The organism is Shewanella sp. SP2S2-6, assembly GCF_031931965.1.
GTDB classification, from domain to species: Bacteria; Pseudomonadota; Gammaproteobacteria; order Enterobacterales; family Shewanellaceae; genus Shewanella; species Shewanella baltica.
This window is the reverse complement of record NZ_JAUOEQ010000003.1, coordinates 57,672-276,880: the sequence shown is the minus strand read 5'-3', so window position 1 is coordinate 276,880 and position 219,209 is coordinate 57,672. Positions and strand designations below refer to the sequence as shown.

At 46.7% G+C, this 219,209-nt stretch carries 192 protein-coding genes, 10 tRNA genes, 2 pseudogenes and 1 riboswitch (1 of these 205 only partly in view); of the genes and pseudogenes, 82 read left to right on the top strand and 122 right to left on the bottom strand.

The genetic code is table 11. From position 1 onward, the window contains the following. Window positions 1-591 precede the first annotated feature (591 nt). From Q4Q57_RS04540 to Q4Q57_RS04495, 10 genes are all read right to left on the bottom strand, one after another. The gene (locus Q4Q57_RS04540) at window positions 592-951 is read right to left on the bottom strand and encodes a hypothetical protein (RefSeq protein ID WP_311889977.1); all 360 of its coding nucleotides are present in this window, start codon (window positions 949-951) and stop codon (window positions 592-594) included. Continuing rightward, the gene (locus tag Q4Q57_RS04535; protein ID WP_006082023.1) at window positions 941-1,156 is read right to left on the bottom strand and encodes a helix-turn-helix transcriptional regulator; all 216 of its coding nucleotides are present in this window, start codon (window positions 1,154-1,156) and stop codon (window positions 941-943) included. The genes Q4Q57_RS04540 and Q4Q57_RS04535 overlap by 11 nt, the downstream gene beginning before the upstream one ends. Before the next feature lie 54 nt (window positions 1,157-1,210). Next, window positions 1,211-2,470: a tyrosine-type recombinase/integrase gene (locus Q4Q57_RS04530; RefSeq protein WP_311889976.1), complete on the bottom strand. Its 1,260-nt coding sequence runs from the start codon at window positions 2,468-2,470 to the stop codon at window positions 1,211-1,213. Continuing rightward, window positions 2,471-2,695: a hypothetical protein gene (locus Q4Q57_RS04525; RefSeq protein ID WP_006082025.1), complete on the bottom strand. Its 225-nt coding sequence runs from the start codon at window positions 2,693-2,695 to the stop codon at window positions 2,471-2,473. Then, window positions 2,685-3,368, bottom strand: a complete 684-nt coding sequence (locus tag Q4Q57_RS04520; protein WP_311889973.1) for a replication protein P — start codon at window positions 3,366-3,368, stop codon at window positions 2,685-2,687. Before Q4Q57_RS04520 ends, Q4Q57_RS04525 begins: the two co-directional genes overlap by 11 nt. After that, window positions 3,365-4,201 (bottom strand): helix-turn-helix domain-containing protein, encoded by an 837-nt coding sequence (locus Q4Q57_RS04515; RefSeq protein WP_311889972.1) that lies wholly within the window; start codon window positions 4,199-4,201, stop codon window positions 3,365-3,367. Before Q4Q57_RS04515 ends, Q4Q57_RS04520 begins: the two co-directional genes overlap by 4 nt. A 143-nt stretch (window positions 4,202-4,344) precedes the next feature. Next, entirely contained in the window at window positions 4,345-5,052 is a 708-nt protein-coding gene (locus tag Q4Q57_RS04510; protein ID WP_311889971.1) for a hypothetical protein, read from the bottom strand. A gap of 175 nt (window positions 5,053-5,227) precedes the next feature. Continuing rightward, window positions 5,228-5,554 carry a hypothetical protein gene (locus tag Q4Q57_RS04505; protein WP_311889969.1) on the bottom strand — a complete coding sequence of 109 codons (327 nt, stop codon included), beginning with the start codon at window positions 5,552-5,554 and terminating at the stop codon, window positions 5,228-5,230. Window positions 5,555-5,559: 5 nt separating this feature from the next. Further along, window positions 5,560-6,183: a hypothetical protein gene (locus Q4Q57_RS04500; protein WP_311889967.1), complete on the bottom strand. Its 624-nt coding sequence runs from the start codon at window positions 6,181-6,183 to the stop codon at window positions 5,560-5,562. A 43-nt stretch (window positions 6,184-6,226) separates the two neighbouring features. Continuing rightward, complete coding sequence (locus Q4Q57_RS04495; RefSeq protein ID WP_311889966.1) at window positions 6,227-6,421, bottom strand: Cro/CI family transcriptional regulator; 195 nt, start codon at window positions 6,419-6,421, stop codon at window positions 6,227-6,229. Window positions 6,422-6,526: 105 nt separating this feature from the next. Between Q4Q57_RS04495 and Q4Q57_RS04490 the strand changes: the two genes are divergently transcribed. Further along, the gene (locus Q4Q57_RS04490) at window positions 6,527-7,237 is read left to right on the top strand and encodes a helix-turn-helix transcriptional regulator (RefSeq protein ID WP_311889964.1); all 711 of its coding nucleotides are present in this window, start codon (window positions 6,527-6,529) and stop codon (window positions 7,235-7,237) included. 186 nt (window positions 7,238-7,423) lie between these two features. Here Q4Q57_RS04490 and Q4Q57_RS04485 read toward each other — a convergent pair whose 3' ends face one another. The 4 genes from Q4Q57_RS04485 to Q4Q57_RS04470 all read right to left on the bottom strand — a co-directional run bounded on the left by Q4Q57_RS04485 (window position 7,424) and on the right by Q4Q57_RS04470 (window position 9,982). Further along, window positions 7,424-7,855: a hypothetical protein gene (locus Q4Q57_RS04485; protein WP_311889963.1), complete on the bottom strand. Its 432-nt coding sequence runs from the start codon at window positions 7,853-7,855 to the stop codon at window positions 7,424-7,426. A 39-nt stretch (window positions 7,856-7,894) separates the two neighbouring features. Further along, window positions 7,895-8,944, bottom strand: coding sequence for an alpha/beta hydrolase-fold protein (locus Q4Q57_RS04480; RefSeq protein WP_311889962.1), 1,050 nt, complete (start codon window positions 8,942-8,944; stop codon window positions 7,895-7,897). Window positions 8,945-9,045: 101 nt separating this feature from the next. Then, window positions 9,046-9,459 (bottom strand): hypothetical protein, encoded by a 414-nt coding sequence (locus tag Q4Q57_RS04475; protein WP_311889960.1) that lies wholly within the window; start codon window positions 9,457-9,459, stop codon window positions 9,046-9,048. Between the two features lie 100 nt (window positions 9,460-9,559). Further along, window positions 9,560-9,982, bottom strand: a complete 423-nt coding sequence (locus Q4Q57_RS04470; RefSeq protein WP_311889959.1) for a hypothetical protein — start codon at window positions 9,980-9,982, stop codon at window positions 9,560-9,562. A gap of 608 nt (window positions 9,983-10,590) precedes the next feature. On the opposite strand from Q4Q57_RS04470, the gene Q4Q57_RS04465 reads away from it, so the two are divergent. From Q4Q57_RS04465 to Q4Q57_RS04410, 12 genes are all read left to right on the top strand, one after another. Then, on the top strand, window positions 10,591-10,953 hold the full coding sequence (locus Q4Q57_RS04465) for a hypothetical protein (protein WP_311889958.1): 363 nt from the start codon (window positions 10,591-10,593) through the stop codon (window positions 10,951-10,953). Window positions 10,954-11,093: 140 nt separating this feature from the next. Continuing rightward, on the top strand, window positions 11,094-11,441 hold the full coding sequence (locus tag Q4Q57_RS04460) for a hypothetical protein (RefSeq protein WP_310802983.1): 348 nt from the start codon (window positions 11,094-11,096) through the stop codon (window positions 11,439-11,441). 30 nt (window positions 11,442-11,471) lie between these two features. Further along, window positions 11,472-12,101, top strand: coding sequence for a hypothetical protein (locus Q4Q57_RS04455; protein ID WP_311889953.1), 630 nt, complete (start codon window positions 11,472-11,474; stop codon window positions 12,099-12,101). Then, window positions 12,098-12,496: a hypothetical protein gene (locus Q4Q57_RS04450; protein ID WP_311889951.1), complete on the top strand. Its 399-nt coding sequence runs from the start codon at window positions 12,098-12,100 to the stop codon at window positions 12,494-12,496. Before Q4Q57_RS04455 ends, Q4Q57_RS04450 begins: the two co-directional genes overlap by 4 nt. Then, window positions 12,493-12,771, top strand: a complete 279-nt coding sequence (locus Q4Q57_RS04445) for a hypothetical protein (RefSeq protein ID WP_263179680.1) — start codon at window positions 12,493-12,495, stop codon at window positions 12,769-12,771. The genes Q4Q57_RS04450 and Q4Q57_RS04445 overlap by 4 nt, the downstream gene beginning before the upstream one ends. Then, window positions 12,772-13,050 (top strand): hypothetical protein, encoded by a 279-nt coding sequence (locus tag Q4Q57_RS04440; protein WP_311889949.1) that lies wholly within the window; start codon window positions 12,772-12,774, stop codon window positions 13,048-13,050. It abuts the gene before it with no gap. Continuing rightward, complete coding sequence (locus tag Q4Q57_RS04435) at window positions 13,047-13,886, top strand: DNA adenine methylase (RefSeq protein WP_311889948.1); 840 nt, start codon at window positions 13,047-13,049, stop codon at window positions 13,884-13,886. The genes Q4Q57_RS04440 and Q4Q57_RS04435 overlap by 4 nt, the downstream gene beginning before the upstream one ends. Further along, complete coding sequence (locus Q4Q57_RS04430) at window positions 13,883-14,122, top strand: hypothetical protein (RefSeq protein ID WP_012197564.1); 240 nt, start codon at window positions 13,883-13,885, stop codon at window positions 14,120-14,122. Before Q4Q57_RS04435 ends, Q4Q57_RS04430 begins: the two co-directional genes overlap by 4 nt. Next, a complete protein-coding gene (locus tag Q4Q57_RS04425; protein ID WP_311889945.1) occupies window positions 14,110-15,660 on the top strand; it encodes a DNA cytosine methyltransferase in 1,551 nt (516 codons plus the stop codon). Before Q4Q57_RS04430 ends, Q4Q57_RS04425 begins: the two co-directional genes overlap by 13 nt. 8 nt (window positions 15,661-15,668) lie before the next feature. Further along, window positions 15,669-15,989: a hypothetical protein gene (locus tag Q4Q57_RS04420; protein ID WP_311889943.1), complete on the top strand. Its 321-nt coding sequence runs from the start codon at window positions 15,669-15,671 to the stop codon at window positions 15,987-15,989. Next, the gene (locus Q4Q57_RS04415; RefSeq protein ID WP_012089916.1) at window positions 15,986-16,111 is read left to right on the top strand and encodes a hypothetical protein; all 126 of its coding nucleotides are present in this window, start codon (window positions 15,986-15,988) and stop codon (window positions 16,109-16,111) included. Before Q4Q57_RS04420 ends, Q4Q57_RS04415 begins: the two co-directional genes overlap by 4 nt. Then, on the top strand, window positions 16,108-16,338 hold the full coding sequence (locus Q4Q57_RS04410) for a hypothetical protein (protein ID WP_263178965.1): 231 nt from the start codon (window positions 16,108-16,110) through the stop codon (window positions 16,336-16,338). Before Q4Q57_RS04415 ends, Q4Q57_RS04410 begins: the two co-directional genes overlap by 4 nt. A gap of 2 nt (window positions 16,339-16,340) precedes the next feature. Here Q4Q57_RS04410 and Q4Q57_RS04405 read toward each other — a convergent pair whose 3' ends face one another. From Q4Q57_RS04405 to pnp, 3 genes are all read right to left on the bottom strand, one after another. Continuing rightward, complete coding sequence (locus Q4Q57_RS04405; protein ID WP_173243273.1) at window positions 16,341-17,546, bottom strand: site-specific integrase; 1,206 nt, start codon at window positions 17,544-17,546, stop codon at window positions 16,341-16,343. 361 nt (window positions 17,547-17,907) lie between these two features. Beyond that, a complete protein-coding gene (gene nlpI, locus Q4Q57_RS04400) occupies window positions 17,908-18,810 on the bottom strand; it encodes a lipoprotein NlpI (RefSeq protein ID WP_311889940.1) in 903 nt (300 codons plus the stop codon). Between the two features lie 192 nt (window positions 18,811-19,002). Beyond that, window positions 19,003-21,105, bottom strand: a complete 2,103-nt coding sequence (gene pnp, locus Q4Q57_RS04395) for a polyribonucleotide nucleotidyltransferase (RefSeq protein ID WP_220590915.1) — start codon at window positions 21,103-21,105, stop codon at window positions 19,003-19,005. A gap of 195 nt (window positions 21,106-21,300) precedes the next feature. Between pnp and Q4Q57_RS04390 the strand changes: the two genes are divergently transcribed. Continuing rightward, window positions 21,301-23,355 (top strand): EAL domain-containing protein, encoded by a 2,055-nt coding sequence (locus Q4Q57_RS04390; RefSeq protein ID WP_311889939.1) that lies wholly within the window; start codon window positions 21,301-21,303, stop codon window positions 23,353-23,355. Window positions 23,356-23,522: 167 nt separating this feature from the next. Here Q4Q57_RS04390 and rpsO read toward each other — a convergent pair whose 3' ends face one another. The 14 genes from rpsO to rlmE all read right to left on the bottom strand — a co-directional run bounded on the left by rpsO (window position 23,523) and on the right by rlmE (window position 36,915). Beyond that, entirely contained in the window at window positions 23,523-23,792 is a 270-nt protein-coding gene (rpsO, locus tag Q4Q57_RS04385) for a 30S ribosomal protein S15 (protein WP_106651344.1), read from the bottom strand. 149 nt (window positions 23,793-23,941) lie between these two features. Beyond that, window positions 23,942-24,907: a tRNA pseudouridine(55) synthase TruB gene (truB, locus tag Q4Q57_RS04380; RefSeq protein ID WP_311889938.1), complete on the bottom strand. Its 966-nt coding sequence runs from the start codon at window positions 24,905-24,907 to the stop codon at window positions 23,942-23,944. Continuing rightward, complete coding sequence (gene rbfA, locus Q4Q57_RS04375) at window positions 24,907-25,365, bottom strand: 30S ribosome-binding factor RbfA (RefSeq protein ID WP_311889937.1); 459 nt, start codon at window positions 25,363-25,365, stop codon at window positions 24,907-24,909. Before rbfA ends, truB begins: the two co-directional genes overlap by 1 nt. A 61-nt stretch (window positions 25,366-25,426) precedes the next feature. After that, window positions 25,427-28,066 carry a translation initiation factor IF-2 gene (gene infB, locus Q4Q57_RS04370; RefSeq protein WP_311889936.1) on the bottom strand — a complete coding sequence of 880 codons (2,640 nt, stop codon included), beginning with the start codon at window positions 28,064-28,066 and terminating at the stop codon, window positions 25,427-25,429. A gap of 25 nt (window positions 28,067-28,091) precedes the next feature. Further along, on the bottom strand, window positions 28,092-29,591 hold the full coding sequence (nusA, locus tag Q4Q57_RS04365) for a transcription termination factor NusA (protein WP_259582704.1): 1,500 nt from the start codon (window positions 29,589-29,591) through the stop codon (window positions 28,092-28,094). A 29-nt stretch (window positions 29,592-29,620) separates the two neighbouring features. Further along, on the bottom strand, window positions 29,621-30,076 hold the full coding sequence (rimP, locus tag Q4Q57_RS04360) for a ribosome maturation factor RimP (RefSeq protein WP_006082718.1): 456 nt from the start codon (window positions 30,074-30,076) through the stop codon (window positions 29,621-29,623). A 173-nt stretch (window positions 30,077-30,249) separates the two neighbouring features. Continuing rightward, window positions 30,250-30,326: transfer RNA gene (locus Q4Q57_RS04355), tRNA-Met, on the bottom strand. Window positions 30,327-30,408: 82 nt separating this feature from the next. Beyond that, window positions 30,409-30,495: transfer RNA gene (locus Q4Q57_RS04350), tRNA-Leu, on the bottom strand. An 11-nt stretch (window positions 30,496-30,506) separates the two neighbouring features. Then, on the bottom strand, window positions 30,507-30,842 hold the full coding sequence (secG, locus tag Q4Q57_RS04345) for a preprotein translocase subunit SecG (RefSeq protein ID WP_006082719.1): 336 nt from the start codon (window positions 30,840-30,842) through the stop codon (window positions 30,507-30,509). Window position 30,843: 1 nt separating this feature from the next. Continuing rightward, on the bottom strand, window positions 30,844-31,626 hold the full coding sequence (tpiA, locus tag Q4Q57_RS04340; protein ID WP_311889932.1) for a triose-phosphate isomerase: 783 nt from the start codon (window positions 31,624-31,626) through the stop codon (window positions 30,844-30,846). Between the two features lie 194 nt (window positions 31,627-31,820). After that, window positions 31,821-33,158, bottom strand: a complete 1,338-nt coding sequence (glmM, locus tag Q4Q57_RS04335; protein ID WP_259213366.1) for a phosphoglucosamine mutase — start codon at window positions 33,156-33,158, stop codon at window positions 31,821-31,823. Window positions 33,159-33,238: 80 nt separating this feature from the next. Next, window positions 33,239-34,072 (bottom strand): dihydropteroate synthase, encoded by an 834-nt coding sequence (gene folP / locus Q4Q57_RS04330; protein ID WP_259213367.1) that lies wholly within the window; start codon window positions 34,070-34,072, stop codon window positions 33,239-33,241. A gap of 210 nt (window positions 34,073-34,282) precedes the next feature. Next, window positions 34,283-36,256 carry an ATP-dependent zinc metalloprotease FtsH gene (ftsH, locus tag Q4Q57_RS04325; RefSeq protein WP_011847519.1) on the bottom strand — a complete coding sequence of 658 codons (1,974 nt, stop codon included), beginning with the start codon at window positions 36,254-36,256 and terminating at the stop codon, window positions 34,283-34,285. 29 nt (window positions 36,257-36,285) lie between these two features. Then, window positions 36,286-36,915, bottom strand: coding sequence for a 23S rRNA (uridine(2552)-2'-O)-methyltransferase RlmE (gene rlmE, locus Q4Q57_RS04320; protein ID WP_006082724.1), 630 nt, complete (start codon window positions 36,913-36,915; stop codon window positions 36,286-36,288). Between the two features lie 90 nt (window positions 36,916-37,005). Between rlmE and yhbY the strand changes: the two genes are divergently transcribed. After that, window positions 37,006-37,305, top strand: coding sequence for a ribosome assembly RNA-binding protein YhbY (yhbY, locus tag Q4Q57_RS04315; protein WP_006082725.1), 300 nt, complete (start codon window positions 37,006-37,008; stop codon window positions 37,303-37,305). An 83-nt stretch (window positions 37,306-37,388) separates the two neighbouring features. On the opposite strand, the gene secF is transcribed toward yhbY, so the two are convergent. From secF to Q4Q57_RS04280, 7 genes are all read right to left on the bottom strand, one after another. Next, window positions 37,389-38,291 carry a protein translocase subunit SecF gene (gene secF / locus Q4Q57_RS04310; protein WP_311889928.1) on the bottom strand — a complete coding sequence of 301 codons (903 nt, stop codon included), beginning with the start codon at window positions 38,289-38,291 and terminating at the stop codon, window positions 37,389-37,391. Between the two features lie 2 nt (window positions 38,292-38,293). Continuing rightward, on the bottom strand, window positions 38,294-40,108 hold the full coding sequence (secD, locus tag Q4Q57_RS04305) for a protein translocase subunit SecD (RefSeq protein WP_311889927.1): 1,815 nt from the start codon (window positions 40,106-40,108) through the stop codon (window positions 38,294-38,296). 227 nt (window positions 40,109-40,335) lie between these two features. Beyond that, a complete protein-coding gene (locus Q4Q57_RS04300) occupies window positions 40,336-40,959 on the bottom strand; it encodes a hypothetical protein (protein ID WP_311889985.1) in 624 nt (207 codons plus the stop codon). A 417-nt stretch (window positions 40,960-41,376) separates the two neighbouring features. Next, window positions 41,377-41,853 carry a transcription elongation factor GreA gene (greA, locus tag Q4Q57_RS04295; RefSeq protein ID WP_006082729.1) on the bottom strand — a complete coding sequence of 159 codons (477 nt, stop codon included), beginning with the start codon at window positions 41,851-41,853 and terminating at the stop codon, window positions 41,377-41,379. Window positions 41,854-42,224: 371 nt separating this feature from the next. Further along, complete coding sequence (locus Q4Q57_RS04290) at window positions 42,225-43,043, bottom strand: DUF4198 domain-containing protein (protein ID WP_311889926.1); 819 nt, start codon at window positions 43,041-43,043, stop codon at window positions 42,225-42,227. 54 nt (window positions 43,044-43,097) lie between these two features. Continuing rightward, on the bottom strand, window positions 43,098-43,610 hold the full coding sequence (locus Q4Q57_RS04285; protein WP_006086948.1) for a DUF2271 domain-containing protein: 513 nt from the start codon (window positions 43,608-43,610) through the stop codon (window positions 43,098-43,100). A gap of 16 nt (window positions 43,611-43,626) precedes the next feature. After that, window positions 43,627-44,223 carry a PepSY-associated TM helix domain-containing protein gene (locus Q4Q57_RS04280; RefSeq protein ID WP_006086949.1) on the bottom strand — a complete coding sequence of 199 codons (597 nt, stop codon included), beginning with the start codon at window positions 44,221-44,223 and terminating at the stop codon, window positions 43,627-43,629. A 471-nt stretch (window positions 44,224-44,694) separates the two neighbouring features. On the opposite strand from Q4Q57_RS04280, the gene Q4Q57_RS04275 reads away from it, so the two are divergent. Further along, window positions 44,695-45,381: a hypothetical protein gene (locus tag Q4Q57_RS04275; protein ID WP_311889984.1), complete on the top strand. Its 687-nt coding sequence runs from the start codon at window positions 44,695-44,697 to the stop codon at window positions 45,379-45,381. A gap of 22 nt (window positions 45,382-45,403) precedes the next feature. On the opposite strand, the gene Q4Q57_RS04270 is transcribed toward Q4Q57_RS04275, so the two are convergent. The 11 genes from Q4Q57_RS04270 to Q4Q57_RS04220 all read right to left on the bottom strand — a co-directional run bounded on the left by Q4Q57_RS04270 (window position 45,404) and on the right by Q4Q57_RS04220 (window position 50,123). Further along, complete coding sequence (locus Q4Q57_RS04270; protein ID WP_268649666.1) at window positions 45,404-45,535, bottom strand: hypothetical protein; 132 nt, start codon at window positions 45,533-45,535, stop codon at window positions 45,404-45,406. Window positions 45,536-45,863: 328 nt separating this feature from the next. Further along, window positions 45,864-45,938: transfer RNA gene (locus tag Q4Q57_RS04265), tRNA-Gln, on the bottom strand. Between the two features lie 39 nt (window positions 45,939-45,977). Then, a tRNA-Leu gene (locus Q4Q57_RS04260) sits at window positions 45,978-46,062 on the bottom strand. 75 nt (window positions 46,063-46,137) lie between these two features. Beyond that, a tRNA-Met gene (locus Q4Q57_RS04255) sits at window positions 46,138-46,214 on the bottom strand. Between the two features lies 1 nt (window position 46,215). Next, window positions 46,216-46,290: transfer RNA gene (locus tag Q4Q57_RS04250), tRNA-Gln, on the bottom strand. Window positions 46,291-46,314: 24 nt separating this feature from the next. After that, window positions 46,315-46,389: transfer RNA gene (locus Q4Q57_RS04245), tRNA-Gln, on the bottom strand. A gap of 45 nt (window positions 46,390-46,434) precedes the next feature. After that, window positions 46,435-46,519, bottom strand: a tRNA-Leu gene (locus tag Q4Q57_RS04240). Between the two features lie 95 nt (window positions 46,520-46,614). After that, a tRNA-Met gene (locus Q4Q57_RS04235) sits at window positions 46,615-46,691 on the bottom strand. A gap of 208 nt (window positions 46,692-46,899) precedes the next feature. Continuing rightward, window positions 46,900-47,991: a redox-regulated ATPase YchF gene (gene ychF / locus Q4Q57_RS04230; RefSeq protein WP_106651360.1), complete on the bottom strand. Its 1,092-nt coding sequence runs from the start codon at window positions 47,989-47,991 to the stop codon at window positions 46,900-46,902. Window positions 47,992-48,120: 129 nt separating this feature from the next. Beyond that, window positions 48,121-48,708, bottom strand: a complete 588-nt coding sequence (gene pth / locus Q4Q57_RS04225) for an aminoacyl-tRNA hydrolase (RefSeq protein ID WP_006082736.1) — start codon at window positions 48,706-48,708, stop codon at window positions 48,121-48,123. Between the two features lie 152 nt (window positions 48,709-48,860). Continuing rightward, window positions 48,861-50,123, bottom strand: coding sequence for an FAD-dependent monooxygenase (locus tag Q4Q57_RS04220; protein WP_311889923.1), 1,263 nt, complete (start codon window positions 50,121-50,123; stop codon window positions 48,861-48,863). A 431-nt stretch (window positions 50,124-50,554) separates the two neighbouring features. Here Q4Q57_RS04220 and Q4Q57_RS04215 point away from each other — a divergent pair, with 431 nt between their 5' ends. From Q4Q57_RS04215 to Q4Q57_RS04180, 8 genes are all read left to right on the top strand, one after another. Continuing rightward, the gene (locus tag Q4Q57_RS04215) at window positions 50,555-50,962 is read left to right on the top strand and encodes a hypothetical protein (protein ID WP_311889921.1); all 408 of its coding nucleotides are present in this window, start codon (window positions 50,555-50,557) and stop codon (window positions 50,960-50,962) included. Window positions 50,963-51,047: 85 nt separating this feature from the next. Next, a complete protein-coding gene (gene miaB, locus Q4Q57_RS04210) occupies window positions 51,048-52,472 on the top strand; it encodes a tRNA (N6-isopentenyl adenosine(37)-C2)-methylthiotransferase MiaB (protein WP_311889919.1) in 1,425 nt (474 codons plus the stop codon). Between the two features lie 202 nt (window positions 52,473-52,674). Further along, the gene (locus Q4Q57_RS04205; protein WP_006082740.1) at window positions 52,675-53,721 is read left to right on the top strand and encodes a PhoH family protein; all 1,047 of its coding nucleotides are present in this window, start codon (window positions 52,675-52,677) and stop codon (window positions 53,719-53,721) included. Beyond that, entirely contained in the window at window positions 53,711-54,172 is a 462-nt protein-coding gene (gene ybeY / locus Q4Q57_RS04200) for an rRNA maturation RNase YbeY (RefSeq protein WP_311889916.1), read from the top strand. Before Q4Q57_RS04205 ends, ybeY begins: the two co-directional genes overlap by 11 nt. 40 nt (window positions 54,173-54,212) lie before the next feature. After that, entirely contained in the window at window positions 54,213-55,088 is an 876-nt protein-coding gene (gene corC, locus Q4Q57_RS04195; RefSeq protein WP_006082742.1) for a CNNM family magnesium/cobalt transport protein CorC, read from the top strand. Window positions 55,089-55,094: 6 nt separating this feature from the next. Beyond that, on the top strand, window positions 55,095-56,669 hold the full coding sequence (gene lnt / locus Q4Q57_RS04190; RefSeq protein WP_311889914.1) for an apolipoprotein N-acyltransferase: 1,575 nt from the start codon (window positions 55,095-55,097) through the stop codon (window positions 56,667-56,669). A gap of 10 nt (window positions 56,670-56,679) precedes the next feature. Beyond that, entirely contained in the window at window positions 56,680-57,183 is a 504-nt protein-coding gene (locus Q4Q57_RS04185; protein ID WP_071938415.1) for a Tfp pilus assembly protein FimT/FimU, read from the top strand. Window positions 57,184-57,405: 222 nt separating this feature from the next. Continuing rightward, the gene (locus tag Q4Q57_RS04180; protein ID WP_006082745.1) at window positions 57,406-58,065 is read left to right on the top strand and encodes a class I SAM-dependent methyltransferase; all 660 of its coding nucleotides are present in this window, start codon (window positions 57,406-57,408) and stop codon (window positions 58,063-58,065) included. 98 nt (window positions 58,066-58,163) lie between these two features. Here the strand turns inward: Q4Q57_RS04180 and Q4Q57_RS04175 are convergent, their stop codons facing one another. Further along, window positions 58,164-58,664, bottom strand: a complete 501-nt coding sequence (locus Q4Q57_RS04175; RefSeq protein ID WP_006082746.1) for a zinc ribbon-containing protein — start codon at window positions 58,662-58,664, stop codon at window positions 58,164-58,166. 121 nt (window positions 58,665-58,785) lie between these two features. Here Q4Q57_RS04175 and leuS point away from each other — a divergent pair, with 121 nt between their 5' ends. The 14 genes from leuS to lipA all read left to right on the top strand — a co-directional run bounded on the left by leuS (window position 58,786) and on the right by lipA (window position 72,964). Then, window positions 58,786-61,365, top strand: coding sequence for a leucine--tRNA ligase (gene leuS / locus Q4Q57_RS04170; protein WP_311889910.1), 2,580 nt, complete (start codon window positions 58,786-58,788; stop codon window positions 61,363-61,365). Window positions 61,366-61,465: 100 nt separating this feature from the next. Further along, the gene (gene lptE, locus Q4Q57_RS04165; protein ID WP_006086960.1) at window positions 61,466-61,960 is read left to right on the top strand and encodes an LPS assembly lipoprotein LptE; all 495 of its coding nucleotides are present in this window, start codon (window positions 61,466-61,468) and stop codon (window positions 61,958-61,960) included. 53 nt (window positions 61,961-62,013) lie between these two features. Then, window positions 62,014-63,045 carry a DNA polymerase III subunit delta gene (gene holA / locus Q4Q57_RS04160; protein WP_311889908.1) on the top strand — a complete coding sequence of 344 codons (1,032 nt, stop codon included), beginning with the start codon at window positions 62,014-62,016 and terminating at the stop codon, window positions 63,043-63,045. 24 nt (window positions 63,046-63,069) lie between these two features. After that, window positions 63,070-63,720 (top strand): nicotinate-nucleotide adenylyltransferase, encoded by a 651-nt coding sequence (gene nadD, locus Q4Q57_RS04155; protein WP_311889907.1) that lies wholly within the window; start codon window positions 63,070-63,072, stop codon window positions 63,718-63,720. A gap of 107 nt (window positions 63,721-63,827) precedes the next feature. Beyond that, window positions 63,828-64,157 (top strand): ribosome silencing factor, encoded by a 330-nt coding sequence (gene rsfS / locus Q4Q57_RS04150; protein WP_106651371.1) that lies wholly within the window; start codon window positions 63,828-63,830, stop codon window positions 64,155-64,157. Beyond that, a complete protein-coding gene (gene rlmH, locus Q4Q57_RS04145) occupies window positions 64,157-64,627 on the top strand; it encodes a 23S rRNA (pseudouridine(1915)-N(3))-methyltransferase RlmH (protein ID WP_006082752.1) in 471 nt (156 codons plus the stop codon). Before rsfS ends, rlmH begins: the two co-directional genes overlap by 1 nt. Before the next feature lie 61 nt (window positions 64,628-64,688). Further along, the gene (gene mrdA, locus Q4Q57_RS04140; protein WP_106651372.1) at window positions 64,689-66,545 is read left to right on the top strand and encodes a penicillin-binding protein 2; all 1,857 of its coding nucleotides are present in this window, start codon (window positions 64,689-64,691) and stop codon (window positions 66,543-66,545) included. Further along, the gene (gene rodA / locus Q4Q57_RS04135) at window positions 66,542-67,648 is read left to right on the top strand and encodes a rod shape-determining protein RodA (RefSeq protein ID WP_106651373.1); all 1,107 of its coding nucleotides are present in this window, start codon (window positions 66,542-66,544) and stop codon (window positions 67,646-67,648) included. The genes mrdA and rodA overlap by 4 nt, the downstream gene beginning before the upstream one ends. A gap of 16 nt (window positions 67,649-67,664) precedes the next feature. Continuing rightward, window positions 67,665-68,735, top strand: coding sequence for a lytic murein transglycosylase B (gene mltB / locus Q4Q57_RS04130; RefSeq protein WP_311889906.1), 1,071 nt, complete (start codon window positions 67,665-67,667; stop codon window positions 68,733-68,735). Then, the gene (locus Q4Q57_RS04125) at window positions 68,719-69,552 is read left to right on the top strand and encodes a septal ring lytic transglycosylase RlpA family protein (RefSeq protein ID WP_220590935.1); all 834 of its coding nucleotides are present in this window, start codon (window positions 68,719-68,721) and stop codon (window positions 69,550-69,552) included. The genes mltB and Q4Q57_RS04125 overlap by 17 nt, the downstream gene beginning before the upstream one ends. 141 nt (window positions 69,553-69,693) lie before the next feature. Next, on the top strand, window positions 69,694-70,869 hold the full coding sequence (locus Q4Q57_RS04120) for a serine hydrolase (RefSeq protein WP_106651376.1): 1,176 nt from the start codon (window positions 69,694-69,696) through the stop codon (window positions 70,867-70,869). Between the two features lie 119 nt (window positions 70,870-70,988). Continuing rightward, window positions 70,989-71,255 (top strand): DUF493 family protein YbeD, encoded by a 267-nt coding sequence (gene ybeD, locus Q4Q57_RS04115; RefSeq protein WP_063883373.1) that lies wholly within the window; start codon window positions 70,989-70,991, stop codon window positions 71,253-71,255. A 93-nt stretch (window positions 71,256-71,348) separates the two neighbouring features. Further along, window positions 71,349-72,002 carry a lipoyl(octanoyl) transferase LipB gene (gene lipB / locus Q4Q57_RS04110; RefSeq protein ID WP_006082759.1) on the top strand — a complete coding sequence of 218 codons (654 nt, stop codon included), beginning with the start codon at window positions 71,349-71,351 and terminating at the stop codon, window positions 72,000-72,002. Beyond that, the gene (gene lipA, locus Q4Q57_RS04105) at window positions 71,999-72,964 is read left to right on the top strand and encodes a lipoyl synthase (RefSeq protein WP_063883372.1); all 966 of its coding nucleotides are present in this window, start codon (window positions 71,999-72,001) and stop codon (window positions 72,962-72,964) included. The genes lipB and lipA overlap by 4 nt, the downstream gene beginning before the upstream one ends. Window positions 72,965-73,158: 194 nt before the next feature. Here the strand turns inward: lipA and Q4Q57_RS04100 are convergent, their stop codons facing one another. Next, a complete protein-coding gene (locus Q4Q57_RS04100) occupies window positions 73,159-73,722 on the bottom strand; it encodes a GNAT family N-acetyltransferase (protein ID WP_409438184.1) in 564 nt (187 codons plus the stop codon). Window positions 73,723-73,770: 48 nt separating this feature from the next. Beyond that, on the bottom strand, window positions 73,771-74,136 hold the full coding sequence (locus Q4Q57_RS04095; protein ID WP_106651378.1) for a hypothetical protein: 366 nt from the start codon (window positions 74,134-74,136) through the stop codon (window positions 73,771-73,773). Window positions 74,137-74,389: 253 nt separating this feature from the next. Here Q4Q57_RS04095 and dpsA point away from each other — a divergent pair, with 253 nt between their 5' ends. Continuing rightward, window positions 74,390-74,857, top strand: a complete 468-nt coding sequence (gene dpsA / locus Q4Q57_RS04090) for a DNA starvation/stationary phase protection protein DpsA (protein ID WP_006082763.1) — start codon at window positions 74,390-74,392, stop codon at window positions 74,855-74,857. A gap of 154 nt (window positions 74,858-75,011) precedes the next feature. On the opposite strand, the gene Q4Q57_RS04085 is transcribed toward dpsA, so the two are convergent. From Q4Q57_RS04085 to Q4Q57_RS04070, 4 genes and pseudogenes are all read right to left on the bottom strand, one after another. Then, the gene (locus Q4Q57_RS04085) at window positions 75,012-76,283 is read right to left on the bottom strand and encodes a heparan-alpha-glucosaminide N-acetyltransferase domain-containing protein (RefSeq protein WP_311889899.1); all 1,272 of its coding nucleotides are present in this window, start codon (window positions 76,281-76,283) and stop codon (window positions 75,012-75,014) included. Next, window positions 76,273-78,409: pseudogene (locus tag Q4Q57_RS04080) on the bottom strand (TonB-dependent siderophore receptor). Before Q4Q57_RS04080 ends, Q4Q57_RS04085 begins: the two are co-directional and overlap by 11 nt. 85 nt (window positions 78,410-78,494) lie before the next feature. After that, window positions 78,495-78,785, bottom strand: coding sequence for a DUF2946 domain-containing protein (locus Q4Q57_RS04075; protein WP_311889898.1), 291 nt, complete (start codon window positions 78,783-78,785; stop codon window positions 78,495-78,497). 243 nt (window positions 78,786-79,028) lie between these two features. Then, a tRNA-Trp gene (locus Q4Q57_RS04070) sits at window positions 79,029-79,105 on the bottom strand. Between the two features lie 367 nt (window positions 79,106-79,472). Between Q4Q57_RS04070 and Q4Q57_RS04065 the strand changes: the two genes are divergently transcribed. Continuing rightward, entirely contained in the window at window positions 79,473-79,811 is a 339-nt protein-coding gene (locus Q4Q57_RS04065) for a PBPRA1643 family SWIM/SEC-C metal-binding motif protein (protein WP_311889897.1), read from the top strand. Window positions 79,812-79,912: 101 nt separating this feature from the next. On the opposite strand, the gene Q4Q57_RS04060 is transcribed toward Q4Q57_RS04065, so the two are convergent. Genes Q4Q57_RS04060 through Q4Q57_RS04045 form a run of 4 tightly spaced genes read right to left on the bottom strand, consistent with a single transcriptional unit; the run spans window position 79,913 to window position 82,990 of the window. Continuing rightward, window positions 79,913-80,854: a hypothetical protein gene (locus Q4Q57_RS04060; protein WP_311889895.1), complete on the bottom strand. Its 942-nt coding sequence runs from the start codon at window positions 80,852-80,854 to the stop codon at window positions 79,913-79,915. A 46-nt stretch (window positions 80,855-80,900) separates the two neighbouring features. Then, window positions 80,901-81,059: a hypothetical protein gene (locus Q4Q57_RS04055; protein WP_198555528.1), complete on the bottom strand. Its 159-nt coding sequence runs from the start codon at window positions 81,057-81,059 to the stop codon at window positions 80,901-80,903. After that, window positions 81,056-82,006 carry a 3'-5' exonuclease gene (locus Q4Q57_RS04050; protein WP_311889893.1) on the bottom strand — a complete coding sequence of 317 codons (951 nt, stop codon included), beginning with the start codon at window positions 82,004-82,006 and terminating at the stop codon, window positions 81,056-81,058. Before Q4Q57_RS04050 ends, Q4Q57_RS04055 begins: the two co-directional genes overlap by 4 nt. A gap of 48 nt (window positions 82,007-82,054) precedes the next feature. Then, on the bottom strand, window positions 82,055-82,990 hold the full coding sequence (locus Q4Q57_RS04045) for a DUF808 domain-containing protein (protein WP_311889892.1): 936 nt from the start codon (window positions 82,988-82,990) through the stop codon (window positions 82,055-82,057). 251 nt (window positions 82,991-83,241) lie between these two features. Between Q4Q57_RS04045 and rpiA the strand changes: the two genes are divergently transcribed. Continuing rightward, complete coding sequence (gene rpiA / locus Q4Q57_RS04040) at window positions 83,242-83,904, top strand: ribose-5-phosphate isomerase RpiA (protein WP_311889891.1); 663 nt, start codon at window positions 83,242-83,244, stop codon at window positions 83,902-83,904. A 273-nt stretch (window positions 83,905-84,177) separates the two neighbouring features. Here the strand turns inward: rpiA and Q4Q57_RS04035 are convergent, their stop codons facing one another. Next, entirely contained in the window at window positions 84,178-85,368 is a 1,191-nt protein-coding gene (locus Q4Q57_RS04035) for a class I SAM-dependent rRNA methyltransferase (RefSeq protein ID WP_106651397.1), read from the bottom strand. A 497-nt stretch (window positions 85,369-85,865) separates the two neighbouring features. Here Q4Q57_RS04035 and Q4Q57_RS04030 point away from each other — a divergent pair, with 497 nt between their 5' ends. The 3 genes from Q4Q57_RS04030 to Q4Q57_RS04020 all read left to right on the top strand — a co-directional run bounded on the left by Q4Q57_RS04030 (window position 85,866) and on the right by Q4Q57_RS04020 (window position 88,144). Beyond that, window positions 85,866-86,318, top strand: a complete 453-nt coding sequence (locus Q4Q57_RS04030; protein WP_311889890.1) for a hypothetical protein — start codon at window positions 85,866-85,868, stop codon at window positions 86,316-86,318. A gap of 117 nt (window positions 86,319-86,435) precedes the next feature. Then, window positions 86,436-87,335: a DUF692 domain-containing protein gene (locus Q4Q57_RS04025; protein ID WP_311889889.1), complete on the top strand. Its 900-nt coding sequence runs from the start codon at window positions 86,436-86,438 to the stop codon at window positions 87,333-87,335. Then, window positions 87,332-88,144 (top strand): DNA-binding domain-containing protein, encoded by an 813-nt coding sequence (locus Q4Q57_RS04020; RefSeq protein WP_311889887.1) that lies wholly within the window; start codon window positions 87,332-87,334, stop codon window positions 88,142-88,144. The genes Q4Q57_RS04025 and Q4Q57_RS04020 overlap by 4 nt, the downstream gene beginning before the upstream one ends. A 70-nt stretch (window positions 88,145-88,214) precedes the next feature. On the opposite strand, the gene Q4Q57_RS04015 is transcribed toward Q4Q57_RS04020, so the two are convergent. After that, window positions 88,215-89,426, bottom strand: a complete 1,212-nt coding sequence (locus Q4Q57_RS04015; RefSeq protein WP_311889886.1) for an endonuclease/exonuclease/phosphatase family protein — start codon at window positions 89,424-89,426, stop codon at window positions 88,215-88,217. Window positions 89,427-90,184: 758 nt separating this feature from the next. On the opposite strand from Q4Q57_RS04015, the gene Q4Q57_RS04010 reads away from it, so the two are divergent. The 4 genes from Q4Q57_RS04010 to Q4Q57_RS03995 all read left to right on the top strand — a co-directional run bounded on the left by Q4Q57_RS04010 (window position 90,185) and on the right by Q4Q57_RS03995 (window position 94,673). Beyond that, a complete protein-coding gene (locus Q4Q57_RS04010; RefSeq protein WP_311889885.1) occupies window positions 90,185-90,898 on the top strand; it encodes a hypothetical protein in 714 nt (237 codons plus the stop codon). Window positions 90,899-90,917: 19 nt separating this feature from the next. After that, complete coding sequence (gene mgtE / locus Q4Q57_RS04005) at window positions 90,918-92,291, top strand: magnesium transporter (RefSeq protein WP_311889884.1); 1,374 nt, start codon at window positions 90,918-90,920, stop codon at window positions 92,289-92,291. Window positions 92,292-92,595: 304 nt separating this feature from the next. Next, on the top strand, window positions 92,596-93,684 hold the full coding sequence (locus Q4Q57_RS04000) for a methyl-accepting chemotaxis protein (protein WP_311889883.1): 1,089 nt from the start codon (window positions 92,596-92,598) through the stop codon (window positions 93,682-93,684). A gap of 215 nt (window positions 93,685-93,899) precedes the next feature. Beyond that, entirely contained in the window at window positions 93,900-94,673 is a 774-nt protein-coding gene (locus tag Q4Q57_RS03995) for an ABC transporter substrate-binding protein (protein WP_311889882.1), read from the top strand. Between the two features lie 80 nt (window positions 94,674-94,753). On the opposite strand, the gene Q4Q57_RS03990 is transcribed toward Q4Q57_RS03995, so the two are convergent. From Q4Q57_RS03990 to Q4Q57_RS03950, 9 genes are all read right to left on the bottom strand, one after another. Next, window positions 94,754-95,497 (bottom strand): RluA family pseudouridine synthase, encoded by a 744-nt coding sequence (locus Q4Q57_RS03990; protein ID WP_311889982.1) that lies wholly within the window; start codon window positions 95,495-95,497, stop codon window positions 94,754-94,756. Between the two features lie 188 nt (window positions 95,498-95,685). Next, window positions 95,686-98,910 (bottom strand): carbamoyl-phosphate synthase large subunit, encoded by a 3,225-nt coding sequence (carB, locus tag Q4Q57_RS03985; protein ID WP_012197570.1) that lies wholly within the window; start codon window positions 98,908-98,910, stop codon window positions 95,686-95,688. Between the two features lie 27 nt (window positions 98,911-98,937). Next, window positions 98,938-100,098: a glutamine-hydrolyzing carbamoyl-phosphate synthase small subunit gene (gene carA, locus Q4Q57_RS03980; protein ID WP_107403950.1), complete on the bottom strand. Its 1,161-nt coding sequence runs from the start codon at window positions 100,096-100,098 to the stop codon at window positions 98,938-98,940. 168 nt (window positions 100,099-100,266) lie between these two features. Next, window positions 100,267-101,079, bottom strand: a complete 813-nt coding sequence (gene dapB / locus Q4Q57_RS03975) for a 4-hydroxy-tetrahydrodipicolinate reductase (protein WP_006082785.1) — start codon at window positions 101,077-101,079, stop codon at window positions 100,267-100,269. Between the two features lie 71 nt (window positions 101,080-101,150). Then, a complete protein-coding gene (locus tag Q4Q57_RS03970) occupies window positions 101,151-101,768 on the bottom strand; it encodes an FKBP-type peptidyl-prolyl cis-trans isomerase (RefSeq protein ID WP_006083907.1) in 618 nt (205 codons plus the stop codon). Window positions 101,769-101,985: 217 nt separating this feature from the next. Continuing rightward, on the bottom strand, window positions 101,986-102,795 hold the full coding sequence (locus tag Q4Q57_RS03965; protein WP_012197572.1) for a M48 family metallopeptidase: 810 nt from the start codon (window positions 102,793-102,795) through the stop codon (window positions 101,986-101,988). Between the two features lie 575 nt (window positions 102,796-103,370). After that, complete coding sequence (locus Q4Q57_RS03960) at window positions 103,371-103,955, bottom strand: GNAT family protein (RefSeq protein WP_311889880.1); 585 nt, start codon at window positions 103,953-103,955, stop codon at window positions 103,371-103,373. 137 nt (window positions 103,956-104,092) lie between these two features. Further along, window positions 104,093-105,424 (bottom strand): DEAD/DEAH box helicase, encoded by a 1,332-nt coding sequence (locus Q4Q57_RS03955; RefSeq protein WP_311889878.1) that lies wholly within the window; start codon window positions 105,422-105,424, stop codon window positions 104,093-104,095. Window positions 105,425-105,580: 156 nt separating this feature from the next. After that, window positions 105,581-106,144: a DUF4256 domain-containing protein gene (locus Q4Q57_RS03950; RefSeq protein WP_311889876.1), complete on the bottom strand. Its 564-nt coding sequence runs from the start codon at window positions 106,142-106,144 to the stop codon at window positions 105,581-105,583. A 319-nt stretch (window positions 106,145-106,463) separates the two neighbouring features. On the opposite strand from Q4Q57_RS03950, the gene Q4Q57_RS03945 reads away from it, so the two are divergent. From Q4Q57_RS03945 to Q4Q57_RS03930, 4 genes are all read left to right on the top strand, one after another. After that, a complete protein-coding gene (locus Q4Q57_RS03945; RefSeq protein ID WP_311889874.1) occupies window positions 106,464-106,742 on the top strand; it encodes a DNA polymerase III subunit epsilon in 279 nt (92 codons plus the stop codon). Window positions 106,743-107,154: 412 nt separating this feature from the next. Continuing rightward, window positions 107,155-108,165 (top strand): sugar-binding protein, encoded by a 1,011-nt coding sequence (locus Q4Q57_RS03940; protein WP_311889873.1) that lies wholly within the window; start codon window positions 107,155-107,157, stop codon window positions 108,163-108,165. A gap of 237 nt (window positions 108,166-108,402) precedes the next feature. Then, on the top strand, window positions 108,403-109,326 hold the full coding sequence (locus tag Q4Q57_RS03935; RefSeq protein WP_311889871.1) for a RuvA C-terminal domain-containing protein: 924 nt from the start codon (window positions 108,403-108,405) through the stop codon (window positions 109,324-109,326). Between the two features lie 80 nt (window positions 109,327-109,406). Continuing rightward, window positions 109,407-110,075 (top strand): hypothetical protein, encoded by a 669-nt coding sequence (locus Q4Q57_RS03930; protein WP_006083916.1) that lies wholly within the window; start codon window positions 109,407-109,409, stop codon window positions 110,073-110,075. Window positions 110,076-110,476: 401 nt separating this feature from the next. On the opposite strand, the gene dnaJ is transcribed toward Q4Q57_RS03930, so the two are convergent. Continuing rightward, window positions 110,477-111,610: a molecular chaperone DnaJ gene (gene dnaJ / locus Q4Q57_RS03925; RefSeq protein ID WP_006082793.1), complete on the bottom strand. Its 1,134-nt coding sequence runs from the start codon at window positions 111,608-111,610 to the stop codon at window positions 110,477-110,479. A gap of 110 nt (window positions 111,611-111,720) precedes the next feature. Continuing rightward, window positions 111,721-113,640 carry a molecular chaperone DnaK gene (gene dnaK / locus Q4Q57_RS03920; protein ID WP_226060583.1) on the bottom strand — a complete coding sequence of 640 codons (1,920 nt, stop codon included), beginning with the start codon at window positions 113,638-113,640 and terminating at the stop codon, window positions 111,721-111,723. A 288-nt stretch (window positions 113,641-113,928) separates the two neighbouring features. Here dnaK and Q4Q57_RS03915 point away from each other — a divergent pair, with 288 nt between their 5' ends. The 3 genes from Q4Q57_RS03915 to Q4Q57_RS03905 all read left to right on the top strand — a co-directional run bounded on the left by Q4Q57_RS03915 (window position 113,929) and on the right by Q4Q57_RS03905 (window position 115,988). Continuing rightward, window positions 113,929-114,855, top strand: a complete 927-nt coding sequence (locus Q4Q57_RS03915; protein ID WP_259213442.1) for a DMT family transporter — start codon at window positions 113,929-113,931, stop codon at window positions 114,853-114,855. A gap of 142 nt (window positions 114,856-114,997) precedes the next feature. Beyond that, the gene (ybaK, locus tag Q4Q57_RS03910; RefSeq protein ID WP_259213443.1) at window positions 114,998-115,474 is read left to right on the top strand and encodes a Cys-tRNA(Pro) deacylase; all 477 of its coding nucleotides are present in this window, start codon (window positions 114,998-115,000) and stop codon (window positions 115,472-115,474) included. A gap of 211 nt (window positions 115,475-115,685) precedes the next feature. Further along, window positions 115,686-115,988, top strand: coding sequence for a hypothetical protein (locus Q4Q57_RS03905; RefSeq protein WP_006082798.1), 303 nt, complete (start codon window positions 115,686-115,688; stop codon window positions 115,986-115,988). 109 nt (window positions 115,989-116,097) lie between these two features. On the opposite strand, the gene Q4Q57_RS03900 is transcribed toward Q4Q57_RS03905, so the two are convergent. The 4 genes from Q4Q57_RS03900 to Q4Q57_RS03885 all read right to left on the bottom strand — a co-directional run bounded on the left by Q4Q57_RS03900 (window position 116,098) and on the right by Q4Q57_RS03885 (window position 122,790). Further along, complete coding sequence (locus Q4Q57_RS03900; RefSeq protein WP_311889867.1) at window positions 116,098-117,375, bottom strand: glutamate-5-semialdehyde dehydrogenase; 1,278 nt, start codon at window positions 117,373-117,375, stop codon at window positions 116,098-116,100. 12 nt (window positions 117,376-117,387) lie between these two features. Then, on the bottom strand, window positions 117,388-118,506 hold the full coding sequence (gene proB, locus Q4Q57_RS03895) for a glutamate 5-kinase (protein ID WP_311889866.1): 1,119 nt from the start codon (window positions 118,504-118,506) through the stop codon (window positions 117,388-117,390). A gap of 210 nt (window positions 118,507-118,716) precedes the next feature. Beyond that, a complete protein-coding gene (locus Q4Q57_RS03890) occupies window positions 118,717-120,006 on the bottom strand; it encodes an NCS2 family permease (RefSeq protein WP_311889865.1) in 1,290 nt (429 codons plus the stop codon). Window positions 120,007-121,251: 1,245 nt separating this feature from the next. After that, on the bottom strand, window positions 121,252-122,790 hold the full coding sequence (locus Q4Q57_RS03885) for a leucyl aminopeptidase family protein (RefSeq protein ID WP_311889864.1): 1,539 nt from the start codon (window positions 122,788-122,790) through the stop codon (window positions 121,252-121,254). Window positions 122,791-123,009: 219 nt separating this feature from the next. Here Q4Q57_RS03885 and Q4Q57_RS03880 point away from each other — a divergent pair, with 219 nt between their 5' ends. From Q4Q57_RS03880 to Q4Q57_RS03870, 3 genes are all read left to right on the top strand, one after another. Next, window positions 123,010-124,470: an aminoacyl-histidine dipeptidase gene (locus tag Q4Q57_RS03880; RefSeq protein WP_311889863.1), complete on the top strand. Its 1,461-nt coding sequence runs from the start codon at window positions 123,010-123,012 to the stop codon at window positions 124,468-124,470. 262 nt (window positions 124,471-124,732) lie between these two features. Beyond that, complete coding sequence (locus Q4Q57_RS03875) at window positions 124,733-125,287, top strand: cache domain-containing protein (protein ID WP_006080485.1); 555 nt, start codon at window positions 124,733-124,735, stop codon at window positions 125,285-125,287. Between the two features lie 95 nt (window positions 125,288-125,382). Continuing rightward, window positions 125,383-127,029 carry a methyl-accepting chemotaxis protein gene (locus tag Q4Q57_RS03870; protein ID WP_311889862.1) on the top strand — a complete coding sequence of 549 codons (1,647 nt, stop codon included), beginning with the start codon at window positions 125,383-125,385 and terminating at the stop codon, window positions 127,027-127,029. Between the two features lie 136 nt (window positions 127,030-127,165). On the opposite strand, the gene Q4Q57_RS03865 is transcribed toward Q4Q57_RS03870, so the two are convergent. Next, on the bottom strand, window positions 127,166-128,098 hold the full coding sequence (locus tag Q4Q57_RS03865; RefSeq protein WP_311889861.1) for a DMT family transporter: 933 nt from the start codon (window positions 128,096-128,098) through the stop codon (window positions 127,166-127,168). A gap of 92 nt (window positions 128,099-128,190) precedes the next feature. Between Q4Q57_RS03865 and Q4Q57_RS03860 the strand changes: the two genes are divergently transcribed. Then, window positions 128,191-129,090 carry a LysR family transcriptional regulator gene (locus Q4Q57_RS03860; RefSeq protein WP_311889860.1) on the top strand — a complete coding sequence of 300 codons (900 nt, stop codon included), beginning with the start codon at window positions 128,191-128,193 and terminating at the stop codon, window positions 129,088-129,090. A gap of 43 nt (window positions 129,091-129,133) precedes the next feature. Here the strand turns inward: Q4Q57_RS03860 and dinB are convergent, their stop codons facing one another. From dinB to Q4Q57_RS03775, 17 genes and pseudogenes are all read right to left on the bottom strand, one after another. Further along, window positions 129,134-130,210 (bottom strand): DNA polymerase IV, encoded by a 1,077-nt coding sequence (gene dinB / locus Q4Q57_RS03855; protein ID WP_311889859.1) that lies wholly within the window; start codon window positions 130,208-130,210, stop codon window positions 129,134-129,136. A 189-nt stretch (window positions 130,211-130,399) separates the two neighbouring features. Then, window positions 130,400-132,404 (bottom strand): annotated as a pseudogene (locus Q4Q57_RS03850) (methyl-accepting chemotaxis protein). 296 nt (window positions 132,405-132,700) lie between these two features. After that, window positions 132,701-133,168, bottom strand: coding sequence for a bacterioferritin (gene bfr, locus Q4Q57_RS03845; protein ID WP_006080476.1), 468 nt, complete (start codon window positions 133,166-133,168; stop codon window positions 132,701-132,703). Window positions 133,169-133,177: 9 nt separating this feature from the next. Then, complete coding sequence (bfr, locus tag Q4Q57_RS03840) at window positions 133,178-133,651, bottom strand: bacterioferritin (protein WP_106651431.1); 474 nt, start codon at window positions 133,649-133,651, stop codon at window positions 133,178-133,180. A 261-nt stretch (window positions 133,652-133,912) separates the two neighbouring features. Then, window positions 133,913-134,137 (bottom strand): (Na+)-NQR maturation NqrM, encoded by a 225-nt coding sequence (nqrM, locus tag Q4Q57_RS03835; RefSeq protein WP_063884096.1) that lies wholly within the window; start codon window positions 134,135-134,137, stop codon window positions 133,913-133,915. Window positions 134,138-134,148: 11 nt separating this feature from the next. Then, window positions 134,149-135,195: an FAD:protein FMN transferase gene (locus tag Q4Q57_RS03830; protein WP_311889855.1), complete on the bottom strand. Its 1,047-nt coding sequence runs from the start codon at window positions 135,193-135,195 to the stop codon at window positions 134,149-134,151. Between the two features lie 98 nt (window positions 135,196-135,293). Beyond that, complete coding sequence (nqrF, locus tag Q4Q57_RS03825) at window positions 135,294-136,550, bottom strand: NADH:ubiquinone reductase (Na(+)-transporting) subunit F (protein WP_006083934.1); 1,257 nt, start codon at window positions 136,548-136,550, stop codon at window positions 135,294-135,296. 46 nt (window positions 136,551-136,596) lie between these two features. Then, complete coding sequence (gene nqrE / locus Q4Q57_RS03820) at window positions 136,597-137,205, bottom strand: NADH:ubiquinone reductase (Na(+)-transporting) subunit E (RefSeq protein WP_006080469.1); 609 nt, start codon at window positions 137,203-137,205, stop codon at window positions 136,597-136,599. 5 nt (window positions 137,206-137,210) lie between these two features. Next, complete coding sequence (locus Q4Q57_RS03815; RefSeq protein WP_006080467.1) at window positions 137,211-137,843, bottom strand: NADH:ubiquinone reductase (Na(+)-transporting) subunit D; 633 nt, start codon at window positions 137,841-137,843, stop codon at window positions 137,211-137,213. After that, on the bottom strand, window positions 137,843-138,631 hold the full coding sequence (locus tag Q4Q57_RS03810) for a Na(+)-translocating NADH-quinone reductase subunit C (protein WP_220590973.1): 789 nt from the start codon (window positions 138,629-138,631) through the stop codon (window positions 137,843-137,845). The genes Q4Q57_RS03815 and Q4Q57_RS03810 overlap by 1 nt, the downstream gene beginning before the upstream one ends. Next, window positions 138,624-139,823 (bottom strand): NADH:ubiquinone reductase (Na(+)-transporting) subunit B, encoded by a 1,200-nt coding sequence (locus tag Q4Q57_RS03805; RefSeq protein ID WP_311889845.1) that lies wholly within the window; start codon window positions 139,821-139,823, stop codon window positions 138,624-138,626. Before Q4Q57_RS03805 ends, Q4Q57_RS03810 begins: the two co-directional genes overlap by 8 nt. Continuing rightward, window positions 139,823-141,157, bottom strand: a complete 1,335-nt coding sequence (locus tag Q4Q57_RS03800; RefSeq protein ID WP_006083937.1) for a Na(+)-translocating NADH-quinone reductase subunit A — start codon at window positions 141,155-141,157, stop codon at window positions 139,823-139,825. Before Q4Q57_RS03800 ends, Q4Q57_RS03805 begins: the two co-directional genes overlap by 1 nt. 401 nt (window positions 141,158-141,558) lie before the next feature. After that, on the bottom strand, window positions 141,559-143,613 hold the full coding sequence (locus tag Q4Q57_RS03795) for a TonB-dependent receptor domain-containing protein (protein ID WP_311889843.1): 2,055 nt from the start codon (window positions 143,611-143,613) through the stop codon (window positions 141,559-141,561). 166 nt (window positions 143,614-143,779) lie between these two features. After that, window positions 143,780-144,289: an S-ribosylhomocysteine lyase gene (gene luxS, locus Q4Q57_RS03790; RefSeq protein WP_006080460.1), complete on the bottom strand. Its 510-nt coding sequence runs from the start codon at window positions 144,287-144,289 to the stop codon at window positions 143,780-143,782. Between the two features lie 168 nt (window positions 144,290-144,457). Continuing rightward, complete coding sequence (locus Q4Q57_RS03785) at window positions 144,458-145,576, bottom strand: TRAP transporter substrate-binding protein (protein WP_311889840.1); 1,119 nt, start codon at window positions 145,574-145,576, stop codon at window positions 144,458-144,460. A 251-nt stretch (window positions 145,577-145,827) separates the two neighbouring features. Then, window positions 145,828-146,148 carry a BolA family transcriptional regulator gene (locus Q4Q57_RS03780; protein ID WP_106651435.1) on the bottom strand — a complete coding sequence of 107 codons (321 nt, stop codon included), beginning with the start codon at window positions 146,146-146,148 and terminating at the stop codon, window positions 145,828-145,830. A gap of 170 nt (window positions 146,149-146,318) precedes the next feature. Next, window positions 146,319-147,017: an alpha-ketoglutarate-dependent dioxygenase AlkB gene (locus Q4Q57_RS03775; RefSeq protein ID WP_311889836.1), complete on the bottom strand. Its 699-nt coding sequence runs from the start codon at window positions 147,015-147,017 to the stop codon at window positions 146,319-146,321. Between the two features lie 148 nt (window positions 147,018-147,165). Here Q4Q57_RS03775 and Q4Q57_RS03770 point away from each other — a divergent pair, with 148 nt between their 5' ends. Both Q4Q57_RS03770 and Q4Q57_RS03765 read left to right on the top strand, forming a co-directional pair. Beyond that, window positions 147,166-148,302, top strand: coding sequence for a methyltransferase (locus Q4Q57_RS03770; protein ID WP_311889834.1), 1,137 nt, complete (start codon window positions 147,166-147,168; stop codon window positions 148,300-148,302). A 240-nt stretch (window positions 148,303-148,542) separates the two neighbouring features. Then, window positions 148,543-151,755 (top strand): DUF2339 domain-containing protein, encoded by a 3,213-nt coding sequence (locus tag Q4Q57_RS03765; RefSeq protein ID WP_311889833.1) that lies wholly within the window; start codon window positions 148,543-148,545, stop codon window positions 151,753-151,755. A 120-nt stretch (window positions 151,756-151,875) separates the two neighbouring features. Here the strand turns inward: Q4Q57_RS03765 and Q4Q57_RS03760 are convergent, their stop codons facing one another. Both Q4Q57_RS03760 and Q4Q57_RS03755 read right to left on the bottom strand, forming a co-directional pair. Then, window positions 151,876-153,174, bottom strand: coding sequence for an aminotransferase class I/II-fold pyridoxal phosphate-dependent enzyme (locus Q4Q57_RS03760; protein ID WP_311889831.1), 1,299 nt, complete (start codon window positions 153,172-153,174; stop codon window positions 151,876-151,878). 197 nt (window positions 153,175-153,371) lie between these two features. After that, on the bottom strand, window positions 153,372-154,784 hold the full coding sequence (locus Q4Q57_RS03755) for a PLP-dependent aminotransferase family protein (RefSeq protein ID WP_311889829.1): 1,413 nt from the start codon (window positions 154,782-154,784) through the stop codon (window positions 153,372-153,374). A gap of 157 nt (window positions 154,785-154,941) precedes the next feature. Here Q4Q57_RS03755 and Q4Q57_RS03750 point away from each other — a divergent pair, with 157 nt between their 5' ends. From Q4Q57_RS03750 to Q4Q57_RS03735, 4 genes are all read left to right on the top strand, one after another. Beyond that, entirely contained in the window at window positions 154,942-156,276 is a 1,335-nt protein-coding gene (locus tag Q4Q57_RS03750; RefSeq protein WP_311889827.1) for a cytochrome ubiquinol oxidase subunit I, read from the top strand. Window positions 156,277-156,336: 60 nt separating this feature from the next. Next, window positions 156,337-157,344 (top strand): cytochrome d ubiquinol oxidase subunit II, encoded by a 1,008-nt coding sequence (cydB, locus tag Q4Q57_RS03745; protein WP_107403925.1) that lies wholly within the window; start codon window positions 156,337-156,339, stop codon window positions 157,342-157,344. A gap of 101 nt (window positions 157,345-157,445) precedes the next feature. Further along, entirely contained in the window at window positions 157,446-157,580 is a 135-nt protein-coding gene (locus tag Q4Q57_RS03740; RefSeq protein WP_006080444.1) for a DUF2474 domain-containing protein, read from the top strand. A gap of 713 nt (window positions 157,581-158,293) precedes the next feature. Next, a complete protein-coding gene (locus Q4Q57_RS03735) occupies window positions 158,294-158,695 on the top strand; it encodes a GreA/GreB family elongation factor (protein ID WP_311889826.1) in 402 nt (133 codons plus the stop codon). A gap of 776 nt (window positions 158,696-159,471) precedes the next feature. Here the strand turns inward: Q4Q57_RS03735 and Q4Q57_RS03730 are convergent. After that, the gene (locus Q4Q57_RS03730; RefSeq protein WP_115334001.1) at window positions 159,472-160,248 is read right to left on the bottom strand and encodes a helix-turn-helix transcriptional regulator; all 777 of its coding nucleotides are present in this window, start codon (window positions 160,246-160,248) and stop codon (window positions 159,472-159,474) included. A 380-nt stretch (window positions 160,249-160,628) separates the two neighbouring features. On the opposite strand from Q4Q57_RS03730, the gene Q4Q57_RS03725 reads away from it, so the two are divergent. Beyond that, window positions 160,629-161,519 (top strand): DMT family transporter, encoded by an 891-nt coding sequence (locus Q4Q57_RS03725; protein ID WP_115334000.1) that lies wholly within the window; start codon window positions 160,629-160,631, stop codon window positions 161,517-161,519. Window positions 161,520-161,683: 164 nt separating this feature from the next. Further along, the gene (locus Q4Q57_RS03720) at window positions 161,684-163,315 is read left to right on the top strand and encodes a methyl-accepting chemotaxis protein (RefSeq protein ID WP_311889824.1); all 1,632 of its coding nucleotides are present in this window, start codon (window positions 161,684-161,686) and stop codon (window positions 163,313-163,315) included. Between the two features lie 179 nt (window positions 163,316-163,494). Here Q4Q57_RS03720 and Q4Q57_RS03715 read toward each other — a convergent pair whose 3' ends face one another. The 4 genes from Q4Q57_RS03715 to Q4Q57_RS03700 all read right to left on the bottom strand — a co-directional run bounded on the left by Q4Q57_RS03715 (window position 163,495) and on the right by Q4Q57_RS03700 (window position 166,454). After that, window positions 163,495-163,959 (bottom strand): hypothetical protein, encoded by a 465-nt coding sequence (locus tag Q4Q57_RS03715; protein WP_311889823.1) that lies wholly within the window; start codon window positions 163,957-163,959, stop codon window positions 163,495-163,497. A gap of 81 nt (window positions 163,960-164,040) precedes the next feature. Beyond that, window positions 164,041-164,886 carry an FAD:protein FMN transferase gene (locus tag Q4Q57_RS03710; RefSeq protein WP_311889822.1) on the bottom strand — a complete coding sequence of 282 codons (846 nt, stop codon included), beginning with the start codon at window positions 164,884-164,886 and terminating at the stop codon, window positions 164,041-164,043. After that, window positions 164,883-165,437, bottom strand: a complete 555-nt coding sequence (locus tag Q4Q57_RS03705) for an FMN-binding protein (protein ID WP_311889821.1) — start codon at window positions 165,435-165,437, stop codon at window positions 164,883-164,885. Before Q4Q57_RS03705 ends, Q4Q57_RS03710 begins: the two co-directional genes overlap by 4 nt. Before the next feature lie 108 nt (window positions 165,438-165,545). Next, window positions 165,546-166,454: a DUF6662 family protein gene (locus tag Q4Q57_RS03700; RefSeq protein WP_311889820.1), complete on the bottom strand. Its 909-nt coding sequence runs from the start codon at window positions 166,452-166,454 to the stop codon at window positions 165,546-165,548. Window positions 166,455-167,134: 680 nt separating this feature from the next. Between Q4Q57_RS03700 and Q4Q57_RS03695 the strand changes: the two genes are divergently transcribed. Together Q4Q57_RS03695 and Q4Q57_RS03690 are read left to right on the top strand one after the other, a co-directional pair. Next, window positions 167,135-168,469, top strand: coding sequence for a Na+/H+ antiporter NhaC family protein (locus Q4Q57_RS03695; protein ID WP_006080434.1), 1,335 nt, complete (start codon window positions 167,135-167,137; stop codon window positions 168,467-168,469). A gap of 129 nt (window positions 168,470-168,598) precedes the next feature. Beyond that, window positions 168,599-169,309, top strand: coding sequence for a 23S rRNA pseudouridine(2604) synthase RluF (locus Q4Q57_RS03690; protein WP_311889819.1), 711 nt, complete (start codon window positions 168,599-168,601; stop codon window positions 169,307-169,309). 163 nt (window positions 169,310-169,472) lie between these two features. Here Q4Q57_RS03690 and Q4Q57_RS03685 read toward each other — a convergent pair whose 3' ends face one another. After that, window positions 169,473-170,930 (bottom strand): DUF4892 domain-containing protein, encoded by a 1,458-nt coding sequence (locus Q4Q57_RS03685; RefSeq protein WP_311889817.1) that lies wholly within the window; start codon window positions 170,928-170,930, stop codon window positions 169,473-169,475. A 953-nt stretch (window positions 170,931-171,883) separates the two neighbouring features. On the opposite strand from Q4Q57_RS03685, the gene Q4Q57_RS03680 reads away from it, so the two are divergent. Next, window positions 171,884-172,102, top strand: a complete 219-nt coding sequence (locus Q4Q57_RS03680) for a hypothetical protein (RefSeq protein WP_311889816.1) — start codon at window positions 171,884-171,886, stop codon at window positions 172,100-172,102. A 62-nt stretch (window positions 172,103-172,164) separates the two neighbouring features. Next, window positions 172,165-173,028 (top strand): hypothetical protein, encoded by an 864-nt coding sequence (locus Q4Q57_RS03675; RefSeq protein WP_311889815.1) that lies wholly within the window; start codon window positions 172,165-172,167, stop codon window positions 173,026-173,028. 1,002 nt (window positions 173,029-174,030) lie between these two features. Here the strand turns inward: Q4Q57_RS03675 and Q4Q57_RS03670 are convergent. From Q4Q57_RS03670 to gbpA, 3 genes are all read right to left on the bottom strand, one after another. Further along, window positions 174,031-176,187: a S46 family peptidase gene (locus tag Q4Q57_RS03670; protein ID WP_311889814.1), complete on the bottom strand. Its 2,157-nt coding sequence runs from the start codon at window positions 176,185-176,187 to the stop codon at window positions 174,031-174,033. A 295-nt stretch (window positions 176,188-176,482) separates the two neighbouring features. After that, window positions 176,483-177,658 carry an aromatic amino acid transport family protein gene (locus Q4Q57_RS03665; RefSeq protein WP_311889981.1) on the bottom strand — a complete coding sequence of 392 codons (1,176 nt, stop codon included), beginning with the start codon at window positions 177,656-177,658 and terminating at the stop codon, window positions 176,483-176,485. Between the two features lie 566 nt (window positions 177,659-178,224). Then, window positions 178,225-179,670: an N-acetylglucosamine-binding protein GbpA gene (gene gbpA / locus Q4Q57_RS03660; protein WP_311889813.1), complete on the bottom strand. Its 1,446-nt coding sequence runs from the start codon at window positions 179,668-179,670 to the stop codon at window positions 178,225-178,227. 122 nt (window positions 179,671-179,792) lie between these two features. Continuing rightward, window positions 179,793-179,892: riboswitch (cyclic di-GMP riboswitch) on the bottom strand. 411 nt (window positions 179,893-180,303) lie between these two features. Between gbpA and Q4Q57_RS03655 the strand changes: the two genes are divergently transcribed. Then, on the top strand, window positions 180,304-180,858 hold the full coding sequence (locus tag Q4Q57_RS03655; protein WP_006080423.1) for a TMEM165/GDT1 family protein: 555 nt from the start codon (window positions 180,304-180,306) through the stop codon (window positions 180,856-180,858). Between the two features lie 126 nt (window positions 180,859-180,984). Here Q4Q57_RS03655 and katB read toward each other — a convergent pair whose 3' ends face one another. The 6 genes from katB to fkpA form a co-directional block, all read right to left on the bottom strand. Then, window positions 180,985-182,460 (bottom strand): catalase KatB, encoded by a 1,476-nt coding sequence (katB, locus tag Q4Q57_RS03650; RefSeq protein WP_311889812.1) that lies wholly within the window; start codon window positions 182,458-182,460, stop codon window positions 180,985-180,987. A 339-nt stretch (window positions 182,461-182,799) separates the two neighbouring features. Then, window positions 182,800-183,042, bottom strand: coding sequence for a YgjV family protein (locus Q4Q57_RS03645; protein ID WP_006080419.1), 243 nt, complete (start codon window positions 183,040-183,042; stop codon window positions 182,800-182,802). A 103-nt stretch (window positions 183,043-183,145) separates the two neighbouring features. Continuing rightward, entirely contained in the window at window positions 183,146-183,583 is a 438-nt protein-coding gene (locus tag Q4Q57_RS03640; RefSeq protein WP_006080418.1) for a PaaI family thioesterase, read from the bottom strand. Window positions 183,584-183,689: 106 nt separating this feature from the next. Next, the gene (locus Q4Q57_RS03635; RefSeq protein WP_300480986.1) at window positions 183,690-184,145 is read right to left on the bottom strand and encodes a hypothetical protein; all 456 of its coding nucleotides are present in this window, start codon (window positions 184,143-184,145) and stop codon (window positions 183,690-183,692) included. Window positions 184,146-184,255: 110 nt separating this feature from the next. Next, the gene (exeM, locus tag Q4Q57_RS03630) at window positions 184,256-186,868 is read right to left on the bottom strand and encodes an extracellular exonuclease ExeM (protein ID WP_311889811.1); all 2,613 of its coding nucleotides are present in this window, start codon (window positions 186,866-186,868) and stop codon (window positions 184,256-184,258) included. Between the two features lie 619 nt (window positions 186,869-187,487). Next, entirely contained in the window at window positions 187,488-188,261 is a 774-nt protein-coding gene (fkpA, locus tag Q4Q57_RS03625) for an FKBP-type peptidyl-prolyl cis-trans isomerase (protein ID WP_300480982.1), read from the bottom strand. A gap of 154 nt (window positions 188,262-188,415) precedes the next feature. Between fkpA and Q4Q57_RS03620 the strand changes: the two genes are divergently transcribed. From Q4Q57_RS03620 to Q4Q57_RS03590, 7 genes are all read left to right on the top strand, one after another. Continuing rightward, entirely contained in the window at window positions 188,416-189,366 is a 951-nt protein-coding gene (locus tag Q4Q57_RS03620) for a hypothetical protein (RefSeq protein ID WP_311889810.1), read from the top strand. Between the two features lie 9 nt (window positions 189,367-189,375). Further along, window positions 189,376-189,588: a SlyX family protein gene (locus tag Q4Q57_RS03615; protein ID WP_006080410.1), complete on the top strand. Its 213-nt coding sequence runs from the start codon at window positions 189,376-189,378 to the stop codon at window positions 189,586-189,588. Window positions 189,589-189,652: 64 nt separating this feature from the next. Further along, on the top strand, window positions 189,653-190,210 hold the full coding sequence (gene def, locus Q4Q57_RS03610; protein ID WP_311889809.1) for a peptide deformylase: 558 nt from the start codon (window positions 189,653-189,655) through the stop codon (window positions 190,208-190,210). Then, window positions 190,210-191,613 (top strand): hypothetical protein, encoded by a 1,404-nt coding sequence (locus Q4Q57_RS03605; protein ID WP_311889808.1) that lies wholly within the window; start codon window positions 190,210-190,212, stop codon window positions 191,611-191,613. The genes def and Q4Q57_RS03605 overlap by 1 nt, the downstream gene beginning before the upstream one ends. Window positions 191,614-191,682: 69 nt before the next feature. After that, window positions 191,683-192,276 (top strand): penicillin-binding protein activator LpoB, encoded by a 594-nt coding sequence (gene lpoB / locus Q4Q57_RS03600; RefSeq protein WP_006080406.1) that lies wholly within the window; start codon window positions 191,683-191,685, stop codon window positions 192,274-192,276. Between the two features lie 252 nt (window positions 192,277-192,528). Then, a complete protein-coding gene (gene pepN, locus Q4Q57_RS03595; protein WP_311889807.1) occupies window positions 192,529-195,162 on the top strand; it encodes an aminopeptidase N in 2,634 nt (877 codons plus the stop codon). Between the two features lie 489 nt (window positions 195,163-195,651). Beyond that, window positions 195,652-197,544, top strand: coding sequence for a methyl-accepting chemotaxis protein (locus Q4Q57_RS03590; RefSeq protein WP_107948899.1), 1,893 nt, complete (start codon window positions 195,652-195,654; stop codon window positions 197,542-197,544). Between the two features lie 125 nt (window positions 197,545-197,669). Here the strand turns inward: Q4Q57_RS03590 and Q4Q57_RS03585 are convergent, their stop codons facing one another. Next, a complete protein-coding gene (locus Q4Q57_RS03585) occupies window positions 197,670-199,136 on the bottom strand; it encodes a diguanylate cyclase domain-containing protein (RefSeq protein WP_311889805.1) in 1,467 nt (488 codons plus the stop codon). Window positions 199,137-199,430: 294 nt separating this feature from the next. Here Q4Q57_RS03585 and Q4Q57_RS03580 point away from each other — a divergent pair, with 294 nt between their 5' ends. Next, on the top strand, window positions 199,431-200,384 hold the full coding sequence (locus Q4Q57_RS03580) for a DUF72 domain-containing protein (RefSeq protein WP_311889804.1): 954 nt from the start codon (window positions 199,431-199,433) through the stop codon (window positions 200,382-200,384). A 385-nt stretch (window positions 200,385-200,769) separates the two neighbouring features. On the opposite strand, the gene Q4Q57_RS03575 is transcribed toward Q4Q57_RS03580, so the two are convergent. The 3 genes from Q4Q57_RS03575 to Q4Q57_RS03565 all read right to left on the bottom strand — a co-directional run bounded on the left by Q4Q57_RS03575 (window position 200,770) and on the right by Q4Q57_RS03565 (window position 204,286). Beyond that, on the bottom strand, window positions 200,770-201,618 hold the full coding sequence (locus Q4Q57_RS03575) for an isocitrate lyase/phosphoenolpyruvate mutase family protein (RefSeq protein ID WP_311889803.1): 849 nt from the start codon (window positions 201,616-201,618) through the stop codon (window positions 200,770-200,772). 134 nt (window positions 201,619-201,752) lie between these two features. Next, a complete protein-coding gene (locus Q4Q57_RS03570) occupies window positions 201,753-203,222 on the bottom strand; it encodes an inorganic phosphate transporter (RefSeq protein ID WP_311889980.1) in 1,470 nt (489 codons plus the stop codon). Between the two features lie 248 nt (window positions 203,223-203,470). Next, the gene (locus Q4Q57_RS03565) at window positions 203,471-204,286 is read right to left on the bottom strand and encodes a helix-turn-helix transcriptional regulator (protein WP_311889802.1); all 816 of its coding nucleotides are present in this window, start codon (window positions 204,284-204,286) and stop codon (window positions 203,471-203,473) included. 83 nt (window positions 204,287-204,369) lie between these two features. Here Q4Q57_RS03565 and Q4Q57_RS03560 point away from each other — a divergent pair, with 83 nt between their 5' ends. Further along, window positions 204,370-205,086: a type 1 glutamine amidotransferase gene (locus tag Q4Q57_RS03560; protein ID WP_311889801.1), complete on the top strand. Its 717-nt coding sequence runs from the start codon at window positions 204,370-204,372 to the stop codon at window positions 205,084-205,086. A gap of 95 nt (window positions 205,087-205,181) precedes the next feature. Here Q4Q57_RS03560 and Q4Q57_RS03555 read toward each other — a convergent pair whose 3' ends face one another. The 6 genes from Q4Q57_RS03555 to prfB all read right to left on the bottom strand — a co-directional run bounded on the left by Q4Q57_RS03555 (window position 205,182) and on the right by prfB (window position 215,067). After that, the gene (locus Q4Q57_RS03555; protein WP_006083981.1) at window positions 205,182-206,870 is read right to left on the bottom strand and encodes a glucan biosynthesis protein; all 1,689 of its coding nucleotides are present in this window, start codon (window positions 206,868-206,870) and stop codon (window positions 205,182-205,184) included. Window positions 206,871-207,177: 307 nt separating this feature from the next. Beyond that, entirely contained in the window at window positions 207,178-207,612 is a 435-nt protein-coding gene (locus Q4Q57_RS03550) for a PaaI family thioesterase (RefSeq protein WP_106651469.1), read from the bottom strand. A 180-nt stretch (window positions 207,613-207,792) separates the two neighbouring features. Continuing rightward, window positions 207,793-209,958 (bottom strand): catalase/peroxidase HPI, encoded by a 2,166-nt coding sequence (gene katG, locus Q4Q57_RS03545; RefSeq protein ID WP_311889798.1) that lies wholly within the window; start codon window positions 209,956-209,958, stop codon window positions 207,793-207,795. A 312-nt stretch (window positions 209,959-210,270) separates the two neighbouring features. Next, complete coding sequence (locus tag Q4Q57_RS03540) at window positions 210,271-211,743, bottom strand: carbon starvation protein A (protein WP_006083984.1); 1,473 nt, start codon at window positions 211,741-211,743, stop codon at window positions 210,271-210,273. A gap of 694 nt (window positions 211,744-212,437) precedes the next feature. Further along, window positions 212,438-213,940, bottom strand: coding sequence for a lysine--tRNA ligase (lysS, locus tag Q4Q57_RS03535; protein WP_259582186.1), 1,503 nt, complete (start codon window positions 213,938-213,940; stop codon window positions 212,438-212,440). A gap of 28 nt (window positions 213,941-213,968) precedes the next feature. Beyond that, window positions 213,969-215,067, bottom strand: a protein-coding gene (gene prfB, locus Q4Q57_RS03530) for a peptide chain release factor 2 (protein WP_006080387.1) whose coding sequence is annotated in 2 segments (ribosomal slippage) — window positions 213,969-214,991 and window positions 214,993-215,067 — 1,098 coding nt in all. Because the reading frame shifts where the segments join, the coding sequence is not laid out codon by codon here. 540 nt (window positions 215,068-215,607) lie between these two features. On the opposite strand from prfB, the gene fdhF reads away from it, so the two are divergent. Next, on the top strand, window positions 215,608-219,209 hold the 5' portion of the coding sequence (gene fdhF / locus Q4Q57_RS03525; RefSeq protein WP_311889792.1) for a formate dehydrogenase subunit alpha. It continues 664 nt past the right edge of the window; only the first 3,602 of its 4,266 coding nucleotides appear in the window; its start codon is at window positions 215,608-215,610; its stop codon lies beyond the right edge, outside the window.

Genomic DNA, 219,209 nt, shown 5'->3' with positions numbered 1-219,209 from the left:
TATTTATGCGCTGCGCTGTTTGCAGGGCATAAATCGCTTGTTGGACTTGGCCGCTGCCACATCCGTGTAAATGGGTATGAATAATGCTATAGGAATTTGCTTTTTTGCGGTAGCGATTTTTTATACAGTTTGATAGATAATCACTTGATATCGTTTTAGCTTTCTCATTCTTTTACGCTCACTTTCGACTGATTTTTGACCTTGGTTGACAGCATTTTGAACCCAGATTCAGGCTGACACTCACACCCTATCCCCTCATCGGCTTAACCCCATAAGGCTGGCTGCTTTTAGCTATCGGTCATTACGCTACGTCTGAAGGGAATGGTAATCCTGATATGTGAAAGATTGGACGGGGATGACTTCTAGGTTAAAAGTAACCTCATCACATTAGCTTTTCTTTAGACATAGCTTTATTCGCCCTACTTGCATTTTTAACTTTGAAACACGCTTTGGGGCAAATGTGTTTGTATTTGAATAGCGAATTATTTCGCATAGGTATCTGTCTGAACCTTTGATAAAATCCAATCAACGGGTTAGCAGTCTTGGTGGACAACCGTCTAACCCGCCAGCCCTCGCAAGAGGGCGTTCCTTCTAACCCATCCTATCCAGCAGTGCCATTTCGGCTTTTCTTAGCCAGAAGATGTAAGACTTTTTGCTGTCAAATCCCATTAAGGCCCACTGCTCTTTGCAGAGGTAATGGGCGCGAATGGCGCGTTTGCAGTTAAGGGATAACTGCTCAACGAGGTGGTCAAAATGGGCGACATGGGCAGGCACGTTGAGTTCGTGCTTTAAGTTGCCGCCGCCCAAGGCTTCACCTAAACGGTCGCAGGCGCTGCGGTTTGAAAACCCCTTGCCCAACTCTTGGTACACCCAATAACGGCCCCAGCGATACAGCCCTAACCGCAACGCCTTAATGTTCATCCTCTGCTCGGGTTCATCGCTAAAGCCCATTGGCCACCTCATTTATCTTCTCAATCGAAAGCTTAAACACATCAAGGCATATCGATGTCACATCGTCATAGGGCGCAGTAGTACGGCCATTTTCCCAACGTTGGTAAGTGTTGCGGCTAATGCCGTAAATCTCAGCCACTTCGTCTTGGGTCATGCCCCGTAAACGGCGCCCTACTTTCAATACATCTGCGGCGCGATTAGCCATAAATCCTCCTGCGTGAAGTCCATAACCCACTCGTTCTATTTGTTATTGTCATCGTCATAACCACCCTACTAACATTGGCTCGTCCGGCTCAGTGGTCGATTGGCGCATAATCTCGGGCGCCACATCATCAAACCCTAGCGTGATTAAGTGTGCATGGTAGGCATCCAACGCCATCAACATGCCTTTATCTAAGGTGCTGTTAACGTATGTGCGCAGCAGCAATGGCAAGGTGTGATTCAAAATTCGCTCACCCACCATGGTATCTACGCCCATATCCGCGATAATGGTGCGGCATAGTTTGCGAAGCGCATGGGAGGTAAACGCCTTAAACCGAATCGTCTCACTCCAATACTGCGCGGTGCGAATACTCACTGGCCCCACTTCGCCTGGGAACAAAAACGCCCGCTTGCCCACATGCATGTATTGCCACTGGGCGTAATGGGTTATCAGCTTCTTGGCTGTGGGCGTCATGGGCAGTCGGTGCTCTTGGCGGTTCTTGGCATTCTCGGCGGGAATAAACCAGTAATCACCGGCAAAGTGGTCCCATCTGGCTAAACGGGTTTCACCGATGCGGGTACCGAACATCAACATCAGCACAAACAACATCGCCACCGGTCTTGCTGCATTCCGTAGGGCGCTAAATAACGGGCCCACGTCCGACTCGCTTAATTGCGTGCCCACCAAAGGTGGCATCTTCAAACTCATTTGCACCCGATACCCCGCCAAGCTATTGCTGTCTAACACCCGTAAATCTGCCGCAACCGATAACGCCCGCTTTAATACTTTCACCGCCGCTTTGATGTAATTAGCCGAATAGCCTTGCGCCAACATGGGTTTGATTAAATAACTGTCCACTGCGATAAAGTTCAGCTCATTGAGTGGTAACTCACCAAAGCAGCCGCTGAGATGTTTACTCACTAACGATTTACAGTTACTGCGCCAGCTGTTGCTTAAGGTGCGGTTGCATTCCACATGGCTCACAAACCACGCCAACAATTGCGCGACCGTGGCAAACTCGTTGCTGATGACCGTTTGGCCCATGCTGCGTTTGGCGAGCAAACTGGGTAACTCCGCTAAAAAGGTCTTCAAGCACATCACTGGCCACACGCCCTGCTTTTGCCACACGGTTTTGCCCGCTTCGTTCATCACTAAATACACCGAGGCTTGGCGTCTATCGGTCGAGGCCCGTAACCGCACCGCCGGAAACTGCGTGTCCCGAAAGTCCCGCGTTATCCCTGCCCGCAACCAACGGCGCAATACTGCATCGTTTAACTTGCCTTGCTCTACGCCTGTTGCTGTCACAATCTGCGCCATCTAGCCCTCCAACCGATATTCAAAGGTGTGATGGGTACCCGAGCGTATGCGCTTCACTCGCTGGTTCATTGGCATATCCCGAAACCGCGCACTTAACGCTGTCTCGCTGTCGTGAACCCCAAAGCGGTTAAAGCTTTCTTGCTGGATTTCAAACAGGGTCCAAAACCGTTTGCCGGTGATGATGCGCATTAAGCGTTCGCGCTGGGTCAGTGGTTTAGTCGCCATCGTTTGCCCCCTTAAGCCCAAGGTTTGTTCGTAGCGTGGCAATAATCGATTTCGCCTTGGCCGCCTCAGTAGGCCGCGTCACCGTTTCGGGCAGTGCCTTTGGCAATTCAACATCGGTCAACTCGCCACGGCTAAAGCGTCTGCATAACACTGTGTAATTGCGCTCAAACGTCATCAACACGTCCTTTTCGAGCCCAGTCGCAAACATCCAACTGCCTGTCTCACGTACCGCTAAACGCACCACATCATGGCTCCACGTATGCTTATCAGGGTGATGGTAATGGCGGGTTGCCTCCTTGAACGCGGCTTCCAACTTGGGCAGCCCTAAATCACAGGCTGTCGGTTGGCACCAAAGCGCAAACTGGCGCGGTGTCGGCCAAAACTGCCTATCGCCCTGCTCGCGTCTGGCGCGATTCAGCCCCGCTTGCACTTGCTCGCGGCTGGCAATCCCCTGCGCAGCCAAGGTTTTTAGCCACTCGGCTTTGTGAGTCGCTTCATCCTCAGGCCGCGGCGCACTCACGGGGAACAACACCCGCAGCTTGCTAAACACGCTGTCCACAATCGCCATGTCCATTGCCGTGGGCTCAGGTTGGCTAACACGTCCCTGCCCAACCAGCGGCTGGCGGATTAAGGTTTGCAGTGATTTCATGCTCGCATTTTGGTTGGCTGTCATATCAAGGGGTCCTCTGGGTCATATACCGCATAACTCCAATCCACTTGCCCAACCGCGGTACCCATCGGTCTTGGCAACGGCGTTAGCCAATGGCGTTCGCGGATAAACTTGGTAATGCCGAGCACAAACTGGCCGTTCGCACTAAAGCCCCAACTCGCATCCTGCGCCGCAGCGTCCTTCAACCAGCTCACCGCCAGCACGCAATCGGCGTCGGTCAGCTTTTCGGCCTTCCACGCTTTCCACGCAGCCGCATCCGTCCCGCCTTTGCGATGGGCGGGATAGGCTTTGAAAAACGCATTGAAAACCGACTTAGCACTCGTTGCTGGACAAGAGTCTTTTAAAGATTCATTGATAGATTCAAGATTGATAGATTCTGGGTGAACCAGATTCACTAGGGGTGGTGAACCACGTTCACTAGCTGGTGAACCATATTCACTAGGGGGTGAACCTGCTTCACTAGGGGGTAGTGAACCACATTCACTAGGGGGCAAATCTGCGCCATTGGGGGATAGTGAATTTGCTTCACCCCCTAATACAGCGGCGTCTCCCTTGCATTTTGGCGCCATCGGCTCAAAACGAATGTGGAAAATATTGGTTGAGTTACCCTTCTCGCCCTTGCGATATTCGCGCCGTAAAAAGCCGTCGTCCTCCAACGTTTTTACGTGGTTCATTACACTGCGGCGGGTTATCTCACACTGCTCTGCAATGTTCTGGTAACTCGGCCAGCATTCGCCTTGGTCATTGGCGTTATCAGCCAGCTTGATCAACACCAGCTTACGCAGTGGATTACCCACCTTGGCCTTCATCGCTTTTACCATCAATTCCATACTCATAAGTCACCCCCAAACGGAGCAACCCACAAACTCGAATTGACGCAAACTCCATGCTTCAGTAACATGATATTGCCTCTCTTAGGTATTAAGCCCGCATTCGTCGCCAAACTTTAGCGGGCTTTCTTATGTCTACAACAACGGGATCAACTGCAATGCGCCCCGTTGCCCTCCGCTCGCTCGCCTTCACTGCCAAGCAAGTAAACCTCGTGCGCCAAGTTACTGCGCAACTGGCTAAAAAAATCACGCCGTTTAATGTGCGCGTTGCGGCTTTTCGCTATTGCACTCATATCAGCCGCGCCTACATCCACCGCCAATAGCGCAATAGAACGTTCCGCGCGTTGTTCTTCCATCAGTAGATAATTCATAATCCAATCAATGCTCACCGTCGGCAGCAGCAACTGCTTGCCACTGCCCAACAACACCTTATCCACTATGTCAGTCGCGATAACCGCCAAACGCTCGGGGCGACTATGCTGCAATTCATCGCAGCCCCTTAACACCTCAACCATTCGGCCCACCTGCGTTCGCCTAAACAACTCCGCCGTGGTATGCCCATGAAAACAGGCAATGTCTTTGCCCATGTTCACGCCACTTAACGGGGCCCGTTCAGAGGTCCCCGCGCTAAGCTCAGCCACATTAGGCTCAGTGCTATTAGGCATGTTCGACTTAGATTTAAGCGCCATCGCCTTAAGCATTAACTGCCTTGCTTGCATCATGAGTAACGTCACTTGCGCGGTTTCCATCTCGGTAAGCGCGGCCACGGCGGGCCCATCATCACTGCTAACTTGCCCATGCACCGAACACGCGGCGCCGCCCTCCAAACAACAAATTAAACATTCAGGATCAAACATCGTTATGCTCCTCACTTCATCTTAGGTATCAAGCCCGCATCGGTCGCCAAACTGTGGCGGGCAATTTGATAACGGCACTTTTTACGCGCCCAGTTATCACTTAACTGATTTGTGAACATGTCATTCACTCCTTCTTTCATTCCAACAAGTCGCTTCAACAAGTCGTTTCAACAAGTCATTTCAACAACTGCCACTTATGCCCATTGGCACACACAGCGCGTTTTGAGCCCGACTTGGTTTGCTTTAAAGCCAAACCGCACTGGCCACACGGCACATCAGCCACCCGCTTAAGCATCACCGCATTAATCTGTGCGCTGTGATTCGCACGTTTAGGCCGATACCCTAACGCCCGCGCCACTTTTACATACTCTTTCGCAATCCATTTGCCATCGGCTTCTAAGTGCAAACCGTCGCCGATCATGTCACCCAAGCGGATCAACTGCTGGTGCAGCTCAGTTTTAGCACTGGCGATAACATTGATGTTAAGGTTCGATTGCGGCATCGCGGTCACTTCTCGGCCGCGTATTGCGCCGCCTTACCGCCGTGACTCGCTAAATACGGGTACGCCAGCTCTAACGCCGCCATGCTCGCTTGCGTTGTTGCCGCCGACTCTTTTAACTCGCGGTGCGCCGCCACTAACTGCTCGCGCTTCGGCGCCGGACCCAAGTGGATCACCGCCACTTGCGCCTCGGCGTTCTCTTTGGTGAGCGACGCCGCCATATCGGCCACATGCAACACATGGCCATCATTCATGCGATCAGCAATGACCGTCACCCCAGTGCAACCAAACACATCGTTGAGATACTGCACCCGCAAATGCTCGGGCAGTGCCGCCACCAATGCTTGCTCAACATGAAACAAGCGGTCCGCCTGCGGATGTTGGCCCTCGTACTGGCCGAGCCAACGGAACAGCTTTTGCGCATTGATCCGCGCATCGTTGTGCACGTCTTGGCTGCTGGCAAAGCTAATCCCCTCCGCCGCCAAAACCTCGCTTAGCCCAAGGCGCTCAACCGCCTCAACAAAATCAATCGCCAGCGCAAAGCGCGTCATCTTGGGTAACTCCAACACCCGATGAATCGTTTTCATCAACAAATTCAAACGGCTATCTTTTTTACGTGAATTGGTTTTCATGCTAATAAGCCTCTCTCTGTTAACGTGTTAGAACGGTTCAGTATTAAGCGGCATGCTCAGGGCTCATTAACGGCAACTTAGTCGCCTTGAGTTCACCACCAGTTAACCGTTCGATTTGATAAGCGCGGAGTTCGGGAACGTCTACAGGCCACTTCGATATGGCGGCTTGAGACACGCCAATAGCGGCCGCGAGCTTTGCTTGTGAACCAAAGTGATCTATGGCTGCGGCTTTTTTCATAATGACTCCAAAGTGAATGAAACACAGCAACAATATAACTATGGTTAATTCAAGTCAATAACTTTGGTTAGTTGTCATATATAACCTAGGTAATATACTTAGCCAATGAAAACACTTGCCCAAAACATACGTGACAGAATGGAAGCCATAGGCATGACTCAAAAAGAGTTAGCTGAACGAGCAGACATTTCTCAAGTCATGGTACATAAACTAGTCTCCGGTAAAGTTAAAACGACTGGAAAGCTGCTGAACATAGCGGCCGCTTTACGTTGCACCGCCGAAGAACTTCAATATGGCGAAGAAGTTGCCAAAGCTAAGGCAGCTAACAGAATTGAATCCAATGCTGAATGGGCTGGCGGATTTGAGATATGGGACAGTGATACCCCGTTAGGGGAAGATGAAGTTGAAATACCGTTTTACATGGAAGTAGAGCTAGCCGCAGGCGATGGCATTCTCGATTGCCGTGAATTTAAAGGGCCAAAACTGCGCTTTACTAAGAGCACCCTTAAGCGTCAAGGTGTGAATAGTGACTATGCAGCCTGTGTCAAAGTGAACGGCAACAGCATGGAGCCCATATTACCCCACGGCTCAACGGTCGGTGTTGATACCTCGGCCACCGATGTGATCGACGGCAAAATGTACGCAGTTAACCACGATGGCATGCTGCGTATTAAAGTGCTGTATAAATTACCCGGTGGTGGTTTACGTCTGCGCAGCTACAACACGGACGAATATCCTGACGAACGCCTCGATGCCGACCAAATTAAACAGGTCAAAGTGATCGGCAAAGTGTTTTGGTATTCAGTACTGTTATAAAAAATTTAATCCCCAAAATGGCGCTTATAACTTATTTTGGGGCATAACCTTGTTAGACAATTAACTCTCATTAGCCAAATTCGGATTAACTATTCTATTAGCAACTAAAGCATGTAACGCCCGCCACAAACGCGAGCAACTTGTTGCGAGTCGAGCGCCCAACGGGCGCGTTTTTGATGGCGATTGTTATATGACATTCGTAACTCTAAACCAGCTTGCTATTTCATATACTTGGCGACTGCCTTGAGTTAAATTTTTCTCGTGTATTTTCAGCTGTTTCAGCATAGCAATTAAACCCTCTGGCTGTTGAGTTGTCTGCGCAATGCCAGCGAATTGGAGAGCTAAACCACAGCAAGAATCAAATGCATAATCATCAGTTTGCTCAAGTGCTAATGCTAGAACAGGCACGATAGAGTCAAATGCCTCTGCGCTGCCTAACTCTTCAATGGCCTTATCCCGCCAATCTGAAACAGCCCATTCGTTTTGGCACAACTCGTCAAGTGCCTTTTCCAAAGTGAGCCTAGACTCTTCGATTACGAACATACTCTTGCCATATAACGCCGCAATAAGCGGAAATTGATAGTTGGCTATAATTTGAAGCGAAGCGGAAAAAGCCAACTGTTAATTTTCCGTTTAATTGCCTTGTTATATTCCGTTCTAACCACTACACCTTTGATTATTTTTAGCCTGATTACATATTACATTGAGAATATTTTCACCGGCTTCTTTATATCCATTACTAGATAAATAGCCAGATATTTCAAACAGTGAATCTATGCCTTCTGAAGATTGATTAATTGTGAAAGCTATGTGCTTATTAAGTTCTTCAGTCGCATTCCCAGAAATAGCATAATGAGCTACTAACTTTTGCAAGGTTTCGATTGGAACAGAAACCTTAAACCCAAACTTTTTAGATAAATCTGTATAGTGTTTTTTTAAACCGTTTAACCCTGAAGTTTTTACTTCGTAGGTTGGTTCCCAGCCCGCAAATGTTGATTGTAAAGCATATTGCATAGAAGAATGTTTAGTGGTTCTATGAGATTGCTCTGGAAATTTTTTGAATTCAAAAGAGCTTTTAGATAAGTTACTTAACTTCTGAGTTAATTCAGTAAAAGGGTTTTGCATATGCTCACCTTCATTTGCGATGGTGATCGTAAGAGGAGCTTTCTTTTTTAAAGCCTCAATTTTTGATTTGGATACCATATCTAAGATGTAATTATCGTCAAGAGAAGGACTGAAAGCGAAGTATTTAGAAAAACCAGGATTATTACTTAACCAACAATCTAAGACGAAACGGCCTGAATTAGAATGCCCAGATAGAATTGTATAAGGCGCAACTCGGTAATTATCATTAACAAAAGATACGACTTCTGTCGCAAGAAACTCAGCAAAGGGCGTTGTTTTTCCATTTTCAGGGCTAAGTTCTTTTCCTCTACTTTCGATACCTACAACTATAAAGTTTGGAATTTGATCTTCTAATAGATCAATAGTCGATAGGGTTGAAAGCATATCCCATTGACCGTGTAGTACGTATAATACTGGATACGAATTATCTTCATCGTGATATTTCTTTGGGAGTTTTATAAATAAGTTTCTCTCTTCCCCAAGTGTACCGGACTTTAACTTAATTTCCTCAGCTAACATTAAATCTGATGCAAATGAAAACTGTGAACAAAGTAAAACAAAACTAAAAATAAATACTCTCATTTATAACTCTCCATGCTGATGAAACTCTAGGAATATAACGCCGCAAGCAGCGGCGAGCGTTAGCGAGTCCAGCACCGAAGGTGCGATGCTGACTTGCCTTGTTAGGCATTTGCCCGTTTACCGCTGCGAACCAAAAAGTAGAAACACACAGCCAACAACAGATAACGTGGCAGCGTTGTAACGATGTTATTGAGCATTTGAGGTTGTGATTGCGCAACAAAATACAGCTGCAAGAGTACTAAAGGCGCGAGCAGCAACGCATAAAAAGTGAAATCTGGTTTGCTGATTACCAGCTTACTGGCGAAGGCCACTATTAAAAATGCTGCTGCCAACGGTACTGCGATAGTGAACAAGTCGACCAGCGTAAACGCAAGTAAACCTGATACTTGTGCAACAGGTTTTAGAATGTCAGCAGGTATTGCTACCGCAGCACCAATGCCAGCAATGGCAATTGACGCATAAGCCAGCGCAATACCTAAAATGACGGCGATTACTCGATTTTTAATTTGATCCATCTACTTACTCCTTGTTTTGCCTAACGCCGCCAGCACAGGCCGGAGCACGCCGTGCGGAGGTCCAGCCCCGAAGGGGCGATTGTGCCTGGCCTTGTTAGGTTCAAGTATATAATTGAACCTCGGTTTGCTCTTTATCTTGAATTAACGATAAAAGCATACCTAGTTCCTCAAATTTTTCTTGACCGAAACTAGAACCAATACCATCCATGCATTGGCCAATGGTGTATTCAATCAAGCCATCAATCTGCTCTTGGCTTAACTCTTTATTTAAAATATATTCAACTGACGCTTCGAGTCTATTTAATTTATCATTAAATGAAAATTGAAGATAACCACCAGAAATCCCGGAATCTTTTATTATTGAGTCATCGTTTTCATCAATAAGCCAGAAACCAAAACAATTATCTTCCTCATCATCTATGTATGTGTAACCGTCAATTGATTTGAGTTTATCTAAATCATCAATCCTTTCCTCAGTTTCAAGATCGAAAGCGAAACTGGGACTAGAAATACGTAATTTCATATTGCTCCTTAGGACCTAACATTTTATTAGTACGCATGCGCGTTTATCACGTTAGACCAGTGAAAACGCGCACAGTTAACTATCTGTATGCAAAGAACTTATCAGCTTTTTATCAAATACACCATCCGGAAAAACGCGCATGCGTGTTTCCCAAACCTATTATCTAATTTTGGAATAGTATATACGAATGATTTTAAAGGGTTTTGTAAATTTTAGAATGGAAAAACGCGCAAAAAAATGAGTTAAAAAACACTCAAAAGTATCCAAATTTAAATACGACTGCATACCCGTACATTGTTAGTCGCTTCACGATAGGGCCACACATTAGACAAATAGATGAGAATTTGTTGGGCAACAGGTGAGGGAATTTTCGATTGTTCTAACGAGCCAAAACACTTTCGGAGCATAACAACGCAATCAACCTCTCCTTACAAACATGACCTAACCTAGCACCAGCATAACCCTCCTTATATCAATATCTTATTCGGTATTACAAGTCGCTCATCAAATCATATAACTAAAATTAACCAAATTAATTAACCATAGTTATTGACCAAGCAATTAACCAAGGTTATATTTTGCTTGTACCCACTACCGAGGACAAGGAAATGATTCTAGCGAAAGTTCACACAACACCTAAGCAACGCGATGAGTTTCGTCTACTGGTTGCAATACGTTTTGCCTGCTTGATGGCGCTGGCCAAGGGCCACACCGACCCAATGGATTGCCCACGGGTGCAAGTCCGTTGCGCCGAGCTGGTCAAGCATTTTGCCTATCACCACCCTAGCGCCGCCTTTTACCGCCAGTTCATTCGCCACACGGGCGAACTCGGGCTCAACTTCAGCCTGCGCTTCACCGAGCCCCAACAAGGCTTGTACGGCAAGGTGATGGTGTGGCGTAACGACTCAATGGCCGTCACTAATGTGCATCCGCTGCACACAATGACGACAGCCGCGCCCGTCGGCCACTAACGCAGTAGAGCCGCAGAGCCGCCGCGCACATCCGCGATTTAGGCTATCTAGGCAAAGCAGCCAAGACAAAGCAACCAAGGGGTGATGGTCCATATCCCTGTAACGATAACGGCGACAGTTTCACCTTGTTGGAGGCAATTATGTTTTTTGTTTACGGCGTGTCCATGACCTTAGCGAAAAATCAAGCGGCCAAGAAGTGCAGCACCTCAGTTGGCGCGCACCCTAACCGCCGTCAACTGAGCCCCGACGAGTACCAAGCTAAGTTGGATGATATGGCGCAGCACTTGTTTGACACCATGAAGCCACAACGCCTGTCGCATTCGTTATCGACGCCCGCGCTGTGCCAGCAATACATCGTGTTAGCCATGACCCAAGAAGCCCACCGCGATGTGCATATTCGCTATCACAAGCTGTCGGACAAGGTGAACCCAAAAACCAAGAAACCCATCATCAATTTGGTGGTGTTTAACGGCGAAGCCGCAGCTTAGCTCGGCTGATTCAAAAGGAAGGAATAGCGTATGAACCACCCAACGAGAGAGTCATTTTTAAACGATGTGGCCGAACATCAACTCACCATTCTTAAAGATGATGGGGTGTTCCGTCACATGGTACTCAGCCAAGGCAGCTTTGAGCATCGCTTTGAGATCACCACATGGCCGCAGCATTTGTGCATCAGTGGCGATATGGGCTGTTACGTATTTTCTCGGGTTCAGGACATGTTTAGCTTCTTTCGCCAAAGCGATGATGACTGGGGTGTGAATGCGAGTTACTGGGAAGAAAAGGTACTGGCTGAGTGTAAAACCGACGGCACTCGCGAGTTTGATGCCAAAGAAGCCGAACAACGCCTTGAGCAGTTTTTGCAGTGGTTTATCGAAGGGCTCGACCCAACGAATGAAGAAGAGGCAGAGGCGATTAGTAGCGCGATCAATGCCGTTAAGGAGTTTACCCAAAACCGCGAGAACGCCGAGTGGGATGTGGTTTATCGCCTCAATAATTGGGATGAAGAAGATGCGGGTGGCATGACATTAGATGATTTTTGGGATGGCTGGAAAGACCCTTTCACCTATCGCTTTATCTGGTGCTGTTACGCGATTGTGTTTGCCATCCGCCAATACGACGAAGCCACCCAAAGCAAGGAGGCAGCATGAGCAACGAACATGATTTTTATGCCAAACATTACCCTTGGCTCAATGCTGATCAACGTGAGTGTTTTGATTTCCTTTGTGACATTCACAACGGCGGCAATCACATGTTTGGCAAAATCCAAGCCTGTGGTGAGCACGGGTTATCAATCAACAGCACTAGCGCGCATTACATGTCTACTTTCGACTATAGCGCCCTCACGACTGCAGTCGTTCTTGCACATGACCGAATGATCCGCTTTCAAATCGAGCCATCGGGCCCACGCATGTTGAAGCTCGTTGCCCATAAGCGCCATCAGCGCCATCAGCGTGAAGGCCGAATGAATGAGCGTCACCCCACCATGGAAGACGCGATGAGTAATGTAAGGAAGCAATACCCATGTGATGAGGTGGAGGCATGAACCACTTACTCCCAGGCTTTGAATCACAAGAGCGCGTTGCGTTATTGCTGTCACTCACCCGCATTAGTTCGCCCGAGGTGATTGCCGCGTTAACGCTGCATTACACCAGCGCCCTACCCGCCGAACGCGCGGCCGCTCGCCACGGTATTGAACTGTCGAACTTTATGCGCGGGCAAAAGAAGTTAGAGCAAATCGCCGCCACGGTCGAGGCCATTAAAGCCATCGACTGGGCCAAGCTGCAATCAAACCCTTTGCAACCGAAGCAGGTGGCCTAAATGACTCAATCAGCGGCGTTTCGCCATCTGCTAAATCATTATCGCAGCCATAAGTTAAGCCTGTTACTCAAGGCCAAAACGGGCGACAGCATCAAAATCGCGCTGGCGCTCGGCGCGTTAGATTGCCTGTACTGGCAAGCATTGGGCAACGGCTTAACCAACTTAGCCAAGGGCATTAGCCGCACCATAGTGTATTCGTACCGATATCACCCTATGCGTCTGCCCTACCATTCGCCAGTCAACCAAACCAGCGACAACCAAAACAAGGAGGCGGCATGAATAAGCTAACCAACCCTGTGCTGCGTTATCACGGCGGTAAGTACCGTTTAGCGAAATGGATTATGTCTTTCTTTCCTGAGCACCATTGCTATGTGGAGCCGTTCAGCGGTGCCGCCTCGATTTTGCTACAAAAGGCGCGCTCACACGGCGAAGTGTACAACGACCTTGATCAAGACATTTTTAACTTGTTTCAAGTGCTACGAAACCGTGAGTTATCCGCGCAACTGATTGAGCTTTGCCAGTTAACGCCCTATTCGCGTGATGAGTTTTTACTGTCGTACGAGTTTACCGACTGCGTTATCGAACGAGCAAGACGGACTGTGGTTCGTTCAGCCATGGGCTTTGGTTCTGGCGCGGCGACATTTCATCCGACGGGTTTTCGCTCTGAGGCTAAACGGGCACCAAATACTTGCGCGCATATGTGGGCGAAATATCCGCCCCTGCTGGCTTACGTTTGTGAACGCCTGCAAGCGGTCAACATTGAAAACCGCACGGCAACAGAGTGCATTCGCTCGCACGATTCAGTGAACACGCTGTTTTATGTTGATCCACCATACGTCAAAGAAACGCGGTGGCTACGCAATAACAAAACCGTGTATCAGCATGAAATGTCTTTTGAAGAACATCAAGCCTTACTGGCTCAACTGCTGAATGTGAAAGGCATGGTGGTGTTAAGCGGTTACGAAACCGAACTGTATAACGACACCTTAGCGGGTTGGTCGTTACACAAGAAACAAGCACGCTGCTCAGCGGCTAATGGAACAGGGCTGCGTACCGAGTGCATTTGGGTTAATCCGCATGCATGCGAAAAGCTGGCCAGTAAGGAGGTGGCATGAATACCTTTAGCACCAAAGATGGCGTGGTCACGTTATCTAAGCCCTACTCCACCTTGATGTGCGATCAGCAACAAATCGAAGTGAAGTACACCCCCAACAATTACCACGGCTGGGGCATTTGTAAGTCTTTTAACGCCATCGAGTGCAGCGACTTCGGCCAAGCCGACGCCGAAGTATTCGCACTCAACGCAGAATCAAAACTCAGGATAAAAGGAGAAGCTGCATGCGAGGCTTAATCGTCGATAATTTTGCAGGCGGTGGCGGTGCAAGTACGGGCATAGCGTGGGCGATTGGTCGCAGTGTGGATATTGCCATTAACCACGACCCTGACGCCATTGCGATGCATTCAGCAAATCACCCAGAGACGTTGCACTATTGCGAGTCGGTATTTGATATCGACCCCGTGCAAGCTACTGCAGGTAAGCCGGTTGATTTAGCTTGGTTCTCACCCGACTGCAAACACTTCTCAAAAGCCAAAGGCAGCAAGCCCGTGAGTAAAGAGATACGCGGCTTGGCTTGGGTGACGGTTCGCTGGGCGATGATGGTTAGGCCGCGCGTGTTGATGCTTGAGAATGTTGAAGAATTTAAAACGTGGGGGCCTGTTATTGAATGCCCAGTAACGGAGGCGATGCGCCCCTGCCCTGAGCGCAAAGGCGAAACCTTTAACGCCTTTGTCAGTATGTTGAGCACTGGCATAAATGCAGATCACCCAGCATTAGCGGAATGCGTTGAAACCTTAGGCTTACTCGATACCGCTAAACTGATGAAAGGGCTGGGTTATAAGGTGGAGTGGCGCGAGCTACGGGCTTGTGACTACGGCGCCCCAACTATCCGTAAACGCCTATTCATGATCGCCCGTTGTGATGGTCAGCCCATCGTTTGGCCTGAGCCGACCCACGGCGCACCCAATAGCGAAGCGGTTAAATCGGGCAAGCTGCAACCTTGGCGAACGGCGGCTGAATGCATCGACTGGTCACTGCCTTGTCGTTCCATCTTTGGCCGTAAAAAGCCGTTGGCAGAAAACACCATGATGCGCATTGCGAAAGGGATTCAAAAGTTTGTGTTTGATGCCAAGGAGCCGTTTATCGTTCCGCAAAATGTCACGTTAGCCCCTTTTATTACTGAGCACGCGAATGCCAGTAATCAACGCAATATGCCCGTTGATGAACCCTTACGCACTATCTGTGCCGAGGTAAAAGGCGGTCACTTTGCGGTGGTGCAACCGGTGCTGGCGGCGGCCAATATCTGCAAGCATTACGGCGGCAATTACTCGGGACCAGGTGACGACTTAAATAATCCCTTACCGACGGTGACAACGGTTGATCACAACGCGCTGATCACCAGCCACATGATTAAATTGCGTGGTACTAACCTCGGCTTTGCAATGGATGAACCCGCACACACGATCACCGCTGGCGGCTTACACCTCGGCGAAGTACGCGCGTTCTTCATCAAATACTACGGCAACGAGCAAGACGGCGTGGCATGTAACGAACCATTGCACACCATCACCACCAATGACCGCTTTGGCCTAGTGATGATCAAGGGTGAGCCCTATCAAATCATCGATATCGGTATGCGTATGCTCGAACCCCATGAGCTGTTCGCCTGCCAAGGTTTCAACCCTGAATACATTATCAGTAACTACAACGGCAAATCGACTAAGAAACAGCAAGTCGCCCGTGTGGGTAACAGCGTTCCGCCCCCATTTGCCGAAGCACTCACCCGCGCAAATCTCCCCGAGCTTTGCATACACACCGCCGAAGCGGCATAGGAGTTTTTATGAACCCGATACAAGCAGCAACAGTTGAACGTGAAGAAGGTTATTGGACCCATCCAAATATGCCCGAGTGGGATGAAGGTGTGACCCGTGTGGAGTGTGAAGCATGGGCTGCACGCCAAGGCGGCGAGTTTGTGGCGATTTGGTTTGAACTCGATGCCACTGAACATCAGATCGAGCGCTACTTTGACGAGGGTGATAACGATATCAGCGATTGGCACCCCGTTTGCGACAAGGCCGGCTCATTCTTGCTGAGTATTCACGACACCGAAGATGGCCCCGTCGCGCTGTTCTTCGCCCCGAAAGATAAGGAAGCAGCATGAAGCAATCTGCAGTAATCAAAGACGCTTTGCGCCAGTGGTACACCCTGCCCCGCAAACAAGCCGGCAGCTGCCAACAATTTTTAAAACGACTCGCCGAGGAATTGGCAAAGGAAGGTAAATGATGATTAAGTCTACTGCTAAACCCGTAATTAAAGGCTATTGGACCACTAAGGATTTAACTGCGCGCTATAGATGTTCAAGCCGCACAATTGTTCGGTGGATGCAGCGGGAAAAACATCCTTTCCCACTACCCAGAATATTAGCCATTGGGAGTTATAACCGATGGGCAATTGATGATGTAGAGGAATGGGAAGCAGCCGGAATCGATACATCACAGCATGCAGCCTAATGCTAGGCCGTGATTTTACGTAGTCTTTCAACCCATCCACTATATGCGTTAGCTTGTTCTTCTAGATATTCATAGTGGTCATAAACTTGCCATTGCCCTGGCAGTTTATGGCCCAACATGATCTCGGCGACATGCGGCTCGGTTAAAGTTGAAAAGTTTGTCCGAGCCGTTTTACGCAAATCGTGTATTGACCAGTGTTCCATTTCATAGCTCATGTTCTTCTTAAGCCATTGGATAATGTTGTATGGCAGAGAAAGCGATGAAGAACGCCCCATTGGTTGATCTGTGCCTTCATTATTAAATAAAAACTCACCGTCACCACTCAAAAGTACTGCTTCTTCAATCAACTCCTTTGTCTCTGGAATGATTGGCCTTAGCAATGGTTTTTTAGTTACCTTACCTGTTTTATGATTTTCAGGTGGTACAGTCCACACCATAGTGTTGAAGTCAAAATCTGATTTTTTGCTTAGCCTCAATTCACCATTACGGCAGCCATAGATAAGATTGAGTTTGAGAAAGATTTTATTTTTTTGTGCAATTCTGGATCCTTCTATCGCTAACCAAAACAACCGAATTTCATCATTGTTAAGTGAGCGATCACCCACATTCTTAGTTATTTGTAGGTCGCTCTTGGCGCTGATATCAACCAATACGTTTGACTTAAGTAATTGCCGCTTGACGCCCCACTTGAGTAATTGCTTTCCATTTGTGAGTAATCTATCGGCAATTGAAGGTGAGGTTTTTGCTTTGGTCTCGATAACATCAAGCCAAATATGTAGCGAGACTTTATCTGCAGGCAAGTGACCTATCTTTGGCAGAACGTGTAATTTGAAGGACCTTAAAATTTCAGCGTGACTGGTTTTATTAGCCACACAATAACTCTCATACCACTGCATGAACAACTCAGACATTGTTAGTGCTGTAGAAACAGCTTTGTGCTCAAGTTCCTTTACGGTCTTCGGGTTATTGCCTTGCTCAAGCTCTGCACGCAATCTAACGCATTCAGTTCTTGCATCCTTAAGTGACATAAGTGGGTAAGAGCCTAAGTCAACTCGGCAGGCTTTGCCAACATAGCGGTATCTGATTTGGAAAGTAATCTTACCTTTCGGAGACACCCTAACACTCAGGCCATCACGGTCTGCGCGTTCAAAAGACTTGGGGTAACTTTTAGATAAATTAGCCTTTAACCATGTGTCAGATAAGGACATTTTAAACTCACTGTGTACAAAGTTTTTAAACCGAGTGTGTACAGTCTAAATTTGTACGCAAATTTGTACAAGTTTTTGGTGTCTAAAGAGAAGTGAGGACGTCATGAGGTGTCTAGCGTGAAGATGGTTAACTATTGATAATTATAGCTAAATTTAATAAAAATTAACTGTTTGTCATATCGAGTCAGTAGGGGCATCTTTTGGGTGCGATATGATCGCGAAGGTGCGACGTTTATCGACCTCTACTTTATTGCCTGACATGTTAACCTATGCACTAGTATCGCTAAAAAGGCGCAAATTATAGCGCCTCAGTTCGAGCTTGGCTAGGCAAAGCCCGAGAAGAGCTCGGGCAGATGAGGGGTTATTTTGTGGCTTCGAGCAAACCTTTGACTTTAGCGAGCTCAATCCGCGCATATCTATGTTCAACAAAATCATAAATATTGGTCGCCAGTGAGAGGCGGAAATAATTAGCAGCATCTTGATATTGCTTGTTTTCTATTGCCATTTTCGCCAAGTAAAAATAAGCCTCACATAAACGTTCTGCATATTCTTTAGGATGAGTTAAGCCGACTTTGGCGGCAGCAAACACCTCATCATGGCTCTTAGTACCTAAATAATAATCAACGATAACGGTCGCCCATGCATCATTGTCTAAATTCTTACGGTTTTCAGCTAACTGTTTTTTAGCTTCGATAGCATCATTTTTAAAATCAATCAGATACAGCCATAATGCGCGATAACCATCTTTATTATCACCAGCATAAAATGCCTGCATATCTTTAGTGGCTAAATCGTTACGGTCGCCATAGTACAAGGCAATACCGCGATTCAAATAGGCGTAATCGTAGTTAGGAGCGAGTTCTAATACGCCATCGAATGCTTCATAGGCGCTAGCGTATTCGCCTTCTTGGGTGTAATAAATCCCAAGAAAATTATAAGCATCAGCGAGATCGGGTTGCAGCTTCAGCGCTTGCATAAAATCGATGCGCGCGAGCAGTCTTAAGCCCACACTGTCGTAAATCACACCGCGATCGTAATGAAATCTGGCTCTTTGCTCATTGGTTAATTCGACCGTAGCCAAAATCTCGTTGAGCTTCGCTAACGTCACTTCCACTTTATAATCGGGCATGACAGGTGCGATAACCAATTTACCTTCAACATCATTATGGTTATCTAAAGGAGACTGGGTGGTAGCGCATCCGGCTAACAACAGACTGGCGCCCGCCAGCACAGCAACGACAGCGGTTCTAATTTTAAGACTCATCCATTTCTACCTTTTTAGATTCCCAACATACGCAGAAGAATCTTCATGATAGCAATCCCACCACAGGACTGCTATTGGGGAATTAAGATTAATACTGACTTTCTTAATGCCAAAAACAAAAAAGGAGATCATTTGATCTCCTTTTGATGCAATCACTTAGAAAGTGTATGCCTATAATAAGTCAAAGACTCATTATTCAGCAGCTGCAGCTTCTTTAGTTTGTGCTTCTTTGATTGACAGACGTACGCGGCCTTGACGATCCACTTCCATTACTTTAACAGCAACTTCTTGGTTCAGTTCAAGGTGATCAGACACGTTAGCAACACGCTCATCACTGATTTGTGAAATGTGTACTAAACCGTCTTTGCCCGGCAGAATGTTCACGAACGCACCGAAATCAACGATACGGATAACTTTACCGTTGTAGATACGACCCACTTCAACTTCTGAAGTGATTTCTTCGATACGACGGATAGCTTCTTTGGTTGCTTCACCATTTGAAGAAGCAATTTTCACAGTACCATCATCTTCCAGCTCAATCGTAGTGCCGGTTTCTTCGGTCAGAGCACGGATAACTGCGCCGCCTTTACCGATAACGTCACGGATTTTTTCTGGGTTGATCTTGATAACAGTGATACGTGGAGCGTGATCAGAAATATCATCACGGTGTGAACCAATCGCTTGATCCATCACGTTCAGGATATGTACACGCGCGCCATAGGCTTGTTGCAGTGCGATATCCATGATTTCTTTAGTGATACCTTCGATCTTGATATCCATCTGCAATGCAGTAATACCATCACGTGTACCCGCCACTTTAAAGTCCATGTCACCTAAATGATCTTCATCACCTAAGATGTCAGAAAGAACAACGAAATCATCGCCTTCTTTCACTAGACCCATAGCGATACCCGCTACAGAAGTTTTGATAGGCACACCGGCATCCATCAGCGCTAGTGAAGTACCACATACTGACGCCATAGAGCTTGAACCGTTAGATTCAGTGATTTCAGATACAACGCGCACGCTGTATGGGAATTCAGCAGCTGAAGGCATAACAGCATTGATACCGCGCCATGCTAACTTACCATGACCGATTTCGCGGCGCTTAGGTGAACCCACCATGCCTGTTTCACCAACAGAGTATGGAGGGAAGTTATAGTGCAGCATGAAACGGTTAGTGCGCTCGCCCATGATGCTGTCAATCTTCTGTGCATCACGTTCAGTACCTAAAGTACAAGTGACTAACGCTTGAGTTTCACCACGAGTGAACAATGCGCTACCGTGAGTACGTGGCAATACGCCCGCTAACACACTTAAGGCACGGATCATGTCTGGTTCACGACCATCGATACGTGGCTCACCACGGATGATGCGACCACGAACCACTTTCTTCTCTAAGCTACCCAGCAAGTTGTCTACTTCACGTAAATCAATGCTTGGATTGCTGGCTAACAAGGCTTCTTTTGTTGCTGCTTTAACAACAGAAACTTGAGCATAACGATCTTGTTTAACTTGGATTTTATACGCATCACCTAAACCCGCTTCTGCAAGCTCTTTGATTTGGGCAACTAAATCGGCATCTTGCGTTGGTGCAGTCCAATCCCAAGTTGGTTTACCGGCTTCTGCTTTAAATTCAGCAATCGCTTTGATAACCACTTGTTGTTGATCGTGACCGTAAACAACAGAACCTAACATCACTTCTTCTGGTAATGCTTGGGCTTCTGATTCCACCATTAATACTGCGCCAGCAGTACCAGCAACCACTAAGTTCAGTTGGCTGGTTGCAAGTTGCGCAACACTTGGGTTCAACACGTATTCGCCATCAATGTAACCCACACGTGCAGCACCTAAAGGACCGCTGAATGGAATACCAGAAATAGCCAGTGCCGCTGAAGTACCTATCATAGAGATGATATCTGGCTCGATTTGTGGATCGACAGAGACTACAGTAATGATAACTTGAACTTCGTTTTTGAAACCATTAGGGAAAAGAGGGCGAATTGGACGGTCAATCAGACGAGCAATTAAAGTCTCATCTTCTGAAGGACGGCCTTCACGCTTAAAGAAACCACCAGGAATTTTACCTGCTGCGTAGGTTTTTTCTTGATAGTTAACAGTCAGAGGGAAAAAGTCACGACCAGCTTCTGCTTCTTTTTTACCGACAACAGTGACCAACACAGTCGTGTCACCCATGCTCGCTAAAACGGCTGCATCTGCTTGACGCGCTATAACACCTGTTTCCAGGGTGACTGTATGTTGACCATACTCAAAACTCTTTACAATAGGATTCACGTGACCCATTCCTTAATTAATGACCTTGAATTACGCGCGTAAGTATACTGCAAATCGGATCAATAGATAAAGAGCAGATAATGATGACAAATACGTAACTTTTCACTAAAGTGGTTAAATCTACAAAGAGTTGCGGTTTACATTGATACGGAAATTCTCGCAGATGGTGAATAATTATCATAAAGGATGCGCCCGATGACAGGCCGTTTTAAGTCACTGACGTGGAAACAAACTAATCTAGTCGTATTTACTGCCCTCTTTTTTGCCATTGCAATTTTTATTGTTGAAATCGCTTTAGTCGTCGTATCAACCAAACAACAGCTCACAACTACCCAGCAAGAACTCCTTGATTCAGTTGAACAACCAGCAGCAAATGCCGTCTGGGCTTTGGATGATAATTTAGCCCGTCAAACTTTAGAGGGTGCCATCAAAGTCGAACATGTTGGCTCGGCGGTGATTGAGCTGGACGATGGCTCAATGTTTGTTTCTGTCAGTAATAATAAGCAGAATAACTCACAGACTTTTATCAGTTTAAGTAATAAATTATTTGATGATCTCAAAGAAATTTCTCGCCCTTTGTATAGGCCTTTTTATTTTGAAGGCACCCAACAGCAACAACTTATTGGCACATTAACAGTTTTCTACGACACCCAAGAGCTGACAAATACCCTTTTCTCACAGTTAAGATTTAGTTTTTTTGCCACACTTGCCCGCGCTCTCTTGCTCACCTTAGTATTATCTGTCGTCTTCCATCGCTTCTTAACTCAGCCTATCGCACGCATCAGTGAGGCCATAGATAAGATTGAGCCCGACTCTCCGGACGAAAACCTCTTACCTATGTCCAATGCGCACAAGGATGATGAACTCGGTCTAGTGACCTCTAAATTCAACCAAATTCTTATACAATTTAGCCAAACCCAATCCAAACTGCGCAAGATGGCGACCCGAGATCCGCTAACAGGCTTACCCAACCGCACGCTATTGCTTGAAACCATCGCAGTCACAATCCAACGTTCGCGAGTACACAAACGCAGCTTTGCCTTGATGTTTATCGATTTAGACCGTTTTAAGAACATCAACGATTCCCTTGGCCACGCATTAGGCGATCAATTTCTTGCCCGTATTGCCCGCATCCTTGAACGCTTCGTTGGCGATAAAGGCACAGTTTCCCGCTTAGGTGGCGATGAATTTGTTATTCTGGCTGATACAGTTCACACCCCTGATCAAGCGGCAGATTTTGTAGATAAGCTACTGATCCAGCTCAATGTCCCGATTCAATTAAATGAACATGCAATTCATCCTGCGGCATCAATTGGGATTTCTATTTATCCCGAAGACGGTAACAGTGCTGAAGATTTGATCCGTCACGCTGACATTGCCATGTACAGCGCGAAAGCTGCAGGCTCGAATCAATGGGCCTTCTTTAAACAGCAGATGACAGAGCGCGCAGCTGTGCGTTTACGCACCGAAGCATCTTTGCATGATGCGTTAAAAAACAACGAATTTTTACTGTATTTTCAGCCAAAACTCGACCTACAAACGGGCAAAGTGATCGCCTGTGAAGCCCTGATCCGCTGGCAAAAAGACGGCCGACTCATCAGTCCGGTTTCTTTTATTCCCGTCGCGGAAGAAACAGGGATCATCATTCCAATTGGACGCTGGGTAATAGAACAAAGCTGCAAGGTCTTGAGGGAGTGGCAGAAAAAATATAACTATGCCATCCCAATTGCGATTAATGTTGCCTCACAACAATTTGCGGATGCTAGTTTAGTGCCCGATATCAAGCAGATGGCATTACGCTATCAAATCCAACCCGAGTTGTTGGAAATTGAAATCACTGAAACCTCGTTGATGAACGACATTGAACTGGCTATCGCTAAACTTGAGCAACTAAAATCCGCAGGATTTGGTATTGCCGTCGATGACTTCGGCACTGGGTATTCATCACTTTCTTACCTACGCCATTTACCCATCACCACTATGAAAATTGACCGCTGTTTCGTGTCCGATTTACCAGGGGATAGTGCAATCGCATCGACCATTTTGATGTTAGGTAAGCAGCTTAATTTGACCATTGTGGCCGAAGGAATTGAAAACGAGCAGCAATTGGATTGGTTGAAGGAGAATCAGTGCCAAGTTGGCCAAGGTTTCTATTTTAGCCAACCCTTGCCCCAAGCGGAATTTGAAGCCCTGTATATAGCGACACAGACTGCAACGATAAGCACTTTAGATGGACTACGTGGTGCTTAGAGTTCTTTAATCAGACCCAAGATTTAGGCGGCGTTAAGGCCAGCGTAAAGACATAATATCGACATGCTCTGGCCTAAATCCTACACAGCTTGATTTAATCATCTACTGAATTTTAGGCAATAAAAAAGGAGGCTCAAGCCTCCTTTTTCACGTTAGTCAACGCGAGATTAACGACGTAGACCTAACTTTTGGATCAGTGCAGTGTAACGTGCTAAATCAGTACGTTTCAGGTAAGCAGTTAACTTACGACGTGAGCTAACCATACGTAACAGACCACGACGTGAGTGGTGATCGTGAATGTGCTCTTTGAAGTGATCTTGCAAATGGTTGATTTGCGCAGTTAACAAAGCAACTTGAACTTCAGTTGAACCAGTGTCGTTTTCGCCACGGCCAAATTCAGCCAAAATTTTTGCTTTTGCTTCAGTACTTAGTGACATGTATATCTCCAAATAAATAATTATGAATCTCTAGCCGATCACTAACTCAGCCAGAGGGCGCGCTATTCTACCCAGAAACCCACCCTAGCGCAATAAAAGGTGGAGACTAATCCATGAACAAATTAATTAATTTGTTCATGGATAGCAGACTAATGCGATTCTACAGGCTCATCATGGATTACTATGAGTCGTTTCGGCGCAAGTAAGCCGTCTTCGTTCATAGTACCAATCCCCACAAATCGGCGGATGTCACCTAAAGTGATACGCACCAGTTCATCGGTTTTCAAGTCTGCATTAACGGGCACCCGAACAGCCTGACCTTGCATTAAGTAAGGGGCGATTGCATCTGGCACATTCACCTCAGGAAAATCGGCCACGGCCGTGTCCATAGGTAACAAGAGCGGATCGAGTAAAACACTCGGAACTATCTGTTGTTCATGTGCTTGGGCAACAAGCGCTTCAAGTTGTTCTAAGGTAACCATTCTTGCATAGGGATATTGTGCAACTTGAGTGCGACGCAACATGATCACATGGGCGCCACATCCGAGCATTTCGCCGAGATCGTCTATGATAGTGCGAATATAAGTGCCCTTAGAACAATGAATGTCTAAGGTCAGCTCATCGCCTTCAAGACCGATGAAATTAAGCTCAAATACCGTAATAGGGCGAGATTCGCGCGGCACTTCAATGCCTTCACGGGCATATTTATACAGGGGCTGGCCCTGATATTTAAGCGCGGAATACATAGAAGGCACTTGCTGAGTCTCGCCACGGAAGAAATCAAGCGCGGTTAATAACTGCGCCTCAGTAAAATCAATGGCGCGGGTTTGCACCACTTCGCCATCGGAATCACTGGTATCCGTTCGCTCGCCCAGCTTTGCGGTAACTAAATAACGTTTATCAGCATCTAACAGATGCTGGGAAAACTTAGTCCCTTCGCCTAAGCACACAGGTAACATACCTGTTGCTAACGGATCGAGTGCGCCCGTATGCCCTGCTTTGTTCGCATTAAAAAAGCGCTTTACTCTTTGCAAAGCAAAGTTGGAACTCATGCCAGTGGATTTATCCAGCAACACTATTCCATCAATAAAACGACCTTTTGGACGACGAGCCATTAATCTTTACCTTCCGTTTCATCTACATCATCGGCAATATCATCACCTAAGACTTCATCTTCTACCGATGCGTCTTCGCTGCCAAATTGCTGTTGCTTCGCTTTGTCTTGGTTGATCACTTGGCTAACTAAGTTAGACATGCGCATACCTTCGACCAGCGAGCTATCATAGATAAAACGCAGTTCAGGCATCACACGCAGCTTCATACGGCCCGCCACTAAAGTGCGGATATAAGGAGCGGCACTGATCAAAGCATTTAGCTTTTCTTGAACAACGGCTTTGTCTTCTTCAAAAAAAGTCACGAAGACTTTGGCATAGCTAAGGTCACGTGAGACATCGACGTCATTCACGGTTACAAAGCCAATACGAGGATCTTTCATGTCGCGCTGTAGCACTTGAGCCAGTTCTTGCTGAAGCTGCTGAGCAATTCGACGAGTACGACTGAATTCTTTTGCCATAATATTTCTTACCATAGCTTAAATTGATAAGGGCGGCTAAAGCCGCCCTTATTTATTATCGTTACAGAGTACGAGCAATCTCGACGGTTTCGAATACTTCGATTTGGTCGCCTACGCGAACATCGTTGTAGTTCTTAACGCCAATACCACATTCCATACCATTGCGAACTTCAGCAACGTCATCTTTAAAGCGACGTAGAGATTCAAGTTCACCTTCGTAGATAACCACGTTATCACGTAGTACGCGAATTGGTGCGCTACGCTTGATGGTACCTTCGGTAACCATACAGCCAGCAATTGCGCCCAGCTTAGGTGATTTGAACACGTCACGCACTTCAGCCAGACCAATAATTTGTTGTTTGAATTCAGGAGACAGCATACCTGTCATCGCTGCACGAACTTCATCAATCAAATTATAGATTACGCTGTAGTAACGTAAATCAACACTTTCGCTGTCGATTGTCTTACGCGCTTGTGCATCGGCACGCACGTTAAAGCCAACGAGGATAGCGTTAGATGCTGCCGCTAAGGTTGCATCCGTTTCAGTCAGTGCACCCACACCGCGAGCGATGATGTTCACTTTCACTTCGTCGGTAGACAGACCTGTTAACGAGTCAGTAATCGCTTCGAGTGAACCTTGTACGTCTGCTTTAAGAACGATGTTCAGTTCTTTCACTTCGCCGTCTGTCATGTTCGCGAACATGTTTTCTAGCTTAGATTTTTGCTGGCGTGCCAGTTTCACATCACGGAACTTACCTTGACGATACAGGGCAACTTCACGCGCTTTACGCTCGTCACGTACTACTGTTGCCTCATCACCTGCAGACGGAACGCCTGACAGACCCAGAATTTCAACAGGAATAGATGGACCCGCTTCAGTGATTGAACGACCGTTCTCGTCTTTCATTGCACGGATTTTACCGTACTCAAGACCACACAGAACGATATCACCTTGGCGCAAAGTACCTTCTTGAACCAGAATCGTTGCCACTGGGCCGCGACCTTTGTCCAATTGTGATTCAATGACCACACCGGCAGCCATACCATCACGTACCGCTTTCAGTTCGAGAACTTCAGCTTGCAACAAAATGCCTTCTAACAGTTCATCAACGCCTTCACCTGTCTTAGCTGAAACGAAGGCAAACATGTTGTCTCCACCCCAATCTTCAGACATGACGCCGTGTTGTGACAATTCGCTCTTAACGCGATCGATATCCGCTTCCGGCTTATCCATCTTGTTCACAGCCACGATTAATGGCACGTTACCGGCTTTAGCATGTTGAATAGCTTCGATAGTTTGCGGCATTACACCGTCATCGGCAGCAACAACTAATACAACGATATCCGTTGCCTTGGCACCACGGGCACGCATTGCAGTAAACGCGGCGTGACCAGGAGTATCAAGGAAAGTGATCATGCCGTTTTCAGTTTCAACATGGTATGCACCGATATGCTGAGTAATACCACCGGCTTCGCCAGCAGCCACTTTAGCGCGGCGAATATAGTCGAGTAGTGACGTCTTACCGTGGTCAACGTGACCCATGATAGTCACAACTGGTGCACGAGATTCTAGCTTGATGCCATCTTCATCGTCACGGTCTTGCATCACTTGGTGCTCAAGTTCGTTTTCACGGATAAGCACAACTTTGTGGCCCATTTCTTCAGCAACTAACTGGGCGGTCTCTTGATCCAACACTTGGTTGATCGTGACCATAGAACCCATTTTCATCATCTGTTTGATGATTTCAGTCGCTTTAACTGCCATTAAATGCGCAAGTTCAGAAACAGTAACAGTTTCACCGATACGCACATCACGGCTTACCGCTGCAACTGGCTTGTTGAAGCCGTGCGCCATAGACTCAGGTGCTGTACTGCGGTTACGCATGTGCTTTTCACGGCCGTCACGGGCATCTTTGCCGCCACGTTTTTTCGCGTTGCTCTTGTTACGAGCACGACGTCCGCGTTTTTCTTCATCCAGATCAGAAGTATCTTCAGCAGCACGAGCCACTTTAGAAGTCGTGATGTGGTGATCACCGTTTTTCTCGGCTTCTAGACGTTGGCGCTCTTCTTCGGCCCAACGCTTAGAATGTTCTTCAGCCAATAGGCGAGCAGTTTCTGCCGCTTTAGCCGCTTCTTCGTCTTGCTTACGTTTCGTCGCCGCTTCTTGTGCTGCCTTTAAACGTTCTGCTTCTAGACGAGCTGCTTCTGCTTCAGGTGACATATCTTTAACCACTTTTACTTCGGCTGCTGCTTTGGCTTTCGCCTTAGCTTCTGCATCCGCTTTTGCCTTCGCATCAGCTTCTGCTTTCGCTTTTGCCGCAGCAGCATCTGCTTCAGCCTTTGCTTTTGCCAAAGCTTCTGCTTCGGCCTTCGCTTCTTCTTCAGCCTTCAGAGTAGCCTCATTAGCATCACGCTTGACGAAAGTTCGTGTTTTACGAACTTCAACTTTAACATCTTTAGATTGACCACCATTACCAGCCACACTTAGGGTCGATACGGTTTTACGCTGCAGCGTCATTTTCGTTGGCGCATTTTCGCCACCGTGCTGCTTTTTCAGATAATCCAGTAACTGTTGCTTTTCAGCTTCAGTCACGTTATCAGCTTGGCCTTTCTTAATTCCAGCCTGAGAGAATTGCTCAATCAGACGTTCAACACTTTTACCCACTTCCGTGGCCAATTTCTCTACGGTAGTATCTGCCATCAGTTAAATCCCCCTGTTGATCGACTTATGCTTCTTCGCCAAACCAACAGATATTGCGGGCTGCCATGATGAGCTCACCTGCTTTTTCTTCTGTCAATTCTTCAATTTCGATCAAATCATCAATGCCTTGTTCAGCCAAGTCTTCTAGAGTCACAATACCTTTGCTAGCGAAAACATAGGCTAAGTGTCTGTCAACACCTTCAAGTGCTAGCAACTCTTCACTTGGCTCCACACCATCCAGTGCTTCTTCAGTAGCGAGAGCTCGAGTTGAGATCGCCGCTTTTGCACGTTCACGTAAGGCTTCAACGAGATCTTCGTCAAAACCGTCAATCGCCAATAGTTCAGACACAGGCACATAGGCAACTTCTTCGAGCGACGTAAAGCCCTCGTCCGCCAGTACTTGTGCAAAATCTTCATCGACATCCAGTGAGTTAACGAATAAATCAACCACCTTGGCACTTTCTGCCTGGTGTTTCTTATTCATATCGTCCACTGTCATAACGTTCAGAACCCAACCTGTCAGCTGTGTTGCTAAACGTACGTTCTGGCCATTACGTCCAATGGCTTGTGCCAAACTATCTGCTTCAACAGCGATATCCATTGAATGGTTATCTTCGTCAACTATGATAGAGGCCACATCAGCTGGCGCCATGGCATTGATCACGTATTGTGCTGGATTATCATCCCACAACACGATATCAACACGTTCGCCACCCAGTTCATTCGAAACGGCTTGTACACGTGCACCACGCATACCCACACACGCACCGATAGGATCGATACGACGGTCATTTGACTTAACGGCGATTTTAGCGCGCGCGCCTGGATCACGGGCTGCGCCCATGATTTCAATCAGTTCGTCAGCAATTTCAGGTACTTCTACACGGAAAAGCTCGATTAGCATTTCAGGTTTAGTACGGCTTAAAAATAACTGTGCGCCGCGAGCTTCTGGACGTACTGAGTACAGTAATGCACGCACGCGGTCGCCTGGGCGGAAAGATTCACGTGAAATTAAATCTTCACGGAACAACACGCCATCAGCATTATTACCTAAGTCAACCACTACGCTTTCACGAGTTGCTTTTTTGACTATACCAGTGATTAACTCACCTTCTTGGTCTTGGAACTGTTCAACCACTTGAGCACGTTCAGCTTCACGTACTTTCTGTACGATCACTTGCTTAGCGGTTTGAGTGGTAATACGGTCAAACACCACTGACTCGATATCGTCTTCGATAAACTCGCCAGGTTGGATGTCTGGATTTTCGTATCGTGCCGCTTCTAACGTGATTTCGCGGTAAGGATTTTCTAACGCTTCACCGTGATCATCAACCACCATCCAACGACGGAAAGTATCATAACCACCGGTTTTACGGTCGATAGCAACACGAACGTCAATATCACCTTCGTATTTTTTCTTGGTTGCTGTGGCCAGAGCAATCTCTAGCGCTTCAAAAATTTTCTCGCGTGGAACGGCCTTTTCATTTGAAACCGCCTCAGCGACTAGCAGAATCTCTTTATTCATCTCGTCTTGCCTCGTTCACCTTGAAACCATCAAAACTTAGCGATTAAGTTGCCTTTGCGGATATTATCCAATGCGACAACCAACTCTTTACCATTCACTTTCAGTGAGAGCATTTGCCCGTCGACCGCAGTGATGGCGCCTTTTAAATTACGACTGCCGTCAACCGGCATAGTCAATTGAAGCTTTACATCCTCGCCCACATAGCCCGCATACTGCTCAGCAGTAAATAAGGGTCTATCAACGCCTGGCGAAGAAACCTCTAGGGTATATTCTGTAGAAATAGGATCTTCAACATCGAGTACAGCACTGACTTGGCGACTTGCATTGGCACAATCTTCAATATTGATACCATTTTCACCATCAATGAACACTCGCAGTGTGGAATGCTTACCCGCTTGAACATATTCAATGCCCCATAGCTGAAAGCCTAATGCTTCCACAGGTACTTTGAGCATTTCTGCCAGTCTGAATTCTAACGTTGCCAAGATTGACCCCCGAAAAAACAAAAAAGGGCTTAATAGCCCTAGTACAACGCCACATACTAAGCATGCGACAAATTTAAAAGTCCCAGATAACAAAAAACCCCGTAATCACGAGGTCATTAATTTCAAGAACCTGTAAACCATAACGAATTCAAACACTATTCGTTACTAGGAGCTGGTTGCGGGGGCCGGATTTGAACCGACGACCTTCGGGTTATGAGCCCGACGAGCTACCATGCTGCTCCACCCCGCGTCAACTGTGTGCAAGTATATTGACTATCGTCATTTCTTGCAATAACTAAGAGAGAACTTATGTCGTCTATCTTAGTTATATTTGGTGCCGAGAGCGGGACTTGAACCCGCACGACCGTTAGGTCACAGCCACCTCAAGGCTGCGCGTCTACCAATTTCGCCACCTCGGCGACACCTTTTACTAGTCAGGAATTTTCGTTTCTGACTTTTGGGTTCCTTGCTCAACAGGTTGTGTGACCTGTTCAGTGTCTGAACCTAAATTTTTCCATGAATCTTCATTTTTTGCGTGGTTTGCACTTAAGTTGCCAATCAGCAGACTTAAAGTAAAAAACGCAATGGCAAGAATCGCCGTAGTGCGTGTCAGGAAGTTACCTGAACCGCTTGAACCAAACAGAGTACCTGATGCACCGGCGCCAAAAGAGGCCCCCATGTCAGCTCCCTTACCTTGCTGAATTAATACTAGGCCGATCAGACCTAATGCAACCAACAAGTAAATAACTACTAGAACTTCATACATATTATGCGCTCATCGCTATGGTACACAGACTTAAAAACTCGCTAGAGTTTAAGCTAGCACCGCCAATCAGTCCACCATCAACATCAGGTTGGGCAAATAAATCTGCAGCATTACTCGGCGTTACACTACCACCGTAGAGAATCCTGATATTTTCTCCGATAAACGGAGATACTTCAGAGAGGCGTTTGCGAATAAACGCATGAACTTCTTGTGCCTGCTCTGGTGTAGCGCTTTTACCTGTCCCTACAGCCCAAAGTGGCTCGTAGGCGATAATTGCGTTATCAAAAGCCATAGTGCCGTTTTTCTGGATCACTATATCCAACTCTTCCGCAATCACCTCGAAGGTGCGTCTTGCTTCACGTGCCGGACCTGACTCACCCACACATAAAATGGGAGTTAAGCCATGCTTTTGTGCAGCCGCGAATTTCTCCGCTACGATATTACTCGTCTCTCCGTACATACGGCGACGTTCTGAATGTCCGATAATTACATATCGACATCCTGAATCTTTGAGCATCTGACCTGAAACTTCTCCGGTATAGGCGCCAAAGTCGTGTTGACTTAGGTTTTGTGCGCCCATCCTAACAAGTGAACCGTCTAACGCTTCCTTGTTTGCTTCTAGCAGTTGCCTAACGCTCTCTAGATAGATAGAAGGCGGGCATAAAACCACTTCAGCTGAATCATTTTGGAGCTTAGAGGCAAATTTTTTGAACAACTCTTTGGCTAATGCCGCACTGCCGTTCATCTTCCAATTGCCAGCTACCATAGGACGTCTGAGTGCCATCACTGTCTCCTCTGAAAGCGGCGTGAATAATAGCGAACCACTTATTAAGTTACAATAGCTAAATTCGAATTTTTTCAGATATCAGGTTGGAATGCTTATTTTTTACACGCCAAAGCTGATTTCTGTTCATTTGTGCAGCTAACACCTTAATTTTAAATTGGTATCAGCCGCACTCATTACAAAATAGGCAAATATTAGCTTACCGATTTTACTGCATCCGCAATCAAATTTGCGTGTGCCAATACTGCACTATGATCGTCACCTTCTACCATGACGCGGATCAAAGGTTCAGTACCTGACTTACGTAATAGTACTCGACCACGTACGCCAAGTTCAGATTCAACCTGTGCCTGCGCCGCTTTTACTTTATCTGACTTAAGTGGGTCATGCTCGCCCTCAAAGCGCACATTGACTAACACCTGTGGCAACATTTCCATCGCCGAAGTCAGTTCTTCTAGTGTGGCATTTTGGCGACGCATGGCCGCTAACACTAAAATCCCCGCGACAATACCATCACCGGTTGTGCCGTGGTCAAGATTAAGGATATGCCCTGAATTCTCGCCACCGATGCGCCAATCGAGTTCTTTCAGTAATTCCATCACATAGCGGTCGCCCACTTTTGAACGCGCAAAAGGAATATCTAGTGCTTGCAAGGCTAAATCAAGCCCAAGATTCGACATCAAGGTGCCAACCACACCACCGCGCAATACCCCGCGAGATTTCGCATCACAGGCAAGAATATATAAAATCTGATCGCCGTCGATAACTTCGCCTTTGCTGTTGACCATCATAATGCGGTCGCCATCGCCGTCGAGCGCGATACCTAAATCGGCACTTTCGGCCAAAACGGTTTCACAAATCTTGCCCATGGACGTTGCGCCCACTTTATCATTGATGTTCATCCCGTTAGGCTTATCACCAATGGCAATCACCTCGGCGCCTAACTCACGGAACACAGCTGGTGCTATGTGATAAGTTGCGCCATGGGCACAATCGACCACAATTTTTAGTCCAGTTAACGTGTGTTCTGCAGGGAAGTTACCTTTGCAATACTCGATATAACGGCCACGGGCATCTTCAATGCGCGATACCTTGCCTAACAGATGTGATTCAACACAAACGAGGGGCTTTTCAAGCTCAGCTTCGATTTCTAGCTCTAAGTTATCGTCTAACTTACTGCCGTCGGTCGAGAAAAATTTAATGCCGTTATCGTAATAAGGATTGTGTGATGCGCTGATCACCACCCCTGCTTCGGCGCGAAACGTACGCGTCAAATAGGCGACTGCGGGCGTGGGCATAGGCCCCATTAACATCACATTAAGACCTGCGGCAGAAAGACCCGCTTCTAATGCCGACTCAAACATATAACCCGAAATACGGGTATCTTTACCTATGATCACCTTTTTGGTACCACTGCGGGATAATACGCGACCCGCTGCCCAACCTAATTTCAGTGCAAGCTCAGGCGTCATTTGACCTGAACCGACCTTTCCCCGAATACCGTCAGTTCCAAAAAATTTACGTTCTTTCATATCGCCCCACAAACTCAAATGTGTCCCAATGATTTGGGATCATAATATTAATTAAATGCTTAACGAGAGCATAACGATGCTTAAAAATACGCTTGTGTCGCTTGTAACACTTTGAGCATATCCACAGTTTCAGCAACGTCATGTACGCGAATGATATGAGCTCCCTTTTGGGCCGCTATCATAGCGCCAGCAAGGCTCCCAGCAAGACGCTCTGAGGTCGGTTTTGCTAAGAGGTTCCCTATCATGCTCTTACGAGATAATCCTATCAATACGGGTAAATCAAACTTGGCAAAACAATCGAGCTTTGCCAGTAATTCATAGTTATGTTCTAAGCTTTTACCAAAGCCAAATCCCGGATCGAGTATTAATAACTCTCGGGGGATCCCAGCATGTAAGCAAGCGTCAATCCGCTCGGTTAAAAAGCCAGAAACATCTTCAATAACATCATAATAAGTCGGCGAAGACTGCATGTTCTTCGGCTCGCCCTGCATATGCATTAGACATATCGGGACGTGCAACTCTGCGGCAGCTTCGAGCGCACCGGGTTCCATCAAGGCACGCACATCATTAATCAGGTGTGCACCCGCAGCGACAGCTTGACGCATCACTTCAGCTTTACTGGTATCAACCGAAATCCACACATCATGGTGCGTCGCCACATATTTTACTAACGGGATCACCCGCGCAAGTTCATCGGCTAGGCTCACCTCGGCGGCGCCGGGCCTTGTCGACTCTCCACCAATGTCTATCATCCCTGCGCCTTGAGCCACCATGTCATCGGCATGCTGACAGGCAAGTTCATAGGAAGAATATTGACCACCGTCGGAAAAGGAATCGGGAGTGACATTCAAAATGCCCATCACTATGGGCGAAGATAACGCGAGGCGTTTAGTGCCAGCAATCAGTTCAAACACGCATTTACTCCAATAATACGAATACTTACGATTTTGCCTATAGGCATAACTTGCGTCATTAGTTTTAGCCTTCACTTTCTATCCGAGGTGACTGATGTCAGAGGAGAAATATCAGTAATGGCAAAGTGGATGAATGACAGCGCAGTCAAATTGCTAACAAGATAAAACAAGAAAACCCCTTTACGGGGTTTTCTTTTATCTCACAACAAATTACTTAGCAGGTGATTCATCAGGCTCTTTCAAGTCTGGTTCAGCAGATGCTGTAGTTACAGTATCTTCAGCTTTTTCTGCTGGTTCACCATGACCACTGCCTTTGTCGTTAGAACCATGGTCATCCACTTGCCAATCGGCAGGTTGGCGCACTTCACGACGCTTCATTAAATCGTCAATTTGAAGTGAATCAATGGTTTCATACTTCATTAAGGCTTCTTTCATCGAGTGAAGAATATCGAGGTTATCCGTCAATATCTGTCTCGCTCTCGCGTAGTTCTTGTCGATAAAGACTTTCACTTCCGCGTCGATGATAGTTGCAGTTTCATCGGACATGGCTTTGGCTTTACCCATGCTGCGACCTAAGAACACTTCACCGTCTTCTTCGGCATACAATAATGGACCTAGCTTGTCCGAGAAGCCCCACTGAGTCACCATGTTACGCGCAATAGAGGTCGCGTATTTGATGTCCTGTGATGCGCCAGTCGACACTTTTTCTGTACCGTAGATAAGCTCTTCAGCTAAACGACCGCCGTATGCGACTGAAATTTGGCTTTCTAACTTACGACGGCTCTGACTCACTGAGTCCGCTTCGGGTAAGAAGAAAGTGACACCCAGCGCACGGCCGCGAGGAATGATAGTGACCTTGTGCACAGGATCGTGCTCTGGTACTAAACAACCTACAATTGCATGGCCCGCTTCGTGGTATGCAGTCATTTCTTTTTCAGCTTCAGACATCACCATAGAACGGCGCTCAGCACCCATCATGATTTTATCTTTTGCACGCTCAAATTCTTCCATGCCCACTACTCGGCGATTTCCACGAGCCGCAAACAGGGCCGCTTCGTTCACTAAGTTAGCTAAGTCAGCACCAGAGAAACCTGGGGTACCACGGGCAATTACACTCGCCTTCACATCTTCAGAAAGCGGTACTTTACGCATATGCACTTTCAAAATCTGCTCACGACCACGCACGTCTGGTAAGCCAACGACCACTTGACGGTCAAAACGACCTGGACGCAGCAGTGCAGAATCGAGTACGTCTGGACGGTTAGTTGCCGCGATAACGATAACGCCTTCATTACCTTCGAAGCCGTCCATCTCAACCAGCATTTGGTTCAGTGTTTGCTCACGTTCATCATGACCACCGCCTAAACCCGCGCCGCGTTGACGACCGACCGCATCGATTTCATCGATAAAGATGATACAAGGTGCAGACTTTTTCGCCTGTTCGAACATGTCACGCACACGAGATGCACCAACACCAACGAACATTTCAACGAAATCAGAACCCGAGATAGTGAAGAAAGGTACTTTAGATTCTCCCGCAATGGCTTTCGCCAGCAAGGTTTTACCTGTACCTGGAGGACCCACCATCAGCACGCCCGTTGGAATACGGCCGCCCAATTTTTGGAATTTAGTTGGGTCACGCAGATAATCAACTAACTCTTTGACTTCTTCTTTTGCTTCGTCACAACCAGCAACATCGGCAAACGTCGTTTTAATCTGATCTTCGCTCATCAGCTTGGCTTTGCTCTTACCAAAGGACATAGCGCCTTTGCCACCGCCGCCTTGCATCTGGCGCATGAAGAAAATCCATACCCCGATAAGCAATAACATAGGGAACCAAGAGATGAAGATTTGGGTTAGGAACCCAGACTCTTCGGCTTCTTGGCCCTTCATGGTGATGCCCTTACGATCAAGATCATTAATTAAATCTTGGTCATATAACGGCATGATAGTCGTGAACTTTTCACCCGTTCGCTTAGCACCTTCAATAGTACGTTGGTCGCTTTTAACTTCAACAGTTGCGACCTGCCCATCACGGACATTATCTAAGAAGGTAGAATAATCCATCTTCTGCGATGACGAAGAAGAGGGGGAGTAACCCTGAAACACTGACATCAGCACAACGGCGATGACAACCCAGAGTATTAGATTTTTTGCCATGTCACTCAAATTACTAGACCTCATTAAGTCTTGCGATTATTAACGCTAGGTTACTACAACTTGTACCCAGTCGCCACAAGATAGACTTCACGGGAACGCGCTCGTGAAGAGTCTGGTTTACGTGTTTTAACGACTTTAAACACTGCTTTTACCGCTTTCATGTATTCGTCAAAGCCCTCCCCCTGAAAGACTTTTACCGCAAAACAGCCATTAGGAGCCAATACTTGATGGCACATATCTAACGCCAACTCCACTAAATACATGGCACGGGGTTGATCAACACTATCTGAACCACTCATGTTGGGCGCCATATCAGACAACACAACGTCAACCTTAGCATCACCGACGCGAGTAAGTAATGCTTGAAGGACTTTATCTTCACGAAAATCCCCTTGCAGAAAGTCTACCCCGACGATGGGATCCATAGGCAAAATGTCACAGGCGATGACTTTACCTCTATCTCCCGCTAATTTAACTGCCACTTGAGACCAACCTCCCGGAGCAGCACCGAGATCAACCACAGTCATGCCTGGGCGAATCAGTTGATCCTTTTGCTGGATCTCCTCAAGCTTAAACGCAGCGCGAGATCGCAAGCCCATTTTTTGGGCGAGTTTGACATAGTGATCATCAAAGTGTTCTAGCATCCAGCGATTAGAACTGGCCGTACGTTTTATACCTGACATTTAAAATCCGCAACAATTGAGAGTTACACAAAGGCTATATAAGGGTAGAATAGCCGTTTTTCAACAGTAACTCAGCAAAAGTTGGTAGAAATGAACTTAACAACCAAACAAAAACAGCATTTAAAAGGTCTAGCGCATCCGCTAAAGCCAGTGGTGCTGCTTGGTGCCAATGGATTGACTGAAGGTGTACTCGCTGAAATTGAAAGCGCACTCGCTTATCATGAATTGATTAAAGTGAAAGTAGCCTCTGCCGACAGAGAGCTAAAAAATGCCATCGTTGATGCCATAGTACGTGAAACTCAATCCGCAAAAGTGCAACTTATTGGTCATATTCTGGTGATTTATCGTCAATCACCAGAAATGAAGATTGCTTTGCCAAAGGCAAAGTAATTTTTCTTGATTTTTATTGTGTTAACAAAGAGGCCACTCAATTGAGTGGCCTCTTTGTTTTTACTACAAATTAAAATAAAGCACTAAGGCGTATCAGAAATCACTTGTTCCTTATAATGCTCAGGCGTTAAACCTAACAACTCAGGCAATGAGGTGCCAACAGAAATCGATGAGAATGTGCCGGTTAAAATACCGATAAACATCGCAATTGAGAATCCTTCCAGCGGTCCGCCGCCCATGATCCACAGCGCACCGACCGTCATTAAGGTTGTCCCTGACGTCACCATAGTACGGGAGAATGTCGCCACAATCGCTTGGTTATTAATTTCTTGAATCGCAAGCTTTGGCTTAGCAATCAATAATTCACGGATACGGTCAGCAATGATAATCGAGTCATTTAACGAATAGCCTAAAATCGCCAGCACAGCCGCCAGTACCGTTAAATTAAACTCCATCTGCGTCAGCGCAAAAAACGCCAGTACGAACACAACGTCGTGTACCAGCGCAAACAAAGCGCCCGATGCGAGTCGCCACTCGAAGCGATAACTTAAATAGCCTAAAATACACAGCATAGCGACTAACAGCGCTAACCCACCCTGCTCCGCCAGTTCTTGACCAATCTGCGGCCCAACAACGCTGCTGTTAAGGACTTGCACTTCAGAGTTAAGTGGCGCTAATGCCTGCTGAATATCGACATTGCTTTGCTCAGTACCAGCATTCTTTATATCACCATAGCGTAATACCCAACGGCCCGGCTCACTGGCCGAGATCACAGAGACTTCCTGCTGATAGGCAGCGTTAAGCAAAGGTTGTAACTCACTGCTGGTGATTTTTCTATCGAGCTGAATCTCAGTCACCACACCACCGGTAAAGTCTAATCCCCAGTTAAAACCCTTTACACCTATGATGGCTAATGACGTTATCATCAATAAAATTGAGATAGCACTGGAGACATAACGCCATTTTGTTAGATTGATATTTTTCATGGTTATACCCTCACATGACGACTAACATCACGTCCGTAAACTAAGTTAATCAAGGCTCTTGAAGCAAAGATACCGGTAAACATGCTGGTCAACAGACCTAGACCTAAGGTCAAGGCGAAACCTTGAATTGGGCCATTACCGATGGAATACAGCACGACAGCCGTGATCATAGTGGTGAAGTTAGCGTCAAAAATGGTCGAAAACGCACTATCAAACCCCGTATCAATTGCCAGCGCAAAACTGCGACCTTCTTTTAACTTGTCTTTTATTCGCTCAAAAATCAGCACGTTGGTATCAACAGCCATTCCCACGGTTAACACTAGGCCAGCAATACCGGGCAAGGTCAGCACAGCACCAGGGATAAGCGCCAGTAGGCCAAACAAGATCACCATGTTAGAGATCAGCGCGATATTCGCCACCCAACCGAGACGACGATACCAAAGCGCCATGAACAACAAGGTAATGCCCATACCTAGACCAAGCGCAGCAAAACCGTTTTCAATGTTTTCAGCGCCTAACGTCGGGCCAATGGTACGCTCTTCCACAATCGTCACTGGCGCCGTCATAGAACCCGCTCTTAGTAACAGGGCTAATTGCTGCGCTTCTTGATAGGTGCCAGCGCCAGTGATGCGGAAGCGGTCTCCAAGCTGGGATTGAATGGTCGCGACGCTGATAATCTCTTGAGTTTGCTTAGCCTTACCTTGTTCATCACGGCTGTATTCGCTGTAAGACGTCGCCATAGGTTTGCCAATATTGGTACGGGAAAACTCAGACATTTTCTGCCCGCCGATACGGTCGAGGTTAATGTTCACCTCGGCCATGCCCATCTCACCTAAACTCGCTCTGGCATCGACAATGTGATCGCCACCCAGCACAGGCGTGCGGCTCACATAAATAGGCTTACCCGACTTGTCGTTAAGCACCATGGCATTCACAGAACCTGACTCTTTCACCTCAAAGAAAGCCAGACTCGCTGTAGCACCAATAACGTTTTTCGCGGCTGCAGGATCTTGCACGCCAGGCAACTCAATCCGAATTCGATGATCGCCTTGGCGCTGCACTAAGGCTTCCGTGATGCCAAGTTCTTCAATACGACTGCGCATAACTTGCAAGTTTTGCTGCACAGTCAAATTACGCAGTTTAGTTTGTTCCTCTTGGCTCAACTTAATCTGTAAACCCGCGCCATCGGTATTGGATAATTGCCAATTTGGATAGGACTGTTTCATCATCTGACGCACAGCAGCGCGGGCGTCATTATCGGGCAGCGTCAGGTTTAACTGGTTAGTTTGATCCAAATAGACGCTGGTGCCACGGATCTTCTGCTCACGGATGAATTGACGTAGCGAATCAACTAACGCCTCACCCTGAGTTTGATACACAGGGTCAACATCCACATCGAGTAGAAACTGCACCCCACCACGTAAGTCGAGCCCTAGTTTAATCGGCTGAAAACCTAAGTTTTGCAACCAACTCGGCGCGGCACTGGCAAGGGATAAGGTCAACTCTTTTGGCTCTTTCACCATAGACGAAACCAAGGTTTTGACTAAGGTTTGTTGGTTATCCGCATCGAGGACAATCAGGGTTTCACCATTCTTTTGGTCGATGCGTTTTACCGTCACGCCTTCAGCTTGCAGCTTATCTCTAAGGGCTACGGGCGTGAGTGTTAACCCCGCCTTCGCGCCCACTTGCACCGCGGCATTCTCACCATAAAATGTTGGCAAGGCACTGAATAACATCACTATGATGGTGACGATAAGAACTATATATTTCCAAGCTGAATAGTGATTTAGCAGCCGTTTATTGGGTTTTCTTTCCATGGGATTAACTCGCTATTTATCACCTAACTTTTAAGTCAAAAGCTAAGCGAACATATTGATATCAGTCCGAAACCTATCATTGAGCACCAGCAAATCTAGCCAGTTAGACTCAAGTCATCACAGCGAATGTAGCCGCGATAGAGATGGTTTCGGTGAGAACAAAAATACAATGGCATGCAAGTTCTACGGGAGCAGACTCCAGTAGATAGCACACCTAAATAGGTGGGTTAAGCGGCTTGTTGGCTAAATCGATATTGAAGATTTGAGACTTTCCAACCCGAAATTCGGGCGGGGGAAGATACAGCTGAAAGCGTCCAATCTGATGCGATATCCAGATCGGTCGGTTCAACGACATTGGGTGTCGGTTCGGCGGTGAAGTCTAACGCGAGTAGATATACCGGTTTCACCTCACGCACATCGTGCTGGGCAAGACTGATAAAGCGCGGCGAATTTATTGGGGCAAAATTTAAGTCGTCCGAATGACTCACGTAATCGGAGCTTGGACAAGGTGCTGGCTGGGATGCTGAGTCTGAATTGATGCGATTGGCATCATGAGTATGCAATAAGCCGCAACTTTCAACGGTTTGCGCATCAGACTGTATATTAGATTGGGCATTGAGCTGTGCATTGTCTTGGGTGATAGCATCGGCATCGGACAAGCTTTGAGGCTCAGCGCTTGGCTGTGCATCGGGAGTCGAGCTATCAAGTCCCACAGTGTGTATCTGAGCCGTTTGCTTCAGAGCTGTGTGTTTCTGAACATAATGACGAGTGGCATCACTGCGTTGTACTGAGGTTTTTGGCGTATAGCTAGCCGAGTGCGCGATCAACATGATCGCCACGCAAACTAACATCAATCCTGTACGCCAATGTTTTACCAAAGCGTGCCCTCTTATAAAACGAAAGATAAACCCAGTCATACTTAGTTTTTGCTACATAACTGTGGGTTTATAAAGCGAAACTCGCGCTAAATCAATTACACAATACTGAGTTAATTCTGATAAAACTTTCTGATGAAGCTCTAGAGTTGCAGCTTAAGTAAAAGTGCACCAAGAGACAAATTAATCTTTATCCATCTTTCGAGTTCAACCCTGAAGCGCCTTCTCCATCCTTGGCTAAACCTTAAATTCGAAAGCAAAACACAAATCCTAGACACGTATACAAACTCAATGAGCAAATAACAAAAAACCGCCCTAGGGCGGTTTTAGAACGAGTGAGAATCACACTCTCGGTACGATTTAGCAGACTCGATAGCTAAATCGATTCGCTGATTATAAATACTGTACTGAGATGATTTCGTAATCTGTCATGCCACCTGGCGTGGTAATCGACACTTCATCACCTTCATTTTTACCCACTAAGCCACGGGCTATCGGTGAGTTCACTGAAATCAGGTTTTCTTTAATATTCGCTTCATCATCGCCGACTATGCGATAAGTCACTTCAACGTCGGTATCGAGATTTAAAATAGTCACAGTGGCGCCAAAAATAATACGACCGTTGTTCACCATCTTAGTGACGTCGATAATTTGCGCGTTAGATAACTTACCTTCAATATCACGGATACGTGCTTCACAAATACCTTGGTCTTCACGAGCCGCATGGTATTCCGCGTTTTCTTTCAGGTCGCCTAGCTCTCTCGCAGAGGCAATCGCTTCAGTGATCTTAGGGCGACGGTCAAACTTGAGAATATCTAACTCTTTACGCAGCTGTTCTGCACCGACAACTGTCATAGGAACCTTAGTCATAACTTCTTTCGTCTCCTTTAAAACAAAAGCAACCCGTGCCAACGCTAAGGTCAACACAGTCAAATGAGGGTGGAATTGCGCTATTCTAATCGTTATGCGCCTTTGATGCATCAAGAACAATGCATTGACGCAGCTTACCCAACCTTAAGCAGAGTTACCAGCAATGAAATCTAAATCCGCGAGCCAAATAGAATCATAGTGGCTGCATTGATTAATAGCCGTATAGATAAAGGGTTTTGAAGATAAAAATGCCCACTCGCCGTAGAGGTTGTGGGCATTTAACGGTGAACGCTACGTCATTTATAAACGCTAAATCATTTTTAACACTCAGTCACTTATAACGCTTACTCACTTGAGCGGAAGACTGAATCCTATTCAAGCCCAGCTTCAAACGTAAGGAAAATCTCACTGACGGTTTTATCGGCAAGGGATGTGTCTGAGCTTGGACGTTCAATAGATGCATGCAAAAGATAACGTCCCGCCGCAGGCAAGGTCATGGCCACTTTACCGTCTTTATCTGAGGTTAAAGCGATTTCTTCAGGCTTGTTTCGGTATAGGCTGCCGTCTTTCATAATCGCAACACTCACTCCTGCAACGGGTTTACCATCATAAACAAACTGCAGTATTGCAGGTTCGTTTTCAACGATATCAGCAGGATGGGTTACAGGGACTAGTTCCAAGTACTCGCCCTTAGGAGCCAAAACCTTATCCGTTGGCTTATTTCGGGTTACGTAGGTTTCCACCCGCGACACATTTAAAGAACCTTCTAATTCAGAGGCGCCCTTTGGCATGACAGCGGCGGTCGCTTTTTTATCTAAACGACTGCGGACAAAGCCTTCTTTGCCTTTCACTTTATAGCGGGAGAAATAACGCGGCGTGACTTCTTTCTCGAACTTATAGGTGCCATCTTGCATTAACTGCACATCAAATACCGATTTACGGCCGCCGGTATAACTTGAGCTTGGAGAACTTAAGTCGCCATTAGGCAGTAACACACGTATGTCACTGGCGCTGAAAGGTTTATCCATCATAAACACTTGATTGCTGGCAGACACATCAGAGGTGATCCACACAGCTTCTTGGCTTTCGGCCGAAACGTTAAAGTGGCTAGGTAAAATCCATCTATCGTGGCTGCTTGCCAACGGGCTAATACAAAGTGTGCTAAGTAATGCAATAAGACGTAATTTCATGCCTTTTCCTTAAGTTTAACGAGTAATGTACGGGCAATATATTCAGTAGCAGGCTCAGCGAGCCATGCCGCTTAAGCGTATGTCGATAACGCCAGTTTCAGTGGTGGCGGGTAACTGCACTGAGAAGTCCCCCGCAGCTAAATCGATGTTTTGTCGCACGAGATCGCGACCGCCATGCTCACGCACCACTTCTATAAACACAGTGTAACGAGCAGGCTCGAGCGCTTTTCCCGCTTCATCTTTTAAATCCCAATCGATTTTGTAATGACCCGCAGGACGTGTGGCTGATGCAATACCATCAACAAAACTCATATCGTCACGACCCGCTTTACGCCACCAACGACGGATGTCTTTAAGCCATTTATGGCCTTCATCCCAAACCCAAAGGCTTAAGGTTTTTACCGGTTGCCCTTGGGTATTTTCAACCCACACGGCCACATAGGGTCTGTGATATTGGCCTTCGGTAATTTCAGGTAAAGTTAAATCAACAGTCATTTGTGGCGCCGCAAATGCAGCAGAACTCACAAACAAAGCACTCACCGCAATGGTACGAATAAGATGACGCATACTCGGTCTACACTCCTTATGGAACGAAATAAACATACACAAGTCCGCAACTACCGCTGACAAGTACCATGTATAACAATGACTTTTTGAGGCGCTTGGTTTGAGGCAATAATAAGTAAGCCCCAGTAAGCGAAAATAAAATAATCAGCACGGCGCTAAGATCGAGTATCCAAGCCCATGCAGTGCCTGTGTTGCGACCCTTGTGCAAATCATTCACTACGGCTACGACACCGTACTCTAAGGTTTCGACATAGGCTTGGCCGTCGAGCAGGTCCAACGTCAGGCTGCGGTAAGTGCCGGGCCCTTTGCTGACTAAGCTAATTTCGTCTTCATCTATGTCGGCAGTGGCCATATCCATAGCCCATTCACTTTTCAGCCAATGGCCCGTTGCCAAGCGCCACTGGGCATCTTGTGTATCGACGGGTAATAAATAGGCAGGGATGGGCACTTGTTCCCGTTTAGGTTCCTGATCCGCTTGAGAAAACCAATTAGGGTGATTTAACGTTATGCCTGTCACCGCAAAAAACAACATCAGCAACAACAACGCCATAGACACATATACATGGATAATTCGAGCAAAGGACAAAGACGACTTACTGACTCTTAATTTCAATGGTGCACTCTCAAAAGCAACCCGAAGAGAAATGCCTCCAGAATCGGCTTTCCCTATGCAGCCTAAGACTGAAATGAGCTGCATTAAACTAATTTAATGTGCGAGATTAAATGAGATCGATTATCAAATAGAACAAAGTTTACAAACTTTACATATTCAATACTGCAAAAGAAGCTGAAATATAGGATTGAAGAATAAGACTGAAAAATAAACCGCTTAAAGACAAATCTGCATTTAACACTCAAAAGCCATTATCTTTGATTATATTAGCAGCAAGTCATTTACGGTATCATCTGTAAATACTCATTGGATTCATAGGGATAAAATCCAACATTCACGCTAACTTTTTGGCATAAAATTTACTTTACGCCCCCTCTCGTTTACCTCATTACAATCGGCTACAATCCGCCGCCGGCGACTTGCTGGTACTCCCAAGGAAATATCATCTTGAGTACATCTCTGCTCAAAAAAATGCGCTGCCTGCATATTCTGTGGCTCGCGTTAATGCTCAACGCCTGTGTTGCTCCACTCTTATTAATGTCACCCCAAGGTCAACTAATGTGGGCCCTGCTCAAACCCCTTGTCGGTTTAGATCCAAATGATGTCGGCTTATTCGAACAGCCACTCATCAAAAACCGTATGCAGGAATTGCTGGGTAAAAATTACGATACTACTCTGTCGCTGCTTAAAACGGCCGATAAGATCCAGCAGGAAGGTCCACTTATCTATTTAGTGTCAACTTATACTCCTGTACCTGAGATGGCAGAAAAAGCGGGTCTAGTGTGGAACTCAGACACCAACCAAATGGCAGTGATGCTAATGAAGGGCGGCGCGCCCTTAGTGATCTCTGAGCAATTCAGTAATCAGACAGAAAAGCTAGTCCCAAGCTGGCCGAAGGAATTAGCCGACTATACCGATCCACAGAAGTTACAACAAAAAGCCTTAGATGCGGGCGCGAACCAAGTGCAGCAACAGTTAGCTGTGCCTAATGCCGTCAAAGCGGTTGCCACGGGTGAGGTTAACGCGGTTCAAAGTGCTGTCACTGAGCATGCTGTATTGCCAGCAACTATCACTGATGCGGCAGTAAAAGTAGCCACACCAGCAGTTCCAGCGGAAATAAAATCGCTGCCTGTCGTGCCAGAAGTCAAAAAGCAATAACACAGCTCACCACAGTGCCTAATCAACTGGCACTGTGGTATTCACTGTCGTTATATAGCAGTGCAAACTCCCCTTCTTCGATATCCTGATTCAAGCCCTGCTTCTTATGCCTGCTATTATGCTGGTGCTTATGTTGACTCTTATACTCACTCATAGATTAGTTGTGCCTGCTAACTCTAAGCCTCACTCGACGCTCTGCATCCCAGAACTAAACGGATAAGGCTTATTCAGCTTGCTGACGACTTAAAATCCAATACATCATTATTGAGCCGCTCTATAAACGGCTAGATAAAAACAAACGACAGAAATTCAAGCCAGCTATAGCAAGGACATTGATAGAAAAGGGAAATGCTAAACGAAGAAAACGAAAGAAACCAAACTGCGAATAATGCGAAAGAAGATAGAGAGTGAAAACGAATAGTAAGGATATAGTGAAAAGCTAGAAAGCAAAAAGCCTGTCCGAAGACAGGCTTTTTAACTTTTGGCTGGGGTACAAGGATTCGAACCTTGGAATGCTGAGATCAAAACCCAGTGCCTTACCACTTGGCGATACCCCAATAAACTTGTTTAATCTTCTATCGAAGATTGCATTTTGATGGTACGGGAAGAGAGACTTGAACTCTCACACCTCGCGGCACCAGAACCTAAATCTGGCGTGTCTACCAATTTCACCATTCCCGCATCAAAATGTACCAAAATTGTCTATTCAACAGCTTTGGATTTTTCTCTGATAAATCACTTTAACAGAGTTAAATATGGTAGCAATGGCGGGACTTGAACCTGCGACCCCAGCATTATGAGTGCTGTGCTCTAACCAGCTGAGCTACATTGCCATGGCTGGGGTACAAGGATTCGAACCTTGGAATGCCGAGATCAAAACCCGGTGCCTTACCACTTGGCGATACCCCAATCAACTTGGAAACTGAGAAAAAATGGCTGGGGTACAAGGATTCGAACCTTGGAATGCCGAGATCAAAACCCGGTGCCTTACCACTTGGCGATACCCCAACTAACTCTGTTCCAAACATCCGCTATCGCCGATGTTTCTAAAAATGGTACGGGAAGAGAGACTTGAACTCTCACACCTTGCGGCACCAGAACCTAAATCTGGCGTGTCTACCAATTTCACCATTCCCGCACAGCTTCGTGTTTACATCTTGAAGAGATGCTAGCAATCAATGCTAGAGTAAAATCGCCGTCTATTTTATATAAGAATATGCTTCTTAAATAAAATGGTAGCAATGGCGGGACTTGAACCTGCGACCCCAGCATTATGAGTGCTGTGCTCTAACCAGCTGAGCTACATTGCCACTTCGATATTACGCGCCCCTCTCAGCGAGGAACGGGGCGTATTATGCTTATTCGAGGTATCGAGGTCAACAGCTTTTTTTCGCTATTTCCCTTAGGTTAAGCTGTTCGGCTATTACTTCACCAAACTGAGCAACAGATGTGCTAAATAACACACTGTTACTCGTACTTAGCTTAATTTATCAAGGTTTAGGGCTTGTCTAATCCTAGTTATACGTTAAACAAGAAATGCATCACATCGCCATCTTTAACGATATAGGTTTTGCCTTCCACACGTAACTTACCGGCTTCTTTCGCGCCCGCTTCACCTTTGTGAGCGATAAAGTCATCAAATGCCATCACTTGAGCACGGATAAAACCACGTTCAAAATCGGTGTGAATCACGCCTGCCGCTTGCGGGGCACTCGCACCGACTGGCACAGTCCAAGCACGCACTTCTTTCACGCCTGCGGTGAAATAGGTTTGCAAATTCAGTAATTGATAACCAGCACGGATAACGCGATCTAAACCAGGCTCTTCGATACCCAGATCAGCCATAAACTCATCGCGATCTGAGATGTCCATTTCAGCTAATTCAGATTCAATCGCGGCGCACACAGCAACAACGATAGCGTTTTCTGTCGCTGCAATAGCGCGAACAGCGTCTAAGTGTGGGTTATTCTCAAAACCATCTTCCGCCACGTTAGCAATATACATGGTCGGCTTTAAGGTTAAGAAGTTAAGGTAAGCAACGGCTTCCAGTTCTTCTTTAGATAATTCCATTGAACGCAGCATTTTCGCTTCGTCTAAAATTGGACGCATTTTTTCTAATACTTCCACTTCAAACTTAGCGTCTTTATCACCGCCTTTAGCACGTTTTTGCTGGCGTTGAACCGCGCGCTCTAAGCTGTCTAAGTCAGCTAAGGCTAATTCAGTGTTAATCACTTCGATATCGCCAGCGGGATCAACCTTGTTAGCAACGTGAACAATATTGTCATCATCGAAACAGCGTACTACGTGACCAATGGCATCGGTTTCACGGATGTTAGCAAGGAACTTGTTACCTAAACCTTCGCCTTTAGATGCACCAGCCACAAGACCCGCGATATCCACGAATTCCATAGTGGTCGGTAATATACGTTGTGGATTCACAATCGCAGCTAACGCATCCAGACGTGGATCCGGCACAGGTACAACACCCGTGTTAGGTTCAATGGTACAAAACGGGAAGTTAGCCGCTTCGATGCCAGCCTTAGTTAACGCATTAAAAAGCGTTGATTTACCAACGTTAGGAAGACCAACAATGCCGCATTTAAAACCCATATGCTTACCTTTCTCTCGATTATTGGCTAACGAGTCACACTCATCAGCGAGGTTTAGTCGTCCTGCCCTATGGCAGCACATTACTGAATAATTAAATCACTTTATACTTGGGTCTCGCCAAAGCAAAACCTACTCCGCTTTAAAGGAGTGTAATCTGTTCATGGCTTTCACCATGTCTTGCTTAAACAAAATCTCGGTAGAACGCACGGCTTCATCTATCGCCGCATCGATAAGCTCTTGCTCTTTAGCTGGCGCTTTTCCCAGTACGTAACCACTCACTTGGTTTTTATCACCGGGATGACCGATACCTAAGCGTAAACGGTAGAAATTTTTATCGTTAGCCAGTTTAGCAATAATATCTTTCAAACCATTGTGGCCGCCATGGCCCCCACCGAGCTTGAACTTAGCCACGCCTGGCGGCAAATCGAGTTCATCGTGAGCGACCAGAATCTCTTCCGGTGTGATACGAAAAAAGTTCGCCAAAGCACCCACGGCTTTACCACTTAAATTCATATAAGTCGTCGGGATCAATAAGCGGACATCTTTTCCGTGCAATACGGCTCTGGCGGTCAAACCAAAATACTTACTGTCGGCCACTAAAGTTACGCCGCAAATTCGAGCCAACTCTAATACGTACCAAGCCCCCGCATTATGGCGAGTGTGCGCATATTCAGCACCAGGGTTAGCCAGACCAACTATTAATTTTATTTCGCTCATGACACTCAATATCGTTATTTCGTCGATGGCAGCCGCGCAAAGCGCCGACTGAACTGACCATAGCTGCTAAAAACGCGGCATTTTAGCACTCAAAGCCCAAGTCAACAAATGCCACGTCATCGCACTGAGTCAGAACGCAGAACAACTCAGGATTAATTAAGCCCCATTGCATATTTAAGAACGGTCTTTTTGATTGGAGAATCGATGTTTGCCAACTTTAACGCGCCATTACGCAGCAGCTTAAGCGGCAAGATATCGTTGCTAAAACCGGCGTAAAACACATCCATCGCCGTCATCATCAGCTGGTTATCGCGATAACGTTTGTGCTGATATTGGGCCAGCACTTCATTCGACCACCAGGTATTATCTTGGGTTAATGCATCCTTGATGACCGCCAAAAACGCTTCAACATCCTTAAACCCAAGGTTCACCCCTTGGCCAGCGAGCGGATTAATAGTGTGGGCGGCATCCCCTAAAATCACCAAGTTCTGACTATAGTAGCGCTGCGCATGGCGACGAGTTAGACCAAAACTGCCTTTATTCTCAACGGTAAAATCGGCATCTAGGCGCGCAGGGAAATGCAAACGTATCTGCTCTGCGAGCTGTTTATTATTCAGCTGCATTAACTGTTTTATTCGATTGGCATCGTCGTACCACACCAGCGAAGCGTTATTACCGGGCAGAGGTAATAAGGAACGCGGTCCTTTGGGCGTAAACTGCTGCCATGTGACATCTTGCTGGCCCTGTGCGGTGCGGATATTGATCAGCATTGCCGATTGAGCATAATCCCAACCCGATATACCAATCCCCGCCCATTGGCGCACCTGCGAGTGCGCACCGTCGGCACCGACCAATAACTTAGCGTTAAGTTTATGATTCGATTGTAAGTGCACACTTACACTGTCGTTCTCACGGGCAAATGCCGCCACTTTATCGGGACAATATAAAGTGATGCCGGCCAATTGCGCCATCTGTTGCCACAGGGCAAGTTGGATTAAACGGTTTTCAACTATATGGCCTAAATGGCTGGCGCCAATTTGTGAACTGTGGAATTGGGTGATGCAGCCATCAAGCTCCCAAGTTTCTAAGCCAAGATAAGGCACATTGCGCATTTTCAGCAGTGAGTCCAAGGCGCCAAGACGTTCAAGCAGCGTTTCAGAGGCCACACTAATGGCCGAGACTCGCACATCTAACGGCTGCTCGGCTTGATAAGCCTCTGGCGCAAATGATTCAATCACCGCCACTTGCAAGCCCTGCTGGGCTAATCCAATTGCTGTCGCCGCACCGACCATACCGCCGCCGACGAGAATGACATCGAACTCAGCGTCTTTAACATGAGTGCCTTCAACATGAGTGACGTCAGAATGAGTTGTATCAGATGTCATCGGTGCACTTGCTTCATCAATTTGGCTCATCTTACTTACCACCTTAGTTACCACCTTTATTGCCATGTTTATTGCCATGTTTATTGCTGCCCAAGCGACGTCTTTACACTATCTATGCGCAAGTCTATGCGCCAGCTATTTTACCCAGACAGCATTGACCAAACCTGATGCAGGAGAAAGCCACGAACTTTGTATCAACAGTATGTCTCTTAGCACTCAAACGTGAGCAAATGTTGCTATCAGCCCGTCTGCTCACAGTTGCTTACAAAGACAAGACTTACCCGTTTCAACACTGACTAAACTCAAGTGGCACGGGCATCATAGCCAAAATCACTTAATCGCGATTTTGTGATTTGGCTGGCGTTATCCGTGCTGAACACTCTCACTTAACTAGCACCCAGCCCTAAGCCGTATTGGACGAGTTAACAAGTGAATCCACCGTATAAATTAGCGAGGATGTCATGAAAACACTGACTCTTTTACCCATAGCCAGCCGCTTATTAATTTGCAGCGCACTTACACTAGGCACAGCATTTACATTGGGCACAGCACTCACACTAGGTATTACACCGCTAGGCCAAGCCATGGAGGCTAACTCAGCAACTGACTCTGCCGCGAGCCCAAACATTGAAACCATCACAGTGACCTATCGCGACCCGCTCGATTATGCCTTATATCAACATACCACGGAAATGTTGAGCGCATTTCGACTCGAAATTCGTGAAGACATCGGCATTCAAGCACGCAATAGCTTGATGGAAATGGCCAAAGCTCAGCATGTTAACCGTCTTAACCTCGCCCAAGTACAAGCGAGTAATAAAAACCTAGCATTTGTATGGGTATCACCCTCGGCAAAAGCCAACAGGTAAAAGTGAGGACAAAGCTGGTCAGCAGCCATAACAGCAGGTAAAATGTCGCGCTATTTTTATTGGTCATCTTAGGGCGACACAACTGATGAGTAAGAAACTCCATATCAAGACTTGGGGCTGTCAAATGAATGAGTATGACTCATCCAAGATGGCTGATCTGTTAGGCGAATACCAAGGTTATACCTTGACTGAAGAAGCGTCTGAGGCAGACATTCTCCTGCTGAACACTTGTTCAATCCGTGAAAAAGCGCAGGAAAAAGTGTTCCATCAGCTAGGACGCTGGAAGACGCTTAAAGATAAAAATCCCAATTTGATTATTGGCGTGGGCGGCTGCGTTGCTTCACAAGAAGGCAAAGCGATTAAAGACAGAGCCCAATGTGTCGACATTATTTTTGGACCACAGACATTACACCGTCTGCCCGATATGATCGAGCAAGTACGCCGTGGTGACAAAGCGGTTATCGATATCAGCTTCCCTGAAATCGAAAAATTCGATCGCCTGCCAGAGCCACGCGCCGAAGGCCCAACGGCGTTCGTGTCTATCATGGAAGGTTGCAGCAAATACTGTTCATTCTGTGTGGTTCCTTATACGCGCGGCGAAGAAGTCAGCCGTCCATCGGACGACATCATCCTTGAGATCGCCCAATTGGCGGAGCAAGGTGTGCGTGAAGTGAACCTGCTTGGCCAAAACGTCAATGCCTATCGCGGCGCAACCCACGATGACGGCATCTGTACCTTTGCTGAATTACTGCGTTTTGTGGCAGCCATCGACGGTATCGACCGTATTCGCTTCACGACCAGTCACCCGATTGAATTTACACAAGATATTATCGACGTTTACGAAGATACCCCAGAGCTAGTGAGCTTCTTACACTTGCCAGTGCAATCGGGTTCTGACCGTATTCTCACGGCGATGAAGCGCGGCCACATGGCGATTGAATATAAGTCAATTATCCGCCGCCTGCGTAAAGCCCGTGAAGGCATTCAAATCAGCTCAGACTTTATCATTGGCTTCCCAGGCGAAACCAAAGAAGACTTTGCCGATACTATGAAATTAATTGAAGACATAGGTTTCGACCACAGCTTTAGCTTTATCTATAGCGCACGTCCGGGCACGCCAGCGGCGGATTTACCCGATAACGTCGATATGGAAGAGAAAAAGCAACGTCTCGCGATTCTGCAAGACCGCATCACCCAGCAAGCCATGCGCTACAGCCGCCACATGATGGGCACAGTGCAACGTATTCTGGTTGAAGGTCCATCGGTGAAAAACCCAATGGAACTGCGTGGCCGTACTGAGAACAACCGAGTGGTGAACTTCGAAGGTCAGCCAAAACACATTGGTACTTTCGTAGATGTCGAAATCGTCGACGTATACACTAACTCACTGCGCGGTGTCTTTATCCGCGGCGAAGATGAAATGGATCTACGTCGTAGCCTGCGTCCGGCTGAAATTCTGGCCAAGCGCAAACAAGATGATGAACTGGGTGTGACTCAATTTAAGCCATAAGCTTTAAATCGGCTTAAACAGTACCTATATAGAAAAGGGCGACTTAGTCGCCCTTTTTGCTTTCACGCACTTTTGTTTAAGTCTACCGAGGCAATTGTTATTTTCCGTTAGCAATTATCGGCTATGGCTCGTAAACTGAAATTATCTTGCAAGGGTTTAGCGACATCAACCTTGCTTTCTTATTCGCTATTGGGAGTGCTATTTGTCCAGTAAATTAACTACCATGAATCTGTATCTCGAACCCGCAGAAACCCGCCGTTTGGCTTCACTTTGCGGTCCATTCGATGACAATATCAAACAGATTGAGCGTCGCGTTGGCGTTGAAATCGTCCGTAAAAACAATCATTTTCAGATCACCGGACTGCCACGCAATTGTTTAAGCGCCAACAACTTACTCAAAGAGCTCTATATCGAGACCCAAACGGTCAAAGGCAGCACGCCCGATCTTGAGCCTGAGCAAGTCCATATCGCCATTCAAGAAGCCATCGCCCTAGAGCAAGAAGATGCGAGCGATGACAGCAGCATTAATATCAAAACCCGCCGTGGCGTCATTAAGCCACGCAATCCGAATCAAAGCTTATATGTGGCCAATATTGTTCGCCACGACATTACCTTTGGTATTGGTCCTGCAGGAACGGGCAAAACCTACCTTGCCGTAGCAGCGGCAGTAGATGCGTTAGAGCGCCAAGAAGTGCGCCGCATTCTGCTGACTCGCCCTGCAGTGGAAGCGGGTGAAAAACTCGGTTTCTTACCCGGTGACTTAAGTCAAAAGGTCGACCCCTATCTACGCCCCCTCTACGATGCGTTATTCGAAATGCTCGGCTTTGAAAAAGTGGAACGCTTAATTGAGAAAAACGTCATCGAAGTGGCACCGCTTGCCTATATGCGCGGCCGTACCTTGAACGATGCCTTTATTATTCTCGATGAAAGTCAAAACACCACAATCGAGCAGATGAAGATGTTCCTTACCCGTATCGGTTTCAATTCCCGTGCGGTGATCACAGGCGACATCACTCAAACCGACTTACCTAAACATCAAAAGTCAGGACTACGTCACGCGATTGAAGTGTTAAGCCAAGTCGAAGAAATCAGCTTTAACTTTTTCGTCTCACAAGATGTAGTGCGCCATCCTGTGGTTGCTCGTATCGTCGAAGCCTATGAGGCCTTTGATTTAAAAGAGCAAACCTTAAAGGCTAAGAAAGAAAGCCAATACCAGAAACAACAGGAAGCCGCAGCACATGAGTCTTGATTTAGCCTTAGATATTCAACATGCCACCACCTGCGACTGGTTGCCAACGGACGAGCAATTCGCCCTTTGGGTCACGACCGCGATTGGTAATAGCATGGATGAAGCTGAATTAACCATACGTATAGTCGAAAGCCGCGAGAGTCAGATGCTCAATAGCACCTACCGCGGCAAAGACAAACCGACCAATGTGCTGTCATTTCCCTTTGAGGCACCGCCAGAAATTGAACTTCCTTTACTAGGAGATCTTGTCATTTGCGCGGCAGTCGTTGAAAATGAAGCCCGTGAGCAACAAAAAACCTTAGAAGCGCACTGGGCACACATGGTTGTACATGGTTGCTTGCATCTGCTAGGGTATGATCACATCGAAGATGAAGAAGCTGAAGAGATGGAGTCGTTAGAGACCCAACTCATTGAAGGCTTAGGCTTTACTGACCCATATAAGGAACAATAGTTAGCTAAGATAATCCCTATCAAAAGCTAATGAGAAAACTATGAGTGACGATATCCCCCCGAGTACGAACGCCCACAAGAAAGGTTGGTTTGATAGAGTAAGTCAGCTATTTCAGGGCGAACCTCAAAATCGCGAAGATTTAGTCGATGTGATTGATGGTGCAGAACAGCGCGATCTGATCACTCAAGACACCCGCGAGATGATAAAAGGTGTATTAGACGTTTCTGATATGCGTGTTCGGGATATCATGATCCCAAGAGCTCAAATTGTCGCCCTCCAGATAGACAACTCGGTCGAAGAATTACTCGCCACAGTGATTGGTTCAGGTCACTCGCGCTTCCCCGTCGTTAACGAAGATAAAGACCATATCGAAGGCATATTACTTGCCAAAGATTTGATCCCTTACGGTTTCTCCAACAGTGATGAGCCCTTCTCACTGGACCGCGTGATCCGTCCTGCTGTGGTTGTACCCGAAAGCAAACGCGTTGATGTATTGCTAAAAGAATTCCGATCTCAGCGCTATCACATGGCGATTGTGGTTGACGAGTACGGCGGCGTATCGGGACTCGTGACTATCGAAGATATTTTGGAAGAAATTGTCGGTGAGATTGAAGACGAATTCGACCACGATAGCACGGAAGAAACCGAGATCCGCAAAGTCGGCAACACGGTTTATATGGTTAAGGCCTTGACGCCAATCGAAGATTTCAACGAAGAATTCAATACTGAATTCAGCGATGAAGAGTTTGATACCGTCGGTGGCTTAGTCTCACACGCCTTTGGCCATCTGCCAGAACGCAACGAGAGCATCATCATTGAAGGCATCGAATTTAAAGTGATCAATGCTGACACAAGGCGTTTAATCCAACTCAGAGTTAAACTCCCCGATCCTAATACTGGCGAAGACGTAGAATAATCACTCGTGCTAAAACAAATCCGGGCTTTTGCCCAACAAAAGTCCCGACCTAGTGCTTTGAGACTCGTACTGGCATTTGCCCTTGGCGCCAGTACGGCGCTTTCATTTGCGCCCTATTCCATTTGGATAATCTATCCGTTTGCCATGGCGATTGCCCTCTGGCATAGCCGAGCGCTTGACGCTAAGGCGAGCTTTTACTATTGGTTAAGCTTTGGGTTTGGCTGTTTTGCCGTAGGGATCAGCTGGGTACATGTGAGTATGGATACCTTTGGTGGTATGCCGCTCATCGCCTCTGTTGGCTTGATGGCCTTGTTGGCTTTGTACTTAGCCTTATATCCCGCACTAACAGGTTTAGCGCTGGCTTGGTTAACTAAAACGCTCAGTAAAAATGGCGAAACCACGTTTAGCCTTTGGCGTAATCTCGCCCTCTTCCCCGCCCTGTGGACCTTGACCGAATGGGCTCGTGGCTGGGTGATGACAGGTTTCCCCTGGTTATGGGCCGGTTACTCTCAAACCCAAGGGCCGCTAAAACCCCTTGCCAGTATTATAGGCGCACTCGGGTTAAGCTTTGTGCTGGCCATGCTCGCTGGTGCATTAGCCCTTTGTTTTACTAAGCGTTATAAGAGTTTACTGCTTTTACTGCCGCTCAGTATTCTGGCCGTTTGGGCTGCACCTAAGGTTTCCGACATTCATCCTACGGGTGAAAATGTTAAAGTGGCACTGGTGCAAGGCAATATTCCCCAAAGCATGAAGTGGGAACCCGACGCCCTGTGGCCTACCCTATTAAAATACATGGATTTATCCCGCGAACATTTTGATGCCGATATCATTATTTGGCCAGAAGCGGCAGTTCCCGCGCCAGAATCTATGGTGCAGGACTTTTTAGATAACGCCAATAAAGTCGCCAATCTAAACCATACGTCAATCATCACTGGCATTATCAGCCATCAAAATAACGAGTTTTATAATTCATTGATTGTGCTTGGTAATCATAATCAGAAACAACAAGCTGGCCCTGACTATGAGGGCGATGGTAGCAATCAATTTAAGAAACATCATCTGTTGCCGATTGGCGAGTTTGTGCCCTTTGAGGCGCTGCTGCGCCCGATTGCGCCTTTCTTTAATTTGCCTATGTCCTCCTTTGCCAGAGGCGAATATCAACAGCCAAATCTAAGTGCCCTAGGCCATAAAATCGCGCCCGCGATTTGTTATGAAATTGCCTTCCCAGAGCAATTACGCGACAGCGTTAATCAAGGGACAGATATACTGTTAACTGTCTCTAACGATGCTTGGTTTGGTAGTTCAAACGGCCCATTACAACATATGGAAATCGCCCAAATGCGCGCAGTTGAATTGGGGCGCCCTTTATTGCGGGCAACCAACAATGGCGTGACTGCGGTAGTCGATGAGCATGGCAATATCACAGCATCCTTACCCCAGTTTGAAACCGGCGTGCTAAGCGCAACCATTCCCTTGGTAACAGGCCAAACTTGGTTCGCAAAATTAGGTCAACCCCCCCTGCTACTGCTCTGTGGTTTACTGGTATTACTCGGCTTTGGCCGACGTGTAAAAGCGCAATAGGATCAAGACCATGTGTTACCCAATCAATAAACAAGATGCGGCTGGCTTTACCTTGATTGAACTGGTCGTGGTGATTATTGTACTTGGGATCTTGGCAGTGATTGCCGCGCCTAAATTTATCGGTTTGAGTAAAGAGGCTCGGGTACAAACCTTGAGCCAATTACAGGCCAGCGTAAAAACCGCCAACACACTGGCCTACTCTAAAACGCAAATGCCCAGCCTGCGAAGCCAAGCCGTTGCAGGCCGCGACGATATTATTGATATCGACCTCAATGGTGATGGCACGCCCGATACCAGATTGAAATGGGGTTACCTCGATAATACCGATGTGGAAAACTGGATCACCTCAGATGATAAGCTCATCATTCAATATCAAGGCGTTGATATCACTTACATAGGTTACGATCTTAACAACAATACCTTAGTAGATGACGATCAATGCTATTTCCGCTACACCCAAGCCAGCGATGCTAACACCCCGCCGCTATATGATATCAACACCCAAGGTTGTTAGGCTGACACTCAGTTAATCTGTGTTATCCCGCAATTGTCTGCGAATAGATTAGGCTGATTGCGCGTTCCACGTTAAGGTGAACGATTAGACGTGGCCTTATACCAATCATAGTTACTGTTGCTGTTGCTGTTGCTGTTGCTGTTGCTGTTACTGTGTCTGCATAGCCAATAGATTGGTACCATTACCTCGTTCCTTAACTAAGGTACACATCAAGGCAACTCTATGGCACTGCTTCGCGTGCGCTACCAAACCCACGAGTTTGGCGATCTCGATATTCATGTCAGAACCCTAAGAGACAATCAGGAATTTGACGACATCGATGGCGAAGCTGAAAAGCTCGGTATTTCCTCCGCAACTTGGCCGTTATTTGGCATAGTCTGGCCATCGAGCCAAGTGCTCTCACACCACATGGCAGACTACAAAATTGGCAATAAACGTATTCTTGAAGTGGGCTGTGGCATTGGGCTCGCGAGTCTAGTGCTGAACCATAGGCACGCCGATATCACAGCAACCGACTATCACCCAGAATCAGGAAATTTCCTTAAGCAGAATGTCGATTTAAATCATGGTCGGGCGATCCCGTTTGTGCGCACTGGCTGGGCTGATGCAGAAACAAATTTAGGCTTATTTGATCTGATCATTGGTAGCGATCTCTTGTACGAACAAGAACATGCCGATCTGTTGTCACAATTTATTGAGCAGCATGCTAAACCGGTTTGCGATGTGGTCTTGGTTGATCCCGGTCGTGGTAATCATGCCAAATTCAGTAAACGTATGGTCACCTTAGGTTACGAACACACACAACATAAACCCATTCACACTGAATTCTTATTGGCGCCTTTCGGTGGCCAAATCCTCAGTTACTGTCGTACGAACAGCTGATATTGTCTGATTGACCAAGATAGCGGTGATTTCGGTTTAATTGATCAAAAAAAACGACGCAGATGCGTCGTTTTAACGAAATAAGATCGTTAACGCGACTAAGGCGTTAGCGGCTCGCGGGTAAATTCTTCGTGATCACACTCTGGGCAATCTGGGATGGGACTCGGAAATTCAATACTCATTTCATTGCCACAGTTAGTGCATACCATGATGCCCTGACTTACTATGTCGCCACTTTTGTAATAACCATTTTGCTTAAAATCTTGCGTTAATTCATGCCATTCCACTTGGCTGCGATCGGTTATTTCACCCAACCAATGCCAAAGCGTATTCTCCAAAGTAATCACAGTTTGGCTGTGGCTCAGACTATCGGCGTTCTGCTCGCGAAGAAAACTGGTAATATCACGTTTTAAGAATTGTTCTACTAAAGCGAGCTCATCTTCTCCAGCCTGTTGTTTAAGACGTAAAAACTCCTTACCTTGAGTGACAGAGTTAAATAAGTTCTTTACAGTCAGCGTGTTATCTTCTGCAAATTGAGCTTTCACTTCGGTAATTAAGGCTTGATACAGTCCTAGTAACACGTTACTTCTATCATTCATAACCAATACTCCTTCATACGAACCTTTTTAATGCATCGCTTCTAGTTTATTCTATGCAGATCTTACTCGCGCTGATATGGCGTTAGATCAAATAATAGGCGGCACTGCCGGAAATAGAGTGATGCAAGAGCAATATAATCCCTCAGAAATTGAAGCCTTAGTGCAAAAGCACTGGCATGACAACAAAACCTTCGAAGTCACTGAAGACGCAAACAAAGAAAAGTTTTATTGCCTTTCGATGTTTCCGTACCCTTCTGGCAGACTCCACATGGGACACGTACGCAACTATACCATAGGTGACGTAGTTGCACGCTTTCAACGTCTTCAAGGCAAAAACGTGCTCCAGCCTATCGGTTGGGACTCATTTGGTCTGCCCGCAGAAAATGCCGCGATTAACAACAAGACTGCGCCTGCGCCATGGACCTATGAAAACATAGAGTACATGAAGAACCAGCTGAAACTGCTGGGTTTTGGTTACGATTGGAGCCGTGAAATCGCCACTTGTACCCCAGAATATTATCGCTGGGAACAATGGTTCTTCACTAAGTTGTACGAGAAAGGCCTAGTCTATAAAAAGACAGCTTCAGTCAACTGGTGTCCAAATGATGAAACCGTACTGGCGAACGAGCAAGTTCAAGACGGTTGCTGCTGGCGCTGTGATACCCCTGTGGAACAAAAAGAAATTCCACAGTGGTTTATTAAGATCACTGCCTATGCAGAAGAATTATTAAACGATATCGATACCTTAGATGGTTGGCCTGATCAGGTCAAAACCATGCAACGTAACTGGATTGGTCGCAGCGAAGGCGTAGAAATGACCTTCGGCGTCGCAGGCCACGATAAAAGCTTCGATATCTATACCACGCGTCCTGATACCTTAATGGGCGTGACTTATGTGGCGATTGCCGCAGGTCATCCATTGGCTGAAATCGCCGCGCACAATAATCCTGAGCTTGCCGCCTTTATCGATGAGTGCAAAAACAGCACAACATCAGAAGCCGAACTCGCGACCATGGAAAAACGCGGTGTCGCCACAGGGCTTTTCGCCATTCATCCTATCACTGGTAAGCAAGTCCCGATTTGGGCAGCTAACTTTGTGTTGATGAACTATGGCACAGGCGCTGTGATGTCAGTTCCAGGCCACGATCAACGTGACTTCGAATTTGCGAAAAAATACGGTCTGGCGATTGAAGCTGTGATCAAGCCAGTTGATGGCGACGTCGACATTAGCGAAGCCGCTTATACCGAAAAAGGCGTACTGTTTAACTCGGGAGAGTTTGACGGTTTAGACTTTGAAGCGGGCTTTAATGCCATCGCCAACAAGTTAGTCGCCGAAGGTAAAGGCAAGCGCCAAGTCAACTATCGCCTGCGCGATTGGGGTGTTTCACGTCAGCGTTACTGGGGCGCACCAATCCCTATGGTGACCTTAGCCGACGGCACTGTGATCCCAACGCCAGCAGATCAACTGCCAGTATTACTGCCAGAAGATGTGGTGATGGACGGGATTCAAAGCCCAATCAAGGCCGATAAAGAATGGGCGAAAACCCAAGTCAACGGTCAAGATGCGCTGCGCGAAACCGATACCTTCGATACCTTTATGGAATCGTCTTGGTATTACGCCCGTTACTGCAGCCCGCATGCAGACGAAATGTTAGATCCTGCTAAAGCCAACTACTGGCTACCCGTGGATCAATACATTGGCGGTATCGAACACGCGTGTATGCATTTGTTATATTTCCGCTTCTTCCACAAGTTGCTGCGTGATGCAGGTCTGGTTAACTCTAACGAGCCAGCCAAACAACTGCTGACCCAAGGTATGGTGTTGGCAGATGCCTTCTACTACATCAATGAAAAAGGCGCCCGTGTGTGGGTTTCTCCTTTAGATGTAGCGACCACAGAAAAAGACGACAAGGGCCGCATTACTAAGGCTATCGACAAAGACGGCAACGAGCTGGTTTATACCGGCATGAGCAAGATGTCTAAGTCGAAAAACAACGGTATCGATCCACAAGTCATGGTCGAAAAATATGGCGCCGATACAGTTCGCCTATTTATGATGTTCGCCTCACCACCAGAATTAACTCTGGAATGGCAAGAGTCTGGCGTTGAAGGCGCACACCGCTTCATTAAACGTCTGTGGAAACTGGCAAACGAGCATGTGAACCAAGATAACAGCGAAGCCTTAGATGTCAGCACGTTAACAAGCGACCAAAAAGCGCTGCGCCGTGAAGTCCACAAGACTATCGCTAAAGTGACCGACGATATCGGCCGCCGTCAGATGTTCAACACTGCGGTTGCCGCCGTGATGGAACTGATGAACCATCTGCAAAAAGCGCCACAAACCACAGGTCAAGACAACGCCATTATCGGCGAAGCCTTATCAGCCATAGTGCGTTTGCTGTACCCTATCATTCCGCATGTGAGCTTTAACCTGTGGAACGAGTTAGGCAACAGCAGCAACATCGAAGACAGCCAATGGCCAGTCGTTGATGAAGCGGCGCTAGTTGAAGACAGCAAGCTCATCGTTGTGCAAGTTAACGGTAAAGTTCGCGCAAAAATCACAGTGGCTGCCGATGCTGATAAAGAATCAGTAGAAGCCTTAGGCATGAGTGATGAGCACGTGATCAAATACCTAGACGGCCTGACTGTGCGTAAAGTGATCTATGTGCCGGGCAAACTGCTTAGCATAGTGGCTAACTAACGGCTGCTAATAACTCGCTATACTCAAAGCTATTGAAGTTGCAGCATAGCTGCAACTTCAAGTCCGCAGGGTATACAACGAATAGGAAACCGCGAAATCTATGCTAATCAAACGCATATGCTTCGCAATCATGGCGCTAGTGATTATGACCAGCGCCGGTTGCGGTTTTAAGCTTCAACGCAGTTATCAAATCCCCGATGTCCTCAATCATTTGAGTTTGAGCAGCGCGGATGAATACAGCGAACTCACCCGTTTGGTGCGTGAACGCCTGCGCTTGAACAATATCCAAGTTGTCGACGCCGCCGATGACGTTCCAGTATTAAGGCTAATCACCGACTCCCTAGAACGCTCGACCTTATCTTTATACCCCACAGGTAACGTCGCCGAGTATGAGCTGATTTATTTAGTCGAATTTGCTGTGGCACTGCCGGGCAAAGAAGCGCAGCCTTTCAAGGTTGAAATTCGCCGCGACTACTTAGACGATCCACGTACCGCATTGGCAAAGAGTCGTGAAATGGAATTGCTGACGAAGGAAATGCGTATCCAAGCTGCGGATCGTATTCTGCAAGCGATGGCCAGTACTGAGGTGAATTAATGCGGGTCATCAATTAAATGCGGATAATCTACTAAATGCGGATAATCAACTAAATGAGAGTCTATCCCGATCAACTCTCCCGCCACCTTAACCAGTTATTTCCTTGTTATCTGATTTTTGGGGATGATCCTTGGTTGATTGAAACCACCAAAGATCAGATCCGCCAATTCGCCAAGCGTCAGGGATTCGATGAAAAAGTCCAACTCATTCAAGAGACGGGCTTTAATTGGAACGATCTGACTCAGGAATGGCAGGCCATGAGCCTGTTTTCCAGTAAACGCTTGATTGAGCTAACCCTTCCCCAAGCTAAGCCCGGTGCCGAAGGCTCAAGCACACTGCAAGCCCTATTACAGACGCCCAATCCCGATATGCTGTTGATTATCGAAGGGCCAAAGCTCGCCACAGAGCAAACCAACAGTAAATGGTTTAAGACCTTAGATGCCCATGGCATGTATCTGCCCTGCGCCACGCCAGAGGGCGAGCAGTTTATGCGCTGGCTCGATGGCCGCATCAAGCACTTTAAGCTCAATCTACAGCCTGATGCCCGTTCTATGTTGCATTCTCTGTATGAAGGGAATTTACTGGCTGCCGATCAAGCCATGCAGTTGCTGCAACTCCTGAGCCCAGCAAAACCCGTCAGTGCCGACGAACTGGGCCACTATTTTGAAGATCAGTCGCGCTTCACCGTATTCCAACTCACGGATGCATTGCTGAATAATAAACAGGATAGCGCGCAGCACATGCTAGCCCAGCTCAATGGCGAAGGCACTGCCTTACCTATCCTGCTGTGGGCCTTGTTTAAAGAACTCGGTTTGTTATTCAATTTGAAATGCGAGCAAGCCCAAGGCGTTGCGCTCAGTGCACTCTGGGGTAAACATCGAATTTGGGATAAACGTAAGCCACTGTATCAAGCGGCACTGCAACGACTCAGCCTTGAACAACTCGAACACATGCTCGCCCTCGCCTCGAAACTTGAGCTCAACTTAAAGCAACAGGGGAAAGAGGATTGGACCGGTCTGAGCCACCTGTGTCTGTTATTTGATCCTAGAGCCCATCGGCATCTGGCACATATAGCCATAGACTAATCATAGGTTAACCAAAGGCTTGATATGCGTATTGGTATTTTAGGCGGCACTTTCGACCCGATACACTATGGTCATATCCGTCCGGCGATGGAAGTGAAACAAGCATTAGCCTTGGATAAAATCCTGCTGATGCCGAACCATATTCCGCCCCATAAACAGCAGCCGAACTTAACCACAACACAGCGCCTCAAAATGGTAGCCGATGTCTGTCAGCAACTCGACGGATTTGCACTGTGCGACATCGAAGCCAAACGCGACACGCCTTCCTACACAGTTGTCACGCTTGAGCAACTGAAAAGCTTACATCCTGAAGATGAGCTGTTTTTTATCATGGGGATGGACTCTTTCATTCAATTAAAAAGCTGGCATGAGTGGCAACGCCTATTCGACTTTGCCCATCTCGTTGTCTGTCAGCGCCCGGGTTGGCAGCTCGATGCAGAGCATCCTATGCAACAGGTATTGACGGCCCGCAGTCAAGCGCCCCAAGGGACAGTGGAAGGTCGTGCTAGCAGTGTCCATAAAAACTGTGGGCAGATTTTCCCTGTGGCGATTACACCACAGGATATTTCCTCGACGCTCATTCGTGAACAACTGGCAAAAGGCGAAATCCCCGCCGATTTACTCATGCCCGTCACGCTAGATTACATCCAAAATCAACGACTTTACTTACCTTAGCTCGAAACGTAAGCAGATATCGCCCACTCAACTGCCAATGGCAATGTATTCCGGCAAGCAACACTGGTATACTACCGCGCTATTTAAAATTAATGAGGTACGCCAGCGTGCAGAGCGCGGAATTAAAACAGTTTGTTGTCGACAAGATCGACGACTTAAAAGCCAGAGACGTTGTTGTTCTGGATGTCAGCAAGCAATCTAACATCACTGACTACATGGTCATATGTTCAGGTACATCAAAGACTCACGTTAAAGCTATCGCTGAAAACCTTGTGGTTGAAGCGAAGCAAGCCGGTATTCCACCTTTAGGTGTTGAAGGCCGCGAAAGCAGCGAATGGGTTCTTGTGGACATGGGCGATGTGATCCTGCACGTTATGCAAGATCAAACCCGTGATTTCTACCAGCTTGAAAAGCTCTGGTCAGAAAAGCAAGACTGATGAAGTTACAGCTCATCGCAGTAGGAACACGGATGCCCGATTGGGTTACCCGTGGTTTCGAAGAATACCAGCGCCGTTTTCCCCGTGATATGGCGCTGGAGCTTATCGAAATACCCGCTGGAAAGCGGGGGAAAAATGCCGACATTGTCCGGATCCTTCAAAAAGAAGGCGAACAAATGTTGGCGGCCATTCCCAAAGGCAATCATATTGTTAGCTTAGATCTCCCCGGAAAAAACTGGACGACCCCCGAGCTTGCAACCGCGTTGACTAAATGGCAACTCGATGGTCGCGACGTCAGTTTACTGATCGGCGGACCTGAAGGATTAGCGCCAGCTTGCAAAGAAGCGGCAAACCAAAGTTGGTGCCTATCGGCATTAACCTTACCTCATCCCTTAGTTAGGGTTGTAGTCGCCGAAAGTTTGTACCGCGCGTGGAGCGTGAACACGAATCACCCCTACCATAGAGAATAGCGGGATCTTGATGTTAACGAGTGTCAACCACCCGTCATGGGATCAGCCGGAGATAGCATAAGTGTCGCCAAAAAAGCGGATAACAATGCATGATCACGCCGCCGAGGCGTCTCTTTTTAAGCGCCGAGCGCTATTCACTTTTTTTTGCGTTTTCGCCCTATTAAGCGTATTAGTCACCAACCTTTATCATTTACAGGTTGAATCCTATAAGGATTATGCAACTCGCTCGAATGATAATCGCATTCGTGTTGTTCCCATTGCTCCTAGTCGCGGCCTCATTTACGATCGTAACGGCGTGCTGTTAGCCGAAAACTTACCCTTCTATTCCCTCGATCTGGTTCCTGAAAAAATCAGTAACATGTCAGAGACCTTAGATGAGCTCGGCAAGTTAATTGAGATCAGTGAAGATGAACGCGAAACCTTTACCGAAGCGCTGAAATTTCATCGCCGCTTCAAACCACTGACGCTCAAAAACCAGCTCACCGAAGAGCAAGTGGCGATTTTCAGTGTTAACCAACATAAATTTCCAGGCATTTCCGTCGAAGCGGGTCTGAAGCGTAATTATCCCTACGGCGCGCAAATCACCCATGTGCTGGGTTATGTTGGCAAAATTAACACCCGAGACAGAGCCCAGTTAGAGCGCAGCGATCTGTGGAAAAACTATGCGGCCACCAAGGACATTGGTAAGCAAGGCATTGAAAAGTTTTATGAGTCCCTACTGCATGGCAAACCGGGTCACTTAGAAGAAGAAGTGAACAACCGCGGCCGCGCAATTCGTACCTTAAAAATAGTACCGCCAGAGCCGGGACAAGATATTTACCTGACCTTAGATCTCAAGCTGCAACAAAAAGCGGTTGAGCTACTCACAGGTTTGCGTGGTTCTATTGTCGCAATCGATCCCCGTGATGGTGGGGTTTTAGCTATGGTCTCGAGTCCAAGCTATGATCCAAACCAATTTGTGCAAGGGATTAATAACAAAGATTACAGCGCCTTGCTCAATGATAAATCACGACCTTTGATCAACCGTGCAACCCAAGGCCAATATGCGCCAGCATCAACCATCAAGCCACATCTTGGACTTTTAGGGCTTGATGAAAAAGTCATTACCGAGAGCACCCGCGTATGGGACCCAGGTTTTTGGCAGATTCCTGGTGTTGAACGTAAGTACCGCGACTGGAAACGCTGGGGACACGGCTGGGTTAACGTCTACAGTGCCATTACTGAATCCTGTGATACCTTCTTCTACGAACTCGCCTATAAAGTCGGTGTCGACCATATTGCTCGCTTTATGGAACAATTTGGTTTTGGTCAAAATACTGGTATCGATATCTTTGAAGAATCAGCTGGCAACATGCCATCCAAAGAATGGAAACGCTTGAAATACAATCAAGCTTGGTACATAGGTGACACCATTTCCGTCGGCATCGGCCAAGGCTATTGGACGGCAACCCCATTACAATTGGCGAATGCAGTAGGCATTATGGCGAATAAGGGCCGTCGTTTCCCGCCGCATCTGCTGAGATCGATTAAAGACAATACTGCCAAAATTGACTCTCCGATTAATGAGTTACCACCAATCGAACTTAAAAACCCCCGTAACTGGAATATCATTAACGAAGCGATGCGCCAGACGGCACATAAGTCACGTTTCACTGATGCCACTTACACCGCCGCAATGAAAACCGGCACGGCGCAGGTCATTGGCGTGGCCGAAAATACCAAATATGATGCAAATAAAATTGCCGAACATTTCCGCGATAATGCCTTAGTTGTGGCCTATGCGCCCTTCGAAGATCCTAAAATCGTCCTCGCCGTCGTGATGGAAAACGCAGGATGGGGTGGCGCAAATGCTGGCCCTGTCGCCCGCGCCATGCTCGATGAATATATGCTTAGAGATACTTGGAAACCGCAGCCATGAGTAGCCATAGCCAATATCAAAACATCTGGCAACGCTTGCACATAGACTTGCCATTATTGCTCGGCCTATTGGCTGTCATGGGCTTTGGCCTGTTCGTCATCTATTCTGCCAGCGGCGAAGATTTAGAGATGATGGAGCGGCAGCTATTCCGTATGGTGTTATCGCTCGGCATTATGTTCACTATGGCTCAGATCAATCCTGAGGCGCTAAAACGCTGGGCCCTACCCATTTATCTGGCGGGGATTGTCTTGCTGCTCGGGGTACATTTTTTCGGTGAAATTAACAAAGGCGCACAACGCTGGTTGAACTTAGGCTTTATGGAGTTTCAACCCTCAGAACTGATTAAGCTTGCCTTCCCCATCACAATGGCTTGGTATATCAGTAAGTTCCCTCTGCCGCCCAAGAAACGCTATCTTGCTGGTGCTGCTGTAATCTTACTGGTGCCGACTCTGCTTATCGCGAAACAACCCGACCTCGGAACCTCGATTCTGGTGGCCGCATCGGGGATTTTCGTGTTGTTTTTATCGGGCATGAGTTGGATCATTGTCGGCGGTTTTATCGCGGCAGTACTCGCCTTCCTACCTATTCTTTGGTATTTCTTGATGCACGATTACCAAAGAACGCGGGTATTAACCTTACTCGATCCTGAGCAAGATCCATTGGGGGCGGGTTATCACATTATTCAGTCAAAAATCGCGATTGGCTCCGGCGGACTTTGGGGCAAAGGCTGGCTCGACGGTACTCAATCGCAACTTGAATTTATCCCCGAGCGCCATACCGATTTTATCTTTGCGGTGATCGGTGAAGAATTTGGCCTAATTGGCAGTATCTTACTGTTAATTATGTATCTCTATATTATTGGCCGCGGCTTAGTCATCGCTTCACGCGCCCAAACCAGTTTCGCTCGACTACTGGCCGGTAGTATCACGCTAACTTTTTTCGTTTATGTTTTTGTGAATATTGGCATGGTTTCAGGTATCCTGCCCGTGGTAGGTGTACCACTGCCCCTTGTCAGTTATGGTGGAACCTCCATGCTGACATTGATGACAGGGTTTGGCATTCTTATGAGCATTCATACCCATAGACGTTTCGTAGATAGATAATTTTTAGGGACTTTTCATGCCTACTCTCCGAGCTTTTTTAGCTCCACTCGGTTTACTGTGTTTTAGTTCATTGTTAGTCGCCTGTACCACGGCGAACGAACCGACACCCCCGCAGGCACCCGTTCCAAGCACGCCAGTGGCTCCGGCCGCTGAAGTCGCGCCCACAATTCCCGCTGAACTCAAAGAAGAGTTTATCCAAGCTCAAGTAAAACAAGGTTTTACTCGTGCAGAAGTGCTCGCTTTTCTCGACAAGGCAAAATACAACCAAGGGGTTATCGATGCGATGACTCGTCCATGGGAAGCAAAACCTTGGCATGTGTATTATCCCATCTTCTTAACCGAGAAACGCCTCGACGCTGGTCTCGCCTTTTGGAAAAAACACGAGAAAACCATCGCGAAAGCCGCGGCTAAGTACAACGTTGACCCACAGATTATTGTCGCCATTATCGGCATTGAAACCTTCTACGGCCAATACACGGGCAATTATCCTGTGATTGATGCCCTCTATACCTTAGGTTTTCACTATCCGCCGCGCGCCACCTTTTTCCGTAAGGAATTTTGCGAGTTAATGAAGTTAGTGAAAGAAGAACATTTAGATATCGATACCCTCAAGGGCTCCTACGCGGGTGCTATGGGTTATGGGCAGTTTATTCCCTCTAGTTACCGCCATTACGCGGTTGATTTCGATGGCAGCGGCAATCGCGACCTATTACAAAGTCCAGAGGATGCTATCGGCAGTGTGGCCAATTATTTCCATGAACACGGTTGGCAAGCCAATGCGCCGGTCGCTTTACCGTTAGTCAATAACAGCAAAGCAGCACCTAAAGCGAAAGTGTGGGCAGGTGAAAAGCTGAACTATAAAGTTGCAGATATTTTAACGCCGACCTTAGCCCTCGCCGATGCGCGGGACTTAGATGTTTCGCAAAAAGCCTTATTGATTGAGCTAGAACAAGCCGATCACAGTGAATACTGGCTTGGCTTAAATAACTTTTATGTGATCACTCGCTATAATCGTAGCCCTTTGTATTCAATGGCCGTTTATCAATTTAGCCAACAATTAAAAGAACAGCATGCCTCTAAAAAATAATCTTTTACAGCTTGCCGCCTTAGTTATGTGCTTCGCCCTTGCGGCGTGTTCTTCGAGCCCAAACAACGCCAGCAAGAAAAATATGGACCCGAACAAGGGCCGTTATTCGCTGAAGAATGACAAGCTGCCACTGAACCCACCGAATGTGGATAATGTGCCGAACGCGACGCCTAAGTACGAGCCCTATAGCCGCCGTGGCAACAAACCTTATACGGTTTACGGTGAGTCCTATACTGTGATGAACACGGGCCAAGGCTTTAGTGAAACTGGCCGCGCCTCTTGGTATGGTGAAAAATTCCATGGCTACGAGACCTCTAATGGCGAGCCCTATGACATGTATTCTATGTCTGGCGCCCATAAGACACTGCCACTGCCGAGTTACGCTCGGATCACTAACTTAGAGAACAATAAGCAAGTGATCATTCGCATCAACGATCGTGGGCCATTCCACTCAGATCGCATTCTCGATGTCTCCTACGCCGCCGCCTATAAACTCGGCATGCTCGGCAAAGGTACGGCGCGGATCAAACTGGATGTGGTTTATATTGGCAGTGTTGCGGCCACTAATTCGGCCGTAGCCAGCGCTCAAGATACGGGTAATCATTACATTCAGTTAGTGGCCTCCAAAGATAAAGCCAAACTCAATGCCATGGCGAAGAATCTTGAACAGAAATATCAGGTCAAGACCCGTGTACAAGCGGCAAACAATATGTTTAGACTACAGCTCGGCCCCATAGGTCAGCCTGAGTTAGCCGACAAGCTGCTCAATAACGTCAAGCAAAATGGGTTTCCTGAGGGCTATATCGTCCATGAATAATGACCGTTTGCTCTGATCAGAATTGATTTAAAAATAGAGATGAAGGAACCTTCACTAAAACCCACTGTCGGAAAGTGGTACACTGTTGAAGATCTTCTCGAATCCTTTCCATTTCATACAACTAAAAGACGTGCCAAGTTAATGATGAATTTTGTAAAAAGTCCCATTAAAACATTGCTGCTAATTTCCAGTGTCTCTCTCCCCGTTTATGCTGCGCAGCCTATTATTACACCTGATGCACCTTCAGTAGCCGCCAAAGCGTTCGTATTGATGGATTATAATTCGGGCCAGATTATCGCTGAAAGTAACGCTTACGAAAGCCTTAACCCAGCCAGTCTAACTAAGATGATGACCAGTTACGTGATCGGTCAAGAAATCAAAGCGGGCAATGTCTCCGTTGATGATGATGTGACTATCAGTAAAAATGCTTGGTCTAAAAACTTCTCTGACTCTTCTAAGATGTTCATTGAAGTCGGCACTACGGTTAAAGTAGGCGATCTAAACCGCGGTATCATTATTCAATCGGGTAACGATGCATGTGTGGCCATGGCCGAACACATAGCCGGTACTGAAGGCGCCTTCGTTGACATGATGAATTCATGGGCCAAACAACTGGGAATGCGTGATAGCTACTTCGAAAACTCCCACGGTTTAGATGCAGAAAATCACAAATCTACCGCCTATGATATGGCGTTATTAGGCGCCGCGTTAATTCGCGACGTACCAGAAGAATACCGCGTCTACAGCGAGAAATTCTATACCTTCAATGGTATCAAACAATACAACCGTAATGGCTTATTGTGGGATAACAGCATGAACGTGGACGGCATTAAAACCGGCCACACCTCAGGTGCAGGCTACAACTTAGTGGCATCGGCCACCAAAGACGGCATGCGCTTAATTTCAGTGGTAATGGGCACGCAAAGTGAATCAGCCCGTAAAGCTGAAAGTAAGAAATTACTGACCTATGGCTTCCGCTTTTTCGAAACGGTAACCCCCTATAAAGCTGGCGACAGCTTTATTACTCAGCCGATTTGGTACGGTGACAAGAGCACGGTTGATTTAGGCGTAGCAACTGATACCCCTATCACTATTAGCCGTGGCCGTGGTAAAGACTTAAAAGCCAACTTCGAACTGACTAAACCATTAGATGCTCCTTTGAAGAAAGGCGAAACGGTTGGCCGTCTATTCTTCCAACTTGACGGTAAAGATATTGCCCAGTTCCCACTGGTGACATTGCAAGAAGTCAACGAAGGCAGCTGGTTTAGTAAATTAGTTGATTACTTTAAACAACTGTTTTCTGGTTGGTTTAGCTAAGCTAAATCATATAAATAAAGCCACCTCTGGGTGGCTTTATTTTTTTGGCTGCCGCCGCCCTTGAATCGGGTATAATAACCACCATATAGACTTCATTGAAACAGCTAAGAGTACTGATTATGTTAGGCACTAAATTTGATGAACTGATGGATTTCCCCTGCGCATTTCCTTTCAAGGTCGTCGGCGAAGCCCATGAAACGCTAACTGACAAAGTCGTGGCTGTGGTCCAAAAACATGCACCAGGTGATTATTCGCCATCGACCAAAACATCGAGCAAAGGTAGCTATCACTCCATTACTATCCGCGTGACTGTGACCAGCAAAGACCATATCGAAATTTTGTACACAGAACTTGCCGCCATCGAAGGCGTACGCCGCGTACTATAAATATTCCTCAAGGCCATGAAATGTGATCTGTCTTACATTTATGGTCAAGAGGCGTATAATAGCGCCACTCAATTCTAAGGGGAGAGGTTGCCCTTGCAAGACACGACTTTGCACATTCGACATCTTGGAAAACAAGATTACGAATCAGTGTGGCATGCGATGCAGCATTACACTGATACGCGCGACAGCGAAAGCCATGATGAACTGTGGATTGTCGAGCATCCGCCCGTGTTTACCCAAGGCCAAGCCGGCAAAAGCGAGCATATTTTAAATGCTGGCGATATTCCGGTTATCCAAGTGGACCGCGGCGGTCAAGTCACTTACCACGGCCCAGGCCAACTAGTGGTATATCCTCTTCTCGATATAAAACGTAGTAAAGTCGGCGTACGTCAACTCGTCACCCATATAGAGCAAAGCATTGTCGATATGCTCGCCAAGTACGACATTAACGCTTATGCCAAGGCCGATGCGCCAGGCGTATATGTGGATGAACGCAAAATCGCCTCCCTAGGATTACGCATTCGTAAAGGCTGTTCATTCCATGGATTAGCCCTCAATGTCGACATGGATCTGGCGCCATTTCGCCGCATCAACCCTTGTGGTTATGCCGGTCTTGAAATGGTGCAATGCAAAGCGCTTGGCGGACCACAAACCGTGATTGAAGCGGGCGAGCAACTCACCATTACTTTTAGCCAATTACTGGGCTATCAACACCTAGTTCATCATCAAGGATTAGCAGCGTCATGAATAGGCCTGAACGTTTACAACCCGGAGTAAAATTAAGAGATGCCGATAAAGTGTCTCGTATTCCGGTCAAAATCGTCCCCTCAGAGCGCGACACTATGTTGCGTAAACCCGATTGGTTACGGGTTAAACTGCCGGCATCGAATCAACGCATTTTAGATATCAAGCAAGCGCTGCGTAAAAATGGCCTGCACTCGGTCTGTGAAGAGGCTTCTTGCCCTAACCTCGCCGAATGCTTTAACCACGGCACAGCGACCTTTATGATTTTGGGTGCGATTTGTACCCGTCGTTGCCCATTCTGCGACGTAGCCCATGGTCGTCCGCTTAAGCCTGACGCTGAAGAGCCGGTTAAATTGGCGCAAACGATCCGCGATATGAAGCTGAAATACGTGGTTATCACTTCGGTAGATCGTGACGATTTACGTGATGGTGGCGCCCAGCATTTTGCCGATTGTATCCGCGAAATTCGTAAACTGAATCCAGATATCAAGATCGAAACCTTAGTGCCTGATTTCCGTGGTCGTATCGATGCCGCCTTAGATATTTTATCGACAGAGCCGCCTGATGTGTTCAACCACAACTTAGAAACGGCGCCAATGCATTATCGTAAAGCGCGCCCGGGCGCGAATTACCAATGGTCGCTCGATCTGCTCAAACGCTTTAAAGAGCGTCATCCCAATGTGCCCACTAAATCTGGCCTGATGATGGGACTGGGTGAGACCAACGAAGAAATCGCTCAAGTATTACGTGACTTGCGCGCCCACAACGTTGAAATGCTGACCTTAGGCCAATACCTACAACCATCTAAGTTCCACTTACCGGTTGAACGTTATGTGCCACCAGCAGAGTTTGACGAGCTTAAAGCCTTAGCCGATGAGTTAGGGTTTACCCATGCAGCCTGTGGCCCATTAGTGCGCTCAAGCTACCATGCGGATCTGCAAGCCCAAGGTAAAGAAGTGAAATAACCTTCTTGCTCAGATGCAGATAACCTTGATGCAAACTTCAGGTGATGCTGAATTTAAGTGATATAGAGTTCAGGGTTATCCAAATAAAAAACAGCGCTTAAGCGCTGTTTTTTTTTATGAAATGTTTTATGGCTGTTGTTTATAACCACTACTCAACTAGCCATCGTTTTACAGCATGAACGCTAATGCTCAACTTATTCTTGGGTTATCGCTAAATCCATCAAGATAGCGTCTTCTTTACCGCCTGCTATTGGGTAGTAACCTTTGCGACGTCCCGATTCAATAAAGCCAGCCTTTTGATATAAAGCACGGGCGGCAAGATTGGATTCTCGCACTTCTAGCATAAGCACCACGGCGGCTGATGCCTTGGCCGAAGCCACCACAGCATTCAGTAATAACTTGCCGTAGCCTTTACCCTGCTGGCTTGGTAATAGGCAAATATCCAATAAAGTCACTTCATCGACAATTTGCTGCACTATTGCAAAGCCTAAAAGTCCATCGACAGAATCCGGATCTGAAGCCGCGTTAGTATTAGCATCTGATCCTGCACTCAGCTTTAAACCTAAAACACGGTACAAATGCCCGAAACAATCGGCAAGGTTCCCCGCACTCATGGGGTGGCTATGGGCCATAGATTCAAGCTGCGCCATTTGAGGAACATCTTTAAGCGTGAGTGCCACAAGCTCAACAGGCAAACCTGCTGTCAATTGTGCTGCGAAGGGTGTTGTGAATAGACTATCTTCTGGTGGGATGTTCAACGCTGGTATTCCAAAGTATTGGTTATTAATGATATTTACGAGTAAAGATCAAGACTTGCTTGGAGCTTGACCACTCACTTGCTCGCGCCATTGGTAAATCTGCTGCCAGAGCGCGCTTTTAGCCTGCCAACCCACTAATAAATCGGCCAAGGGTTCAGACACTAACCATGCGGTACGTGGCCTAACTTTGTGACGTCGCAGATCCCAAACGATCTGTTTACCCGTATGGGGCTCACAATCAAAATCACATTCATCACGCTTTATGTCGATAAGTGTTAGCACAGCGTCAATCAGTGGCTCAGCCTCGGGTAACTCACCGTGTTCATCCCAAATCACTAAATAAGGTTTCACCTTAGTGTCGCGCACTCGCCAAGTTGTCACATTCATGGCGGTTAAATAGGCTGATTTATTCATTAGGGTCAGTTTTATTCAATTCAAGTATCGACTCACAACATGCCGCTAGGATAGCAGTTCTGCCTAGGCATTGTTACTGCCACGCGGTTAATGGAGCTGATATCAAGCCGATTAATGGCTGCACCATTACGGCGTTTAACGCAGGAATGTTCAATCGAATTTATAGATTTACAAAATCTAATTTACTCATTTTACATTTAATATCAAAAGATTAGACTGAATGCACTCAGTAAGACAATAGCAGGAGAACGCCATGATTAACATAGGTATCAATCAAGCCAACAGAGAAGAAATCGCCGCTGGCCTTAACCAACTATTGGCAGACAGCTACAGTCTTTACCTTAAGACTCACAGCTTTCACTGGAACGTTACCGGCCCCATGTTCACTAGCCTGCATTTGCTATTTGAACAGCAGTATACCGAGCTTGCCCTTGCGGTCGACCTTATCGCAGAGCGAGTACGTGCATTAGGCGCCAGAGCGCTAGGGTCCTATTCGGCTTATGCCGCACTGACTGAAATTAAAGAAGATCAGGGCGTCACCAAAGCCGAAACCATGATCCGCGAATTGTTAAACGATCAAGAGTTAGTGATCCGTAATGCTAGAGCCCTGTATCCACTGGTGAATCAAGCTAATGATGAAGCCACGGCGGACTTGCTTACCCAGCGCATTCAACAGCATGAGAAAAATGCCTGGATGCTACGCAGCTTATTAACGGAATAATTGACTAACCCTATTGCGGCACAAGCCAAACAAAAAGTCGCCAAGCATAACCGCTTGGCGACTTTTTCTTTAAAGCGACATGACTCAGGTTTAAAAGTACTTAGGTTTAGAAGCGCTTAAATTTAGAAGCTCTTTAATTTAGAAGCTTTTTAATTTAGAGGTACTTTATCCAAGCCTGAGTGCAGTGCTTTTTATATTCGCTAAACCACTTAACGGGATAATACAGCGCGATAACTAACACGCACGTGATGAACCAAATCCATCCCATACTATTCACCCCAAAGTACTCACCATGGTTTGCGCCAAAGATGAATTTCGCTAAGCGATAAAGCAGTAACAGAACGTACAAATGTAAGATATAGAAGAACATAGGGACTGAGCCAAACACAGACAACCCGTGGCCGACTCGCGCTAATCTCCCTCCAACTTTGCCACTTGATGCAAAATACCGCTCAAACGCCACTAAGCTAAAGAACATGCCGCCTAAGGTCACCAGTAAAAAGCTTAATGATGGTGGGTATTTGGTTAAGTTGAATACCGACATCAAGGTTTCACCCAAACGTGCCCCCGCCTGCCAAGGCAAGGTTTCGCCATAGAGGTTAAACCCGCGTAGCACAGCAAAAAGTACCCAACAGCTTATCCCTAACTGCAACAGTGTTTGCTGGCGCTGCGATGCTTCAAGCAAGTTGTTATTCGATTTATTGCTGAAAATGGGCCCAGCCACATAGCCGAGTAAAATCACGCCCATCCAAGGCAGCGCGGGATAACTCACTTTGATCTTAAGCGCCCCTTCACTGACAAGATATCCGCGGTCGTGCAATAGGGTCCACAGACTATAAGCCCATTCACTCGGCTGAAAACCAATTGGCGTTAGCAGATTATGGCCAAAAACAATTGCAAAGCCTAAAAGAGCCATCCAAGGTCTAGGCAGATTTATCAGCGCCGCCAGCGTTAACATACTCAGGCCGATCACCCAAATGACCTGCAACCAAAGCGTGTGGTAGTTACCCATCCAAGAGATGTTGATCACTATAATTTCGAGCGCGATTAAAAACAAACCACGTTTAATCAAAAACGCCCGTGCTGAACGCGGCTCGCCATGACTGCGATTGGCATAAAGCCATGCTGAAACACCCGTTAGAAACACAAACACTGGCGCACAAAAATGCGCGGCAAAGCGGCTTAGAAACAGTCCCCAAGAGGTCGAACTCAAATCCATAGGATCGCTCACCTGCATATGCAGGAAAAACCGTTCCCGCACATGGTCGAGCAGCATGATGAGCATCACCAGGCCGCGCATCATATCGATACTATTAATACGGGTTCGGCCAAGCGCTCGGTTCGATACTTGTTCCGATGCGTGGGCCGATGCTTGTTCCGAAAAATGGACTGACAGCGCAGAATTCGAACTGATATTAGAACTCATAGCTAACACTCACTTTAATGCTACGTGGCTCACCCGGCACAGCCCAGAGCGCTGAATAACTGCTGGCGATGTAATCTTCATCCAATAAGTTGTCCAGATTGACGCCAAGGATGAAGTTATCGCTAAGGTGAGTATTCATAAACAGTCCAACTAACTGATAAGAAGGCAATTGAAAGCTAGGATCGGCAGAATCACCCAGACGAGAATCCACATATCGCCAGCTCAGTCCTAAATGTCCATCAATAGAAAGCCTATTCAAATCCTGTTTCAGAATCACACTCGCGGTATGTTTGGGCACATTCACCAATGGACTGCCTGCAGAGATAAGCACGCCCCAGTCGGGGTTCAAGCTATCGTTGGCGGTGCGGGTATTTAAATAGGCGTAGGATAATTTTGCTTGTAAATCCTCCGTCAGCTCGGCGGCTACATCGAGTTCAACCCCGCTACTTTTGGCTTTACCTAAGGTGGCAGAAAAACCAACATTGATAGGATCTGAGGTCAAAATATTGCTCTTTTGCGCATCGAACACGGCTAAACTACCGTTTATAGGAAGATCGTTTAGCCAAGTACCATTAAACTTTATTCCTAGTTCAACCGATTTGCTCTCTTCGGCTTCGAAGGGTTTACCCGCAAAGTCGGTTCCAGAAAGCGGTAAAAAGCCTTCAGAATAAGAACTATAGAAACTTAGGGCATCGGACCATAAATACACCAGACCGACTTTAGGGCTAACCCTACTATCGGTTTGCTCTGATAGGGTATTTTTCGCGACTTCACTGATATCTTGCTGATAACTATCGAACCTTAACCCAAGGTGCAGCTTCCACTTTTCAGTGAGATCCATTTGATCTTGCAGGTATGTGCCCCACGCCTTTTGGGTTTCGTTATTCTCATACAGCAAACTCACCTCTGGCTGAGGCCCGCCGTATTGAGGCGCATAAATATCGATGGCATATTCACCTTTTTTGCCCCGATAACGATACAGTCCCGTCTTCAAATTGTAGTGATAGGCATCGGCACCGAGCAGCAAATTGTGGCGAATAAAACCGGTATCCATATGGCCACTTAACTCTAGGCGTAGTGAATTGTCCTCGGAGGCATAGTCACGATATCTGTGCTGCCTAGTCAGCGTGCGACCATCATCAAATAGCGATTGCCGCCCCTTTACTAACTCAGCATCAGACGAATAACCCTTCAAGCTAGAGTCTCGGTAGTTATAGCCAGCAGTTAATGACCAATCATCATTTAATTCATAGTCATAGGTCAGCTGATGCCCTGTGGCATTCACCTCCGTTGCGCCATCATTAGGCTCACCTAAATAACGCGAGCGGGGTACGGTATTAATATCGTTATTGAGCACAATAATGCCGCGATCGAATAGCTGTTCCTGCTTGAGATATTCCATTTCATACAGCAAGGAAGCTTTTTCGGAAATCTGCCAACGCACAGACGGCGTAACGATTTTTTTATCGCTAAACACATAATCACGAAAACTATCGTGTTCCTGCCAAGCGCCATTAATCCGAAATGCCAAGTTATCGGTTAAACCTGAGGTCACATCACCTTCTAACCGATATTGGTCGAAACTCCCAGCCGATGCTTTTAAATAACCACTGGTTTCATATTGGGGTTTCTTAGTGACGATATTAACTGTGCCACCGGGCTCCGAGCGGCCATAAAGTGCCGAACCAGGGCCTTTTAAAATCTCGACATAGGCAACGTTTGATAAATCTCTATGACCACTAAAACCTCGGCCACCATTAAAGCCATTGATTAAATACCCCGATGGCATGTTTTCGTTGCCCGGAAAGCCACGTAGCGAAAAGCTATCCCATAAACCACCGCCATTGTTTTGCCGCGCCACACTCGCGGAATAGTCCAGTACATCTTGAAACCGCGTCAGCCCCGCGTCTTTGATCAATTGCTCATCTAGCTTGGGGAAGCTCAGTTGCAGACACATTGCCACGGTAAGCTTGGCGATAGTGGATACTTAAACGTTCAATGTCAGTCTCTGCGATAGGATCACCAGATAGAGCATCCTGTGCAGCCAGCAGCATTGAAATAGGATTGAGTGCAACCAAGGCACCCAGCAAAAGCGCAGCGCGCTTGGGCATATAAAAAGAGGTCATTTTCACTCCGAAAATAAACAGCATCTGCGCCTTCGCTAAGCCAAGGCGCTCAAAGTTAATTAAGATAAATTGAATAAACAGTAACTTATGCTGTTATGGGCGGAGCACGACTATTGAAGAAACGACTAAAAGGTCGTTTAAATGAAATGGCGTGGAACTCAACCGAGATATAACTCTGTTGAGTGAGTTGGAAATGAAAGGGTGTACTGGTTATCGCATGTTGCAACTGGTGCTGATGCAAGCACAGCGAACAATGGGACTTAGGGTCTTCATTGGCGTGGAAAATACTGTGAACAGCAATGGCCACAGACAATAGCACCAACATGGCAGCAAGCCATATCGCTAGGGTGCGTCTTGTTTGCATCACACTATTCAAACCCTACTTCCTCACATAATTTGGCAGGCGATTGTATGTTAAGCACAACTAAAGTTGCAAACCGATTTACCTAAGCCGCAGTGCTTAAATGTTACAAGAGGTATACGGCAGTTTTATGAGAAACAGCATTTATGAGAAAAAGCGATAACCGCGAATGAATAGAGAGGGCGCTAAATATATCGAGGCTAAATGGCAGACAAAATAAAACGGCTCGCATATTTCTATGCAAGCCGTTGTTTTATTTGGCAGGGGTGGCAGGACTCGAACCCGCAACCATCGGTTTTGGAGACCGCTGTTCTACCAATTGGAACTACACCCCTGTTGACGTGGGGCATTATGCTAAAAGCACTCTCAAAGGTAAAGTACTTTTTATGACAAAACTCATTAACTGAAGGTTTTTCAAACAAGTTAGCCAGTTACTGTTGAATAAAGTGCCACTGAGATTAAAAAGCCGCCGCATATTGGGCTTAATGTTTTAATGGATACATTATCAAGAGAGTTAGCGCCCCAATGTTCCAAGGCAAATCGCTGCAATAAATTCGACGGATATGGCTGTTTCGGCAAGTTTTGGGCCGCTTAAGGGTAAAAGCCACGCATTTATCGAAAAAAGATCTGAGTTCGATTTATAAAATCGGCGTTTTATAGTATAAGCATCGTCAATTTCATACACAGCTCGACGGACCCAAAATGTCAGACAAATTTTTCTTCAAAGGTCGTAAAACGCCTAAGCCAAAGCATGAGAGCTTTGGCTACAACACTAAGCGTGCCGCTAAACCGGGTACAGAAGCTTTCCCTCTGCAATTAATCGTTGCCGATGAAACGCGTAAACTCGAAGTTGCTGCGATTGTTGCCGAACACCAACTGTTTGCTAATATCGAAATCAATGCCGACGTTGCTGAAGATATCCTTGAGTTAGAAGGTTTATTGAATAAGCCTAAGACCACGACGTTCGAGAAAAAACCAAATCGTAACGAGCCTTGTGCTTGTGGTAGCGGTCAAAAATTCAAGAAGTGCTGCGGCAAGTAAACGCCTTAATCAGCGAAAAATAGATAGGGACTTTTACTAAGACGTTTTTGTGCGTCGGGAATAGCCCCTTTTCTGCTCCATTTTAGTTTCTTCCCCCACAGCTAATCCTCTAGCTTTGAGATAAAAATCCGCTGCAAATCGTTATTCCACAGCTGAATAATTTTGCGGGTCTTTTCTTTATTCCAAAAACATTTGCCAAATAAAATCAAACCCGCACCTTCAAAGCAGCGTTTATCTTCTATCTCAAATTGCGCTAATAATGGCTGTTTTATCCCATCGATAGGAATGCCGATATCTTTACTGTCGGCCGGATTAAGCCAGCTCATGGTCGGGTCAGTGTGGGATATCGTGCCCCAATACATGTGGGGTTTGTTGTCGAGTGGGTCGGCATCGGCAAAGTTGACGAACAGGTTCTTCGCCCGCCAACGGTATTTACGCTCACTGTCTGTGTATACCCAGAGATCAGACTTCGCCAGATCAGTACCGCGCAATAAACTGTGCAGTAACTTTTCGAGCCCTTGGCTTGGTACCCGCTTCTCGGTTGTGCACGCCGCAGTGTTAACTTGGTAGTCTGTTTTCGACTCTTGCACTTGACCGTCCGCTGACGATGCAACAGGTACTGGTGACGACTCAGATATAGAAGACGACTTAGACGTCGGCGCGGTCTTACTTGCGGATGACGCAGTGGATGCTTTATTTGCGGAAGAATAGCGGCGAGGCTTGCGGCTGAAATCGATCATCAATGCATCGGCGTCCACCAGCTGTTGCTGAACTTCGATAGCATCTTGTTCCTCGCGGGATTTTTGCGCCGAGGGTTTAAATTCAATGCAATCAGCTTGGTGATAACGCGAGCCGAAACAGGCGGCTTTGCCATCCTTGGAAGCTTTACGGAAATACGCTTTTCCGCCGCACGCAGGGCAAATTAACCATTGTCGTAAGCGCTCGATATCTTCATCGGGTAATTGCTGAAACTTAAAAACACTGTAAGTGGTTCTCACTGTTAAATGATCCTCTGTTTCGAGTTCACAAATGGCATCTAACATAGCGTTCTCCTTTATTTTTACCTGTTAGCAGATGCTCACAAAATCACTAAGCCCAGGCATTCACCCCTAGGGTAATCATCGCTAGCAGGATCAACATGCCCAGCACGCGGTAAATCAAACCTAAGGTACTGGTGCCCTGCGAACTCATATCCGAGTGTGATGACATGATTTTAACTTTTGGGGCATCTTGGTTTTTGCGCTTCATTCAACCTCCTTGAAATATTTCGCCAAAGGCGCCACTAGACTCAAAGGGATTAACGGCCCGGCTTTTGGATCAGTCGATACACGATAAAAAGGCGTCAGCAGAGTAATTAACGCATTGAAACACTTGAGCGCTGCCAAGGCATCGGCAGCGGCATAATCGATTTGCGCGCCAGATAAAGGCACATGCTGCCAATTCGATAGGGTGATTTTTTTCGGCTTATCAATACGGGTACCCAGCAGAGTCGCCACCAATTGGCGCGTCCCCATCTCCTTATCAGCCCCCAGTTGCGCCAATGCCCAGTTTAAATCCAACTTTGAAGCGACATTGATCCCCCATTGCCGCTTGAGGGCATGCGCATCACTGCGTAATCCAACGCCAACTTTGAGTATGTTTTCATCTTCTAATACGGTTTTTAACTGAGTGAATTGCTCACCTAAAATGGCATGCTGAAAAAGGTAACAAGCGTCCGCTGTCGCGATTTGGATAAGGCTCAGGGGATATTGTACGCCGCGCTCAAAACTCGCACGGGTTTCAGTATCAAAACCTAAGACTGGCTCAGCCTGTAATCGTGCGACAACTGCATCAAACTCCGATGGCTGAACCACTTCAATGTAAACCTGTTGCAATTCAAAAACTGCGAGTGCCGCCATGTCAGCATCATCGATACGTGTCGCTAAGGCAATCCGCTGTTGCAACCACAAATACGCCAACTGACGCCGCGCTTGCCGCTGAGTCTGAGTCTTAGCATTGGTGGACGTGTCAGTCTCGGCCGCCACCTCACCTTCTAACGGCTCCCCCTCAATCCGCTCGGTCGATGCATTGAGCATATCGAGATAAGCCGTGCCCGCAGCATCCATTGCTGCAATCAAGCCGTTGGCATCTTTACCTAATTCTTTGCGTAACCAAGCCAACTTACTCGGGGAGATACAGTACTTCATTAACTTCATCGTCGCCCTTCCTTGTTGAGTTAACCCTCGATTATCGATGCGCGCACCTCACTCGCTACGCAGTTTCTGTATCCCTGTCATCACAGCGAGTGCGACTGCGCCAGCAACAACGCCAAATAGGCCATTGAGCACACTTGGCGTCAGTACGGCAAGCACAGGTCCGACAAAGCCCATAGCCGCGACGGCTTGCTCGGCATGGTGAATTTGCTCGCCAATCATGTGTAAGCCATGGGTTAAAATCCCGCCGCCCACCATAAACATGGCCGCGGTGCCGATAATGGTTAAACTTTTCATCAGCACAGGTGCAGCGCTCAATAAGCCAAAACCCAGTTTACGGTTCATTTGCGTTAAGGCAGACTCACCTTCACGCTGACTCAAGTACAAACCCGCATCGTCCATTTTCACAATCGCGGCCACCAAACCATACACACCAATGGTCATGATGATCCCGATAACGGATAAGGTGAAAAACTGCGTCGACAGGGATTTGTCCGCCACTATGCCTAAAGTAATCGCGATAATCTCCGCCGATAACACAAAATCGGTACGAATCGCCCCTTTGACTTTTTCGGCCTCGTAAGCGGCTAAATTTTTGATGTCTGGTAGCTCATGTTCCTCTTGCGTTTCGCTGTGTGGCTGGCCTTTTCTGTGGCTATAGCTGTGATGCAGTTTTTCAAACCCTTCGTAACATAAAAACAGACCACCAAACATCAATAACGGCGTTACCGCCCAAGGAATAAAGGCGCTGATTAACAGAGCAGCAGGCACTAAAATGCATTTATTACGAAACGATCCCTTAGCTACCGCCCAAACAACGGGTAATTCACGATCGGCACTCACACCTGTGACTTGTTGAGCGTTGAGGGCTAGATCGTCCCCCAGTACACCTGCGGTTTTCTTTGCCGCCACTTTACTCATTACCGCTACGTCATCCAAAATCGATGCGATATCGTCAAGTAAGGTTAATAAACTTGCGCCAGCCATGCTAAATCCCTCTACAAATCATCTATAAACCATTCTGCTTTTGCCATAGTAGCTTAGTTAGATTAGTGACGTATAGCGAAATGCTTTCCAACTTAACTACTTCAGTTGCTTAGGTTATTGGGGCCGCTGACTGATATTGACCAGCCTGCAATCTAGATCACAGCTAAGGCGGAATTGCGCCACATTATTTATCGGAAAAGAGTATACTAAGCGCAGAATTTTTTACTCATTTGCCGTTACAGGATGTCAACATGACTCAAGATGAAATGAAAAAAGCTGCCGGTTGGGCCGCGCTCAAGTACGTTGAAAAAGACAGCATTGTTGGTGTTGGTACGGGTTCGACTGTGAATCACTTTATCGATGCACTGGCGACCATGAAAGCCGATATCGATGGCGCAGTCTCTAGCTCTGAGGCATCAACTCAGAAAATGAAAGCGCTGGGTATTCCCGTTTATGACTTAAACAGCGTCGATCGTTTATCTGTCTATGTGGACGGTGCCGATGAAATCAACGACCGCATGGATATGATTAAAGGTGGCGGCGCGGCATTAACTCGCGAGAAAATTGTCGCGGCTGTGGCTGAAAAGTTTATTTGTATCGTGGATAACACTAAGCAAGTCGACATCCTAGGTGAATTCCCACTGCCAGTTGAAGTCATTCCTATGGCGCGCTCTTATGTGGCACGTCAGTTAGTTAAGCTAGGCGGCGATCCTGTGTACCGTGAAGGCGTTGTTACCGATAACGGCAACGTGATCCTCGATGTGTACAATCTTAAGATCCTTAATCCAAAAGAATTGGAAAGTCAGATCAATGAGATCGTCGGTGTCGTCACTAACGGTCTGTTCGCTAAACGCGGCGCAGATGTGTTGTTAGTCGGCACCCCTGATGGCGTAAAAACCTTTACCGCCAAATAAGTTAAGCGTTAAAGCTTCCATCGCAGTCACAAGGCTGCTGATGTAAAAACACGGTAAAAAATACGCAATAAAAATGCCAGCCACTTTTTCAAAGGGCTGGCATTTTTTATGGTTTTTTAGGGTTCAATGTTATCTGACTCAGCCATCTATTCTCTGACTAAGCCGCCTATTCCCTAACTAAGGCCTATTCTCTAACTAAACCCACATCGCAGGCAGCTTATATCAAACGCTTGGCTTAAGCTCTAGCGACTATCTACCAAGCTCTTGCCGCTCTTACCAAGCTCTGGCGACTAAGCCTTTTAAGTAGAATCCTTCTGGGAAGGCGCTACCGATAGGGTGATCGCTCGCTTGGCTTAAGCGTTCAATAAACTGGATTTCACGTTTCGCATCGAGCGCAGCATCGGCCACGATTTTTTGGAACAGATCCGCAGGCATTAATCCCGAGCAAGAGAAGGTCAATAACACGCCGCCCGGATTCAACAACTGCAATGCAATCATGTTGATGTCTTTATAACCACGGCAAGCCCCGTTTAACTGCGCCTTATTATCAGCAAACTTAGGCGGGTCGAGTACGATCACATCGAAGGTCTTGCCCTCATCACGGTATTGGCGCAGCAACTTAAACACATCGGCTTCATTGTAATGCACATTGTCATCACTCAAACCGTTCACTTGCATGTTTTGGCGCGCCGTCGCTAATGCTAAAGAAGACACATCGACATTTTCTATGCTGGCGGCGCCCGCTTTGGCGGCGTACAAACCGAAGGTGCCCGTGTAGCAAAAACAGTTCAATACCGATTTATCTTTCACAAAACGGGCAGCAATGGCGCGGTTATCCCGTTGATCGAGATAGAAACCTGTCTTATGGCCTTTAATCACATCGACGGCGATCTTGATGCCGTTTTCTTCGATAATCACTGGCATTTCAGGCAGAGTGCCATGCAGCAAACCCGTAACAGGCAGCAGGCCTTCTTTCTTACGCGAATCCACATCGGAACGCTCATAGATAGCGCAATCAGGATATTGCTCGGCCAATAACTCAACTAAGGTGTCGCGCCATAAATCAGCACCTGTGCTCAGTAACTGGCACACCAACACATTGGCGTATCTGTCGATGGTGATCCCAGGTAAACCATCGGACTCGGCGGCCACTAAACGATAGCCCGTTAAGCCTTGCTCGCGGATCAGATCGTTACGGCCGATTTGCGCCCGCTGCAAACGTCTGGCAAAAAACGCGCGATCAATTTCTTCTTCGCGATCAAAAGTCCAAATCCGCACTTGGATTTGCGACTCAGGCGACCAAGCACCACGACCTAACCAATGACCATCATGCGCGACCACATCGACTGTCTCACCCGCTTCAGGTTTTCCCTTAATGTTATGAATAGCATTGGAAAATACCCAAGGATGGCGACGCTCGAGTGACTTCTCGCGGCCGGGTTTAAGTTTGATTCTGATAGCCATAGTTGCCTTTAAAAATAGTGCCGCCACTAAAAAAGGGCTGCAGTCTAAAAAATGGGAAACGGATGATATACCCAATGTCACCTGAGTGCGAGTACTGAACGCGCCGCAGCGCCTATTTACCATCATCCACGGGTTGCCGATCATACCTTATTTACGTCGTAAAACCTGTGTAAGAAACGCCATTTTTTTCCATAAATAGGGCGATTTCCCGACTCTCTCGATCGCGCAGGTCTCGATTATCACAACATCATTTTAACTTAAATTGAAAGATATTGGTCTAAGTGCGGGTCTCATTAGCGCAACAGGAAAAAGCACTGCGCATTCGAAAGGCTCGTTTAGCCAGCGCACAAGATATTCAAACGAATCGCTCGATAACAACTAGGCTTACTCCTGTGTTTATTAGTCATTGCTTTATAAGTCGTCGATTTACAGCAGTCGTTATCAAAGCAACCAAATTAAGATTACTCATTAGCAGTCACACTCAAAAGGATTAGATCATGAATAAGAAAACACAAACTGCACTGACAGGCGCCGCATTAGCGATGGCAATGGCAAGCATGGCGGGTTACGCCAATGCCGCCGAACCTATGGCTGGCGCTGACAGTACCGATCTCGTACATTGTTATGGTGTAAATGCCTGTAAAGGCCATAACGATTGCAAAACCGCCGATAACGCCTGTGCCGGACACGCCAGCTGCAAAGGCAGTGGTTTTGTGGCTATGCCATCAAAAAGCTGTGGTGATGTCGGCGGTAAAGTCGCAGATGACTGGGTGGGCAAAATTGCTAACGCCGAACTCGTTCACTGCTATGGCGTTAACACCTGCAAAGGCCATAACGATTGTAAAACTGCTGACAACGCCTGCGCCGGACACGCCAGCTGTAAAGGCAGTGGTTTTGTTGCAGCACCGGCAAAATCCTGCGGTGATATCGGCGGCAGAGCAGGCGCTTAAACGCCAATATGCCGATTATAAATCGTGACCAGTTTGTGCTGGTCACGTTTATCCCCCTGTTTACCACCCTGTTAACCCATACAACAGCAGCAGAAAACTTAAGGATAAGGAGTCAATGTGGCGCAAGATGTCATTACGCAAGCACCATTAGGTTTTGGCTTAGGTCTGAGGACACAGCATTTTGATGTCGTGCTCAATACTGAGCCCGATATCGATTGGTTTGAAGTGCTCTCGGAAAACTACATGGTCGCTGGCGGTAAACCCCGCTATTACCTCAAGGAAATTGGCGAGCGTTATCCCTTAGTCATGCACGGTGTTTCCCTGTCGATTGGCAGTACCGATCCGCTCAATATGGATTACCTTAAAGCCTTAAAGCAGCTCGCTAACGATGTGCAGCCCCAATGGATTTCCGATCATATCTGCTGGACCTCAATTCACGGGGTGAACAGCCATGATCTCCTGCCACTACCCTATACCGAAGAAACCGTTAAGCATGTGGCGCAGCGGATTAAAACCGTCCAAGATTTTTTAGGCCGCCGCATTCTGATGGAGAACGTTTCTAGCTATTTGTCGTATCAAGATTCCAGCATGGACGAATGGGAGTTCGTTAATGCCGTTGCCGAGGCGGCAGACTGCTTAATCTTGTTAGACATCAATAATATTTACGTCAGTGCCCGCAATCATAATTTCAATCCGTTGGACTACTTGAATAAAATCAATCCCAAACGGGTGCAGCAATTTCACCTCGCCGGACACAGCGACTATGGCGACTATGTGATAGACACGCATGATCATGATGTACCGAGCAGCGTGTGGGACCTCTACCGCGCGGCACTGAAGCGTTTTGGCGGCATCAGCACTATGATAGAGCGCGACGCCAATATCCCCGAGTTTTCCGCCCTCGAAGCTGAACTCACAATTGCCAGAAATATCGCCCGCGATACCTTAGGTGAGGCGCATCCACTCAACGCCGCCAAAGGTAGAAAGAACATGCAGGAAGGAAAGGTTATCGCATGAGCCAACTTCAGCAGCTACAACACGCATTTATGAATTATCTGCTGGCGAGTGCGGCGGTTGATACACCGCCCACACTTGAGCAAACCACGCAAACCTTCAAAGATAAGATTGCCGAGCAAGGCGACATTAATGCCGATATTCGGATGCAGATTTATGCCAATGCCTATCGCATTCGTCTAACCGAAACCCTCGAAACCGACCACGAAATGCTGGGTATCTATCTGGGTGATGAACTCTTTGAACGCATGGCCAAAGGTTATATTGCCAGTCAGCCATCGGCGTTTACCTCACTGCGCAGTTTTGCCGATGCCCTGCCCGACTATTTAACCCAAGATGCGTTTTTCAGTCAGTATCCGATTATTGCCGATATTGCTCGCTTCGAGCGGCGTTTATTGAATGCCTTCGATGCTTTTGATACCGAGCGCGCCACTTTTGCGCGCCTGCAAGCACTGCCTGCCGAGCAATGGCCGAGTTGCCAACTGCGTTTTCACCCCAGCGTGCAGCTATTCCAATGCAACAGTAATGCAGTTGAAACTTGGCAAGCATTAAAACAGCAAGCATCACCGCCCAGTCCCGATTATCAAGGCAAAAGAGCTTGGTTACTTTGGCGCGGCGAAAGCCGATTAACTGAGTTTATTTCCCTATCCGAATATCAACTCGCCCTGCTGCTGGGATTTATTGGTGGTGCCACCTTTGCCGAACAATGCGAAATGATGTTGGCATTTTTTAGTGACGCGCAGGCGCCGATGCAAGTGCTGCAGGCACTGCAAGCTTGGTTTCAAATGGGGCTTATCCGCGATATCGCCTAATGCGCTGGCTTGAGAGTGAACGTTAGCTTGATATTAACTGATTTAAAGTGCGCTGAATTGAAGGATTGGCTTAGCTTCGCAGCGCCAGCTCAACAATCACTGGCGCATGGTCAGTGCTGTAGGCATCGCGTTCATATTCGGGTCTGACTAAATGCCTGTCGCAGGTTTGATAATCCACCACTTGCGCTAAACTGCGGCCATGGCTCGCATCAAACTCACTCGAAAGCAAAATATAATCCAGCACAGAACCTTTGGGGCCATAGTAATGGGTCGCCGCTCTGTGTTCCCTATGGTAAGCGGTATTACCCGTCAAACTGTCCCTCAAGTTCGCTTCAATAAATAACTCATAGGCATCTTTAAGTTGATACTGAGCAAACACCGCCGCTAACGCCGCATCCGATAAATGCCCAAGGCCAGCGGCTTTAATATCATTACTGTGAAGGCTCTCGCCCTGTATCGTTAATGCATCTAAGGCGCCCATTGTCAGGCTGTCATTAAAGTCTCCCATCACTATGACGGGATGTTTAGATTCTTGTCTGCGTACTAATATGCCATTGAATAATAACGCAGCTTCCGCGCCGCGCTGCATGGTGGATGCCCAGCGGCCTAAGGCTTGCTCTGTGAGTAATTGGGTTTCTGAATGCAGTTTCATGCTCGCTGCGGGCGCCGAGTTATCTAAACCAAGTGGCTGATGTTCAAATAGCTTAGGTTCAATTAGCTTAGGCTCAAGCGCTAATCCAGCGCGTTTTGATTTAAAGTGCACCACATAAAAATCACACTTACCAATGTGCGGCACCTCAACGGTTGCGCGCAGCACCTTACGGCTAAAGGCAAATTCACTCGATAATCCCATCGCCGCCACTAAGCGTGCATCAGGTTCGACACTGCTGATTTCCACTATGGGATAACGGGAGGCAAGCGCGACCACAGGGCTGCGATAAATGTAATCACTGATAAGGGTAGGCGCATCAATGACAGCAAAATGCACTAGCCCTTGCTCGCTGGCGATTCGTTTGAGCGGTTCAGGACTAAACACTTCTTGAAATCCGACAATATCGGGCTGACGATGGGCGAGAAACTCACTCAGCCATTGGCACTTTTTCTGCCACTGACCATGGCTATAGATATTTTCAAAATCGTAGTAAGCCAAAGGCGGCTCAATAAAGTTAAACAGATTGATACTGGCTATCTTGATATTGGCGACTCTCATCTGGGCGATGTCATTATGCTCAACAGCCACAGCTATGGAGTCCAACTCATCAACGTCGATATTGTGTGCCACAGCGTAATACCTCCAAATCTGAAAACGGCGACCAGTCTTAACCTGTCTGAACCTGTATGAATGATCACTTTGACTCACAGGTACAGACACTACAAGGGTATACCCGATGCGCATCAATGCCAAATAATCCATTTGAGATAAGGTGTTAGCCAAACTCAATCGACGCATCAATATCCGATACCTGATATCCGATAATAAAGATTAGACACCTCATAGAGTCAGCATCACAGCCAACGCCCATAAAACAAACAAATCAACAACAAGCCGCTGCACACAAATCCATCAAGCAGCCCAATAACCATACACAAACTCAAGCAATACCATAATATTTACATCTGATTAAAATCTAAATTTAAACAAAAACATAGGTAACGATTTGTGCGGTTGACTTTCACTTTTGGCCCATTAGAATGATGTCGACTTTTAATCATTGCGGAGACCCACTGTGGGCACACACATAAGCGACAGTAGACGCCCTGTCCAAAAGACAGGATTTAACGCCTAGCACTAGCCCGCAATTTTTTTGCTGCTACCTGCTAAGCAGGGTAGTAGCGTGAACCATTCTTCACTCCGCCTCCCCCAAATATCAAATACAAACCATAAAGCCTGAGCCTATGGCTGCGCTTTCGCCATTCCAGCATATTCGCTGGGGTTCAGTTATGGGTATTTTTTGCATCTCAAAGCACGTTTTTTGCCTCAGTGGACTTCGTTTTCCCTATGGATTAACACCTAAGGGTTTACATCTGAGGAGCCTAAATATGGCTTACATAAACAACACAGCAATTTTGCGGTCTCTATCCTGTGCAAGTATCAGCTTGTACTACAGCATGAGTGCGGCGGCATCGCACCTCGAAGTGGATGATCCCGCCCTCGCGGATCGCTGTGAATTAGAAATGGGCTGGCAACAACCTAGGTCGGATCATGCTCGGCCACAATTTAACGCAGCCACGACTTGCAGCCGCAATCAATGGGAATGGCATTTAGGTTTAGCGTCCAATGCCAATGACGCTATTCGTGAGGAGCAAGCTGAAGTCGGTATCAAGCTACCGCTCAACTTAAGCTCTCACTCAGGTTCAGATCCAGATCGGCAGCAGGACGATTGGCACAGTGCTATGGTGATCAATCTGCAAAAAAACCTTGATACCAATAACAGATTTGCCACCGAAGCCTTCGGCATTATGGGCAAAACCTTAGGCGACTCCGATGTCAGTCTGTATGCCAACTTAGGTTTCACCCATGAATTTAATCAATCAACCCAATTACTTGCGGGTATCGCGGCGGCCTATGAACTCAATAGTCAGCATCGCCTGATAGCCGAGCTTTATCAAAAAGAGTTGAGTAATCCGGCCTATCAGTTCGCCTATCAACACACGCCGCAACGACAGCTACAGCTGGAATTGAACTTAGGCAATGCCCTTAGTGGCAACGCGCTGCAACTTGGCGCAGACATCACCTTTTACTATGGTCACTAGATCGTTGAGAGAATGAACTATGAACATGAATAACAGCACAAACAACACCAAAAAAATCATCCATAACCTACAGATGATTATCGAGCAACGCAGTGCCAGCGCCATGGCTGAATTAGCCGAAAAGCGCCATCCTGCCGATATCGCTGCCGTTTTTAACGTCTTTAATCAAGCTCAACAAGTCCTATTGTTGCAACTGGCCTCACCTAAGGTGTGCGCCAATCTGTTCCGCTACCTGACCGACGAATTGCAGGCGAGCTTAGTTCAGCAATTAGATAAAACCACGCTATCTGCACTGCTGGTGCACATGGCAGCCGATGAACGTGCCGACCTTTACAATCTGCTCGATAAAACCCAGCAAGCGGCCATTTTACCTGCGCTCGCATTGGCCAAACGGGAAGATATGCGCACCCTCGCCGCCTATGACAAAGCGAAGGTCGGCGCGGTCATGACCTCGGATTACACCTTGCTCAATAGCCGCCATACTGCGGCAGAAGCCATTGATACCCTACGCACTGAGGCCGCCGATAAGGAAACCATTTATCAAACCTATGTGGTGGACATGTTAGGTCGCTTGATTGGTACTGTGTCTTTAAGACAGCTATTGCTGGCGCAGCCGCACGAGCGAGTGGTCGATTTTATGAAACCCGATCCCGTCGCCCTCGATGCCAATGCCTTTCGTGAAGAAGCGGTGCAAATGATCGCCCATTATGACTTGATGGCACTGCCTGTAGTCAACGGCAAAGGCCAGCTCGTCGGTATCGTCACCTATGATGATGCCATGGATATTGCCAGCTCACAGGCGGATCTTGAGTTCACAAAAACCGCGGCCATAGGCAATATCGACCATAACCTCAAGACCGCTAGCATAGGTTTGCTTTACCGCAAGCGCGTGGTTTGGCTGGTAATCTTGGTGTTTGGTAATATCTTCTCAGGAGCGGGTATCGCCTTCTTCGAAGATACCATTGCCAGTTATGTGTCCTTGGTCTTCTTCCTACCGCTACTGATCGATAGCGGCGGTAATGCGGGATCACAATCGGCGACCTTAATGGTACGCGGCCTAGCCACAGGGGAAGTGGTACTCAAGGACTGGCTATCTATGTTAGGCCGTGAGTTATTTGTCGCCGGATTATTAGGTGCCAGTATGGCAGCGGCAGTGTCCTTGCTAGGATTTTGGCGTGGCGGGCCTGAAATCGCACTGGTTGTCGCGCTCACTATGCAAATCGTGGTGATTATAGGCAGCTTGATTGGTATGTCTCTGCCCTTCTTACTGAGCAAATTGAAGATGGATCCTGCGGCCGCTAGTGCGCCACTCATCACCTCCATCGCCGATATCATAGGCGTGCTGGTTTATTTCAGCATTGCGACTATGGTGCTCGACTTACCCATGCCATAGGCATGCAATAAAGCCTTCATAGCGCTAATCAATAGCGATAAAACCTCAAAGTGAACCAGCTAACTTGGCCCAGTTTTAGCCTTAGCTTGGTTCACTTTTCACTCGAAAAATAAGGTTAATTTGCGCCAACGCATAAAAGCGACAATAACCTCCAAAAAATTAAGAATAAAGCCAAAGGATCAGTTAATATTTCAACACCTGAATAGTTTTACTTCTTATTAACATTGCAGTATTTACCGCTGAGCCTAGTCACTGTAAGTCGATAAGCAATAGCCATAGTCCTTGCGACGCTAGAGGTCTTTTTATGTGGTTTAATTCCCAGCTCAAAGCTGAAAATAAGGCGCTTAAAGAGCGGCTTATCCAACTAGAACAACAACGCCAAAATGAAATCGATGAACTGCGTGGCATGATCCGTGAAAATGAGACTATGCAGCAGCAATCGCGGCAAAATGCGGATCACTACACTGAGGTGATAGCCTGCCAAAACCAAGGTGGAGACATGCTCAATGCGGTGCGCGAAGGTTTAGCCAACAGCGCCGAATTACTTACCTCCGAACAGGATTCACTGTCAGAACTTGATAAGATTTTTGATCAAACCCGCATCGCCGTGGCAAGTTTAGGCACACGGGCGACTTATATTAATGAGCAAGCGTCGAGCAGCATGAAAGCCGTTACTGAGCTAGATGCGACGACCTCTTCAATCAACCAGTTTGTTGCCGCGATTCAAGGCATCTCAGAACAGACGAACTTGCTGGCATTGAATGCTGCCATTGAAGCCGCCCGCGCAGGTGAAGCAGGACGCGGTTTTGCAGTAGTTGCCGATGAAGTGCGCCAACTTGCCAGTAAAGCCCACGAAGCCAGCAGCCACATTGAAAAACTGGTAAAGCAAATCGTCATTCAAGCTTCTGAAATTAAAGAAATTGTCCATAACAATCAAAGCAGCGCTATCGATGTTGCCAGCTCTTCTACCCAAATCGGCCAAGTGGTTGAAGATGTACTGCATCGCTCAAAGCAAATGCAGCAGGTTATCCATAACGCTGCTACCGCGTCATTCTTAAATACCACTAAACTTGACCACGCGGTCTGGAAAAGCAGCGTTTATCAATTAATTGAAAAACCACAGCATAACCACAGTGTGAACTCGCACACTGAGTGCCGTCTCGGACAATGGTATTTCAAAGGATTTGGCGCTGAGAATTATCAGCATTTGAGTAACTTCAAAGCCTTAGATGCACCACATAAAGCGGTGCACGAAGCGGGTAAAGCCGCGCTCAATGCCAGGCAAAAAGGTAATCTGCCTGAAATGGTTAAACAACTGCACTCAATGGAGGACGCCAGTATGCGTGTTGTCCACTGCATTGATAATCTGATGCGTGACGTTTATCGAGCCTGATGTTTATCGAACAGGCTTAAGTCAGCATTGATAAAAATACCCACCTAAGAGCGCCATACTCGCGCTCTTTTTTTATCGTTCAAAACGGTATATTAAATTTACTCTTAGAAAATGAACCCCTAGCTATACTTGATTTGAACACAGCGTTCATCTTTAATCGTTTCAAGAGCAAGCAGTGAGACTCAATTATAACATTCTAATTTTTAGGGTTATTAATGAAACTAGTCACAAGCTTTTTGCTATCACTTATCTTCTGCGGCGCTTTTCCCCTGCGCGCACAGCCGCTAAACATCTATACAGAAGAATGGTCACCGATCAGTTTCTCTATCGATGGCAAACCTGCTGGTTTAGCGGTGCAAGTCGTAGAAGAAATTCAAAAACGCATCAAGAACCCAGATCCAATTAAAGTCGTACCTTGGGCTCGCGGCTGGAAAATGCTGACCGAGCAGCCCAATACAGTGTTGTTCACTATGACGCGCACCGCAGAAAGGGAACAGATGTTTACTATGATAGGACCCGTTGCTGTCGGTACGACCAATTTTTATGCCTTAAAAAATAGCGGCATAAAAATTACCTCGATAGCAGATGCTAAAACGGCGAAGGCAATTGGCGTCTATCGTGCCTCAGTGGAGGAGCGCCTGCTTACCGAACACGGCTTTACCAATATCGCCGCCTCATCAACGCCCTTGTTAAGTGCGAAACAATTGATGAAGCACCGCATCGATCTTTGGTGTAATGCCAACCTCACTGCGCCAAGTATTTTGTCGGGTGCGGGCGCGAGTATTGATGATGTAGAGTCCCTCTTCACAATTAGCGCTAATCATCTCTACATTGCCTTCTCACAAGGCACGCCCAATGAGGTGATCGAGCAGTGGAAAAGCGCCCTAGAAGCGATAAAAGCGGATGGCACCTTCGCAACGATTTACCATACTTGGCTCCCCAACGATGCGCCACCAATGCAGACCGAACGTATCGGACTTGGCAACTAAATCGATTGTTCTACGTTTTAAGTGCTAAGCTTTGATTTCTAAGTGCTAAGCACAAAACTCTATAACTCTTTAGCAAGCTCTTAGAAAGGACACTCGCAAATCCAGTCGATACGCTCACCCGTGATAGGATGATCAAACGCTAAGCGGGTCGCATGCAGCATTAATCTGCTGTTACTCGTCATCTTAGTGATGTCTGGTTCAGGTCCATCAGCGTTATAGGCCTTATCTGCCACACTCTCACCCACGCCACCATAGAGATCGCACCCCAGAATCGAGTGACCAAATTGCTGACTGTGGATCCGCAGTTGATGGGTTCGGCCAGAGACAGGGGTAAATTCGACCCGCGTGGCGAAAGGCTCGGTTAACCGCTCGAGCACCCGATATTCGCTGATCGCAGGTTTACCTGTACTGTGGCAAATCTTTTGTAGTGGGAAATGATCGACATCTTTAGCGATCGGCAGATTAATCACCCCGCTGTCAGCGGCGATATGTCCGTGCAACAAGGCGGTATAACGCTTCTCGACCGTGCGTGCCTGAAACTGCTTGGTCAGCAAGCCATTCACGCTTTTATTCAGCGCCACCAGCATGATGCCCGAAGTGCCAAAATCGAGCCTGTGCAGCAAAGTGGCCGTCGGAAAATCCTGCACTAAGCGATAATGCACTGAATCGAGATTGAGCGGATTCTTCCCCGACAGACTCAATAATCCGCTCGGCTTATCAATCAGCAGAATGTCGCTATCTTGATAGAGCACGCGTATTTGCCCGTGGCAAGGCGGCGCAATAAACGTATCAACTTTAGTAGGACTAGCGGCTGGCGCAGGCATAATTTTCTCAGGCAACATAAATAGAAGATCAAAAGAGTTAAGTCATACTCAAAACAAACTCAGTAAAACAAACTAAGTTACTCAATAAAACAAAATCAAAAATGGGGTAAAACAGACACAGGCCTAAATAATAAGGCCGCATAACCTAAGTTATGCGGCCCTCTAATTGACGGCATTAACGCTGTGGCTTATTTAGCCAGTACGCGCAGATGCAGTTCTTGTACTGACGTCACGTTAGTACGATCATCAGCGGCATGGGCCATACAAGTGGCGAATGCAGCGTTCATGGTCGTCGTGTAGTTAACTTTGTAACGCAGTGCACCGCGGCGCAATTGACGAGAATCTTCAATCGCTTGGCGACCTTCGGTAGTGTTCACGATATAAGTGTATTCACCATTCTTGATGCGATCGAGAATGTGTGGACGACCTTCGTGTACCTTGTTCACTAGACGTGGGTTGATACCCGCTTCGCCAAGGATAATCGCAGTACCGTGAGTGGCATCGATTTGGTAACCGAGCTCGATTAACTTAGCCGCTAAATCGGCAACGCGTTTCTTATCGCTGTTACGCACAGACAATAACGCACGACCCGACTTAGGCACTTCAGAAGTGGCCCCTAACTGCGCCTTGGCATAGGCTTCGGCGAACGTATCGCCCACGCCCATGACTTCACCGGTAGAGCGCATTTCTGGGCCTAACAGTGGGTCAACACCCGGGAACTTGTTAAATGGCAATACCACTTCTTTCACTGAGTAGAAAGGTGGGATCACTTCTTTAGTGAAGTTTTGCGACGTTAAGCTTTGACCCGCCATCACACGCGCGGCAATCTTAGCTAAAGGCACACCTGTTGCTTTGGACACAAATGGCACAGTACGGGCAGCACGTGGGTTAACTTCAATCATATAGATTTCGTTATCTTTCACGGCGAACTGTACGTTCATCAGGCCAACAACACCGAGTTCCATCGCCAACTTGCCGACTTGAACGCGCATGCGATCTTGGATTTCTTGGCTTAGCGTGTATGGCGGCAGCGAACAACCTGAGTCACCTGAGTGAACACCCGCTTGTTCGATATGCTCCATAATCGCGCCAATTACCACGATTTCACCGTCACATACTGCATCAATATCCACTTCAATCGCATCATCTAAGAAGCGATCGAGCAGTACTGGCGACGCATTCGATACGCTGACGGCTTCGTTGAAGTAACGCAGCAAATCTTGCTTGTCGTAGACGATTTCCATCGCGCGGCCGCCCAGTACATAGGATGGACGCACAACTAGCGGATAACCGATACGCTCAGCGGCAATCACAGCACCTTCAACCGTAGTCACGGTATCATTTTCAGGCTGCTTCATCTCTAAGCGTTGAATCGCTTGCTGGAAACGCTCACGGTCTTCGGCGCGGTCGATTGCATCTGGGCTAGTACCAATGACAGGTACGCCAGCGGCTTCTAAGGCACGGGCCAATTTCAATGGTGTTTGACCACCGTACTGTACGATAACGCCTTTTGGCTTCTCGATGCGGACGATTTCTAAAACGTCTTCCAGTGTGACGGGTTCGAAGTACAGACGGTCTGAAGTGTCGTAGTCGGTTGAAACGGTTTCAGGGTTACAGTTCACCATGATGGTTTCATAACCGTCTTCACGTAGCGCTAACGCCGCGTGTACACAGCAATAATCGAACTCGATACCTTGACCGATACGGTTTGGCCCGCCACCTAACACCATGATTTTGTCACGGGTCGATGGGTTAGCTTCACATTCTTCTTCGTACGTTGAGTACATGTAAGCTGTGTCTGTTGCAAACTCAGCCGCACAGGTATCCACACGCTTGTAGACTGGGTGCAGGTCAAACTTGTCACGCAGCTTACGCACTTCGGCTTCGTTCACGCCTAATACATCGGCCAAACGCGCATCAGCAAAACCTTTACGTTTCAGTTTGCGCAGTAAGTCGATATCCAGACCCGCCAGACCCGCGTCAGCTACTACGCCTTCAAGCTGAACCAGCTCTTCGATTTGTACCAGGAACCAAGGGTCGATATTGGTCAGCTTAAAGATTTCATCTAAGCTTAGCCCCGCACGCATCGCATCGGCTATGTACCAAATACGGTCGCAACCAGGCTCTTTCAGTTCAAGGCGAATACGCGCCATCGCTTCAGGCTTAGACATGTCAGTGATAGGGTCTAAACCGTTACGGTTAACCTCTAAACCACGTAAGGCTTTTTGCAGTGACTCTTGGAAAGTACGGCCAATCGCCATCACTTCACCCACAGATTTCATCTGTGTGGTTAAGCGATCATTGGCGCCAGCAAACTTTTCAAAGTTAAAACGTGGCACTTTAGTCACAACGTAATCGATAGCAGGCTCGAATGACGCAGGCGTACGACCGCCAGTGATGTCGTTCATCAGCTCATCAAGGGTGAAGCCGACCGCTAACTTAGCGGCGATTTTCGCAATCGGGAAACCCGTTGCCTTTGATGCTAATGCTGAAGAGCGCGATACACGTGGGTTCATCTCGATGATAACCATACGGCCATCTTTCGGGTTGATACCAAACTGTACGTTCGAACCGCCGGTCTCAACACCAATCTCACGCAGTACGGCCATAGAGGCGTTACGCATGATTTGGTATTCTTTGTCTGTCAGGGTTTGTGCTGGCGCAACGGTAATAGAGTCGCCAGTGTGTACACCCATAGGATCGAAGTTTTCGATGGCGCAGACGATAATGCAGTTATCGTTGCGGTCACGGACCACTTCCATCTCGTATTCTTTCCAACCGATCAGTGATTCGTCGATCAGCAGTTCACTCGTTGGCGATAACTCTAAGCCCTGTGAACAGATCTCTTCGAACTCTTCCTTGTTGTAGGCGATACCGCCGCCCGAGCCACCCATAGTAAAGGATGGACGGATAATACAAGGGAAACCCACTTGATCGAGTACGCCGTAAGCTTCTTCCATGTTGTGGGCAATGCCCGCACGTGGACAGTCAAGACCGATACTTTTCATCGCTTTATCAAAGCGGCTACGGTCTTCAGCTTTATCGATGGCATCGGCGGTCGCGCCAATCATCTCGACGTTAAATTCTTTCAGTACGCCTTTAGCTTCGAGTTCTAATGCGCAGTTCAGTGCGGTTTGGCCGCCCATGGTTGGCAGAATCGCATCTGGGCGTTCTTTAGCAATAATGTTACGGACCACTTCCCAGTGAATCGGCTCGATATAAGTGGCATCGGCCATTTCTGGGTCAGTCATAATGGTGGCAGGGTTAGAGTTCACCAGAATGACACGGTAGCCTTCTTCACGCAGCGCTTTACAAGCCTGTGCGCCAGAATAGTCAAATTCACATGCCTGACCAATCACGATTGGGCCGGCGCCTAGGATAAGAATACTCTTTATATCTGTACGTTTTGGCATTGCTTCTCTCTTCTCCTAGCTAGCGTACTACTTGGCGTTCTGACGGTATTGTTCAATAAGCTCGATAAAGTGATCGAACAGCGGGGCGGCATCGTTCGGGCCTGGGCTCGCTTCAGGGTGACCTTGGAAGCTGAACGCAGGTTTGTCCGTAAGATGGATACCTTGCAGTGAACCATCAAACAGCGACTTATGCGTCACCTTAATGTTGGCGGGTAGCGTGGTTTCATCGGCAGCAAAACCGTGATTTTGGCTGGTGATCATCACGTTACCTTTCTCGATGTTGCTCACTGGGTGGTTTGCACCGTGGTGACCAAACTTCATCTTTAAGGTTTTTGCACCTGAGGCCAGAGCCAACAACTGATGACCTAAACAGATACCGAAAATCGGTGTGTCAGTTTTCAGTATCTGTTGAATTGCTTCAATTGCGTAATCGCATGGTTCTGGATCGCCAGGGCCGTTCGAAAGGAACACACCATCAGGATTCATCGCCAGCACGTCGGCGGCAGAGGTTTTAGCTGGCACAACAGTGACGTCGCAACCGCGGTCCACTAACATACGCAGAATGTTTTGCTTAACGCCGTAGTCGTAGGCTACTACTTTGTATTTAAGCTCATTTGCTGGCGTATCTGCAGGTAAACCGCCCACTAAACGCCAGCTACCTTTGCGCCATGGATAAGCCGCTTTAGTTGTGACTTCTTTAGCGAGATCCATGCCTTTTAAACCGGGGAAGGCTTTGGCAGCGGCAAGCGCTTTTGCTTCGTCTAAGTCTGCACCTGCCATAATACAACCGGCTTGTGCACCTTTTTCACGGAGAATACGAGTTAACTTGCGGGTATCGATATCTGCTATGCCAACGACATTGTTCGCTTTGAGATAATCACTTAAGCTTTGTTGATTGCGGAAACTACTTGCGATGAGCGGAAGATCACGAATGATAAGACCACAAGCGTGAACCCCATCGGATTCAACATCTTCATCATTGGTACCAGTGTTGCCTATGTGTGGGTAGGTTAATGTTACAATCTGGCGTGAGTAGGATGGATCAGTTAAAATTTCTTGGTAACCTGTCATGGAAGTGTTAAAAACAACTTCACCAACAGAGAGACCATCGGCACCAATTGCTGTGCCAGAGAATACAGTTCCATCTTCGAGTACGAGTAAGGCAGACTTTGTCAACGCGACCTCCATAAAGAGCCAAGCCACTGAAATATAATGTTTTTATGTTATGTTAAGATACCAATTTCCGCTAATTTACGAAATTTTGACAAATTCCAGCGAGTTTACAGGAAAAACGCGAAACCGTCCACCCATTGGTATCTGGGTGCAAAAAAAAACGCCATATTGGCGTTTTTAATATTAATGCAAACCTAAAACCTGCTGCATATCATACAAGCCCGGTTTTTGCTCCACTAGCCAGTGGGCGGCACGCATAGCGCCGTTAGCAAAGGTCATACGACTCGAGGCTTTATGGGTGATCTCTAAACGCTCACCGATATCGGCAAACATGGCCGTATGTTCACCGACTAAGTCACCGGCACGAATGGTCGCAAAACCTATGGTTTCACGATCACGTTCACCCGTGATCCCTTCGCGGCCATACACGGCACATTTCTCAAGATCGCGACCTAAGGTCTTAGCAATCACTTCACCCATTTTCAGGGCTGTACCCGACGGCGCATCTTTTTTGTGTCTGTGGTGACCTTCGATAATTTCGATATCCGTGTAATCACCCATGACTTCGGCAGCCAGTTCGAGTAATTTCCACATCAAGTTGACACCCACAGACATATTCGGCGCCATCACTACCGGCGTTTGCTCGGCAAAGGCATTGATCTGTTCTTTTTGAGCATGATTGAAACCGGTTGTGCCAATCACCATGGCTTTCTTATGGCGCACACACCAATCTAAATGGACAATACTGGCGTCTGGCGCAGTGAAATCAATCAAGACATCAAAATCATCGGTCGCGTAATCCAGCGAATCCATGATCATGACCTTTAATTTACCCACACCAGCTAGCTCACCCGCATCCACGCCCACTAAACTAGAGCCAGCGCGCTCAATAGCGGCACCCAGCAATATATGGTCGTGATTGTAAGCCGCTTCAATAAGAGTGCGTCCCATACGACCACCGGCACCGACGATTGCCACTCTCACTTGTCCACTCATTTCAATCTCCTCAATCTTTCTTTGTCTTCCATAAGAAAACGCCTAAGACAGGCTTAGGCGTTTTATCAATATTAGATGATATCTAATAATTCAACTTCGAATACCAAAGTTGAATAAGGAGGAATCGATGCCCCCGCGCCACGCTCACCGTAAGCTAAGTGATGTGGAACAAATAATTTCAACTTAGTGCCTACTGGCATCAGTTGCAGTGCTTCAGTCCAGCCAGCGATAACGCCAGATACTGGGAACTCAGCTGGTTGGCCACGAACTACAGAGCTATCGAACACATCACCATTGATGAAAGAACCATGGTAGTGAGTACGCACTGTATCTTCGTAAGTTGGAGTAGCACCGTCACCTTGGACTAATACTTCGAACTGCAGACCAGAGTCAGTCACAGTCACGCCATCACGCTTAGCATTTTCAGCTAAGAACGCATCGCCTTCAGCAGACGCAGCTGCAGCAGCTTGCTCTTGAGCAGCTTGAATACGACCGCTAATTTCAGTGAACGCAACTTGCAGATCTTGCATAGACACAGCACTTTCTAAACCGGCGAATGCATCGGCTAAACCCGCTTGAACGGCTGGAATATCCACACCATCAAAAGAATTGGCGGCCAGTTGCTCACCCATTTGACGGCCTACACCGTAGCTTGCTTGCTGTTCAACAGTACTGAATTTATCAGACATAATTAACGACTCTCAATTTATCAGTGGAATTTTGCGCGCCAGTTTACCATAGTTCCGCGACCTATGCTGATAAACTGACTGCTTATTTAACTAAGGCGGCTTTTTTACACACTTATTGCGTATTTATCCAAAAGCGTAAATAGGCTAAGGACGTATATCGGCCAGAAAACAACCGCTAACACTCAGCTAAGTGGCACTTCGCTATGCAGCGTGCAGCTTATTTCGGCGCCACACATTGATTCTTCACTTGGGTTTTAGCACTGGCATAGAGTGGCTGCATCTGCCCTTGCAGTTGTTGCAACTGAGCGATGCGATTACTGTTCGATGGATGGGTTGATAATAATTCCGGCCCTTGACTGCCGCCTACCTTCGACATGTTCTGCCATAAGGTCACACTTTGCGCCGGATCGAAACCGGCTCGCGCCATCAGCTCTAAGCCCATCACATCGGCCTCGCTCTCTTGAGCGCGGCCAAAGGGCAGAATGACCCCAACCTGAGCACCGAGTCCCAAGGCCGACATATATAAGTCGCGATTCGACACGCCACTCGCCCCCAACGCCGCATCGGCTATTTGCATACCGACGCCCGTTAACTGTCCGCGAGAAACCTGCTCGTTACCATGTTGCGCCAACACGTGCGCCACTTCGTGACCAAGCACAGTCGCAAGCTGATCAGGACCATTGGCAACCTTAAGTAAGCCGCTATACACACCAATATGGCCGCCCGGCAGTGCAAAGGCGTTAACTTGTTCAGAGTCAAACAAGACGACATCCCAGCGCTGGGTTTGATCCGGCAACACTGCAGTCACCCGATTAGCGACACAATTCACGTATTGCGTCAGCTTCTTATCGCTACTCACCTTTTGCTGCTTTTTCATCTCTTCAAAAGAAGCATCACCCATCTGCTGCATCTGCGCCGCTGAAAAGAGCAAGGTCTGCCCCCGCCCCGTTGGCGATTGCGTGGTCGCGCAGGCCGATAATCCGAGCACGACTGCCAAACCCACTAAGCCTAAACGCATTGATTTCATGTGGCACTCCTTAAATCCCATGACGGGCGTGAAGATCCTTGAGCTAACAAAGGCTCAACTAATGAAGAGATTTTACTGAGATAGACAAGATAAGCCAAATGGGATTGGGCATTCTGCTTGGCTTCATACTCTACACCAAGTACAAAACCCGCAGGTCAATGGCTCATGCAAAAGTCGGACTTTAACGACCTAAACCGTTACGGCTAGATTTTTAAGCCTGTATTAGATTAAGTTAGCTATCTGTCTTTATTAAATAAACTCTTTACCATCATGTATTTCATCGCAATCGCGAACCTATGTATAACTATTCTGTTAGTCGTTCAATTTAACAATTTTGCTAAAATCCAGCGTCACGTTGAAAAGTATTATCCAGAAGAATGGCATAAAGCTTCGGCGAATCCGATGAAAACCCGACTCAGAACAGCCAGAAGCGCCTACATTCACGAGTCACTACAACATGGCTTTCTCTCTACACAAGATGATCCAAGGCTTAGTCAATTTACCCGAAATGAAAAACGCATTAGCTACCTTTGTGCTGTTATTCTTTTATGCGGTTTTGTTTTTGCCTTGGTTTATTAATACTCTTCTTTTAACAAGGCGTAGAGATACTCATCGCCCCACGCGCCCTTAAAGAAGATGTTTTTCACATAATGGGCTTCACGCCTAAAATGGAGTTTTTCGAGTAAGCGACAGCAGGCAAGATTTTGTGCATCGGTGATGGCAATAACTCTATGCTTATGCAATTCAATAAAGAGGTAATCCAGCAATGCGCTGACGGCTTCAAAAGCAACATGTTTACCTTGATGTTCAGGCGCAATCGTAAAGCCAATTTCCACCTGCTGCTCATCAATAAAGTGCAGCGCCAGATCGCCTACCAATATGGCAGGTATCGCTCCCGACGCGCCACTGACAATCGCCAGTTGAAACCAAGTATCCGCCGCGCCAAATTGTGCGTAATCCATGTTCTCAAATAACGCGACAGCATCGCTATAAGAGTAATCAGTCCAGCTTTGATATTTGGCGACCTTAGGGTCGGCTCGATAGGCAGTAAAGGCCTCAAGATCCGCTCGCTGGAATGGCCTAAGTACAAAGTGCTCAGTCGTTAAACCGTTATTCACCACTTTATGAAGTGCTTTGCTTAACGCCAATGTCGATGCCATAACTGAAACCCTTAATGTAAATAAGTCACTAAGTTACACCCGGAGCGAAAGTGTTAACAGCAGCCAATGTGTTTTATTCTGTTATCGATTCAGCGATAGTTGCGCGCCGAACTTGGATGCTATGGATAGCTTCAAGCTCAGCGCTTACCTTTAAACGCTTTGGCGCTATGCTTATTGATGCTACGGCGATTCGCCTGTTTATCACGTGGTGGTCGCTTACGCTCAACCTTGCTATCTGCGGTGCCATCACTGGTATTTTCACTCGGCTTATCGGTTACTGGAAAGTCAGCCAATAATGCCAGCGGTAACTCCCGCGCGGTTAAGCTGCGAATTGCCGTTAAAATTGCCATTTCACCGTGGCACACGAGGGAAATCGCTAACCCTTTTTCGCCAGCGCGGGCGGTGCGGCCAATGCGGTGCACGTACACAGGCGCACTCATGGGCAAATCCAAATTGATAACGACTGGCAAAGCATCAACATGAATGCCACGCGCCATTAAGTCTGTCGCCACTAATACTTGAATGCGATTGGCTTTAAAGTCGGCCAAGGTTTGGCTGCGCACGGTTTGATCTTTTTCACCGTGTAGCGCGGCGACTTTCATCCCCGCTTTGGCGAGCCGTTTAGCAACGGCATCGGCATCATCACGGGCGCTGATAAACACCAGCACCTGCGGCCATTGATATTGTTTTAACAGCGCAATCAATACCTGCGCTTTACTGCCCTTATTGACTAAATAGAGCTGTTCTTCGATTTCACCAGCCACTGAATTCACTTTGTGGGCTTCGACCCGCAGCGGCTCATTCACCAGCAGCTTTTCGGTTAATGTATCCAAAGCCTCGGGCAAAGTGGCAGAAAACAACGAGGTTTGCTTAAACTTAGGCATAAATGCCATCAGCTTTTGCACATCAGGCCAAAACCCCATTTCTAGCAGGCGGTCAGCTTCATCCAGTACTAGATGTTTTATCGAATCGAGGCTGATGTGAGATTGTTTACATAAATCCAGTAAACGCCCAGGGGTTGCCACTAACACCTGCGGCTTGGCAGTGAGTTCTACTAATTGGTCTTCCAAGGGGACGCCGCCACACAGAAGCTGAATGTTCAACGAAGCCGATAACTGACTTGCCACCGCTTGCAACGCTTCAGTCACTTGCAGCGCTAATTCCCGCGTAGGCACCAGCACTAACGCCAGCGCATTTAGGGCCTGCACCGACTTGGCACCCTGCAACTGTGTTTGCTGTTGCAACAAAAGTTGTTGTAGAAGTGGCAAACCAAAAGCTAAGGTTTTCCCGCTACCGGTTTGTGCTAAGGCTAACAAATCCCGTCCCGCAAGAATGGCCGGAATCGCCAATTGCTGCACCTTTGTCGGATGTTTAAGACTTGCAGGCAAAGCCTTAAGTAACGCCGAATTTAAGCCAAGCTCAGCAAAAGTTAACGACTCAGGGGAAGAAGAAAGCTCGGGAAAAGTCATCACAGCACCGGATCAAAACATGGGAGCGAAAGTTTACGCAGAGTCGAGTGGGATTACCAATATTGCTTGTATCAATCGAGATCAAAGTTAGCAGTCCCTTTTGACTCACTCATTTCACTGATTCATTTATCTAGCTAAGATTTGCTCGTGCTAGCACTAAACTAATAATCGAGTTCGAAAACCCCGCACGGCATAATAAGAGTCTGCACCATTATGATAAGTAAACACTTTGCCATAACGTCGATCACAGAAAATCGCCCCGCCTTGAGCCCTAATATCTTTTGGCGTGTCTACCCAACTTGAGGTTTTAGTATCAAACTCGCCTAAGGTTTGTAACTCACGATATTGCGCCTCGGTCAGCATTTGTGCCCCCATTTGCACCGCCAGTTCCAGTGCACTGCCGACGGGTTTATTTTTCTTACGCGCCTCGAGCGCTGCTTTGTCATAACAAAGACTTCGCCGTTCCGCAGGGCTTTGCGCCGCGCAATCTACAAAAATAAATTTGCCCGTATTCGCATCAATCCCCACCACATCTGGCTCGCCGCCTGTGTGTTCCATCCAATGCAGCGCATTTTGGATTTGCGTATCACTTTGCAAAATACTGGCCTCAACTTCAGCCCACGAAATCCCTTGATGGTGCAACCTATTTGCCGCAAACCTTGACGCCAGCTTTGCCAGCAATTCGCTTAAGAGTAAATCATTCACCGTTATTTTCCCCATAACTTCCCTGCCCTTGGTTTGTTATCGAAAATCACCACTCAATGGACCATAAACCGTTTTAGCATAACCTAAGATAGTCAAAACATTGTAAAATGCACAGGCCTGATTTGCTCGGGCCATGAGCAAGAATAAAACAAGTTTTAGCATAAAGTGCACTAATAACATTCTGTTTTGGATTGGCGCATTTTACCGCGCAGATTTAATGCCAGCTTATGGTAGAATCCCGCCCAATCAGCTTTATGAATGTGCAACACAACTCATTTGTTTAACTGAACGTAGTGGAACACTACCGTGATTAACTAAATGAGGAGAACAGATTATGAGTAAGTTAAATGCCGAAGAACGTAAAGCCCGTGATAACGCCCGTTTTTCACAACGCGTCGATGAACGCCGCACAAAAGGCGAAGACGTGGTCGCCTACGTGCTAGGCAACAAGCTCGCGTTTAAGTTTCTGACTAAACTAGAAAGACACGAATTTAAACAAAGAGAAGCCGCACTTGAAGAAGAAGCCAAGCTTAAAAAGCAACAAGCGTTTCAGCTTAAAACCGAGCAAGAGTTAGAAAAAGTTGAAGCCGCATTTACTGTTCCAGAAGAATAACCTCTCGAAAGAGCCATTGATCATCATTGGTGGCTCACGCATACCCCATTTCCAAACTTCGTTTTGATTTTCGAATCAAAATCAAAATCAACGTCGTGGGGCTTCACCCCCTGATTTTTTATTAGAGAATCGACCAAGGAGGACTGCTCGTCCTATCAAAAACGTCCATGTTAAATTGCCAGCTCGATATCCCTATCTCGCGCTCAAAACGGCCGTTGGCCTTCGCCCTTGGATGATCCCTTGACGAACAAAGTTCATATCTAACTACCCGTTCGCCATTCTATTGTGGACTACTGATTCTGAACAATAATGTTCAATAACACGGAGGTATCTCATATCTTTAAATCCATTCCTTTGCTACATTCGATTGTAAAGCGTTAAGTTGCTGTCTGATTATTTTTTAGGAGGAAGTGTGGTGAGATTATTTTTGTTGTTCATTGCATTAAGCCAATTACTAATATCATCAGTCTATGGAAAAGAACTGAAATTTGCCGTAGTGCCAAAATTTTATAGTGTTTTTTTTGATCAAAGCAAAACGGGCTGTATAGATGCTGCAGCACAAATTGAAGGCGTGGAATGTATATATCGAGGACCCGAAATAAGCAGTGTTAGATTGCAAGATCAGGTAATAAATCAACTGATTGATGAAGGTATCGATGGTATCGCGGTCGCGGTTACACAATCTAAATACCTCGTTGAAAATAGCCTAAAAAGAGCAAAAGAAGCCGGAATACCAATTGTTACCTATGACTCTGATTTTGATGCTTCTATCAAAGAAGAACCTAAGAATTTACGCCTAGCTTATATAGGCACTGACAATTTTGAACTGGGTAAGTCATTGGGTGAACAGTTAAAAAAGCTACGGCCAAATGGCGGAACGTTGATAATGCATTCTGGGCGGCCAGATTCCCCCAATCTGAATTTAAGACTTATGGGTGTACGTTCCGCCTTATCAGGAAAAAAATACGATGCTCCTCCTGGTGAATTACTTAATGGCGATTTAGGCTGGACAGAAGTTAGAGAACCTTTGTTTAATTTTGATCAACTTAGTCAAGCCGTTAAACAAATGGAGTCAGTAATGAAAGGTAAGCCTGTGAAGGCAGACTCTTTTATCGCAGTGGGTGGTTGGGCACAAAATAATGATGCGCTCTATCGTGAAATGATTGCTCCATACCAAGAAAAAATTAATAACAAAGAAATCGTCATTATTATTACCGATACATCTCCAGAGCAGTTAACTATGCTGAAAGATGGTCTTGCTCATGTCAATGTAGGTCAAAATCCATATGAAATGGGAAGACAGGCAATTTTGACGCTTTATAAAATTGTCACAAAACAAAAGTATGAAGAAACAATATACACACCTGTTACGTTTTGCACTCCTCAAAACGCTGACACCTGCGACAAGCGTACCGGAATGTGACGCAAAAATGATGGATTAGGCCAGTACACCTCTCAAAAAAGCCATTGATCATAATTGATGGCTCACGCTCAATTATCTATCTTTATAAACAGAGTCTATGACTATAAATATTTAAAGCATTTCTGTGTCCGAAATTTATTTTTAAAATTTTTCCTTAATATTCACAACAGGCGTTCTATCTTAGATATACCATTAAGCAGGTTGGCTTTATAAAATCAAAAGCATATAGATTAAAAAATGAATGATATAGATAATTCACGTTATGAAGACTTAGATTGGGCTGAAAGTGAAAATTTAATTGAAGAATCGACAATACTCCAATTGATAAATGATTCAGAAGTTGAGCCTAATTTATTCAATACATTTGATTGGTTAAATAATATGTATGAAAGAATTCAAGAGCCAACTACAGAGTTACTTTCCGAAAAACTAGCTAATTTATCAGCAGTTACTCCAGAATATAGAGGGAAAGATTTTGATACTAGTGATAGAACCATCGAGCTAAATGAAATTGAAACTCTTGAAAAACAATACAATAAAATAGCAGAACGTGAAGAATGGAGAATTCCATATAAAAAACACTTTAGACAAGACAATCCTTTAGAAATATTTCTTCAAGATATTAGCTATGGCAGCTACCCTCCTCCAGAAGTAATGATGATGCTAGCAAAATGCTTTAGCTTATACTTGATAGCTGAGGGAAAATTATCGTTAGAGGAGGTGTTTTTTGGGCGACAGGTTAAAAGAGCGGGTAATTATTCGATGAGAAAAGCCCGTAGCTCAAACTTTAAAGAGTTTCACTATCAAGTAGAGCACAATAAACAGTTCGCAATAAAATCTAGTACCTCATTTAATCTTCAGGATTTTGCTCTGGATTATCTACGAAAATGTGAAAAAAATGAAACTGACTGCCCGATAGTTGATTTTACTGAAGCTAATATAGAAAGCTTTATTACCTCTTATTATAGGTGGAAGAAGCAATACTTAAATGAGTCAAAATCGATAATCGATTTTAAAGAAACTCAAAATGATGCCATTCATGCCCTAATCTCACTTGGATACCCCAGCTCAAAAGCTAAGGAGGTCGTTTTAAAGCAATCTAACCAAAGGCTCACTGCAGAAGAAATCATAAAAAAAGCCATTATTTCTTTATTAGAATAACAAATAAGCCGTTTATTTGTTTTTGAACAAAAAAGCTATATGTGAATAATAAGAGGTCAGTGAACCAAAGAGGAACTGACATGGCTAATAAAAAACACCCAATAACACGCAAAAAAATGCATCCGACATCAATAACCAGATCTGAGTCCACTCTCAAGATAGGAAGAAAAAGTAGGCAGCTTTACTCTCAAAATTCAATTAAGCAGCACACGGATACCTGTGCAGATCGTGAATTTGAATCTGAGTTCCTAAAACAACAAAACGAATCAAACAGCATGTTACTCTGCTCACTCCCTCTCGGTAATAGTATGAATAATTTACTATTTACCGCTCCTGAAGCCGCACTACCAAATACCGGAAGTCCGGTTTATGAATTACTTTTAATTCTATCTGATGGCAACAAGCATGCTAGAGATCATCTTTGTAATTTGCTTGGTGGTGGCTTTAGAGGCTATCTACAAAAACTAACAGGAGAGTGTTACCAGTACTGGTTTATACACTCAGAGCAAAGTGAATATAACGGTAAGAGGCAAGCTTTATATTGGCTTGATGAGAGTCACTTTTCTTGCGATTTGCAACAAGACAAAGATGCTAGGACTATCGCAAAAAAACAATATAAAGACCGCTCGTATTATGGCAGTAAGAGTGCAGTTAAACGTTTACAGCAAGCAGAACAAGATAAAGTGGATGCTGATACAGAGTATCAACAACGAATAGGGAGCAATACCGAAAAAATTAAAAATCTATAACTTTTATGCCTTAATGATTTACCAATAACACCAGAATCTAAGGAATACACCATCCCCTCGGAGTTGCCGCAGGGCGAATAGACAAATTGCGTGAGTCTAGCCATGGATGGCGAGCTAGCTTTCGCAGGTGCAGGGACGCATCCTTCGGAAGCGATAGCAAATTTGGCTATGAGCACAAGGAGCTTTCAACTCCGTTGGGGACGCCGGGGGATATCCAAAAGGGGAACAGGCGTTTTTCCCCTTTTGGTCGGCTGTGGGGTGAAGCCCCACGACTTTGACTTTTCTTTTAAAAAGAATCGAAATCTCAAACTAGATTTGTGACATAAAAAAGCCCTGCAAGGTTAACCTTGCAGGGCTTTTTTCTTCTAGTGCGCAGCTAGCCGCTGCGCCACTCGATCAAGTTAGCTATTCAGATCTTGAAAGAACTTTTTCACGCCATCGAAAAAGCCCTCAGCCTTTGGGCTGTGCTTCTTTGACTCACCGGTTAAGGTGGCTTCAAATTCGCGTAACAGTTCTTTTTGACGATCGTTTAAGTTAACTGGGGTTTCCATAACCACTTTGCAGAGCAAGTCGCCTACCGCATGGCTGCGAACCGACTTGACACCTTTGCCACGTAAACGGAACATACGGCCCGTTTGCGTTTCGGCAGGGATCTTCAGGCTGACTTTACCATCCAGTGTTGGCACTTCAATCTCACCGCCTAGGGCCGCTTTGCTGAAGGATATCGGCACTTCGCAGTAAAGGTTGTTGCCATCACGGACGAAAATCGCATGCTCACGCACACTGACCTGAACGTATAAATCCCCTGCTGGCGCGCCAAACTCACCCGCTTCGCCTTCACCCGCTAAACGAATACGGTCACCCGTATCAACGCCGGCTGGGATCTTAACCGATAAGGTTTTGCTCTTTTCAACACGGCCATCGCCATGACACTTAGTGCAAGGATCTTTGATGATCTTGCCGCGGCCATGACAGGTTGGACAAGGCTGTTGCACCGCAAAGAAACCTTGGCGCATTTGCACTTGGCCTTGACCATGACAGGTGCCACAGGTGGTTGCAGAGGTGCCTTTTTTAGCGCCGCTGCCTTCACACAGATCGCAAGTCGCCAGTGTTGGAATCCGCAGTTCTTTGGTTAAGCCTTTAACGGCTTCTTCCAGTGATAACTCTAGGTTGTAACGTAAATCTGAGCCGCGGGCCGCTTGGCGTTGACCGCCACGACGTCCACCGCCGAAAATATCGCCAAAGACATCACCGAAAATATCGCCGAAATCGCCTTGACCACCACCGTAACCACCGCCACCGCGATTAGGATCCACACCCGCATGACCAAATTGGTCGTAGGCCGCTTTTTTGTCGGCGTCGGTTAGGATCTCATAGGCTTCTTTAATTTCTTTAAAGTTAGCTTCTGCGGTTTTGTCGCCTGGGTTGCGATCTGGGTGAAATTTCATGGCCAGACGTTTGTAGGCCTTTTTAATTTCACGTTCGCTAGTGTCACGACTGACACCTAATACTTCGTAATAATCTCGCTTTGACATAATCTCATGCTTCTCAGCTGGTGTTGAACAAACGGGCGTTAGGGTTGCCCCGTAACGCCCGCCTAGAAATTAACGCTTTGAAATCAATCTATTGGATTGAAAACAAGTCATTATTTCTTGTCGTCTTTCACTTCTTCGAATTCAGCATCGACAACGTCATCGGCAGCAGCGTTAGCCTGTTTGCCCGCGTCGGCATTGTCGCCGCCTTGAGCTTGAGACTTAGCTTGAGCGATTTCCATCAGCTTAGCAGATGCTTCGATCAGTTCTTGAGTTGCCTTTTCAATGGCTTCTTTGTCATTGCCTTTGATAGCAGTGTCAACAGCATCCATCGCAGCTTGGATTTTCTCTTTATCTTCGCTTGGCAGTGCATCGCCCGCTTCTTCAACTTGTTTCTTAGTTGCGTGAACTAAGCCGTCAGCTTGGTTGCGTGATTGCACTAACTCTTCAAACTTCTTGTCTTCATCTGCGTGAGCTTCGGCATCACGTACCATTTGCGCCACTTCTTCTTCGCTTAAGCCAGAAGATGCTTTGATGGTGATGTTTTGTTTCTTGCCGGTTTTCTTGTCTGTAGCAGACACATGCAGAATACCGTCGGCATCGATGTCGAACATCACTTCAATTTGTGGCTGGCCACGTTGTGCTGGCTCAATACCGTCTAAGTTGAACTGACCTAATGACTTGTTCGCGCTCGCTTGCTTACGCTCACCTTGCAGTACGTGAATGGTCACTGCACTTTGGTTGTCATCGGCTGTTGAGAACACTTGCTGCGCCTTAGTAGGAATAGTGGTGTTCTTCTCAATCAACTTAGTCATCACGCTGCCCATGGTTTCGATACCAAGAGACAGTGGTGTTACGTCTAACAGTAATACGTCTTTCACGTCACCTGACAGTACGCCAGCTTGAATTGCAGCACCTACGGCTACCGCTTCGTCTGGGTTCACGTCTTTACGAGGTTCTTTGCCGAAGAAGTTTGTCACTGCTTCTTGAACCTTAGGCATACGTGTTTGACCACCCACTAGAATCACTTCGTTGATGTCTGTTACAGATAAATCTGCATCAGCCAGGGCAACTTTCAGTGGCTCTAATGTACGGAGAATCAAGTCTTCAACCAGCGATTCCAATTTAGCACGAGTGATTTTAATCACTAAATGCTTAGGACCTGTTGCGTCTGCCGTGATGTATGGCAGGTTCACTTCAGTGTGGTTGGTGCTTGAAAGTTCAATTTTCGCTTTTTCAGCTGCTTCTTTCAGACGTTGCATTGCTAATGGATCTTTACGCAGATCTAAGCCTTGCTCTTTCTTGAATTCGTCAGCTAAGTAGTTGATCAAACGGTTGTCAAAGTCTTCACCACCTAAGTGGGTGTCACCGTTGGTTGCCAACACTTCAAATGTTTGGTCGCCATCGTTGCTGTCGATTTCGATGATAGAGATATCGAATGTACCACCACCTAAATCGTATACCGCAACAATGTTGTCGCCTTGTTTCTTATCAATACCGTAGGCTAATGCTGCTGCCGTTGGTTCGTTGATAATACGTTTAACATCAAGACCTGCGATACGACCCGCATCTTTAGTCGCTTGACGTTGTGAATCGTTAAAGTAAGCAGGAACAGTAATAACCGCTTCTGTTACTTCTTCACCTAAAAAGTCTTCTGCGGTTTTCTTCATCTTTTTCAAGATTTCTGCAGAAACTTGTGGTGGAGCCATCTTGTTGCCACGCGATTCAACCCATGCGTCACCGTTGTCGGCTGCAATGATTTTGAATGGCATGATGTTCACGTCACGTTGGACTTCGTCATCTTTAAAGCGACGACCGATCAAACGCTTAATCGCGAAGAATGTGTTAGTCGGGTTAGTCACAGCTTGACGTTTTGCTGGCGAACCGACAATGGTCTCATCATCTGTATAAGCGATGATTGACGGGGTTGTGCGATCGCCTTCAGCGTTTTCTAACACACGTGCTTTGCCACCATCGAGGACAGCTACACAAGAGTTTGTTGTGCCTAAGTCGATACCAATAATTTTACCCATGAGGTCCTCCGAAAAATTTCATTCAATCTAAATTTGTTTAGTTGGTTTTGATATGGGGCTAGATGGTTGAAATATCAAGTCCATCGTTGGCCACCTTCTCTGCCTTGATACCTATATTGGGACAGGGAATTTAATTACAAGGGCGAACAAAAAAATTTTCTGATTTATCTTTCTCACATCTGCCGCGGGATAAAATATCCAAGCACATAAAATAGTCTTGCTTATCAACCCAAGCTGTTATTCAATCTGCCCACATTTGGCGGATGTTTATCCATGTAAGGTAGCAGAGTGAAGTCTTCGAATTTAGCGTACGTGTATGGCATGGCGGCGGTCTTCCTCTGGTCTACAGTGGCCACGGCCTTTAAGATTGCCTTGAGTTACTACACGCCACTGCAACTGGTGTTTGTTGCCGTGCTCACGTCGATTATTGCCCTTGGCGGTATTCTCGCTTGGCAAAAAAAGCTTTCCTTACTCAAGCAACAGTTTTTACGCCGCCCTGCATTTTATTTAGTTACAGGGCTCATCAATCCCTTCCTCTACTATGTGGTGCTGTTTAAGGCGTATTCCTTATTACCAGCGCAGCAAGCTTTGTCACTCAATTACACTTGGGCGGTATTGCTGCCGTTACTGGCTGCGCCTTTGTTAAAGCAACATTTGCGTAAGAGCGACATTACTGCGGCGCTGATTGCCTACACTGGGGTGTTTATCATTGCCACCGGCGGCGATATCAGCGGCTTTAGCTTTGATAGCCCGCTCGGGATCGGCCTTGCGCTGACCAGCACCTTACTCTGGTGCCTATATTGGATCGTCAACACTAAAGATCAAGGCGATCCCGTGGTGAGTTTATTATTGAGTTTTCTTATCGGCTTCCCTTTTATTGCCGTCACTTTAGTGCTGACAGATACCCTGCCCATTTTTAGTCTTAAGGCGATATTTGCAGGTGTGTATGTGGGCTTATTTGAGATGGGCATTACCTTCGTGCTCTGGTTAATGGCGCTGAAAACCGCCACTCGCACCGCGAACATCAGCACTATGGTGTTTTTATCCCCTGTAATGTCGATTGGTTTTATCGCGTGGATTTTGCAGGAAACAATTGCGATGGCGACCTATCTCGGCCTAGCGTTTATTCTGTCAGGGATGATGTTGCAACAACTTTGGCCCCGTTATACCGAGCGCAAAAGTAAGATAAGCCCAAAGCCAAAGCTCGCTAAATGATGACTGAGTCATCACTGAGTCGCCGCCTTAAACAAGCTTGGCTCACTGTAATGAGCCAATTAAAGAACGTAAAAAACGAAGTGGCTAACGTTTTACATCAAAATTAAGCGCTAATATCACCCATTTTGTGAAGGAGTATAGAATGACCCCGGCCGTTCAATTGGCGAAAAAAGCCAAAATTGCGTTTGAAATCCTAGAGTACAGTCATGATCCACACTGCGCCGCCTACGGCGAAGAAGCCGCTAACACCTTAGGACTTGAACCCGCACAAGTGTTTAAAACCCTTTTAGTCGCCATCGACAAAGCCCATGCGCCGATTGCCGTCGCACTCGTGCCCGTCGATCATCAGCTCAATCTAAAAGCCGTGGCAAAATGCTTAGGACAAAAGAAACTGCAAATGGCCGATGCCGAACTCGCACAAAAATCATCGGGCTATCTGGTTGGCGGAATTAGTCCGCTAGCGCAGAAGAAACAGTTACCGACCTTAATTGATGCCAGCGCTCAAGCCTTCGACAGGATTTATGTCAGCGCGGGCCGACGCGGTTTAGAGATAAGCTTAGCGGCCACAGACTTAGCCAAGCTTTGCAAAGGTGAATTTGCCGATATCAAGACGCTTTAAGCCACATCGACCACATTAAGCACAAGTCATTCGACGTTAAGTAATCCACTCCATTAAATAGCACGCGCTCATGTTGGATAACTCGCAAACAAGACCCTAGCAACAACAAAATTGGCTTCAGCGAACTGGGTCTACAGTAGAAAGCGTTTGATAATGCCTAGACTTGCGTCTATAAATTGTACTGAGGTACAAATCGACTAAGGATAGTCAGATGGAAAAATCAACCCAATGGGCCCCAGAAAATAGCATCAGCCCACTAAGCTGGTGCGCCATGCTACTCTGCATCGCCTTATTTATTTATGAGCATTTCTGGGGAAACAGTTTTACCACTATGGTGGTCATGCTCTATTGCAGTTTTATGCTGCCCTCGGTATTACTCACCCGCAGAGTGCAGGAAAAGTACTTTATTTATACCTTGGAATACATCAAAGCCTTTCGTAAGTTCACTACCGTCATGTCAACGCTATTCTTCTGTATCTGGTTACTTGCCACCTATACGCCGTTTCTCCATTGAAGCACTGCCATCAATAAACTCTGCAAATTGGCACTTACAATCAAACACTGCAAACAAAAAAGCCGTCAACACAGTGTGTTAACGGCTTTAATTTTATGGTTTTTAACCGCTAAACACGGCTAGTGTAATCACCCCATGCTAACCACTTGTAAGTGGTTAATGCCTCAAGCCCCATTGGGCCGCGAGCATGGAGTTTTTGCGTGCTCACCGCCACTTCGGCGCCAAGGCCAAACTGACCGCCATCGGTAAAGCGCGTACTGGCATTGACATACACGGCAGCTGAGTTCACTTGGTTCATAAAGTGCGCCGCAGCGTGAATGTCATCGGTCAAAATCGCTTCCGAATGGCCGCTAGAATAAGTACGAATATGGCCAACTGCGGCATCGATATCACTCACCACTTTGATACCTAAGGTTAACGACAACCATTCGATGCCAAAATCCTCAGCCTTAGCGAGCGTCACATCAAACCCTAAACCATCCAGCAGGCTAAAACTTGTGTCACAAACTGAAAAACGCACGCCTAAACGATGCAGATACTCGGCAATTTGCGGCACAAAGGTGCTCGCCACATGCTCATCCACCAGCAAGGTATCAAGCGCATTACACACAGTTGGACGCTGCACTTTGGCGTTAGCGATCACTTCGAGAGCCCGTTCAAGATTGGCATTTTTATCGACATATAAATGGCAAATACCTATGCCGCCCAAAATCACCGGAATGGTCGCCTGCTCGGCACATAAGCGTTGCAGCGCTTGACCGCCACGCGGCACTATCATGTCGACATATTGATCGAGCTTAAGTAAACCTGTCACTAAAGATCTGTCTGAAGAATCAATAAATTGCACCGCATCTATCGGTAAACCTTGGGCAACAATCGCGCCGCGGATCACCTCACTAATGAGTTTATTCGATGCTAGGGTTTCTTTACCGCCACGGAGGATCACCGCATTACCGGTTTTAAGGGCAAGTACCGCGATATCAACAGTCACATTAGGCCGAGCTTCGTAAATCACCCCGATAACCCCAAGTGGTACTCGGCGGCGAGTCAGCCTTAAACCGTTATCTAATAATTGACTGCCAAATTCTTCGCCTACCGGGTCAGCAAGGCGGATCACATCGCTAATATCGCCAATAATGCCCGCCAGACGCGCATCATCGAGCAACAATCTGTCGATCATCGCATCCGTTAATCCATCGGCTTTAGCGGCGGCAACATCTTTAGCATTCGCGGCTAAAATGGCTGCGGCGTTTTCTGTCAGCGCATCGGCGATGGCTTCAAGCAAACAGGCCTTTTGGCTCGCCGTTAAGTTAGCTAAGGCATAACTTGCCTGTTTGGCATTATTACCAAGTTGCTGTAAATACTGATCTTGATTAATTTGACTCAAAACAGACCTCGCTTATAAGACAACCATGTCGTTGCGGTGCACGATTGCGTCACCATAATCGTAACCGAGTAAAGACTCGATCTCATCGGAATGCTTGCCCGCGATCAAACTGAGGGCTTGGCCGCAGTATCGTGTCATCCCTTTAGCAATCACTTTACCCTGTTGATCAACTAATTGCAGCGTTGCGCCGCGCTCAAACTGGCCTTTAACGCCGATGATACCTTTAGACAATAGGCTGCGGCCCTTGTCTGTCACGGCTTTGACCGCGCCCGCATCGAGCACTAAAGAACCTTGAGTCGCAGGTCCCGCTAAAATCCACTGTTTACGGCTTTCTAGCGGGTTTTCAATCGCACTAAAATGCGTGCCAACAGATTCCTTACTCACCACTTTTTTAATCACATCGGGGTGATGGCCAGAGGCGATAACCACTTCGATGCCCGCACGGCGAGCAATATCCGCCGCTTCCAATTTAGTCGACATTCCGCCCGTACCTAAACCAGAAACAGACCCGCCCGCCAACATACGCAGACTGTCGTCAATCTTGACGACTTGGGAGATCAACTTAGCATTCGGGTTAGTGCGCGGATCAGCATCGAATAAGCCCTTTTGATCCGTCAATAAAATCAATAAATCGGCATCACACAGCAGTGCGGCACGGGCCGACAGATTGTCGTTATCACCGACTTTGATTTCATTGGTGGCAACGGCATCATTTTCATTGATGATGGGCACAATATTATTGGCCAGCAAGGCATTAAGCGTGTCACGGGCGTTGAGGTAACGCTCCCTATCCTGCAAATCGGCGCGGGTCAGCAGCAATTGGCCGACATGCAGCCCATAAATACTAAAGAGTTGTGACCAAGCGAGGATCAACTGACTTTGCCCGACAGCGGCTAACAATTGCTTATTGGCCATAGTGTCGGGCAGTATCGGGTATTGTAGATGTTCACGCCCAGCGGCAATGGCCCCTGAGGTGCATAATACGACTTCGACCCCTGACTTCATCAGTGCGGCCATTTGACGGGCAAGCTCAACCATGTGGGCTTTATCTAGCTGTTTACTGCCAGAGGTCAGCACACTCGTCCCTAACTTCACTACTACGCGGCGATACGCAATCTCACTTAAGTTCATTATTCATTTGTAAAAAATAACCGAACAATCCTTATACCTAATCCGCTGAGTAATTGGTAGCAAGGAGTTATTAACTCCGAATAAATTTTCGATTTTGCTTAGAATCGCGCATTAAAAAGGGCCATCAGTTAGATGACCCTCAAAAAATATTGTCTATTGTAGACAATCTAGGTTGCGAGCTTGCACTGCACGAGCCACTAATCGATAGGATTAGCCATAGATAAACTTAGCCACAAACAGCGCGGCCAAGACGACAATGCCCACATTGAGATCGCTAAAACGACCCGTGAGTAATTTGATTGCGGCGTATGAAATCATCCCAAAGGCGATGCCTGTAGCGATAGAAAACGTCAGCGGCATTAAAATACACACAACGACTACCGGTGCGGCTTCAGTCAAATCTTCCCATTCGACATGCACGAGCCCCGACATCATCAGAATCGCCACATAAAACAGTGTGCCCGCCGTCGCATAAGCTGGGATCATGCTCGCCAATGGCGACAGGAATAACGCAGCAATAAAGAGTAATCCCACGACAACTGCCGTTAAACCAGTCCGGCCTCCCGCACTCACACCCGCCGTACTTTCAATATAGCTTGTGGTCGTCGACGTACCAAAAGCCGCGCCCGCAATGGTCGCTAAACTGTCGGCAGTCAAGGCACGGTTTAATCGCGGTAAGCGGCCCTTCTCATCGAGGAAACCACCGCGCTGTGCAACCGCAACTAAGGTGCCAGAGGTATCGAAGAGATCGACAAATAAGAAGGCAAACACCACAGATAACATCGTCACTTCAAAGACTTGAGATAAATCCATCTTCAAAAATGTCGGCATGATCGACGGCGGCATAGATACAATACCCTGATACTGCACATCGCCAAACATTAATCCCAGCGCTGTGATAATCAAGATACTTAGGATGACCGCCGACTTCATTCCACGTTGCACCATAGCAATGATCAGGAAAAAGCCTAACACAGCCATGACCGCCGGAAATGCAGTGATATCGCCTAAGGTCACTAAGGTTGCAGGGCTTGCCACCACAATACCGGCGCTCTTAAGGCCGATCAGCGCAAGAAACAAACCAATACCAGCGGCAATACCAATACGCAGCGACATGGGAATGCTATTTACAATCCACTCTCGAATGCGCACTAAAGATAAGATTAAAAAGCAAATACCCGACAGGAATACTGCGCCAAGTGCAGTCTCCCAGCTGTAACCCATCTCACCCACAACAGTATAAGTAAAGAAGGCGTTCAGTCCCATACCGGGTGCAAGCGCGATAGGATAATTCGCCATCAAGCCCATAACTAAACAGCCGACAGCCGCAGCCAAACAAGTCGCCACGAATACAGCCCCATGGTCCATGCCCGCATCGGCTAACATCATTGGATTCACAAAAATGATGTAGGCCATCGTCATAAATGTTGTCAAACCGGCGACCGCTTCCTGCTTGAGGCTCGTTTGATTTTGTTTCAGTTTGAACAGTTTTTCTAACATGGAACAAGGTTCCTTTTTATTTTAAGTATGTAGGGTAGGTAGATGTAAACACTATGTAACGTGATGACATTTGCAGCCGATTATAGGGAGTTTAGGCTGGTCAGGCCAGAAAATTGGCAAGGGATAAACACAAGTAACCATAAATCATTCGGTAAACGGCCGAGTAATTTATTCTGAACGCAAATGATGGAAACCTCGCCATGACTGTGCGGTTCAATAAAATGATAAATATGCGGAGTCAGTTAGCGCTTAGCAACTTAGTTAAGCTTGTATTTATTAGTATTGGTAATGTTATCACCTGAGCAAACTACTTCATCAGATAGTGTTTACATAGCGCATGAAAGGAGCGCTTGGAATTTTTTAGGATCACCCAGTGCATACCAATAACCCCAGAGTGGCGCAGGCTCAACATACACTTCAACCTCTTCTCCAGTAATCTCAACGCCACATTTATTAAAGAAGCAATCCCTCACCTCTGAGGAGGCGATTAAGCGTGAGGGCTGGTAATAGGTGCTTTACCACTTCTGACACTAACAGTTTATGCTCATTACTATCAGGTAAAACAGTTACAGGCTTAAGCGAAAAAAAGGCAAAAAAAAGCCTGCTCAATGAGCAGGCAAAGACATATTTCAAGCGTCCCTTTCGGGGAAGTACATTACCGCGCTAGCGGGAAAAACCTGGCATACCCATGCAAAAACACCGATATGCTACTTGAGTCTAAACACGCCAAAAAAGGCGATACAAAGGTTGATGGATGATGGAAACTAAACTTTAAGGAGGGTTAGGCCTTAAAGCTCATGGCGAATAAACCGCCACGCAAAACATCAGTGTTAAACCAAGTGTTCTGCCAATAAAAATGGTTGTTGCCTGTATAAGACATAGTCAATACTCCTAAATTAGTTGTGATTAAGTACTCTAGTGAAGCTTGGCTCGGTTCCTTGGAACTAGAGATTCTCATATCCGTTGAGACGACTTGTCACTCAGGTCCTTGGAGAAAAATATCCATCCTGGATAGACTAGAGAGGAAAGGCATTAGTGCCTAATCCACGAAAGCAATTATATGGTTTTGTAGTTTTATTACAACCTTTATTTGTATTTTTTTTGATTAAGGCTTTTTAATGTAATTAAATTACACAATTATAGTAGGGTTAATGGCGATCTGTTTCACAGAAAAACAGAAATAATCCTGTAAGCATCTAATAAGTAAGATATTACAGAATTATTTCTTTTTGTTACCACAAATCGTTAGCGATTGATCAGATATTGATACAAGCCCACCAGCGGACTCGCTGTAGGTTTGCCGTAGAGCGGATCACCTTCTGTCGCACTGCCTGCGATATCTAAGTGCATATAAGCTAAGGGAATTGGGGCTGTTACACCATGGTCAAATAGCCCAGACGCTTTCAGCAAAAACGCCGCAGGATATTGATGCCCGCGCGCAGTGATCGATGACGGGGCATTATTTGAAGATAACATTTCAGCAGCGCCTGACACATCGCGGATCTTCGCGAAGTCTTCAGGTCGCAATGTAGACACTTCAAAGGGTTCGCCCCATTGAGTCGCCTGCTGTTGTAAAGTGACAGCGCATTGCTGCGCACTCGCTACTGAGTTTTCCACCGCCGCAGGATAACTGCCATAACAGCGCACTACGTGACCCGTGAGTGTTGCTACCGAAAACATTTCAGGCTTCACCGCCGACACGGCTTTGATGCGTAAATGGCTCAGTAAATCCGCCAGCACTAAGCGCCCTTCGGCATCCGTATTACCAATCCGCACTCGTACACCCGCATGACTGGTGATGATTTCATCGGTCACGAAGGCTTCGCTGCCTATGCTGTTACGCACTAAACCTAACTCGGCAATCACTCGAATGCCCTTAGGCTTGAGCATTGACAAGGTTTTGAATAGCCCCGCCACGGCAGAAGCGCCGCCTTTATCACGGCTCATGCCCGCCATAGAGCCGCCGACTTTCAGATCGGCGCCGCCGGTATCGTAAATCACGCCCTTACCCGCAAACAGGAAAGTACGAGTCACTTCACCTTCTGGCAGATATTCTAATTTCACCACCCGAGGTTGATGACGACCGACGGCAAAAGAGGAACGCGCTACTGCACTGAGCAGCGGATAGTCACGCTCTAAAATATCTCTGTCTTCCACTACAGCAGTTTTAATCACGCTGCCCGCTAAGGATTGCAGGCAATAATCGGCAAAAGCTTTAGCCGACATGCGCTCGGGTTCAGTACCACATAAATCCCGTGCTAATACGCGACCCGCTTCTAAGGCATTGAGCAAATTGCTGTTATGGGTTGATAAGGATAATAACCCTATGGCCTCAAATGCAGGCGTTAAGCCCGTCGCTTCACGCAGCTCTAAGGTTTGCCACAGCTCTTGACCGCAGGCTAATGCTGCGACTTCAGCGGCAAAACTAAAACGTGAGTCCTTCGATGGCACTACATATAACAGCGGACGTTTGGCGCCCGCCTCTTTGGCGATGGCAATCGCCGCCCTTGCAGCATCGGCATAGACTCGCACGTCCACATACTCATCGTTCACTTGGGTGACAGGCGCAATGATCAAACGCCCTCCTGCAAGCCCTGGGGCGAACAGTAATGTCGGGCTCTTACCCACGCGCTTATCCACGTGGGCACCATGCTTGGCCAATAAACCTATCTCATCAAAACCGATAGCATCCAGATCGGGCGTTACCACCACAACCGCATCCCAGCCTTCGCCATCAAAAATGGCATTTTCTGCTTTTACATCAACGAAGTTAACTTGAAACATGACCCATCCTTTTTCATTATTGTGCCTGCATTATTCCCGCTCTATCGCCTAATTACCAATCTAAAAGTGGTATTGAGCCCCCCTGAAAAGTCCGAACTGGAAACTTTGGCTGCCAGCGTAACAAAAGCCTGAGATCCTGAGATTAATTGGTTGCACAGAATGTGCTAGAATGGCCGCAAATTTGCCCTATACCCACAAGACCTTATGAGGGACACTCTAGTGACAGCGTTAAGTCAGTTATACCCGCAGCCATTATGGCAATGGTTTGAACAAATCTGCGCGATTCCCCACCCATCTAAACATGAGCAAGCCTTAAGCCAGCACATTCAAGCATGGGCTAAAAGCAAACAACTTGCCGTCGTTGAGGATGCCGTTGGCAACTTGATCATCCGTAAACCAGCAACGCCCGGAATGGAAGATCGTAAAATCGTGGTCATTCAAGCCCATATCGATATGGTGCCGCAGAAGAATGCCGACAAAGTGCATGATTTTACTAAAGATCCTATCGAAGCCTATGTTGATGGCGATTGGGTTAAAGCCAAAGGCACGACCTTAGGTTCTGATAACGGTATCGGCATGGCATCGGCGCTGGCCATTTTGGGCTCAGATGATATCAAGCACGGTCCATTAGAAGTGCTACTGACGATCGATGAAGAAGCCGGCATGACGGGTGCTTTTGGTTTACAAGCGGGCATGTTAGATGCAGAGATCCTGATCAACACAGATTCTGAGCAAGAGGGTGAAATTTACATGGGCTGCGCCGGTGGCGTCGATGCTCAAATCACCCTGCCTATGGTGTGGCAAGCGTCTGAGCAAAGTTACTCGGCCTTTAGCCTGCATTTATCTGGCTTAAAAGGCGGCCACTCTGGGGTGAACATTCACTTAGGTCGCGGCAACGCCAACAAGTTACTGGCGCGTTTCCTATTTGAAAATGCCGATGATTTAGCGTTAGAGCTGACCCAATTTAGCGGCGGTTCATTGCGTAATGCGATCCCACGTGAAGCCAACATCAGCTTTATGTTGCCAGAAGAAAACGTCAGTGCCTTAAACGAAAAAGTCGCTGAGTTTGAAGCGCTTATCCGCACTGAACTCGCCATTGCCGATCCTGATATGCGTTTAGTGTTAAACACTATCCCAACGCCGAAACGTGTGATGAGCGAAAACAGCCAAAATACCCTGATCGATTTGCTGCATGTGTGCCCGAACGGCGTGATCCGCATGAGCGATGAAGTCGAAGGTGTGACTGAAACCTCACTCAACGTAGGCGTTATCAGCACTGACGATGAACAAGTCACTATCCTGTGCCTTATTCGCTCACTGATTGATTCTGGTAGAACTCAAGTCGAAGGCATGTTAACTGCGCTGACCAACTTAGCCGGAGCCGATATCGATTTAAGCGGCGCTTACCCAGGTTGGAAGCCAGATAACAGCTCACCTGTTATGGCGATAGTACGCGAAACCTATCAGGACATTTACCACAAAGAGCCAGTGATCATGGTGATCCATGCGGGTCTTGAGTGTGGTTTATTCAAAAAGCCTTATCCAGATATGGATATGGTCTCGATTGGTCCCACGATTCGGTATCCACACGGACCAGATGAGATGGTGAACATCACCACAGTCGGCCAATACTGGACCTTATTATTAGCCGTACTCGAGCGTATTCCAGTTAAGGCGTAACGCCCTAGTCTAAAGTTAGCCTAGCTCACTCAATTGGCACTTAATTCAAGGCCACATCTGCTCAAGTCAGATGTGGCCTTATTTTTTATCGCGCCTTCTATTTGTGTGTAGAAATGCCATTGATAAAATTTTTATGAAAGAACTGAATAACTTGAATTTTCTACTATAGTTGTTTTGTCTAACCCGAACGTATTTTTGCTTGTCGCGCTTTTAGAGATAGCCGCTTTCCCCTTCAATACAGTGACCTTAAGGAATAGAGATCATGAAATTTGGTAAAATCTTGTCAGCCGCCGCACTACTGCTCAGCAGTAACCTCAGTTTCGCCGAAGAAGTCCCCCAAGCCGTTATCGATCTAGCCGATTCACTGATGCCATTAGGTAAAGAAGTGGTGCTGGTGAATGCCGTTAAAGCGCAAAATGCTCAAGGCAAAAGTTTAGATTCGATCAAAACATTAGATGAAAAATGGATCGCCACCGCTGGGATTGATGATTTTATGTCGTCCTTGATGAACAACGAAGCGGCCAAGTTTCTCACCACCTTCGAAGCCAGCCAACCTTACTACCAAGAAATTTTCCTCATGGATAATCAAGGTGCTAACGTCGCCATGACCAGTAAAACCTCGGACTACTGGCAGGGTGATGAGGATAAATGGCAAAAATCCTTCGCCAATGGCAAAGGCGATAAGCACATAGGTCCGGTCAAATTTGACACTAGCTCCCAAGCTTATCTGGTACAAATATCGATACCCGTCATGGATGGCGATGCCGCAATTGGTGCTATCACCATAGGGATCAACCTAGATCAATTCGGACTCTAATAGCCAGAGAACGCCAGTGATGGGCCGCATCCGCTTTTATTTCGTGGTTATCGCGGCCCTCACCTTTCAGTGTATCAATCAAGGAGGGCGTGGCTATGGAATGGTATAAAGATCTTTCCGTTAACCAGAAACTGACTTACCCGAGTCTGCTACTCGCTGGCGTAGTCATCTTCGCCTCTTCAACTGGCATCTTAGGGCTTAAAGCATTAAATAACAGCGCAAATACGCTCGCACTCGAATACTTACCGAGCCAATCTGAACTGCTGCAAGCGGATAAAGAGCTTTACCAAGCGCAAGTTGCCGAACGTAGCCTGATGTTCGTTAACGTGGGCACGGACTCCTATAATAGCCTTCTAAAACAGCACACTAATAGTATATCTTTGGTCAAAGAACACCTTAATCAGTTTTCCGAGGTGACCACTAGTCCCCTCGCAAAAGAAAAACTCAATGAATTAAATCGCAGTTTCGAGGCGTGGAGTACCACCACTTCTGAAATCAGCAATCAGCGCACCCAAAATGGCCGTAACGGTCGCACGACCGCCATTGATCTGAGTTTTGGCCAAGCAGCGACGCAATTCGAGCAGTTGCATCAAAATATTAATCAGCTGATCGATGACTTAAACAGCAACACGGCAGCAGCCGTCACCCAAGTGGATGATGACGCCTATCGTGGACAGCAGATGCAGTTAATTGCTTTAACGATTAGTATCCTGATCTGCATTCTATTCATCGTTGCCTTGCCTAAACTCATCAGTAAGCCGCTCGCAGTTTTGCTCGCGAAAATCCACGACATTACCGATGGTGATGGCGATTTGACCGAGCGAATCCAGCTAACCTCTAAGGACGAACTGGGCGACCTTGCCAATGCCTTCAATCACTTCCTCGATAATTTACACGGCATTATCTCGCAGTTTAAACAATCTACTTCGGAGCTGAATGTCGCCGCCGAAGGGCTAGCCAAAACCAGTGCCACGGCAAAACATACCTTGATGGATCAACAGGCAGCCACCCACAGAATCGCCGATGCCAGTGATCACATTGCTGCCTCAGTGCAAGAAGTGTCTGTCAGTGCCAGTCATGCCGCCGATGCCGCGAAACAAGCTGATGTCTTTACCGCCGATGGCCAAGAGAGAGTGAAAAAAACCATCAATGTAATTCGTGAACTCGCAGGAGATGTGGGCACAGCAGAAATGCAAATCAATAAACTCGAGCAAGAAGGCCAACATATCGGCCGTGTGCTTGAGGTGATCCAAGCCATTGCCGAACAAACTAATCTATTAGCCCTTAATGCAGCAATTGAAGCGGCGCGGGCGGGCGAACAAGGACGCGGCTTTGCAGTGGTTGCCGATGAAGTGCGATCCCTCGCCTCAAAGACTCACCAATCCACCGAAGAAATTAAATTGATGATCGCCAATGTGCAAAATGGCACCCAAAGCGCTGTGGCGGCGATTAATATCGGTAATGAAAAGGCGATTTCAAGCGTCGAAGCCGCCAGTAATGCCGGTGAAGCTTTAGCGCATATTGCACAAATGGTGAGTCAGATAAGCGAAATGAATAATCAAATCGCCCTCGCTGCCAAAGCGCAAACCACTATGGCCAATGAGAGTCATCAAAATATTCAACACATTGCCGAACAGTCGGAGGACAGTTTACGCAACACTGATGAAATCTACGCCGCAAGCGTACAACTCTCGTCAATGGCGGGTAACCTCACGGCGCTGGTCAGTCGTTTTAAACTGTAATTTGTTGAAAGTGGAAGCTTGCAAATATGTGATGTCTTAAGAAGTGCCATCCACCGAATAAGGGAGCATAAACCTGTCGCAATGATGGTCTGAATTCAGGTGCGCCCTTATATTTAAACAGCAAAGCTAGCATAGATTAGCAGCGCTTAACCACTAAGCCTCTTGAGGCGCGCAGGTTGACTAACATAGGTAACATCAACGCAAGGATTACTATCAGCATCCCTACCAATTGAATTTCCGTCACCGCCTGCCCCATGGCTAACGCCGTTAATGCTGCAAAAACGGGCACGAGATTAAAAAAGATCGATGCCTTAGCGGGGCCAAGCGCTTTAACGCCGTTAATCCAAAACAGATAACCGAGCACAGTAGCGAACAAACCTATGTAGAGCACGCTAGAAAAAGCCGTTGTCGACAGTCCCATCAACTCCTGCCAAGGTTGAAACTCACCACGGCCTAGCCCTACTACAGACATAGACACACTGGCTGCTATCATACTCAGCAAGGTAAAGGGCAACACAGGCAACCAATGGCCGACCCGTTGCGAACAAATGGTATAACCACTCCACGCCAACATACCGGCGGCAATCATCACATCACCTTGGTTAAAACTAAAATTGAGCAACTGCTGCACACTGCCGTTAGTGATCACTAGCAATACGCCCGCCAAACCGCCCACTAAGCTGAACACTTGTTGTCTGCTGAGCCATTCACGCTGTAATAACGCGTTGACGATTGAAGTCACCAGCGGACTGAGCGCCATAATCAAGGCGCCATTAGCTGCAGAGGTATGCTGCAGGCCATTAAATAACGCCAGATTTAAACCGCCCACACCAATCACGCCTACTAGCGCTATGACAATGTATTGCGCCAAACTCAATTTGGGCCAAGCCTGACGAGTAAAAACGATATATAACGCCAGAGTCACCGCCGCAATGGTAAAACGCCAGAATACGAGGGATTCCCCTGACATCTCCTCCAGCACTCGCTTAGCAATGGGAAACACGCTGCCCCAGCTAAAAACGCAAATCAGTAGACAAACAATTGTCATGTAAGGTGTATGGGATTTCATATCGGACTCTAGGGAGGTAATTGGGATTGAGCTTAGTTTATAAGTTTCATATATTATTAAAACAAACAAGATTGAGAGCTTAAATTCCAAATATGAAACTTAATTATTCCTTAGACGATATGCGTTTATTTTGGGTGGTGGCACAACAAGGGAGTTTTAAGCTCGCGGCGCAGCACTTAAGCATTCCACCTTCGACCTTAAGCCGTCGAATCAATCTGTTAGAACAATCATTAGGCCTGCGTTTACTGCACAGAGACGCCCATAGAGTCAACCTTACCGCCACAGGTCAGCGTTATCTCGAACGCTGCGGCCCGCTGTTTATCGAGTTAAACCAGGTATCCGGTGAGTTGCATGCGGATAAACATCAAGCGGTTGGCAAACTGCGGATCTCGGCGCCCATCAATACAACCTATCGCTGGCTAGGTGAATCACTCAACGCCTTCCAACGGCATTATCCCAATATCGACATCGATTTAAGCCTGTCGAACATGAATATCGATGTCAGTGAAAACGCCATCGATATCGCCTTTCGAGTGGGTGAACCTAAAGATCCCGATTGGATTGCAAGGCCACTCACCACGATTAGCTTTGTGCTTTGCGCCAGCACATCGGCAACCCAGTGGCATGCGCTGCAATTCATAGAAGAACTGGATCTGCATCCGGTTATCATCGCTAAGCCCACAAAAACGTGGCGTTTACAGCACAATATCACTGGGCAAGATTTCGAGTTTGAGCCGAGGGGTAACATCAAACTAGCCGTCGATGATATGGCGATCGCCAGTCAGGCTGTCGTGGCGGGACTCGGTATTGGACTATTACCCATCAGCATGGCGAGTGAACAGATACAAAGCGGCAAGCTCGTTCAAATACTGCCAGAATGGCAAGGTATTCCGCGCACCGCCTACTTGATGTATCGCGATCGGGACAATTTACCCTTGCGGGTCAGACTGTTAATTGATTTTATGTTGGCGAATCCACCCGAGGCTTATTGAGCCATTCAGGCATGAGTCTGCGGCGTATCGACTCAGTAAACGCCTAGAGCGCTAAATCAAGCTGAGTCTGGGCATTTGGGATTTCGGGCACTGCGAGGATAGAATCGGCGAGGCCGATCGAAATACCCAATAGTCGAATGCCGCGGCCCTCTTGCCTTTCCATTGCCTGTGCGAGTAGATCATAAAACATCACAATCGAGACTTCATCGCTGCGATGCTCAATAGTGGTTTGCTTGAAATCATTAAACTTGAGTTTGACTACTTGCTTGTGAATTTTGCGCTCTTTAGCGCTGCGGCTCAAACGTAGGGCTAATTCTTGGATCAACCCCGGCATCACTTGCTGGCACTGCTCTAGACTATAAATATCCTTCGCCAGCGTAGTTTCAACACCGACTGATTTACGCTCCCTATCGGCGGAAATGCCCCGCTCATCAATTCCTTGGGAACGCTCAATCAAGACACCACCAAACTTGCCGAATCGCGCCAATAACTCAGGTTTAGAATAGGCTTGCACATCACCACAGGTATTGAGACCAAGCGAGGAGAGCTTTTCGGCGGTGACTTTGCCGACACCGGGAATTTTACGCAGCGATAAGGTTTTAACAAAATCAGGGAGTGTCTCTGGGGTAATCACATATTGGCCGTTTGGCTTATTCAAATCCGAGGCAACTTTAGCCAAAAACTTCACCGGTGCTATGCCTGCCGAAGCGGTTAACCCAGTTTCGGCTAAGATATCGCGGCGAATGGCCTGCGCAATCAAGGTCGCCGAGCCCTTATATTGTTGGCACTCACTCACGTCTAAATAGGCTTCATCTAAAGAAAGCGGCTCAATCAATGGGGTATAGCGGGAGAAAATTTCACGAATTTGCAGCGACACCTCTTTATAAACCTGCATCCGCCCAGGAACCAAAATGAGATCGGGACACAACTTAAAGGCATAAGCGGTCGCCATCGCCGAACGCACACCGAATTTACGTGCCTCGTAACTGCAAGTGCTGATAACACCACGACGATCGCTGCTACCGCCCACAGCTAAAGGCTTGCCACGGTATTCGGGAAAGTCGCGCATTTCCACTGCCGCAAAATAGCAGTCCATATCGATGTGAATAATTTTTCGCACGTTGAATTCCTCCAACGCCAAAATACTGTATATAAAAACAGTAATCAAGTGTTCATCATCAATTTAGCGGGGATCTGGCGGGAAACCTAAAATTAAAAGGAGCCTAAGCTCCTTTTGTGAGTGCACTATGAGTAATGCCGTGATTGAGCTGATGGTCAGTGAGCGAATAGTTCACTGACCAACTCAGGCTTAAATCTTAAATTGGCCGATATTACGAGTAAGTGCGCGGGTCATATCCTCAAAGCCTTGCAAGCTTTGCGACAAGTCCTGACTCGAAAGCAAAGACTGATCCGACAACCCCCGCACATTATCGACATTGAGCGCCACTTCCTCGGCCGCCACGGCTTGCTGATCGATTGCTACGGTTATTTCAACCGTTTGCTGTTGGATTGACATAATCGCCGTCGCAATATCATTCAGTGCCGCTTCGACCTGAGTCGTTAGCTCTTGCCCCGCTTTCGCTTGCTCAACGCCCGATTCCATCACTTGCTCAGCCTGCAATGCGCTTTGTTGCAAGGTTTGGATAATGCCTTGAATGTTGGCGGTAGAATCTTGGGTACGCGATGCCAACGTGCGCACTTCGTCTGCCACCACAGCAAAGCCACGGCCTTGCTCACCCGCACGCGCCGCTTCAATCGCCGCATTCAATGCCAATAGATTAGTTTGCTCAGCAATGTTACGGATCACGCTCAAGACTTCACCGATTTGCTCTGAGCTATTGCGTAAGTGTTTAATCACTTTCGCCGCGGCGATCACTTGCTGTGACAGCGCTTTCATCCCTTCGGTCGCACGGGAAACAATCTGTGTACCATCGTGGGCTTGAGTTTGCGCCTTCTGGGCAAAAATCATTCGCCCGTTGTGCACTGACAGCCATTTCTTGACTGGTTTGCGCCATTTGCGTTGCGGCGGTAGCCACCGAATCTATCTGCTGCTTTTGCGATGAGACCGACGACACGGCTAAGTCGCAGATCTGCCGCGCATCAATAACGCCCGTGCCAACCTCTTGGGTTAAGCTGCGCGTATCCAACAACATATGCTGCACTTTCTCGGCGAAGCGATTAAAGGCATCGCCAAGTTTGCCTAACTCGTCTTCTCGATCCATCAGAATACGTTTTGATAAATCACTGTCACCTTCGGCGATATCTTCCATCGCATCCAATAACTTAGCTAACTGGCGTCTAAAGGGCAGCAACATCAACCATACCGTCACGCCCATTAGCAGCATGATACCTATGGCGACCATACTGGCATTCCAGAACGCGGCGGTCACTGGTGCTTCAATCACTTCGTGGGGCAACATAAAGGCTAAGTGCCACTTTTGTTTGGGATAATCGCCGCCCACAGTCACAAAGCTCACCCGTTGGGGCACGCCATTAAAAGTAACATTAGCAAACCCTTGCGCTTCCCTTTGCATCTGTTGTCGTAATGCAGAAAATCCTGATGTGTCCTTAAACTGAGTATCCACTTGATTCGCCAAAGAACCCGGCGGGAAACGTTCTGAAAAACCAGGGAAATACACCAACTTGCCTTCGTCTGTCATCAGGAAAGCTTGGCCAAAATCACGGTATTTAATCGGTGCCAGCAGGGATTTACCAATGGTATCAATCAAGATATCCATGCCGCCAATGCCAATCAGCTCACCATTCGCCGCATAAACGGGGGTTTTAACCGTGGCAGAAATTGAACCATCGTTCGCATCGACCGCAGGATCGCCAACAAACAAGCCACGCTGGTCAATCGCCTCCTGCCACCAAGGTCGTTTGTTGGTGTAGTAATCTGGGTCGCCATCGAAGCGGCCATTAAGGTCAAAGTACTCGAAGGTATTGGCCGAGCCAAAAAACACCGACTTAACATCGCTATCGCGATCGGAGAAAGACTTAAAGTAACCAATAATGTCTTGATACTGGCGATCAGCCGCGAGATGACTGCCACGGGCGTGATACTGAGTAAACCATTTGACTAAACCCGGCTCGGCAAATACTGAATGGATCACTTGGCCCTTAGCAATAAAGTAGCCGCTGATCTCATTGGCTTTTAAGGCAACTAACGCCGAAATATCCGCATCGACTTGCTTTCGCGTGTTATCACTTTCTTTTGTCACCAACAAAGCGGCGACTAAGGTAAGCAGTAGAGCAAGCGCACCAACGATAGTAACCACTAACTGCAAACTTAGAGAACGTTTCATATATCCCATCAATCTTCCCGTCTGGCTGGCCAACAAGTTAACAATATGGCTCGCAAAAATAGTTTTACACGGTAACAATTTTTACCTGTTAACAATAGATGAAATCGCCATAAAAAACGTAAATAAGTATTTGTAAAGAAAGGACATTAGCTTTATAACAGGATTCGCTAAATTTAAGATATTTTGCAGAGGATGAGTTTGTAGAGGCAAAGTTTTACAGTCAGATAGACTATATAGGGATTCAAAAAATAGGAAGCGGTAGAAATAGGATCAGCGAGACACTCCCGCTGATCTCGATTTAGTGATTACATCTTAGTTTGTAGGTAGTTTTGTAGCCCAACACGGTCGATCAGCCCGAGTTGTTTTTCGAGCCAATACATGTGGTCAGACTCAGTATCATCGAGTAACACTTCGAGGATCTCGCGGGTTTGGTAATCTTGCTTCTGCTCGCACAGGGCAATCACTTGGCGCAAATCATCTGCGACCTTGTACTCGTAGGCGAGATCATTACGCAGCATCTCTTCCACATCTTTACCTATGTTCAACGCCTCACGGGCGGCAACATTAGGCGTTCCTTCGAGGAATAAAATACGCTGTACTAATTTGGCTGCATGGGCTTTTTCATCATCAGACTCATGGGCGATGCGCTCATAGAGTTCATTCAAGCCCCAATCTTCGTACATATGGGCATGGACAAAATATTGATCCATTGCCGAGAGTTCTCCCGTTAGGAGTCGATTTAACGCATCGATGACGTCTTTATCGCCTTTCATATCTTGCTCCTATTGGTCGCTAATTTGCGATTGTAGATAATTTTGAATCCCGGTTAGCGTAATGAGCTCTTGCTGCGACTCGAGCCAATCTAAATGCTCTTCCTCGTCTTCAAGGATGTCTTCCAGCAGATCGCGGCTCACATAGTCTTGCTCGGCTTCACACAGGTTAATGGCATCACGCAGCAATGTCAGTTGCTCTTGCACCATGGCCAGATCGCAGTCGAGCATTTCTTGGCTATGTTCACCAATGCGAAGTTTCTCGAGTTGCTGCAAATTTGGCAGACCTTCCAAAAACAGCACGCGCTCGATGAGCTTATCGGCGTGCTTCATATCTTGGATGGATTTTTTGTATTCGACGTGATTGAGTTTCTCTAAGCCCCAATGTTTAAACATGCGGGCATGGAGGAAATATTGATTGATGGCGGTCAACTCACAGGTAAGCACCCGATTCAGTTGCCCAACCACTTTAGGATGACCTTTCATAAGTTACTATCCTTGGTAAGCGTGAAAAAGATTGATCTAAATCAAGCTTCTAGCCTAGTACAATTTACCCATCAACTCAAATTATCTTTATATTTCACAAACTTAATGATGAAAAGCATTCTCATTCCTGCTTAGATTAACGCGCTATCTCCCTCATAACCCAAGGATAAATTTAATTGGATGGTATAGCTTGATAAGTTTCATGCAAAAAAATAGCCTCCAGATAGGAGGCTATTGTCGAAACAGACGATTGAGAGAATATTAAATAATACGGTCTTTGGTTAACTTCTCACGGCGCGCTTCTTCAGCGGCCATACGACGTTTACGTTTGTCACAAGGGTCATCACAATCACACGCTTTTTCAATCCCTAGAACACCTAAACCGCCACAGCTTCCCTCGACGGCTTTGCGCTTGATGAGATAACCTATCGACATCAGCAAAAAGAACAGTAATAAAACTACAAATGCCGCGATAAAAGTGCTCATGTTAACTCCAACTACTTAAGGAAAGGCTTGAAGGCGTCACTGTAATAGACTTTAAATCCTTCGCCTTGCTTTTCAATTAGCATTATCGCCAAGTGTTCCTTCTTGGCAAGCTCCAATGATGCTTCTGTACCTAAAACCATCATAGCCGTCGCAAAACCATCGGCAGTCATGCAATTCTGATGCAATACGGTCACAGATGCTAGCTTATGATTGATTGGCAAACCAGTACGTGGATCAATTATATGGGTAAAACGTTGGCCGTCTTCCTCATAATAATTACGATAATCGCCCGAGGTCGCCATCGCCATAGTCCCTGGTGAGATAACCTGCTGTACGGCTTCAGAACCGTCATCGGTTGGTTGCTCTATGGCTACGCGCCAAGAGCTACCATCGCCTTTAGCACCTTTAATGCTGAGCTCACCACCAATTTCAACTAAATACCCAGTCGCGTGGTATTTATCAAGAATAGAAGCCACTTTATCAACCCCAAACCCTTTGGCAATCGACGATAGGTCTACGTATAAATGCGCGTTATGCTTACTTAAACGATGACCTTCTATCGAAAGTTCACTAATACCGGTTTTGGCTTTCGCCGCATCGATATCGGCCTGAGTCGGAACTTTCGTTGGGCGCTTATCAGGACCAAATCCCCACAGGTTAACTAAAGGACCTAAGGTAATATCAAGTGCCTTATCCGTCACTTGATATAAGCGTATTCCCTCTTGCACCACTTTGATGGTATCCGCTGAAACTTCAACGCTTTGCTCCAATGGCAATTGGTTGAAACGGGATAATTCTGAATTTGGGCGATACGTCGACATCTGGTCATTGACTAGCTCAAGGGCTAAATCAATTTCCGCTTGAAGTAATTGCGCCGTCGGCATCTGCTCATTCGGCACGACTTTAATGTGATAAGTCGTCCCCATAGTGCTGCCCGCTAATGAAATGACCTCGTTCTGCTTTGAGCAGGCTGAAACAAAAAAGGCCAGCCCTACGAGGACTAGCCAGTTAAATGAATGCTTTAATACTGAGATATTGATCTTTAAGGTCTGAAACATAGTGACCTACTACTCTTATTTGGGCCCTTAAATGCAAAAGTTGCAGATGAGAGATTATCCTCAACATCTGCAACTTTTCTATCTAGGACTAATGAACATTAGCCGCCGAAGTCATCCAACAAGATGTTTTCGTCTTCGACACCAAGATTTTTCAACATGCCAATTACGGCAGCGTTCATCATTGGAGGTCCACACATGTAGAACTCACAATCTTCTGGTGCATCATGGTTTTTCAGATAGTTTTCATACAATACGTTATGAATAAAACCTGTGTAACCATCCCAGTTATCCTCTGGTTGAGGATCTGAAAGTGCCACATGCCATACGAAGTTATCATTCTCAGCCGCAAGGCCGTCGAAATCTTCTACGTAGAACATTTCACGTTTAGAACGTGCACCGTACCAGAAGCTCATCTTACGTTTAGAGTGAAGACGCTTCAGTTGGTCGAAGATATGTGAACGCATTGGCGCCATACCCGCACCACCGCCAATAAACACCATTTCTGCATCGGTATCTTTCGCGAAGAATTCACCGAATGGGCCAGAAATTGTCACTTTATCGCCAGCTTTTAAGCTCCAAATATAAGATGACATCTTACCGCAAGGCAGAGTCAGGTTACGTGGTGGAGGCGTAGCAATACGCACGTTCAGCATGATAATACCGAACTCTTCTGGGTAGTTAGCCATTGAGTATGCACGGATAGTTTCTTCATCAACCTTAGATTCAAGATTGAAGAAACCGAAGTGTTCCCAGTCGCCACGGTATTGTGCAGGTACATCGAAATCTGCATATTTAACATGGTGAGCAGGTGCTTCGATTTGAATATAACCGCCAGCACGGAATGGTACAGATTCGCCATCAGGGATTTGCAGCTTCAGTTCTTTAATGAAAGTGGCTTTGTTATCGTTAGAGATAACTTCACATTCCCATTTCTTGATACCGAAGATTTCTTCGTCAAGCTCGATTTCCATATCGTTCTTAACGTTAACCTGACAAGAAAGACGACAACCTTTACGGGCATCACCTTTGCTGATGTGGTCAAGTTCCGTGGGCAGAATATCGCCGCCGCCAGACTTAATCACCACGCGGCATTGGCCACATGAGCCACCGCCACCACACGCACTCGATACGAAGATACCGCTGTTAGCCAAAACGCCTAACAACTTACCGCCCGCACCGGTTGTAATCGCTTTTTCAGGATCGTCATTAATGCCGATCGTGATGTCACCACTAGCCACTAACTTAGACTTAGCGAATAAAATCACTAATACCAAGATGAGGACAATAGCAGTAAACATACTCACACCGAGGTAAACCTCGAGCGGAGTAGATTTAAAAATACCAAGAATATCCATTAACTTATCCTTAGAAGGTCCAATTCAAGAAGCCGTTATGTGTCTCTTACAGAGACACACCAGAAAACGACATGAAACCTAAGGCCATCAAACCAGCGGTGATAAAGGTAATCCCTAAACCACGTAGGCCGTTAGGCACGTCGGCATACTTCAGCTTCTCACGGATACCGGCCATCAATACGATAGCTAATGCCCAACCCACTCCTGAGCCGAAACCAAACACCACACTCTCGCCTAACTTGTAGTCACGCTCAACCATGAATGATACCGCACCAAAAATCGCGCAGTTCACTGTGATCAAAGGTAAGAAAATACCTAATGCGTTGTACAAAGGTGGAAAGTACTTGTCCAGTGCCATTTCCAGAATTTGAACCAAAGCCGCAATCACACCGATAAAGGTAATGAATTTCAAGAAGCTTAAGTCAGCTTCAGGTGCGCCAGCCCAAGCAAGTGCACCAGGAGCTAGCAGCCCTTGATATATAACTTGGTTTGCTGGGACAGAGATAGTTAACACTACAACTACCGCAATCCCTAGGCCCATGGCTGTAGTGACTTTCTTAGACACAGCCAAGAAAGTACACATACCTAGGAAGAAGGCCAGTGCCATGTTTTCAATGAAAACAGAGCGAATTAACAGGCTAATATAATGTTCCATCGCACTTACCCTTTTGCTTCAACTTGCTCTGGCTTATAGGTACGAATAATCCAAATCAAAACACCGATCAGGAAGAACGCACTCGGAGGCAGTAGTAGCAGACCGTTTGGTTGGTACCAGCCGCCATCAGAGATCTTGTGCAGGATTTCAACACCGAACAGAGAACCGTTACCAAACAGTTCACGTACGAAGCCAACAGCTAACAGAATTGCACCGTAACCTAAACCGTTACCGATACCATCCATAAAGCTCATCATTGGCGGTGTTTTCATCGCGTAAGCTTCGGCACGACCCATTACGATACAGTTCGTAATAATCAGACCGACGAATACCGACAGCTGCTTAGAGATCTGATAAGCATAAGCCTGCAGCAATTGGTCAACCACGATTACCAAAGAGGCAATAATGGTCATCTGTACGATAATACGCACACTGCTTGGAATATGATTACGGATCATTGAGATAAACAGGTTCGAAAACGCGGTTACCGCAGTTAACGCCAACGCCATTACCAGTGCAGTTTCGAGCTTGCTCGTTACCGCTAATGCACTACATACACCAAGTACTTGTAAAGCAATCGGGTTGTTGTTGACTATAGGTCCGGTCAGAACCTGTTTCAGTTCTTTAGCGTCAGACATTAGTTGAGACCTCCATTGCGTGCTTTTTCAATGAAACTCGCAAAACCTTCTTTCCCTAACCAGAATGTCAGTGAATGTTGCACACCATTACTCGTTAAGGTTGCGCCAGATAATGCGTCTACACCGTATTCAGTGCTAGCAACAGCTGGGTTTTTAGTTACGCTGATAGCAATGTTACCTTGCTCATCAAATAACTTTTTGCCATGCCATTTCGCTTTCCACTGAGCATTTTGCACTTCGCCACCTAAGCCCGGCGTTTCGCCTTGCTCATAGTAGACTAAGCTTTGCACTGTGTTTAGATCAGCATCCATAGCAAGGAAGGCATACATAGTAGACCAAAGGCCATAACCATGGATTGGCAGGATCACACTCGTTAATTTGCCTTGTTCATCACGAACAAGATAAACCACAGCGTTATCCGCTACACGTTTCACTGAAGCAATGTCGTTCTCAGGTACAAATGAGGTTTTCACATCACGAGACGCTTTACGTTGATCAAAAGTGTCAGCATTAACACCATCAACCCAAGCACCCGTTTTTAAATCGACCAATTTAGCTTCGATGTGTTTGCCGTAAGTATCCAGAATTTGCGCTTTGGTGACCTTGCCAGCTTTAGTATCGATAAGACCAGCGGCTTCCAGAATGTACTTTTGCTTATCGAGCAGTTTATTTTCTGCTTGAGTCGGTCTCAGTAACACTGCTGCAGTAGACACAAATATCGCACAAATCAGACATAGGCCAACGACGATAAATAAGGTTCTGCCGAACGAATCTTTATTACTAGCCACGGGCAATCCTCCGCTTGATATTTGCCTGAACCACGAAGTGGTCGAACAATGGCGCGAACAAGTTAGCAAACAGAATTGCCAACATCATGCCTTCAGGGAATGCAGGGTTAATCACGCGGATAAACACAGCCATTGCACCGATCAAGATACCGTATGCCCATTTAGCTTGGTTAGTGAATGACGCTGACACAGGGTCTGTCGCCATAAACATCATGCCAAACGCAAAACCACCTAACACTAAGTGCCAGTACCAAGGCATTGCAAACATTGGGTTAGTGTCGCTACCGACAAAGTTAAGCAGAGTAGAAATGGCAATCATACCGACCATTACACCGCCAACAATGCGCCATGAAGCGATACGGGTGTAGATGATGACCAAACCACCTAACAGAATCGCTAATGTAGACACTTCACCAACAGAACCAGGAATGAATCCGAAGAACGAATCCCACCAGTTTTGGTTAATTGCATAATCTAATGTGCCCGCTGCTGCTTGGCTCAGTGCAGTCGCACCTGAGTAGCCGTCAGCCACAACCCATGAGGTATCACCCGACATGTTCAACGGATAAGCGAAGAACAGGAAGGCACGACCCGCTAGCGCTGGGTTTAAGAAGTTACGCCCTGTACCACCGAACACTTCTTTCGCCACGACCACACCGAAGGTGATACCCAGCGCCACCATCCATAATGGGATAGTTGCTGGCAGCGTTAAAGCGAACAGGATAGAGGTAACGAAGAAACCTTCGTTGACTTCATGACCGCGGATAGAGGCAAACAGCACTTCCCAGATACCACCGACGGCAAAGGTCACCGCGTAGATAGGTAGGAAGAAACAGGCGCCATACCACATTAGCGCAGGCCAGCCAGAGTTTGCCGTCAGTTCGGTACCGAACATGCTGAACAAGCTCATTTGCCATACGTCAGGGGTAGCAAAACCAGCCACTAAAGCTAATTGAGCTTGTAAACCTACGTTATACATACCCACGAACATCGCTGGGAAAGCACAAGCCCAAACCGTAATCATCATACGTTTTAGGTCGAGGTTATCGCGAACGTGGGTTTTGCCCTTGTTCACTTTACCTGGGGTATAAAAAATCGTGTATGCCGCTTCGAATAGGGCATAAAACTTTTCGTATTTACCGCCTTTTTCAAAGTCGGGTTCAATACGTTCGAAAAAATCTTTCAAGCTCATTAGCCTTCCCTCTCGATCGTATCTAAACAGTCACGCAGATATGAACCGTAGTCATACTTGCCTGGACATACGAACGTACACAGTGCGAGATCTTCTTCATCTAACTCTAACGCGCCTAAAGTGGCAGCACCGTCAAAGTCACCTGAAATCAAGTCACGCAACAACATAGTAGGAAGAATGTCCAATGGCATTACACGCTCATAGTTACCAATTGGCACCATAGCACGGTCTGAACCACCTGTACTGGTCGTCATACTGAACAGACGAGAAGGAGCAAGATGTCCTAAGAATGCACGAGTGATAGAATATTTGTCTGAGCCTGGTAATACCCAGCCTAAAAATTCTTTCTCTGTACCTTCTTCTAACAGACTTACTTGAACATGGTAACGACCTAAATACCCTTGTGGGCCAACGGCTGTACGACCATTCAGAACAGAGCCTGAAATCAGACGAACATTACCATCTAAGGCTTCACCTGCGGTTAATTCAGTCATACTCGCGCCCACAACAGTGCGTACGAGTCTTGGCTTAGCCGCTTTAGGGCCTGCGATCGCAATAACACGTTCGGTATTGAGTTCACCCGTCGTAAATAGCTGACCAATTGCTATTACATCTTGGTAACCAATATGCCAAACGGTACGTTTTGCAGAGGCAGACAATAAGAAGTGAATATGAGTACCGACTAATCCTGCAGGGTGCACACCAGCAAATTCTTCAACTTGGGCGTTTGCGGCAGGAATATCAGCGCCAGGCGCTTTACAAAGGTAAACTTTACCGTCAGTAAGTCTTGCTAAGACCTTAAGACCATTAGCAAAATCTTCTTTATGCTCACGGATCACCACAACGGGATCAGCGGCAAGAGGTTGAGTATCTATTGCGGTTACAAAAATACCAGCAGCAGAAGAGTCTACAGCAGGAACTTTGCTAAAAGGACGAGTACGCAATGCAGTCCATAAACCTGATTCGATCAGATTGTCACGGACTAACTGCGAGTCGAGCGTATCGAGTGCAGTGGCATCATATTTAGCAAAGGCAACGCTTTCGTTTCCTTCCACTGCAATGACAACAGACTGCAGAACACGCTGGGCGCCCCGGTTAATGTCTAATATAGTACCACTGGCTAAAGCCGTATATTTAACGCCTAAATTCTTCTTATCTTCAAAAAGAACCTGGCCTTTTTGTACTTTATCGCCCACTTTGATTTTCATCGTTGGACGTAAGCCAATATACTCTTCACCCAAAGTAGCTACATGTTTAATGGCTGGGCCATTATGGATAACTTGCTCTGGTCCGCCTGCTATAGGCAGTTCCAATCCTTTCTTAATTGTAATCATATCCACAAGCACTACGTTTGAAGGAAAGACAATGCGCCGCGTTCCTGCTAAATACTTAGGTTTTAAACAAAACCTACTGCATTGAGCTAGCGCAGATTTATCACAGAAATGCGATCGCAATCACGCTGGTCGCGCGCATTTTACCCCAATTGACTTGGCATCGCCACGAAAATTATAGGTGATTTCAAACCTAAAAAATGGATTGAAAAGAATCATGCGCTACAGCGTTCGCCTTCCGACCTAGTGACGGATCAGAAAGAGAGAATATTACGGCCACTGGGTACTATAGCATTAATAATTAAAGATTTAATTTAGCAAAAAGTCGAAACATCCACTAAACACGGCTTAAATCGATCTTATTTGTTTCAATTGATTTAAATTCAAACGAAATAAAGTTCAACTTAAAAGCGCCATTGATAACCTAAATAGCTAATACGTCCATTTTCCGATCGAATTCCGCTATTTGATGCTGTCGTGACTAATGTCTCATCTAAGAGGTTTTCTATCCGAAAATAAATCTCATGGTGACGGTTAAAATGATAATTCGCCGCTAAATCTACCCGCCATTGTGCAGCGACAGGCTGTAATTCGGCGCCAAATTGGCCCATTTCCCGCTCCGATTGATAAAAGACATTCGCGTTCAGTTCATATTCGGCATATTTCATCCCTGCACTCAACTGCAGTTGCTGCTCAGGTAACCAGGCCACCCTATCGCCAGCCACGACGCAGCCTTGGATTTCGTTGCAGCTATTGGTTTGATACTCAGCATTCGAATACTGATAATTCACAGCTAAAGGCAACTGCACACTGCCCAGATCCCACTGATAGCCAAGATTCAGCTCAACCCCTTTGGTCTGCACATCCACGACATTACCTTGAACCCACAAACGGCTGTCGGCGCATTGGGTATAAGCATCGCAATTGACATGTAGGTTATCAAAATCTTGAACGTAGGTTTTAATATCAGCACTAAAATGCTCGCTAGCATATTGGGCGCTGACTTGATATTGCAGCGACACTTGCGCTTCTTGCTCAAGATTCCCCGCACTCGCGGCGGTCCAGGAGCGTCGAATATCTGCACTCAAGCGCCAATCTCCAGCATGATATAAAACGCCAAGCTGTGGCATCCAATCGCTATCAGAAAAATCCACAGCTTCGAGTCCGGCGTAGGCTAGATTGACCTCGCGATTGACGTCCACTTTTTCATAGGCAAGCGCGAGTTTGAGCTGCAATCCGTCCCAATTAAACAAGGAATCAATGGCCGAGGTGAATGCGGTCGCATCATCGGTATAAGCCAACAGCGCATCGGGCGCATCACTCATTAGACTCAAGTCCTGCTGCCATAGACTTTGCTGTTCACCAAGGTGCATCTCAGCTTTATCCGTATGGTAACGGGCACTCAAACTAATTTGATGGGCGCCATATTGATTCACGGACTCAGTTTGTACCCCAAAGGAGCTAAAATCGTTGTCTTGTTGTAACGAAGCGACCGCGACGCCATCGACTGTCGGCTGCCGTTCAAATGCGGCCAGCGCTGCTAAACTCTGGGTATCGAGCATTTGCCCATCAAATTGATTGAGTTGATTTAATTGCTGCGAATAGGATTGATAGTAAAAGTCAGTGATAACCTTATGCCCACCACTAAGCGCAACTTGGTGCGATAGTTGATACTTATGGTGTCGCCCTTGATGCTTATCTGCCGCCGTGGCCGAATACAAACTCATCGGGTCTTGTTGCCAATCGGCCTGCGTTAAGCCGAGTTGGGAGCGATAGCTATCATCATCGAGGAACTGGTAGGTAAACTCAGTCACCTGTGGACTTCTGGCGCCGAGTAAACTCGCAGCGTTGATTTTAAATAAGATATCAGTGGTTTGACGGTCAGTATCTTGGCCATTGAGCAAGTGCTCGGCGCCGCTACCATCGCTGTAGTTAACCGCGAGTATCATGCCGTATTCTTTTTGCTTCACGCCCCAATTCACATCGACACTGTAGTCAGCATCCGTATTGCCTTCGAGCGTTACCTTACTGTTTTCCGCTTGCTCGGCTACAGGTAAGGTTTGATAACTCACCACCCCAAACGCCCCTTGCCCACCGACAGCCATATTCGCCATTGGCGTGACAGTGACACTCTGTTGTTGCAGCAGATTGGGTAATAGTTGTAATTGCGGTGCAGAATAAGGCGCAGGTGAGAAATACACTCTATCTTGCAATACGGCCACGCCTTGACTCGCGCTGCGCATACTAATGCTTGCTGGATTTCCGTTAAGATCCGCAGGTAAAACCGTCAAAGCCGTTAACTGGCCTAAGGCTAAACTGTCAGCAGTGGAGTGGAATGTGTCATTGAGCTGATTCAGTTCAAGCATTTGACTGTGGAAATCATCGGCGAACGTTGTGTTAGAACAGGCAAGAGATACAGAAATTGCACAGAGTGATACTGTGAAGTAACGACTAGGCATACCAAGCTCCCAAAAATTTTGTTAGCGTACGGTGTTTTTTGTTATTAACTTGTAAAATAGCTGAATTTGTTTGAAAAAAAAAGCGACTCTCGTCGCTTTCTCTCATTAACTTCAGGAAACTGAATTTACTGGCTAAGCACTCTTATACAAGTAAGAGTGCAAACCGTTACAGATTACCTAGAATTTCGTCGCTTAATTTCAAATCATCATTGCGATTCACACTCACGCCAGCCGCAATAATATTACGGGCGATATCTTGTGCCTGCTCTAACGAATGCATCTCATACGTACCGCATTGGTATTCGTTCAGCTCAGGGATTTCAGACTGCTCAACCACTTTCAGCACATCTTCCATCGCAGCTAACCACGCATCGGCCACTTGGCGTTCAGTCGGCTCTCCAATCAAACTCATATAAAAGCCGGTACGACATCCCATTGGCGAAATATCGATGATCTCAACATTGCTACCATTTAAATGGTCACGCATAAAGCCAGCGAATAAATGCTCCAGAGTGTGAATACCACGCTCACTGAGAATATCTTTATTCGGTGCGCAAAAACGTAGATCGAATACCGTAATCGCATCGCCCTTTGGCGTGCTCATATGCTTAGCAACACGAACCGCTGGGGCATTCATTCGAGTATGATCGACGGTAAAACTATCAAGTAATGGCATAGGGATCTCCAAATTCTCAGGGCGACATCAACGCCACTGTAACTGTCTATTTATGGCTTGCAAGCATAACACCAAATGAATTACGCCGATAACAAGATAATTTAAGATGAAATCATCTCATATAAATCAGCGATTAATGTGACAGTCAGTGCTAAAAACACCCCGCATTTAGTGTTGACGCTGCTGGCTGTAAGCATCCTCAGATATTTTATGATACTGGCGTACACCTTGCTCGTAGGCGTGATAGGCGGCGTACACTTTGCGCATCAAAGGATCTTGATTGGCTTGTTCTTCAATCACTTGCTTAGAGATTTTCTCAAGTTCCAACAACACTTTCGGTGGAAATGCTTTAAGCACTACCCCTTCATCATTCACTAAGGTTTCAAGGGCCGTCACATTGCGGGTAGTGTATTCATCGAGCATATCTTGGTTAATCGCTCTCGCCGCGACTCTGACTATGGCTTGTAAATCTTGAGGTAAACTCTCGAAGGCAGTTTTATTAATCAAAAATTCCATATTGGAACCCGGCTCATGCCAACCTGGGTAATAGTAATACTTCGCCACTTTATGTAGACCAAAAGCAAGGTCGTTCAATGGCCCCACCCACTCTGCCGCATCAATCGAGCCCGTTTGCAGGGCACCATAGAGTTCACGCCCCGCCATATTCACAGGTATAGCGCCAACACGCTTTAAGACTTCGCCGCCCAAGCCCGGCATGCGGATCTTCAATCCCTTAAAGTCAGCAATGGTATTGATGGGTTTATTGAACCAGCCGCCCATTTGCATGCCCGTATTGCCACCCGCGAGGGGAATGATGCCAAAGGGGCGATACACTTCTTCCCACAATGCCATGCCACCGCCGTAGTGAAGCCAGCCGTTCATTTCTTGCGCTGTCATACCAAAGGGAATCGATGAAAAAAACTGCGCAGCGGGCGCCTTACCTTTCCAGTAATAAGAAGCGGCATGGGCCATTTGAATTTTTCCCTGACTCACGCCATCAAAGATGGCAAACGCTGGCATCAATTCCCCCGCGCCAAAAACCTGAATTTTTAACCGACCGTTAGACATGTCATCGACTAAATGCGCAAAACGCTCAGGTGCCATACCTAAACCGGGGAAGTTTTTGGGCCAAGAGGTTGCAAGGCGCCATTCAATTGCGGGGATAGCTTGAGGATCATCCGTTGCGGCATGGGAAACGGCTACGTTTTGCGCATCACTGGCTACGGGGTTACAACCGCTCAGCCCCATCAGCAGCATTAAGACGAGCACACTCCCAAACTTACGCATTTTAATACTCTCCCTGAAATAAAACGAACCCATAGTGCCAATAGACGTGAACATGCACTCAGGACAGAGCTCCGCAATCGCACCACTCAACCCCTTAAAATAAAACATATTGTTAACACAGAAACACAGTGAGGGAAACCAGAAACTCGAGGGGTAAAACCAGAAAATGGCCTTAGTTTGACCTAAAACAAAAAACCACTCTATGGAGAGTGGCTTTGAAATCCAAGCTAAAAGTATTAGAAAGCGATGAATTAACCGCGACAATTTGGCGTATTAGGCACTTGTACATTCGCATCCCATTCACTTTGAGTGAATGTGTGAATCGACAAGGCATGCACGCCATTCGCTAGCTCATGGGCTAAGTGAGTATTAACCAATCGATGCCGTGCCAAGAGACGTAAACCATCAAACTGCTCACTCACGAGCACAACTTTGAAATGGGTTTCCGAATTCGGTGGCACATGGTGACGATTACTTTCGTTGATCACTTCTAAGTGAGTTGGCGAGAAGCCTTCAGTTAACTTCTGCGTGATAGTGTTAGCCACTGTGCCCTGCGCATGAGTATTGGACATATTCGAGTCTCAGAATGGTGAAATCCAGTGGCCGCAGAGTACTGCTTCAGGTGGAAAAGATCAAATTCACTTATTCGGTTTGCTGCTCTGCGACCACATGATATCTCACCTTATTTGGCAGGCAGTTCGCAACCACAAGCAGTTAACAGTAGGCATTTAACAACGGGCATTTAGCCATGGAAATTAACGATGAGTTGTCTAAAGGTATAGTTCCAACGGGGCTCTTTTACTTTCAAACGTTTAGGTAAGCTGTGCAGCCAATCGTTTTGCATAGGCCAGTGCATGATTAGCAGATCACCGCTGTGCAAACTGATGCAGTGCTTGGTTTGGCTATGTTTATGCTTAAGCACAAAATCCCGCGTGGCGCCTAAGCTAATAGAAGCAATATGGCTGCCACGGGCAATTTCCGGTTCATCATCGCTATGGGCGCCCATACAATCTTTACCATCGGCGTAGCGATTGACTAATACACCATTGCTGGCCAAGCCATAATCCCGCGCTAACTTATCCCTCAACTTCTGGGCATATTTAGGCCAAGATAAGGCGCGGATAAACAGTCCTGAATATAAATAGTCACAGCCCAAATCGCCAAACCACACTTGCTGGCGAGGAATTGCGTGAAACTGACCAAATACTTGGATTTCAGGGCGGCTTAAGGGATAAGTCTGCGCTTCTGTCATCAACGCAAGTTGCTGCTCAGCATTAAGATAACCCCGCACTAAGGTGATGGGCGGTATGGGTTGTCCAGTCTTGTTCAAACCGTGATCGGTAAGGTTCAAACTTAGCTGTAAATCAAGACCCGCGTCATCATCAAGCTCAGAAAACAAATCGTAACCTTGGTTGTCACGCCGCTCATTATCTTTAGCCATCAACCTACTTGTCCCCCGCAACTATCGATCCGTTTGCTTGCCGCTTCGTCCATGGCAGGGCTAACATTCGCTCTTGATGCTGAGCCGTCGCACTGCGCCATGAAATCTGCGATAATCTGCGCCTTAATTTATTGGCGCAGTGTGGCACATGACAACACAATTTTCAGTAGCGGGTGTTGAACTCGAACTTTTACGGTATCCAGCTCAGCAGGAATCTAATCTTCAAGCTTGGGATGCCGCCGATGAACACTTACTCAAAAGCCTTATTGAGTCAGAGCAAGCCGCCGTGCCAACCGCCATTATCAACGACAGTTTCGGCGCCTTAAGCTGTGGTGTATCGAAACTGAATCCAAGTTGGCCACTGTGTGTTGAAACCGATGCCAGAACCAGCTTTTTAGGCACAGAACAAAACCATGGCCGCAATCAGTTGCCGCTGGATAATCTGCAATGGTTTACCAGCCGCGATACCTTGCCAGAAAACTTAGCCTTAGTATTGATGAAGTTGCCTAAGAACTTAAGCTACTTTGCCCACCAGCTAACACGCTTATCGCAAGTGTTACCCACTGGCACTCGCATATTAGTGGCAGCCAAAGCCAAATCGATTAATGGCGCCTTGCTCGATGTCTTTGCTAAGCATTTAGGCCCAGCAAGCGCTAGTTTAGCGTGGAAAAACACCCGAGTAATTACCTGTGTCAGTGATGGTAAATCCAGACCATTAGCCAAAGAAGTGACTTGGACCGTACCTGAATATCAACTTGAGATCAGCAACTTAAGTAATGTGTTTGCCGCCAATAAACTCGATATTGGCGCACGCATCATGCTAGAAAATCTGCCGAAAGGGGATTTTAAGTCGATTGTCGATCTCGGCTGTGGCAATGGCGTGCTGGGACTGCGAACCGCTCAGTTATTCCCAGAAGCTGATATCCACTTTATCGACGATTCTGAAATGGCGGTCGCATCAGCCAAGGCAAACTGGGCACGTAATCAATTGCCTGCAGATAAAGGCCACTTCTATTGGGACGACTGCATGACGCATCTGCCAGAAGAAGTGCAACCGGATCTGGTGCTATGTAATCCGCCCTTCCATCAAGGCGAAGCCATTACCGATCATATCGCGTGGCAGATGTTTTTAGATGCTCGCCGCCGCTTAAAAGACGGAGGTATTTTACATATCGTCGGCAACCGCCATCTGGCTTACCATGTGAAATTACAGCGCTTATTTAAAAACTGCACCACAGTCGCCTCCAACGGTAAATTTGTGATCCTGCAGGCGCAAAAGAAATAATTCTGCCGCTAATTCCTGCCACTAATGAGTACTTTAATCAGGGCCAGCAATGTCTGGCTCTTTGTTAAACTGCACCCGCTAACATTTTGATCTACTCCACTATCAGCACTTTGTGACACTCGCTATGGCTAGCCGAAATCCCCTGCCGCAAGTACAATCCAATTGCAAAGGTGCTTAAGCCCTTAAATTCTTAAGCGCTGAATGTTTTTAAGCTATTAGGCACTTAACTAGGATTGAGATATGCCGTTAAAGGATGACGTCGCACAACTAAAAGCTGAGCTGGCACAATTACAGTCGCTGCATTTATCGCAGCAATCTTCGCTCAGCCGTCAGTTGGCAGAATTTTCAACTAAGCTCGATACCTTAAGTCAGCAAATTGCGACTGAAGACGCCTCTGACACCAGTCTTAGTATGGCGGCAGATAGTATGACAGCGGGTGCTGCATCGATTGCGGCAGTGGTCCCCGCCGCCGATAACGCGCCTACATTAACCTATGCGGCACACACACCAATCCTTGAGTCCGCTCCCGTAGAGCCAGTTACTGCAGAACCCAACCCATGGCAGCAAAACGCTGTGCAAGGAGACCCTTGGCAAAGAAACACAAAAAATACCTCAGCAGAACAAGTCGCTAAAACCGAATACCAGGCGCAGGGCCAACAACTGAGTGATGAAGTCAAATTACAGGCAAGCGTGCAAGTGGCGAGTCAATTTGATGATCTGCTATCCCAAGGATTAGCGGCCATCATGGCGCCCTTTGGCGCAATTACCGAACAAATCAAATCCTTCTACCATCATTATCAAGCTAAGGGATTAGGGCCAGTCTTCTTGATGACAGTTGCAGGGATCATCACCCTGACCTTAGGCTTTGGTTATTTACTGCAATATTCCATCAACCATTGGTTCTCTGAACTGGGCAAAGCCCTACTCGGGTTTGCCAGTGCGAACGCTATCATAGCCGGCGGGATTTTTATTCGCCAAAAACGCGCGGGCATGGCGGACTTTGGCTCAGGGATAGTCGGATTAGGCCTTATCCTAAACTTTCTCTGCGCTTACTTTATTGGGCCATATTTTGAAATCATCCCCAATAGCGCGAGTTTTATCTTACTGTTATTGATCACTTTGGCAGGTTATGGCCTGTCAATGCGCTTAGATGCCAAAGTCATTGCCGTCATTGCCTTAGTCGGCGGCTCGACCGCGCCTATGATGCTGTTATCCCAAAGCTATGCGCCGCTACTGTATCCTCCTTATTTACTGCTTATTGGTGCCGGCGCCCTTGCCCAGAGTCGTAAGTTAAAGTGGCCGCTATTAGTGGAAATCACCGCCCTGCTGCACATTGGCTGCATCGAAGCCTTTAGTTATTTTGTGCCATTGCCACTCACCGACTTTGGCGGCGGCAGTCTGCTGGCGCTTATCAGTATTAATGCGACCTTTTATCTCTACGGCATCACCGGCCTAATATTTCCCCATCAATTTACCCATCAAGATAAACAACCAAGCAATACGCTGAGCCATCGAATACTCGCCCTTCCGATAGCATTGCTCGCCTTTGTGCTATTCGAATTAACGCAATTTACTGAGTTAGCAGGGGAAATTTTTGCAGCCAACGCTCTGATTTGTGCAGCCCTCTATTGGCAGCTAAAAAGCCGCTTAGAAAAAGCCCGCAGCGGCTTATTGTTAGTCTTTGCTGGAAGTTTTGCCGGATTCGCGGCGCTGTATTTACTCAGCCATGATTTCCTCGGCTTAGTCTTACTGCTCGAAGCCTTATTACTGCTATGGATTGGCACCAAGGAAGAGCTGGTTTCAGTGCGCGCCGAAGCCTATGTATTACTGCTGATGGGTTTAGGATTGAATGCGTTTAGCGTGCTAGATAGTATGGCACTGTTAGAATCCAGCATGTTAGATGCCTTAGCGATTTCACCTTTGTCGGCCTTTGGCTTTTCGCTGATAGCGCTGGCCTTAAGTTGCGCCGCCTTAGTCTTTGCCATTCGACTATTAACATTCACCCATGCGCCACTTTCTGCGTTAGAACATCAGCTTTGCAGAATACTAAAAGAACTATTAAGCGGTTTTTATGTGGCGACAATTATCCTCGCGGCTTACCTTTTGAGCAGCGATTACTACCTCGCCATTTTGCCACTGGTCAGCCTATTACTGCTGTATTTAAGCGCAAAGGACAAACTCGTTATCAGCGAATTTGCCGCTTGGATCTTGCTATTACCGCTGCTCTTTAAGGTCGTTGAAGGCATAACACTCGCGGACAGTTTTAGCTTTAGCGCCCAGCCGCTCATGGCAAAACTGGCACGGATTGAGTTATTTACCGCCTTACTTTTGGCCCATTATTGGTATCGCCGCCACTATAAAGATGCCCTATTTGCTAAAGCCGCTTACAGCGTGCAAATCTGCTGTTACTTGCTGCTGCCGCTTATTTTACTGCCCAAAGTTATCCGCAACTATTGGGAATATACCGCTATCGCCCTTTGGCTGAGCACCTTTATGAGCCTAGGTTTAGCCTATTTTGTTAAGCATAAGAGTTTGAACATAGAGGCCAAAATCCTCACTTGGCTAGCGGTTATGATGACCGCCTCGCTATGTCTTATTCACGTTTGGCAAGGACTCGCGGCGCTGACCGTTGGCGCCCTGTTTATGGGCTTCACCCTGCTTAGTTATCGCCAATTACCCGAGACATGGCGCCCCTTGCTGCAGCTACAATGGCAACTGAGCCCTTATTACTTTGCACTGGTATTGGCCGTGATCGTTTATGGCTTTAATCATTCAGAGCTAGTAGGAATAGCGATGACAGCGCTAGCCTTAAGTGGTTATTTTGCCTTGCTTATCCAAAGAGGTGTAAGCCAAAGGCCTGTAAGCCAAGCCTCACATAGCATGAAATTAATCCTAGTCGCCGAAATTCAAGCCGCAATAAAGGAAAGCTACCATCTCGCCTACGGCCTAACGTTAGGCTTAGCCCTGTTGCCCATCATGTTGCATTTTGAGATCACGCTTGGGCTTAATCGTGATAATGCCTCGTTTGTGTTAATCGAGTTTTTATCGCTGGCACTCCTAGCAAGGCTTATCTTGCAGCACGGCGCAGCAATACGCTTGCATAGACGTATCATGCCATTACAAGGACTTAAGTGGGGTTGGCATCTGTTACTTGCCTTGAGTTACTTCATGTGGAGTTATAGTTTCGATAACATGATTGCCGCCCCACTCAGCGCGATTTTATTAGTTATCCATGGCAGTGTGTTGATGTTTATCAGCTTAAAACCACAAAATGCCGATATGATCCGCCTCGCCGCAGGGCTATTTATCCTATCGACCCTCAAGGTGCTATTACTGGATATGGCGTCCTTCGAGCTAGTGCAAAAGGTCATTGCTTTTATGCTGATCGGGGTTATTTTGCTGACAGTGTCTTACTTCTATCAGAAGGCGAGAAATCGATTGCAGCAAGATTAACATCGTTTTTAAAGCACTAAAAAAACCGCCATCGAATTGAATCGATGGCGGCTTTTTACTGTTAATGATTTAATAAATTGATGAGGTATCTGCTATTCGATATGGGCTACTTAATAAGAACTACTTGCTCACCAGTGCCTTATCGAGCGCCTGCGCCACATCATTAATGATGTCGTCAATATGCTCAATCCCAACCGAGATACGGATAAGATCTTCTGACACGCCCGCCCGTGCCAGTTCATCGGCATCGAGCTGCCTGTGCGTGGTACTCGCAGGGTGACAGGCCAAGGATTTCGCATCGCCGATGTTCACTAAACGCAGGATCATCTGCAGCGCATCGATAAAACGTCCGCCGGCAATTTTACCCTCTTCAGGCGTGGCCGCTTTAATCCCAAAGCTAATGATCCCAGAGGCTTTTCCGCCAGTGATCTTGTGGCAATTATCCTGATAAGGGCTGCTCGGCAACGCGCCGTAGTTCACCCAACTCACCGCCGGATGTAACACCAAATATTCGGCTAATGCTAGCGCGTTCGAGCAATGGCGCTCCATTCTAAGGCTTAAGGTTTCAAGGCCTTGCAACAGTAAAAATGCACTGTGCGGTGACAGTGCGGCGCCGGTATTACGCAGCGGTACCACACGGCAACGACCAATAAATGCCGCAGGACCAAAGGCTTCGGTATAAACCACGCCGTGATAAGAAGGATCGGCTTGGTTGAGTAAGGCAAATCTTTCCTTATTGGCGACCCAATCAAACTTGCCTGAATCGATAATCACCCCGCCAATCGTCGTGCCATGGCCACCAATGTATTTGGTTAAAGAGTGGATCACGATATCGGCGCCATGCTCAAACGGGCGACATAACACTGGGGTTGCGACCGTATTATCGACAATTAAAGGCACGCCATGCTTATGGGCAATCTCGGCTAAACGTTGTAAATTAACAATATTGCCCGCCGGATTACCAATTGATTCGCAGAACAAGGCCTTAGTTTTGTCGTCGATCAGCTCATCGAGGCCTTCAAAATCATCGAAGGCCGCCATACGCACTTCTACGCCTTGGCGCGGCAGCGTATGGGCAAACAAATTGTAAGTGCCGCCATAGAGCTGACTGGTGCTGACAATATTATCGCCAACTTGAGTCAGGGCTTGAATCGCATAGGTAATCGCCGCCATACCCGATGCCACGGCCAGCGCACCTATGCCGCCTTCAATGGCTGCCAGACGTTGCTCTAGCACGCTAGTAGTAGGATTCATGATCCGCGTATAAATGTTACCTGCGACTTTCAAGTCAAATAAATCAGCACCATGCTGGGTATCATCGAAGGTATAAGAGGTGGTTTGATAGATAGGTACCGCGGCCGCTTTCGTGGTCGCTTCTGACTCATAACCGTAGTGTAATGCCAGTGATTCAAGCTTCATTTTACCTTCCTTCAACAGAGTGCTGTCCTTGATCCAACCCAAAGGATTGCACAAGATTTGTGCATACTCAACAAGCCAACAGATAGACATCTGGAAGTCTAAAACTTTTTTACCTCAGCATTTAACTTCTGACCGAAAACCCCAAACAACAAAGCGAGCTAACATAACAGGCTCATATAAAAAGCGAACCTAACGAGTTAGCGCGAATAGTTGCGGATAAGTTCGGCCAGCACCACGACCGCAGAGACTATCTCTGGCGAGCACTCGTATGAGGCATTCAAGCGCATAAAATGGCGGAACTCGACCTGATTACTAAAGAGATTTCCGGGAGCGATACTGATCCCGCGCTCAATCGCCTCAGAATAAATTTGTGTGGCATCCATGTGTGCAGGCAACGCTAACCAAAGAAAATAGCCGCCTTGTGCAAAGTTAACTCCCACAGACTCGGGCAGATGCGCGCGCAATAGCTGATACATGGCCAATTTGCGATCGGCTAACTTTTTACGTAACTGCTTCAAATGGCGCTCATATTGTGCCGACTGAATAAAATCGGCGATAGCAAGCTGCATGGGCGCGCTGGTCGATAGCGTCGACATTAACTGTAATCGTTGTAACTGAGGTGCATAGCGCCCCGCCGCCACCCAGCCGACACGATAACCTGCAATCAAAGACTTAGAAAATGAGCCACAGTGCAGCACCCTTCCTTCGGTATCGAAGGCTTTTACAGGCCTTGGCGCACTGGAGCCGACATAAAGCTCTTGATAAACATCATCCTCAATTAAACTGACCTTATGCTCGTTTAGTAACTGATAAAGCACCTGTTTTTTAGTATCCGATAAGCTACAGCCTAGCGGATTTTGATGTTGACTCATCAACCAGCAGGCTTTCACTGGGTAGGTTTTTAACACTTCCGCTAGCGCCTCGAGATCAATGCCCAGTTGTGGATCGGTCGCGACCGCAATCGCCTTAAGCTTAAGCCGTTCAATGGCTTGCATCGCGCCATAAAAGGTCGGTGATTCAATGACAACCCAATCACCCGCTTGAGTCAGCGTCGCTAAGCTCAAGTTGAGCGCCTCCATGGCACCCGAGGTAATGATGATTTCGTCGGGTGAAATGCTCATACCCAATTTGGCATAACGTTGGGAAATCGCCTTACGCAGTCCCGCATTCCCCGGCGGTAAATTATCGGCGGCAAAAGACGGCGACATGTGCCGAGTGACCTTAACTAATGAGCGCGCCAACGCTTGCTGCGGGAATAAACTGGGATCGGGAAAACCTGAGCCAAAGGGCACTATTCCAGCCTGTTTTGACGCCTGCAAAACAGAGAAGACGAACTCGTTAATATCCACTTTATCAGAGAGATAAATCTGCCGCTGGCGATCGGGATAACGAAAGGTTTCTGGCTGCGGCGCCACGATATAGCCCGATTTTGCCTGCGCCGTAATCACACCTTGGCTTTCCAATAGCTGATAGGCATTGAGCACTGTCATCAAACTCAAACCAGAATCGGCCACGGTTTGGCGCAGCGACGGCAACTTGTCCCCCGCCTGCCAGACGCCTTGGGCTATTCGTGTCTTTAATTCCTGCGCTAACTGCTCGTACTTCGCCATCTGTTATAGCTCAATCAATATATTCTGTGTCTGTTATAGCCAGCTTATCCCATGCTCTAATGGCACACAAGCTTTCACCGCTGGGCCAATATTAGGTTCAGTGGACACTGCATTAATGAATGCCTTTGTAACGAGACTATTATCTCTCGAGGAAATTATGTTTGATTTTGATGCCACTGTACTTGCTAGGATCCAATTTGCTTTTACCATCTCTTTTCACATTATTTTCCCCGCCATCACTATCGGCCTCGCCACTTATCTAGCGGTATTAGAAGGCTTATGGCTGAAAACGGCGAATCAGGTGTACCAACAACTCTATCTATTTTGGTCGAAGATTTTTGCCATTAACTTCGGCATGGGCGTGGTCTCTGGCATTGTTATGGCCTACCAATTTGGTACCCATTGGAGCGCGTTTTCCGCCTTCGCGGGCAGCGTGACTGGGCCGCTACTCACCTATGAAGTGCTTACCGCCTTCTTCCTCGAAGCGGGGTTTCTGGGGGTCATGCTATTTGGTCAGCAGAAGGTCGGCAAAAACCTGCATTTCTTCGCCACTTGCATGGTCGCCACGGGCACGATTATCTCAACCTTCTGGATCTTAGCTTCAAACAGCTGGATGCAGACGCCCCAAGGTTTTGAAATTGTGAACAATCGCGTTATTCCTGTGGATTGGTTTCAGATAGTGTTTAACCCTTCATTTCCCTATCGTTTAGCCCATATGACAGTGGCGGCCTTTATTTCGTCGGCTTTCTTTGTGGGCGCATCGGCGGCTTGGCATTTACTCAAAGGTAACGACACGCCAGCAATCCGTAAGATGTTGTCTATGGCGATGTGGATGGCGTTAATCGTCGCGCCGCTGCAAGCTGTGATTGGTGACTTCCATGGTTTAAATACCCTTGAATATCAACCTGTAAAATTAGCAGCGATGGAAGGCCATTGGCGTAATGAGGGCGATAAACCCACACCGCTGATCTTGTTTGCCATTCCTGACATGGGCGCAGAGAAAAACCACTTCAGCCTTGAAATTCCAGGGCTGGCGAGCCTGATTTTAAAGCACGATTTAAACAAACAAGTGCCAGCCTTGACTGAGTATCCCGTTGAGGACAGACCCAATGTGTTGTTAGTGTTTTGGAGTTTTAGGGTCATGGTCGGCTTAGGCCTATTGATGATTTTTGCCGGACTGTGGAGCGCTTACCTCAGACGCAAAGGCAAGCTCTACAGCAACAAACACTTTCTGCGATTTGTACTGGTGCTCGGCCCTGCAGGACTGCTCGCGACACTAGTGGGCTGGTTTACCACCGAACTTGGGCGCCAACCATGGGTGATCCAAGGGTTGATGCGCACGCAAGATGCCGTGTCTTCCCATAGCGTTACCCACCTGAGTATCAGCCTAGGGATTTTCATTGTCAGTTACTGCGGCATCTTCGGTGTGGGTTATCGCTATATGATGCGACTCATCCGCAAAGGGCCAGATATCGCAGCAACAAGCCATTAATTTTAAAGTCAATAAATCTAGTTTTACTTATTTAATCTTAAACATATTTAAGGGCTCACCATGGAATTCGATTTACCCTTGATTTGGTTCGGGATCATCATTTTTGCCACCTTGATGTATATCGTGATGGATGGCTTTGATCTCGGCATCGGCATACTGTTTCCCTTTATCCACGACGAGGATGACAGGGACATTATGGTCAATACCGTCGCCCCCGTTTGGGATGGTAATGAAACCTGGTTAGTGCTCGGCGGCGCCAGCCTGCTCGGTGCCTTTCCCCTCGCCTACGCCATAGTGCTCGAAGCGCTGACCATACCGCTGCTTATTATGTTGCTGGCACTGATATTTCGCGGCGTGGCGTTTGAGTTTAGATTTAAGTCTGGCGCAGAAGCTAAACCATTCTGGGATAAAGCGTTTATGTTCGGATCTATCACGGCCACGTTTTCACAGGGCGTAGTGCTGGGGGCGTTTATCTCAGGTATTTCGGTCAGCGAGCAGCAATTTAGCGGAGGTAGTTTCGATTGGTTAACGCCCTTCTCACTCTTCTGTGGATTTGGTCTTATGCTGGCCTATGCTTTGCTCGGCGCGACTTGGCTGGTGAAAAAATGCCAAGGCGAGCTTAAAACGACCATGCAACAACTCGGCAGAGCACTGACCTTATGCTTACTTATGACCATAGGTTTAGTCAGTTTATGGACGCCTTTTGTGCAGCCCAATATTGCCCTGCGCTGGTTTAGTTTGCCGAATTTATTCTACTTCGCCCCAGTGCCAATACTGGTATTAGCCTGTGGCTGGGCCTTGATGAAATCCTTGCGCCGCGATGATAACTATCAGCCATTTCTACTCACCTTATGCCTAGTTTTTTTAGGTTTTAGTGGACTAGGGATCAGTATCTGGCCGCACATTATTCCCCCCAACATCAGCCTTTGGCAGGCGGCAGCACCCGATAGCAGCTTAAGCTTTATGCTCGTCGGCGCGCTGATGATCATCCCGCTGATTTTGGTTTACACCTTTTGGAGCTACTACGTGTTCCGCGGAAAAGTCACTAAAGATGCAGGCTATCACTAGCCATGACTCAGGTAAAAGAGGCTTCCCAAAACGCGACCTAAGCTAATTTGGCTTAGGTCGCTAATTCACTTTAGATAACTTTACACATGCTGGAGATAAACATGACGACCCCAACTAAATCCCTCAGCTATCGACTCGGCTGGTTAGTGCTCATTTGGTGCACGAGCGTCAGTTGCCTGTTCCTCGTCTCCATGTGCATTAAAATACTGTTGAAAGGCGCGGGATTAACCACCTAAGTGGATACCCGATATTTACCATTTAAACGCACACATTAAGGCTTAATTCAGTTAGCTTGCATAGCATAGCGTTAAAATATACTTAAATCTTATAATCACCGAGCTAAGGGATTATTCGAGTGTACATTATTAAATGAGTACTTTATTTGAATGAGCAACTTTAGTGAATTAGTGCGCTATTTACTTAATGGGTATTTCATCGCTAAACCCATCAGTGCTCGATTTATTTTACGCGTGCTAGGATTAAATTGACTAAGATTGGCATCAACACCAACAAAGTTAATTTAGTGTTAAATGCATATTTCTGTAGATAAGTATATTCAGTAATATAAACTTGGTTGGGCTTGCATTATTTTTTCACTTGGCCTATGGTATCAACCAAGTAAACATGGCTTATTTAGTTAACACTTTACATTATTCGCCATATTGAACACTTAAAAAAGCAACCCATAACACACACTTTTGACTGGAGATGTAAAACTATGTTTAGCACTGCATTTTCATCACTATTTCCCCATGTATTAGCTAGCACTCTTAGTTTAACCTGCTGCTTGGCTAAATCATTCCGCTTCTCACTCAAATTCCCAGTCTAAGCCGAGCGTCACTCGCGCTCGGCAGAACTTTAATACTCTGGTTAAATAAGCACTGAATACAGTTATTCCTCTTTTAAAATTCTTTGCTTGTACTTTTACTTGGTTATTTCAGAGGCGGAAATGGCATATTCATTTTTTAGCGGTCTATTTCAGAATTTTATTCTAAAAACCGAAACCTATTATTTACAGAACAGTTTTAATGCCTCACTGCGCCCAACCGCTTTGGCTGGGGTGATTAGCAAGCTTGAGCAACTCAAGCATGATACGGCGAGTGATAAAGTGACTGTAGGGCGGGAGATCCGCTTAGTTAATCTGCAGGATCAACAGGAGTATCAAATTGAGCTCGTGTATCCACCAAAGCATAAACCCAGTGCAGGACGCTTCTCTGTTATATCCGATTTAGGCGTTAGCCTACTTGGGCGGTCAAAGGGCGAGCTGGCTGAAGTGAGTATTTTAGGCAAGCCAGTGCTGTTTATGATTAAAGGTGTCAGTCTAGCGAAAAAACCTAAAAAAGCTAAGTAGCCAGCTGATTTAAGCAGCGTTATTTCTAATGGCTTTTAGTGACTTATGTTGACTGAATCTACTAAAGTGTTAAGCCATTTTAGATGACGTAATTAAAGATATAGTGTGTTCTACTCCGTGACAACATACTTCAACTCGCTATTAGCGGCGGCTTCTAGCGGTACTTTCAACATAATAGGATAAGAAGGAATGTTATTTTGAAGTCATTAACTGGCCGCGTTATTTATTAAAGACAGGCATTAAATTAATTTAACACTGAAATTAACGCCTTTTGCCACTATTTACACTAAGTCATGGCAGCGCTTTAAGGTAAAACAGCAAAGGGGTTAAGAGGTTTAGGTTCGGCACCTCATCGTTAAATTACGTTTTATGTGTCCTTTATAAATAAACCGACTCAATTTAAGCCTGAAATAAAAATTGAGCCCAACTATCGGAACCGAATTGCGGCGCGGAACCGGATAGTGACCTTCACTTTGGAGTCTATATCTATGAGTAAAGAAAAAAACAAAAAACCGCCAATGAAAACCTTAAAAGAGAAGCGTCAGGATAAACGGAACCGCCAAAAAGCATCCGACTAATTTATCCACCAATGTAAAAAACCCTTAAATCCTCTCTTTAAATAGGCCGAAAATAGGGTGCTAAATGCTTTGGCACCCTATTTTATTTCTCGGTTTTATCTGCTTATCGCCTCACAACATCCGCTAGCGTTCGAATTAACAACAGGTCATTTTTCAACACACTAAGCTTATATGCCATCACACTAAACTTATGCGCCATCATAATCGACGGCGATACTGCTCCGGCGAGCACTGGGCATACTTTTTAAACATTACAATATAAGGTGAGGTTTGGTTGTAGCCGAGCGTTAATGCCACCTCTTTTATAGCCAGTCCCTGACGCAGCAATTGTAATGAATAGATAAACTTATGCCTTTGCCTTAACTCGGTAAAACTCATCCCCAGCGCTTCTTGGCAACGACGGGCTAAGGTACGCTCTGTGGTATGTAATTCACTTGCCCAAGATTTAAAGGTCTTAGGACTTGCGGGATCGGCTTCGAGTGCCAGCAACAGTGGCTGTAACAGTTTATCTGAAACGGTGGGCAAAAATTGCGGCAGGGCTTGGCCGATAGTGAGCTGATCGAGCAAAACCTCAACGAGGCGCTTATCCGCCGCCGAATTTGCCACTCGGACTTGCCGCTCCCGCAGATCGTTCACGATCGATTGGGCAATAGGAGTCACAGCTAACAAACAGGTCTCTAGGGGAAACGCCGCAGCCCGCTCGACAACTATGTTCATCGAACAATAATGGATACTGCGCCGAGTGTAACTTTCATGCTCTATCCCCGCAGGAACCCAAATCGCATATTGCGACGGCGATAAAAACCGTTGCCCAGCGGCATGTAATTCCATGATGCCACCGCTGATTAACTGCAATTGTCCCCATGTGTGTTGATGCTTGGGCGTCACCGTATTAGGCAGGAAAGCTTCATAGTTAAAAAAGATATCCGCAAATGGCTCTTGCTCTGCCGTGAGGGGATGGTAAACCGTACGCATTTTGTCTGTCCTCAAAGCCTTCTAGCTCAATACATTCTCTCGTTTAATAGTGCTCAAGTGGTTTAATCGCACTGAAGCAATCCTGATTTAATAGCACTGGTTTAATCGCGCTCAAGCGATTTTGCTATCCCATAGCACTCTGTCCGCCGGGGAACTGACCTTGTCTGATAAGCGATATCTATATCATAACCGACCATGGATAATTGCCAGCAATTATTATCTGGATGCATAAGTGCTAGGTCATAAGCAGAGTCTCTCATTCTCAGTCACTAATTCTCAGTCACTCATGCTCAGTCATTTAGAGTTAGCCATGTAGACTCAGTCGCTTATGTTCAGTCATTCATGCCCAGCCACGTAAGCCAGTATCGAAAGGCAAGATCATGTTGTATTTGTTCCCCCTGTTGGCCGTATTAATTTGGGCAGGTAACTCGATAGTTAACAAGCTCTCATTTGGGATTATCGATCCTGAAGCCATAGCGTTTTATCGTTGGTTTTTTGCAATGTTGCTATTAACGCCCTTTGTCGCGGGTCGTGTGTGGCAAAAGCGCCAAGTGATACTGCCGCTGTTACCTAAGTTCGCGACTTTGGCCATGCTAGGTATGGTGCTCAACCAGAGTCTGGCTTATTTTGCGGCGGCCACCACCACGGCGACAAATATGGCATTGATCACCTCACTCGTGCCCATGATCAGCCTGTTTTTAGCCGTGCCCTTACTCAAACAGAAGCTGTCGCCATTAGCCTTTGGTGGCACGCTGATCTCCCTCGTTGGCTTAATTTTTATGCTGAGTCACGGCGATATGATGAATCTTGCCATCGGCGTCACCCAAGGTGATTTGCTGCTGCTGATCAGCGCCTTTGTATATGCACTCTATGGCGTATTACTGAAACGCTGGCAATTACCACTGCCCACTTGGGAATCGGTTTATATTCAAGGACTCATAGCTGTATTTATGCTGACTCCGCTGCTGTTCAGTAGCCCGAGTATGGCGATCAGCACGCAATCGGCACCACTGATACTGTATGCGGCAGTTGCGGCCTCGCTGCTCGCGCCATGGGCTTGGATCAATGGCATCAGCAAACTCGGTGCCGATCGCACCAGCGTGTTCTTTAATTTAATGCCGATTATTGCGGCGATATTGGCGGCCATTATCCTAGATGAAACCTTGGCCATTTATCATTACATTGGCGGCTCTATGGTCATCATGGGCGTCATGCTAGTGCAGATAAAGCCTAAGCCTAAAGCCATACCCACCTTAGCTTGCCCCGAATAACATAAGCTAAAATATCAATGCCCTGGCTGCACAGTCGGGGCTATTCACCTTCGTTCAATGGACACAAAACTTCGCACTGAATCCCATCGCAATTTACTGCATGTAAAAGCAATTTCATCAATAACGGCTAAGCTATTTATTAAGTTATTAATGGAGATGTTCCTATGTTTAACAGTATTCGCGTTAAGTTTTCGCTGATGTTTGCCATTATGGCGACAGCGCTCATTGTTATGGCCGTCACAGACGCCATGCAAAGCCGTGCAACGGTAAAGCAGATGCAAGAGTTCAGTCAGTTATTTAATCCTGCGATTTCGGCAATTCTCAATGCAGACCGCGATCTTTACCAAGCACAGCTCAGTGAAGAAGTGTTGTTGAGGGAAGAATTATCAGCCGAGAATCGCAAGAGTGAAATTGATAACTGGCAAGAAAACGTCGACCAAGCCCGTGACCGAATGGGCGAGTTTAAAAAAATCCTTAAAGACCATCTGCTGGTACTGCAATCCACCAATGGCTTTGAAGCGCAATTTTCTCTTTGGTATCAAGCCTCATCTGAAGTCATTAATGCCGTCAAAAGTAATGACTTTGAACGCGCGAAACAACTCCACGAAACCAAATCCAAACAAGAATTTAAAGCCTTAAGAAGCATCTATAATGCCGCAGGGGAAGCGGCCGATAACCGCGTCAAAGAGCTGGACTTGCAAGCAACTGAACAGGCAACCACCCAAACCCAAATTTCCCTCACCATAGCCAGCTTAGTGGCCATAGTCGCTCTGTTGATTGCCTATTTCGGCCCTAAAATCATCGTTAATGCCATTAAAGATATCACTAGCAGGATCAATGACATTGTTGATGGTGACGGTAACTTAACTCAAAGGATCCCGATCAAACGTCAGGATGAAATCGGTGAGCTTGCCGAGGCCTTTAACTTGTTTGTAGAACAACTGCAGCAAATGGTGATCTCGATTATTGGCCAAACCAAGGATGTGAGCCAAACCGTTGAAAGCCTTGCGACTAAGTCGGCAACCACTATCAACATCAGTCATGAACAAGAGCAGTTTGTCGATACCATAGTCACAGCGGTCAATGAAATGAGTGCCGCCGTAAGGGAAGTCGCCAGCAATGCCCTGCACACGGCGACCGAAATCACTAAGGTGAACGACCAAACGCTGGAAGGTAAAAATATCCTTGCCCAGTCCGTTAATCATATTCAGCAACTGTCTGAGTCGGTTAAAAATGCCGTGACTGTTATTGAAAAACTCTCAGTCAATTCTGCCAATATTGCCTCAGTGCTCGATGTGATCCGCTCTATTGCTGAGCAAACTAACCTGCTCGCCCTTAACGCGGCCATTGAAGCGGCGCGCGCTGGCGAACAGGGCCGCGGCTTTGCCGTGGTCGCCGACGAAGTGCGTACACTGGCGAGTCGCACCGAAACCTCGACCCAAGATATTCAGCGTATGATTGAAGAGTTACAACGCGGCGTAAATGATGCAGTTAAAAGCATTGAATCTGGCGCCAGCCTGACCACATCAACCGTCACCCTCGCCAGCCAAACCCAAGATGCATTGGATGAAATCCTAAACTCCACCTCTAAGGTCAGCGAGATGTCCACTCAAACGGCAACGGCGACCGAAGAGCAAACCCATGTAACCGAAGAAATTAACCGTAACTTGACTGAATTATCCGATAAAACCAGATACTGCAACTTAGTCATTCAAGAGACCCAACAAATCGTCGTCAACACTAAGGCTATTTGCAGTAACCTACAAAAAGAAGTGGCGCGATTTAAAGTCGCCTAAGCTGGCCGGTTGCTAACGACACATAGTTAGTGACAAGCGGTTAATAACAGACCGCTCGTGACAAACAGCTAAAACGAAAAGAGTGCCAATTAGGCACTCTTTTTAATGTGTTTTAACATGGGATTTTTAATCGAATGCTTTTGAATTGGATTTCAAATTGGGCTTTGATGCAAAACTTATCAGCTACGGTGACGCCTAAGGGATTGAACGCGAATTTTACGGCCATGGTAATAATGCCAAACAAAACCTGAAAACAATAACATCCCCAAAAACATATGCAATAAACTGGCAAACAGTTGGGCTGATTCTGAGCTCAAGTAATACAGTCCCACACCCGTTAACGCTAAGGTGATAAGACTGAGTGACATCACTAAGCCACTCCAATGGTTCAATTTTTTACGCCATCCTGCCCGAATATGACTGTGCCAAAGTGCACCAAGTAGCATCAACAGTAACCAACCTAACAACACATGTATCACCACTGCGGGTAACCGTAGTTCACCGCTGAGGCCAAAATCCACTTCCCACTGCAACTTAAACTCCATCACCCAAGGCAGCATAAACAAGCCTGTGAGCGTGGTGACGCTAATGGTAAGAATGATTAGCCAAAAAAACCAATTTGGATAGCCAGTTAATTTCTTCATAGGAAAATGTTATACACTCATAACGCAGCTTTTCCTTAGTAAATTCAGTAAGGAAAACTGCAAATAGTACCAAAGGAATGATTATTCAAAACTGACTAATCGACCACCTAAGTGAGCAATTTTGTCAGCGGCGGAGTCAGAGCTTAGGTAACCCGCAACCTTAGTCAACGCATCGGCGCGCCAAGCAAAGGGCGCACTCACACTGACAATACGTTCACTTTCAAGATCGATATTCACATCAGTAACATTGCCCGTGGGCAGTAATAACGCAGGATAATCATGGCTTAAAGTTTGTGACACCCGCGAACTTGCCAGCGCCATATTGCTCACGCAGATCTTTTGGCTCAATCCCAATGGGCCACGGCAGAGCACATTTAAAGAGGCACTGCCAAAGACTTTTAAATCGCCACCGGCATTCACCCAACCACCGCTAACACCTGCACGGCGTAGCTCACTCACCGCCATATCGACCGCATAACCTTTGGCTATGCCATCTAAGGTCAAAATGAGTGGTCTAGCTAATCGCACTTGATTATCTTTTATTTCAATATCTTGCCACTCACCTTGCAATAACAAAGGCATACCAAGATAGGCAGGCAAAGCACCGCGGGACATCATTTCCCCGCCGACAGTACAATTGAACAAGTTGTTGCTCGCCTTGCCTAGCCACTTAGCTAACTTGAGCACTCGTAAACTGTCTTGGCTTACACGAATCCATGTCCCTGGCTGGCGATTTAGCTGATTTAACTCACTGTCTTGCTGATGAAAACTCAGTAACCGACCAATATGCGTCACACGTGAAAAAGCCGCTGTCATCGCGGCTTCTAAGGCTTTATCCTCAAGTGGGATCTCACTGCCAGAATGTGGCAGTGACTCGGCGGCAATTTCCACCAAAGTCCCGAGTAAGGGTTTAGCGCGACGTATCACGATAATTCCGTCTGTGACAGGAAAAGTTGATGAATAACCAACAGACGCTTCACACCATCGAGTAAATTACGGCAACTCAAGGTTGCGCCGCTGATATTGGTGACATCCTCATCCAGTTTAAAGGGATCGTTCAGTGTTTTACCGTGGAACTGTTGGCGCCAACTGGCCTCGCGCACTTGACCGCCATGGGTCTCGCGATAACTCAACACTTCTAACCCTAACACTTCACCTTGCGGGCTAATCCCAACGGCATAAGTAATGTATTCATGTTTACCGACCACATCATCAACCATAAACCAACCGAGAAATTGCCCGTCTTTCTCCACTTTCCAAATCGGCTGTTGATCTTGACGCTGACGCACGCCAGACAAATCTTTGATCTGATCTTTCGCATCTGAGCTCAATAAAGTTGGCCGCTCGCTAAATACGGCCGCTTGATCAAAAATCAATGCCTGCGCCTGTGCAACCGTTAAATAGTCAGCAGCAAAAGCGGGCGCGGTCACCACGACCATGGGCATAAACCACAAGCTATTCCAATATGTCTGCGCCATTTCAATACCTAATGTTAGTGAATATGGAATAAAAACGAGCCATCCTTGGCGCTCACTCTGGCGGTGCAGTCTATTACATTCGCTGCAACAGCCTTCATTAAACCTAGATTAAAAGTTAAATGCGACCTTCAATCTGATTTCTTGTTCTGTTTTTTCAATCAGATGCAAACTGGTATCGCGCTGACCTTGGTACTGCTCACCACCGCCACTTAACTGTGGTAACCAAGTCAGCGTCGCCCACCAATCGGCACTACCATAATGCAATGAAGGGCCAGCAAAGAAGGACCATCGTTCTTGGCCAATTTCAGTTTCAAATTCAGTTTCAAAAAGCACTTCGGCGCTAACGAACCAATTAGGGGCGAAACGATAGCTTAAGCCTGTGCCCATTTTCAATTCCAGTTCCATCTCTGGATCCGTCGACCATTCGAAGTCTTCTGGTAGATTAGCGATAGGCGCACGGTCGGCATAGGTTGATTCCATGCCTAAGTTCCCCACCCAAATTAACTCACCTTCGAGCATGTATTTTTGGGTTTGCAGACCAAGATCTAACGACAAGGTGTCTTTGTCTTGGCCAGAATGCACATCAATCCAGTCGTAGTCGAGGGAGGCTGTCATCGACAAACCTATGTCATCCTTGGCTGGGCTTAAAAACATATAGCTTAGGCCAACTTCGGCGCCAGAGGATTGAAAACCAATTTTTTTCTCTGCCGGCAAATAACCATCGATGATAAGCCCACTGGTGTCTAAGGACATAAACTTAGCAGAAGCTGACACCGCCAGTTTATTCGTTAGGCCATACTCGAATTCAGTTTCGTAGTTAATACCTCTGTAGGTGCCTTGACCCTTATCATTACGCAGGGTGATCTTTTGGTACAGTTCGATGGCGTCTTTAGGCATAGCTTCAGCGCCTTTGACATAACCGAATAAATCTTCACCGGCGATCGCAGTATGGTTCAACACTAAAGTCAGTAAAGAGACGGCTACGAGACTCAAGCCATGGCGAGAAGATGTATGCATTTAAACAAAGCCCCAAAGAGTTATTAACATAATTTGTGCGGATTCTATTAAACTCTCTAGTACAACGCAAATCGTTATCATTAGTGTTTTATAGGTTTTTTATGCGGTTAACACTTTTTTACATTTGAAAACAATGAATTGATTGTTAAGGTTTAATTAATATTATTTTGTTATGTGAACGTGATTAGGCCGCTAAACGAGCGCTGCAAGCTAATAAGCAATAAAAATGAACTTAACTCGATGGATCCAGCTCATCTTCTTCGCCTTCTAAACTCATATCGACACTCACTCAGTGCATCAAAGCTTCAAGGGAAATAAGGGCGATAAATAGCCAACTTATCCCATCACCCCGGGCAACAGCTTAAATTTTACGCTACTTAATTCAGTTGCAATACACTCTAAATCAGATAAAAACCCGCTAACTTAACCTGAATGCAAACTGTTAATACATTGATTATAAAATAAAATATAGACCAAGCCTCATCTTATACAACCAATTAATAACCTAGCGATCACAACGGAAGTAAAAACATCTAGACGTCTAAATTGACAGGTTAGCAGGGATCAAATATGCTTTGCCTCAAGTTGCTAAGATACGATGCCGAAGCGACACTAAATTTAAGCGAGTTTGACTGCTAAGGATCCAGCGGAAAGAACTCTAAGCGAAAGAGAGATAACATTTGAGCAATCCAACACCAGCAACACAGCACAGCCCGGCATCTTTCATTGCCCTGTTGCCATTATTTGTTTTCCTTGGTCTTTTCATTGGCGCGGGTGTGTATTTCCAAAGCCAAGGTGTCGACTTCGCCTTCTATCAATTACCGAGTGTTATCGCCATTTTACCCGCGATTATTCTGGCGTTGATTTTATCAAAACAGAAATTGAATCAATCGATTGATACCTTCATTGGCGGTATTGGTCACAGTAACATTATTGCTATGTGTTTGATTTATCTATTAGCAGGCGCCTTTGCGGCGGTCGCTAAAGCCACTGGCGGTGTCGATGCCACCGTTGCTTTGGGTTTATCACTGATCCCATCAAACTTGTTGTTACCCGGTTTCTTCGTGATTGCGGCCTTTATCGCAACAGCCATGGGGACATCAATGGGCACCATAGCTGCTGTCGCACCCATCGCCCTCGGCGTGGCCGACCAAGCGCAAATCGACTACGCCCTGATGGCAGGTGCGGTCATGTCTGGCGCCCTATTCGGTGACAACTTATCGATTATTTCAGATACCACGATTGCAGCCACCCGTACTCAAGGCTGTGATATGAAAGATAAATTCCGTGAAAACCTGATTTTCGCTATCCCAGCATCACTGCTTACCTTGTTAGCCTTTGTATTTGCAGGCCAAGGCCAGGCGGAATTAGCGACGCAGAACATAGATCTCATTAAGGTCATTCCTTATCTGACCATTTTGATCTTAGCTGTAGCGGGTCTGAACGTATTTGTGGTCTTGACCTTAGGTATCTTATTAGCGGGCGCTACGGGTCTGTTTACCATGGATTACGGCGTGATCCAATTTGGTAAAGATATTTATGCTGGCTTTAGCAATATGCAGGAGATTTTCATTCTGTCTATGCTGGTCGGTGGTTTAGCGGCACTTATGCAGCAACAAGGTGGTCTTGCCTTTGTGAGCAAACAGATTGAAAAGCTGATCACGCGTTTCTCAAAGGCACAAGGTGAAGCATCATGCCGCGCCGCAGAACTGGGGATGGCTGGCATAGTTGCAGTGACTAACACTTGTGTGGCCAACAACACGGTTTCTATCGTTGTGACCGGTGATATTGCCAAAGACTTAGCCGAGAAACATGGCGTGAGCCCAAAACGTGCCGCCAGCGTCCTCGATATTTTCGCCTGTATTATCCAAGGTTTGATCCCGTATGGCGCACAAGCCCTACTGATCGCATCGACCTTTAGCATCACCCCATTGGCTGCGGTATCACACGCTTGGTACTGTATGATTTTAGCCGTAGTGGCCGTTGCGATTGTGATTTTCCGCAAACGTCATTGATAGGTCGCACTCTACTTATCGCTTGTTAATATGCAGGTTGAAATAGCTAATTAAGATGCCGATAAGTACAATTGAAGGAGCCGAATTCGGCTCCTTTTTTATGTTTAAATTCATCAACCTTGGATTGATATGCGCCTTGCAAAATACCTCGCCCAATGTGGCATAGGCTCACGCCGTGAAGCCTGCCGTTTAATTGAGGCCGGGCGCATCACACTCAATGGCCATATCGCCCGCCACACAGATCCCATCCATTTAGACGAATCTTTAAACTGTCTCGACAGCATTGAGCTTGATGGCGCACCTATCACTCAAACCGAAACCCTCGCCTATTGGATATTGAACAAAGCCGTGGGCACAGATTGCCGCCTGCTTGAGCAGGATGAAACGAGTCTTGTACACTTGCTCCCCAAAGCGCCAAGACTCTATCCAGTCGGCAGACTCGATAAGGATTCCCGCGGCCTACTGCTGTTAACTAATGATGGTGAGCTAACCCATAAACTCATGCACCCCAGTTTTGCCCACAGTAAAACCTACCATGTGCACCTCAACCGGCCATTCACTGATGAGTTTGTTGAACAAATGGCCAGTGGAGTGCGTTATAAAGATGTGCAAACCCTGCCCTGCCAAGTCCGCCGCCTCAGTTCGGACAGCTTTGAAATCGTGCTGACTCAGGGACTAAATCGCCAAATTCGGCGTATGGCCATCGCCTTAGGCTATAAGGTAATTGACTTACAGCGCGTCGCATTAATGACATTAACGCTAGAATCCTTAGCCGAAGGAGCGATGCGGCCACTCACCCCACAGGAAGTTGCAGTGCTTAAAGCCACAGTCACAATTTAATGGCAGACAAATCGCGAATGCCCTCAAGCAGCTAGCCTCAATTTGAGACAAATGCCCGCGCGAACAATATTTTCCAATGAACGCCTCTGAAGCTAGAAACGCCCGAGTCATCTCAGGCGTTTTTGATGGAACGAAGATAGCCTTTCAAGCTGATAACCTTGAGCTACTTTTTATCCGAACGAAGCACTAACTCCACTCTGCGATTCAATTTTTGTCCGGCGTCATTAGTGTTGCTGGCCACTGGGCTGTACTCCCCGTTACCGTGGGCGGTTAATTGGGCCGACGGAATTTGAAACCCGTCACTCAACTGCTTAATCACAGCTGCGGCGCGCCGCTCCGACAGGCTTTGATTGTAACTCCGCTCGCCCTTGTCATCGGTATGTCCGACCACATAGAAACTCAGCGTCGGATTCTGCTTAAGATAGCTCGCGAGGACCTCGAGTACAGGCTTAGACTCGGGCAACATACGCTCACTGTCATAATCAAACAACAATCCTTCTAACGTCGCCTTACCTGTTTGGCTAATCGCATCGGTCAAGGCATCGAGGTCGATCGCCACACGATCATCCTTCAGAGTAGAGAGTTCCATTACCCTAAGCGTAGTATCGGCAGGTGTGCCATCGAAATATCCTTGGGAATAGATATCGAAGTAAACATCACCCTTGGCGTTACTCAGCTTAAACAGCTGATACTCCTGCCATTCGTCTTCTTTATCATCCTTGATTAATTTGATGGCATTGATCAGGCTATCATCCTCGCCGCAGGCCGTACCTTTACAGTGGAACACCCGCTCAGCCTGCAGTTTTTGTGCTGCTGCGGCATAATTGCTGTTGATTTCAAACAACGAATAGCTTTCAGGCATCTGATACGTTATTTGGGTAAGCTTGGCATCCAGCGATTGGGTTTGATAATCGGCGCCCGAGATCCCCACCAATACAGGTACTTGGGTAAAGTTAGTTTGTTTGTAACGGCTAATATAACTGCCGGGCATGCGCCCCAATAAAGGATGGTCTGCCGCTCCTTGAGCATCGTCACTACGCCTATCTTTAATCTCAATTTGCTTCGGCGCCTGCTGTAAAAAGTCACTATTGGCTTGGATCAAGTCTAGCGGCTCAGGAATAGAATCAAGGATATCGACTTGCAGATAGGTATATCTGTCCTCGCGATTGACGACATAGATACTGGCGTAAACCTCACCGCGAGAACCTTTCAGTTTTGCCGCCACGTAAGCACTGTGAAAGTCGGCATTCACGCTCTTAAGCGGCTTTAGCTGAGTTTGCATAGCTTGCCCGTCGCCGCAGGATGCTGCCGTGCAATTAAATAACACTTCGGCATTCAGCTTTTTTAGCTGTGCCAAATAGTTATTGATCACATGTTCAGGACTATACCCCTCGGGTAACTCAACGCTTTGTCGAGTCAATTTTCCTGATACAGGCAACAGAGTGAACTTGTCACCATTCACTGCGGTGATAAGTTCAAAGGGCGTAAAGTGGATGCGCTTTTCTTCAGGCGATTTGGCATCAGGAAAGGGAGTAAACAGCGATTCAGCATTCACCGCAAAAGTGGCGACACCGCAGGTCGCGGTCAAAAGTACAGCACTCAATAACGTCTTATGTCCCATAAAAAATCCTTTTCTGTGGGGAATCTAGCTCTCGCGAACCAACTAGATAAAGAAATAGTGATGGGATAATACGATAAAATTTTTTACCTAGGTATTAAACGGCATAAAAGTAATACTTTTTATTGAAAAGGAAATACAGAAAATACACCGAAGAAATAAAGAGAGAAATATAAAGCTCTCCATCTTTAAATAGCACACAGAAGTGGAGATGCCGCGATCATACGAATATGAAAGAGCAGCCATGCCTGCCGCCAACGGTCACAGTTACAACAATGCCAATCCTCACTAACCCTTCTGCTGTTCGTTTAGCTAAACAGCTATTGCCCCAAAGCAAGATAACTTTGTTGTCAGTTTGCAGCATGAATTGTCATTGTTTCCCCTGTGACTCGCCATAAACTCGTCCTGAGGGCTCGACGACGGCATCCATGCCGCCAACGGTCACAATTGCAACAATGTCAATCTTAATTAACCCAATCGTTGTTCGATTAGCTAAAAAGCTATTGCACCAAAGCTTGATAAATAGATCTGAGCAGTTGATCTAGTTCTTGTAATGTTACAAACTGTCTACTTCATCGGTGGCGATTCATTAAGTCGGATTCGCAACGTGTAGCATTGTTGGTTTGCCGAAAATTTCGTGATTTAGGTGGGGTGCAGAAGCATCGTTACCATTTGAGCGATCGTTAATGTGTAACTATGGCTATTAATATAATCAGTGAAGGAATACCAAGTATGGCCGTCCACACTAACTCTCTTGTAAACTTTATCCAAAAGAATGACCAAGCTATTTCATTATGCTTATTAGTGTCATCTTTGTTCATAATAATCTCCACCTATTCATGTACTGCTCATCTGAGAACTCAAATTGGATAGGGTCTGCCGGAGCTTTTATTACAATTTCAGGTATTGTATATAGTTCCTTGCAATTACTAAAAACGGAGTATTCGAAAGAGATAATGCCAGCCGTCGTCTTGCAATCCAAAACGTGGATGGAACTTCCAACCATTCCGGGAGCATTTGCCAATATTGTTACCAAAGAAAAAGCCGAAGAAATTAACCAACGTCATTTTGATAAGGTTAATTCTAAATATGCCAAAATATACATAGTCCAAATTTTAATGATACTTGGCACTTGTATATGGTCTTACGCATGGCTTCTCGACAAAACACATTAACAAAGCCAGTCAGCAGGACGCTTAGCGCCAGTTTGAAAAGTATCAAGGAAATATAAAGTTTAATGGAAGAAACAAATAGAATTAAAAAATTCAAATCACAATTGATAAAGGAATTACCATTTTTTCCAAACGATAAAGCTACTCTTAGTGAGCTAGAGGGCCAGGGTCTTAATGGCGTACTGATTCACTACTTACATTGGAAAACTAGAATTGTTCCTCCTCGTCAACGAAAAGTGCAAATTGCTCCTGAGGTGACCTCAGACAAGCGTTGGAAATCATTAAAAGAAGGAATAAATGGATTGCTCGATAAAGTTAGAAATGGAGAAAATATTTATCCTTATCACTCGCAAAGAGCGCATAAAAATGGTTATACCCCAGCTCAGCGAATTAGGGACGGTGAAGTGGATTCATGGGAAGATAAAGATCAAATCCTAAACACCAAGGGTTTCCATCATTTTCACTTAAATATGAATGTGCTGAGCACGGGGCTATCCGAAAGAACAGATGATGTCCTTTTTGCATTAGTTTCACGAGACAATTTTCACGCAATTGGAATCTTTGATCACAGTGTGTTTGAGCCTGTAGATAGCAATAGAAACATGACTTCCGAAAGAAAAAGGATGTGGGACCTGCATAAAAAACATGCAACACTCGGCATTAAGCCAGGAGCAGCGTACTTTAGCCATCCTATTACTACTTCAGGTCATCCAATTTATCTAATCCGTATGGCTGATTATTACGCTCAAAAAATCCGAGAAAATGACCCCAAGCTAGATGATCGGTTCTTTGTAAATAGTCTTTATGCTCAAGATCAGTTGCCTCATCCGAATAAATATAACTTTGAATGGCGGATGGATGCTCTTGATTTAGAGTTATTCGATAAGAAGACGAATGTACTATTCTGCATACATAAAGGGCATATGTGATCTAGATTAAATATCGCATAATAAATCAATCAACTACACGCTTTCGGCTGCGGACGCATTACAGCTGTGCCAGTTATTGGGACGTTAACCCATAGAAATTTTAATCCGAAAGTTACAAATCAGAATATTCGCACTAAGAAGCTTTTCTCCAAAAAGTGTGTTGCGTATGTCTTTTAAATCTACAGGTTACGCTAAAGCCAAAACGGTGAGTCATGGTGATTAGCGAGACGACCGTCCGCCCCATGGACGGGGCGGTCGAGCATCCAAGGACTGACTGGCTGCGAGTCGACGAGTAAATGCCATGGCAAACCTGCATGAGTGGATACCCGTAAACGCTAAACTTCTAACAACTGAAATTACTGCTCCTCAAACACTACTTTCCAACACATTTTTGTCCAAAAGCTTGCTGGGTATCTCCTTCATACAGACTGGCTACACTAGTGCCCAAAAGGTGAGCAATGGTGATTGGCGAGACGACCGTCCGCCCCATTGACGGGGCGGTCGAGCATCCACGGATGGACTGGCTGCGAGTCGATGAGCGAATGCCATGGCTCGCCGTAAGCCAGCATTTAAAGAATTGAACGACCAAGTTTTATCCTTCAGCAGTACTATCCAGAAGTTCTTAAAGTACTTTATGTCCAAAAGTATGTTGCGTATGTCTTGTAAGTCTACAGATTACGCGAATGCTCGAAAGGTGCGCCATGGTGATTGGCGAGACGACCGTCCGCCTCAAGGACGAGGCGGTCGAGCATCCACGGATGGACTTGCTGCGTGTCGACGAGTCAATGCCATGGCTCCGCCTCCGCTATACGCTTACATTAATACAATGATTTTATCCATTAGTTCACTCGAAACGCTTTCAAATCTCCGAAAAAAAACGATAAACCACATTGGCTTATCGCTTTTTATTATCTTCCGTTCGCTAGCTAGTTATCACGTAAATCACATGACATAAGCGGCTTCACAATCATATTCGCCGCACCATGGCGATGCGGCAATGGATTACTTAACGATTTCCATCTCTGCTAATAGATTGTCGGCATGATCTAAATACTTCATTACCCACAACATATAGCGGCTATCCACTTGGATTGAACGGTTGATGTTATCGTCATATGCCCAGTCGCCGATAATACTTTCATACACACCATCGAACAGCAGACCGACTAATTCAGCGCGGCCGTTTAGGGTGGGTGAACCTGAGTTACCGCCCGTGGTGTCTAACGTCGACAGGAAGTTAACCGGTACAGAATCGATGGCTTTCACATAGAAATCACCGTATTGCTTCTGCTTAATCAGCTCTAACTCTTTTTTCGGTGCATCGAATGGGTCAACACCTGTGTCTTTTTGCACTATGCCTTCAAGGCGAGTGAATGGCACAGCCACTAAACCGTCTTTTGGCGAGTAGCCTTTCACATGACCCACAGTGACACGCAGGCTTGAGTTTGCATCGGCATACACAGGTTTACCTTGCTCAAGATTGTAGGCAATGATGGCATCCATGTACTGCGGGCGCACTTTCATCAGCTCGCCATCCAGTTCTTTTTCTTTCTTTTCTTCTGCCATATCTGTGTCATACATAGCCACGGCGAATTGAATGAAAGGATCTTTAGAGGCTTTAAAATCGGCAACGGATTTATCCATCCACGCCAGACGCACGTCTTTTTTGCCTAACTCAGTTTTGGCGTACATTTTGTCTAAGGTTTTCGAAAGCTTAGCTTCGCTGAACTTTTTATCGATACCAAAGGCTTTATCCAATGCAGGTAGACGTTTGTCTTCTGGCAGTGCTGCGTAGCGTTTCAGCATATCGAATAACACGGCTTTATCGACGCTTGGCGCATAACGACGGTCGATACGCTCCATGCTCGCTTTGAGGCGAGTCATATCACGTTCTTGGAAGCCCGGTTCACGCTGCATATCAGGCAGTTGTTTCTCGTTCGCTAAGCGATATAAGCTGCGCGCCGTTGGCAACATAGTCGTGCTACCAATGTAGCTTAAGATCATGTCACGCTCTTGATGCGCTTTACTCTTGGCAATTAACGCATCTAATTCCGCTAAGGTTTTGCCGTATTTCGCTTCACGGCTGCTGTCTTTAGCTATCCACGCTGCAAGCTCAGCTTCGCGGGCTTTACGGTCCGCAAGCATGGTGGATTTGCCATAAAACTCGATCATCGAGGTGAAGTTTTTCGCATAGTTTGCAAGGCTAGCAATTTGACTCTCGTACTTAATACGTTCGTCACTGCCCTCTGGCGCGGTATCTTTAATGATCTCAATAAAGCGCTCGCGCAATAACTTACCTTCTGGATAAGCCCACTCGAACTGATTTTGCACTTCATTGGCGGTGCGATATCGGTTGGTGCGACCTGGGTAGCCAGCCACCATGACAAAATCGCCATCGCTCACGCCTTTAGCCGATACTTTTAAGAAGCTTTTTGGCTCGTATGGCACGTTATCGCTACTAAAATCGGCAGGTTTGCCCGCTTTAGACACATAGGCACGGTAGAAAGAGAAATCGCCGGTGTGACGTGGCCACATCCAGTTATCGACGTCGCCGCCATATTTACCCACGCTCGCGGCTGGGTTATAGACTAAACGGACGTCGCGAATTTCCAGTTGTTTAACCAGATAATATTCAAGACCGCCGTGGAAGCTATACACTTGGCAACGGTAGCCGTCTTCTTTTTCACATTCAGCCACTAATGCTTTTTCTTGGCTTTCAACGCCTTGATAGAAATCGCTACCCACTTTACCTTCGAGCCCGCCTTTTACGCGCTCGGTCACATTGGTCACATCTTCGGTCACATACACACGTGAACCCGGTGTGGCAGGTAATTCATCGGCGAAGGTCTTAGCTAAAAAACCATCTTGCAGCAGGTTTTTTTCTGGGGTGGAGTTGTATTGAATCGCACCATAGGCACAGTGATGGTTAGTGACCACCAAGCCTTTTGGCGATACGAATGACGCAGTACAGCCACCAAGGCTTATCACGGCGTTCATTGGGAATTCGGTGAGTTTTGAAATCGATTTGGCATCAATTTCTAGCCCTTTTGCTTTTAGCTCATCGGCCATAGCAGGCAGTTGATGGGGCTGCCACATACCTTCGTCAGCCTGAGCGCCAAAACTGGCGGCCACGGCAACTGTGAGTAACCATTTTTTCATTGTGTTAAGTCCGTTTTATGTGAATGAAGCCACGCGCAAGCTGGGCCATGTTCTCGTTTTAATCGTGTTGTTTTTATCTTAAGTCACTGTGTTAAAACCCAGCATCACTCGCTTTAAAACCTAAAAAGCAAAAAGTCAGGCCGGGGCCTGACTTTATCACATCGGATACACTCTATAACAGACTCGGAAAAATTCGCTTACAAAGCAAATACATTCCATCAGCTACATTACATCAACGTTACCCCGCGGCGTTCGCTACAAAACTGACGCTAGCCACGGATTAAATACTAAGCCGCTAAATAGCAACAAATAGCTGGGCGCCCACAATCACAACGCCTAACAAACCTGCCAACACTAAGCCCGCAGAACCACCCGACACTTGATAACCGCCCGGTTGTGTTTGACGTTGACGTAATGCCATCACAATTGGCAAGAAGATGATCATCACCACCAATGGCACGGCCGCGAATCCCAGTACCGCCACAAAACCTTCTGGCAGATACAGAGCACATAACACTGGCGGAGTGAAAGTTAACAACCAGGTCTGTATACGGCCGGCAAACGTCTCTTTAGCACGGGTTAACTCGGCGACAAAGTCATACAGGCTTAAGGTCACCCCGAGGAATGAGGTCACTAAGGCTAAATCGGCGAATAACGAAATACATTTGCTGATCCAAGGCGTATGGGCAATATCCTGCAATGCCGTCACCAGTGACGGTAATGAACCTTCGAAACCACTGACTTCATAGCCGCCTACTGTGCCTAGGGTCACCAACAACCAAAGCACATAACAAGCCAGTGGAATCGTCGAGCCGATTAACAATACCTTACGCAGCGAAACCGCATCGCCATCCAGATAACGCACTAAAGTGGCGATACAAACGTGGAAACCGAACGAAGTAAACACTACGGGAATTGCCGCCATCCAACTGCTGGTCATCGACTCGGCAATCGCGCCCGTTGCCATGCTGGCAATACTGACTTCAGGCAGGAGAAATAACACCACAACCACCAGCAGTAAAATCATTAACGAAAACAGGAAGCGGGACACTTTATCGACCCAAGCTACACCGAGCGCCGCAAATCCACCCAACACTAAGGTAAACAACAATACGGCGACTTGATTATCGAGCACGATATCGAACATGTTCTTCGCTTTAAGCACTAATAACGAAGAACCACCAGTGAGATAAGCCGCGGTCAAGGCAAACAATAAACTCAGGAAAGAAGCTCCTTGAATAATTTGACCTTTTTTACCCAGTAATTTACCCGTAATAGCATGCACGTTATCGCCCACGCCAGTGCGTAAGTTAATTTCGAGCATCAATAATGAGGTATAGGCAGATACGCCCCAAATAACGACGAGTAACACTAACGCCGGAATAATACCTAAAGCCGCGGTAGCTAAAGGTAAGGCTAACATACCTGCGCCAATGGCCGTCCCGGCAACGATGGCGATCGAGCCTAACATTTTTGAATTCACACAATAGTCCTGTTCAATGATTAATTATTATTTTATTTGAGTAAGATTTGAACCGATAAAGCCTTGCGTCTTAAATCGAAATAAGCAACACATCACTTAAAGCAGCTTCAAAAAGCATCCAATCGGATCTCATTCCTGCAGATCAATTGGCCCCAATAGCTTTTGAATATTTCAACCCAGTAGCCATTGAGGCTAACTAAATCGGTTGCATAAAAGTGGCATGACTTTCAATTGTGATAATCCTAATAACAACATAGGTAAAATAGATAGTTTGGGACATTAACAGAGCCAAACCCAGTGGGCAAGCCAGTTGTGAACAAAGATAAGTCGCGCACTGTACGGTAACAACTTAATAGCGCTGTGATAAACGAAAACATACAAGCTAACAAAATCGCTACCTTTGTTGGAAATACGTGGGGTTCAGCATTGTGGGGGAATCGAGGTAAAACGTATATTTTGACAGTCGCAAGCGCGCTGAATATGGGCTTAAACATATTCGCTGTGTTTAAGCCCAATCACCTCATGTTGAGAATCAATTAACTCAACATGTTAATTTACAGTTCAGTCCACGCCATAGTCCAAGAAGCGCCAACACCTGGCTCAAATCCTGTGGCAGAAACCGACCACTGCATGCAATAGCCGCTATAGGGGAATGGCTTACATTGATACACTTTGCCATTTTTAGGCTGTAACACTGTAGTGCCTGCAACGTAACCTTTCACCCCTTCAGGGAAGACAAAATCCGCTTCCGGCGTTGGTGCTTGATCCTTTAAGAAGAGATCAAAGTTCTGCTGAATAACATCACCTTGTTTAGGCTCAGCTTTAACCTGCAAGTGATAATGCCCAGCTTTAGGCGCAACCACGTCTAACACTAAGCTCGCGCTGGTATTGTTAACGGTTTGACTGACAAAACCGGCTGCCGTGCCATCGTGACTAAACAAATACGCAGACACTAACATTTCAGCATTGCTAGTGACGTCAAAACGAACCTGCGCCGCGCCGTCGATAATTTGATAATCGTCGGCAAGTGAAGTGACTTCTAAGCTGTTGCCCGGTGCGGGCGCCAGATCAAATCCCACTTCGACACGCTCAATACCTGAAGTCGTCGCAGTAAAAATGTCGTTTTTGCCATACACAGGCTCAATCACACCTGATGCATTTTTTTGTCCCGCTTTTAACTGAGACTGCTGGGCATTAATCGCGCTCGCTAATAGGAAAGGCCAATTTTGTTTATCACCTTGAGTCGCATCGCTAATGGTAATGACTGTTTGCTTAGCCGGTTGCTCACCATTGGCATCGAACACTCGGGTCATCACTTTATCGCCCGCCTTGAGATCGAGTGACGGATTGATGTCGCCCACATCGAGCCATTCACCCGGTACGACGGGACCCGAATCTAAGTTCACATCGATAGCATTGTAGAAACTGTTGGTGGTATCGCCCACTTCCCACACGGCTAGAATCACTTGATAACCGCTGCGACCTTCTGGCACATAGCAGTCATGGGTCACTAACTTAGGCGGCTGCACCATGCCACCATCGACCACGCAGAATGGCGCTAAGTCAAAGCTCGCACGGCTTAAAGCTTGGTTTTGATTCCAATCTTGGCGAGTTAAATAATAACGCCAATTGCGGGTGACATGATTGGCAGTGAACTGCCAGCTGAACTTATTCCAGCCCGCTTTAATATCTGTCTTTGACCAACGGCTGGGACTCTGTTCATCTAAAGGCGAGAAAGCACCATTACCCGCACTCGCCAGTTTGCCATCCGCAGGACCTGACTCAGGAAAACCCGATGGCCCTTCAACGCTTTGCGGTTCCCATTGCACCGCGCCACAGTTGGCATTGTTGCCGGTTTTACAGGCATAGGAACGTGACTCTGGCGCCACAACATAACCGTGTGCCTGTGCAGAAATACTCACAAATGTATTTGCCGCCATCACTGCGGCGGCCAATAAACTTAATTTAGAAACAGGGGAAAAAACAGTAGGATTTGCCACTTTAATGCACTCCATTTGCACCCATCTTTGCCAGTATTGGCTTGGGCTTAGGTATAAAAGTGGTATTTGGGCAAACAACAGCATTAAACAGCAGTCGTTTATCTTTCACAGAAATCGAATTCTGCGGCAACTCCGCTATCTTAGTTCACTAAAAAATCCATTTACAACCTTAGACCGGAAGCTTTGCGTCCTAACTTTTCAATTAGTTTGCCAAATACGGTAGGTGTCATCGAATCACTACGAGTTAACAATATGTAATCAGGTAGAAATGACTTGGCTAAATTAGCAACAAAAGACAACGCTGTCAAAAAAATAATCCATTTATATTCATATAATTACAGAATGTCGCGCGGTATTATTCTGACACCCGTCAAACATTCATTCATGCCTACTGTAATAAACTCGTGCTTGAAACCGAAATTCACTTAGGTATAATGCCCACCTCGCTTCGGGGGAGTAGCTAACTGGATGTCGAACCATCGTCATCTAGGGTGAACATCAACATACTTGGCCACACGCCATGGTGTTCACAGCAAATCATCGATTTGCCCAGCAAGACCTGAGTACAATGACTGCACCTAGGGGTGGACGGTTTATTGTGCTTATGTCTTAACCACCCCTAAAGGATCACACTTGGAAGCCCTACTTGCCTCAACCTTTACGGTTGCTATTGCCGAAATTGGCGATAAAACTCAATTACTTGCACTTATTCTCGCCGCAAGATTTAAAAATAAAACCGCCATTATTTTAGGTATTTTTCTATCAACGTTATTCAACCATTTTGCCGCCGCTTGGATTGGCCAATGGGCGATTAACTGGGTCAGCCCAGATCTTGCCCGCTATTTAGTTGCCGCGTCCTTCTTCGCGATTGCCCTTTGGGTGTTAATCCCAGATAAAGTCGATGCTGAAGAGAGCCGTTTCTATAAAATGGGCCCCTTCCTCGCCACCTTTATCCTGTTTTTCATCGCCGAGATGGGGGATAAAACGCAAATCGCAACGGTAGTGTTAGCCGCAAAATACGATTCATTAACTATGGTGGTTGCAGGCACAACCTTAGGCATGCTGCTTGCCAATGTACCTGTGGTGATCGCAGGCCATTTCAGCGCCGAAAAATTACCTATGTTGTGGATACACCGCGGCTGCGCCGTATTGTTCGCACTGTTAGGCGTTGTCACTCTGCTGTTCTAAATACTTTAAAGCTTGAATTGCCGCAACAAAAAGGCCAGTGATAAACATCACTGGCCTTTCTACTTACGACGGTTTTATTGAGATAAACAGTGTCGACTCAGAAGCTTAACTTCTTAGAAACGCAGTTTATAGCCCTAATGCCGTTCTAATACGTTGACCGTAATCCGCATCGGCTTGTTCGAAATGCGCCACCATGCGTTGCTGCACATCTAAGCTTGTTTGACTTAGTGAACCCGAAATTGTTGCCACTAAGCGCGCTTTCTCCGCTTCAGAGAAGATGCGATACAGATTACCCGCTTGGGTATAATCGTCTTGGTTATAACGACTGTAACGCGCCGCTTCACCTTCTAAACGCAATGGTGGTTCGCTAAAGTTTACTGGCTCAACCAAGGCATCAGCAGTGCTGTTCGGGCCATAGTTTGCCGAAGCGTCGCCACCCGTTTGGCTACCATGGTAAGGGCATTGTGTGCCAGCCATAGCGCCCGCCCGTTGATGGTGATTTGCCTTAGCCGCATGTGGGCAGTTCACCGGTAACTGGTTGTAGTTGGCACCAATACGGTAACGCTGGGCATCTGCATAGGCAAATAAACGCGCTTGCAACATCTTGTCGGGTGAAGATCCAACACCGGGAACCAAATTACTAGGTGCCAATGCCACTTGCTCAACTTCAGCAAAGTAGTTTTGTGGCAGACGATTCAGTTCTAATACACCAATCTCAAGCAATGGATAGTCGCTATGCGGCCAAACCTTAGTTAAATCAAATGGATTAATATGGTAAGTATTAGCATCCGCCTCAGGCATGATCTGCACGTTAACCGTCCAACGCGGGAAATTGCCATCGGTAATCGCCACCACCATATCGCGCTGTGATGAATCGGGATCTATCCCCTTTAATTTATCAGCCTGTTCATTAGTTAAGTTGACTACGCCTTGCTGGGATTTAAAGTGAAACTTCACCCAGAAACGCTCGCCCTTGGCATTCCACAGCGAGAAAGTGTGTGAACCATAACCGTGCATTTGACGGTAGTTGGCTGGAATACCGCGATCCGACATCAAAATGGTCACTTGATGCATGGCTTCAGGGTTTAATGACCAAAAGTCCCACATGGCCTGCGGATCTTTTAAGTTTGTCTTAGGGTTACGCTTTTGCGTATGGATAAAGTCTGGGAACTTAATTCCGTCACGCAAGAAGAAAGTCGGCGTATTATTACCCACAATATCGTGATTTCCGCGAGCCGTGTAGAAACGTAAACCAAAGCCGCGTGGATCGCGCTCAGCATCAGCTGAGCCCATTTCGCCACCGACGGTTGAGAAACGAATAAAGGTTTCAGTTTGCTTACCAACGCCATTGAAATGGTCGGCAATGGTGTAATCGCTTAAATCTTTGGTCAGGGTAAATGTGCCGTAAACGCCAGTACCTTTGGCATGCACGATACGCTCAGGAATACGCTCACGGTTGAAATGGGCTAACTTTTCAATTAAATGCCAATCCTGTAATAGCAAAGGACCACGTTCACCCGCCGACAGTGAGTTTTGATCGTCGGCCACTGGGGCACCATTTTGGCTCGTTAAGTACTGACTTGTTTGATGTTGTTGACTCATGCCCTGCTCCTTAGTCTTGATTGCTGGTTAACCAGGTTTCAATTAAATCGTAAATGGTGGCCATGGTTTATCTCCTTGGCTGCGACGTGTTGTCGATGGAGCAAGAATAGATAATTACCAACAAAGAATAAAACGATTAAACTAGATTCATGCAATCTACAAAAAAGATTAGAAGCGAGATAGCAAAGTAGATAAACGATTGCGCGGACTCACAGCCAATGATTCGCTCACATCATTTAAGATGCGGTTGAAAACCAACATGGCTGCTCGCTGCGATGAAGCTGAGTGCTGTAAAGCAAAGTGCGGTACAAGCAAGCGGAGAAAGATGATGCGTTGCCATTAACTGGCGGGTGAGTCGGCTTCGCGGTAAAGCTTAACCAGATAATAAGTGTCAATCAGTACGATAAAAAAGTTCACTAAGGCAACAGGATAAGCCCCAATTGCTACGCCGTAGGCCACAAATAAAGCCGCGCCGATGAGATTCCACCAGCGCAGTTTTTTGATGTTCGACATCATCAGTGATATTGCGACGACCACAGACGCTAAATAACCAACCCATTCCCAAATTGTCGCGTTATCCATATCTAATCCTTATTTATATATTATTTAAATCAAACGATTGATACGCCATTCACACCACAGGAAATAGGCTGGGCTATTGCATTTAGCATTTAGCATTTAGCATTTAGCGTTTAACGACAGCCGCCGTCATCCGTGAAATACAGGTCAGTTCACCGGCGCTGTTATGGATTAACACTTCCCATACAGAGCTGCGTTTTCCTAAATGAATAGGCTTAGCCGTGGCGGTTAATAGTCCATTACGGGAAGCCCGTAAGTGGTTAGCGTTAATTTCTTGACCGACACAATAGTACTGCTCAAAATCCACCGCGAAATTTGCCGCATAGCTAGCAACGGTTTCAGCAAGCGCGACATTCGCGCCGCCATGGACTATCCCCAAAGGGTTATGCACCGCTGGACTGGCTGGCATAGTTGCCTTCATATAATCGTCGCCAATCTCACTGATCTCAATCCCTAAGGTCTGCATCAAGGTGCCTTTGCCGCCCATACCGGCATCTAAACGCGCGCAATCCTCTAACGTGACAGCTCTAAACCAAATACTCATTGCAACTTCCTAGTCAATAAAACCAATCAGCAGTTTACTGCGAAGTAGATGAAGTTCAACTAGTTTTGCGCTAAGCCAGTCCCGTCAATCTCGGCAAAAATAAGACTCAAACTAACCATTGTTTAGTGATACTCAACCGACTAAACCAGACGAGAAACAATCCCCAGAACACCACCACACTCGGCATGATTAATGCGTCAGCTCCTAGCACCACAGCCGCTTGTTGAATGCAAAACACATAGCTCATTTGCAACAAAACCGCGATAAGTGAGGCAACCAGCACTTTATAGGCAAGGGATTTTCGTAAAAACAACAATAGACATCCTAGAACGCCCGACACCACAGCAAAGCCAAATATCGCATCAACGAAAGCCGGCGTGGTTTCATAGAGTTTGATTTGATCTGGGCTCATTTGCGCCAAGGCATCCGGCGTCATGGTCATTTGGATCACAAAGGCCATCAGCCCCATGATATTCCACAATAAACTGAGCGTTGCGACAAAGTAAAACCACAATGGCGCTTTCTCTTTAATGGTTTTCAGCGGATTTGAGACTGTATCCATACTCACTCCTAATAAAAACTGAAAAAAACAACTAAAAAAGGGATGGCGAACCATCCCTTCGTTTCAGTCTAGCTCACAAATAACACTTGTGAGTTAACCCGTTACACAGGTTAACGGCGACGACGTTGTAAACCAAACAAGGACATCAGTGCTAAACCTAAATAACCCAAAGCACCGCCATCATCTTTAGGCGTTGGCTCAGGTTTTGGTGGCACTACTGGCGCTGGGTAGCTTAAGGCAACGATCACAGGATCGTGGTCCGATGCAGAGAACGCATTTTCAGATTTAGCCAGATCACCAGAGAACTTCTTACCGTATTCAAACAGGTTAGATTCCACTGAGTTGATGTGCCAATCTTCAATATCCACTAAACGTTTGGCTAAGCTAGCATTGGCTAAAGCGTGATCTAAGTTGCCTAGCTCGCCGTTATAGCTGTAAGAGTAAGTGCCTGCACCGTGGGCTTTCGTGTTCAAGTTGATCAGGCCATAACCTTTTTCAATCTTGCTACCTTGGCGTTCAAATACTTTGCCATCGAGCGTCGTCCACGAAGCGGTCATGATGTCACGATCTGACTTGCTCGCATCAAAGTCGGTCAGCACACGGATAGGATCTTCCATGCCGTAGGCATTCATATCACCGATGATCAGTAAGTCGCCCTTCACGTCTTTTAGCGTTTCACCCAAGACTTTGGCAGCAGATACGCGGAAAGCATTACACTTGCCCTGTTGATCGGCAGGATCGACTGACTCTTCAAAGTTAGCCCAATCTTCTAAACAGCCTGAGCCTTTAGATTTCAAATGGTTAACGACTACGGTCAGCGACTCATCATGGATTTTAAAGGTTTGCGCTAAGCTGTGACGTTGGTAAGCATCGTTACCTGGATTTGTCTCAGTTTTGCCATCTTTAGTACGAGTCACGCTGCCAGCACTGGCATGTTGCTCAGGAGTATCGATAGCTTGAGCAGCACCAGCTAAGGTCACTTTGCCGCCACGGTATAACATGCCCACAGTGATAGCATCAGTGCCAAAGTACTTGCCGTCATACTTGTCAACGTCGGTGATTTCAACAAAGCTATAAGCGTTTTCAGGCGTTTGCTTCTCGTTCAGTGCATCGACTAAGTTTTTAATCGCACTCTTCTCACCAAAACCGTTGTTGGCAATTTCCATCAGACCGACGATATCGGCGTTCATGGCAGTAATAGCGCTAACGATTTTAGTGCGTTGTAGCACCATTTCTTCCAGCGTTAGCGCGCCACGGTTACTACCTGATGGATTGGTATCACCACCATCAACATCGTTAAAGAAGTTCAACACGTTAAAGCTAGCCACGCGCAGATCGCCCTTAGTGGCGACGCTTGGGGCATCAGTTCTATCATCACCACGGATAAAATCACCCGCTGTAATAGTGTTCGTTGCCACTAAACGATAAGCACCGTAGCTGTAACCAATCACACCTTGCAGGTTAGTCAGTTGGTCGCCCACACGGATATAGCCCGTTTCCACATTGAAATCAGGGAAGTATGGAATTACACCGTCGGCAGGTTTGTAATCAGATTCGATAAAGAGTTGGTTTTCGAGGTTAGATTTAACTAACGCAGTCGCTTCTGCAGAAAGCGCAGGATAAAGCTGTGTCGACTTCATTAGCGGTTCTTTATAAGACACTAGCATGTTATTACGACGGCCTGCGTAGTCATAGCTGAAGGTACGGCTGATCTTAAGATCGCTGCCCGCATCTAAAGCCACATTCATGCCTTCATAACGCTCTAATGCTTGCGCTAAGGTTTCGCCATCGGCGACATAGAAAGGCGCGGCAACTGGAACTTCACCCTTAGCGCCGACTTCAAATTTCTTATCGGCTTTAATATCGATTTGAGTTAAGCCAAAGTATTCTTTCACTTTACCTTGTACACAAACTTCAACCCCAGGTTGAATCGCTTCAGGTACCGCTTCACCTAAGAATACAAACACACCATCAGAGGTATACGGTGAGTTATCACCTTTCACTTCTTGCAGATAAAAACCTTTAAACAAGCTTTCGCCACGGGCAGTCACAACACCGCGCACTGTCACTTCGCTTTCAGACTCAAATGCACCTTCTGGTACAAATGGGCTAGACTCGCCCGCACCTTGTACTTGATAAATCGGCACTATTTTAGCGCCGCTGCAGCTAAAGAGCGGCACTTCTGGCTCAGCTGGAGCTTCTAGATAACCTAAACCTGAGAAGGTATCTTTAGGTAATTGTTCCCACTGGGCGGCATTAAATACCGTATTCGCCACTAACGCATCTAATTTACGTTTTAAGGTAACGTCTAATCCCCAACCCGCAGGAGTAGGCACATCGCCAATAATATCGACAACCGCATCATCTTTAACGAGTGCGACCGCATCACCACCATTAAAACTTAAACTGCCAGAGTAACTGTCAACACCTTGGTCAAGCGTGATCACAGCGCTAGAATTTAAAATCACTTTAGTCGTTTTAGGCGCAATGGATTGGCCATCTAATGCCACCATATCTGACGCAACAGTTGCACCATCTTTATAACGAACCAGTTTATAACCCGCGAGATCAATTGCCGTATCGCCGCCGTTATAGAGTTCAATCGCTTTATTGTTTGAGCTACCTTCAACATATTCGGTAATCATCACATCAGCGCTTGCCATCATAGGTAAAGCCGCTGCTACAGCTAAAGAAATAGCCGTTAACTTATTAACATTATCCATATCATCAACCCCATTATTATAATATTGCCGCTAACTTCTATTAACGTGCGGGCGGATTATTTCAGAGTTGAATGCGTAAAAAAAGAGGGCAAGATCGCACATTACCAATGTAACACATTGATGAGTAAATGATTATGGACACAGCACTGTTCACACAGAAGAACAAGGTAATAATTCGAAAGTATTAGCCAAATAAAAACAAACAGTAAGAGTAATACACCCAAGCTCAGCCAAAGCACTGGCTAGTACAAATAATAACCAATATTTTAATGTGATATTTTAATGATTTTTATCGGTATGCAATACCCAATAAAATGTAAAGAATTCGGCGCTTTAAAAGATAGTAGATATCATTAAAACGTAATTTAGCCTTCATTATTTTGAAATAAAACCAACGCTAAAACGAGCTAACGTTAATGATTAATACCATCCATTGTAATAGCCGATAGAGATTGATGATTGCTATATAAAATTAAACATGAGTTAAGGCTGTAAACCTTGTATAGCAAGGCAATAAATTAAGCATTAAAACTATAATGTGATTTTTACAGACAAAAAAATACCGCTCATTTAGGAGCGGTATTTCACTTACTGCGTAATAAACGCGGCAGTTAATTCATTACTTTTTAGCTGCTGGTTCAGCGGCTGGCGCTGCAGATGCTTTCTCAACTGATTTCAATTCAACTTCAAAAATCAGTGTGGAATTGGGTGGAATAGTACCAGTGTCACGCTCGCCGTAGGCTAAGTTTGCAGGAATAACAAACTTGTACTTAGCGCCAACTGGCATTAATTGTACGCCTTCGGTCCAACCTGGGATCACGCGATTCAGTGGGAACTTAGCCGTTTGACCACGTTTGTATGAACTGTCGAACTCAGTACCGTCGATTAACGTACCTACATAATCCACTTCTACAGTGTCTTCAGCAGCAGGTTTTTCGCCAGTACCAGGTGTTAATACTTCGTATTGCAAGCCTGATTCAGTGGTCACTACGCCAGTCTTAGCTTTGTTTTCTTCAAGGAATTTTTTACCATCTTCGATATTCTTAGCAGAAATCGCAGCGGCTTGTTCCTGACGTTTATCGTTTAACTTTTTATCTAGACCTTGAAGAATGGTTTGCATTTCTTCTTCGGTTAATTTTAATTGGTCATTCAGACCATTAGTGAAACCAGTGACAATCAGAGTGCGATCAACTGGCAGGCCTAATTCTTCTTGCTCTTTGATATGGCCCGACATGTAACGACCGATTGAAGCGCCTACACTGTAAGCTTCTTTTTGAGCTTCTGTCGTTAATTCAACACTTGTACTCGCAGCAGCTGCTTTTTCTTCTTGATTACAAGCAGATAGGCCAATAACGGCCAATGCAACTAACGATAATTTATAAATCGATTTCATTAAAGCTTCCTCAGCATCCTCAAGCGGTTACAATAACCTAAGCGTGACAACTTTATACTAGTTATCTCGGTTATACCAACTAGATTCTTTATGGGTTAACAGTGATTAATGTCACTTGATCAAGTCTAAAGACAGCAACTTAGGGAGCAAGTTCATGAAGAAAAATCTACTGCTGGTAATTTGCACAATTTTTCTGATAGCTTGCCATCCTAAAGCGGAAGACATTAGCGTTCTAACCACTGAACCTAGCTATAGTGCAAGCCTATCAAGCAATGGACAATTCGCCTTAGTCGCCACCCAAAGCAGTGGAGTCCAATACTGGGATCTCAGCACTCATACACTTAAATACCAATGGATACATGGCGATATCAATACTGGCGTCACAGGTACAGCGATTTCGCCCAACGGGCTATTTGCAGCATCGTTAAGCCGAGATTCAGTTGCCATGTGGAGAATAGCCGACGGAAAATCCTTGGGTTGGTGGTCCTTGCCATCATCCGGTGAAAGCGTGGCGGTAGCCGATAATGGCGCGCTACTCATTGGCTTAAATGATGGCTCCGTCATGTCACTCAATGCAGCCCAAAGTGCCTTAATCAAATTTCTGGGACATAAGGACCGCGTCAATAGCGTTTCACTCTCCGCGGATGGCCGTTTAGCATTAACGGGGTCGAATGATATGCAGGCGATTCTTTGGCAGGCGCAAACCGGTCAGCCGCTTCATACTTGGACCTTAGGCAGCCGTATCACTAAAGTGGCGCTTAACGACAGTGGTACGCTAAGTTTTACCAATGGCAGCACCAATGAAGCAAAGATATGGGATAACACCAGCGGCAAGCTTTTAAATCAGTTAGATATTACCCGTAGGCAGATGAACTTTTCCGCGGTGCGGTTTATCAAACAAGACAGCCAGATATTAACGGGAACGCCGGCGCGGGAAGTCATACTGTGGCAACGCGACTCGGGTAAAGAAATCGAAAAATGGCAGGTTACACTCACTAAAAACAGCCAAAATCGAGGAGCCGTTGTATACTCTGTGGCAATTCGAGATACCAATAAAGTCGTTAGTATCAGTAGCCAAGGCTTAGTTGAGACTTGGCAGCAATAGAGGTTAGTCATGCAAGGCGTACAAGCACAGATTGAAGATCTAGAAACCAAATTGGCTTTTCAAGAGCTCACAGTCGAAGAGTTAAACCAAGAAGTGATCAAATTAAATCGACTTGTGGCTCACCAGCAGCACCAAATTCACATGTTAATTGGTAAGTTACAAGACATGGAACCGAGTAATATGGCGACTCAGGCTGAAGAAACGCCGCCGCCACATTACTAATACTGACGCTTTAAAATAAGACTTTGATTCAAAGACGGTTACCGCAAAATATCCAGGGAATGCGATGTTTAAACATTTGATGCCAAAACAAACCCCGCCTTTATTACCCATAGCGTTAGTGGGTGAAGCTATTCTAGGGCAGACTGCAATTGCAGTGCATCATTTCGATGCCGAGCTCGCGCACCTTGCAGAGCAAATGTCTGCCAGCATGGAAGCCGCCAAAGGCGTTGGCATCGCGGCACCACAGGTTCACAGTCCCTTAGCCTTATTTATTATGGCTTCTCGCCCAAATGAGCGTTATCCAGACGCACCCAATATGGCGCCTGTGGTCGTGGTTAATCCGCAAATCATTAATGTATCAAGCGAGTTGGTCGGCGGCGAAGAAGGCTGCCTATCTGTACCGGGGCAAAGATTTACGATACAAAGGCATCAAGCCATTGAAGTACGCTATCAAAATTTACAAGGCGAGTGGCAGCAAACCGAATTAACGGGCTTTATTGCGCGGATTTTTCAACACGAATTTGATCACCTGCAAGGGATCACCTTACTCGAGCGTTCACGTATGCCTGAACAGGCTCAGTCGATTTCAGCCAAGTCCATCGAACAAGGTGAAGCGCAATAATGAAACTGTCTTTGGTTACACCTTTATCTCGCGTTTTTATCGTACCCGCTTTGGCAATGGGGTTGGTGTTAAGTTTATCGGGCTGCGCCTACAACAGTATTTTTATTAATTACCCTTCACAGATTGAACCGCTCAAACAAGAGTTGAATAGTGCAACGCCCTTGGCTGGTATCGACAAACTTGCCAGTAATATCAATGGCAACGATGGCCTACTCTATGCTCAAGAAGCGGGCCGTATTGCTCAAGTCGCCGGCGATTTTGCGGCCAGTAAAAAGTACTATCAACAAGCGGTCGATGCTTACACCGCCTTTGATGATAAGGCCAAAGTCAGCGTCAGTGATATTAGTGCCACAGCCAGCAGCTTAGTGTTAAACGACAATGCGATTCCGTACCGAGGGCCTGGATATGAACGCATCATGCTGCACCAATACCAAGCGCTAAACTATTTGTTTAGTGGCGATTACCAAGGTGCTTTAGTCGAAGTTCGTCGCAGTAACGAGTTACAAAGCAGTGAGCAAGAGCGCTATCAAAAATCGCAAAAGTCGGTACAAGCCATGGCGAACGGGACTATCGATGCCGAGGTCAACAAACTAGGCCAAGCCGCAGGCACTGTGACGAGTTCGTTCTTAAACGCTTACAGCTATTACACCACTGGCGTATTACATGAAGTACTGGGTGAGCCGAACGATGCCTATATCGATTATCGTAAAGCGGCACAAATCACCCCAGACAACACCTATTTACAGCAAGATCTGGTGCGTCTCGCCAAGCAACTCGGCATGCCGCAATATGATGAGTTCAAACGTCGTTGGGGCGATGCTAAATTGCCTAATCCCAAAGATGGCCAAGTGATTTTAATGGTTGAACGCGGCTTTGTGCCCGCCAAGCAAGCCCTCACAGTGCCTTTTACTATCCATGGCAATTGGCAAACTGTATCGCTAGCCACTTACATGCCAAACAATACTTTTGTGCCAGAGACGCAAGTGCAAGGTTTAGGTACAGTGCTGAAAACTGAACCTATTGCCAATATCGATGCCTTAGCCATCACAGCACTCAAAGAAGATCTGCCCGCAACCTTGGTTCGACAAGTCGCACGTGTCTATGCCAAATCCGAGATGGCCTATCAGGTTGGAAAGAGTGGCAGCCCCGGAAACAATGCCGCCGATATTGGCAGCATAGCGATGCAGATTTTTAACGTAGTAACAGAGCAAGCGGATCGCCGTAGTTGGCTGACGCTGCCTAAACAAGCACAGATCGGGCGGCGTTATTTGAGTGCAGGTGAATACACTTTGCAGTTAGATAAAGCGCCACCGGCAAAAATTGACGTTGCAGCAGGCAAAACCACCTTAGTCTGGGCAATTGATACTGGTAATTACACCCGAATTTATTCAATAATCATTTAGCCTAGCGGTTGTGGTATTTGAATAAGACGTGTGTCATTAAGTTTATACAATCACAAAATGGAACTGACTATGAAACAATTTAAACTGATTTTTGTGCTGGCTGCCGTTATGGGTCTGGCTGCATGTCAATCTAAAGTCGAATATGGCGATGCCACCGAAGTTGAAACCGTCAATGAGAATTTTGGCTCAACGGATCTACAAGCTATTGCAGCCAAGATGGTGGATAGCATGATGACTTTCCCTCCTATCGTGGCCATGACAGCCAATAGCCGTCCGATTTTATTTGTCGACAGCATCAAGAACAAAACCTCAGAGCACATTGATACTGAGTCTGTTACTGACTCTATCAGCAACAAACTATTGCGCTCAGGCAAGTTCCGTTTTATCGACATGACTAAAGTAGATTCAGTCCGTAAGCAATTGGATTACCAAAACAACACTGGCATGGTTGATCCATCAACCGCCATCAAATTTGGTCGTCAAATCGGCGCGCAATACATGTTATACGGCAATTTATCTAGCATAGTTAAGCAAGACGGTAGCACTAAAGACGTGTACTACAAGATGACAATGCGTTTAATGGATTTAGAAACAGGCCTGATCGAATGGTCTGATGAAAAAGAAATCCGTAAGATGAAGTCTAAGTCTTTCTTAGGCATGTAATTGTCTATTGGCGTTTACTATCGCCAAACAGAGTTTCCAAGAAGCCAGCTTAAACGCTGGCTTTTTTTTACATTTCTAACATTGGTTATCCAAGGTAAATAAGGTAGTGTACTCGGCCAAAATACACTGCAATGATACTGGCTCAAATCGGCGCTGGCGCAGGGGATCATTTGCCACTCAGGCAACCCCAAACACCCGACATTGAAACAATATCCAAGCAGAAAACAAAACAAATTGTTGAAGGATTCAGTTGTGAACTTGTTTAAAGCCAGTTTTGTTGCCCTTGCCTGCGGCGCATTGATGTCGTGTGCCACCCAAAGCACTCTTAATACGGGTCCACGTGACGCCAGTGCTTACATTAGCCAGTATCAGGCCGCGCTGCGCTCGCAGATCATTTCCGATGTTCGCTATGAATTGGATTTTCAGCTCACAGGGGAAGCCGAGTTTTCCGCCACCTCCAAAGTGACCTTTCAATTAAGTGAAATACCAAAACAACTGAGCTTAGATTTAAAAAAGGCACAGATAAAACGCTTTATCATCAACGGTACCGCAGTATATCCAAACTATAATGGCGCTTACATTAGCTTAAATACGCGTCTGCTGACCTCGGGTGAAAACACGGTTGAAGTGCAGTTTACTCGCCCTCACAGCACTAATGGTGAAGGCCTGCACCGTTTTAAAGATCCGGTCGATGGTAAGGTCTACCTCTATTCGCATTTTGAACCCGCTGCCGCGCAACAGATGTTTGCGGTGTTTGACCAACCGGATATCAAAGCCAACTATCAGATTACGGTAACAGCGCCCAAAGATTGGCAAGTGATTAGCACTATGCGTGAAAGCCAAATCACTCCAGCAGGCGCATACAATCGTTGGACCTTCCCTGATACGCCAAAACTCAGTCCGTATAACTTTTCTATGCATGCGGGCCCTTACCACATGTGGCAAGACAACTCGGGCCGCTATCCGATGCGCCTGTTCGCCCGTGAATCTGTGGCGAATCAAGTCACACCGCAGGATTGGTTTAACTATACCAAACAAGGGTTAACCTTCTTCGATAACTACTTTGGCATTCCGTATCCCTTTAAGAAATATGATCAAATTCTGGTACCTGACTTCCTCTATGGCGCCATGGAAAACGCGGGGGCAGTGACCTTTGCCGAAGATCATTTCCTCTATAAAGCAGCCATGACGGCAGATCAAAAGCAAAGCCTAGCCGGCGTTATCATGCATGAAATGGCGCATCAATGGTTTGGCGATCTCGTGACCATGAAATGGTGGAATGGCCTGTGGCTCAATGAAAGCTTTGCCTCCTTTATGGGCACGCTTGCGACTCAGGAGGCGACCGAATTCACCAATGCTTGGCGCACTTTTTACGCCAAAGGCAAACAAAGAGCTTATGAGCAGGACAGCTTAGTCACTACGCATCCAATTGAAGTACCAGTGGCAACAACCCAAAACGCCTTCGACAATATCGATGCGATCACTTATCAAAAAGGCGCATCGACACTGAAACAACTGCGCCACTTGCTGGGCGACATGGTGTTTCGCCGTGGAGTCAGCAATTATTTAAAACAATATAGTTATCAAAATGCTGAGTTAGATGATTTTATCAATAGCCTAAGCAAAGCCGCGGGTCGTGATTTAAGCGCATGGACTCAAGAATGGCTCTACAGCGCGGGCGTTAACACCATCAAGGCGGAATATCGCTGTGAAGGTAACCGTATCAGCGACTTTAGCCTGCTACAGCTCCCAGCAAGCACTGAACTGCCAACATTACGCGAACAAAAAGTCCAAGTAGCGCTCTTTACCCAAGGCCGCTTCGATTTGCGTCATGACGTCACAGTGCCAGTGACTTACAAGGGTGAGCGTACCGAAGTCAAACAACTGATTGGTGAGCGCTGCCCAGACTTAGTCTATCCAAACTTTGATGATTGGGGCTTTGTGAAAGTCGAGCTCGATGACAAATCCTTTAACACCGCAAAACAGCAGTTGAGTAATGTGTCAGATCCACTGCTGCGCTCTATGCTGTGGCAAAGTCTGTGGGACAGCGTTCGTGAAGGTAAATTGAGCTTAGATCAATACCTAAGCACAGTGTTTGTTAACGCGCCTGCTGAGACGGACTACACGATTGTTGGTCAGATCATCGATAGCATGTTGCGCTCGAAGCAGTATCTCGCACAAATCGCCCCTATTCAGCAAAACTACGCTGAGAATGCAATCAAAGGCTTAAGCCAGATGAGCCTTAGAAAAGCGATGGAAAGCAAAGGCGATAATGACTTCCAACGTATTTGGTTCGATGCGTATGTCAATTTAGCCAGCGACAGGGATTCATTACGCCATTTAGCGCAACTCGTTGACGGTGAAACAAAAATTAAGGGGTTAACCTTAGATCAAGATTTACGCTGGGCGATCATCACCCAGCTCAATCGCTATGATTTCCCTAACGCGCAGCAACGTTTAACCAAAGAAGCGGCCAAGGATAATTCGGACTCAGGCGAAAAAGCTGCGCTTGCGGCGCAAGTGATCCGCCCTGAAGCCGCGGCCAAACGTCGCTGGTTAAGCAAGGTTCATCAAGACAGCCTGCCTTTCTCCAAGCAACGGATCATTATGGAAAATCTTTATCCTGCGGAGCAGAAACTATTGAGCGCGGCTACGGCGGAAGAACGTCTGGCGAGCTTGAGGGATATGGATAAAAAAGGCCCTGTGTTTATGCGTAACTACGCTCACAACTTGATTCCTACTGATTGTAACTACACTAGCATAGCGGCATTGGATAAAGTGCTTGATAGCCAAACTGGATTATCGAATCTCACCCGCCGCAATCTATTAGAAACCCGTCAAATGGAACAGCGCTGTGTACTGATCAAAAATAAAATGACCCAATGAGATTAAGGCCATTTTAGAATTAACAAGGAGCTTCTAGGAGCTCCTTTTTTATGTGACGTAATAAATGAAGCCTAAGCACGAAGCAGAACAACAAGACTCCCCACAGAAACTTAGCCTTCAAATAAACAGGTTGACATTCTGAATAATCAATTAATAAAACTCGTAAAACGGTAACATATTTAATTATATCGTTAGCGAGAACGAGTATATTTTAACGGTCTACTGACGATAAAGAATGATATTTATCATTTGTAGAATATTATTCATCCACCTCAATTCAATCTTCTCAGTTTTATCGAGTAACCATTAATAAAGAATGGCTCACTCAATCGTTATTAACATAGAAATCATATGATTATAAGAATTTTAAATTATGGGCGTCACGTCTAAATTTATTACTATAATTCACTCATGGTTTAATGTTTTTCCCCTTGCTGCCGCTATACTAAAACAACGTTAGAGAGCTAACGAAATATAAAGGAATAGATTATGCGATCGACACTCAAAACACGGCTGCTGTTCAGCAGTCTTTCCGCTGTACTGATCACTATTGCTGTACTCGTAAGTATCTCTAGTTATTTCATTAGAAATAATGCGTTAGAAAACACTCAACATGAAATTGACCAACTGGCGAATACCTTTTCATCCGGCATTGGTCAGTGGATGCAAGACAGAAAAATGGCCATTACCAGCCTAAAACAAGCCATTGAAGCCGATCCTAGTACAAACGTTACCCCTCATTTACTGCAAGCGCATACTGCGGTGGACTTTGCCCTCACCTATTATGGCGACGAGCAAGGCAACATGTATCGTCAAGATCCGTCTCTGAATACTGCGAATTATGATCCCCGCGTTCGCCCTTGGTATATGGACGCTAAAGCTGCCGGTAAAATGATCATGACGGCGCCCTACGTCAGCGCCACACTGAAAAAACAAGTTGTGACCATTGCAGAGCCTGTAATGAGTTCTGGCCGGCTGATAGGCGTGACCGCAGCGAACTTAACCATAGATCAATTGACCGATGCGGTGCAGCGCCTTGAAGTGCCGGGCGAAGGTTATACCTTGATGGTCGATACTGCGGGACTCATCATCAGTCATCCCAATAGTCAGCTCAATACCCAACAACTCACGAAAATTGATAGTGATTTTAGCAATAGCTGGTTATCACAACGCACCAATGCCAATACCATGGAAGAACGCACCCTAGATGGCGCCACTAAATTAGTCTATGTCGCGGCAATTCCCTCAACGGACTGGGCGCTGATTTTCGTGATGGATAAACAAGAAATCATGTCACAGGCAACCGATCTTGCCTGGTGGATGTCGGCCGTAGGTGTCGCCCTATTAGTGCTATTTGGCTTGATTTTAATCGCGATTTTCAAAATCCAATTCAAAGATCTCGAACGCGTTGCCCAAGCACTCAATGATATCGCCGAAGGTGATGGCGACCTAACGGTACGCATTCATACTGCCAACAGTCACGATGAAATTGGTATGTTGGCATCGGGCTTTAACCGCTTTGTGGAACGTCTCCACGGCATGATTTCCCGCATGCACAAGATTGCAGGTCAATTGGAGCATCAAGCCCAAGGCAGCAGTGCTTCGGCCACAGACAACAGCCAACGCATTGAAGTACAACAAGATGAAGTGACTATGGTCGCCACGGCTGTCACCGAAATGGCCAGTGCCACCGAAGAGATTGCCAGCAACGCCGAGCACACAGCACAAACGGCGCAAAATGCAGTCGGGCTTTCGAATCATGGCCACAAACAAGTCGCCCAGAGTCAGCAATCTATCCGTAATTTAGCCAGTGAAGTTGAAACTGCCGGCCGAATTATCGGTGAACTGAATGAGCACTCACAGAAGATCAACAGTATTCTGTTAACGATCAGTGGCATCGCCGAACAAACCAACTTACTCGCACTCAACGCGGCCATTGAAGCCGCGCGTGCGGGTGAACAGGGCCGCGGTTTTGCTGTGGTTGCCGATGAAGTTCGAGTACTGTCACAACGTACCCATTCATCGACCCAAGAAATTCAAGCGATGATCGAAACCCTCCAACAAACCGCCGGCAAAGCCGTTAAATCTATGACTCAGAGTCATGAAATGGCAGAAACCAGTGTGGCCGACGCCAATTCCGCCAGCGAAAGTCTGTTGCTGATCAGTAAAGCCATTAATGATATTTCAGATATGGCGAGCCAAATTGCCACGGCAGCTGAAGAGCAAACTTCAGTCACCAGCGAAATCAACCGCAATACGGAGTCGATTCGTGAAGTGTCGGAGAATCTCTCGATTGAGGCGCAAACCTCTATGGTGCAAGCGCAGGAACTCGCCCACTTAGCCGCGTCATTACAGCAGGAAGTGAATCGCTTCAAACTGTAGAGTCATCACGGACTCTATACCCTGATACCGTAAAACCGCTACATACAATAATGCCCGCGAATGTCACTGACATTCGCGGGCATTTCTTTATACATTCCAGTAGCTCCAACTCGCCTCAATCGAACTCACACTATCTTAGTCACCTTGTTTTCAAGGTTATTTAACTCAGTGTCTTTTAACTCAGCGCTCTTTAACTCAGGAGCCGCAGTCAGAGGATCTGCATGCAGATTTCTCAGCCCTTGATAACCCATTTCAATGCGATTGCCCCCATTTTTCTTAGCCTTATACATGGCTGCATCCGCACAGGAAAGTAACTGTTTTTCGTCCGTGCCGTGCTCTGGATACAGGGCAATACCGATACTCGGTAAAATATGGATTTGCTGATCGGTAAGCTCAAAGGGTTGATTGAGCACTTGTAATATTTTTTGCGCTGCCAACAGGGTATTTTGTGCCGAATCAACGCGCTCGAGTAAGATGACAAACTCGTCGCCCCCAAAACGCGCTACGGTATCTGAGCCCCTTACACAGCTGACAATACGTTGTGCTGTCACTTGCAGCAATAAATCGCCCACACTATGACCAAAGGTATCGTTTACCCACTTAAACTTATCTAAATCTAAATAAAGTAAAGAGAAATAACTTGATTCCCTATGGGCTCGGGATAGCGCCTTTTGAAACCTGTCGTAAAAAAGCTCGCGATTGGGCAACAGGGTTAGCTGATCATACAGCGCAATATGCTCTAATCGCGCAAGCATTTGTCGGCGTTCAATCGCAAAGGCAATTTGCGTAGAAACAAACTCCAATAGCTCACGGTCTTGGTGCGTATAAGAAGCCGAAGTGGGCAAGCTATGCATCATCAAGGCACCGATAACACCTTTTTGCAGCTTTAGCGGCACACCCAACCAACTTAAATTGCCATTACCCAGCTCTTCACGAATGGCTTGGGGATACTCAGATAAGGTCACGGGACACAGGAGTAAAGATTCTGCACTGTGGATCACTTGTTCGGTAAACAAGCTGAAACTTGCAATATCGACCAGTGAATTATCACCCGCAGCGGCTTTGTAAGGGAAACTGAGTTCATTTAAATCTTGATCGTACAATGCGATGGCAAAGTTTGCCGCGGGCAGCAATTTAGCAATGATTTCATGGATACGGCGATATAGGGCTAGCAAATCCTCAGCGACATGCACAGCTTCAGAAATCTCATACAGTGCAGCTTGTCTGCGTTCGGCGTTTTTACTCTTAGAGATATCTCTGGCGACCGCGACGCGTTGTTGGTAAGCATCGGACCAGCGTGCGGACCACAAAATATCGACAATGACGCCGTCTTTACGCACATAACGGTTTTCGAAATCGACCTTATAGCGGCCAGTCATAATCTCATTGGCGGTTGCGAGTGTGCGTTCTCTATCTTCAGGCAGCACAAGATCGAGCATCTGCATACCCATCATTTCCGCAGGCGTATAGCCAAAAATACGTTCAGCCCCCGCACTGACAAATTCAAACCGCCCAGTTTTATCAACGACGCAAATAGCATCCAAAAGAAGGTCAATAAAATTGCTTAGGGAAGTGTAGCCATCATTATTCACACCGTTCTCCAATCAACGTCTGTATTTGGCTAAGTAATAAGTCTGATCATAAGCATAAAAATAATAATAACGCACTATTAGAGTAGGTTAATTTTCAATGTCATTCCAGAGTTGCCCAAGTTGGGCTCGGCTTTTTATAGGATTAAATGCAAACAAAATCAAATACAATACCCTAAGCCATCAGCGGCGAGATTTGACTCTAGACTAAGGGTATCGGCACAATGCCCCAAACCCTAGCCTACATCAGGCTAGGATTGCATTGGCAAATGTGAATAAAATTTAAGGAAGGTCTTTTTGGATGAGTTGCGTTCTGGGTTAAATAAACCGAGTCATTTTCGCCTTGGGCTAGCCATGTGGTCACACTCAAATTGGCAAGAGAGTGTCTATGGCCATGGGATTAAACAAGCGGAGCGACTCGCCCGTTACGCCACAATATTCAATACGGTCGAAGGCAACACCAGTTTCTACGCAACACCAGCACAGCAAACCGTAATGAACTGGCATAGTGCCACACCCGATGATTTTCGCTTTACCTTCAAGCTGCCGCAAACCATTACCCACCAAAAACTATTGCAATACTGTGGCCAAGAGTTGAAAGATTTCTTCCAAGTGATGGCGCCATTAATTGATAAAACGGGGATCTGGAAAATCCAACTACCCGCCCATTTCGGCCCAGAAAACTTACCTGTGTTAGCGCAATTTCTCAATCAAGTCCCCCAAGGATTAACCTATGGCGTTGAAGTCAGGCATGCTGCATTTTTTGCGAAGGGAGAAGCTGAGCGTGCACTGAATCGATTGCTTATCGATAAAAAAGTGAATCGCATCATCATGGATAGCAGGCCCTTGTTTGCCCTACCACCCAGCGACGCCGCCATTATCGACGCCCATAAGAAAAAACCTCGAGTGCCAGTGCATGCGATTGCCACCGCAAATCATCCTGTGGTGCGCTTTATCGGCCAAGCAGACGATGCCGTAGCACGACTCGCGCAGCAAGGCGTAAGCGCTTTGCCTAAGGATAACGATGCCTTTTTTGATAATTGGCTAACCCAGCTCCCGCTGTGGCTCGCAGAAGGTCGGGAGCCCTATCTGTTTATTCATACTCCCGATAATGAAACCGCGCCTGAACTGGCCATCCGTCTCTATCAAACATTGCGCAGCCAAATTGCAGCGCACATTCAACTCGCCGAGTTAAGCCTACTTGAGAAGATACCTGAGGAGACAAGTACGCAGATGGGACTTGCTTGGTAAAAGGGCGCGAGGTAAAACGGACGTAAGAAGGAACCCACGGCAAGCTCGCCGTGGGTATATACCCAAACAGCCTGAAGATGCAGGATTCAGCGGGAATTTAACGCACTTTAGGCAAGGCCATTTATTGCTCCTGCATAAATGGCATTCACGCCATCCATGGCGATTGCGGTTATTTGCAGGCCTAGCGGGCTAAGTTAAAAATAACCAACGCAGCATAAAGTGCGTTAAAACCCGCCGGGACGGAGCGCCCAGGGCACTCCACTTCCGTGTTGCATCAATTCAAAAGGTGGCCGACATTCTGTCATTAATGCGCCTTGAATTGAAGCACCCTGGGCGCTCTGAAACTCGTATCTTCAGGTAGCTTGGGGATAGATTAAAAACAGCTTTAACTCGGGATAAATAAGTTATTCATTTGTTCAAAATCAAGGGCAATGACTTTATATATGAAGCCATTATCAGCGGCAATAACCGCATCTTTTGGCTGTTGCTGAAACGGCTTTGCCTTAATTGAATTTAACAAAATTGGATTAAGCAAAGTGTCATAGGCTTGTAAAAATGAAGCCGGACCGGTGGAAAAACGCTGCACACCCGCTGCAAATAACTCGTCGATATCCATCTGCTCATTCAATAGCATAAAATTCAGTGGCATATCCACAGCGGCAGACAAGCGCTTAGCGGTCTCGACCTTGGTCGCGCCAGGGATAAAGCCGCCATCCGCGCCAGCAGCCTGATATTGAGTTAACCTATCGATTGTCATAGCGACCGCGGCATCACCACTGGCTAAACCCAATAAATACACATCGGTTCGCGCATTAATAAATAATCCTTGGCAACGAGGATGGGCGCGAATAGCCTGAATTTTTGCCACCATCTCAGCAACACCTGCACTGCCATCCTCAATATTAATCCCTGCTACGCCAAGCTCAGCGAGCTGTGCAACAAAAGCAGCAACCTCATCGGGATCTTGGCTATAACCAGATTCAATATCTAGCGTCACGGGCACTCGGCTCAGCCGTAGGATATGGTTCACTGCGTCCAATAAAGCCGCTTTAGGTAGCGCTTGGCCATCGGGATAACCGAGCGACCAAGCCAATGCCGCGCTACTGGTCGCAATCGCACGGGCGCCCGATGCTTGGATGATGGCCGCACTGGCGGCATCCCAAACGTTAGTTAATATCAGCGGCTCTGATTGTTGGTGTAGTGCTTTGAAAAGTATTCTAAATTGCTCAGCCATCTTATGTCCTTGTTGGTGTTGAGGACTCAACTCTAACAAGATCGCTTAGGTCATTATCGCGGGAAACGGCACTGAACCTAAAGGCCAAGCGCTCAAGGCTTGGCTATGTGTGCATTCAACTTGAGTATTCTTAGCTAACCCCAAAGTGCATTGGCAAGGATAAACACGCACGCAGAGAGCAACATAGTAATAGGAAGCGTCAGCAGCCAAGCGAGCATGATTTGCTTAATTGTTTGGATCTGAAGCCCCGAACGATTAGCCACCATAGTGCCCGCAACGGCGGAAGATAAAATATGAGTCGTCGACACAGGCATGCCCGTCATACTGGCAATCCCAATCGATACGGCAGCGGTGACCTGTGCGGCAATGCCTTGGCTGTAGGTCATACTCGATGAACCAATTTTCTCCCCCACGGTATACACAATCCGTCGCCAGCCCACTAACGTGCCGCAACCCAGCGCAGTCGCAATGGCAATAATCACCCAAAGAGGCGCATATTCAGTGGTGCGGGTGAGATCCTTGCGCCATTTAGCCAATGAGGTTAGATCTTTCGCGGGGAGATCTAACTTAGCGACTTGGCGGGCAGTATCATCAATACACAAGAGTAATCGTCGCACCTCGCGCCGCTCTTGTACATCCATGTCTTTGTAAGTCGAGACTTTTGCCAAGCGGCGGTCAAGTAGCGACATCGCGGGTAATACATTTTCAGATGAGCAATGGGCCAGCATATATTCGGGGACGTTTGCTGAAGCGCTAAAGTCGATCACATCCGCTATAACGGCTTGATTGCGATCGTAAATTGCCATAATGCGCCGACTGGCATCTTGAGTTCGTTCCAAATCATAGGGTTGACTGCCCATGTCCAAGGCAAAATACGCCGGTGCCATACAAATCAGCACTAGCATCACTAGGCCTATGCCCTTCTGTCCATCGTTCGAACCATGGGCAAAACTCACCCCTATAGCAGAGACAATTAAACTCGCCCTTGCCCAAAATGGCGGGTGTTTTTTGCCATTAATCTGCATCTGCTCATCGGGAGTGCGGTGAATTTTATGTTTCTGCCAGACGTATTTCATGATGAGTAGAAAAATCCCCGCCATCACAAAACCTAAAGTCGGCGAAATGATTAAGGACAACATGATCTGCGAGGCCTTAGAGACATTAATGCCCTGCAAGACAGGCTGATGATTCATCCAAGCGAACGCGCCGCCCACGCCCATTATCGAACCTATCAAGGTATGGGAACTCGATGCCGGTATACCAAAATACCAAGTGCCTAAGTTCCAGATAATTGCCGAAAACAGCAGGGAAAAGACCATCAACAAACCTTGGGTCGAATCCATGCCGAGCAAGGAATCTACGGGCAACAAATGCACTATTGCATAGGCCACACCTAAGCCACCTAATAGCACACCTGCAAAGTTAAAGAGCGCAGAGGTAACGACCGCAAGATTGGCTGGCATAGCCTTGGTATAAATAACCGTAGCCACCGCATTGGCCGTGTCGTGGAAGCCATTAATGAATTCGTATGCCAATACAAACAGTATCGCAAGCACTAAACCCACAGACCAAGCAAAGCCTAACGTTGTGAACATTTCAAACATAAAATACTGACCCATGGCGAGAACGCCCACAGATTACGCCCAAGTTTGGCCTCTTTTACAGTGAAAAATTATTTAGATTGTCAAAAAGTGAATTAGTCCTCAATAACTCAGTAGCATGCTTGCAATTAACACTGGCTTGATTTTATTCGGCCAAATGAATATCTGTGCCGCGAAAAGGGGCAAAACATTGATTCAATGTTAAATAATTCAACTAAAAGCAGTATTAAACGCAATAAATCGTAACAGGATTATATCCCATGATCGCCTAACCGAAATCGCTGTGGCGTCATCCCAAAACGCTCCTTGAAAGCTTTGATATAGGATGAATCATTTTGATAACCGATTTGGTGAGCCACATTCTGTATTGATAGGTCAGTAGCCAATAACGACAGCGAATAGATCAGCCGCAAATGTTGACGCCATAATACGAATGAAGAACCAAACTCCCTCACAAATAGCCTCGACAATGTTCGTTCCGATGCCCCAACCATCTCCCCCCATTTCACTAAAGAGAAATCTAAAACTGGCGTTTGGGTTAAATGCTCAAAAATCAATTTTAGGCGTCTATCTTTGGGTATCAGCAACTTAAAAGTCTGTCCTCCCGCACTATTAATTTGATCGTATAGCACCTCAAGCAAACGCAGTATTGGCGCCTGAACCATTGGCTCAACATTTATTGGGGTATTAAAAGCACATTGTTTTCTGAGTGTTAACACTAACTCCCTTAGAAAAGCACTCATAGCGACGGGTTTAATCATGGCACCATAATCTCGACCATACATAGGATTCAAATAGACACCAATAAAGCAGGTATCAGTAATCGCAACAGACTCATGTATCACCCCTGCAGGCACAAAAAGCGCTGTGGTATGGGGAACTAAAAACAGTGCGCCATCTGCCTCTGTCTGTAACAGGCCTTGAAGTGGAAAAATAAGCTGATGCCAACAGTGCTGGTGTAAAACATCCACATAACCCTTCTGCATCTCAATCGTTTTTACAAAAGAAGGCATATTAGGCGCTTGCTCAATAATGGCGTTAATCGAATCGAGTTGGCGACTTAGCATTATTACTTGTCCATATAACGTTATTCAGCCAAATAAAAGGATTGTAGCATAGCGTTATCCCATAAAAGACACAGGAAAACTCAATGCAGATTCATTGCATTATCCATGAAAGCTATGAAGGTCCAGGCTATTTTAGCGATTGGGCCGCAAGTAAAAACTACCAAATGAGCTTTAGCAGAGTCTATCTAGGTGAAGCTCTACCCGAAAATAGTGATGGTTTTGATCTGTTAATTATCCTCGGTGGCCCCCAGTCTCCCGCAACATGCCAAAGTGATTGTCCATATTTTGATAGTCAAGCAGAACAAAGACTTATCAGGCAAGCTATCCAGACAAATAAAGCCGTTGTGGGGGTTTGTCTTGGCGCACAGTTAATCGGCGAGGCATTAGGTGCCCGTTATCAAAAGAGCCCACATGCCGAGATTGGTTACTTCCCCATTGAACTAACTGCGGCAGGAAAAAGTGATGTTAACCTTAAGTCATTTTCGACCACTGAAGTGGTCGGCCACTGGCATAATGATATGCCAGGCCTCACTCCCGATTGCGAAGTGCTCGCCACAAGTGAAGCTTGCCCACGGCAAATTATACGTTACACACATTTAGTTTTTGGATTTCAATGCCATCTTGAATTTATCAGTAGCCAATTAACACCATTAATTGCCCAAGAAAGTGCTTTTTCTAACACACAGAAAATGCCCTATATTCAAAGCCCAGAGTTCATCTTGGGACAATCAACGACTCGAATGAATCAGTTGCTGGGGCATTTTTTAGATAATCTAGTCTTAGCCTATCAAGCCGTATAATCCAAAAACCTGCAGAGACAGGATTCAGCGGGCTCAGTTAAAACAAAAACGCCAACTAAGTTAGCTGGCGTTTTAGATTAATGCTCACAAATCGCTTATTGCAGATGACCCGCATTGTGCAATTCACGATCATCCTTTGCAGGCGGATTCCACTGATACATCCAAGTTTCAGACAATGGCTGGCCATCGACTTCTAAATAGACTCTCAGGTTAATCGGCTCAGTACCGTCTCCAGGTGGCACTACGTCAAACATAGCGCGGTAACCATTAATCGAAGCTAACGGACGGGCTGACTCAATTTCGACTTTACCTTCAGATGCAGTGATCACAGCTTTAACTTGGGTATCTTTGCCAATCATAGGCAAAGTGCCGCCGGCGAAATCCACCACAAAACGCTTACTGTAGTATTTGCGTTTCTGGCCAACTACGCCGCCAATCCCAGTGAAAGTATCGACAACCCGAGCACGGGGTGATTGAACCGGTGGAATGCCGCCCCAATACATGTTGTAGCTATACAGCAGCTCTTGACCCGGCACAATCGGCTCAGCTGGATTCCAGAAAGCCACTATGTTATCGAAGGTTTCATCCAGTGTTGGGATTTCAACTAACTGCACCGAACCTTTGCCCCAACTGCTTGTTGGTTCAATCCACAGGCTTGGGCGTTTATCATAAAACACGCCGTCATCCTGATAGTGATCGAAGTTGCGGTCACGTTGCAGTAAACCAAAACCTTTTGGATTTTCATCGCTATAGGCGTTGAATCGTAGGTTTTCTGGATTACCTAGCGGACGCCAAATCCATTCACCATTACCCGTATGCATGGCTAAGCCATCGGTATCATGGATTTCTGGACGCCAGTCGTAACCGGTGCGGCGATCGTTCTCACCCACCATAAACATACTGGTCAGTGGCGCTACGCCTAAACGTTCAATCGCTTTACGTGGATAAACAGCCACATCCACTTTCATTTTTAAACGCTCACCCGGCTCGATATCGAAACGGTAAGCACCTGTCACACTCGGAGAGTCTAACAAGGCATACACAGTCGTGATGTTCGATCCTGGTTTAGGTTTTTCTAACCAGAAGTCGGTGAACATTGGAAACTCTTCAGGTTTTGGCAGCGCAGTATCCACCGCTAAACCACGAGCCGACAAGCCGTATTGCATCTCATGACCCACAGCGCGGAAATAGCTGGCGCCAAGGAAAGCGACAACGTCACGTTCCCAATCGGTATTGAACTGCATACGGAAACCCGCAAAGCCAAGATCCTTAGGCAACTGACTGCCTTTCACCTTTGACTTACCGTAATCGAACATAGAAGGCGAATAGTCGATTAACTTAGCCTTGCCTTCATTCAATTCATAAATGTGAATTGGCGTGTCGAAATACAGCCCTAGGTGGAACAGCTCGGCGCGGAACTCAGAGTCCTGATCGCGCCACAGTGCAGCTTTCTTCTTAAAGTGGAATTGCTGGTAATCATCCCAGCTCATGCCTTGAAGGCTTTTAGGCAATTCACCTTTATGGCTTTCGTAGGGTTGCGCAGCCATAGTTCGGGCATAGCCCTTAAGCCAAGCGTAACTAAACTCTTCACCTTCTTGTGGTGACGCCTGCTTACCCGCCGCACACGCCGAAAGACTCAGCAATACGCTACAGGTTAACAATACGCTGCCAACCATGCGCTGCAAACGGCCGCGACGAGAGGAAGATTGGGCTTCAATCGAAGGTACTGTCACCATCGATTGTTGGTAAACGTTTCTTTGTTCGGGAAATAAATTGGGTTGCATAAGCAGACTCTGAATTGGTGTAACTTCCTGACACTTCCCTGCAAATCTAACTAAATTTGCAGCGATGGCCCTGTGGAGAACTGTTGATGACAGAGGTAACAATACAGCGATCAGCAACAATTCGCCAGAATCTAACATACTTTCTGTCGAATGGAATATCGCATGCTAGCTATTTTCAATCTTGAAGCCTATTTATGAAAATATAATTAAAAAATTCCGTTATTTACTGAATTAATGCTCATAAAATCCTTACAGCTAACAGGGTAAAGTACTGTTCTAATAACATTGGGTACCGCATAGCATCAGCCTATGGTCTTAAAATCATGCAAGTCGCCGTAGCGGTGGCCAGTAATTTTCCATCCTGCGTTTTTAGCGTGCCTTCCGAAATTCCTAAGGACTTAGACAGATTAATCACTCTGCCCTCGGCCACTAACACTTGATGCTTAGGCACAGGTCGAATCATTTTAATATTCAAATCGATAGTACCGTAACCCACACCCGCTTCAAGCAAAGTGTGCACGGCGCAGCCAGTAACAGAATCCAGTACAGTGGCAGCGAAACCACCATGAACGCCGCCCAGCGGATTCAGATGCTTATCATCGGCTGTCGCATTAAACAGCACAGAGCCTTCTTCGGCTCGAATCAATGACATGGGCATAGTCTGGGTGATAGAAGGAGCAGGCAGTTCACCCTTTGCCATTGCCTGTAAAATAGCTAAACCCGACATTTGCTGAATGTTCATATTCCTACCCTAAATTGATAAACACCATTACAGATTAATAAAAATGACCGCTTAACCACAGAGGGTTAGGCGATCATTTGACTGAAAAATCCACTTAAGCACTAGACTAACCTTCAAGACGACAAGGCTTAAATCGGGCCCATTTGCCGCTTAGATGAGACTTACAAACTAAAGCTAAACTCAGCGCAGCTCAAACCTGTCTAAGTTCATTACCTTAGTCCAAGCCGCGATAAAGTCATCGATAAAGCGCAGCTGCGCATCGCTGCTCGCGTATACTTCTGCAAGTGCACGCAGCTGCGAGTTAGAGCCAAAAATCAAATCAACCCGCGACGCCGTCCATTTTTGCTGGCCGCTAACGCGATCAACACCTACAAACCTATCCTCCGCTTTGGAAGTGGGTTTCCATGTCGTCCCCATATCCAGCAAGTTAACGAAAAAGTCGTTGGTTAAAAACTCTGGGCGCGTGGTCAATACACCCGTTTTAGATTGATCGGCGTTCGTATCTAACACTCGCAACCCACCGATGAGCACTGTCATTTCCGGCGCGGTTAATGTCAGTAACTGTGCCCTATCGACCAATAACTCCTCCGCCGATAGCGAAAACTGGGTGGGATGATAATTTCTAAAGCCGTCAGCTACAGGCTCAAGTACCGCGAAAGATTCCACATCCGTTTGCGCTTGCGTGGCATCCATACGACCCGGCGTAAATGGAATCGTCACTTCAACCCCTGCATTTCTGGCCGCTTGATCGATACCAACACAACCTGCCAGCACAATTAAGTCAGCAAGGGAGATTTTTTTACCGCTTTTGTTGAACTCAGACTGAATAGTTTCAAGTACTTTCAGTACTTTAGCGAGTTGCTCAGGCTGATTCACTGGCCAATCTTTTTGCGGCGCGAGGCGAATTCGGGCCCCGTTCGCACCACCGCGCATATCAGAACCGCGATAGGTCGAAGCAGAGGCCCAAGCGGTTGCTACGACTTCTGAAATCGTTAATCCTGAACCAATAATCTTACTTTTAAGATCCATGACATCCTGCTCATCAACCAAGGGATGGTCAACCGCAGGGATGGGATCTTGCCAAAGAAACGCTTCGGCTGGCACTTCAGGACCCAAATAGCGTGTGCATGGCCCCATGTCTCTGTGTGTCAGCTTGTACCAAGCCTTTGCAAATACATCGGCAAACTCATCGGGATGCTCAAAGAGTCGACGGGAAATTTTCTCGTAATCAGGATCGAAGATCAGTGCAAGGTCGGTGGTCAACATGGTTGGCACATGACGTTTTGAAGCATCATGCGCATCGGGGATCACCCCTTTACCCGCGCCATTTTTAGGTTTCCACTGGTGGGCGCCCGCTGGGCTCTTAGTCAGTTCCCATTCATAACCGAATAGATTTTCAAAAAAATTGTTACTCCATTGGGTTGGCGTTGAGGTCCAAGTCACTTCAAGGCCACTGGAAATAGTATCGCCACCTTTACCGCTTTTATAGCGACTCAGCCAACCTAGCCCTTGCTGCTCAATACTGGCGGCTTCAGGCTCAGGCCCGACTAATGCAGCATCACCTGCACCATGGGTTTTGCCAAAAGTATGGCCACCGGCAATTAGGGCCACAGTTTCTTCATCATTCATTGCCATGCGAGCAAAGGTTTCGCGGATATCGACAGCGGCAGCGAAAGGATCGGGGTCGCCATTCGGTCCTTCAGGATTAACATAAATCAGCCCCATTTGTACTGCAGCAAGAGGATCTTCAAGATCCCGCTCACCAGAATAACGCTTATCGTCTAACCACTTATCTTCGGTACCCCAGTAGACATCGACTTCGGGCTCCCATATATCGACTCGCCCACCGGCGAAGCCTAAGGTTTTGAATCCCATAGATTCCAGCGCGACATTACCCGTGAGGATCATCAAATCGGCCCAGGAGATTTTATTGCCATATTTCTGTTTGATCGGCCAAAGGAGCCTGCGAGCTTTATCGAGGTTGACGTTATCTGGCCAACTATTTAACGGCGCAAAACGTTGATTACCGCTGCCCGCACCGCCGCGTCCATCACCGGTACGGTAGGTGCCGGCACTGTGCCACGCCATACGAATAAATAGTGGTCCATAGTGGCCAAAGTCCGCTGGCCACCAGTCCTGTGAATCAGTCATTAATGCGAGGAGGTCTTGCTTTACCGCGGCCAAATCGAGGGATTTAAAGGCTTCAGCATAATTGAAGTCATCACCCATAGGATTCGACAAGGAAGAGTGCTGGTGCAGAATATCGAGCCGCAGCTGTTTAGGCCACCAATCTCGATTCGTGGTGCCACCAGCAGAATGATGCATAGGACATTTGTTCTCAGACATAACGTGCTCTCCTTCTGTTCGCAAAAAATATTCAAGTAAATAAAAACTAAATGACTTTTGCTGCATGTTTGTACTGCATAACGTTCTCTATCACCGACTAATCGTTTCAATAGAGAAACAAAAACCAGTCTAACGACCTTACCTTACCTCTAGATGAAACGCGATGAATCATCCCATTAAATAATGTTCAGCAAACATTCCCCTTTATAAATTAAGATATTAAAGGATAGTCAAGTTACTGCGGATCATAAAAAAAACAAGGGCTGCAAAATGCAGCCCTTGTGTCTATCGGGTCCAACTAAGCGTAACGGACTATTTCACGTCTGCCACTGGTTTACGGCGATTGTGCGCAATGATCAGCGCAACTAAACAGATAACCCCGACTGCGATACCCACAGGTTGGCTCAAAGGTTGTGGTAAACCCAGACCAATACCCGCAGTCATAATGTAAGAAACCGTGACACTGGTGCCGCCAATGGCTGGCAGGCTAACAATCCAATGGAAGGTCCCGCGATCGAACAAATACTTAGTCGCTAACCACAATACACTGGTTGATAGCAGCATATTTGAGAAGGCAAAGTAGCGCCAAATCAAGGAGAAATCGATCTTCGTCATAAAGTACGCAATCGTGAGAATAGGTACCGCGACAAGTAAACGATTACGCATACTTTGCGGAATATGGAAGGCGTCGATAATCGTCAAACGCAGCGAACGGAACGCGGTATCACCAGAGGTGATCGGGAAGATGGCCACGGCCACAATCGCCATAATGCCGCCCACCACACCGAGATAAGTCGTCGCCACTTGATTAACCACTAAACCTGGGCCACCTTGGTCGAGCAGACTCTTAAGCTCAACATAACCACCAGGGAAAGCCGCAATACCGGCCGTTGCCCATACACAAGCAACAATACCTTCAGCAACCATAGCGCCATAGTACACGGGACGCACATACTTCTCGTTGGTCAAACAACGGGCCATGATAGGCGCTTGAGTCGAATGGAAACCACTGATCGCACCACAGGTAATAGTCACAAACAACAGTGGCCATACAGGTAATCCGTCTGGATTTGGCTCAAGTAACTCGTTGTTGTAGTGGCTGTGATCAAAATAAGCAAACACATCACCCATTTCAGGTAACTGCGGCGCATTGAGCATCAGGGCAACTGCGATAGAAACCGTCATCACTATCATCAACAAACCAAATGCGGGATACAGTTTAGTGATGATTTTATCGATCGGCAGCATAGTCGCCAAAAAGTAATAGGCTAAAATCACTAACACCCAGAAGGTGTTATTGCCAAAGATAGTATCTTTGAAATAATCGAGATTACTCAGCAAACCTGCAGGGCTCATGATGAAGACCACGCCCACAAAAAACAGCAGCATGGCGGTAAACAGCAACATCACGCCTTTAAAGTAGATATTAAAGTAATGACCAGCTATCTCAGGCAAACTCTTACCGTCTTCTTTAATGCTGAGCACGCCAGAAAAATAATCATGCACCGCACCGCCTATAATGTTTCCCAGCACAATCCACACCAAGGCAATAGGACCGTATAAAGCACCGAGGATCGGACCAAAAATAGGCCCCACACCCGCAACATTGAGGAATTGGATCAGAAACGCTTTAGCTGGATGAACAGGCACATAATCAACACCATCTTCGAATTTTGCCTGTGGCGTCTTAGCTTTAGGATCGATACCCGCTTGACGTTCAACAAAGGGGCTATAGAACTTGTACGCAAGCACTAAGAGTGCGATACAAATAAAGAAAATTAACATTATTTAATTATCCATACTTTAGTAGGAGGTGATTTAATGGAGAGTTTCATTGAGTTAGCGACTGAGGTCAAGCAACACCCTATTAGACTAATGTCGGGTTGATTATCTGAAACTACCACTGGGTGGGCATAGGTGAATATATGCGTTTAAAAATAGTTCATCGTACTGTTTATAACGTCAGTGATGTAGCCTGCTATTTTGGTATTCACTGATTGCCGCGTCTTAACCCCTTCACCCTAGGTCTTCCCGTAAATCTTCTCTACCAATAATGAAATGAACACAGCCAATATCGTGTGTAACTGGCGACTGGATGCCTGCAGCGTGGCGAGTTTTTCCTGACATCCCAATATGAAACCCCAAGTTAAAGCCACAATCGACACTCACAAACTAAACCCGCAATCTACACTACAATCGATAGCCACAACCTGAAACTCACATGCCACTTGATGATGTTCATCTAACCTATTTTTAGGTCACTAATAGCTCGACTCTAGCACGCATCATTTTTAGCTATTTTAGAAAACAAAAAACCAGCCAAATGGCTGGTTCTTTTAGGGGGCATTCATCACTGTGATGGTTTGGTTATACCTAAATCAATCACTGCAAACTTAACCTGTTACGACTTACTAAAAGTCGCGTGGCTAAGAGCTAATGCAACAAAATGTACAACGACGAAATGCCTTATTCGACAGCATTACGCCTGTGGGCGCATCGCTGGGAACAGGATCACGTCACGGATAGTATGAGTATTAGTGAACAACATCACTAATCGGTCGATACCAATACCTTGACCTGCCGTTGGTGGTAAACCGTGTTCCAGTGCAGTGATATAGTCTGCATCGTAGAACATAGCTTCATCGTCGCCAGCATCTTTCGCGTCAACCTGCGCTTTAAAGCGGTTGTCTTGATCTTCAGCATCGTTCAGCTCGCTAAAGCCGTTAGCCACTTCGCGGCCACCGATGAAGAATTCGAAACGGTCAGTGATGAAATGGTTGTCATCGTTACGACGTGCCAGTGGTGAAATGTCCGCAGGGTAGCCAGTGATGAACGTCGGTTGCATCAATTGCCATTCAGCAGTTTCACCGAAGATTTCTTCAAGCAGCTGACCACAAGTCCAGAATTTCTCAATCTTCATACCTAAGCTTTTCGCTAGATCGCGCATGAATTCAACATCTTTCACTTGCTCATAGGTCATAGCTTGGATAGTCGCGTTATCAGGATTGTACTTCTGAATCGCTTCTAACATGCTTAAACGTGCGTATGGGCCGCCGAAATCGACTGTGTGCTCGCCGTATGGCATTTGCGCACTGCCAAGCAGTTCGATAGCAATCGAGCTGAGCATTTCTTCGGTTAAGTCCATCAGATCTTTGTAGTCTGCATAAGCCATATAGAATTCCATCATAGTGAATTCTGGGTTATGACGTGGCGACAGACCTTCGTTACGGAAGTTACGGTTGATTTCGAACACACGCTCAAAACCACCTACCACTAAACGCTTCAGATATAATTCTGGCGCAATACGCAGGTACATTGGCATGTCTAAAGCGTTGTGATGAGTGATGAAAGGACGGGCCGAAGCACCACCAGGGATCACGTGCATCATAGGGGTTTCAACTTCCATGAACTCTTTTTTGATCATGAAGTTACGGATTGCAGAAACCACTTTAGAACGCATGATGAAGGCATTGCGCGAATCTTCGTTAACGATCAGATCCACGTAACGTTGACGGTAGCGCATTTCTTGATCGGCAAGACCATAATAGTCCGCAGGCAATGGGCGCAGTGCCTTGGTCAGTAGCTCGTACTGTTCCATGTTGACGTATAAGTCACCTTTGCCAGACAAATGCAACTGACCGGTTACACCGATAATGTCACCGATATCCAGACCTTGAAAACGCTCTTTCAAATCAGCTTGTACGCTTTTCTCAGCATAGGCTTGAATACGGCCAGACACGTCTTGGATCACTAAGAAAGGACCACGTTTTGCCATGATGCGGCCAGCAATGCTGGTCTTAAAACCTAAGGCTTCGAGTTCTTCTTTAGTGTTTTGACCATACTTTGCTTGCAGTTCAGCCGCTTTATGGGTGCGACGGAAGGTATTTGGATGCGCATTAGCACTACAGTTTGGGCGGATGCTTTCTAGCTTGGCACGGCGCTCGGCGATCAGTTTGTTCTCATCAATTACTTGTTCAGTCATCTTATTTCTCGTCTATACCTTGAATTAATTACAGCCCAGATTTCAAACTGGCTTCGATAAACTTATCCAGATCGCCATCGAGTACCGCTTGAGTGCTACGGTTTTCAACGCCTGTGCGTAAGTCTTTAATGCGGGCATCGTCTAATACATAAGAGCGAATTTGACTGCCCCAGCCGATATCAGACTTAGCGTCTTCAGCGGCCTGTTTGTCGGCATTTTGCTTGAGCATTTCTAACTCAAACAGTTTTGCTTTCAGCTGCTTCATCGCAGCATCTTTGTTCTTGTGCTGTGAACGGTCGTTCTGACACTGCACGACTGTGTTAGTCGGTAAGTGGGTAATACGAATCGCCGATTCTGTTTTGTTAACGTGCTGACCACCCGCGCCCGATGCGCGGTAAGTGTCGATACGCAGATCCGATGGGTTGATATCGATAGTGATATCGTCGTCGATTTCTGGGTAAACGAACACAGAGCAGAATGACGTATGACGACGACCCGATGAGTCGAATGGCGACTTACGCACTAAGCGGTGCACGCCAGTCTCGGTACGTAACCAACCGAACGCATATTCACCAGTGAACTTAATGGTCGCGCCTTTAATACCGGCCACGTCACCATCAGTCACTTCCATCAACTCTGGGCTAAAACCATGGGCTTCGCCCCAACGCAGGTACATACGCAGCACCATGTTGGCCCAATCTTGGGCTTCGGTTCCACCACTGCCAGACTGAATGTCTAAATAACAGTTTGACGCATCTTGCGGGCCGGAGAACATACGGCGGAATTCGAGATCGGCAAGTCGGCTTTCGAGATAATCCAGCTCTTTACTGGTTTCGTTGAACGTGTCTTCGTCTTCCTCTTCAATAGCCAACTCGAGTAAGCCTTCAACATCTTCAAGACCTGAGTCCATATCGTCTATGGTTTTGACCACAGCTTCTAGGCTGGCGCGCTCTTTGCCTAAGGCTTGGGCACGCTCTGGGTCATTCCACACTTCTGAACTTTCAAGCTCACGGGTAACTTCTTCTAGACGCTCATTTTTGGCATCGTAGTCAAAGATACCCCCTAAGAAGCTGCGTGCGCTCGGCAAGCTCCTTAATTTTGAATTTTACTGGATTAACTTCAAACATGAATTTTCAACTTTCTTTTATTTGGCCGCTTTAATTGATCTTCCACTAAAAGAGGCGATGATTAACAGTATTTGCAACCGCGCATTTTAACCTAACCAGGCTGGTAAACCTAGGGGGGCACTGTTCATTAAATGGGATAACAAGGATTAATTTCCGGCCTAAAAGACCACATTGCCACAGCCGAGACTAACAAAAAGCGCAGAGTTAAGACTGTGATCTTACTTAAATTTAGCCAAGCTAAGTGATTCAGTAGGCCAAACGCGACCCAAAGTACCACTTACCTGCCAAGAAAACATTCGTAATATCAATGAAATTACCACTAAAAAGCCCAAATACCGCCAACCTAATCACGGCTCAATTCGAACAAACATTCATCAGCGCACAGTCTGCACTAGGTTTGTGATTCAAGCTGCAATTCTGCTGCAAACTTCCCTCGCCCATAAGCGTCTTCTAAAGCTGTCTAGGTATACTCGAAGCAACCTAAGCCTGCAGCCCCGCGCTATAGCAGCTAAGCACCCTACATATAAAAAAGGCCATGGGATGATAGAACTTCGAATTGATGACCAAGTGTTGTCGGTTAACCCGACCGATAACCTACTGCAAGCGGCACATGCCGCGGGCATAGCCATACCCAGCTTATGTGATCCCAGCGCGGCCTCGCAGCAATTAGGCTCTCATGCAGACGCAGAGAAGCAAGCGTGCAATTTGTGTGTCGTCCAAATTGAAAATGCCGACGCCAGTTTGCGCTGCGTACGCGCCTGTGAAACGTCCGTCACCGTCGGCATGCGAGTCATAACTCAGTCTGAATTCTTAAGCCAAACACGCAAACAAGCGCTGACTGAAATCTTGAGTGATCACTTCGCCGATTGCGAAGCCCCGTGCCAACAGGCATGCCCTGCGGGCGTCGATGTGCAGAGTTACCTGTATCACATCGCCCAAGGAAACCATACTGAAGCCGTTAAAGTCATTAAACAAACCTTGCCACTGCCGCTATCTATTGGCCGAGTTTGCCCTGCTTTTTGTGAGGCACAATGTCGCCGCGGACTGGTCGATGAGCCCATCGCTATTCGCCAACTCAAACGCCACGCCGCCGATCTCGATCTCGCCGATGGCGAAAAAGGCGGCACGAGTTATGTGCCGCCGCGCCAAGCCGACACGGGCAAAAAAGTCGCGATTATCGGGGCGGGCCCAGCAGGGTTAAGTGCCGGATATTACTTATCAAACCAAGGCCATAGCGTTGAGATATTCGAGGCCATGCCACTGGCGGGTGGTTGGCTGCGCTATGGCATTCCTGAATATCGTTTACCTAAGGCGATACTCGATAAAGAAATCGCACTCTTGTGCCATAACGGCTTAACCATACACACAGAAATGCGCCTCGGCCATGAGGTGCATTTAAATCAATTAGTTGAAGATTTCGATGCCGTCTGCCTTGCGATCGGCGCCCAAAAAGCCGTGCCTATGGATTATCCCGGCAGCACGCTCAAAGGTTGTTACTTAGGTGTCGATTACTTGAAAGATCATTGCCTCGACCAGACACTCGTACTGGGCAAAAAAGTCGCCGTCATTGGCGGCGGCAATACCGCTATCGATTGCGCCCGCACTGCGGTGCGTGAAGGTTGCGATGTCACCTTAATTTACCGCCGCACCCGCGCAGAAATGCCCGCCGAAGCTTACGAAGTACACGAGGCCGAAGTCGAAGGGGTGAAGTTTCATTTTTTAACCAATCCGCTTGAAAACCATAGCGATGCTCACGGCAGAGTCCATTCAGTCACCTTCGCGAAGATGGCACTCGGCGAAGCCGATGCCTCTGGCAGACGCGCTCCCGTTGATACAGGTGAAACCTTTACTCAAGATTTCGACACTGTGATAGCCGCAGTATCACAAACTCCCGATATGAGTTTTATGCAAGATCCCGAGAGCCACTTAAGCCAAGGCACACTTGCTCTCAGCCGCTGGAATACCTTCATTGGCTGCGAGCACACTATGTCATCAGGGGCTGAAAAGCTCTTTGTGGTGGGTGATGCGCGCCGCGGTCCAGCCACCGCAGTTGCCGCCATAGGTGATGGTCATAAAGCCGCCATCGCCATAAATAAATTACTCAAACAAGGTCTAAGCTGTGAGTTGCATGCCACTGAATTTAATTCATCAAAAGTAATCAGCAAAGCGGTGACACAAGACTTGCCCGCAACCGATCTTTATCCCGCCGTACCGCGTAAAGCCCGTTTAACCATGCCCGAGCTGAGTGCGGTGCAGCGTCTACTCAACTATGGCGAAGTCGAGCTAGGTTTTGCTCCCGATGCCGCCATGCAAGAGGCCGCGCGATGCCTAGAATGCGCCTGCCAAGCCAATACTGATTGTAAATTAAGGGACTATGCGACCGACTACCATGTCGAACCTAAGTCACTCAGCACTCAAAGCGCGCGTAAGTTTTCGGTCGATAAATCGAGTCCATTCATTCAATTTGATGCGAATCGCTGTATTAGCTGCGGTAAGTGCGTTGATGTGTGCCAGTTGCAGAGTGGCCATTGTGCGATTCAATTTGCCCATGATTCCTATCAAGCACTGCCGCAAGACCTAAGCGAAACCATCGAACGCCGCGCACCGAGAGTCGGCTTTAGCGCCAGTATGGCAGACAGTAAATGCGTGCAATGCGGCAACTGTGTGCAGGTTTGCCCTACGGGCGCACTCGTCGATGCGCGGGATAAACGCCAAGGCGATGAAACACCACTCAAAACCGCCTCAACGATTTGTACCTATTGCGGTGTAGGCTGTCGGCTTGACCTTAAAATCGATACCAGCACTAATCAGATCCGTCATATCGAGGGCAACAAAGAGTCTGTGGTTAACCAAGGCATGCTCTGCGTCAAAGGGCGATTTGGTTTCGATTTTATTCACAGTGAAAAACGCCTCACCACGCCACTCATTCGTATAAATGGCCAACTCACGCCAAGTAGTTGGCCTGAAGCCATCGTCTATGTGGCCGAACATTTACAGCAAATAAAACAGCAATATGGCAGTAATGCACTGGCAAGCTTAGCCTCGGCAAAAGCCACCAATGAAGAAAACTTCCTCCTGCAAAAATTTGTCAGAAGCATACTCGGCACCAATAACATCGACCATTGCGCCCGCCTGTGTCATTCATCCACAGTCACTGGGCTACAGCAAAGTATCGGCAGTGGCGCCATGACCAATGACATTCCGAGCATTCAAGCATCGGATGTGATTTTTATCATAGGCTCAGACACCAGCAGTGCTCACCCGATCATCGCCTCGAAAATCAAACAAGCCGTGGCTTTGCATGGTGCAAAATTAATGGTGGCCGATCCTAAACGTGTCGCGATTGCCGACAGTGCACAGCTTTATGTCGCCCACAGACCCGGCACTGACGTCATGCTACTCAATGCGATTATGGCGGAAATCATCCGCAACGGCTGGCAGGATAAACGTTATATCGCTGAACGCACCGAAGGTGTGGATGCCCTATATGCTGAACTGGAAAAAGCAGATTACAGCCTAGAAAATGCCGCCTTGATAACCGGCGTTAAAGCCGAAGATATCGCCAGCATTGCCCGCACCATAGGCACGGCTGAGAAAACCGCAGTCTACTATGCCATGGGCATTACCCAGCACACGACGGGACACGACAATGTCACCGCCATATCCAATCTACAACTTCTATGCGGCAATATTGGGGTTGAAGGTGCAGGAATTAACCCACTTCGAGGGCAGAGTAATGTGCAAGGTGCCTGCGACATGGGCGCTCTGCCCAACTTCTTTAGTGGTTACCAAAAAGTCACTGACATTCATGCCAGAATGCGTTTCGAAGCACACTGGCAAACGCCGTTATCGGGGGAGATTGGCGTAACTGCAACCCACATGATGCATGATATTTCCAAAGGGAAAATCAAGGCTTTGTATGTGATGGGCGAAAACCCCGTATTGAGCGATCCTGACCAAGCCCACGTGCTTAGGGCGCTTAATGCAATCGACTTTTTAGTGGTGCAGGACATCTTCCTCACCGAAACCGCCGAGCTTGCCGATGTGGTTCTGCCCGCCGCAGCCTTTGTCGAAAAACGCGGTCATTTCACTAATACTGAACGACGAGTGCAGCGACTCGAACAGGCCCTGCTACCGCCAGG

Bases quoted from the DNA above. Each gene is read 5' to 3' on its own strand.
- Q4Q57_RS04540 (WP_311889977.1), bottom strand. From the start codon at position 951: ATGGGCTTTAGCGATGAACCCGAGCAGAGGATGAACATTAAGGCGTTG.
- Q4Q57_RS04535 (WP_006082023.1), bottom strand. From the start codon at position 1,156: ATGGCTAATCGCGCCGCAGATGTATTGAAAGTAGGGCGCCGTTTACGG.
- Q4Q57_RS04530 (WP_311889976.1), bottom strand. From the start codon at position 2,470: ATGGCGCAGATTGTGACAGCAACAGGCGTAGAGCAAGGCAAGTTAAAC.
- Q4Q57_RS04525 (WP_006082025.1), bottom strand. From the start codon at position 2,695: ATGGCGACTAAACCACTGACCCAGCGCGAACGCTTAATGCGCATCATC.
- Q4Q57_RS04520 (WP_311889973.1), bottom strand. From the start codon at position 3,368: ATGACAGCCAACCAAAATGCGAGCATGAAATCACTGCAAACCTTAATC.
- Q4Q57_RS04515 (WP_311889972.1), bottom strand. From the start codon at position 4,201: ATGAGTATGGAATTGATGGTAAAAGCGATGAAGGCCAAGGTGGGTAAT.
- Q4Q57_RS04510 (WP_311889971.1), bottom strand. From the start codon at position 5,052: ATGTTTGATCCTGAATGTTTAATTTGTTGTTTGGAGGGCGGCGCCGCG.
- Q4Q57_RS04505 (WP_311889969.1), bottom strand. From the start codon at position 5,554: ATGCCGCAATCGAACCTTAACATCAATGTTATCGCCAGTGCTAAAACT.
- Q4Q57_RS04500 (WP_311889967.1), bottom strand. From the start codon at position 6,183: ATGAAAACCAATTCACGTAAAAAAGATAGCCGTTTGAATTTGTTGATG.
- Q4Q57_RS04495 (WP_311889966.1), bottom strand. From the start codon at position 6,421: ATGAAAAAAGCCGCAGCCATAGATCACTTTGGTTCACAAGCAAAGCTC.
- Q4Q57_RS04490 (WP_311889964.1), top strand. From the start codon at position 6,527: ATGAAAACACTTGCCCAAAACATACGTGACAGAATGGAAGCCATAGGC.
- Q4Q57_RS04480 (WP_311889962.1), bottom strand. From the start codon at position 8,944: ATGAGAGTATTTATTTTTAGTTTTGTTTTACTTTGTTCACAGTTTTCA.
- Q4Q57_RS04475 (WP_311889960.1), bottom strand. From the start codon at position 9,459: ATGGATCAAATTAAAAATCGAGTAATCGCCGTCATTTTAGGTATTGCG.
- Q4Q57_RS04470 (WP_311889959.1), bottom strand. From the start codon at position 9,982: ATGAAATTACGTATTTCTAGTCCCAGTTTCGCTTTCGATCTTGAAACT.
- Q4Q57_RS04465 (WP_311889958.1), top strand. From the start codon at position 10,591: ATGATTCTAGCGAAAGTTCACACAACACCTAAGCAACGCGATGAGTTT.
- Q4Q57_RS04460 (WP_310802983.1), top strand. From the start codon at position 11,094: ATGTTTTTTGTTTACGGCGTGTCCATGACCTTAGCGAAAAATCAAGCG.
- Q4Q57_RS04455 (WP_311889953.1), top strand. From the start codon at position 11,472: ATGAACCACCCAACGAGAGAGTCATTTTTAAACGATGTGGCCGAACAT.
- Q4Q57_RS04450 (WP_311889951.1), top strand. From the start codon at position 12,098: ATGAGCAACGAACATGATTTTTATGCCAAACATTACCCTTGGCTCAAT.
- Q4Q57_RS04445 (WP_263179680.1), top strand. From the start codon at position 12,493: ATGAACCACTTACTCCCAGGCTTTGAATCACAAGAGCGCGTTGCGTTA.
- Q4Q57_RS04440 (WP_311889949.1), top strand. From the start codon at position 12,772: ATGACTCAATCAGCGGCGTTTCGCCATCTGCTAAATCATTATCGCAGC.
- Q4Q57_RS04435 (WP_311889948.1), top strand. From the start codon at position 13,047: ATGAATAAGCTAACCAACCCTGTGCTGCGTTATCACGGCGGTAAGTAC.
- Q4Q57_RS04430 (WP_012197564.1), top strand. From the start codon at position 13,883: ATGAATACCTTTAGCACCAAAGATGGCGTGGTCACGTTATCTAAGCCC.
- Q4Q57_RS04425 (WP_311889945.1), top strand. From the start codon at position 14,110: ATGCGAGGCTTAATCGTCGATAATTTTGCAGGCGGTGGCGGTGCAAGT.
- Q4Q57_RS04420 (WP_311889943.1), top strand. From the start codon at position 15,669: ATGAACCCGATACAAGCAGCAACAGTTGAACGTGAAGAAGGTTATTGG.
- Q4Q57_RS04415 (WP_012089916.1), top strand. From the start codon at position 15,986: ATGAAGCAATCTGCAGTAATCAAAGACGCTTTGCGCCAGTGGTACACC.
- Q4Q57_RS04410 (WP_263178965.1), top strand. From the start codon at position 16,108: ATGATGATTAAGTCTACTGCTAAACCCGTAATTAAAGGCTATTGGACC.
- Q4Q57_RS04405 (WP_173243273.1), bottom strand. From the start codon at position 17,546: ATGTCCTTATCTGACACATGGTTAAAGGCTAATTTATCTAAAAGTTAC.
- nlpI (WP_311889940.1), bottom strand. From the start codon at position 18,810: ATGAGTCTTAAAATTAGAACCGCTGTCGTTGCTGTGCTGGCGGGCGCC.
- Q4Q57_RS04390 (WP_311889939.1), top strand. From the start codon at position 21,301: ATGACAGGCCGTTTTAAGTCACTGACGTGGAAACAAACTAATCTAGTC.
- rpsO (WP_106651344.1), bottom strand. From the start codon at position 23,792: ATGTCACTAAGTACTGAAGCAAAAGCAAAAATTTTGGCTGAATTTGGC.
- truB (WP_311889938.1), bottom strand. From the start codon at position 24,907: ATGGCTCGTCGTCCAAAAGGTCGTTTTATTGATGGAATAGTGTTGCTG.
- rbfA (WP_311889937.1), bottom strand. From the start codon at position 25,365: ATGGCAAAAGAATTCAGTCGTACTCGTCGAATTGCTCAGCAGCTTCAG.
- infB (WP_311889936.1), bottom strand. From the start codon at position 28,066: ATGGCAGATACTACCGTAGAGAAATTGGCCACGGAAGTGGGTAAAAGT.
- nusA (WP_259582704.1), bottom strand. From the start codon at position 29,591: ATGAATAAAGAGATTCTGCTAGTCGCTGAGGCGGTTTCAAATGAAAAG.
- secG (WP_006082719.1), bottom strand. From the start codon at position 30,842: ATGTATGAAGTTCTAGTAGTTATTTACTTGTTGGTTGCATTAGGTCTG.
- tpiA (WP_311889932.1), bottom strand. From the start codon at position 31,626: ATGGCACTCAGACGTCCTATGGTAGCTGGCAATTGGAAGATGAACGGC.
- glmM (WP_259213366.1), bottom strand. From the start codon at position 33,158: ATGAAAGAACGTAAATTTTTTGGAACTGACGGTATTCGGGGAAAGGTC.
- ftsH (WP_011847519.1), bottom strand. From the start codon at position 36,256: ATGAGGTCTAGTAATTTGAGTGACATGGCAAAAAATCTAATACTCTGG.
- rlmE (WP_006082724.1), bottom strand. From the start codon at position 36,915: ATGTCAGGTATAAAACGTACGGCCAGTTCTAATCGCTGGATGCTAGAA.
- yhbY (WP_006082725.1), top strand. From the start codon at position 37,006: ATGAACTTAACAACCAAACAAAAACAGCATTTAAAAGGTCTAGCGCAT.
- secF (WP_311889928.1), bottom strand. From the start codon at position 38,291: ATGAAAAATATCAATCTAACAAAATGGCGTTATGTCTCCAGTGCTATC.
- secD (WP_311889927.1), bottom strand. From the start codon at position 40,108: ATGGAAAGAAAACCCAATAAACGGCTGCTAAATCACTATTCAGCTTGG.
- Q4Q57_RS04300 (WP_311889985.1), bottom strand. From the start codon at position 40,959: ATGTTAGTTTGCGTGGCGATCATGTTGATCGCGCACTCGGCTAGCTAT.
- greA (WP_006082729.1), bottom strand. From the start codon at position 41,853: ATGACTAAGGTTCCTATGACAGTTGTCGGTGCAGAACAGCTGCGTAAA.
- Q4Q57_RS04290 (WP_311889926.1), bottom strand. From the start codon at position 43,043: ATGAAATTACGTCTTATTGCATTACTTAGCACACTTTGTATTAGCCCG.
- Q4Q57_RS04285 (WP_006086948.1), bottom strand. From the start codon at position 43,610: ATGCGTCATCTTATTCGTACCATTGCGGTGAGTGCTTTGTTTGTGAGT.
- Q4Q57_RS04275 (WP_311889984.1), top strand. From the start codon at position 44,695: ATGCGCTGCCTGCATATTCTGTGGCTCGCGTTAATGCTCAACGCCTGT.
- Q4Q57_RS04270 (WP_268649666.1), bottom strand. From the start codon at position 45,535: ATGAGTGAGTATAAGAGTCAACATAAGCACCAGCATAATAGCAGGCAT.
- ychF (WP_106651360.1), bottom strand. From the start codon at position 47,991: ATGGGTTTTAAATGCGGCATTGTTGGTCTTCCTAACGTTGGTAAATCA.
- pth (WP_006082736.1), bottom strand. From the start codon at position 48,708: ATGAGCGAAATAAAATTAATAGTTGGTCTGGCTAACCCTGGTGCTGAA.
- Q4Q57_RS04220 (WP_311889923.1), bottom strand. From the start codon at position 50,123: ATGAGCCAAATTGATGAAGCAAGTGCACCGATGACATCTGATACAACT.
- Q4Q57_RS04215 (WP_311889921.1), top strand. From the start codon at position 50,555: ATGAAAACACTGACTCTTTTACCCATAGCCAGCCGCTTATTAATTTGC.
- miaB (WP_311889919.1), top strand. From the start codon at position 51,048: ATGAGTAAGAAACTCCATATCAAGACTTGGGGCTGTCAAATGAATGAG.
- ybeY (WP_311889916.1), top strand. From the start codon at position 53,711: ATGAGTCTTGATTTAGCCTTAGATATTCAACATGCCACCACCTGCGAC.
- corC (WP_006082742.1), top strand. From the start codon at position 54,213: ATGAGTGACGATATCCCCCCGAGTACGAACGCCCACAAGAAAGGTTGG.
- Q4Q57_RS04185 (WP_071938415.1), top strand. From the start codon at position 56,680: ATGTGTTACCCAATCAATAAACAAGATGCGGCTGGCTTTACCTTGATT.
- Q4Q57_RS04180 (WP_006082745.1), top strand. From the start codon at position 57,406: ATGGCACTGCTTCGCGTGCGCTACCAAACCCACGAGTTTGGCGATCTC.
- Q4Q57_RS04175 (WP_006082746.1), bottom strand. From the start codon at position 58,664: ATGAATGATAGAAGTAACGTGTTACTAGGACTGTATCAAGCCTTAATT.
- leuS (WP_311889910.1), top strand. From the start codon at position 58,786: ATGCAAGAGCAATATAATCCCTCAGAAATTGAAGCCTTAGTGCAAAAG.
- lptE (WP_006086960.1), top strand. From the start codon at position 61,466: ATGCTAATCAAACGCATATGCTTCGCAATCATGGCGCTAGTGATTATG.
- holA (WP_311889908.1), top strand. From the start codon at position 62,014: ATGAGAGTCTATCCCGATCAACTCTCCCGCCACCTTAACCAGTTATTT.
- nadD (WP_311889907.1), top strand. From the start codon at position 63,070: ATGCGTATTGGTATTTTAGGCGGCACTTTCGACCCGATACACTATGGT.
- rlmH (WP_006082752.1), top strand. From the start codon at position 64,157: ATGAAGTTACAGCTCATCGCAGTAGGAACACGGATGCCCGATTGGGTT.
- rodA (WP_106651373.1), top strand. From the start codon at position 66,542: ATGAGTAGCCATAGCCAATATCAAAACATCTGGCAACGCTTGCACATA.
- mltB (WP_311889906.1), top strand. From the start codon at position 67,665: ATGCCTACTCTCCGAGCTTTTTTAGCTCCACTCGGTTTACTGTGTTTT.
- Q4Q57_RS04125 (WP_220590935.1), top strand. From the start codon at position 68,719: ATGCCTCTAAAAAATAATCTTTTACAGCTTGCCGCCTTAGTTATGTGC.
- Q4Q57_RS04120 (WP_106651376.1), top strand. From the start codon at position 69,694: ATGATGAATTTTGTAAAAAGTCCCATTAAAACATTGCTGCTAATTTCC.
- ybeD (WP_063883373.1), top strand. From the start codon at position 70,989: ATGTTAGGCACTAAATTTGATGAACTGATGGATTTCCCCTGCGCATTT.
- lipA (WP_063883372.1), top strand. From the start codon at position 71,999: ATGAATAGGCCTGAACGTTTACAACCCGGAGTAAAATTAAGAGATGCC.
- Q4Q57_RS04095 (WP_106651378.1), bottom strand. From the start codon at position 74,136: ATGAATAAATCAGCCTATTTAACCGCCATGAATGTGACAACTTGGCGA.
- dpsA (WP_006082763.1), top strand. From the start codon at position 74,390: ATGATTAACATAGGTATCAATCAAGCCAACAGAGAAGAAATCGCCGCT.
- Q4Q57_RS04085 (WP_311889899.1), bottom strand. From the start codon at position 76,283: ATGAGTTCTAATATCAGTTCGAATTCTGCGCTGTCAGTCCATTTTTCG.
- Q4Q57_RS04065 (WP_311889897.1), top strand. From the start codon at position 79,473: ATGTCAGACAAATTTTTCTTCAAAGGTCGTAAAACGCCTAAGCCAAAG.
- Q4Q57_RS04060 (WP_311889895.1), bottom strand. From the start codon at position 80,854: ATGTTAGATGCCATTTGTGAACTCGAAACAGAGGATCATTTAACAGTG.
- Q4Q57_RS04055 (WP_198555528.1), bottom strand. From the start codon at position 81,059: ATGAAGCGCAAAAACCAAGATGCCCCAAAAGTTAAAATCATGTCATCA.
- Q4Q57_RS04050 (WP_311889893.1), bottom strand. From the start codon at position 82,006: ATGAAGTTAATGAAGTACTGTATCTCCCCGAGTAAGTTGGCTTGGTTA.
- Q4Q57_RS04045 (WP_311889892.1), bottom strand. From the start codon at position 82,990: ATGGCTGGCGCAAGTTTATTAACCTTACTTGACGATATCGCATCGATT.
- rpiA (WP_311889891.1), top strand. From the start codon at position 83,242: ATGACTCAAGATGAAATGAAAAAAGCTGCCGGTTGGGCCGCGCTCAAG.
- Q4Q57_RS04035 (WP_106651397.1), bottom strand. From the start codon at position 85,368: ATGGCTATCAGAATCAAACTTAAACCCGGCCGCGAGAAGTCACTCGAG.
- Q4Q57_RS04030 (WP_311889890.1), top strand. From the start codon at position 85,866: ATGAATAAGAAAACACAAACTGCACTGACAGGCGCCGCATTAGCGATG.
- Q4Q57_RS04020 (WP_311889887.1), top strand. From the start codon at position 87,332: ATGAGCCAACTTCAGCAGCTACAACACGCATTTATGAATTATCTGCTG.
- Q4Q57_RS04010 (WP_311889885.1), top strand. From the start codon at position 90,185: ATGGCTTACATAAACAACACAGCAATTTTGCGGTCTCTATCCTGTGCA.
- mgtE (WP_311889884.1), top strand. From the start codon at position 90,918: ATGAACATGAATAACAGCACAAACAACACCAAAAAAATCATCCATAAC.
- Q4Q57_RS04000 (WP_311889883.1), top strand. From the start codon at position 92,596: ATGTGGTTTAATTCCCAGCTCAAAGCTGAAAATAAGGCGCTTAAAGAG.
- Q4Q57_RS03995 (WP_311889882.1), top strand. From the start codon at position 93,900: ATGAAACTAGTCACAAGCTTTTTGCTATCACTTATCTTCTGCGGCGCT.
- Q4Q57_RS03990 (WP_311889982.1), bottom strand. From the start codon at position 95,497: ATGCCTGCGCCAGCCGCTAGTCCTACTAAAGTTGATACGTTTATTGCG.
- carB (WP_012197570.1), bottom strand. From the start codon at position 98,910: ATGCCAAAACGTACAGATATAAAGAGTATTCTTATCCTAGGCGCCGGC.
- carA (WP_107403950.1), bottom strand. From the start codon at position 100,098: ATGGAGGTCGCGTTGACAAAGTCTGCCTTACTCGTACTCGAAGATGGA.
- dapB (WP_006082785.1), bottom strand. From the start codon at position 101,079: ATGAGTGGACAAGTGAGAGTGGCAATCGTCGGTGCCGGTGGTCGTATG.
- Q4Q57_RS03970 (WP_006083907.1), bottom strand. From the start codon at position 101,768: ATGTCTGATAAATTCAGTACTGTTGAACAGCAAGCAAGCTACGGTGTA.
- Q4Q57_RS03965 (WP_012197572.1), bottom strand. From the start codon at position 102,795: ATGAAATCAATGCGTTTAGGCTTAGTGGGTTTGGCAGTCGTGCTCGGA.
- Q4Q57_RS03960 (WP_311889880.1), bottom strand. From the start codon at position 103,955: ATGGCATCGACATTGGCGTTAAGCAAAGCACTTCATAAAGTGGTGAAT.
- Q4Q57_RS03955 (WP_311889878.1), bottom strand. From the start codon at position 105,424: ATGACTTTTCCCGAGCTTTCTTCTTCCCCTGAGTCGTTAACTTTTGCT.
- Q4Q57_RS03950 (WP_311889876.1), bottom strand. From the start codon at position 106,144: ATGGGGAAAATAACGGTGAATGATTTACTCTTAAGCGAATTGCTGGCA.
- Q4Q57_RS03945 (WP_311889874.1), top strand. From the start codon at position 106,464: ATGAGTAAGTTAAATGCCGAAGAACGTAAAGCCCGTGATAACGCCCGT.
- Q4Q57_RS03935 (WP_311889871.1), top strand. From the start codon at position 108,403: ATGAATGATATAGATAATTCACGTTATGAAGACTTAGATTGGGCTGAA.
- Q4Q57_RS03930 (WP_006083916.1), top strand. From the start codon at position 109,407: ATGGCTAATAAAAAACACCCAATAACACGCAAAAAAATGCATCCGACA.
- dnaJ (WP_006082793.1), bottom strand. From the start codon at position 111,610: ATGTCAAAGCGAGATTATTACGAAGTATTAGGTGTCAGTCGTGACACT.
- dnaK (WP_226060583.1), bottom strand. From the start codon at position 113,640: ATGGGTAAAATTATTGGTATCGACTTAGGCACAACAAACTCTTGTGTA.
- ybaK (WP_259213443.1), top strand. From the start codon at position 114,998: ATGACCCCGGCCGTTCAATTGGCGAAAAAAGCCAAAATTGCGTTTGAA.
- Q4Q57_RS03905 (WP_006082798.1), top strand. From the start codon at position 115,686: ATGGAAAAATCAACCCAATGGGCCCCAGAAAATAGCATCAGCCCACTA.
- proB (WP_311889866.1), bottom strand. From the start codon at position 118,506: ATGAACTTAAGTGAGATTGCGTATCGCCGCGTAGTAGTGAAGTTAGGG.
- Q4Q57_RS03890 (WP_311889865.1), bottom strand. From the start codon at position 120,006: ATGTTAGAAAAACTGTTCAAACTGAAACAAAATCAAACGAGCCTCAAG.
- Q4Q57_RS03885 (WP_311889864.1), bottom strand. From the start codon at position 122,790: ATGTTTCAAGTTAACTTCGTTGATGTAAAAGCAGAAAATGCCATTTTT.
- Q4Q57_RS03875 (WP_006080485.1), top strand. From the start codon at position 124,733: ATGAAATTTGGTAAAATCTTGTCAGCCGCCGCACTACTGCTCAGCAGT.
- Q4Q57_RS03870 (WP_311889862.1), top strand. From the start codon at position 125,383: ATGGAATGGTATAAAGATCTTTCCGTTAACCAGAAACTGACTTACCCG.
- Q4Q57_RS03865 (WP_311889861.1), bottom strand. From the start codon at position 128,098: ATGAAATCCCATACACCTTACATGACAATTGTTTGTCTACTGATTTGC.
- Q4Q57_RS03860 (WP_311889860.1), top strand. From the start codon at position 128,191: ATGAAACTTAATTATTCCTTAGACGATATGCGTTTATTTTGGGTGGTG.
- bfr (WP_006080476.1), bottom strand. From the start codon at position 133,168: ATGAAAGGCGATAAAGACGTCATCGATGCGTTAAATCGACTCCTAACG.
- bfr (WP_106651431.1), bottom strand. From the start codon at position 133,651: ATGAAAGGTCATCCTAAAGTGGTTGGGCAACTGAATCGGGTGCTTACC.
- nqrM (WP_063884096.1), bottom strand. From the start codon at position 134,137: ATGAGCACTTTTATCGCGGCATTTGTAGTTTTATTACTGTTCTTTTTG.
- Q4Q57_RS03830 (WP_311889855.1), bottom strand. From the start codon at position 135,195: ATGTTTCAGACCTTAAAGATCAATATCTCAGTATTAAAGCATTCATTT.
- nqrF (WP_006083934.1), bottom strand. From the start codon at position 136,550: ATGGATATTCTTGGTATTTTTAAATCTACTCCGCTCGAGGTTTACCTC.
- nqrE (WP_006080469.1), bottom strand. From the start codon at position 137,205: ATGGAACATTATATTAGCCTGTTAATTCGCTCTGTTTTCATTGAAAAC.
- Q4Q57_RS03815 (WP_006080467.1), bottom strand. From the start codon at position 137,843: ATGTCTGACGCTAAAGAACTGAAACAGGTTCTGACCGGACCTATAGTC.
- Q4Q57_RS03805 (WP_311889845.1), bottom strand. From the start codon at position 139,823: ATGAGCTTGAAAGATTTTTTCGAACGTATTGAACCCGACTTTGAAAAA.
- Q4Q57_RS03800 (WP_006083937.1), bottom strand. From the start codon at position 141,157: ATGATTACAATTAAGAAAGGATTGGAACTGCCTATAGCAGGCGGACCA.
- Q4Q57_RS03795 (WP_311889843.1), bottom strand. From the start codon at position 143,613: ATGCCTAGTCGTTACTTCACAGTATCACTCTGTGCAATTTCTGTATCT.
- luxS (WP_006080460.1), bottom strand. From the start codon at position 144,289: ATGCCATTACTTGATAGTTTTACCGTCGATCATACTCGAATGAATGCC.
- Q4Q57_RS03785 (WP_311889840.1), bottom strand. From the start codon at position 145,576: ATGCGTAAGTTTGGGAGTGTGCTCGTCTTAATGCTGCTGATGGGGCTG.
- Q4Q57_RS03780 (WP_106651435.1), bottom strand. From the start codon at position 146,148: ATGTCCAATACTCATGCGCAGGGCACAGTGGCTAACACTATCACGCAG.
- Q4Q57_RS03775 (WP_311889836.1), bottom strand. From the start codon at position 147,017: ATGGCTAAAGATAATGAGCGGCGTGACAACCAAGGTTACGATTTGTTT.
- Q4Q57_RS03770 (WP_311889834.1), top strand. From the start codon at position 147,166: ATGACAACACAATTTTCAGTAGCGGGTGTTGAACTCGAACTTTTACGG.
- Q4Q57_RS03765 (WP_311889833.1), top strand. From the start codon at position 148,543: ATGCCGTTAAAGGATGACGTCGCACAACTAAAAGCTGAGCTGGCACAA.
- Q4Q57_RS03760 (WP_311889831.1), bottom strand. From the start codon at position 153,174: ATGAAGCTTGAATCACTGGCATTACACTACGGTTATGAGTCAGAAGCG.
- Q4Q57_RS03755 (WP_311889829.1), bottom strand. From the start codon at position 154,784: ATGGCGAAGTACGAGCAGTTAGCGCAGGAATTAAAGACACGAATAGCC.
- Q4Q57_RS03750 (WP_311889827.1), top strand. From the start codon at position 154,942: ATGTTTGATTTTGATGCCACTGTACTTGCTAGGATCCAATTTGCTTTT.
- cydB (WP_107403925.1), top strand. From the start codon at position 156,337: ATGGAATTCGATTTACCCTTGATTTGGTTCGGGATCATCATTTTTGCC.
- Q4Q57_RS03740 (WP_006080444.1), top strand. From the start codon at position 157,446: ATGACGACCCCAACTAAATCCCTCAGCTATCGACTCGGCTGGTTAGTG.
- Q4Q57_RS03735 (WP_311889826.1), top strand. From the start codon at position 158,294: ATGGCATATTCATTTTTTAGCGGTCTATTTCAGAATTTTATTCTAAAA.
- Q4Q57_RS03730 (WP_115334001.1), bottom strand. From the start codon at position 160,248: ATGCGTACGGTTTACCATCCCCTCACGGCAGAGCAAGAGCCATTTGCG.
- Q4Q57_RS03725 (WP_115334000.1), top strand. From the start codon at position 160,629: ATGTTGTATTTGTTCCCCCTGTTGGCCGTATTAATTTGGGCAGGTAAC.
- Q4Q57_RS03720 (WP_311889824.1), top strand. From the start codon at position 161,684: ATGTTTAACAGTATTCGCGTTAAGTTTTCGCTGATGTTTGCCATTATG.
- Q4Q57_RS03715 (WP_311889823.1), bottom strand. From the start codon at position 163,959: ATGAAGAAATTAACTGGCTATCCAAATTGGTTTTTTTGGCTAATCATT.
- Q4Q57_RS03705 (WP_311889821.1), bottom strand. From the start codon at position 165,437: ATGGCGCAGACATATTGGAATAGCTTGTGGTTTATGCCCATGGTCGTG.
- Q4Q57_RS03700 (WP_311889820.1), bottom strand. From the start codon at position 166,454: ATGCATACATCTTCTCGCCATGGCTTGAGTCTCGTAGCCGTCTCTTTA.
- Q4Q57_RS03690 (WP_311889819.1), top strand. From the start codon at position 168,599: ATGCGCCTTGCAAAATACCTCGCCCAATGTGGCATAGGCTCACGCCGT.
- Q4Q57_RS03685 (WP_311889817.1), bottom strand. From the start codon at position 170,930: ATGGGACATAAGACGTTATTGAGTGCTGTACTTTTGACCGCGACCTGC.
- Q4Q57_RS03680 (WP_311889816.1), top strand. From the start codon at position 171,884: ATGCCAGCCGTCGTCTTGCAATCCAAAACGTGGATGGAACTTCCAACC.
- Q4Q57_RS03675 (WP_311889815.1), top strand. From the start codon at position 172,165: ATGGAAGAAACAAATAGAATTAAAAAATTCAAATCACAATTGATAAAG.
- Q4Q57_RS03670 (WP_311889814.1), bottom strand. From the start codon at position 176,187: ATGAAAAAATGGTTACTCACAGTTGCCGTGGCCGCCAGTTTTGGCGCT.
- Q4Q57_RS03665 (WP_311889981.1), bottom strand. From the start codon at position 177,658: ATGTTAGGCTCGATCGCCATCGTTGCCGGGACGGCCATTGGCGCAGGT.
- katB (WP_311889812.1), bottom strand. From the start codon at position 182,460: ATGAGTCAACAACATCAAACAAGTCAGTACTTAACGAGCCAAAATGGT.
- Q4Q57_RS03645 (WP_006080419.1), bottom strand. From the start codon at position 183,042: ATGGATAACGCGACAATTTGGGAATGGGTTGGTTATTTAGCGTCTGTG.
- Q4Q57_RS03640 (WP_006080418.1), bottom strand. From the start codon at position 183,583: ATGAGTATTTGGTTTAGAGCTGTCACGTTAGAGGATTGCGCGCGTTTA.
- Q4Q57_RS03635 (WP_300480986.1), bottom strand. From the start codon at position 184,145: ATGGATACAGTCTCAAATCCGCTGAAAACCATTAAAGAGAAAGCGCCA.
- exeM (WP_311889811.1), bottom strand. From the start codon at position 186,868: ATGGATAATGTTAATAAGTTAACGGCTATTTCTTTAGCTGTAGCAGCG.
- fkpA (WP_300480982.1), bottom strand. From the start codon at position 188,261: ATGAAATCGATTTATAAATTATCGTTAGTTGCATTGGCCGTTATTGGC.
- Q4Q57_RS03620 (WP_311889810.1), top strand. From the start codon at position 188,416: ATGAAGAAAAATCTACTGCTGGTAATTTGCACAATTTTTCTGATAGCT.
- Q4Q57_RS03615 (WP_006080410.1), top strand. From the start codon at position 189,376: ATGCAAGGCGTACAAGCACAGATTGAAGATCTAGAAACCAAATTGGCT.
- def (WP_311889809.1), top strand. From the start codon at position 189,653: ATGTTTAAACATTTGATGCCAAAACAAACCCCGCCTTTATTACCCATA.
- Q4Q57_RS03605 (WP_311889808.1), top strand. From the start codon at position 190,210: ATGAAACTGTCTTTGGTTACACCTTTATCTCGCGTTTTTATCGTACCC.
- lpoB (WP_006080406.1), top strand. From the start codon at position 191,683: ATGAAACAATTTAAACTGATTTTTGTGCTGGCTGCCGTTATGGGTCTG.
- Q4Q57_RS03590 (WP_107948899.1), top strand. From the start codon at position 195,652: ATGCGATCGACACTCAAAACACGGCTGCTGTTCAGCAGTCTTTCCGCT.
- Q4Q57_RS03575 (WP_311889803.1), bottom strand. From the start codon at position 201,618: ATGGCTGAGCAATTTAGAATACTTTTCAAAGCACTACACCAACAATCA.
- Q4Q57_RS03570 (WP_311889980.1), bottom strand. From the start codon at position 203,222: ATGTTTGAAATGTTCACAACGTTAGGCTTTGCTTGGTCTGTGGGTTTA.
- Q4Q57_RS03565 (WP_311889802.1), bottom strand. From the start codon at position 204,286: ATGCTAAGTCGCCAACTCGATTCGATTAACGCCATTATTGAGCAAGCG.
- Q4Q57_RS03560 (WP_311889801.1), top strand. From the start codon at position 204,370: ATGCAGATTCATTGCATTATCCATGAAAGCTATGAAGGTCCAGGCTAT.
- Q4Q57_RS03555 (WP_006083981.1), bottom strand. From the start codon at position 206,870: ATGCAACCCAATTTATTTCCCGAACAAAGAAACGTTTACCAACAATCG.
- Q4Q57_RS03550 (WP_106651469.1), bottom strand. From the start codon at position 207,612: ATGAACATTCAGCAAATGTCGGGTTTAGCTATTTTACAGGCAATGGCA.
- katG (WP_311889798.1), bottom strand. From the start codon at position 209,958: ATGTCTGAGAACAAATGTCCTATGCATCATTCTGCTGGTGGCACCACG.
- Q4Q57_RS03540 (WP_006083984.1), bottom strand. From the start codon at position 211,743: ATGTTAATTTTCTTTATTTGTATCGCACTCTTAGTGCTTGCGTACAAG.
- lysS (WP_259582186.1), bottom strand. From the start codon at position 213,940: ATGACTGAACAAGTAATTGATGAGAACAAACTGATCGCCGAGCGCCGT.